189 protein-coding genes, 3 pseudogenes and 1 CRISPR repeat array (1 of these 193 cut by a window edge) are annotated in these 230,686 nt (G+C 42.4%); of the genes and pseudogenes, 98 read left to right on the top strand and 94 right to left on the bottom strand.

The features are described 5' to 3' along the window. The 3 genes from V7K27_RS04080 to V7K27_RS04070 form a co-directional block, all read left to right on the top strand. Positions 1 to 229, top strand: partial view of a ribonuclease R family protein gene (locus V7K27_RS04080; RefSeq protein ID WP_334944564.1) — the 3' portion only. It extends 2,129 nt beyond the left edge of the window; 229 of the gene's 2,358 nt are visible here — the last part of the coding sequence; its start codon lies off the left edge, out of view; its stop codon occupies positions 227 to 229. A 245-nt stretch (positions 230 to 474) separates the two neighbouring features. Next, a complete protein-coding gene (locus tag V7K27_RS04075; protein WP_334944562.1) occupies positions 475 to 1,095 on the top strand; it encodes a flavin prenyltransferase UbiX in 621 nt (206 codons plus the stop codon). Positions 1,096 to 1,366: 271 nt separating this feature from the next. Next, positions 1,367 to 2,068 (top strand): LapA family protein, encoded by a 702-nt coding sequence (locus V7K27_RS04070; RefSeq protein ID WP_334944560.1) that lies wholly within the window; start codon positions 1,367 to 1,369, stop codon positions 2,066 to 2,068. A gap of 19 nt (positions 2,069 to 2,087) precedes the next feature. Here V7K27_RS04070 and V7K27_RS04065 read toward each other — a convergent pair whose 3' ends face one another. The 3 genes from V7K27_RS04065 to V7K27_RS04055 all read right to left on the bottom strand — a co-directional run bounded on the left by V7K27_RS04065 (position 2,088) and on the right by V7K27_RS04055 (position 3,309). Next, the gene (locus tag V7K27_RS04065) at positions 2,088 to 2,282 is read right to left on the bottom strand and encodes a hypothetical protein (protein WP_334944689.1); all 195 of its coding nucleotides are present in this window, start codon (positions 2,280 to 2,282) and stop codon (positions 2,088 to 2,090) included. A gap of 528 nt (positions 2,283 to 2,810) precedes the next feature. Continuing rightward, positions 2,811 to 2,999 carry a DUF5615 family PIN-like protein gene (locus V7K27_RS04060; RefSeq protein ID WP_334944558.1) on the bottom strand — a complete coding sequence of 63 codons (189 nt, stop codon included), beginning with the start codon at positions 2,997 to 2,999 and terminating at the stop codon, positions 2,811 to 2,813. Further along, on the bottom strand, positions 2,968 to 3,309 hold the full coding sequence (locus V7K27_RS04055) for a DUF433 domain-containing protein (RefSeq protein WP_334944557.1): 342 nt from the start codon (positions 3,307 to 3,309) through the stop codon (positions 2,968 to 2,970). Before V7K27_RS04055 ends, V7K27_RS04060 begins: the two co-directional genes overlap by 32 nt. Before the next feature lie 191 nt (positions 3,310 to 3,500). On the opposite strand from V7K27_RS04055, the gene V7K27_RS04050 reads away from it, so the two are divergent. Together V7K27_RS04050 and V7K27_RS04045 are read left to right on the top strand one after the other, a co-directional pair. Then, the gene (locus V7K27_RS04050; RefSeq protein ID WP_334944554.1) at positions 3,501 to 4,046 is read left to right on the top strand and encodes a shikimate kinase; all 546 of its coding nucleotides are present in this window, start codon (positions 3,501 to 3,503) and stop codon (positions 4,044 to 4,046) included. A gap of 121 nt (positions 4,047 to 4,167) precedes the next feature. After that, positions 4,168 to 4,566, top strand: a complete 399-nt coding sequence (locus V7K27_RS04045) for a XisI protein (protein ID WP_334944552.1) — start codon at positions 4,168 to 4,170, stop codon at positions 4,564 to 4,566. A 187-nt stretch (positions 4,567 to 4,753) separates the two neighbouring features. Here V7K27_RS04045 and V7K27_RS04040 read toward each other — a convergent pair whose 3' ends face one another. Beyond that, positions 4,754 to 5,122: a pentapeptide repeat-containing protein gene (locus tag V7K27_RS04040; RefSeq protein WP_334944687.1), complete on the bottom strand. Its 369-nt coding sequence runs from the start codon at positions 5,120 to 5,122 to the stop codon at positions 4,754 to 4,756. Positions 5,123 to 5,570: 448 nt separating this feature from the next. Between V7K27_RS04040 and argB the strand changes: the two genes are divergently transcribed. The 4 genes from argB (at position 5,571) to V7K27_RS04020 (ending at position 9,661) form a co-directional block, all read left to right on the top strand. Further along, positions 5,571 to 6,467, top strand: a complete 897-nt coding sequence (argB, locus tag V7K27_RS04035; RefSeq protein WP_334944550.1) for an acetylglutamate kinase — start codon at positions 5,571 to 5,573, stop codon at positions 6,465 to 6,467. Positions 6,468 to 6,669: 202 nt separating this feature from the next. Then, entirely contained in the window at positions 6,670 to 7,212 is a 543-nt protein-coding gene (locus V7K27_RS04030) for a tetratricopeptide repeat protein (RefSeq protein ID WP_334944548.1), read from the top strand. A 233-nt stretch (positions 7,213 to 7,445) separates the two neighbouring features. After that, positions 7,446 to 8,354 carry a DUF3153 domain-containing protein gene (locus V7K27_RS04025; protein ID WP_334944546.1) on the top strand — a complete coding sequence of 303 codons (909 nt, stop codon included), beginning with the start codon at positions 7,446 to 7,448 and terminating at the stop codon, positions 8,352 to 8,354. A gap of 434 nt (positions 8,355 to 8,788) precedes the next feature. Then, entirely contained in the window at positions 8,789 to 9,661 is an 873-nt protein-coding gene (locus tag V7K27_RS04020) for an Rpn family recombination-promoting nuclease/putative transposase (RefSeq protein ID WP_334944544.1), read from the top strand. Positions 9,662 to 9,703: 42 nt separating this feature from the next. Here the strand turns inward: V7K27_RS04020 and V7K27_RS04015 are convergent, their stop codons facing one another. Both V7K27_RS04015 and V7K27_RS04010 read right to left on the bottom strand, forming a co-directional pair. Further along, on the bottom strand, positions 9,704 to 12,139 hold the full coding sequence (locus V7K27_RS04015) for a TonB-dependent siderophore receptor (protein WP_334944542.1): 2,436 nt from the start codon (positions 12,137 to 12,139) through the stop codon (positions 9,704 to 9,706). Between the two features lie 485 nt (positions 12,140 to 12,624). Further along, positions 12,625 to 13,614, bottom strand: a complete 990-nt coding sequence (locus tag V7K27_RS04010) for an AraC family transcriptional regulator (RefSeq protein ID WP_334944540.1) — start codon at positions 13,612 to 13,614, stop codon at positions 12,625 to 12,627. A gap of 524 nt (positions 13,615 to 14,138) precedes the next feature. On the opposite strand from V7K27_RS04010, the gene V7K27_RS04005 reads away from it, so the two are divergent. Further along, on the top strand, positions 14,139 to 14,762 hold the full coding sequence (locus tag V7K27_RS04005) for an FMN-dependent NADH-azoreductase (RefSeq protein WP_334944538.1): 624 nt from the start codon (positions 14,139 to 14,141) through the stop codon (positions 14,760 to 14,762). Between the two features lie 77 nt (positions 14,763 to 14,839). On the opposite strand, the gene pdxH is transcribed toward V7K27_RS04005, so the two are convergent. Continuing rightward, positions 14,840 to 15,484, bottom strand: coding sequence for a pyridoxamine 5'-phosphate oxidase (gene pdxH / locus V7K27_RS04000; protein ID WP_334944536.1), 645 nt, complete (start codon positions 15,482 to 15,484; stop codon positions 14,840 to 14,842). A gap of 306 nt (positions 15,485 to 15,790) precedes the next feature. Between pdxH and V7K27_RS03995 the strand changes: the two genes are divergently transcribed. The 4 genes from V7K27_RS03995 (at position 15,791) to V7K27_RS03980 (ending at position 19,802) form a co-directional block, all read left to right on the top strand. Continuing rightward, the gene (locus tag V7K27_RS03995) at positions 15,791 to 16,876 is read left to right on the top strand and encodes an AI-2E family transporter (RefSeq protein WP_334944534.1); all 1,086 of its coding nucleotides are present in this window, start codon (positions 15,791 to 15,793) and stop codon (positions 16,874 to 16,876) included. 382 nt (positions 16,877 to 17,258) lie between these two features. Beyond that, the gene (locus V7K27_RS03990; protein ID WP_334944532.1) at positions 17,259 to 17,438 is read left to right on the top strand and encodes a hypothetical protein; all 180 of its coding nucleotides are present in this window, start codon (positions 17,259 to 17,261) and stop codon (positions 17,436 to 17,438) included. Between the two features lie 126 nt (positions 17,439 to 17,564). Beyond that, entirely contained in the window at positions 17,565 to 18,395 is an 831-nt protein-coding gene (locus tag V7K27_RS03985) for a ScpA family protein (RefSeq protein WP_334944530.1), read from the top strand. Positions 18,396 to 18,632: 237 nt separating this feature from the next. Then, complete coding sequence (locus V7K27_RS03980; RefSeq protein ID WP_334944523.1) at positions 18,633 to 19,802, top strand: NDP-sugar synthase; 1,170 nt, start codon at positions 18,633 to 18,635, stop codon at positions 19,800 to 19,802. Between the two features lie 266 nt (positions 19,803 to 20,068). On the opposite strand, the gene speA is transcribed toward V7K27_RS03980, so the two are convergent. Continuing rightward, complete coding sequence (speA, locus tag V7K27_RS03975; protein WP_334944521.1) at positions 20,069 to 22,084, bottom strand: biosynthetic arginine decarboxylase; 2,016 nt, start codon at positions 22,082 to 22,084, stop codon at positions 20,069 to 20,071. A 288-nt stretch (positions 22,085 to 22,372) separates the two neighbouring features. On the opposite strand from speA, the gene ndk reads away from it, so the two are divergent. Next, positions 22,373 to 22,822, top strand: a complete 450-nt coding sequence (gene ndk / locus V7K27_RS03970) for a nucleoside-diphosphate kinase (protein WP_334944519.1) — start codon at positions 22,373 to 22,375, stop codon at positions 22,820 to 22,822. A gap of 107 nt (positions 22,823 to 22,929) precedes the next feature. Here ndk and V7K27_RS03965 read toward each other — a convergent pair whose 3' ends face one another. Together V7K27_RS03965 and V7K27_RS03960 are read right to left on the bottom strand one after the other, a co-directional pair. Then, positions 22,930 to 23,652, bottom strand: a complete 723-nt coding sequence (locus V7K27_RS03965; protein ID WP_334944517.1) for a TerC family protein — start codon at positions 23,650 to 23,652, stop codon at positions 22,930 to 22,932. A gap of 90 nt (positions 23,653 to 23,742) precedes the next feature. Continuing rightward, positions 23,743 to 23,883: a hypothetical protein gene (locus V7K27_RS03960; protein WP_334784991.1), complete on the bottom strand. Its 141-nt coding sequence runs from the start codon at positions 23,881 to 23,883 to the stop codon at positions 23,743 to 23,745. Positions 23,884 to 23,978: 95 nt separating this feature from the next. Between V7K27_RS03960 and V7K27_RS03955 the strand changes: the two genes are divergently transcribed. Continuing rightward, positions 23,979 to 24,188, top strand: a complete 210-nt coding sequence (locus V7K27_RS03955) for a hypothetical protein (RefSeq protein ID WP_334944515.1) — start codon at positions 23,979 to 23,981, stop codon at positions 24,186 to 24,188. A 98-nt stretch (positions 24,189 to 24,286) separates the two neighbouring features. Here V7K27_RS03955 and V7K27_RS03950 read toward each other — a convergent pair whose 3' ends face one another. Beyond that, positions 24,287 to 24,586: a hypothetical protein gene (locus V7K27_RS03950; RefSeq protein WP_229483827.1), complete on the bottom strand. Its 300-nt coding sequence runs from the start codon at positions 24,584 to 24,586 to the stop codon at positions 24,287 to 24,289. Between the two features lie 264 nt (positions 24,587 to 24,850). Between V7K27_RS03950 and V7K27_RS03945 the strand changes: the two genes are divergently transcribed. Together V7K27_RS03945 and V7K27_RS03940 are read left to right on the top strand one after the other, a co-directional pair. Then, a complete protein-coding gene (locus V7K27_RS03945; RefSeq protein WP_334944512.1) occupies positions 24,851 to 25,087 on the top strand; it encodes a DUF433 domain-containing protein in 237 nt (78 codons plus the stop codon). After that, positions 25,084 to 25,437 carry a DUF5615 family PIN-like protein gene (locus tag V7K27_RS03940; RefSeq protein WP_334944511.1) on the top strand — a complete coding sequence of 118 codons (354 nt, stop codon included), beginning with the start codon at positions 25,084 to 25,086 and terminating at the stop codon, positions 25,435 to 25,437. Before V7K27_RS03945 ends, V7K27_RS03940 begins: the two co-directional genes overlap by 4 nt. 22 nt (positions 25,438 to 25,459) lie before the next feature. Here V7K27_RS03940 and V7K27_RS03935 read toward each other — a convergent pair whose 3' ends face one another. Genes V7K27_RS03935 through V7K27_RS03920 form a run of 4 tightly spaced genes read right to left on the bottom strand, consistent with a single transcriptional unit; the run spans position 25,460 to position 27,820 of the window. Beyond that, on the bottom strand, positions 25,460 to 26,845 hold the full coding sequence (locus tag V7K27_RS03935; RefSeq protein WP_334944509.1) for an EH signature domain-containing protein: 1,386 nt from the start codon (positions 26,843 to 26,845) through the stop codon (positions 25,460 to 25,462). A gap of 12 nt (positions 26,846 to 26,857) precedes the next feature. Beyond that, entirely contained in the window at positions 26,858 to 27,187 is a 330-nt protein-coding gene (locus V7K27_RS03930) for an OmpA family protein (RefSeq protein ID WP_334944685.1), read from the bottom strand. A 31-nt stretch (positions 27,188 to 27,218) separates the two neighbouring features. After that, positions 27,219 to 27,446, bottom strand: a complete 228-nt coding sequence (locus tag V7K27_RS03925; RefSeq protein ID WP_334944507.1) for a hypothetical protein — start codon at positions 27,444 to 27,446, stop codon at positions 27,219 to 27,221. Between the two features lie 26 nt (positions 27,447 to 27,472). Next, the gene (locus V7K27_RS03920; RefSeq protein WP_334944505.1) at positions 27,473 to 27,820 is read right to left on the bottom strand and encodes a hypothetical protein; all 348 of its coding nucleotides are present in this window, start codon (positions 27,818 to 27,820) and stop codon (positions 27,473 to 27,475) included. Positions 27,821 to 28,227: 407 nt separating this feature from the next. Between V7K27_RS03920 and V7K27_RS03915 the strand changes: the two genes are divergently transcribed. Further along, the gene (locus V7K27_RS03915; RefSeq protein ID WP_334944503.1) at positions 28,228 to 28,443 is read left to right on the top strand and encodes a hypothetical protein; all 216 of its coding nucleotides are present in this window, start codon (positions 28,228 to 28,230) and stop codon (positions 28,441 to 28,443) included. Positions 28,444 to 28,851: 408 nt separating this feature from the next. On the opposite strand, the gene V7K27_RS03910 is transcribed toward V7K27_RS03915, so the two are convergent. From V7K27_RS03910 to V7K27_RS03895, 4 genes and pseudogenes are all read right to left on the bottom strand, one after another. After that, complete coding sequence (locus tag V7K27_RS03910; RefSeq protein WP_334944683.1) at positions 28,852 to 29,295, bottom strand: hypothetical protein; 444 nt, start codon at positions 29,293 to 29,295, stop codon at positions 28,852 to 28,854. Between the two features lie 68 nt (positions 29,296 to 29,363). Beyond that, on the bottom strand, positions 29,364 to 30,053 hold the full coding sequence (locus V7K27_RS03905) for a hypothetical protein (RefSeq protein ID WP_334944501.1): 690 nt from the start codon (positions 30,051 to 30,053) through the stop codon (positions 29,364 to 29,366). 306 nt (positions 30,054 to 30,359) lie between these two features. Then, positions 30,360 to 31,130 (bottom strand): annotated as a pseudogene (locus tag V7K27_RS03900) (Uma2 family endonuclease). A gap of 29 nt (positions 31,131 to 31,159) precedes the next feature. Beyond that, on the bottom strand, positions 31,160 to 31,804 hold the full coding sequence (locus V7K27_RS03895; RefSeq protein ID WP_334944499.1) for a restriction endonuclease subunit R: 645 nt from the start codon (positions 31,802 to 31,804) through the stop codon (positions 31,160 to 31,162). A 229-nt stretch (positions 31,805 to 32,033) separates the two neighbouring features. Here V7K27_RS03895 and acs point away from each other — a divergent pair, with 229 nt between their 5' ends. The 4 genes from acs (at position 32,034) to V7K27_RS03875 (ending at position 36,184) form a co-directional block, all read left to right on the top strand. After that, complete coding sequence (acs, locus tag V7K27_RS03890; protein ID WP_334944497.1) at positions 32,034 to 34,007, top strand: acetate--CoA ligase; 1,974 nt, start codon at positions 32,034 to 32,036, stop codon at positions 34,005 to 34,007. 357 nt (positions 34,008 to 34,364) lie between these two features. After that, a complete protein-coding gene (locus V7K27_RS03885; RefSeq protein ID WP_334944495.1) occupies positions 34,365 to 34,850 on the top strand; it encodes a DUF4365 domain-containing protein in 486 nt (161 codons plus the stop codon). A gap of 4 nt (positions 34,851 to 34,854) precedes the next feature. Beyond that, complete coding sequence (locus V7K27_RS03880) at positions 34,855 to 35,331, top strand: DUF4365 domain-containing protein (RefSeq protein ID WP_334944493.1); 477 nt, start codon at positions 34,855 to 34,857, stop codon at positions 35,329 to 35,331. A gap of 172 nt (positions 35,332 to 35,503) precedes the next feature. Then, positions 35,504 to 36,184 (top strand): tetratricopeptide repeat protein, encoded by a 681-nt coding sequence (locus V7K27_RS03875; protein WP_334944491.1) that lies wholly within the window; start codon positions 35,504 to 35,506, stop codon positions 36,182 to 36,184. 134 nt (positions 36,185 to 36,318) lie between these two features. Here V7K27_RS03875 and V7K27_RS03870 read toward each other — a convergent pair whose 3' ends face one another. Beyond that, entirely contained in the window at positions 36,319 to 36,963 is a 645-nt protein-coding gene (locus V7K27_RS03870) for a response regulator transcription factor (RefSeq protein ID WP_334944490.1), read from the bottom strand. A gap of 2 nt (positions 36,964 to 36,965) precedes the next feature. Further along, a complete protein-coding gene (locus V7K27_RS03865; protein WP_334944488.1) occupies positions 36,966 to 38,186 on the bottom strand; it encodes a sensor histidine kinase in 1,221 nt (406 codons plus the stop codon). A gap of 830 nt (positions 38,187 to 39,016) precedes the next feature. On the opposite strand from V7K27_RS03865, the gene V7K27_RS03860 reads away from it, so the two are divergent. The 8 genes from V7K27_RS03860 (at position 39,017) to V7K27_RS03825 (ending at position 52,276) form a co-directional block, all read left to right on the top strand. Continuing rightward, entirely contained in the window at positions 39,017 to 39,406 is a 390-nt protein-coding gene (locus V7K27_RS03860) for a hypothetical protein (protein ID WP_334944486.1), read from the top strand. 132 nt (positions 39,407 to 39,538) lie between these two features. After that, positions 39,539 to 40,819 (top strand): S41 family peptidase, encoded by a 1,281-nt coding sequence (locus V7K27_RS03855; protein WP_334944484.1) that lies wholly within the window; start codon positions 39,539 to 39,541, stop codon positions 40,817 to 40,819. A gap of 45 nt (positions 40,820 to 40,864) precedes the next feature. Further along, positions 40,865 to 41,773 carry a hypothetical protein gene (locus V7K27_RS03850; protein WP_334944483.1) on the top strand — a complete coding sequence of 303 codons (909 nt, stop codon included), beginning with the start codon at positions 40,865 to 40,867 and terminating at the stop codon, positions 41,771 to 41,773. A gap of 20 nt (positions 41,774 to 41,793) precedes the next feature. Further along, positions 41,794 to 42,774 carry an RpoD/SigA family RNA polymerase sigma factor gene (locus V7K27_RS03845; protein WP_334944482.1) on the top strand — a complete coding sequence of 327 codons (981 nt, stop codon included), beginning with the start codon at positions 41,794 to 41,796 and terminating at the stop codon, positions 42,772 to 42,774. Between the two features lie 305 nt (positions 42,775 to 43,079). After that, on the top strand, positions 43,080 to 44,603 hold the full coding sequence (locus V7K27_RS03840) for an efflux RND transporter periplasmic adaptor subunit (protein ID WP_334944480.1): 1,524 nt from the start codon (positions 43,080 to 43,082) through the stop codon (positions 44,601 to 44,603). Next, entirely contained in the window at positions 44,600 to 47,722 is a 3,123-nt protein-coding gene (locus V7K27_RS03835; protein WP_334944478.1) for an efflux RND transporter permease subunit, read from the top strand. Before V7K27_RS03840 ends, V7K27_RS03835 begins: the two co-directional genes overlap by 4 nt. A 239-nt stretch (positions 47,723 to 47,961) precedes the next feature. After that, on the top strand, positions 47,962 to 48,942 hold the full coding sequence (locus tag V7K27_RS03830; protein WP_334944476.1) for a HEAT repeat domain-containing protein: 981 nt from the start codon (positions 47,962 to 47,964) through the stop codon (positions 48,940 to 48,942). A gap of 196 nt (positions 48,943 to 49,138) precedes the next feature. After that, positions 49,139 to 52,276, top strand: coding sequence for an efflux RND transporter permease subunit (locus tag V7K27_RS03825; protein ID WP_334944474.1), 3,138 nt, complete (start codon positions 49,139 to 49,141; stop codon positions 52,274 to 52,276). A 2-nt stretch (positions 52,277 to 52,278) separates the two neighbouring features. Here V7K27_RS03825 and V7K27_RS03820 read toward each other — a convergent pair whose 3' ends face one another. From V7K27_RS03820 to ldpA, 4 genes are all read right to left on the bottom strand, one after another. Beyond that, the gene (locus tag V7K27_RS03820) at positions 52,279 to 52,566 is read right to left on the bottom strand and encodes a hypothetical protein (protein WP_334944472.1); all 288 of its coding nucleotides are present in this window, start codon (positions 52,564 to 52,566) and stop codon (positions 52,279 to 52,281) included. Between the two features lie 158 nt (positions 52,567 to 52,724). Continuing rightward, a CRISPR array of direct repeats spans positions 52,725 to 55,338; the repeat unit is 37 nt; unit sequence GTTTCAGTCCCCGTGAGGGGATTTTGTTAATGGAAAC. A gap of 652 nt (positions 55,339 to 55,990) precedes the next feature. After that, entirely contained in the window at positions 55,991 to 57,289 is a 1,299-nt protein-coding gene (locus V7K27_RS03815) for a glycerophosphodiester phosphodiesterase (RefSeq protein WP_334944471.1), read from the bottom strand. 890 nt (positions 57,290 to 58,179) lie between these two features. After that, positions 58,180 to 59,922, bottom strand: a complete 1,743-nt coding sequence (locus V7K27_RS03810; RefSeq protein ID WP_334944469.1) for a R3H domain-containing nucleic acid-binding protein — start codon at positions 59,920 to 59,922, stop codon at positions 58,180 to 58,182. 84 nt (positions 59,923 to 60,006) lie between these two features. Continuing rightward, complete coding sequence (ldpA, locus tag V7K27_RS03805) at positions 60,007 to 61,191, bottom strand: circadian clock protein LdpA (protein ID WP_334944467.1); 1,185 nt, start codon at positions 61,189 to 61,191, stop codon at positions 60,007 to 60,009. A 214-nt stretch (positions 61,192 to 61,405) separates the two neighbouring features. On the opposite strand from ldpA, the pseudogene V7K27_RS03800 reads away from it, so the two are divergent. The 3 genes and pseudogenes from V7K27_RS03800 to V7K27_RS03790 form a co-directional block, all read left to right on the top strand. After that, a pseudogene (locus V7K27_RS03800) lies at positions 61,406 to 61,573 on the top strand (element excision factor XisH family protein); the annotation flags it as partial. A 431-nt stretch (positions 61,574 to 62,004) separates the two neighbouring features. Further along, entirely contained in the window at positions 62,005 to 62,562 is a 558-nt protein-coding gene (locus tag V7K27_RS03795) for a LemA family protein (protein ID WP_334944463.1), read from the top strand. A gap of 5 nt (positions 62,563 to 62,567) precedes the next feature. After that, on the top strand, positions 62,568 to 64,598 hold the full coding sequence (locus tag V7K27_RS03790) for a DUF3137 domain-containing protein (RefSeq protein ID WP_334944461.1): 2,031 nt from the start codon (positions 62,568 to 62,570) through the stop codon (positions 64,596 to 64,598). A gap of 28 nt (positions 64,599 to 64,626) precedes the next feature. Here the strand turns inward: V7K27_RS03790 and V7K27_RS03785 are convergent, their stop codons facing one another. The 5 genes from V7K27_RS03785 to lepB form a co-directional block, all read right to left on the bottom strand. Next, on the bottom strand, positions 64,627 to 65,913 hold the full coding sequence (locus tag V7K27_RS03785; RefSeq protein ID WP_334944459.1) for a hybrid sensor histidine kinase/response regulator: 1,287 nt from the start codon (positions 65,911 to 65,913) through the stop codon (positions 64,627 to 64,629). Positions 65,914 to 66,831: 918 nt separating this feature from the next. Then, complete coding sequence (locus tag V7K27_RS03780; protein WP_334944457.1) at positions 66,832 to 68,667, bottom strand: GGDEF/EAL domain-containing response regulator; 1,836 nt, start codon at positions 68,665 to 68,667, stop codon at positions 66,832 to 66,834. Then, on the bottom strand, positions 68,664 to 72,518 hold the full coding sequence (locus V7K27_RS03775) for an ATP-binding protein (protein WP_334944455.1): 3,855 nt from the start codon (positions 72,516 to 72,518) through the stop codon (positions 68,664 to 68,666). Before V7K27_RS03775 ends, V7K27_RS03780 begins: the two co-directional genes overlap by 4 nt. A 1,043-nt stretch (positions 72,519 to 73,561) precedes the next feature. Continuing rightward, positions 73,562 to 74,353 carry an MOSC domain-containing protein gene (locus V7K27_RS03770; RefSeq protein ID WP_334944681.1) on the bottom strand — a complete coding sequence of 264 codons (792 nt, stop codon included), beginning with the start codon at positions 74,351 to 74,353 and terminating at the stop codon, positions 73,562 to 73,564. A gap of 272 nt (positions 74,354 to 74,625) precedes the next feature. Continuing rightward, positions 74,626 to 75,267 carry a signal peptidase I gene (gene lepB / locus V7K27_RS03765; RefSeq protein ID WP_334944453.1) on the bottom strand — a complete coding sequence of 214 codons (642 nt, stop codon included), beginning with the start codon at positions 75,265 to 75,267 and terminating at the stop codon, positions 74,626 to 74,628. A 308-nt stretch (positions 75,268 to 75,575) separates the two neighbouring features. On the opposite strand from lepB, the gene V7K27_RS03760 reads away from it, so the two are divergent. Beyond that, positions 75,576 to 76,895 carry a dihydroorotase gene (locus tag V7K27_RS03760; protein ID WP_334944451.1) on the top strand — a complete coding sequence of 440 codons (1,320 nt, stop codon included), beginning with the start codon at positions 75,576 to 75,578 and terminating at the stop codon, positions 76,893 to 76,895. Between the two features lie 320 nt (positions 76,896 to 77,215). Next, the gene (locus V7K27_RS03755; protein WP_334944449.1) at positions 77,216 to 78,391 is read left to right on the top strand and encodes a patatin-like phospholipase family protein; all 1,176 of its coding nucleotides are present in this window, start codon (positions 77,216 to 77,218) and stop codon (positions 78,389 to 78,391) included. A 919-nt stretch (positions 78,392 to 79,310) separates the two neighbouring features. Here V7K27_RS03755 and tsaE read toward each other — a convergent pair. Both tsaE and V7K27_RS03745 read right to left on the bottom strand, forming a co-directional pair. Next, positions 79,311 to 79,766: a tRNA (adenosine(37)-N6)-threonylcarbamoyltransferase complex ATPase subunit type 1 TsaE gene (gene tsaE, locus V7K27_RS03750; protein WP_334944447.1), complete on the bottom strand. Its 456-nt coding sequence runs from the start codon at positions 79,764 to 79,766 to the stop codon at positions 79,311 to 79,313. A 152-nt stretch (positions 79,767 to 79,918) separates the two neighbouring features. After that, entirely contained in the window at positions 79,919 to 81,289 is a 1,371-nt protein-coding gene (locus V7K27_RS03745) for a gluconeogenesis factor YvcK family protein (protein ID WP_334944445.1), read from the bottom strand. Between the two features lie 174 nt (positions 81,290 to 81,463). Here V7K27_RS03745 and ruvC point away from each other — a divergent pair, with 174 nt between their 5' ends. Continuing rightward, the gene (gene ruvC, locus V7K27_RS03740; RefSeq protein ID WP_334944443.1) at positions 81,464 to 81,955 is read left to right on the top strand and encodes a crossover junction endodeoxyribonuclease RuvC; all 492 of its coding nucleotides are present in this window, start codon (positions 81,464 to 81,466) and stop codon (positions 81,953 to 81,955) included. A 139-nt stretch (positions 81,956 to 82,094) separates the two neighbouring features. Continuing rightward, positions 82,095 to 82,514, top strand: a complete 420-nt coding sequence (locus V7K27_RS03735) for a hypothetical protein (protein ID WP_334944441.1) — start codon at positions 82,095 to 82,097, stop codon at positions 82,512 to 82,514. 264 nt (positions 82,515 to 82,778) lie between these two features. Here V7K27_RS03735 and V7K27_RS03730 read toward each other — a convergent pair whose 3' ends face one another. Continuing rightward, positions 82,779 to 83,330, bottom strand: a complete 552-nt coding sequence (locus V7K27_RS03730; protein WP_334944439.1) for an FKBP-type peptidyl-prolyl cis-trans isomerase — start codon at positions 83,328 to 83,330, stop codon at positions 82,779 to 82,781. A gap of 78 nt (positions 83,331 to 83,408) precedes the next feature. Next, positions 83,409 to 83,732: a phasin family protein gene (locus V7K27_RS03725; protein WP_334944437.1), complete on the bottom strand. Its 324-nt coding sequence runs from the start codon at positions 83,730 to 83,732 to the stop codon at positions 83,409 to 83,411. Positions 83,733 to 83,864: 132 nt separating this feature from the next. Here V7K27_RS03725 and V7K27_RS03720 point away from each other — a divergent pair, with 132 nt between their 5' ends. Further along, positions 83,865 to 84,035, top strand: coding sequence for a TIGR03792 family protein (locus tag V7K27_RS03720; protein WP_334944435.1), 171 nt, complete (start codon positions 83,865 to 83,867; stop codon positions 84,033 to 84,035). 504 nt (positions 84,036 to 84,539) lie between these two features. Here V7K27_RS03720 and V7K27_RS03715 read toward each other — a convergent pair. Then, complete coding sequence (locus V7K27_RS03715; protein WP_334944433.1) at positions 84,540 to 84,956, bottom strand: 2TM domain-containing protein; 417 nt, start codon at positions 84,954 to 84,956, stop codon at positions 84,540 to 84,542. Positions 84,957 to 85,425: 469 nt separating this feature from the next. On the opposite strand from V7K27_RS03715, the pseudogene V7K27_RS36380 reads away from it, so the two are divergent. Together V7K27_RS36380 and V7K27_RS36375 are read left to right on the top strand one after the other, a co-directional pair. Beyond that, positions 85,426 to 86,010 (top strand): annotated as a pseudogene (locus V7K27_RS36380) (FAD/NAD(P)-binding protein); the annotation flags it as partial. A gap of 723 nt (positions 86,011 to 86,733) precedes the next feature. Continuing rightward, positions 86,734 to 87,660 carry an MBL fold metallo-hydrolase gene (locus V7K27_RS36375; protein ID WP_442947588.1) on the top strand — a complete coding sequence of 309 codons (927 nt, stop codon included), beginning with the start codon at positions 86,734 to 86,736 and terminating at the stop codon, positions 87,658 to 87,660. Between the two features lie 270 nt (positions 87,661 to 87,930). Here V7K27_RS36375 and V7K27_RS03705 read toward each other — a convergent pair whose 3' ends face one another. From V7K27_RS03705 to modA, 3 genes are all read right to left on the bottom strand, one after another. Beyond that, the gene (locus V7K27_RS03705; protein WP_334944429.1) at positions 87,931 to 88,605 is read right to left on the bottom strand and encodes a hypothetical protein; all 675 of its coding nucleotides are present in this window, start codon (positions 88,603 to 88,605) and stop codon (positions 87,931 to 87,933) included. 375 nt (positions 88,606 to 88,980) lie between these two features. Continuing rightward, a complete protein-coding gene (locus V7K27_RS03700) occupies positions 88,981 to 89,562 on the bottom strand; it encodes a DUF642 domain-containing protein (protein ID WP_334944427.1) in 582 nt (193 codons plus the stop codon). 66 nt (positions 89,563 to 89,628) lie between these two features. Continuing rightward, positions 89,629 to 90,474: a molybdate ABC transporter substrate-binding protein gene (modA, locus tag V7K27_RS03695; RefSeq protein WP_334944426.1), complete on the bottom strand. Its 846-nt coding sequence runs from the start codon at positions 90,472 to 90,474 to the stop codon at positions 89,629 to 89,631. Positions 90,475 to 91,235: 761 nt separating this feature from the next. Here modA and V7K27_RS03690 point away from each other — a divergent pair. Beyond that, the gene (locus V7K27_RS03690) at positions 91,236 to 91,637 is read left to right on the top strand and encodes a fasciclin domain-containing protein (protein WP_334944424.1); all 402 of its coding nucleotides are present in this window, start codon (positions 91,236 to 91,238) and stop codon (positions 91,635 to 91,637) included. A gap of 190 nt (positions 91,638 to 91,827) precedes the next feature. On the opposite strand, the gene sfsA is transcribed toward V7K27_RS03690, so the two are convergent. Next, a complete protein-coding gene (gene sfsA, locus V7K27_RS03685) occupies positions 91,828 to 92,553 on the bottom strand; it encodes a DNA/RNA nuclease SfsA (protein WP_334944422.1) in 726 nt (241 codons plus the stop codon). Between the two features lie 263 nt (positions 92,554 to 92,816). Between sfsA and V7K27_RS03680 the strand changes: the two genes are divergently transcribed. Beyond that, positions 92,817 to 93,485, top strand: a complete 669-nt coding sequence (locus tag V7K27_RS03680; protein WP_334944420.1) for a 2OG-Fe dioxygenase family protein — start codon at positions 92,817 to 92,819, stop codon at positions 93,483 to 93,485. Positions 93,486 to 94,125: 640 nt separating this feature from the next. Beyond that, positions 94,126 to 95,394: a tetratricopeptide repeat protein gene (locus V7K27_RS03675; RefSeq protein ID WP_334944418.1), complete on the top strand. Its 1,269-nt coding sequence runs from the start codon at positions 94,126 to 94,128 to the stop codon at positions 95,392 to 95,394. Positions 95,395 to 95,513: 119 nt separating this feature from the next. Here V7K27_RS03675 and V7K27_RS03670 read toward each other — a convergent pair whose 3' ends face one another. Together V7K27_RS03670 and V7K27_RS03665 are read right to left on the bottom strand one after the other, a co-directional pair. After that, positions 95,514 to 96,311, bottom strand: coding sequence for a DUF4114 domain-containing protein (locus V7K27_RS03670; protein ID WP_334944416.1), 798 nt, complete (start codon positions 96,309 to 96,311; stop codon positions 95,514 to 95,516). Positions 96,312 to 96,951: 640 nt separating this feature from the next. Beyond that, a complete protein-coding gene (locus tag V7K27_RS03665; RefSeq protein ID WP_334944414.1) occupies positions 96,952 to 98,550 on the bottom strand; it encodes a B12-binding domain-containing radical SAM protein in 1,599 nt (532 codons plus the stop codon). A 212-nt stretch (positions 98,551 to 98,762) separates the two neighbouring features. Here V7K27_RS03665 and V7K27_RS03660 point away from each other — a divergent pair, with 212 nt between their 5' ends. Then, positions 98,763 to 99,422 carry a hypothetical protein gene (locus tag V7K27_RS03660; RefSeq protein WP_334944412.1) on the top strand — a complete coding sequence of 220 codons (660 nt, stop codon included), beginning with the start codon at positions 98,763 to 98,765 and terminating at the stop codon, positions 99,420 to 99,422. On the opposite strand, the gene V7K27_RS03655 is transcribed toward V7K27_RS03660, so the two are convergent. Beyond that, a complete protein-coding gene (locus V7K27_RS03655) occupies positions 99,406 to 100,218 on the bottom strand; it encodes a DNA methyltransferase (protein ID WP_334944410.1) in 813 nt (270 codons plus the stop codon). The two genes, V7K27_RS03660 and V7K27_RS03655, sit on opposite strands and share 17 nt — an antisense overlap. A 47-nt stretch (positions 100,219 to 100,265) precedes the next feature. Here V7K27_RS03655 and V7K27_RS03650 point away from each other — a divergent pair, with 47 nt between their 5' ends. Further along, on the top strand, positions 100,266 to 100,511 hold the full coding sequence (locus tag V7K27_RS03650) for a helix-turn-helix transcriptional regulator (RefSeq protein ID WP_334944408.1): 246 nt from the start codon (positions 100,266 to 100,268) through the stop codon (positions 100,509 to 100,511). A gap of 71 nt (positions 100,512 to 100,582) precedes the next feature. On the opposite strand, the gene V7K27_RS03645 is transcribed toward V7K27_RS03650, so the two are convergent. Continuing rightward, positions 100,583 to 101,560 carry an NAD-dependent epimerase/dehydratase family protein gene (locus V7K27_RS03645; protein WP_334944406.1) on the bottom strand — a complete coding sequence of 326 codons (978 nt, stop codon included), beginning with the start codon at positions 101,558 to 101,560 and terminating at the stop codon, positions 100,583 to 100,585. Between the two features lie 337 nt (positions 101,561 to 101,897). Beyond that, the gene (gene hemE / locus V7K27_RS03640) at positions 101,898 to 102,959 is read right to left on the bottom strand and encodes a uroporphyrinogen decarboxylase (RefSeq protein WP_334944404.1); all 1,062 of its coding nucleotides are present in this window, start codon (positions 102,957 to 102,959) and stop codon (positions 101,898 to 101,900) included. Positions 102,960 to 103,402: 443 nt separating this feature from the next. On the opposite strand from hemE, the gene V7K27_RS03635 reads away from it, so the two are divergent. Next, complete coding sequence (locus V7K27_RS03635) at positions 103,403 to 104,128, top strand: hypothetical protein (protein ID WP_334944402.1); 726 nt, start codon at positions 103,403 to 103,405, stop codon at positions 104,126 to 104,128. 15 nt (positions 104,129 to 104,143) lie between these two features. Here V7K27_RS03635 and V7K27_RS03630 read toward each other — a convergent pair whose 3' ends face one another. The 4 genes from V7K27_RS03630 to V7K27_RS03615 form a co-directional block, all read right to left on the bottom strand. Next, on the bottom strand, positions 104,144 to 105,046 hold the full coding sequence (locus V7K27_RS03630; protein WP_334944400.1) for a S66 peptidase family protein: 903 nt from the start codon (positions 105,044 to 105,046) through the stop codon (positions 104,144 to 104,146). Next, entirely contained in the window at positions 105,043 to 106,371 is a 1,329-nt protein-coding gene (locus V7K27_RS03625) for an ABC transporter substrate-binding protein (RefSeq protein WP_334944398.1), read from the bottom strand. The genes V7K27_RS03630 and V7K27_RS03625 overlap by 4 nt, the downstream gene beginning before the upstream one ends. Positions 106,372 to 106,379: 8 nt before the next feature. Beyond that, complete coding sequence (locus tag V7K27_RS03620) at positions 106,380 to 107,843, bottom strand: class I SAM-dependent methyltransferase (protein WP_334944396.1); 1,464 nt, start codon at positions 107,841 to 107,843, stop codon at positions 106,380 to 106,382. 89 nt (positions 107,844 to 107,932) lie between these two features. Continuing rightward, positions 107,933 to 108,916 carry a glycosyltransferase gene (locus V7K27_RS03615; RefSeq protein WP_334944394.1) on the bottom strand — a complete coding sequence of 328 codons (984 nt, stop codon included), beginning with the start codon at positions 108,914 to 108,916 and terminating at the stop codon, positions 107,933 to 107,935. 131 nt (positions 108,917 to 109,047) lie between these two features. Between V7K27_RS03615 and V7K27_RS03610 the strand changes: the two genes are divergently transcribed. Then, positions 109,048 to 110,115, top strand: a complete 1,068-nt coding sequence (locus V7K27_RS03610; RefSeq protein WP_334944392.1) for a glycosyltransferase family 4 protein — start codon at positions 109,048 to 109,050, stop codon at positions 110,113 to 110,115. Positions 110,116 to 110,172: 57 nt separating this feature from the next. Then, on the top strand, positions 110,173 to 110,883 hold the full coding sequence (locus V7K27_RS03605; protein WP_334944391.1) for a class I SAM-dependent methyltransferase: 711 nt from the start codon (positions 110,173 to 110,175) through the stop codon (positions 110,881 to 110,883). Between the two features lie 571 nt (positions 110,884 to 111,454). On the opposite strand, the gene V7K27_RS03600 is transcribed toward V7K27_RS03605, so the two are convergent. Continuing rightward, complete coding sequence (locus V7K27_RS03600; protein ID WP_334944389.1) at positions 111,455 to 111,679, bottom strand: type II toxin-antitoxin system HicB family antitoxin; 225 nt, start codon at positions 111,677 to 111,679, stop codon at positions 111,455 to 111,457. After that, a complete protein-coding gene (gene pgsA, locus V7K27_RS03595; protein WP_334944387.1) occupies positions 111,676 to 112,197 on the bottom strand; it encodes a CDP-diacylglycerol--glycerol-3-phosphate 3-phosphatidyltransferase in 522 nt (173 codons plus the stop codon). The genes V7K27_RS03600 and pgsA overlap by 4 nt, the downstream gene beginning before the upstream one ends. Positions 112,198 to 112,334: 137 nt before the next feature. Here pgsA and V7K27_RS03590 point away from each other — a divergent pair, with 137 nt between their 5' ends. The 9 genes from V7K27_RS03590 (at position 112,335) to V7K27_RS03550 (ending at position 119,855) form a co-directional block, all read left to right on the top strand. After that, positions 112,335 to 113,756, top strand: a complete 1,422-nt coding sequence (locus tag V7K27_RS03590; RefSeq protein ID WP_334944385.1) for an aspartate ammonia-lyase — start codon at positions 112,335 to 112,337, stop codon at positions 113,754 to 113,756. A gap of 128 nt (positions 113,757 to 113,884) precedes the next feature. Beyond that, complete coding sequence (locus V7K27_RS03585; RefSeq protein WP_334944680.1) at positions 113,885 to 114,856, top strand: DUF362 domain-containing protein; 972 nt, start codon at positions 113,885 to 113,887, stop codon at positions 114,854 to 114,856. 1,573 nt (positions 114,857 to 116,429) lie between these two features. After that, positions 116,430 to 116,618, top strand: a complete 189-nt coding sequence (locus V7K27_RS03580) for a hypothetical protein (protein WP_334944383.1) — start codon at positions 116,430 to 116,432, stop codon at positions 116,616 to 116,618. Positions 116,619 to 116,873: 255 nt separating this feature from the next. Continuing rightward, on the top strand, positions 116,874 to 117,119 hold the full coding sequence (locus V7K27_RS03575; protein ID WP_334944381.1) for a hypothetical protein: 246 nt from the start codon (positions 116,874 to 116,876) through the stop codon (positions 117,117 to 117,119). 171 nt (positions 117,120 to 117,290) lie between these two features. Continuing rightward, complete coding sequence (locus tag V7K27_RS03570; protein ID WP_334944379.1) at positions 117,291 to 117,803, top strand: inorganic diphosphatase; 513 nt, start codon at positions 117,291 to 117,293, stop codon at positions 117,801 to 117,803. A gap of 197 nt (positions 117,804 to 118,000) precedes the next feature. After that, complete coding sequence (gene panD, locus V7K27_RS03565; protein ID WP_334944377.1) at positions 118,001 to 118,384, top strand: aspartate 1-decarboxylase; 384 nt, start codon at positions 118,001 to 118,003, stop codon at positions 118,382 to 118,384. A gap of 11 nt (positions 118,385 to 118,395) precedes the next feature. Beyond that, a complete protein-coding gene (locus tag V7K27_RS03560) occupies positions 118,396 to 119,298 on the top strand; it encodes an MBL fold metallo-hydrolase (protein WP_334944375.1) in 903 nt (300 codons plus the stop codon). Between the two features lie 48 nt (positions 119,299 to 119,346). Next, the gene (locus V7K27_RS03555; protein WP_334944374.1) at positions 119,347 to 119,574 is read left to right on the top strand and encodes a hypothetical protein; all 228 of its coding nucleotides are present in this window, start codon (positions 119,347 to 119,349) and stop codon (positions 119,572 to 119,574) included. After that, positions 119,571 to 119,855 (top strand): type II toxin-antitoxin system RelE/ParE family toxin, encoded by a 285-nt coding sequence (locus tag V7K27_RS03550; RefSeq protein ID WP_334944372.1) that lies wholly within the window; start codon positions 119,571 to 119,573, stop codon positions 119,853 to 119,855. The genes V7K27_RS03555 and V7K27_RS03550 overlap by 4 nt, the downstream gene beginning before the upstream one ends. Positions 119,856 to 119,923: 68 nt before the next feature. Here V7K27_RS03550 and V7K27_RS03545 read toward each other — a convergent pair whose 3' ends face one another. From V7K27_RS03545 to lepA, 4 genes are all read right to left on the bottom strand, one after another. Continuing rightward, entirely contained in the window at positions 119,924 to 120,919 is a 996-nt protein-coding gene (locus V7K27_RS03545) for a WD40 repeat domain-containing protein (RefSeq protein ID WP_334944370.1), read from the bottom strand. A gap of 218 nt (positions 120,920 to 121,137) precedes the next feature. After that, positions 121,138 to 122,364 (bottom strand): HhoA/HhoB/HtrA family serine endopeptidase, encoded by a 1,227-nt coding sequence (locus V7K27_RS03540; RefSeq protein ID WP_334944678.1) that lies wholly within the window; start codon positions 122,362 to 122,364, stop codon positions 121,138 to 121,140. Between the two features lie 80 nt (positions 122,365 to 122,444). Continuing rightward, positions 122,445 to 123,767, bottom strand: coding sequence for a D-alanyl-D-alanine carboxypeptidase (locus V7K27_RS03535; RefSeq protein WP_334944368.1), 1,323 nt, complete (start codon positions 123,765 to 123,767; stop codon positions 122,445 to 122,447). Positions 123,768 to 124,220: 453 nt separating this feature from the next. Next, entirely contained in the window at positions 124,221 to 126,032 is a 1,812-nt protein-coding gene (gene lepA / locus V7K27_RS03530; protein ID WP_334944366.1) for a translation elongation factor 4, read from the bottom strand. Positions 126,033 to 126,651: 619 nt separating this feature from the next. On the opposite strand from lepA, the gene V7K27_RS03525 reads away from it, so the two are divergent. Together V7K27_RS03525 and V7K27_RS03520 are read left to right on the top strand one after the other, a co-directional pair. Next, a complete protein-coding gene (locus tag V7K27_RS03525; RefSeq protein ID WP_334944363.1) occupies positions 126,652 to 126,888 on the top strand; it encodes a hypothetical protein in 237 nt (78 codons plus the stop codon). 173 nt (positions 126,889 to 127,061) lie between these two features. Next, entirely contained in the window at positions 127,062 to 128,825 is a 1,764-nt protein-coding gene (locus V7K27_RS03520) for an ATP-binding protein (protein ID WP_334944361.1), read from the top strand. Between the two features lie 116 nt (positions 128,826 to 128,941). Here the strand turns inward: V7K27_RS03520 and V7K27_RS03515 are convergent, their stop codons facing one another. Both V7K27_RS03515 and V7K27_RS03510 read right to left on the bottom strand, forming a co-directional pair. After that, positions 128,942 to 129,868 carry a DUF2887 domain-containing protein gene (locus tag V7K27_RS03515; protein WP_334944359.1) on the bottom strand — a complete coding sequence of 309 codons (927 nt, stop codon included), beginning with the start codon at positions 129,866 to 129,868 and terminating at the stop codon, positions 128,942 to 128,944. Between the two features lie 34 nt (positions 129,869 to 129,902). Beyond that, positions 129,903 to 130,043 carry a hypothetical protein gene (locus V7K27_RS03510; RefSeq protein ID WP_334944357.1) on the bottom strand — a complete coding sequence of 47 codons (141 nt, stop codon included), beginning with the start codon at positions 130,041 to 130,043 and terminating at the stop codon, positions 129,903 to 129,905. 391 nt (positions 130,044 to 130,434) lie between these two features. Here V7K27_RS03510 and V7K27_RS03505 point away from each other — a divergent pair, with 391 nt between their 5' ends. The 5 genes from V7K27_RS03505 (at position 130,435) to V7K27_RS03485 (ending at position 137,712) form a co-directional block, all read left to right on the top strand. Further along, a complete protein-coding gene (locus V7K27_RS03505) occupies positions 130,435 to 130,665 on the top strand; it encodes a NifU family protein (protein WP_012408256.1) in 231 nt (76 codons plus the stop codon). Positions 130,666 to 130,743: 78 nt separating this feature from the next. Further along, complete coding sequence (locus tag V7K27_RS03500) at positions 130,744 to 132,978, top strand: glycoside hydrolase (protein ID WP_334944355.1); 2,235 nt, start codon at positions 130,744 to 130,746, stop codon at positions 132,976 to 132,978. A 351-nt stretch (positions 132,979 to 133,329) separates the two neighbouring features. Continuing rightward, positions 133,330 to 134,394: a serine/threonine-protein kinase gene (locus tag V7K27_RS03495; protein WP_334944353.1), complete on the top strand. Its 1,065-nt coding sequence runs from the start codon at positions 133,330 to 133,332 to the stop codon at positions 134,392 to 134,394. A gap of 558 nt (positions 134,395 to 134,952) precedes the next feature. Further along, positions 134,953 to 137,010 (top strand): serine/threonine-protein kinase, encoded by a 2,058-nt coding sequence (locus tag V7K27_RS03490; RefSeq protein ID WP_334944351.1) that lies wholly within the window; start codon positions 134,953 to 134,955, stop codon positions 137,008 to 137,010. A 123-nt stretch (positions 137,011 to 137,133) separates the two neighbouring features. Continuing rightward, entirely contained in the window at positions 137,134 to 137,712 is a 579-nt protein-coding gene (locus V7K27_RS03485) for a Uma2 family endonuclease (protein ID WP_334944349.1), read from the top strand. A 105-nt stretch (positions 137,713 to 137,817) separates the two neighbouring features. On the opposite strand, the gene V7K27_RS03480 is transcribed toward V7K27_RS03485, so the two are convergent. Further along, positions 137,818 to 140,442, bottom strand: coding sequence for a chloride channel protein (locus tag V7K27_RS03480; protein ID WP_334944347.1), 2,625 nt, complete (start codon positions 140,440 to 140,442; stop codon positions 137,818 to 137,820). A gap of 292 nt (positions 140,443 to 140,734) precedes the next feature. Next, on the bottom strand, positions 140,735 to 142,048 hold the full coding sequence (locus tag V7K27_RS03475) for a TldD/PmbA family protein (RefSeq protein ID WP_334944345.1): 1,314 nt from the start codon (positions 142,046 to 142,048) through the stop codon (positions 140,735 to 140,737). A gap of 226 nt (positions 142,049 to 142,274) precedes the next feature. On the opposite strand from V7K27_RS03475, the gene V7K27_RS03470 reads away from it, so the two are divergent. Continuing rightward, positions 142,275 to 142,529, top strand: a complete 255-nt coding sequence (locus tag V7K27_RS03470; RefSeq protein WP_334944343.1) for a hypothetical protein — start codon at positions 142,275 to 142,277, stop codon at positions 142,527 to 142,529. On the opposite strand, the gene V7K27_RS03465 is transcribed toward V7K27_RS03470, so the two are convergent. After that, positions 142,519 to 143,379 (bottom strand): Tab2/Atab2 family RNA-binding protein, encoded by an 861-nt coding sequence (locus V7K27_RS03465; protein WP_334944342.1) that lies wholly within the window; start codon positions 143,377 to 143,379, stop codon positions 142,519 to 142,521. The two genes, V7K27_RS03470 and V7K27_RS03465, sit on opposite strands and share 11 nt — an antisense overlap. 488 nt (positions 143,380 to 143,867) lie before the next feature. Between V7K27_RS03465 and V7K27_RS03460 the strand changes: the two genes are divergently transcribed. Next, a complete protein-coding gene (locus V7K27_RS03460; protein ID WP_334944340.1) occupies positions 143,868 to 144,200 on the top strand; it encodes a DUF433 domain-containing protein in 333 nt (110 codons plus the stop codon). Positions 144,201 to 144,519: 319 nt separating this feature from the next. On the opposite strand, the gene V7K27_RS03455 is transcribed toward V7K27_RS03460, so the two are convergent. From V7K27_RS03455 to V7K27_RS03435, 5 genes are all read right to left on the bottom strand, one after another. Continuing rightward, positions 144,520 to 145,908 (bottom strand): ABC transporter ATP-binding protein, encoded by a 1,389-nt coding sequence (locus tag V7K27_RS03455; RefSeq protein WP_334944338.1) that lies wholly within the window; start codon positions 145,906 to 145,908, stop codon positions 144,520 to 144,522. Positions 145,909 to 145,996: 88 nt separating this feature from the next. Further along, positions 145,997 to 147,730, bottom strand: a complete 1,734-nt coding sequence (locus V7K27_RS03450) for an ABC transporter permease (RefSeq protein ID WP_334944336.1) — start codon at positions 147,728 to 147,730, stop codon at positions 145,997 to 145,999. 309 nt (positions 147,731 to 148,039) lie between these two features. Further along, positions 148,040 to 148,687 carry an HAD-IA family hydrolase gene (locus V7K27_RS03445; RefSeq protein WP_334944334.1) on the bottom strand — a complete coding sequence of 216 codons (648 nt, stop codon included), beginning with the start codon at positions 148,685 to 148,687 and terminating at the stop codon, positions 148,040 to 148,042. Positions 148,688 to 148,765: 78 nt separating this feature from the next. After that, the gene (locus V7K27_RS03440) at positions 148,766 to 148,894 is read right to left on the bottom strand and encodes a hypothetical protein (RefSeq protein ID WP_334944332.1); all 129 of its coding nucleotides are present in this window, start codon (positions 148,892 to 148,894) and stop codon (positions 148,766 to 148,768) included. Between the two features lie 7 nt (positions 148,895 to 148,901). Further along, positions 148,902 to 150,095, bottom strand: a complete 1,194-nt coding sequence (locus tag V7K27_RS03435; protein WP_334944330.1) for an NAD(P)/FAD-dependent oxidoreductase — start codon at positions 150,093 to 150,095, stop codon at positions 148,902 to 148,904. A gap of 902 nt (positions 150,096 to 150,997) precedes the next feature. Between V7K27_RS03435 and V7K27_RS03430 the strand changes: the two genes are divergently transcribed. From V7K27_RS03430 to V7K27_RS03410, 5 genes are all read left to right on the top strand, one after another. Further along, the gene (locus V7K27_RS03430; protein ID WP_334944328.1) at positions 150,998 to 152,995 is read left to right on the top strand and encodes a beta strand repeat-containing protein; all 1,998 of its coding nucleotides are present in this window, start codon (positions 150,998 to 151,000) and stop codon (positions 152,993 to 152,995) included. Positions 152,996 to 153,138: 143 nt separating this feature from the next. Further along, on the top strand, positions 153,139 to 153,762 hold the full coding sequence (locus tag V7K27_RS03425; RefSeq protein ID WP_334944326.1) for a 4Fe-4S single cluster domain-containing protein: 624 nt from the start codon (positions 153,139 to 153,141) through the stop codon (positions 153,760 to 153,762). 301 nt (positions 153,763 to 154,063) lie between these two features. Further along, positions 154,064 to 154,480, top strand: a complete 417-nt coding sequence (locus V7K27_RS03420; protein ID WP_334944324.1) for a hypothetical protein — start codon at positions 154,064 to 154,066, stop codon at positions 154,478 to 154,480. Between the two features lie 228 nt (positions 154,481 to 154,708). Further along, entirely contained in the window at positions 154,709 to 154,960 is a 252-nt protein-coding gene (locus V7K27_RS03415; RefSeq protein ID WP_334944322.1) for a type II toxin-antitoxin system Phd/YefM family antitoxin, read from the top strand. Then, entirely contained in the window at positions 154,953 to 155,228 is a 276-nt protein-coding gene (locus tag V7K27_RS03410; protein WP_334944320.1) for a type II toxin-antitoxin system RelE family toxin, read from the top strand. Before V7K27_RS03415 ends, V7K27_RS03410 begins: the two co-directional genes overlap by 8 nt. Positions 155,229 to 155,334: 106 nt before the next feature. On the opposite strand, the gene V7K27_RS03405 is transcribed toward V7K27_RS03410, so the two are convergent. From V7K27_RS03405 to V7K27_RS03385, 5 genes are all read right to left on the bottom strand, one after another. Next, on the bottom strand, positions 155,335 to 156,552 hold the full coding sequence (locus V7K27_RS03405; protein WP_334944318.1) for a glycosyltransferase family 4 protein: 1,218 nt from the start codon (positions 156,550 to 156,552) through the stop codon (positions 155,335 to 155,337). 455 nt (positions 156,553 to 157,007) lie between these two features. Continuing rightward, positions 157,008 to 157,628 carry a response regulator transcription factor gene (locus V7K27_RS03400; RefSeq protein ID WP_442947586.1) on the bottom strand — a complete coding sequence of 207 codons (621 nt, stop codon included), beginning with the start codon at positions 157,626 to 157,628 and terminating at the stop codon, positions 157,008 to 157,010. Between the two features lie 8 nt (positions 157,629 to 157,636). Beyond that, positions 157,637 to 158,473, bottom strand: a complete 837-nt coding sequence (locus V7K27_RS03395) for a S1C family serine protease (protein ID WP_334944314.1) — start codon at positions 158,471 to 158,473, stop codon at positions 157,637 to 157,639. Further along, positions 158,455 to 158,688 carry a hypothetical protein gene (locus tag V7K27_RS03390; RefSeq protein WP_334944312.1) on the bottom strand — a complete coding sequence of 78 codons (234 nt, stop codon included), beginning with the start codon at positions 158,686 to 158,688 and terminating at the stop codon, positions 158,455 to 158,457. Before V7K27_RS03390 ends, V7K27_RS03395 begins: the two co-directional genes overlap by 19 nt. 99 nt (positions 158,689 to 158,787) lie before the next feature. Beyond that, on the bottom strand, positions 158,788 to 159,690 hold the full coding sequence (locus tag V7K27_RS03385; protein ID WP_334944310.1) for a S1C family serine protease: 903 nt from the start codon (positions 159,688 to 159,690) through the stop codon (positions 158,788 to 158,790). Positions 159,691 to 160,003: 313 nt separating this feature from the next. Between V7K27_RS03385 and V7K27_RS03380 the strand changes: the two genes are divergently transcribed. The 3 genes from V7K27_RS03380 to V7K27_RS03370 all read left to right on the top strand — a co-directional run bounded on the left by V7K27_RS03380 (position 160,004) and on the right by V7K27_RS03370 (position 162,267). Further along, the gene (locus V7K27_RS03380) at positions 160,004 to 160,522 is read left to right on the top strand and encodes a pentapeptide repeat-containing protein (RefSeq protein WP_334944308.1); all 519 of its coding nucleotides are present in this window, start codon (positions 160,004 to 160,006) and stop codon (positions 160,520 to 160,522) included. Between the two features lie 473 nt (positions 160,523 to 160,995). Continuing rightward, complete coding sequence (locus V7K27_RS03375) at positions 160,996 to 161,886, top strand: uroporphyrinogen-III synthase (RefSeq protein WP_334944306.1); 891 nt, start codon at positions 160,996 to 160,998, stop codon at positions 161,884 to 161,886. An 81-nt stretch (positions 161,887 to 161,967) separates the two neighbouring features. After that, positions 161,968 to 162,267, top strand: a complete 300-nt coding sequence (locus tag V7K27_RS03370) for a ferredoxin (protein ID WP_334944304.1) — start codon at positions 161,968 to 161,970, stop codon at positions 162,265 to 162,267. Between the two features lie 379 nt (positions 162,268 to 162,646). On the opposite strand, the gene V7K27_RS03365 is transcribed toward V7K27_RS03370, so the two are convergent. Next, positions 162,647 to 163,096 carry an Hsp20/alpha crystallin family protein gene (locus tag V7K27_RS03365; RefSeq protein WP_334944302.1) on the bottom strand — a complete coding sequence of 150 codons (450 nt, stop codon included), beginning with the start codon at positions 163,094 to 163,096 and terminating at the stop codon, positions 162,647 to 162,649. Between the two features lie 537 nt (positions 163,097 to 163,633). Here V7K27_RS03365 and V7K27_RS03360 point away from each other — a divergent pair. Further along, entirely contained in the window at positions 163,634 to 163,954 is a 321-nt protein-coding gene (locus V7K27_RS03360) for a DMT family transporter (protein WP_334944300.1), read from the top strand. A gap of 92 nt (positions 163,955 to 164,046) precedes the next feature. Here the strand turns inward: V7K27_RS03360 and V7K27_RS03355 are convergent, their stop codons facing one another. From V7K27_RS03355 to V7K27_RS03345, 3 genes are all read right to left on the bottom strand, one after another. Beyond that, the gene (locus V7K27_RS03355) at positions 164,047 to 165,060 is read right to left on the bottom strand and encodes a FecCD family ABC transporter permease (protein WP_334944298.1); all 1,014 of its coding nucleotides are present in this window, start codon (positions 165,058 to 165,060) and stop codon (positions 164,047 to 164,049) included. 311 nt (positions 165,061 to 165,371) lie between these two features. Continuing rightward, positions 165,372 to 165,653 carry a hypothetical protein gene (locus V7K27_RS03350; RefSeq protein WP_334944296.1) on the bottom strand — a complete coding sequence of 94 codons (282 nt, stop codon included), beginning with the start codon at positions 165,651 to 165,653 and terminating at the stop codon, positions 165,372 to 165,374. Next, complete coding sequence (locus V7K27_RS03345; RefSeq protein ID WP_334944294.1) at positions 165,646 to 165,879, bottom strand: hypothetical protein; 234 nt, start codon at positions 165,877 to 165,879, stop codon at positions 165,646 to 165,648. The genes V7K27_RS03350 and V7K27_RS03345 overlap by 8 nt, the downstream gene beginning before the upstream one ends. Positions 165,880 to 166,922: 1,043 nt before the next feature. Here V7K27_RS03345 and V7K27_RS03340 point away from each other — a divergent pair. Further along, positions 166,923 to 167,297 carry a hypothetical protein gene (locus tag V7K27_RS03340; protein WP_334944292.1) on the top strand — a complete coding sequence of 125 codons (375 nt, stop codon included), beginning with the start codon at positions 166,923 to 166,925 and terminating at the stop codon, positions 167,295 to 167,297. A gap of 669 nt (positions 167,298 to 167,966) precedes the next feature. Here V7K27_RS03340 and V7K27_RS03335 read toward each other — a convergent pair. Next, the gene (locus tag V7K27_RS03335; protein WP_334944290.1) at positions 167,967 to 168,776 is read right to left on the bottom strand and encodes a hypothetical protein; all 810 of its coding nucleotides are present in this window, start codon (positions 168,774 to 168,776) and stop codon (positions 167,967 to 167,969) included. 1,216 nt (positions 168,777 to 169,992) lie between these two features. Between V7K27_RS03335 and V7K27_RS03330 the strand changes: the two genes are divergently transcribed. The 7 genes from V7K27_RS03330 (at position 169,993) to V7K27_RS03300 (ending at position 180,444) form a co-directional block, all read left to right on the top strand. Then, entirely contained in the window at positions 169,993 to 173,064 is a 3,072-nt protein-coding gene (locus V7K27_RS03330) for a peptidase domain-containing ABC transporter (protein ID WP_334944289.1), read from the top strand. 329 nt (positions 173,065 to 173,393) lie between these two features. Next, complete coding sequence (locus V7K27_RS03325; RefSeq protein WP_334944287.1) at positions 173,394 to 174,917, top strand: HlyD family efflux transporter periplasmic adaptor subunit; 1,524 nt, start codon at positions 173,394 to 173,396, stop codon at positions 174,915 to 174,917. A 44-nt stretch (positions 174,918 to 174,961) separates the two neighbouring features. Further along, positions 174,962 to 175,747: a peptidylprolyl isomerase gene (locus tag V7K27_RS03320; protein WP_334944285.1), complete on the top strand. Its 786-nt coding sequence runs from the start codon at positions 174,962 to 174,964 to the stop codon at positions 175,745 to 175,747. A 432-nt stretch (positions 175,748 to 176,179) separates the two neighbouring features. Continuing rightward, the gene (locus tag V7K27_RS03315) at positions 176,180 to 176,527 is read left to right on the top strand and encodes a hypothetical protein (protein ID WP_334944283.1); all 348 of its coding nucleotides are present in this window, start codon (positions 176,180 to 176,182) and stop codon (positions 176,525 to 176,527) included. 457 nt (positions 176,528 to 176,984) lie between these two features. Then, on the top strand, positions 176,985 to 177,779 hold the full coding sequence (locus V7K27_RS03310) for a hypothetical protein (protein WP_334944281.1): 795 nt from the start codon (positions 176,985 to 176,987) through the stop codon (positions 177,777 to 177,779). Between the two features lie 389 nt (positions 177,780 to 178,168). Further along, on the top strand, positions 178,169 to 179,389 hold the full coding sequence (locus tag V7K27_RS03305; protein WP_334944279.1) for an MFS transporter: 1,221 nt from the start codon (positions 178,169 to 178,171) through the stop codon (positions 179,387 to 179,389). 74 nt (positions 179,390 to 179,463) lie between these two features. Further along, positions 179,464 to 180,444: a hypothetical protein gene (locus V7K27_RS03300; RefSeq protein ID WP_334944277.1), complete on the top strand. Its 981-nt coding sequence runs from the start codon at positions 179,464 to 179,466 to the stop codon at positions 180,442 to 180,444. A gap of 165 nt (positions 180,445 to 180,609) precedes the next feature. Here the strand turns inward: V7K27_RS03300 and V7K27_RS03295 are convergent, their stop codons facing one another. Further along, positions 180,610 to 182,055 carry a deoxyribodipyrimidine photo-lyase, 8-HDF type gene (locus V7K27_RS03295; RefSeq protein ID WP_334944275.1) on the bottom strand — a complete coding sequence of 482 codons (1,446 nt, stop codon included), beginning with the start codon at positions 182,053 to 182,055 and terminating at the stop codon, positions 180,610 to 180,612. Between the two features lie 349 nt (positions 182,056 to 182,404). Here V7K27_RS03295 and V7K27_RS03290 point away from each other — a divergent pair, with 349 nt between their 5' ends. After that, complete coding sequence (locus V7K27_RS03290) at positions 182,405 to 182,959, top strand: acireductone dioxygenase (RefSeq protein ID WP_334944273.1); 555 nt, start codon at positions 182,405 to 182,407, stop codon at positions 182,957 to 182,959. 172 nt (positions 182,960 to 183,131) lie between these two features. Here the strand turns inward: V7K27_RS03290 and V7K27_RS03285 are convergent, their stop codons facing one another. After that, a complete protein-coding gene (locus V7K27_RS03285) occupies positions 183,132 to 184,532 on the bottom strand; it encodes an amidohydrolase (protein WP_334944271.1) in 1,401 nt (466 codons plus the stop codon). 80 nt (positions 184,533 to 184,612) lie between these two features. Here V7K27_RS03285 and V7K27_RS03280 point away from each other — a divergent pair, with 80 nt between their 5' ends. The 3 genes from V7K27_RS03280 to V7K27_RS03270 all read left to right on the top strand — a co-directional run bounded on the left by V7K27_RS03280 (position 184,613) and on the right by V7K27_RS03270 (position 186,710). Further along, complete coding sequence (locus V7K27_RS03280) at positions 184,613 to 185,392, top strand: cysteine hydrolase family protein (RefSeq protein WP_334944269.1); 780 nt, start codon at positions 184,613 to 184,615, stop codon at positions 185,390 to 185,392. A 349-nt stretch (positions 185,393 to 185,741) separates the two neighbouring features. Further along, on the top strand, positions 185,742 to 186,197 hold the full coding sequence (locus V7K27_RS03275) for a cupin domain-containing protein (RefSeq protein WP_334944267.1): 456 nt from the start codon (positions 185,742 to 185,744) through the stop codon (positions 186,195 to 186,197). A gap of 189 nt (positions 186,198 to 186,386) precedes the next feature. Continuing rightward, on the top strand, positions 186,387 to 186,710 hold the full coding sequence (locus tag V7K27_RS03270; RefSeq protein WP_334944265.1) for a hypothetical protein: 324 nt from the start codon (positions 186,387 to 186,389) through the stop codon (positions 186,708 to 186,710). 112 nt (positions 186,711 to 186,822) lie between these two features. On the opposite strand, the gene hpnI is transcribed toward V7K27_RS03270, so the two are convergent. The 3 genes from hpnI to hpnJ form a co-directional block, all read right to left on the bottom strand. Further along, on the bottom strand, positions 186,823 to 188,040 hold the full coding sequence (gene hpnI, locus V7K27_RS03265; RefSeq protein WP_334944263.1) for a bacteriohopanetetrol glucosamine biosynthesis glycosyltransferase HpnI: 1,218 nt from the start codon (positions 188,038 to 188,040) through the stop codon (positions 186,823 to 186,825). A gap of 340 nt (positions 188,041 to 188,380) precedes the next feature. Then, positions 188,381 to 189,274 carry a hopanoid biosynthesis-associated protein HpnK gene (hpnK, locus tag V7K27_RS03260; protein ID WP_334944261.1) on the bottom strand — a complete coding sequence of 298 codons (894 nt, stop codon included), beginning with the start codon at positions 189,272 to 189,274 and terminating at the stop codon, positions 188,381 to 188,383. A gap of 166 nt (positions 189,275 to 189,440) precedes the next feature. Beyond that, positions 189,441 to 190,895, bottom strand: coding sequence for a hopanoid biosynthesis associated radical SAM protein HpnJ (gene hpnJ / locus V7K27_RS03255; protein WP_334944259.1), 1,455 nt, complete (start codon positions 190,893 to 190,895; stop codon positions 189,441 to 189,443). 446 nt (positions 190,896 to 191,341) lie between these two features. Here hpnJ and V7K27_RS03250 point away from each other — a divergent pair, with 446 nt between their 5' ends. Continuing rightward, positions 191,342 to 191,653, top strand: a complete 312-nt coding sequence (locus V7K27_RS03250; protein ID WP_334944257.1) for a hypothetical protein — start codon at positions 191,342 to 191,344, stop codon at positions 191,651 to 191,653. A gap of 617 nt (positions 191,654 to 192,270) precedes the next feature. Here the strand turns inward: V7K27_RS03250 and V7K27_RS03245 are convergent. The 4 genes from V7K27_RS03245 to V7K27_RS03230 form a co-directional block, all read right to left on the bottom strand. Beyond that, complete coding sequence (locus V7K27_RS03245) at positions 192,271 to 193,578, bottom strand: CO2 hydration protein (RefSeq protein WP_334944255.1); 1,308 nt, start codon at positions 193,576 to 193,578, stop codon at positions 192,271 to 192,273. A gap of 151 nt (positions 193,579 to 193,729) precedes the next feature. Continuing rightward, positions 193,730 to 195,226, bottom strand: a complete 1,497-nt coding sequence (locus V7K27_RS03240) for an NADH-quinone oxidoreductase subunit M (RefSeq protein WP_334944254.1) — start codon at positions 195,224 to 195,226, stop codon at positions 193,730 to 193,732. A 288-nt stretch (positions 195,227 to 195,514) separates the two neighbouring features. Continuing rightward, positions 195,515 to 196,228, bottom strand: coding sequence for a carbonic anhydrase (locus V7K27_RS03235; protein WP_334944252.1), 714 nt, complete (start codon positions 196,226 to 196,228; stop codon positions 195,515 to 195,517). Between the two features lie 51 nt (positions 196,229 to 196,279). Further along, positions 196,280 to 198,157 carry an NAD(P)H-quinone oxidoreductase subunit F gene (locus tag V7K27_RS03230; RefSeq protein WP_334944249.1) on the bottom strand — a complete coding sequence of 626 codons (1,878 nt, stop codon included), beginning with the start codon at positions 198,155 to 198,157 and terminating at the stop codon, positions 196,280 to 196,282. A 648-nt stretch (positions 198,158 to 198,805) separates the two neighbouring features. On the opposite strand from V7K27_RS03230, the gene V7K27_RS03225 reads away from it, so the two are divergent. Next, positions 198,806 to 200,425: a cyclic peptide export ABC transporter gene (locus V7K27_RS03225; protein ID WP_334944247.1), complete on the top strand. Its 1,620-nt coding sequence runs from the start codon at positions 198,806 to 198,808 to the stop codon at positions 200,423 to 200,425. Positions 200,426 to 200,440: 15 nt separating this feature from the next. On the opposite strand, the gene V7K27_RS03220 is transcribed toward V7K27_RS03225, so the two are convergent. Continuing rightward, on the bottom strand, positions 200,441 to 201,223 hold the full coding sequence (locus V7K27_RS03220) for an ABC transporter permease (RefSeq protein WP_334944245.1): 783 nt from the start codon (positions 201,221 to 201,223) through the stop codon (positions 200,441 to 200,443). Positions 201,224 to 201,476: 253 nt separating this feature from the next. Here V7K27_RS03220 and V7K27_RS03215 point away from each other — a divergent pair, with 253 nt between their 5' ends. After that, complete coding sequence (locus V7K27_RS03215; protein ID WP_334944243.1) at positions 201,477 to 202,082, top strand: DedA family protein; 606 nt, start codon at positions 201,477 to 201,479, stop codon at positions 202,080 to 202,082. 429 nt (positions 202,083 to 202,511) lie between these two features. Here V7K27_RS03215 and V7K27_RS03210 read toward each other — a convergent pair whose 3' ends face one another. After that, on the bottom strand, positions 202,512 to 203,546 hold the full coding sequence (locus V7K27_RS03210) for a pentapeptide repeat-containing protein (protein WP_334944241.1): 1,035 nt from the start codon (positions 203,544 to 203,546) through the stop codon (positions 202,512 to 202,514). 177 nt (positions 203,547 to 203,723) lie between these two features. Then, positions 203,724 to 204,605 carry a pentapeptide repeat-containing protein gene (locus tag V7K27_RS03205; RefSeq protein WP_334944239.1) on the bottom strand — a complete coding sequence of 294 codons (882 nt, stop codon included), beginning with the start codon at positions 204,603 to 204,605 and terminating at the stop codon, positions 203,724 to 203,726. Between the two features lie 1,750 nt (positions 204,606 to 206,355). Here V7K27_RS03205 and V7K27_RS03200 point away from each other — a divergent pair. Continuing rightward, positions 206,356 to 211,731 (top strand): translocation/assembly module TamB domain-containing protein, encoded by a 5,376-nt coding sequence (locus V7K27_RS03200; protein WP_334944237.1) that lies wholly within the window; start codon positions 206,356 to 206,358, stop codon positions 211,729 to 211,731. 192 nt (positions 211,732 to 211,923) lie between these two features. Here the strand turns inward: V7K27_RS03200 and V7K27_RS03195 are convergent, their stop codons facing one another. Together V7K27_RS03195 and V7K27_RS03190 are read right to left on the bottom strand one after the other, a co-directional pair. After that, positions 211,924 to 215,373 carry a beta strand repeat-containing protein gene (locus V7K27_RS03195; protein WP_334944235.1) on the bottom strand — a complete coding sequence of 1,150 codons (3,450 nt, stop codon included), beginning with the start codon at positions 215,371 to 215,373 and terminating at the stop codon, positions 211,924 to 211,926. Between the two features lie 643 nt (positions 215,374 to 216,016). Then, positions 216,017 to 218,650, bottom strand: coding sequence for a calcium-binding protein (locus tag V7K27_RS03190; protein ID WP_334944233.1), 2,634 nt, complete (start codon positions 218,648 to 218,650; stop codon positions 216,017 to 216,019). Between the two features lie 564 nt (positions 218,651 to 219,214). Between V7K27_RS03190 and V7K27_RS03185 the strand changes: the two genes are divergently transcribed. Beyond that, entirely contained in the window at positions 219,215 to 221,308 is a 2,094-nt protein-coding gene (locus V7K27_RS03185) for a TonB-dependent receptor plug domain-containing protein (RefSeq protein WP_334944231.1), read from the top strand. 236 nt (positions 221,309 to 221,544) lie between these two features. On the opposite strand, the gene V7K27_RS03180 is transcribed toward V7K27_RS03185, so the two are convergent. From V7K27_RS03180 to V7K27_RS03160, 5 genes are all read right to left on the bottom strand, one after another. Further along, positions 221,545 to 222,477: a polysaccharide deacetylase family protein gene (locus V7K27_RS03180; protein WP_334944229.1), complete on the bottom strand. Its 933-nt coding sequence runs from the start codon at positions 222,475 to 222,477 to the stop codon at positions 221,545 to 221,547. Positions 222,478 to 222,571: 94 nt separating this feature from the next. Further along, positions 222,572 to 222,892, bottom strand: a complete 321-nt coding sequence (locus tag V7K27_RS03175; protein ID WP_334944227.1) for a hypothetical protein — start codon at positions 222,890 to 222,892, stop codon at positions 222,572 to 222,574. A gap of 236 nt (positions 222,893 to 223,128) precedes the next feature. Beyond that, a complete protein-coding gene (locus V7K27_RS03170; RefSeq protein WP_334944226.1) occupies positions 223,129 to 223,422 on the bottom strand; it encodes a hypothetical protein in 294 nt (97 codons plus the stop codon). Between the two features lie 193 nt (positions 223,423 to 223,615). Then, positions 223,616 to 224,455 (bottom strand): prephenate/arogenate dehydrogenase, encoded by an 840-nt coding sequence (locus tag V7K27_RS03165; RefSeq protein WP_334944676.1) that lies wholly within the window; start codon positions 224,453 to 224,455, stop codon positions 223,616 to 223,618. A 112-nt stretch (positions 224,456 to 224,567) separates the two neighbouring features. After that, a complete protein-coding gene (locus V7K27_RS03160; protein WP_334944224.1) occupies positions 224,568 to 224,738 on the bottom strand; it encodes a hypothetical protein in 171 nt (56 codons plus the stop codon). 51 nt (positions 224,739 to 224,789) lie between these two features. On the opposite strand from V7K27_RS03160, the gene V7K27_RS03155 reads away from it, so the two are divergent. The 4 genes from V7K27_RS03155 (at position 224,790) to V7K27_RS03140 (ending at position 229,225) form a co-directional block, all read left to right on the top strand. Further along, the gene (locus V7K27_RS03155) at positions 224,790 to 225,875 is read left to right on the top strand and encodes an RNA-guided endonuclease InsQ/TnpB family protein (protein WP_334944222.1); all 1,086 of its coding nucleotides are present in this window, start codon (positions 224,790 to 224,792) and stop codon (positions 225,873 to 225,875) included. A gap of 140 nt (positions 225,876 to 226,015) precedes the next feature. Further along, positions 226,016 to 227,578: a pentapeptide repeat-containing protein gene (locus V7K27_RS03150; protein ID WP_334944220.1), complete on the top strand. Its 1,563-nt coding sequence runs from the start codon at positions 226,016 to 226,018 to the stop codon at positions 227,576 to 227,578. Positions 227,579 to 227,676: 98 nt separating this feature from the next. Next, positions 227,677 to 228,270 carry a DUF1517 domain-containing protein gene (locus V7K27_RS03145; protein ID WP_334944218.1) on the top strand — a complete coding sequence of 198 codons (594 nt, stop codon included), beginning with the start codon at positions 227,677 to 227,679 and terminating at the stop codon, positions 228,268 to 228,270. Between the two features lie 70 nt (positions 228,271 to 228,340). Continuing rightward, a complete protein-coding gene (locus V7K27_RS03140) occupies positions 228,341 to 229,225 on the top strand; it encodes a hypothetical protein (RefSeq protein WP_334944216.1) in 885 nt (294 codons plus the stop codon). A 340-nt stretch (positions 229,226 to 229,565) separates the two neighbouring features. Here the strand turns inward: V7K27_RS03140 and V7K27_RS03135 are convergent, their stop codons facing one another. Further along, complete coding sequence (locus tag V7K27_RS03135) at positions 229,566 to 229,715, bottom strand: hypothetical protein (RefSeq protein WP_334944214.1); 150 nt, start codon at positions 229,713 to 229,715, stop codon at positions 229,566 to 229,568. 363 nt (positions 229,716 to 230,078) lie between these two features. On the opposite strand from V7K27_RS03135, the gene V7K27_RS03130 reads away from it, so the two are divergent. After that, positions 230,079 to 230,471, top strand: a complete 393-nt coding sequence (locus V7K27_RS03130) for a nuclear transport factor 2 family protein (RefSeq protein ID WP_334944212.1) — start codon at positions 230,079 to 230,081, stop codon at positions 230,469 to 230,471. The last annotated feature ends 215 nt before the right edge of the window (positions 230,472 to 230,686 follow it).

Here is a 230,686-nt window from a genome sequence, read left to right as displayed (position 1 = left end):
AGCACTATTTGGTCGCAAAAATCGTGCTTCCTATAGACTAGGCGATCGCGTCGCCGTGCAAGTTAAAAGTGTCGATTACTACCGTCAGCAAATTGATTTGGTAACAGTCGGCAGCGATGGTCTAGCCAAAAATTTAACTGGCAGTGGTTCCCATGAGGAGCTTTCAGACCTCTACTTACCAAATGACATTGAGCCTGATGACCTAGACTCTTACTCTGAGGATGAATGAAAAGTCCTGCTGAAGACAGAATTCAGAATACCTCACACCTGAAGTCAGGGCGAAGAGTCACGGAAACAATTTAATATCACGCGCGATTAAAATCGCTTGTTCTAAACCCCTCTTATACATCCAGTACTTCGACAAGTGGCACAGGTCGCTCTGCCGAACTGCTCAGTAACTATCGCCCAGAATCCATTCTGGATTCTGGCTCCTGAATTCTGAATTCGTCTTCAGTAAAATCTCGTAAAATTTACGTGTCAAATAACACCAAGCCTTTAATTTTAGGCGTGTCGGGCGCATCTGGTCTGATTTACGCTGTTCGCGCGATCAAATTTTTGCTAGAAGCGGAGTATAGTATTGAATTGGTTGCCTCTAAATCAACTTACATGGTTTGGCAGTCAGAACAGGAAATTCGGATGCCATCAGAACCAACTCAACAAGAACAATTCTGGCGAGAGCAAGCTGGAGTTGGACTTGAGGGGAAACTGCGCTGCCATCCTTGGAGTGATATTGGAGCCGGGATTGCCAGTGGTTCCTTTGCCACTCTGGGAATGATGATCATTCCATGCAGCATGAGTACAGTGGCAAAGCTAGCGGTTGGCTTGAGTTCCGATTTACTAGAACGGGCGGCGGATGTCCAACTCAAAGAAGGGCGAAAGCTGGTGATTGTTCCTCGTGAAACACCTTTTAGCCTCATCCACCTGCGTAACTTAACCTCTTTAGCAGAAGTTGGAGTGAGAATTGTCCCCGCTATTCCCGCCTGGTATCACAATCCCCAAACCATCGAGGATTTAGTTGATTTTGTCGTTGCCCGCGCTTTAGATCAACTAGATATTGACTGCATCCCAATTCAGAGGTGGCAAGGTCGTCGCTAATTTTAGATTTTAAATTTTGGATTAAAGAATTGAAGATTCAAAACTGTTCAACTAAGCGCTCACGCCGTTCGCGTAGCGTTCCGCAGGAAAGCCTAAAATTAAAAAGGGTTGCAGAGCAAGGGAATTTATACTCGCTCCGCTAGAAGCAAGCTACGTGAAACAAATCTAGAATCCGTCTCAATACGGTTCACAATCTAAAATTAAATGATAGAGCTAGTAACTTTATTAATGGGGTCAATCTAAAATCTAAAATCTAAAATCTAAAATTGCTATGGCTGTAATTCGCTTAATTCTATTGGTGGCGGTACTGGGAGGACTAACGCTGTTGTTAGTCCAAAATTGGTCTCCTGCCCTATCGCTAGTCTTTTTGGGCGTGCGAACTCAACCATTACCACTAGCGATATGGATTTTGTTCAGTACTGCTACTGGTGCTTTCACATCTATATTGATTGCTACCTTGTTTAACTTATCCAATTATTTTGTGGGAGGACAACGGCGAACTCCTGACCGCTCAACTGCAACTTCGCCTCGTGCGAAGACAACCCGCAGAGAAGAACCTACATCTCGCCCTGCCAGTCCTCCACCACCAGCTAGTAAAAAAGAAGCGCCTAGTAGTGATGTATTTGATGATTGGGAGACAAATGGCAGTAAAGATGATGATTGGAACTTTGATGAAAAGTCAGAGTCAGCGCCTAACCCTAATCCTCAAGCTGAACCTGCTAGAGATTCTAAAACTTACGACCGTCAATCAGAAGCCAAAAGCAGTTCTCAATCTGGTTCAGTTTATTCCTACAGCTACCGTGAGCCAAAAAATACGGCCGCGGGAAAAACTGAATCAGTTTACGATGCTGATTATCGGGTAATCATCCCCCCTTATCAACCACCGGCTACCAATCAAGCGGATGATGATGATTGGGAATTTTTTGATGATGATGATGATTTTGATGATGATGGTAAACGCCCCCGTCGGTGAGATGTAGCAGGCTACATCTCTACTTGATGCCACACCGCTCTCTAGACTCCTGCTTGACCTTACCAGTCATGCCAGCTTCCTGCAAAGTCATGAAAGCATTAAAATCTTCCAAGTCATAGCGGGTAGTCAACAGTTGTCGTAGTTGATTTTCAGCTTCTACTGTCAAATAGCCAGTTGCTAAGGCTTTTTGTACAACGTCACGAATTCGAGTCATAGTTGACGCCTCGTTCATCCTACTATTTATTAATTCAGGCTTATTGGGGTGAAATATGCAGTAGTCTTTGTGCCAAAACTTCAAATTTGCAAGGGTTTTGTGAGCGATCGCAATAAATAAGTCATCATTTATACCTTTATCAGAAACATTTAATTGAGCAGGGCTTGTGATAACTGAACTTTTAGAATAACGGTCATGTAATGTTAGGAACACAGGATTATGTATACTTAAAATGACACACTAAAGTGAAAACCCGGATTATTTAGATAGACTGAAATTGTTTGGATAAAGTTTCAAACAAGCTATGTTAATTTTTTCGTTAAGTCTAAGGATATTCAAGCAGCAATTACCAAGTTACTACATTCCTTAGAAATTCATCGTTTATTATTTTAGGTAATTTCACAGAAGAATCGTTAATCTTTTGATTAAGTTACTTTAAATACATTAATAACAGTAATAACGACAGTTAATTCAACTCAAATAGAAGATGAATTTGTAGAAACTAAAAATAGTTGGGAGTTATAAAAGTTATAGGAAATCATCATGGGTGAAAATTACCCGACTCTCAGACATTGCAAAATAAAGCTGTTCTCCATCTGATATACCTATCAGTCGTTTTTCCGGTGTAGTCGTCACATCAATACCACGACGACGTAAGCCTTCTGCTATAGCATTACTGACATTCTCATCTAGGTGGAATCGAATTTTTTGTGTCATTTCGATTCTTTAGTTTTTCTTGCAGAATCGAAGGAGTTTCAGCCTGTACTTCTCTGATAAAGGCTTCTCCTTCTGCAATTTGAAGACTCATCTCATCTTGATGATCGTGGTAATAAGCTAGAGCAGCATAGACATCAGCTAAAGTGATACTGGGATAATGATAAATAATTTCGTCAGGGGAAAGCCCCATCCGTTCGTGCCAAATAACAATATCTTGCACTGTAATTCGGTGTCCAGCAATGCGCGGTTTACCCCCACACACACCCAGAGTAATTTCAATGTGTTCTGAGATTACTGGTATCTTAGACATTTTATCCAAGAATACTCCTATAAGAAGAAAATTATATTATAAGTTATCGGTTTATTAGCGATCGCCAATCAAATAATTTTATCTGGTTGCGCGATCGGTGCAAAACTCCGTATTTTTAAATCCTAGATTAAGTCGTTGAGTTTATAATTAGAAACTGTGACTCAGAACTCAGAATTGGAGCGAAGCAACTGGTGAGCAGTTTATTACAAGGAGTCAACCTGTACTTAATTGGCATTATGGGCGTTGGTAAGACGACAGTAGGGCGCTTACTGGCAAAGGAATTGGCTTATGGATTTGTGGATACCGATAATGTCATTGCCCAAGCAACAGGTAAATCTATCAATCAGTTATTTGCACAAGTTGGTGAAGCCGAGTTTCGTCAGTTAGAAAGCGACGTGCTTTCACAAGTTTGTGCTTTTACAAAGTTGACTATCGCAACTGGTGGGGGCATTGTAATGCGGCGAGAAAATTGGGGTTACTTGCACCACGGTTTGATAGTGTGGCTAGATGCGCCAGTGGAGATAATTTACAGCCGTTTAGCTGAGGATACCACAAGACCACTGTTGCAAGATGTTGATCCTCAAGGTAAATTGCGATCGCTCCTCGAACAACGAACACCACTTTACTCTCAAGCCGATTTGCACATCATCGAGCGAGAGGGAGATACACCTGAAGACGTTACCCAGCGAGTACTTGAGGCAATTCCTAGCGTTCTCAAAACACAAGTTTCTCATTAATCGGGAATATTGATCGCAATGTTGATCACAATCAGACGGTGGTGCAAATGGGACAAGTGTTACTCAAAAACCAAATTATCAAGCTAATTGTTTTTGATGATAAAAGTGAGGCTATCGTGCAATGGATACCCGATTAAAATACCAAGATATTATTAAGAGCGTACTCCAAAATCATGCCGATTATCGAACTGCGCTACCCGATGATTACACCTCTCACGTTTTATTTGATGATCAGCGCGGACAATACTTAGTTTTAGATATAGGTTGGAGTGGCGATAAATATCTCCATACCACACCCATTCATTTAAGTTTAATTGGTGAAAAAATTTGGATTCAATGCGATGATACTGAAGAAGGTGTAGCAACTGATTTGCTCCAAGCAGGAGTTCCTAAAGAAGATATAGTTCTTGGTTTTCGTCATCCTAAAGTACGCCAATATACAGATTTTGCTGTAATACCAGGCGATGACTTCCAGTCGGTCGCAGACCATCGCACTACTGGAAAATATGATTGCTCCTAATGATCTGCAAATATTACAGATGCGTAGACGCAAAGCGCGGAGACTCCGAAACTCCGGGCTTGTCGTCAGACATCACTGTTATATTTCATTCCCTAGCTTCAGTCGAATGATTTCAATTTTAGAGGTTTGAAGGAGCGATCGCTTGCTTGTTGTGTCGGGTAATCTGGGAATAGTGATTTATTTAGTATCAGTTATTCCGAACACTACCATTAGGCATAATAGTTGTACAGAATATTGCTCCTTCCAGATTTGCACCATCTAAAATCGCGCCTTCCAAATTGGCATTAGTTAGATTAGCATTACTGAGATTTGCATAACTTAGGTCAATATACTTTAAAATTGAATTACTTAAGTTTGTGTTAGATAAATTAACTCTACTTAAATTAATTTTTGTGAAAAAGATATTAGATAGATTTGCGCCTGAATCAAGATATATAGCTTTTGATAAATCAGTACCATTAGGAAAAATAGTTTCCGAATTATAAAATGCTCCCACCAAATTGGTATTAGTCATGATGCTATAGCTAAGATCAGCATTACTTAAATTAGCAGGTATTACACCTAGTACCGCAGTACGGTTATCAAAATTCTTTGGAAATAGCTCAGAGTTTTGGTTAAACCTCCAACAAACTTGGGAAGTTTATCACGTACTAAAGGAAGAAGAAGAGGAACTAAAAACTATATTGCAATTTAGAACTACGTGATAAATTGCATTTCCACCCACCACACAATAACTCCAAATCTCACTATTTATCAGTGATTACTAAAAGAGAGAAACCAGTTTTCTATCGGTGATATATTGAAAATAGTGGTGTAGTTTTTGAAAGAAACTGCGATATCTCTTGACTCGCCGCAGCGCGTCTGGGCATCCAAACAAAATAATTTGTGAGTGATACCTATATAAAAAGCTTATTTTTGCTCTTGGCAGCTATAAGACATTGTTGCAGGTTACAAAGTCTTCTACACTGACTTAAATAGGTTTTAACTCTTAACGGCGGCTCCTCATGACGGTCAACGATTCTGAATACATCAGGCAAGATGAAGCCACTCGTGTGCGTGTACTAAGCGAAGCACTACCTTATATTCAACAATTCGCCGGTCGCACTGTTGTTGTCAAATATGGTGGCGCAGCGATGAAAGATAGCACACTTAAAGACAAAGTTATCCGCGATATTGTATTTTTATCCTGCGTGGGCTTGCGTCCAATTGTAGTACACGGCGGTGGCCCAGAAATTAACAGTTGGTTAGATAAGCTGGGCATCGAACCACAATTTAAAAATGGTCTGCGAGTCACTGATGCCGCCACAATGGATGTGGTGGAAATGGTTTTAGTCGGTCGAGTCAATAAAGAAATTGTCTCCCTGATTAACCAAGCTGGAGGCTTGGCTGTAGGACTTTGCGGTAAAGACGGTAATCTATTTACAGCCCGTCCCCAAGGTCAAGAAGGCATCGGTTTTGTGGGGGAAGTCAGCAATGTGAATATCAAGATTTTGGACACCCTTGCTAGCAATGGCTATATTCCGGTCGTGTCCAGCGTCGCCGCAGACGAAACGGGACAAGCTTATAATATTAACGCCGATACTGTAGCTGGAGAAATCGCTGCTGCACTAGGAGCAGAAAAGTTAATTTTACTGACTGACACCAGTGGAATTTTAAGAAATTACAAAGACCAGTCTACTTTGATTCCAAAAGTAGATATCCGCGAAGCCCGCGAGTTGATTGCTGGTGGTATAGTTAGCGGTGGGATGATTCCCAAAGTAAGTTGTTGTGTGCGATCGCTTGCTCAAGGAGTCCGTGCAGCACACATCATTGATGGTCGCATTCCTCACGCCCTATTACTAGAAATCTTTACTGATGTTGGGATTGGGACAATGATTCTCGGTTCGCAGTTCACCTCATAAGAGTGCTGAGTAAAAAGTTCTCCACTTCCTTACCGGAGATAGGTAATGAAAACACGCGTAGGTGCAAAGCAGCTTGTCGTCAGACATCGCCCACCGCTAAATCGTGTATTTATCCACTTTCAGATTGCTAGTTTTTGAAAAAATTCCAAAAACATTGCTGGCATTGGCAAAATAAAAACAGTGCTGATTTTTTATATAAGACGTGAGTGCAGAAAGTTTAGAAATTGCTAAAACCCGCTACCAGACGGGGAAACTTGCCTTTGAAAATGGGCAATACCGTGAAGCCGTAGAAAATTTAGAAAAGGCCAGCGCCCTGCTAGCTCGTAATTCTCGCCTTGGAGGTGAAGTAGAAATTGATCTGGTGACAGCTTATGAAGCAGCTGGACGCACGGATGATGCGATCGCTCTTTGCGAAAGACTCAAACGCCATCCCCATTTAGAAACCAGCAAACAAGCCCGACAGATGCTTTACATCTTAAAAGCACCAAAGCTGAAAAGACCCAGCGAATGGATGACCGAAATTCCTGATTTGGGCGCACTACCCGATAATGAACTCAAAATTTCTGTAGCTGCTAAGTCTACAAAATCTTCTGTCCAGAAGAAGCCTAAACCTACCGAGCCAGAATTTGTTGACCTCAGTCAGGTCAATACCAGAGATAATCGCTTTATCTGGGTGGCGTTAATTGCCATTGGTTTAACCATCTCGTACTTGCTTTGGTTGAATTTTTCAGGAACCCCCGGCTGATATCAATTTTGGACTTCGGCTTCGCTCAGTCGAACGATTTTAGATTATAGGACTTACGCAAAATATCTCTCAAACTCTGATTTCTCTGTGCCCTCTGTGCCTCTGCGGTTCGTTATTCCGTAACTTGTGCGTAAGTCCTAGATTAAAATTCTTTACCAAAACGGTGTTCTAGGAATCTCAAACAATAGTAATAAGTCAAGATTGGTTAGAAAGTTTGACTTTTGGGGAGATTTATGGTTTCAACTTCTTCAATTTTCGGAAAGATTTTCTTGTGGTTAATCAGACCATTTAGTTTTGTGTTGGCAAAAATCAAATTTCTCTCACCACTGAATGGTCGAAATCGAATAAACCGCGTTTTTCCCATCCGAAATCCGATTTTGTGGATAGTGCTGTTAACATCCCTGCTACTGTCTGGCTGTGTGAAGTACGATGTGGGGGTTAATTTTGATAATTCAAATAGTGGTGAACTAATACAGCATATTAAGTTGGGAGAACGGCTAACCAGTTTTAGTGGTGATTCTGTGTACGAATGGTTGAATACCATAGAACGTCGTGCCCGTCAAATTGATGGTAAAACGCGACGAGTTTCCCAAGAAGAAATCATCGTCACAATTCCTTTTAGCAGTGGTAGGGAATTGCAAGAGAAGTTCAACGGATTTTTTAACTCCCGTGCGAATCAATCCTCTGAGACTGTGCAGAGCGAATCTGATTCAGAACTGCCGAAAATTGAATCAAACGTCCTTTTGGAGCAGAACAATTTTTTACTTTTAGTCCGAAATCGGTTGATTTATGATTTGGATTTGCGATCGCTATCTCTAATTGCCAGCAAAGGTAACGTTCTGGCGAATGCTGGTTCAATTCTCGACTTGGAATTTAGCTTGAAAACTCCTTGGGGAGCGAAAAACATTCAACAAACTGAAACTGCAATAGAGCCAGAAAAAAATGGCAATCAACTAGTGTGGAAACTCCAGCCTGGTGAGCTAAACCACATAGAAGCTGTTTTCTGGCTTCCTAGTCCCCTTGGTATTGGTGGGTTGTTAATTATTCTGTTTGTCTGGGGAGGATTGTACTTGAGATACAATTTCATGCCAGATCCCAGAATTCAGTTTCCTGCCAAAGCAGCAGCAATTCAGCAACAGTAGACTATTCATCTGTTGAATATTGTTAGCAAAGCCGATGTATTCTCCATCGGCTTTTTTACACTTTCCCCAGCTTTTTGTAAAAAGTACAGAAGCACTGCGGAATGCGGGAGCGATCGCGCCATACCCCAGAATACCGGGGGTTAACTGTAAATGGTGAATTAACCTTCTAGCGATCGCGAGAACGTAAAATAAAATGGCTCTCCCAGACTTGGTTTGATAAATTAATACTAAAAAACACCTAAAACACTTGATCTAACTAGATTTTGCTAAAATAGAATCATATATTTAATAAAAATATGCTTTCTGATTCTTGAATCCCCTACTATGTAAGGACTTAACCTGATATCAAGTATTAATTTTCTATAACTAGTCTAGGAGAGCCAATAAAATTTATTGCAGATTTAAGAAATAAGTTAAATACAATACAATACTTCATGCGCCGAGACTCAATCTTTTACAAACTCTTTCAACAATACCCAACTTTACTATTTGAACTATTGACAAATCCACCAGCAAATGCAGGTGAATATAGATTTGATTCGGTAGCTGTCAAGGAACCTAAGTTTGAAATCGATGGTGTATTTTTACCACCCGAAAGCGAAAATCCTGGGGTTGTATATTTCTGCGAGATCCAATTTCAGAAGGACGAAAGGCTGTATGAAAGGGTGTTTGCCGAATCTTCGTTATATTTCTACCGCAACCGTGTCAGATTTAGCGATTGGCAAGCAGTGATAATTTATCCATCCCGTAGTCTTGAACAAAGTGATATTCATCCTCATCGGGGATTGCTCAACAGTGGACAAGTGCATCGAGTTTTTCTAGATGAATTAGGGGATATTCGCTCTTTACCGATATGGGTAGCGTTGATGGTGTTGACTACGATAGATGATGAACTTGCACCACGAGAAGCCAGATATTTGCTTGAACGAAGCTCTATTGAACAGCCCGAAGTTGTAAGTCGCGCAATAATAGAGTTAGCAATCACGATAATGGTGTACAAGTTTGAACAATTCAGCCGAACAGAGGTAGAAAAGATGTTAGGTATTACACTTCAACAAACACGAGTTTACCAAGAAATTAAAGAAGAAGGACTGCAAGAGGGACTGCAACAAGGAGAACAAAGAGGACGAGAGAAAGGAGAGCGATCGCTCGTTCTGCGTCTACTACAAAGAAGGGTGGGAGAATTACCTCAAGATTTACGCGATCGCATTGAAACTCTCGGACTAGAACAATTAGAAAATCTCGGCGAAGCACTGTTAGATTTTACCAGTTTAGCTGATTTAGATACTTGGTTTAATCAACTGTGATCCAAAGTGCGATCGCCTAAATTATCTACAAAGTGAGCGAGATCACAACTCCCACGAAATCGTGCCTTGCACCGTGAACGGCTCACCAGGATAAACACGCAAAAGGCTGCTAGCAGACTCAAAATAATCCACATCAAACAGATTTCTGAAATTCACCTGTGCGCGGAGCTGTCCTTGTTTATAGAAAATGGCAGCATCAGTACGTAAATAACTCGGCAACTGAAAGTCATTCTCTAAATCTCCCTGGCGATCGCCCACATAGAATAATCCCAAACCAAAGCCGAGTCCTTTGAGACTACCAGATTGAATTTCATACTTCGTCCACAAATTGAAACTATTTTTTGGGACATTGTTGAGGAGATTACCTGGTGTGTAAGTATTGTCTTTGGTGATTGTGGCATCCGTGTAAGCATAACCTGCAATCACATTCAAACCGGGTAAGATTTCACCCCCAATGTTGAATTCGATACCACGGCTGCGCTGCTCACCTGTTTGAATCGAAAAATCTTGATTATTTGGGTCTTGAGTCAAGACATTGGAGCGAGTCAGATTATAGAAAGCAAGTGTTGTAGAAATTCTCTCATTCAAATCTGCCTTAACCCCGACTTCATACTGTGTAGCACGTTCTGGTTCAAAGGTACTGCCATCAAAGCTAGTTCCAATCGATGGGGTAAAGGAGCGACTGTAGCTGGCATAGAGTGAAATTGGCGGTAGGGGTTGGTAGACAATACCGAAACGAGGACTAAACGCATCTCCTGACTGGCTGCTTTCGGTGTTTGCTAGCAAATCTCCATCCGTCTCTTTAAAGGCATCAAACCGTACACCCAAGAGTAACTTCAGATTCTCACTCAGCGCGATCTGATCTTGGATATAAATACCCAATGCATCTGTTAGAGAGGACTGTTTTTGAGGAATGAAATTTCCATCAAGGGATTGGTCATACACCGGGTTAAACAGGTCAATGGGTGCTGCATTAAAATTAGTAAGAAATGAAGATTTATAAGAAAATCTACTCAGGTCAAATCCAAACAACAACTGATGCTTGATGGAGCCAGTTGAGAATTTGCCAATGATGTCCGTTGCCATATTGTAAGCCTGGTCATCAAACTGTCCTTCACCATATAGTCGATTTAGTGTTCGGTCATCAGGGTCGAGACTAGTACTTCTAAAAATGCTGATATCAAAATGATAAAATGTTGCCCGAAAAGCGTTTTTTAATGACCAGTTGTCACTAAATTTGTGTTCTAAGCTATATCCAATTCTACCAGTATCTTGCTGAGAAAGATTATCATTTCTGTCAGATCCACTAGTATTCAGGTTGCGTGGTATTTTCCCATTTGGGTTCGGTAGTACAGTGCCGACGGCTGGTAGGTACAATCGATTGGTATCTGCACTGATATACTCTCCTTCCAGAGTTAGCTTTGTGCGCTCACCAATTGCAAAACTCAAAACTGGCGCAATGAGTAGATTTTTATCATGAGAAAAATCGAAAAGACTGCCTGCATCTTTATAAGACAGATTCAGTCGATACAGCGCTGTTTTGTCATCGTTTAAAGGCCCTGACAGATCCACAGCACCCCGATAATAGCTGTAACTTCCAACCGTTGCTTCAACCGCATAGTAAGGAGTGGCGAGGGGCTGTTTGGTAATCACATTGATTGTGCCACCGGGACTACCATTACCAAACAGAGCTGAAGCCGGACCCTTGAGGACTTCGACTCGCTCTATATCGGAGAGTTCCAGTGAGCGATCGCCCAGAGGATCTAGCAGACCATTCCTGATCGTAGCCCCACTACTATCAAAGCCCCGAATGGTAAATGAACTTGTTTCGGTATTGCCAGGTGATCCACCTGATGAAATCACACCGGGAACATTTCTTAAAGCATCGTTCAAGCGGGTGACTTGTTGGTCGCGGATTACCTGTTGCGGTACAACTTGAATTGATTGCGGGATGTCGCGCAAGGGTGTATCGGTTTTGGTCGCAGTGGTCGCATCTGGTACACTGTATCCATCTTGTTCTCCTGTCACCACCAACTCAATTGGCTGATTATCCGGCGCTGATGGTTGCTTCGGCTGAGTTGGGTTTGTTGGCTGCTCTACTTGAGGTGTTGGTTGTGTTCTGGGTGGCTGCTGTGCAATAGATGCAGCAGTTGTCAACCCGAAAATCAAACCTTCATCACTGTCAAATAACTCGACTGTTGGTGAGCTTGCCTCACCGATCACCGTCACCCGGATCGTGTTATCATCAAAATTTGTTACTGTTATTTCAGTAACTCCCGCAAGTGGTTTTTCCGAACGGAATGTAAACCCATCACCATTGGGTAAACGCAGTTGAGCATTGGGAATATCAGCAATAAAACTATTACCAGCACTGCGATTAGTAATTTGTAATTGTTCCCCTTTGGTAGTTTGTAGAATTACCTCCACACCTTTGGCGGTAGGATTTGCCTTCACTGCCGTCACTTGCACAACACCCACCTGTTTCTCACCTTGGGCTACGGTTTTACCCCACCCTAACCCTCCCCTTGTAAAGGGGAGGGAACTGGATTTTCCGGTCTCCCCCCAATAAACGGGGGGATTAAGGGGGGTAATTCGACTTGTGACACCGTAGCTTGTAAAGAGGAGGGAACTGGATTTACCCCACCCTAACCCTCCCCTTGTAAAGAGGAGGGAACTGGATTTTCCGGCCTCCCCCCAATAAACGGGGCGATTAAGGGGAGTAATTCGACTTGTGTAAGGGGTCTCATTCTGTTTCACTTCTGCCCGTACAGATTGTGCCATCAACAATGGCAGAAAACTCATCACCAAACACAGCCAAATATTAGACGACAACTCTTGAATCCTCACAATAATTCCCCACACTCCAGTAACCAAAACCCTCTTTGTTGAGAAGATTTCTGAATAAACTCAAAATTGAGATTAGAGGAATTAGATGAGTCGCGTCTACCCCAATACAGAACTAATCATCGCCAAACAGACTTTTCTCCCAACCGACACTGACTGGGAGAGATACCAAACTTACGTTTAAAAGCAACACTAAAGTGGGTGGGATTGGAGTAACCAGTCATAATTGCCACATCTAGCACTGTGCGATTTCCTTCTCTGAGCCAGCGTTTTGCTCGCTCCATGCGTTTGTCTGTCAAGTAACCAAATACGGTAGTATCAAAGAGTCGCTGAAAACCACGTTGCAGGGTGCGATCGCTTACTCCTACCTGTTGTGCTAATTCTAATAATGTTGGTGGATTTTCTAGACGGGAGAGTAAAATTTCTCTTGCTTGATATATCCGCTCCACAGTTCCGGCTCTAAATCGCGGTTGTGGTTGCGGTTCACCTTGGTCAGCTAAGAAGGGGGCAAGTTGCAATGCCATCAACTCTAGCACCTTCGCCTGTAAATACAAACGCTTCGTCATCCCGTGGTAAGGACAGTTGACTATTTGCTGTGCGACTGTCTGTATTGCTGTTGTAGTTTTTGGGTAGAGCAACGTCTGCCACTCGTTACCCTTTGCCAAAAAACGTAGTTGCGGTGGAATTTCTCCGTCCCCTGTAGGAAAAAAGGTTGCCAACAACTCAGGAGGCATACTGAAGCCAATACCCACGTGCGCTTGAGAATCCAAAAAATTCATATTTCGTTGAATGCCGCCACCGGAAATGGCTGTGTATCCTTCTCCTATTTGCGCTCCAAATTCATCTATAATTTTTCCTGAAAGACGAACAACAAATTGCAAAGGGTGAACGCATTCACAGCCTGGTTCCAGTACATCATCGTAGTATTCGTAGTTACCAATCCCCAGCCACACTTGGGGATAGACTTCTATGCTTCGCGTATATCCTTTGCCCAGTTGCTTGGGTACTTGACAATAGGATTCAAATGGCTCTGACAAGTTTTGCTGGCTATTCTGTCTAGCTTCTGCCCAAAGCTCACTTTCCTGTTCCGGCGTTAGGGTAATTGTCATAACTGGCAATTGGTAGATGCTTATAAATTAATGATATTTATTATCAATAACTTTACCACGATTTATTCCTAACTATTGTTTGTTCGGAAGACAAAAAAAGAATATGGGACTGAGAAGATAGCAGAAGGGGTTAATATTGCAGGAAAAAAATTCTGTGTCATTGAAGACGTTATTAAGCTAATCGGCATTGAAGTTGCATAATCAGGGCGCTGATGTTGCCCACCCCACAAGATATTGAGAAAATTTTAATATGCTTTCTTAGATGTGTTTTAGCTTACAACAGGTGGTCAAGTTGTAAAAAGTACAGAAGCGCTGCGGAATGCGGGAGCGATCGCAGACTTCATAATTTGCGTCATCTGGCGCAGAAGTAAACAAGACAACAGCCTCGAAAAAGCTGGTATTCAAAAACTTCCTCTGTTTGACATGGAAGAACTTTCGGCATGGATTGAATTATCTTGAAGCCCACAGTTACAATATTTTTGAACAACGACCCTAAAAATACTTAGCTAATCAGGAGATATTTGGTGGTAAACATCCTACATATTGATTCCAGCCCCCGTGCTGATCGATCGCACTCCAGAGAACTATCTAAGGAATTCGCCAGTGGTTGGAGGGCAGCACATCCCGAAGATGCGATCGCCTATCGAGATTTAGGGCATCACCCAGTTCCTCACGTTGATGAACCTTGGATTGCGGGTGCATTTTCACCACCAGAAACCCATACCCCAGAATTAACTCAGGCACTTAGAATTTCTGACGAACTGATTGATGAGTTTTTGGCAGCCGATCGCTACGTCTTTGGAGTGCCAATGTATAACTTTAATATACCTTCCACTTTCAAGGCTTACATAGACCAAATCGTTCGCCCTAACCGGACTTTTGCTATAGATGCTCAAGGCGGTTATAGAGGTTTAGTTGAGGGTAAAAAGGCAGTTGTCATCACAGCTCGCGGCGGTGACTATAGGGCGGCATCTCCTGCTGCTGCTTATGACTTCCAAGAACCATACCTGCGGACGATTTTCGGTTTTATTGGGCTTACAGACATTCAATTTATTAACGCTAATAGTATGAATGAAGGTGATGCAGCCCGTACCCAATCTATATTAGAAGCACGGGCAGCAATTCAAGATGCGATCGCGCAGTGGTAAGGGGCAGGGGGAGATGAGGGAGCAGGGGGAGATGAGGGAGCAGGGGAAGTAAATTCTTCCTCATCCCCCTCATCCCTTCAAGGCGACAACCGCTCAATTTTCCAATTGCCATTATCTAAACGGCTATAGAGCAAGCGATCGTGCAGACGGCTAGGGCGTCCTTGCCAAAATTCAATTTTTGTGGGGATCACTCGTAAGCCTCCCCAATGAGGCGGTCGAGGAATCTCCAGATTTTCATATTTGCTGTGGAACTCCTGCAAGCGTCGTTCCAGAACTTCTCGGCTTTCTATCACCTCGCTTTGATTAGATATCCACGCACCCAGGCGACTTTTGGTAGGGCGACTTTCAAAATACTGGTCAGACTCGGTTTGGGAAACTTTCTCCACATACCCATAAATTCTGACTTGACGCTCCAGTTCTGCCCACCAGAAGACTAAAGCCGCCTGGGGATTTTCTGCCAGTTCTTGTCCTTTGTGACTGTTGTAGTTGGTGAATAAAACAAAGCCCCGTTCATTAAAATCCTTGAGTAACAACATTCTGGCTGAGGGCTTACCGTCTGGTGTGGCGGTAGCAACGGTCATGGCATTGGGTTCGGGAAGTTGCGCTGCTAGTGCTTGCTCGAACCATTTTTTAAATTGGATAAAAGGATTGAGGTCAACTTCAAGCTCGCTCAAACTTTCTAAGGTGTAGTCTTTGCGAAGGTCGGCTACGGTTTTGTCCATTGTGATTTTGTTCCTTGTTATCAGATAAGCTTATACATGTCTTTGTTAAAAATATCTATGATGATAATCAGCGCCATCAAGAATTTTACCGAAGAAGAATTCAGAATACATCCGCCTGAACACTTACGATAAAAATGACGCTGAGATACTGAAATATAACGACTCTGGAAATTTTATATCGTAACTAATTACCCGGACATGATATGACTTCAGGCATGGGGTATTCTGAATACTGAATACTGAATTCTGAATTCTGACTCCTTCTCATAAATTCTCTGAATGAATATCTAAAATAGGTTGCATAAGATGCGCCGTTCGGCCTCCCTTCAACGCCTGTTAATTTATGGTCTAAGCGGTCCAATTATCGCTCTCAATGTCTGGTTGCTGTCTGTGCTTTTTCGCTATTTCCAGCATCCCATTACCGTCTTGAGCATTGCGGCGATTCTGGCTTTTCTCCTAAATTACCCAGTTAAGTTCTTTGAACGTGCCCGGATCACCCACACTCAGGCGGTGATCATAGTTTTACTTGCAACATTAACCCTGTTTGGGATTCTGGGCGTCACCCTAGTGCCGTTGATCATTGACCAAACAATCCAATTGTTAAATAAGATCCCTGATTGGTTAACCGCCAGTCAAGCAAACCTAGAGCAGTTTGAGACGCTGGCAAAACAACGACGTTTGCCAATTGATCTGACGGTTGTGAGCAGTCAAATCAATGCCAACATTCAGAATATGGTGCAACAGCTAGCTTCTGGTGCAGTGGGATTTGCTGGAACACTACTCTCAGGATTACTTGACGTAGTGTTAGTCATCGTGCTTGCATTTTATATGCTTTTATATGGCGATCGCGTCTGGTATGGTCTAATCAATCTTTTGCCCTCTAATATTGGAGATCCTCTCGGCAGATCCTTGCGCCTAAATTTCCAAAACTTCTTCCTCAGTCAGTTGTTGCTAGGACTGTTCATGGTGCTAACCCTGACGCCAATTTTCTTAGTGATCAAGGTGCCCTTTGCCTTGTTGTTTGCCATGTTAATTGGGATTTCAGAACTCATTCCCTTTATCGGGGCGTCTCTAGGCATTGGTCTGGTGACGATTTTAGTCCTGTTGCAAAATTGGTGGTTAGCAGTTCAAGTTGCGATCGCGGCAATTCTCATGCAGCAGCTTAAAGATAACCTGTTAGCGCCCAGGTTACTCGGCAACTTTATTGGACTGAATCCCATCTGGATTTTTGTGGCTATTTTGATGGGATTTGAGATTGCTGGGTTGTTGGGAACGCTTGTTGCTGTTCCCATTGCTGGTACTATTAAAGGCACTTTCGATGCGATCAAGAGCGGCAAGCCGACTGACTTTGTATCAACTGTCACTGTTGCCCATGATCCCCCCCCCGATTAAAATAATTCGTAATTCGTAATTCGTAATTCGTAATTATGTTTTGTGACGGGGATTTAGCTTAGGCTTCAATTCGCGCTGCCTGTCAAGAGGGGGGAATTAAACAAAACACATACTTTGTTAAGGAGTGGGGGATGTGGGGGATGAGGGGGATGAGGGGGATGAGGGGGACAAGGAAGAATTATTGAACAAGTTTCTTCCTTAATGCCCAATGCCCCATGCCCAATGCCCAATGCCCTGTTTGCCCAATGCCCAAGTCAAAAGTTGCACAATCCGATCTGACAATTCACAATGGTGATTGATTACAAATTTCAGAGGATACTGCTAGTAGGCGATTCCTGATCAACTTATATCTTGCACTAGGCGACTGGAAGTCGCGCGCCAGGTGCAACAAGAGTGGCTCGCCGGACGCCAGTCGCCTCAAGTCGGGAAACCCGCCCACGGCGCTGGCTCCCCAACGCACTGGCTTGGCTACACAGGCAAAACCCACCGACCTGGGTTAAAAACCCTTGATTTCCTCTTAGTCCACGGAGGTGGACTTTGTTTGTATAGCCGCGATTTCTAATCGCTAGGGCTACGTGCAAGATGTGAGTCAAGCAAATGTATAAAGTACACGCTTTGCCAATAGTCAATGAGTTTAGTGTTGAATTTACGGTCTTTTGATTCTGATTAATTAACTTAAAACCCGTTGATGGAAGCTTCCGAGCTATTAGAAACAATCACACTCTTAATTTATCAAGCCCAGCAAGGGGAAATTGATCCTTGGGATGTCCAAGTGATTGAGGTGATTGACCGTTACTTAGAACTGATGGCACCGGAGGCAATCGGAAGAGGCTATGAAGCGGACTTGTCTCAATCTGGACAGGCATTTTTGTCAGCATCAATGCTGGTATTATTCAAGGCTAATACGTTGATGCAATTGTCAACAGTAGGAAATCTACATGATGGTGTAGTAGATGATGCTCTATTAGAAGGTGAAGACGGTGTATCACATCAGGGTCATCGTCTACCATTAGAACGGCAATTGCGTCGTCGTCCATCGGCAATGCCGCCACCAAAGCGCCGGGTGACTCTGCAAGAGTTAATCGAGCAATTGCAGATTATGGCGAACCAACTGAAACTGGTAGAAAAAGTCAGCAAACCTATCCGTCCCAGACGTCAGCCTAGCGTCCAAAGTATGCGGGAGGCGCTGGAGTTAGCTCACCAGGAAAATCTGACTGAAGTCGCCAGGGAACTAGAGCAGGTGTTGAATTTGTCAGCAACAGAGCTAAGTTTAGAACAAAATTGGCTGAATTTAGAACAACTTGTAGAATTGTGGACTCAGACAAAGCTTCCCAACCAAAATGCGTCTGGACATGAGTCTAAACACAGTAATCTAGTTAGCGTTTTCTGGGCGCTACTACTACTCTCGGCTCAATCGAAAGTAGAGCTATTTCAGGAGGAGTTTTACCATGAGATTAAAATTCGCTTACTTAGAGATTCAGCGAATACCTGTGAACCTCTTGAACACCCAATGAACTAAGGAAGCCAAAAGTAGCTAGCCCTACAGATAATTTACAGATTTTTGATTCAGCCCCAAAATCCGAGTAAATTGAAATGATAAGCGATCGCTTATCATCTAAGTATAGTTATGGTTGCAATAACCACTAAATTCCTGTTATCCCTGTTTTGAGAGATAACTTAGAGCAGAAATAAAAACTGATGATTAGCTTATCACTTGATAAAAGTAAACTGGCTTGTGGTTGAGGAATAAATTTTTATGAAAGCGATGATTCTCGCGGCTGGTAAAGGTACTCGCGTGCGCCCGATTACCTATACAATTCCCAAACCGATGATTCCCATCCTGCAAAAGCCAGTGATGGAGTTCTTGCTGGAACTGTTACGCAAACATGGATTTGACCAAATTATGGTCAACGTTAGTCATTTGGCTGAGGAAATAGAAAACTATTTTCGTGATGGTCAACGGTTTGGCGTGCAGATTGCCTATTCCTTTGAAGGGAAAATTGATGACGACGGTAAACTAGAAGGGGAAGCGATCGGTTCAGCTGGAGGAATGCGCCGCATCCAAGACTTCTCACCGTTTTTTGATGATACCTTTGTAGTTTTGTGCGGTGATGCTTTGATTGACTTGGATTTAACTGCGGCAGTTAAATGGCATAGAGCTAAAGGTGCGATCGCTACTATTATTACGAAATCTGTCCCCAAGGAAGAAGTTTCTAGCTACGGTGTAGTTGTGACTGACGAAGACGGTCGCATCAAAGCTTTTCAAGAAAAACCTTCAATTGAAGAAGCCCTCAGCACCAACATCAACACAGGTATTTACATCTTTGAGCCAGAGGTTTTTAATTATATTCCGTCTGGTATCGAATATGACATTGGTAGCCAATTATTTCCCAAATTGGTAGAAATCAAAGCTCCTTTCTACGCCATCCCTATGGACTTTGAATGGGTAGATATTGGTAAAGTCCCAGACTATTGGCGGGCGATTCGCGGTGTACTGCTGGGTGAAATCAAAAATGTGCAAATCCCCGGTCATGAAGTCGCCCCTGGCATCTACACTGGCTTAAATGTCGCTGTAAATTGGGACAAAGTGGATATTACAGGCCCAGTTTACATTGGTGGTATGACGAGAATCGAAGACGGAGCTAAAATTGTCGGTCCAGCGATGATTGGCCCCAATTGTTGGATATGTAGTGGCGCAACAGTGGAGAACAGCGTAATTTTTGAATGGTCGCGCCTGGGTCCGGGAGTCCGGTTAGTCGATAAGCTAGTATTTGGACGTTATTGCGTGGATAAAACTGGGGCTGCGATCGATGTTCAAGCTGCTGCTTTAGACTGGCTGATTACCGATGCGCGTCAGACAGTACCATCACATACCCCTGTTGAGCGACAAGCGATAGAGGAATTGTTGGGAACAAACACAATTTAAAGTTAGGAGTAGAGACGCGATTAATCGCGTCTCTACTGGAGTTAGGAGTTATTATTTTGTGTTTCACTCTTCACTTCTAACTCTTAACTTTAAGGATTTCCAACAAATAAATTATCCAATCTTGTAGGGTGGGCATCTTGCCCGCCCGTAGCCAAAAGCGGGCAAGACGCTCACCCTACAAGAAGTAGTTCAGTATTTTTTTATTTGGAAGTCACTTATTCCTAACTCTTCACTCCTAACTCCTAACTATTCTTCACTCCTAACTCCTAACTATTTAAGTAGGTATATCTTCTGAGACTCTGCTCATAGGTTTGTAACAGTCGCTGAGATTCCGCTAGGGTGATGCGCTTTTCTTCTAATGCTTTCTCGCAACGCTGGCGAATGTTTTCCACCATATCTTCGGAGTCATACTGCACGTAGCTCACCACTTCGCTCATGGTGTCACCTTTGACAACGTGTTCAATTTGGTAGCCTTTGGGTGTCAATTGGATGTGAACGGCGTTGGTGTCGCCAAATAGGTTGTGCAAATTGCCCATGATTTCTTGGTAAGCTCCATTCAAGAACATCCCCAAATAATAGGGTTCTCCAGGCTTGTAGGTGTGCAACTCTAAAACCGACTTGACATCGCGTAGGTCAATAAAGCGGTCGATTTTACCATCACTGTCGCAGGTGAGGTCTGCTAAAATTCCTCGCCGCGTTGGTTCTTCATCCAAGCGATGTATCGGCATGATCGGGAATAGCTGATCGATCGCCCAGCAATCTGGTGCTGATTGAAACACTGACATATTCACGTAGTAGATGGAAGCCATAATTTTTTCTAGGTCTTCCAGTTCATCGGGTACGTATTCTTGCTGTCTAGTGATGTTAAGAATTTTCTGACAACAAGCCCAGTAGAGACGTTCGGCCTTGGCTCGTTCTCTGAGGCGTAAAATTCCTAAGTTGAAGCGGCTGATGGCTTCTTCTTTGAATTGGGCAGCGTCGTGATACAACTCTTGGTAATTCTCTTGGTTGATAGATTGGTAGCTTTCCCAAAGATAATTAATAATTGGGGATTCTCCCTCTTGTGGAGGTTCTGGCGCGTCGAGGGGAACATCGCTAGTACTGAGAACATCAAAAATCAGTAGCGACTGATGAGAAGCGAGCGCTCGTCCACTTTCGCTAATCAGTGTTGGTACGGTAATTTGCCGTTCAGCACAGGTATCTTTTAACTCTGCCACGATGTCGTTGGCATAGTTCTGCATATTGTAATTTTTCGATGCATAGAAGTTGGTTTGGGAGCCGTCGTAATCTACGCCCAAGCCACCACCAACATCAAGGTATTTCATATCCGCCCCCAGCATCGACAATTCCACATAAATGCGGCTGGCTTCTTGGATGGCATCTTTAATTACATTAATGGCAGAGATTTGGGAGCCGATGTGGAAGTGCATCAACTGCAAAGAATCGAGCAGGTTAGCTTCGCGTAACTTGTCAACAGCCTCGATGATCTCAGGCATTGTCAAACCAAATTTAGCGCGATCGCCACTAGAGGCTCCCCAACGTCCCATGCCTTGGGTACTGAGTTTAGCGCGAACACCTAATATCGGCTTAATACCTAACTGGCGATTGGCATCAATCACCAAATCAACCTCTTCAATCTGTTCTATGACGATGATTGGTGTTTGCCCTAGTCTTTGGGCTAACATTGCCGTTTCGATATATTCTCGGTCTTTGTAGCCGTTGCAAACTAACAATGCTCCGGGTGTATCCAACACAGCCAGAGCAATCATTAATTCTGGCTTGGAACCGGCTTCTAAACCAAATTGATGGGGCTTGCCAAATTTCACTAAATCCTCAATCAAATGCCGCTCTTGGTTGCACTTGACGGGAAACACACCACGGTAGACACCAGGGTAGTTGTAGCGGGCGATCGCTTTATTAAAACAAGCATTCAACCGCTCAATCCGATCTTCCAAAATATCGGAAAAGCGAATTAACATGGGAAGTCCCAAGTTGCGATCTTTCATGGCGTTGACCAATTCAAACAAGTCAAGAGATCCCCCGCGATCGCCCTTGGGTGCAACGGTGACGTGACCAGCAGCGCTAATGGAAAAATAAGGTTGTCCCCAACCTTCAATCCGGTATAGCGCTTCGCTATCCTCAATTTTCCAGGAGCGAGGTAAATCTCCTGTGGTAGGACTAGGTGGTAACAGTTTTTTGTGCTTATGATGTTTCACTTCAGATTTCTGTCCATTGGACGGTAGTACCACCTCGTCAGATGTAGCAGTTGATTCAACACCCATTTACTTCCTAACCTCTGTTTTTCACCCACAAATTAACAATTTAGCGCATTCATCTGGGAACGTATATGCACCTAAAGATAATTTCTGAGATAAACTCTGATTGGTCATTGGTCATTGGTCATTGGTCATTAGTCATTGGTCATTAGTACAAAACCCTTGGACTCTTGACAGAGGACGAAGAACAAATGACAAATAACAAAGAGAGTAGTCTGAGATAAGACTTCCTTAGATCAGAACTTTGGGGACAATTGACTAAATAAAAAATTCATTAAGTTTTTGGAGATCGCTTTGGAACGCACATTCTTAGCAATTAAGCCTGATGGAGTACAGCGTGGATTGGTGGGGGAAATTATCCGTCGCTTTGAAACTAAAGGTTTTACCCTAGTTGGTTTAAAGTTCCTGAAAGTCAGTCGGGAATTGGCCGAACAACACTATGGTGTTCACCGAGAACGTCCCTTTTTTGGTGGTCTAGTGGAATTTATCACTTCTAGCCCAGTGGTGGCGATGGTATGGGAAGGTGATGGCGTTATTGCATCTGCCAGAAAGATTATTGGTGCGACGAACCCCTTAACAGCAGAGCCGGGAACGATTCGCGGTGATTTTGGCCTGAATATTGGTCGCAACTTGATCCACGGTTCTGATGCTCAAGAAACCGCGCAACAGGAAATAGCCCTATGGTTTAAGGATGAAGAATTGGTTAATTGGCAACCACACTTAACGCCTTGGTTGCACGAGTAAAACATTAGGGAGTTGGGAGTGGGGAGTGGGGAATGGGGGGAGTAAATAAACAATTATTATTCTCCCTCATCTCCCTCATCTCCCTTATCCCCCTCATCTCCCTTATCTCACTTCGAGACTTCGCTCTTTTCTGGTTCTACTTGGGGTAATTGGGTGCCAATACGCTTGGAAAATCCCCAGCCTAAAATTAGGAAGATGGCAGGAATCATGATCCATTCTGGTGGAACTAAATCATCGTTGACCACTTTTAACAACAAGCGCAAGCCCACCAAGGCTACAGTTACATAGCCTGCATCTTCTAGGTTTTCAAATTCGTCTAGCCAACGGATAAACAATCCCGCCATGAATCGCAGCGTAATAATACCAACTGTTGCACCCGTCAGCACCAACCATTTTTCTTGAGAAACTGCGATCGCAGTTGTCACGCTATCCAAAGAAAATGCCAAATCTGTAAATGCAATCACGGGTATCGCTTGCAACAACGAACTAAAACGCGGCTCGTGATGGCCATCGTCTTCACTTTCTTGAGAGGTAAAGTGTTGGAATACCAACCACAGCAGGTAAGCAGCGCCCAATAATTCAAATTGCCAGAATTGTTGCACCCAGGTGGCGGTAAGAATTAGGGTGATTCGCAGCACGTATGCAACGACTAAACCAAAGTTGAGGGCCTTACGCTCAAGTTCTTTGTCTTCTAGCCCTTGAGCGATCGCAGCCAGGGCGATCGCATTGTCGGCAGATAACACCGCCTCTAAAAATATCAGGATCAGCAGAACTATCGGGGCTTCAACGCTGAAATGAAAGTTGAGGTAATCAAAAATTTGGTCTAGCATTCCGGGTTTCTCAAGCAGAAAAAATTAAAATTTGACAAGAACAGAGATTTTCATGTTAAGAAGCGCAATAAATTGCTACTCTAATTCAGCTTAACGTGGTTGTGGTGCATTTTGAAGGGGGTTGAATGTGTGCGATCGCCGTACCATTGGGATATTTTTGGTACTATTCCATACACTAAAAGTATAATATTTAGCTTGATGCGATCGCAATGGACTGCTGTCAGTTCGCATCTAGAATTAGAATATAGGACTAGTATTTGATTTTTGAAATGCACGTAGTGGACCCTCTAGGCTAAGATACTGCATTAGACGTAGACGTAGGTTGGGTGGAGCGGAGCGCAACCCAACTGATTATCAGGATGTTGGGTTACGCAAAGCCTCCAACGCCACTTGCTACAACGCGGGGAACCCGCGCAACGCAGTGGCTCCCCAACAAAGCAATTTTTTTGATATTTTATCGCCCAATTGCAGAGGGGATTGAAGTTGTGCGGGTAGTGAGTGGCTACCAAGATTTAGAGGCGCTATTTTCCGATTAAAATCACTGCTTTTTGGGTTTAGCATATTGCTAAACCCCTACGATAGATGAAGTTCAAGTAGGGTGCGTTGCGCTACACGACAACGCACCATATTGATCCTATTGCATTAAAATCTGACGGATTAAAATACTCATTACCTCCCCTGGGTTGGCGGTTGGTAGTAGCGGACTCCAATCGCCGATGCTGGCGTAGCCAATCACTTGCAGATAGTGAATTGTGCTAGTAACTGCTTTTGGAGAACCTATTAATAGATGTTTTATCGGTTCTCTTTTCGGTAATTGATTTTCAGAAGATTGATTAAGGATGGGTGTATTTAAGTTTTCGCCATCTAAGTACTGTTGTAATTCTGATTGGGCGAACTTCTGATTTTTTACAAACTTTTGTACTTGTGTCATCATTGTAATTGTCTCCCAGAATGGGGGTTTAGGGAAAGGCGATGTCTACGACGGGCTACGCCTACGCAGCTTCTTGGCAGAGGGCGATCGCCTTTCTTTTTTGTATATTAAAGTATAATTTTATACTTATAAACCCCTAAATCAAAAATAAATTAAAAGTCAAAAGTATTTATTTGTAGCTACAATTATTTTTCTGCTGTCGTTATTTGGCATCTAGAATTAGAATATGAGAACAAAAATATCGTCATAATTTATGAATATTTCTTTATGAATGACACACTTCTACAACGCATTACCCATAATCCAGATATCTGCCACGGCAAACCCTGTATTCGAGGACTTCGTTATCCAGTTGAGTTTATTTTGGAACTGCTCAGTTCTGGTATGAGTAGTGAAGAAATATTGAAAGATTATGACGATTTAGAATCTGAAGATATTTTGGCTGTCTTGTTATTTGCGGCTCGACTCAGCCAAGTGAAAAGCATTCATCGAATCGCCTCATGAAATTTATTGTCGATGCTCAGTTACCAGTTCGTCTTGCCCGTTTTCTCAAAACTTTAGGTTATGACACGATCCACACCAGAGACTTACCAAGGGAAAATGCTACGCCAGATAATGAGATTAATACCGTATCAATTCAACAAAATCGAATTTTAATTACTAAAGATGTGGATTTTGTCAACTCTTTTTTAACAGTTCAGCAACCTTATAAACTCCTTTTAATCACGACAGGGAATATCAATAACTCAGAATTGGAATCCCTATTTATAGCTAACTTCCAATCTGTAGTTGAATTGTTTAAGCAGCATTCGTATATTGAAATAAATCGAGACACCATTATTGTGCATCAGTAGTCTCTATAAAAATTTCTAATATTCAGACGTAGGCTTTAGCTTCCCGTTCTAGACGTTCAATCTCTCTTTGCCACGACTCAAGGCTGTGTTCTCGCTTTCGTAATTTATCTGCTGTCGGGTTTCTGGAAGGCTGGGTATTTGGATTAGGCAGAATTCCATGATTTTTAAGCCAAGTAGGGGAAAATTCCTGCCAAAGATAAACATGATCGTGTCTATCGCCACCTAGACAGCGAATACGTTTGACTGAAAGGGTGGATTCACTAAAAAGGATTTGGTGATTTCTAGAATTTTTAGGAAACAGGCGCGTCTCACCACCTCTTCCACGAAAGAATTCGACTACAAACCACTCACCAAAATCAAATATACAGACTTCTGTCGGGTCGCTACCATCATCCTCTAGTAGATCAACATCATCTTGGATTTGATACCCTATGGCAATTTGTGATGTCTTGGGTAACAAGATGCGAAGCCGTTCAAAGCGGTTACTGTAATTAGCCCAAAAGTCCCTGCGACTACATAGCCGTTTTGACTCGAAGTCTGGTAAATCGAGCTTGTTCAATATTAGATTTACTAACTTTTGGAAATCACCATAATTGATACCTCCAATCCACTCTCGAAGTCTTTGCCTTGCTGGATCTGAAAGTTTATACCATTTTTCACCATTTCTATAGTTATGTCTCAACCAATCAACCAGTAAAGAATGATTGGTTGCTATATCATTAGAAACATTCGTTAGTAAATAATTAACAGCCTTTATTTGCTGACTTTCTGACATTTCATCAAAACAACTTAACAGCCATTTTACTTGCTGCTGATTTGGAGAAATAATTTTAGTAAAATAGGGGGTAATGTCTTCTATAAATTTGGTAAATAATGGAATCCAAACAGGTAAATCTTCTCGGATGTTGTTTAGCAATTCGGTTCGATTAATACGCTGTTCACAAACAATTTTTGCTAATTCTCTACCTGCTTGTTTACTGCAAAACGCCCGAATAATTTTAACTGGTAGCAGGTGACTAACTAAGTCAGAATTAGCAAAAACATCAAAAGATTCAGCTAAAGACTGTGCTAACACCTGTTCTTGCTGATCACCATAATAAAGAGCTAAACGCCACAATAGCTGATGTTGCAACCATAAATTAGAAATTGCTACCTTCCAAATAGCTGCTGATGTTTTTCTGCATCGGTCAAGATTTTGCTGATCCCACTGTGCTTTAGCATGGATGCAGTAAATCCAGTCCAATGGACTTACTTGATCAGCTTTACCCTGTTCAATAGCTTCCAATATTTTATCAACACTTGGTATTGATATTGTTGCATCTGGTAAGTTACTTGCAAGCTGAATAAGTTGATTAGGACTACACTGGGGAGTTTCAGGTAGGGAAGGAATGGAAAACTGAAAATTCAAGGTGTTTCTCCTTTAAAGAGAGGTTTTCAGGATATCTTTCTTTAACTCATCACTGCGAAACTGAAAGCGGAAAACTACCTTGCGATCGCCTGGATTATCACGTTTCTTGTCAGATTCAATTTCTCCACGACCAGCAGCTAATATTTTCTGACTTAAAGGTCCTTTGGTAGGGAAATTCATATCATAAAAAATATATGTGTAAACTGATGATGCTCGCAACAAGCTTAGTTGTAGATTGGTTTTGTCATCTCCTTCCGAGCTAGTATGACCTTCTATAACTACGCGGCTAATTTCCTGATCAAATTCTGGTTTGGAGAAAATAACACCACTGTAAACAGGAATAAAGCGGCGTAGAAAGGCTTTACCTTCTGGTTTAAGTTCTGTACTTCCCTTGGCAATCCTTTTCTAAAAGCTTGACATTTTTACCCTTTTTCAAATTCTTCAAAAATTTAATTCCGGCTTCAGTTGTGCCACACTCTGAGCGCCAATACTGCCATAATGTGCAAAGTTCGATAATAATTGCAATTATTAACACAAAAGCAATTGTCCAATGAAAAGGTTCGTTATGCCAAACAATGTCCCAAACTTTTGCTATTTCCATAGATTACCTTCTCTGATTTATGTTGATTAAACGTTTTTGAATTGCGCTAATTCTTTATCCGTAAGAACTTCTTTAGCTCTCCGCATTGGCAGATGTTCTGCATCCAGGCGATCTCCTATAGCTTCTCGGAGACATAAGCTGTAAACTGGTTCACCCTCTGCCTTTTTATCCTCAATTAAATAAACCTTTTCTGGTGCATAGCTTCGCAACAAACGTACTTGCAAACAGGTTTTTAAATCCCGTGAAGAAGTAGATAGGGGTGAATCTTGTCCAAATAATTCACGAGCTACTTTCCAAGCGTGATTAACCGCCACAATCTCATTAACTAATTTCTCCACAGAGGGGTACAAAAGTTCCGCAGTTTCAGGAGTCAATGCTTTTAACCTACTTACCTGAGATTCGATAGATTTATTGTTCCCAAAGATGGAAGCTTATTTAACTTTTTTGCTAAAGTTATAAAGTAATTTTTGATGTCAAACTGCTCTTTAGGCGTTAAAAATGTATATAATATATTACGATTTTCGTAACGCACCGAAAACCCAAAATAGTGCATTATACTAACGCGATAACACACCCTACAGCTATAGCGGTTTTATATTTAATATTTTCCAGGTTATGCCAGAGAAAAAGTAAACAAAGCCTACGTAAGCAAACCTTGTTTATAAACTATTGATTTTTAGTTTAGGGGAAGACCAAAAACTAAATTCTCCATTACAAGTAGGGTGTGTTAGCCCAAAAATTTTGTTAAACTACCCAAAAAGTGAGTTGAACCAGAAGCTAAATGAGTCAAGAACAGCTACAAGAACTGATGAATCAAACGAAAGACCTCTCAAATGAGGCACGGCTGAGGTTAATTAGCTACCTGCTGGCAGAAGTGAAGGGAGCAAATGAGTTAACAAGAGAAGCAGCGATCGCTCGAATCCGTAAACGTTGGGAGATATTGCCGATTCAGTCGATCAGTCAAGTGCAAGAGTGGAAGGAACAAGGACGACTTTGATGGTGGTTGATACGATGGTTTTTGTGTATGCTTTGTTACGTGTAGAATCTCAACATCAGCAAGCACTTTCTGCTTTAGAAAGAGCGGAACAAATTATTGTTATAACGTTCGTTTGGGTGAATACCGTATTATTTACCAGATTCAGGATCAACCCTTACTACTAACAGTGATCAAGATTGCACATCTAAAAGATTATTAAAGCTTATCTTGAAAAGCGATCGCCTATATCCCAATACGCTTGGGTTAAGGCTTAACTCCTTTGTCAAAGTCGATTTTTTAACGAACCGCAAAGGACGCAAAGAACGCAAAGAACGCAAAGGAAGAGAAGGAATTCAAAGTCTCTCTCCTTTTAGAACAGAGAAATAGAAGTGAGGTTTTCCAGATACCGTGAAAAATCAACTAAAAATCTCACAAAATCTCTGCCAACTTTACCAGCAGACTATTTGCTAAATCCAAGAATCTCATATCATCTGTATCAATACTATTTTCTTCACTAGCTAACAAGTTTCTCACAGCAGATAACCTGTCATTTGTTTCAGAAATTCTCCAAGATTCTTCTAAGTTTACTGCGAAATCAAACAGCGATCGCTCTCCTAAATGCTGTCTTACGTTCACAGCTACACTATCATTACTTACCAAAAATTCTTTAATAGCATCTAATCGATAATTACCTAATATTTCCTCATTTCCCCACGTTTCCAGCCAGTCTCCATCTACATCTTCAACGTAAAAATTAACGAAATCAACGCCGTAAGTTAGCCAGCTTTGCTGCATTTGTCGGGCTGTTGCTAAAGCTTCCGCAAATGTATCTACTTGATTGTTGCAGCTGTGAATTTCTCTTTGATTAACCATAAAAGCTGTAATTAGCAGGTAAGGATCTAGGCTATAATCCAAATCTGGAATATTGAATTCCAGAAAATTCACGAAAATTTTAAATATTTGCCACCAGAAAGGTAATCACTGTTATACAGTGCCACGTTGACTAACTGGTTGACAAAATTAGCGTCCTTGGGGTTGTAACTTAAGAATAGTCCTCTCTCGATTTCCCACGATCGCAGTGTATTTTGCCAAGCTTGGTACTTTTGGTAATTAAGTTCTTCAGAGACACTGGTGATTTGAATGCACAGTGGTTGATTGTTACGACTAACAATTAAATCTGTTGCCATAGAAAGGTCGGCAATATAACGCTGCCAAAAACTACCTTCTCGACTGACAATATCTTGAGCGATTAATTTAATGATATCATCATCAAGCTGATTAAATTCGCCTGCCATTAATTTTTGTTTCCAAATATAAAACTTGGAGTCACTTGCATTGAACCATCTGGGAAAGAGATAAGCATACCAATATCTCTCAATCGGCGTCATTTGCTCGAACTTTGCTTTTTGTTCTTCTTCTGAAGGTAAGGATTTGATTATCAGCCAAATTGTAGAATCCGTAATCACCTCTAGCAGAAAGGCAATGACAAAAGGTTTTGCAGTCAGCGAACCTGGCTTAATATTCTTTACCCAACGATTAATTTCATCTAATCTTCTCGCTAAATTATGATCTATCGAGGAGGCTTGCTCGATAAGGGACTTTAGCTTCTCCTTAATCTCTTTAGCTTGCAAACGATGCCCTACTTTCAGAAGATAACGCTTTTTTCACACATTTATAACTAAATTTTAACTTGAAAATGTCTTTACCGAACAGAATTCAGGAGTCAGGAGTCAGAATTCAGTTGGGTATTATGAACGAAAAAGCGGATGAATAATTGGCGTTTTTGCACCCCCACCAAAAATTCTAGTTTTGTGGTGCAACAATTCCTGCGCCGGTCCAAATCCCCGACTGATGGTTACGTAGCTCTACCGAAGTATTGATTATGACTCCTGAATTCAGAATAGCTGAATTCTTCTTTACTTAATTTCCTGATGTCATTAAATATTCTCTAGGTCGATGCCCTGTATACGTAAAACCTCCCGCAATCGAGCAATTTCTTGTTCTGCTTGTTGGGCGCGTTCTTCTGCTTGTTGAGCGCGTAAAGTTTCTTGTTGGGCTAGTTCTTCTGCTTGTTGAGCGCGTAAAGTTTCTTGTTCAACCAGTTCTTCAGATGATAGTATTAATTGATTTTCAGTAGTGAAGAATCTTAATTTACCTTCATAAACTCCCAAATAAAGTTCTAGCTGCTGACTCCACAAACGTCCATCAGTGGTGGGTTGAATTTCTTGATACTTACCATCTACTAAATGAAATCACTGAAACTCCATTGTTACAGGATGAAACCAAAAATAATCTGGTGTACGGAAGGTATCCTGGTAAACTTGTTTTTTTAAGCCTTTATCAACTACTGCCGTTGAATTCGACAATATCTCGATAATTAAATTTGGATATTTGCCGTCTTCTTGCCAAACTACCCAACTCTTACGGTCTTTTTTCTGGGTTCCCAAAACTACAAAAAAGTCTGGCCCGCGGAAATCTTCTGATTTCTTTTGGTTAGGACTGTAATAAATCGTCAAATTGCCAGAAGCATAGAAATCTTGCCTTTCTCGCCACCATAATTTGAGGATGCGAATCAGCAAATCGATTTGGTCACGATGCAGGTCACTTTCCAAGGGTGGTTCGTCACTAAATATATCGCCAGGAGGAAAAATCACTTCCTCCTCTGAAGTATCATCAGAGATAAATTCTATGGTAGCAAGTTCAGACATCAGCGATCGCTCCGCGATTTACATTCATTTTACTGAAAATTCGGTAACTTACAAATGGCTTTGAAAACTTGCAATAACTCAATTGCATCTGGAGATTGACTCAAGTTTAATAATGGCATTAACTCATAAGTTGACTGGTTGTCATGTCTTAGATAAACAAATTGATAAAGCTGTCCATTAGTTACCAAACCCCAAACCGATGGTTGTTGATCTAAACTCTTAAAAGCATAAGTGAGTAATTGAGGTAAACCCTCAATCACATTGACCGCACTGTTTTTCGTTTCAATTACTAGAACCCAAAATGGCGGTGCAATATTACTTTGAGGATTGTTGATTGCTAAAATATCCATCCGTCCGGTAATTCTTTTGTCTTCATCTTCGACTGCGATCGCAATGCTATCTTCCATTGTCAACCGAATCGGCACATCGTAAAAGCCAGCTAACCGCATTAATGGTGCGATCGTTATAAATTTAACCAACCCTTCAGAAATTTTACCTGCACTTAAATAACGATCAAAGTCGTTTATGATTCGCAATAAATCCTGCTGTTCAAACTCAGAAAGTGGTTCTAGCCTTAAGAAATCTGCAAATGAACCATTGGAAAGCTTTTCCAGTTTGAGAAAGCGATGAACATCGTTGAGAGATAGGCTGCTAGCTTCGACGGTGAGTGTCATAGTTTCAGGCTTTGTTTGTGAAGAGTACTTACATATTGCAACATTCCCGGTAGATCGGTTGCAAAACCTCTTTACATTTTTTGATCGCTTGCTTTTGGTAGATGAAAATAAATGTAAACTAAATAACTCGGCAATTTCTGCCCAGCTTAACGAAAATCTAAACACTGTATAGCATAACTGGGCTAAGAATAGTTTTTAGTAACAATAGCGATCGCACTCATAACCAACTATGTCTCAACCAACTATAGAATCAATCCTGCAAGAGAACCGCTTATTTCATCCTAGTTCGGAATTCTCACAAAAAGCCCATATCAAAAGCCTGGATGAGTATCAGCGTCTCTACGCTAAAGCCAAAGCCGATCCGCAGCAATTTTGGGCAGATTTGGCTACAACCGAATTAGAATGGTTCCAAAAATGGGATACAGTATTAGATTGGCAACCGCCTTTTGCTAAGTGGTTTGTTGGCGGTAAGATTAATATTTCTTACAACTGCCTTGACAGACATCTCACTACTTGGCGCAAAAATAAAGCAGCATTGATTTGGGAAGGAGAACCGGGTGATTCGCGTACCCTTACATACTCCCAACTGCACCGGGAAGTTTGCCAGTTCGCTAATGTATTGAAGCAACTGGGTGTACAAAAAGGCGATCGCGTCGGAATTTATCTGCCGATGATTCCCGAAGCGGCGATCGCTATGTTAGCCTGTGCCAGAATCGGCGCACCCCACACTGTAGTATTTGGTGGTTTTAGTGCCGAAGCTTTGCGCGATCGCTTAATTGATGTCACAGCTAAACTGGTAATCACGGCTGATGGTGGTTGGCGCAAAGATGCGATCGTTCCTCTCAAGGAACAGGTAGACAAAGCCTTAGCAGATGGTGCTGTTCCCAGTGTCGAAAATGTCCTAGTTGTCAAGCGCACTGGACAAGGAACTGATATGCAGTTGGGGGGACGCGATCATTGGTGGCATGACTTGCAAAAAGGTGTATCAGCCGATTGTCCCGCCGAACCGATGGACAGCGAAGATATGCTATTTGTCCTCTACACTTCTGGCAGCACGGGCAAACCGAAGGGTGTTGTACATACCACTGGTGGTTATAATTTGTATAGCCATATAACCACTAAGTGGATATTCGACCTGCAAGATACTGATGTATATTGGTGTACAGCCGATGTAGGTTGGATTACGGGACACAGCTACATTGTCTACGGTCCCCTATCCAACGGTGCAACAACCTTGATGTATGAAGGTGCGCCCCGTGCTTCTAATCCTGGTTGTACATGGGATGTAATTGAAAAACACGGCGTTAATATTTTTTATACTGCACCTACGGCAATTCGCGCATTTATAAAGATGGGTGAACAACATCCGAATGCGCGAAACCTATCTTCGTTGCGTTTGCTGGGAACCGTCGGCGAACCGATTAACCCAGAAGCTTGGATGTGGTATCAGAAAGTAATTGGTGGCGATCGCTGTCCAATTGTTGATACTTGGTGGCAAACGGAAACTGGCGGTATCATGATTACACCGCTACCAGGGGCAATTCCCACCAAACCAGGTTCCGCAACTCTTCCCTTCCCAGGAATTATCGCAGATGTGGTGGATTTAGAAGGAAACACCGTACCCAATAATGAAGGCGGTTATCTGGCGGTACGCCATCCTTGGCCAGGAATGATGCGGACAGTCTACGGCGATCCAGAACGCTTCCGCCGCACCTATTGGGAACACATTCCCCCCAAAGACGGTAACTATATTTACTTTGCTGGTGATGGCGCTAGACTTGATGAAGACGGCTACTTCTGGATAATGGGTCGTGTAGATGACGTACTAAATATATCAGGACACCGACTCGGTACAATGGAAGTAGAATCAGCCTTAGTTTCTCACCCAGCAGTTGCAGAAGCGGCGGTAGTGGGTAAACCTGATGAACTTAAGGGTGAAGAAGTAGTTGCTTTTGTGACTTTAGAAGGCACTTATCAGGGAAGTGAAGAACTGATTAAAGAACTCAAACAGCACGTTGTCAAAGAAATTGGTGCGATCGCGCGTCCGGCAGAAATTCGCTTTACAGACGCTTTGCCCAAAACGCGATCGGGTAAGATTATGCGGCGCTTGCTGCGGAATCTAGCTGCTGGAGAAGAAGTATCTGGGGATACTTCGACATTGGAAGATAGAAGCGTGTTGGATAAATTGCGCGAAGGGGCGTAAACAATTCAAAATTTCTGGGAGCATCCCAATTTTGCCAAAATAAAATTTGTAGTGGGAGCATCTTGCTCCCTAATGTCCAGGAAGCGGGCTAGAAGCCCGCACTACAAAAAAATAAATTTACACATTTGGGATGCTCCCAAATTTCTCAGATGCCGAGTATCTTAATCAGGACTTACGCAAACAATAGCCAAAACCATGATTTTCTTCTTAGGGGCAATTCATGAATTATCCCAGAGCGCGTCTAGTTTTGCGTAAATCCTATTAACAACAGAGTAACACCCAGTAATTCTTAACAATATAGGGTGGGCAAAACAGCCTACCCTTTGCTAGACAAACTGCATTAAAATAGGTATATAAATGAAGGATGCACTAGGGCAAAGAGGCGAAGCAATTTTTACAGTATTAATGACGGAATTTCACTCTAATGCCGGCCCTATTTTTAAACCACAGTTTTTAGGAGATAAATGGCAGCACGTTGATTTTATAGTGGAGTTAGTAGGGTCTGATAAATCTGTTCCTTACTTTTTTGTACAAGTCAAAACAACAAGAGAAGGTTATACTAAAAAACTCAATCGTCTGAAGGTGAAATTACGACAAGAGAGTGTAATTGGTTTAGCTTCTTATCCAGCACCAACTTATATAGTTGGTATTGATGAAATCCAAGAGACAGGTTACATAGTTTCTGCCAATGGTGAAAGCCTTAATTCTCTGTCAAGCCTCTCTACACTATTTAAAATTATTAAACAGAATCGAGAACTTCTCTGGCATGAAGTTAACGATTTCTGGAGTAGATACCACACTAGTCATTTAATTTCAAAATTTGCCGATCAAGACTGGAGATAAAACTATGGAAACCGCAGCACCTTGGTATATTGGAAAACGGGCAGAATCTCTTGCCATTGTTTACTTGACTCGTCGTGATGACTTGATTATTTCTCAGCCAACACCAGATAAAGGATTAGATTTTTTAATCACAATTACCAAAGATGGGGTTTCTAGTGGTAGACTCTTTGGTGTAGAAGTCAAAGCAACAGTTTCTACACCTGGGTTAATACAGCATCACGATATTTTTAAATTAAAAAATAATAGTAATAAAAATACAAACTTTTTCAGAGATTTACCATTTCCGGTTTGCCTATTTTTCTTTACGTTAGAGAATGATAAAGCTTATTACAAATGGATTTTAGAACCTAATATGAATGAGCAGAATAATCTGGGCTTAAACTTTAATGAAAATGATGAACTGAAACAACTCAATGACCAAGAAATAGCTAATATTATTTCAAGAGTAAATAGTTGGTATGACCAGAGAAATAATAAATGAGGATGAACATACCAATTTATTCTTATAAAATAAATAGGCGCGATCGCCCGTCCCTAAAATTTTCAGGACACCGTGCAGTCAGCATATTGACATACTTCTTAGTGAATTGGATACTTACTAATGCATCCTTACCTTATTATGAGAATAGGACATTATTGAGGCATTGAGGACGATGAAGCTGAATAGCAAACCCAAATTAGCATTTGTTCAATCTTTTAGCTGCATGACGCTGAGTATCATCACTGCAATTGGTCTATCACCATTAGTGTTAGCGGTTCCTGCAAAAGTTTCTTTGCAATCGCCTGAGGAGTCTGCACAGAAGCAACCACAAAAACTAGCACAGTTTTCAGGCGCAGATACACCAGAGCGATCGCAGCTTCTGCAAGAAGCCAATGCTTTATACAATCAGGGAGACTTGACAGGTGCAGAGGAAAATTTACGCAAATTCATTAAAAAATCCCCAGAAGATGCCTTTGCACACTTTCAACTGGGAAACGTGCTTTTTCGGCAAAAGAAACCAGAAGAAGCAATTAGCTCTTATCGAGAAGCCATTCGCCTTGAGCCAAAATACGCTCTAGCTTACAATGCGATCGGTATGGTTTGTGCTAGCCAAAGTCGCTGGGAAGAAGCTATTACTGAATATCAAAAAGCTCTCGAAATTAATCCTAATTATGGCGAGGCACTAACTAATTTTGCACTAGCATTGTGGCAAACAAATAAACGAGATGAGGCACTATCTTCTTTAGAAAAAGCTTTAAATATTTTCAAATCACAGAATAGAGGTGAAAAAGTTAAACAAGTCGAACGAATCTTGCAAGAGATCAAAACTGCTGATCGGCCTAATGTTTCATGAAAATCTTAATGAAGTCGGAAGTCGGAAGTCGGAAGTCGGAAGTACAGTTTTGTAACGGGGATTTAGATTTAGACATCAAAACTTAAAGCATTGCGTGAAGCACGGGGTTTTAAACCCAATTTTTTGATAATTATTCACAATCCACCAAACAACGAATGGGCAAACAAAGCGGCTTGGGTGCGATCGCGTAAATTCAACCGACTCAGAATATTGGTAACATAATTCTTAACAGTGTTTTCGGAAAGAAACAGTGATTCAGCAATTTCCCGGTTATTAGCTCCACAAGCAATTAACCGCAATACATCTAATTCTCTGGGTGTGAGTTGCGCCAATTCTGGACGGGGTTCTACCGACGGGACAGGTGCGGCAATCGGCATGAGTGCTTTCTCAAACAATCCCGGGCCGAGTAGGGTTTGTCCCTTGTAGACCGATAGAATTGCCAACATTAGCTCATCTGGTTCGGTATCCTTGAGCAAATAGCCCTTTGCACCCAGCCGCATCGCCTGGAAAACATACTCATCATCATCGAAGGTGGTGAGGACGAGAACCTTAATGTCAGGATATTGTTGAGCGATCGCTTTTGTTGCAGCAACGCCATCCATTACGGGCATTCGGATATCCATTAGCACAATATCGGGTTGTAGTACAGCAATCACATCGAGTGCGCGTTGCCCATTTTCCGCTTCACCGATTACCTGCATCTGGGCATTCGACTCAAGCATACTCTTAAGTCCCTGGCGAATAAGATGCTGATCGTCAACTAATAAAATCCGAATCATAGCTAAAACACCAATAGCTTTGATAGTGGCAAAGAAACAGAAATACAACAACCTGTTCCTAATTGACTGTGGAGATTCAACTGACCGCCCAGTGCAACCGCCCGTTCTCGCATTCCTTGTAGCCCAAACCCGGTTGTATTTTGAGTGGGGTTAAACCCTTTTCCATTATCTTCGATTGACAGATGAATCATTCCAGCGTGAGCCAGTAATCCAACGGTGACACTCGTCGCCTGAGCGTGTTTACAAATATTTGTCAACGATTCTTGCACAATGCGATAAAGAGCCGTGTTTACTTCTGTTGGTAAAGTGTAAGGTAGATCAATTTTACAGGACGGTTCAATCCCTGTGGTTTGCTGAAAATCTGTCAGCAGCTTTTCAATAGCTGATTTGAGAGATTGCCCTTGTAAAGGATTTGAACGCAAAACCGAAAGCGATCGCCGAATTTCTAGCAGCGCCTCAGCCCCCTGTTGCTTTGCCTGTTTCAGAAATGTCAATGCTTGATCATTATTTGATTGCCAGAATAACAAAGTGTTATTAATCTGAATGGTTTGGGCGGCGAGAGTGTGTCCCAACCCATCATGAATTTCGCGGGCAATTCGGTTGCGTTCCTGCAAAGTTGCCTGATCTTCAATCCGTAGCGCATACTGGCACAGTTGTTGATTGATGATCTCTAATTGCTGATGGGCAATTTCTAACTGCTCTCGACTTTGGCGTTCTGCAAGCAGGGCATTAATTAACAATAAAGCGAATACTAACGTTAAGCTAAACAATAAAATATTACTTAATCGCCAATCCCAGGACATAGCGATCAGCTTCTCTGGCATAAAATTCTCAGGTACAATCGGTCTTGACAACAGCACTGTTCCATAAGAGAACAGAGATAAACCCAAGACAACCAACTGTCCTGATTGCTTAAATATCAGACAACTCCGCATCACCAGTACTAGACACAGCAGGAAAACGGAGCGAGGAGATAAAATATGTTGAGTCGCTGGTAGCAAAATTAAAAGGAATTCCAGGGTTGTATAAAGTAATTTTGTTTTCAGCTTAACCATTGGTAGTCTCAAGCCCATCAAGCTGAAGATGGCGATCGCCACAACTCGTAGCAGCAACGACCAGGACAACTCAAACGGCAGCAGAACTTCCATGAATGCTGCCGTGGCTAATAACAGCCATTCTAGGTAAAGCAACAAACGAAACGATGGGTAGGTCAAGCGAACCATAGAACTGTTCCAACTCAATGGCCTTTGTAACAAAACCATAGGTATTTTCACAATTTTAGAGGGAAATAGTTGAAGAAGTCGGATATCTGGGCGCTGTGAATGATGCTGACTTTTCACGGGATCTCGAAAACCTCACTTCTATTTCTCTCTCCTAAAAGGAGAGAGACTTTGAATTTTCCCCCTTACCGATGCGGGAAGAGGGTTAGGGGGTTCCTCGTTCCCATGAAGAGCATGGGAATGCTGATTAGGGGCTGTTGCCTCCAGTTAAATATTGAGTCAGAGACTCAATGAATGCATTCCCATACGGAGTATGGGAAGGAGAAAAACCTCATCAAGCTAGGTTCTTAGGACTTGTGTGTACACCGTAGCTTCCCGCATCGGTAAGGAGAGGGTTAAGTTTTTCCATACAACGTAAAAAGTCAGGTGAATGATGAAACTCTTCTTCCTATATAACGAATCTGTCTCTAGTCTCGCTAGAGCCGTTCCGACTGATTAACTGTTTCTAAATTAGGAAAAAAGTCACAATGACTTGAGTACTTTTTTACTGCTCAGGTTAGGAATTCTAGCTCATGCACAAACCCATCGCAACTTCTAAGATTAGGTGGTATGAATAAAGCAGCAACTTTTCAAACATCTTCTAAGGGACTGACAACAAATAAATTATCCAATCTTGTGGGGTGGGCATCTTGCCCGCCCGTAGCCCAAGCTCTCGTGTCGCCCACCCCACAAGAAATTGTTGAGTATTTTTTTATTTGTCAGTCCCTAAACAGTCGTAAACCGAAATTGAGTCATAACACTCGTATTACTTACAACAAAAACAAGAGAGGTAAATGATGAAAAAACAGATAATTTTACCAACCCTTTTACTTGCAACTATCCTCATTGGAGGAATGACAGGTTGCACCAGTTCTAAGTCTCCAGATGTGTCTCAAGGAGGCGACTCTGGGACAAAGGTATCTGATACTAACGCTTCTACGACAAACTCTCCGGCATCGAATACGGGGGAACGCGCCGAGAAGCGCGATGCAGTTCGCAAGCAAGTTGAGGCAGTTCTGACCCCAGATCAGGTAAAGCAATTGTCAGCGAAATTGCAAAATGGTGAAAAAATGCGTAAAGCAGTGTTGAGTCTGAATCTCACGGCTGAACAAAAGACTAAAATCCAGGATATTTTTAAGACTGCCTATCCCCACCGTAAAGGGCAATCCCAAAATAATTCCTAGTAGTTTTATAAGAAGAATTCAGAATTCAGTCGTCAGAATTCACCATGAATTATGTACGACTGGGGGTATTCAGTCCTTCACTGATTGAATTCTGGATTCTGTATTCTGTATTATTCTTCAATAGTTAAAGTTATGTTCAAGCAAAAATTGATCGTCAAGATAGAACTCGCTGTTATAGCCGTAATCCTGACAGGAAGTAGTTTATACGCTTCCACAGCTCTAGGTAAAGCCCAACCTAGCCCCAAACAAATGGTGGATGAGGTCTGGCAAATCCTCGATAAAAATTATGTTGATGTCAGCTTTAATCATCAAGATTGGAAAGCAATTCGACAGCAGTATATTAGCCGTTCCTATACTTCCAAGAAACAGGCTTATGGGGCGATTCAAGAAATGGTGGCTAAATTAGGCGATCGCTACACGGAGTTTTTCGATCCCCAGGAATACCAAGCCCTAAATAACGACCTTTCTGGCAATCTCAGTGGTGTCGGGCTGGAACTAGCGGAAAATGAAAAAACCAAAGCCTTAACCGTTGTCGCTCCAATTGAAGGAACGCCTGCTTTTAAAGCGGGTATTTTACCCGAAGATGTAATTGTCCAAATTAACGGTCAAAGAACTCAGGGAATGAAAATTGAGGATGCCGTGAAGCGGATTATCGGCCCAGTAGGAACCAAGGTAGTACTCACGATTCAACGGGGTAGTCAATCGCAAACTTTCAAACTTACCCGCGCAAATATTCCGATCCATCCTGTAACTTACAATACGCAAACAACGGCAGTGGGTAAGATTGGTTACATTCGTTTGCCAGAGTTTACGCAAACTGCGGCAGCAGAGATGCATCGGGCAATTCAAGCATTAGAAAAACAGCAGGTGCAGGGCTACGTTTTGGATCTGCGTTCCGATCCAGGTGGATTACTGGATGCGAGTTTGCAAATTGCCAGTATGTGGTTGAAGCAAGGAGCGATCGTGTCTTTGGTAAATCGAGATCAAGTTAAAGATAGCTACAAGGCGTCGGGACATCCTCTCACCAACAAACCGTTAGTCATACTGGTCGATAAGGGATCTGCTAGCGCCAGCGAAATTCTGTCGGGAGCGTTGCAAGATGACAATCGCGCCAGGTTAGTCGGGACTCGCACCTTTGGTAAAGGTTTAGTTCAATCCGTAGAGCCACTGGAGGATGGTTCGGCACTGAAACTAACGATCGCCAAATACTACACACCGAAAGGTCGAGATATCAATCATGTCGGCATTGCCCCAGATATTACCGTCGAGTTAACCGAGGCACAACAGAAAGCATTAGTGCAAAACCGAACTGTGGGGACATTAGCTGATCCTCAGTATGCTAGCGCCGTTGCTGACCTGAGCAAATTGATTCAGTCTGAGGCTAATCATGTAAGTTTACAGGGTGGGAAATAAGTATACCGATACTTGTCAACAAGTCAGGAACAGTATATTTCAATCATGTCAACCCGCCAAGCCCAACGACTTCAAATTTGTGAACCAGTCCCAGGTCTGCAAATCCTGGTTCAACTCAGTAACACTCCCCTAGTGCGGACAGTTATATTTACTGTTACCCGCCATCAGCTAGCGATCGTCGGGGTTGTATTTGTTGCCACCTTGGTTTTTGCTATGCGGGAAAATGCCCCCTGGCTGACAGTGCCTAAACAGGTGGCAATTGAATTCTTTTCTGCTGTATCCCAATCCCTAGCGGCTTTATTGGGGGTGTTAATTGTTTTCCTCACGTTTAATAGTCAGTTGATCGCTCAAAGGCGGCATGAGGACTACTATACACTTCAGATTCAGATTGACCAACTGATTCGTCTAACTCAGTCTCTTCCCCCTGAACTCAGTAATTTTGATCAAACTCTGATCGCGCTGATTAACTATTTAGTTCCCTTGCATTTAAAGGATTTACCAATCTGGGCAACTGGTTCCCAAGTGCTACCTTTGGACAAGCTTTTAGATAATTTCAAGAATGAACATGAATGGGCGCAAGTGCAGCAACAATCCTCTTTAGCTACCCATTTGCACCGACAACAAATTTTACTTGTCATCAATAACATGGAAGAAATCCTAGAGGGATTTTCCCGGCTTTACAATCGCATCCTAGAGATGAGCCGTTTCATTCTGGCGATCGTCAAGTTGTCCTTTCTCTTGGGAGTTTCGCTGCTGTTTTTGCTGTTATTTGGGATTATCGATTTACAAAGGAAGTTTCCCGATCTCAGCCTACCTGTAACTGTTTCTCTAGCAATTTGGGTGTTGATTGCTCTTTTAGAGCTAGTGCTTGATACCTGGTTTTTATATAAAAACCTTTATGGATCGTCGAGTCACTATCTCCGGTTTTTCGCTAATACAAAATACCCTAATTAATAGGCGGAGGCTAACTTACTATGAGTAACTTAACATTCCCAGATACCAAAGCTAGTAACACAAGCAAAGCATCTCAATCTCCAACTGATGCAGTACGTACCTATCTTCAAGCAATTGGACGGATACCTCTGTTAACCCACGAGCAAGAAATTTTTTTTGCCCAACAAATTCAGCAGATGATCACAATACTTGCTGAATCAGAAAAACTGGCTGTGGAATTAAAGCGTACACCCACACTGCCAGAATGGGCTAACCAGATGCAGTTAAGTGAACAGGAACTACTTCAGCAGCTAAATCAAGGGAAAAAAGCCAAGCAGAAAATGATCGCGGCTAATCTCCGACTGGTGGTGTCAATTGCCAAGCAATATCAGAGACGTAACTTAGAACTTCTGGACTTAATTCAAGAAGGTACTTTGGGTTTGGAGAGAGGGGTTGAAAAATTCAATCCGGCTCTAGGATACAAGTTTTCAACCTACGCTTACTGGTGGATTCGTCAAGGAATTACCAGAGCGATCGCCCAGCAAGGGCGCGTGATTCGATTACCCATTCACATCAATGAAAAGTTAAACCAAATTAAGCGCGTTCAGCGAGAATTATCTCAAAAACTGGGTCGCATTCCCACCAGTACAGAAATTGCTCATGCACTTTCTTTAGAGCCTAGTCAGATTCGAGAATTTCTGCTTTTGGCTCGTCAAACTCTCTCCCTCGATATTCGAGTTGGGCCAGAAAAAGATACACAATTACAAGATTTAATCAGAGATTACAGATATTCTGATAATGGCTATACCACCGAGGAATCTCTCAATCAGGACGTTGAAAATTTATTGTCAAATCTGCCTATACAACAACAAGAAATATTAAGGTTGCATTTTGGTTTGACTGACGGTAACGAACTTTCTCTAGAACAGATTAGTCAGCGTATGGGTATTAGTCGGGAACGAGTCCGGCAGATCGAAAAACAAGCTCTCAAACTTTTACATCGGCAGTTAAGTAAGTATTGAAGAAGAATTCAGAAGTCAGAATTCAGAAGTCAGAATTCAGGAGTCAGAATCAATCAGTCGGGGATTGGGACCGGCGCAGGAATTGTTGCACCACCAAATCTATGATTTGGTGGGGATCTTAAACCCGATTATTCATCCGCTTTTTCGGACAAAATTCATTCTGAATTCTGACTGCTGACTACTGAATTCTGTTGGATAAATCAACAAAAATACAAGTCGATATTAAATGAAATTGGTAGAAGCGGGAGTTGAGGTGGTAAAGGATTTGGCTGTTTCTAATAAACTAAAATCCATTGGAGGTTCTGATGAACCATGAAATTTCTAACGATTTGACTGAGAACAATATAGAACCGGAGCTACTACGATCGCCAAAAAAGCGATCGCCAAGAAAGATTATTTTGGTAATTTTGGGCGTGATGGTGCTGGCTGGGCTGGTTATTTTGGGTATCCATGCGGGTGCAGCTAAGACAGAGAAAACGGGAAAATCTGCCCGTAATAAGCAGCAAGTGACACCTGTAACTGTGGCAATGGTGACACAAAAAACGGTTCCGATACAATTGCAGGCGATCGGCAATGTGCAATCGGGTTCTACGGTATCGATTACGCCCGAAGCCAGTGGACGGATCATTGGAGTTTATTTCAAGAAAGGTCAAGATGTGAAAAAGGGACAACTTTTGTTTACCCTGGATGACCGATCGCAAGCTGCTGCAATCCAGCAAGCTCAAGGAACTGTCGCCAAAGACCAAGCTTTGGTACAACAAGCAAGAGCTGCATTAACTAGAGACTTGGGTCAGGTAGACCAAGCTAGGGCGACTTTAATTAAAGACCTAGCCTTAGTGCGACAAGCCCAAGCGACTTTGGCCAAGGATCAAGCGCAAGCAGATTTTGCTCAGGGACAGAGCGATCGCTATGGTGCATTGTATAAGAAGGGCGCGATTAGTTTAGATCAAGCACAGCAATACGTTTCTAACAGTAAATCGGCTACAGCAACCCTGCAAGCAGATCGAGAAGCGATCGCTAATGCTCAGGCTGTTTTGAAAAGCGATCAAGTGGCGCTGACTAATGCTGGAGCAGTTGTCAAGGGCGATCAAGCTGCGATCGCTAATGCTCAAGCTGTTGTCAGTTCTGACCAAGGAGCATTAGACAATACCAAAGTGCAATTATCTTACGCCAAAATTTATGCGCCGATTGATGGTCGCGCAGGCAATATTCTAGTAACTCAGGGCAATGTGGTACAAGCTAACAGCACGACTCCACTTGTTACTCTCACTCAAATTCGCCCGATTCAAGTTGCTTTTTCCATTCCCGAAACAAATCTGCCCCAGGTACAAAAGTATATGCAGAATGGCAAGCTGAAGGTAGATGTAACGTTCCCTGATAATCAAGCTCATCCCATACCAGGTAATTTGACATTTGTCAATAATACGGTCGATAACACCACAGGGACAATTCAACTGATTGGCGACTTTGACAACACTCAGGGACATTTGTTTCCCGGTCAATTTGTGAATGCAACGCTGACGCTGACCGAAGAACCGAATGCAACAGTTGTTCCCTCCCAAGCCGTGCAGAATGGTCCCGATGGACAGTTTGTTTTTGTAGTTAAGCCCGACATGACGGTGGAAAATGTTCCAGTTACAGTTAGTAGTAGCATTGATGGGCTAGATGTGGTTCAGAAAGGACCGCAACCCGGCGATAAAATTGTCACCGATGGTCAAGCTAATCTCGTTTCGGGTAGCAAAATCCGTGTTAAAACAGCCGGGAATGACTCAAATGTAGAGAAGTCAAAAAGAAATAATTCCTCGAAGTCAGGCGGAGGTGATTCATGAACCTCTCAGAGCCATTTATCCGCCGCCCGATCATGACGACTCTGGTGATGGCGGCGATTTTGATCTTCGGTTTCATGAGTTATCGTTTGCTGCCAATCAGCGATTTACCAAGTGTGGATTATCCCACAATTCAGGTAAGTGCCGCCCGACCGGGAGCCAGCCCGGAAACGATGGCAGCATCGGTTGCCCGTCCCCTAGAGAAGCAATTTTCCAGCATTGCTGGACTCGATTCGCTCAACTCAACTAGCACCTTGGGACAGACTCAAATAACGCTGCAATTTAACCTGAGTCGGAATATTGATGACGCGGCGCAGGATGTGCAAGCAGCAATATCAGGAGCATCGGGGCAAATTGCGACGGATTTACCCAATCCTCCCACTTACAGCAAGGTTAACCCCGCCGATCAACCGATTCTCTACCTTTACTTGGATTCTCCCACTCTGCCGCTTTCTCAGGTAGACAATTATGCTGAGACTTATTTGGCGCAAAAGCTATCTACAATCAATGGAGTAGCACAAGTAGCTGTCTACGGTTCCCAAAAGTATGCGGCTCGAATTCAACTTGATCCGCAGCAATTGGCAACGCGGCAAATTGGGCTAGATCAGGTGGCGACGGCGATTCAACAGGGTAACGTCGATTTACCTACCGGCAGTCTTTCGGGAAATCACAAGAATTTTACAGTCCAAACTAACGGGCAACTCCAGGATGCGGCTGCTTATCGTCAGTTGATTGTGTCTTACAAAGATGGAATGCCCATCTATCTCAATCAACTGGGGCGGGTCATTGACAGTGTAGAAAATGACAAGCTAGCAAGCTGGTACAATAATACCCGCGCCATTATTCTCACGATTCAAAGACAGCCCGGAACCAATACGGTGCAAGTCGTAGACACGATTAAGAAATTGCTTCCGAATTTGCGATCGCAGATTCCGGCATCCGTGGAAATTGGGATTCTCTATGATGCGTCTCAGTCAATTCGAGATTCAGTAGATGATGTCAGATTTACGTTGATTCTCACCATTGCTCTAGTTATCTTAGTAATCTTCCTCTTTTTGCGGAACCTCTCGGCGACGGTGATTCCCAGTTTGGCTTTACCCGTTTCGCTGATTGGTACCTTTGCAGTGATGTATTTGCTGCAATACTCACTAGATAACCTGTCGCTGATGGCGTTGACCCTTTCCGTGGGCTTCGTCGTGGATGATGCGATCGTGATGCTGGAAAATATCGTCCGTCACATGGAAATGGGGGAACGTCCACTAGAAGCGGCGTTGAATGGGTCGAGAGAAATTGGTTTCACCATCCTATCAATGACCCTTTCCTTAGTTGCAGTCTTCATCCCGATGTTGTTCATGAGTGGAGTCCTGGGACGATTATTTCATGAATTTGCGGTGACGATCGCAGTGGCAATTCTCGTATCTGGTTTTGTGTCTTTGAGTCTGACTCCGATGTTGTGCAGTCGTTTTCTGCGTCCGGTGGATCATGCCCATCAAAGTCGGTTATATCAAGCTTCCGAATATGTCTTCGATCGCTTCCTCGGTCTGTACGATTGGAGTCTCAAAAAAGTCTTAAAATATCACCTCACCACGATGATTTTATCTGGCTTTCTATTAATAGTCACAGTTGGGCTATTGGTGGTAGTTCCCAAAGGCTTTATTCCTAGCGAAGATACCGGACAAATTACAGGCATTACCCAAGCAGCCCAGGATGCATCCTTCGATAACCTTGTCCAGCATCAGCAGACAGTTGCTAACCTGATCCGCCAAGATCCAAACGTGGATGCAGTCAACTCCAATATTGGGGCGGGAGCGAGTGGAAGTGGCGGTGGGGCAGCAGTTGCAGCCAATTCCGGCAGTTTGTTTATTCGGTTAAAACCGCGATCGCAGCGCCAACTTAGTGCCGACGAAATCGTGCAAAATTTGCGAACCAAACTCGCCACTGTTCCCGGCATCCAAGTATTCTTACAAAATCCCCCAGCGATTCCCATTGGCGCTCAACAAAGCACAGGACTTTATCAACTTGCGCTTCAGAGTTCAGATGTCAAACCCTTACAGGAGTATGTTCCCCAACTTGTTCTCAAGATGAAGACCTTGCCAGAACTCCAGGATGTGAACAGCGATTTACAGTTTGCTTCTAAGATTCAAATTGACATTGACCGCGATAAAGCCTCAACTTATGGGATTACCGCCGATCAAATCGAAAGTACCTTGAGAAGTGCCTACGGTTCCTACCAAGTGTCAACCATCTATGCAGCGACCAATGAATATCAAGTGATTCTGGAATTAGCACCCCAATATCAGGAGGATATCAATGCTTTGTTGACATTATACATTAACTCCAGTACTGGAGTAGCTGTTCCTCTGAAGACATTCGCCAAACTATCTCAGGGAGTCAGCCCGTTAATGGTCAATCATAACGGTCGGATGAACGCCGCCACAATTTCCTTTAACCTCGCCCCCGGTGTGTCCTTGGGAAATGCCAACGAAGAGATTGAAAAATTGATTAATCAGGTGATTCCTGCGAGTATTAGCACGAACTTTCAGGGCGCAAGTCAGGTATTTCAGAGTTCATTGCCGAGTTTGGGTTTATTGTTAGCGATCGCAGTCTTAGTAATTTATCTGATCCTGGGTGTTCTCTATGAGGATTTCATTCACCCGATTACAATTCTTTCTGGTTTGCCTTCAGCAGGTTTTGGCGCATTGTTAACGCTGATCATATTCCATGTCGAACTGAATGTTTACTCCTTCATTGGGATAATTCTTTTGGTAGGCATCGTCAAGAAAAACGGGATCATGATGGTGGATTTTGCCATCGAAGCCCAGCGAAATGAAGGGAAAAAGCCCTCTGAGGCGATTTATCAAGCTTGCTTGGTGCGCTTCCGTCCGATTATGATGACGACGATGGCAGCCCTAATGGGAACTTTACCGATCGCGATCGGATTTGGGGCTGGTTCGGAATCCCGCCGTCCTTTGGGTATTGCAGTTGTGGGCGGACTGGTGTTTTCTCAGATATTGACCCTGTATTTAACTCCTGTGTTCTTTATATATATGGAATCATGGCGGAAAAAGCTCAGTCAAGTTAAGTTCCGTCGGGTATTTTCATTTTCAGGCGGGCGATCGTGATGTTCAACAAGCAATAGCAGTTTACAACTGACTGAGTTAGAGAATCTATCGCAATCCTAAATGAGTTGTAAAAATTAATTATTTTTTAAACGAACCGCAGAGGCGCAGAGGACACAGAGAGTTAAGAGATTTAAATGTAGTTACGCTTTCAGTTAACGCACCGTCAATAATTCAAGGTGCGTTAGCCTACGGCATAACACACCCTAATTCTGATTTTCTCAATTACGAATTAAACACTTATGTCAGATATTAAAGATGCATTAGACCGAATTAATTACTGGTTTCAAGAAAATCATCCAGTAAAGATTGCATCATTGGCATCAGGTTTAAGTCCATTGGAAATAGATAGTGTGTTGAGTACTCTATCTTTTAAAGTATCCCAAGAAGTTCGGGAAATTTATGAATGGTCAAATGGATATCCCAAATATGATTGTGCAGATGATTGGATATTTTATTATATGTTTCTTCTAAGTTTAGAGTCAGCAGTGCAAGAGGCTCAAGCTTGGGTAGAAGAACATGAAGAAATAGCCCTGATGTATAAGTATGCAGGTAAACCTGTCTTGCCAGTCTACATGTCGGATATCGAGTTTTTAGCAGTTGTCGCAATGGATGAGGAACAAACAACTTCTCCTGTAATTCATATCTCTGAAATTGCAGAAATTTCACTGCAATATACCAATTTAACAGCGATGATGTTGACTCTAGCAGAATCTTACGAGACTGGGGGATTGTTCATCGATCGTAAAGGTTATATAGAGAAAGATGAGAAAAAGTATGCTGCTGCATATCGAAATTACAACTCAGGAATTACAGACTTAGCTCTCGAAAGATTTCTGAAAATATTTCCTGAAGATTCCTCTTGGCAACCCGTACAACTACTTCATAACGACCTATATATGAGCAATAGCTATGGAATAGAAATTCCACCAAGTAATCTGAAAACTAAAGTAGTTAATACTCTTGTTAATCTGCTGCAAGACGAAAAATATGATTCCGGCTTTTCTGTAGTACTAGTACTCGAAGAACTTCGAGCAGTAGATGCATTAATTCAAGGACTTCAACACCCTAGCAAATGGGTTCGGAGTCGGGCAGCGTTTGCTTTAGGAAAAATTAAAGCATTTGAGGCTGTGGAGTTTGTATCACAGCTTTTAGAAGATCCAGATCCAGTTGTTCAAGAAGCAGTTAAGGAGGCGTTAGAGATGTTTAAAAATCAGAGATAGAGCCGTTGTACCTTTGACGTTGACATTATATTTCAATAAAGTTCAGTTAAACACTTCTTCCTTCTCTTCCTTTGCGCCCTCTGCGCCTCTGCGGTTCGTTTAAAAAAATTGACTTTGACAAAGAGTTAAGCCTTAACCCAAACATATTACTATTTAGCGATCGCATCCCCACCACATTTCTGGGAGAACAAAACCCATGAACCTTTCAGAACTCTTCATCCGTCGTCCAGTCATGACCACCTTGGTAATGATGGGTATCCTCATCTTCGGTCTGATGAGTTATGTATTATTACCCATCAGTGCCCTACCTAACGTTGAATATCCTTTTATATCTGTCTCTGCTAGTCTCCCTGGTGCCACACCCGAAACAATGGCATCTTCGGTCGCCGCACCCCTAGAAAGACAGTTTACCGAAATTGCCGGACTCAATTCATTTAATTCCACCAGTTCAACTGGCAGCACCAATATCTCTCTACAATTTGACTTTAGCCGCAGAGTGGAAGATGCCGCCAAAGATGTACAGGGGGCTATTTCAGCCGCAGCCGGACAACTGCCCGCCGGAATGCCTCACCCGCCCACCTACCGCAAAGTTAACCCGTCTGTCTCACCAGTTCTCTACCTCTATATGTATTCTGAGACACAGCCAATCTCGACAGTAGATGAATACGCAGAGGTAACAGTTGGTCAGCCAATCTCGATGATTGATGGTGTTGCTCAAGTACAGGTCTATGGTCAACAGCAATATGCAGTCCGCGTTCAGCTTGACCCGCGAGAGTTAGCATCGCGGGGAATTGGTCTAACTCAGGTAAAAACTGCAATTCAACAGGGAAATGTTGATTTGCCAACCGGCAGTCTCTCTGACGCTTACAAAAATTATACGATTCAGGCGAACGGTCAACTCACCGATGCTGCCGGCTATCGCCAGCTAATTGTAACTTATAAAAATGGTGCGCCCGTGCGCCTTCAGGATTTGGGGCAGGTGATTGACAGTGAACAAAACGTCAAAGTCTCGAATTTGTATAGCGATCGCAAGGTAACAAACCGCCATTCTGTTGTTCTCGCCGTACAGCCGCAACCCGGTGCTAACACTGTAAATATTGTTGATTCCATCCAGAAACTTTTACCTACACTCCGCGAACAAGTTCCCAAATCCATTGAGATGGGGATTATGTACGATCGCTCCCAAACCATCCGCGCCTCTGTCAACGATGTAAAGTTTACCTTGGTTCTCTCGATTTGTCTAGTTGTCTTGGTGATTTTCTTATTCTTGCGTGATGTCACTGCGACGCTGATTCCCAGTTTGGCGCTACCTGTAGCGATCATTGGCACTTTTGCCGTGATGTATTTGTCGGGCTTCTCCCTAGACAACATCTCACTGATGGCGTTGACCCTCTCCGTGGGCTTTGTGGTGGATGATGCGATCGTGGTGTTGGAAAATGTCGTCCGTTATCGGGAAATGGGGGAATCTCCCCTAGATGCAGCATTGAAGGGATCAAAGGAAATCAGTTTCACCATTTTGTCAATGACCCTTTCCCTAGTGGCGGTGTTCATCCCGATCATGTTTATGAGTGGAATAATCGGTAAATTATTTCATGAATTTGCCGTAACGATCGCAGTCGCAATTTTGGTTTCGGGTTTTGTTTCCCTCAGTCTCACCCCCATGTTGTGCAGTCGTTTCTTAAGTTCATCCCATCAGCAAAGACCAAATCGGCTCTATCAAGTCTTAGAAGGGGGATTTGATTTCCTACTGCGGGGATATGATTGGACGCTCAAGCCTGTTTTAAAATTCCGCTTGATGACGCTGATTGGTTCTGGGATTCTGCTGCTAATGACCATCTATCTGTTCGTCATCGTTCCCAAAGGATTTATTCCTACGGAAGACACCGGACAATTAATGGCGAACACGAAAGCCGCGCAAGATATTTCTTTTGATGATATGCGGCGTCACCAGCAAACAGTTGTTGATATCATTCGTAAAGACCCCAACATTGATGCAGTTGACTCGATTGTGGGTGCAAGTGGCCCGAACGGTTCAGTCAATGGTGGGCGAATTACCATTCGGCTAAAACCACGCGATCAACGTCAACTCAGTGCTGACCAAATCATTCAAGAACTAACCCCCAAGTTGAGACGTACAACTGGGATTAAGACATTCCTCCGCTCTCCGCCAGCTATTCCCATCGGTGGTCAACAAACTAATTCTACTTATCAGTTCACCTTGCAGAGTTTGAATTTGCAAGACCTGCGCCAATACGTTCCTAAACTTGTGGATAAAGTCAAAACCCTACCAGGACTCCGGGACGTTGACAGCGATTTACAACTCAGCACTCCCCAAATCCAAGTCCAATTTGACCACAACAAAGCCGCAACTCTGGGGATTACCGCCCAACAAGTTGAACAAACCCTCAGCGCCGCTTATGGTTCTAGCCAGGTTTCTACTATATATACTCCAAATGACCAATTTTATGTAATCTTAGAAGTGAAACCGGAGTTTCAGCGAGATCCCAGCGCCCTATCGCTACTATATGTGCAATCGAGTACTGGAAAACTGGTTCCTTTGAGTGCGATCGCTAATATCACCCAGAATGTCGGACCACTTACCGTTGCTCACGTTGCTCAACTCCCCTCTTCGACTATCTCTTTTGACACCCTACCAGGAACGTCTCTAAGTCAGGCTACAGATGCCATCAAGCAAGCAGCCAGTGAGATGCTACCCTCAACAATTACCCCCAGTTTTCAGGGTTCAGCCCAAACTTTCCAACAGTCCTTCAACGATTTAGGTGCGCTGTTGTTGGTGTCTATTGTAGTAATCTATCTGATTCTCGGAATCCTCTATGAGGATTTCATTCACCCGATCACCATTCTTTCTGGTTTACCTTCGGCGGGTTTTGGCGCATTACTGACGCTGCTGATTTTCCAGGTTGATTTAAATCTTTACTCTTTTATCGGCATCATTCTGCTAGTGGGCATTGTCAAGAAAAACGGGATTATGCTGGTAGACTTTGCCATTGAAGCGCAGCGAAAGGAAGGGAAAAATTCTTTTGATGCCATCTATGCCGCTTGCTTAACTCGTTTCCGCCCGATTATGATGACAACGATGGCAGCTTTAATTGGGACATTGCCCATTGCTTTGGGGACGGGGGTAGGTTCAGAAGCGCGTCGTCCTTTGGGAATTGCGATCGTTGGTGGATTGTTGTTTTCTCAGATATTGACTCTCTATCTGACTCCAGTGTTTTACATTTACATGGAGGGATTGCGGAAAAATCTTGGCCAACCTAAGTTTAAATTTTCCCGCTTTTTCTTCAAAAAGCCCAAGGTTCGCGGAGAATACTGATATCAAACTCCACTACCCCCATTGCGATCGCGCAGGATGCGAAGAATTTCAGCGACATTGCCTTGTAGATTATCTACATTGCCTTGTAGATTATCTACATTGCCTTGTAGATTATCTAATTGATTGCTGTGTCGGGCTAGTGTGTTTTCAACTCGCTCTAGCCGATCAAGAATTTGTACCACTGCATATTGTGTCGTTCCCACAACGCCAATCTGTGCTTTGAGTGAATTTACCTCAATTGTGAGGCTGTCTAAACGAGCGTGAATATCTTCGATTTGTGCGTCTGTCATATATTTTTCTTGCCTCAACTACCAGATATTTCTGATTCTTTTGCACCTTGCTAGGAATATGTTAAACCAAATTCTGGGGCATACAGTTGGAGAGACTGGAATAGCATTGACCGAACTGCGAGATCGAAGTTTTCTATTTGATACTTTGCCATCAAAGGTTTGAGTTCCCCGTGAGGGGATTTTGTTAATGGAAACGAAGCTGATTTAATTTGGCGATCGGCCCAAAAAGATGTTTCAGTCCCCGTGAGGGGATTTTGTTAATGGAAACTCGACAGAGGCACCATTGCCTAGTAGCTGTCCTTCTGGAAGTTTCAGTCCCCGTGAGGGGATTTTGTTAATGGAAACGTCCCAGGTAGAGTAAAAGTTTCTTTTTCCGTCCAGGTTTCAGTCCCCGTGAGGGGATTTTGTTAATGGAAACAGTATTAGCAGGTCTTTCGATTGCATCAGTAGCGGTAGGCGTTTCAGTCCCCGTGAGGGGATTTTGTTAATGGAAACAGTAACCCCACGAGTAAAGACTTCGTGCAAGTCTTAGTTTCAGTCCCCGTGAGGGGATTTTGTTAATGGAAACTATTTGAAGTGGATGAAGAAAACGCCGAAAAAGTTAGGTTTCAGTCCCCGTGAGGGGATTTTGTTAATGGAAACGATAACTTCAAAGTGTTTCTCGCTCATTGTAATTTAATGTTTCAGTCCCCGTGAGGGGATTTTGTTAATGGAAACCAAGCAGTCTTGCAAATCAAGCTAAAAATGAAGCGTTTCAGTCCCCGTGAGGGGATTTTGTTAATGGAAACGTAAGACTATTCGTTGTGAAAAGTCGCCTGCCGCTGTTTCAGTCCCCGTGAGGGGATTTTGTTAATGGAAACCAGTTTGAAGACTCATACTTATTCCTTTGATTTTAGTGTTTCAGTCCCCGTGAGGGGATTTTGTTAATGGAAACTAAGCATCTTCTTAAAGAGGGTGATGACCTTAATTTGTTTCAGTCCCCGTGAGGGGATTTTGTTAATGGAAACCCCTGATATCCTACTGCCGAAAAATGGGGTATCAGTGTTTCAGTCCCCGTGAGGGGATTTTGTTAATGGAAACGTCCACAACCATTTACACTATCACAGCTAACAAGTCGTTTCAGTCCCCGTGAGGGGATTTTGTTAATGGAAACCTTTTCTTTTAGAGCGTCAGCCTGGGGGAAAAGATGGTTTCAGTCCCCGTGAGGGGATTTTGTTAATGGAAACCCGATATTGGCAGCCGCGATAACGACGATCGTAAGGGATGTTTCAGTCCCCGTGAGGGGATTTTGTTAATGGAAACTGATGCTTTTAGCAAGAATAGCTACAAGCCCGTTGATGTTTCAGTCCCCGTGAGGGGATTTTGTTAATGGAAACTTTTTAGCAGATTGGGCAACTTCGGCTACTGCCTTTTGTTTCAGTCCCCGTGAGGGGATTTTGTTAATGGAAACGCGGGTGAAAGTGTCCCCTCTGTGTGGAGTAGCGTTTCAGTCCCCGTGAGGGGATTTTGTTAATGGAAACTCCGATACTGCGTAAACATCGTATTCTACAGTTTTACGTTTCAGTCCCCGTGAGGGGATTTTGTTAATGGAAACTGCAGAGTCGCTCAATCCACCTGCCGGAATTATTGCCCGTTTCAGTCCCCGTGAGGGGATTTTGTTAATGGAAACGTCACCTGAACTGCGATCCTATTAGCAGTTGGCAGGTTTCAGTCCCCGTGAGGGGATTTTGTTAATGGAAACATAAAGACATAATTTATTAACATCTTTGTTTGGATGGTTTCAGTCCCCGTGAGGGGATTTTGTTAATGGAAACACTAAAAAACGTGGCATTGCTTTGCTGTCCTTGATTTTGGTTTCAGTCCCCGTGAGGGGATTTTGTTAATGGAAACCAAATGAAGGCATTGTTTTAAGAGGGAGGAATAAAGGTTTCAGTCCCCGTGAGGGGATTTTGTTAATGGAAACAGTCTATTATTTTCTTCTTCAGTCCAAAGATTTTCATGTTTCAGTCCCCGTGAGGGGATTTTGTTAATGGAAACCTGTTAATTCCAGGGACGCTAATTTAAGGGTGTCGGTTTCAGTCCCCGTGAGGGGATTTTGTTAATGGAAACCAGGTTTCTGTCACCGGGTCTTGAGAAATCGCTCGTTTCAGTCCCCGTGAGGGGATTTTGTTAATGGAAACTCAATAAAGATGCCTTTACCTAGATATGATCTAATTAAGGTTTCAGTCCCCGTGAGGGGATTTTGTTAATGGAAACAAAAATGTTATTGGGGCAGAAAATTACACAACAATGTTTCAGTCCCCGTGAGGGGATTTTGTTAATGGAAACCTTGGCAAAATATTAGGAGTGGCTAGCAGAGTTGCTGGTTTCAGTCCCCGTGAGGGGATTTTGTTAATGGAAACTAGGTTGTAACGATGGACTTTCATAATGCTTTCTTCCTCGTTTCAGTCCCCGTGAGGGGATTTTGTTAATGGAAACCTTAACCGGATCTTCCAATACCATCCCCATTGGTGTGTTTCAGTCCCCGTGAGGGGATTTTGTTAATGGAAACTTGCGGGTAATTCCAGGTGATTTACGACAATAATATGTTTCAGTCCCCGTGAGGGGATTTTGTTAATGGAAACTTTTGGTTGGCTAAATCCGAACATCCCCACTCCAGCAATGTTTCAGTCCCCGTGAGGGGATTTTGTTAATGGAAACTCCTTACACAAGAACTAATCACCTCTATTGGTAAAGTTTCAGTCCCCGTGAGGGGATTTTGTTAATGGAAACCGCTCGGTGCTGAAACCCTTACAGAGCAAGCTTCCTGCCAATGGTTTTGGCAGATCGAAAATTTTGGTCATTTTCAGCCTGCCTTATTGCAAGTAATTTGCAACTTACCGCATTTATGAAACGCTGTAGTTATTGATTTGTCAAGGTTCTGGCGATTTTGGCAGATCCCCCAGGGTTTTAGCCCCCGCTTCGACTTGCCAAACATCAAGCTGATACACCAATCATAAAACTATTGTTTGCTTTTGTCGAGGAATTTCCGAACTAGATGTAAATGTTCCCTTGATTGCCCCGCCATCAAGTATATATAGGAATCATATTTGATTTTTGAAATTATTTGCGTAGACAGGGAGTGGGGAGTGGGGAGTGGGGAAGAAGCCTTTTCGGGGTGTACTGATTTTTTTCAAAAATCAAATACTAGTCCTATAGATAGCGTTTCCTAATCACATAAGGTACATCATAGCCCCCTCTCGAAGAGCGGGGAGGGGGTTGGGGGTGGGGTTCAGTACCTACTCAAGCGATAACCGCTATATACAATCCTATCGAATCTTCTTCATGCTTAACCAGTGTTTCGATCTTGGTAATTATTTGAGATGCTTTTTGAGCAAGAGCGATCGCTCTTACTCAGTAATTTGCCGTAGTTGAGATGTAAACGTTACTGTGGATTAGTGGATTTTTGGAAGCTCCCATACTCTAATACTTTGAGGTTCACAGGACCATGTATCGCTTGTTGCTTGGCAACGTATCCAAAATTAGCAAAGTCAGTAAAATAGCCATCTATTCCTAACTTAATGAACTGTTCAAACTCACGAAGCGGTTGCCCGTGGTAGTCAGGGGAGAGAAAATATGAATCGCTGCGGAAGGTGTAAGGATGGAGTAGCAAGCCAGCATTATGAGCATCACTAACTAAGGAAGTTGGCTGTCCGAGGAACTTATCAGCATCGCTAATCTGCCCATCTCCATTAATATCAATCGGTTGACCTTGCTTATTCAATCGTGGAGAGGCAGGGACAATTAGCCGTTTGTCAGGGCCAATTCCAGTTGCATAAGTTTTAACTTGGGTCAATCCTTTAGGAGTGATCAGATCAGCGTAGGTTTGAGCAACCTTGTGGTAAACAAAGTCAAAAGGAGCGCCACTGCTATCAATTAACTGAATCAGAGGAATATCGACTCCAGCAGCAGGCATGATCTTATTTTTTAATTCTTTGAGATTAGAGACTTCAAAAGATTGAATAAAAATGCGATCGCGATTAGTATAGCCGTTGGCAACCAAGCGATCAATTAGAAGTTGTGAAGTATTGACATGGATAGGAGTACCATCTAAATATTTACCAGCTTCCGCAAAATATGTCGGGTGCTTGGTTTCGGGATAGATACCAATTTTTCGACCAGTTTTTGCTTCGCTGCGTTTGGCAAGGTTGATAACTTCATCAAAAGTAGGGATTTGAAACACACCATTATACTTAGTATTCTGAGGACGAATATTCGGCAGGCGCTCGATTGCCCGTAATTTCTTAATCTCAGCTAAAGTAAAGTCTTCTGCAAACCAACCTGTAACACGATTCCCGTCAAGGACTTTGGTTGTTAGACGTTTAGCAAATTCCGAAACATCGGCAACGTTTGTTGTGGCTTCTTGGATAGTAGGTTTCCCATGAGCATCGTAAACAATCTTGCCATTGTTATCTGTTTTCACTGTTGCCAATAGAGGTTCGTGGCGAACAATGAGGACTCCATCTTTAGTTACTACCAAATCAGGTTCAATGTAGTCTGCACCAAATTCAATTCCTAAGTTGTGAGAACCAATCACATCGCGTCCAAAATCTCCCACCGTATGTTCTGGACGATAACCAGTTCCACCGCCGCGATGACCGATTACTATCGGAGCTTGTCCGTATAGAGTATTTAGCTTGGGAAGCTTTGGGTTGCGGCTGTCAATAGCCTGAACAAAATTCATACTCCCTAGAATGACTGAAACAGATAATGCTAAAAAAAAGCAGAGAAATAATATATAACCTTTGAGCCGAAGCATATCTCAAACCTCGCAAATCTATGCTTTATAGTTTGAGAGTTCGAGGTTAAAACAAGGTTTACGAGAGTTTAACAAATTTTATAAGAAGAATTCAGAACTCAGGAGTCAGAATTCAGAATTGAATTGGAGTCCGACTGGGTAATGAATATTGGTTTAAAACCAAGCCGAATTATGGGCGAAAAAAATTAAAATATTCTCGCCTTAAAACTCTATTCCTTTATAGGTAGAGTATTCACCAATTCTGAATTCTGTATTCTGACTCCTGTTTTAGATTTTAAATTTTGGATAATGGAATTGAAGATTCAAAATCCAAAATCCAAAAAGGTCTGATATCATGTCCGGGCAATTAAGCATAATACCCGGAACCCCACCCCGCCAAAGCTGCGCTTTAGCTCCCCTCCCGAAGAGCGGGGAGGGGTTGGGGGTGGGGTTCTTTTATTATGGGTAATTTGGCGGACATGATATGAGAGGATGTTTGAAAAGTATTTTTCGTAACACCAAAGCCTCTCATATCATGTCCGCCTTAATACTTATGTCATTGCGAGCGGAGCGTGGCAATCCCAAACCTTTGCGATTGTTTCATTCCACTTCGTTGCATTCGCAATGACATATCGTAAGTGATTTGCCGAATTTGATATCAAACCTAACGCACTAGACCCCCCTTCCCTACGCTACGGTGTATACACAAGTCAAATTACCCCCCTTAATCCCCCCAATAAACGGGGGGAAACAGGAATCTAGTTCCCTCCCCAATCCATCGGGGAGGGTTAGGGTGGGGTAAAACCGATGCCAACGGAGAGGGTTTGGAGGTGAGGTTATGCCGGATAAATCCGCAATCTTCTATTTGGTTCTTCGCCAAAACTATGCGACTTGAGGCGATAATGTTCTACCAACTCATGTTGCATTTTGCGGACTTGGGGAGAACGCGGCAATAATTCCACTGGCTGTCCTTTCGGAATCACAATTTGCTCAACAGCAAGTCTAGCTTCTTCCAAGGCGTCCATCTCATCATCGCTACCATTGTGCAAAAACAGTTGCAGTTCTCGGTCGTCGGCCATCTCCGGGTCGTCGATGTTTAGCAACCGCCGCAAACCACGGGTAATTTGGGGAATTGTGCTGGACTTAATCATGTGAATGGGTACATGACGCGCTTTGGCCATTTGGCGTAATTTGGCGTGGTTTTTGACGTGCGATCGCAGTGCTAAAATTGCATCAGCACTATCTATGTCTTTTGTCAATACCACGGGTAAAGTTAACACACTAATTACCTGTTCCAGTTGGTGGCGGCTAACCCCATAAGGGTAAACGTGCAGTGGCAAATCTTCACCATTTGGCCCTGGCTGTCTGGTAGCAGTATCGAAATCAATGCTCTCAGAATAATTGAAGGATTCATCCAGCAAGCGATCGAACTCACTGCGTCCAGTCACCCGCTCTACTGGCAATTGCGGCAGTGCTACCATTTGTCCCGATGAACGCCAACCATTAGAGCCATTAGACTGTCGCGCCTGTGGGAAAGATTCCTCCACTGTCGCTAGCTGTCCACCGCGACCGTTGACAACAGCTAACTGCCTTGTAACAGCCACTTTGCCGTGATCATCAACGGTTCTCGTTTGTGGAGTAGCCTGACGTCCCCGCAGCAGATTATCTACTGAGTCAGCAACACTTTCGTGTACTGTCCAGCGTTGGCGTTCCAACATTTCCACCGCAATTTCAAAGGTAGGAGGGGCTTTACGCTCCAAAACTGTTTTTTGACTACCTCGCCGTCTAGCTTCATCGTCTCCCAGCGTCACAGCTTGGATACCCCCAACTAAATCAGCCAGGGTGGGGTTTTTAATCAGATTTTCGATCTGATTCCCGTGGGCAGTACCCACCAACTGTACACCCCGTTCCGCAATGGTACGAGCCGCTAAAGCTTCGAGTTCCGTGCCAATTTCATCAATGACAATGACTTCTGGCATGTGGTTTTCCACTGCCTCAATCATCACCTGATGCTGTTGATTTGGATGAGCCACTTGCATCCGCCGAGCGCGACCAATGGCGGGGTGAGCAACATCACCATCCCCAGCGATTTCGTTGGAGGTGTCAATAATCACCACTCGTTTATGCAGATCATCCGCCAAAACACGGGCAATCTCCCGTAAGGCAGTAGTTTTGCCCACGCCTGGACGCCCCAGCATGAGAATCGATTTACCAGTTTCTACCAAATCGCGGATCATGCCAATGGTTCCGAATACCGCCCGACCAACGCGACAGGTCAAGCCAATAACCTTACCCGTGCGGTTGCGAATAGCGCTGATCCGATGTAAAGTTTGCTCAATTCCTGCCCGATTATCTCCGCCAAAGATTCCGACTCGTTGAATGCAATCATCTATCTGTTCTTGAGTAACGGGTACTTCGCTCAGATACTCAGCTTGATTGGGAAAGCGAGCCTCTGGGCGACGCCCCAAATCCAAGACCACTTCTACTAAACTATCTCGTTTGGGATGACTCTCTAGTGCTTGTTGCAGGTCTTGGGGCAAAATGTCTAATAACTTTTGGAGATCGTCTGTAATCGTCATGCTTTCTATGGTGACGTTTTTAGAGATAGCGAGGACATTTACGTGCAGGAGAATCCGCCGTGGGTAATTTTCCGTAACGAGCGATTAACGCTCCTGCTGTGACTTGATCTGGGAAACGAGAGAATGGGCAAGTTCTACAGCTTGCCAAAGTAATGTATCATCTTCTTCTAGGCGAACAGTCGCCTTTACATTGGTGTTACTTACCTCCTTATTCTCTAACTGTTCAAGAATTGGTGACAGCAGTACACGGGCGTAGCTACCGTAGGCGACACCGGAAATAGATGGGGAAGATGAGGGGGATGAGGGGGATGAGGGGGATGAGGAAGATTTTGCTCCCTCATCTCCCCCTGCTCCCTCATCTCCCCCTGCTCCCCCTGCTCTCTTCAGCAGTCCCATTGCCTTTAACTTAGCAACGGTATAGCTATTTGTGCCGCCTGCTAACTGCACATATCCCGGTAACTTAGCTGCCAAAACTTTTTGCCCTAATTTCACCGCCGCTATTGTAGTGCCATCGCCAATATCACCACTCATCGGACGGCCGTCGGTTTGCCAAATTAAAGCACTGTTGAGCGGGGTAATCAGGTCATATACTGCTCTCAGGTAGTCAGTCATCCCCTCGCCATCGGGACAACTGATAGCTAATAACTTTAGTTGATCGGCCCACGGTGAAATTGCTTGCCATAATTGCTCAAATTCTGCCAACCGCCCGACTTTTGTATGGATTTCTACGGCATCTACTCCCGTTGACATTACCAATGGCGCGATCGCTCCCGGCGTTGACATATATGAACTTGTATAAATTATATCATATGGACAAGCTGGTATACAACGACCGCAGCCATAGCACTTTTGTGATAATACTCCCGAAAAGTCTTCTTTTATACTGTTAAACACGATTGCTTGTGCCGGACAAATCCGTTCACAGGGTCTTGGGCAGTCTGTAGGACACTCAGTAGGATTAAATTCTGCTTTCCGAAAATGTGGGTCTTCTCCATCGTTCAGGCTGACCATCAAAAAGGGTGAGTTGCCTTTGTAGTCAAAGCCTCGTTTTTGGGCTTCCCTAGCAAGAGTTCTGGCTACTTGTAGCGCTGCTTGCGCTGCTGCGATCACTGCTGGATCAGCTGCGACATCTATGCAGTCAGCGCCCGCCAAAGTATAGGCTAACGTTAAACTTCTGACTGCCGGCAAATGCTGGAAGCTGGCTCCGCAGATCAGCTTGAACCAGTGACCTTGTTTGAGAGATTGTAAAGGGGCGAACAAATCAGTCACTATTCTATTATGCGTTTATGCGACTAAAAATAGTAGTCTGTAATCAAGAAAAAATCCTGATTTCCTAATTAAGGGACTTCCAAGTAAAAAAATATCCAATTTTGGGATGCACATTGGTATAGAATTTTACCTTATATTCCAGAAGAATTAACACAAGCGATCGCTCCTGCTGCTCAAGGGGAGTTTGTCCGTTAGGAAAATTCAACACTAATTTATGCAGGCGTTGGACATTTTCCATGATGTAGTAAAACAGGCTTTAGAGAAAGATGGTTGGCTGATCACCAATGACCCTCTCTTGCGACGTTTTGGTGAATTGGATATGTACACAGACCTTGGTGCAGAGAAAATTCTAGCAGCCGAACGAGACGAAGAAAAAATTGCTTAGGACTTACGCATAAGAGATCCCCCAACCCCCGATAAATTGGGGGCTTTTTAGATCCCCCCAATTTATCGGGGGGTTAGGGGGGAGTGCGCTTCGCGCACGCTACGCGAACGAGGTTTCAGGTTTTGAGTGCGTAAGTCCTATTGCTGTTGAAGTCAAAAGTTTTGTTAGTTGAAGAAGATCAACCCCAGAGACTCTTATATTTAGCAGTTCATTTTGATACACATCGTTCCTTTTTCACTTTAGAACTGCCGCGCCGTTCTTTTTTTTACTAAGTGCATCCTCATGGAGAATTGATAGAAGAATAATAAATCCAATATCTGACGTTATTTATACTGAATAAATTATAGTAACTTCACATATTTTTACGAAAACAATACTCTTTAAAAAAAACTATTTAGTTAGAGTATAAATAATAATTAATTATTCTCATGAATAAAATGTTTATTTATATAACAAGCTTTATTGCTTTATTATTAATCATATTTATTATTTTATATAACAACCTAATTTACAAAAAAAATCAAGTTGATAATGCATTTTCTACTATTGATGTGGTTCTGCAAAAAAGATGTGATTTGATCCCCAGACTTGTAACATTAGCTCAAATGTATATGCAATTTGAGCAAAAAATATTGACAGAAATTAGCAGACTCAGAAGTAGAGCAACTTCAAAAAATTTAAGTGATAATAGTCGAATTGCCGTAGAAGACCAAATTTCGAGAACGTTAAACAAAATTATACTAGCAGTAGAAGCTTATCCAGAATTAAAAACAAATCAGCATTTTATCCAATTGCAATATTCATTGAATGAAGTAGAAGAACAAATTTCCGCCGCCAGGAGATTTTATAATTCTGCTGTAACTGAATATAATAATGCTGTAGAAATGTTTCCGACAAATATTATAGCTTCGGGGATGAGATATCAATTAAAATTGCAGTTTCAAGCTAATGCACAAGCAAGAAATAATGTAAATATTGAAATTTAAAAAATATGTCAGAATTGAAACTAGTAAATATTGGAGAATTCTTAAATGCAATAGTTAAACTATTAGAGCATCAAAAAAATTACAAGTTAGCACTTCATGGATTGGAAAGTTTTTTCCAAAATAATGCAGAAACAAATGCAAAAGAATATTTATATGCACGGGTATTACTTTTAGATGCATACCTCTACAATGGACGCTTTGATCAGGCAATTAACTTATGCCAAGAACTGAGCAATAGCAAACATCAAACGACTCAGATATTAGCACAGTACTATCTTGCCGAAATATTCTCAGAAGCTCAACCTATAGAACAAAAATCATCGCTAAATTCAACTAAAACTTCACTTACTACTGCACAAGCGGCTGAACTTATAAACACTGCGTATCAAGACCTTACTAAAAAACGCTATATACAAGCCATTCAAGCATTAAATATTTTTTGTCAAGGTGCTTCTCCAGCTACAAAAGAATATTTGCAAGCACAAAAATGGCTGATAAAAGCATATCAACAAAACGGGGAAATTAATCAAGCGATCGCTCTTTGTCAGCAACTTTTGATAAATGACCATGAAGCAACGAGAAAATGGGCAAGAGAACTTTTATTTACAGAGCTATTTACAAATGATATTGATGTTTCTGCGACTGTACCAAACTCCACCGAATCAACAGTTCAGCTACAACCACCAAGCCAAACTTTATTAGAAGAATGCGAACCAGCTATTGAAAAGTTTACACCAAAAACATTAAATGAATTTAAAGTCTTTTTCCAAAACAATCTCTTGGATGAATTAAAAATATTTGAAGCTCGAAGAAAACAAGTTTTATTATTTATTCTTATTGCTGATCTACTTTTTTTGTCTATTATAATAGTAATGCTCAGGGCTTTTCCAGTTATATCTTCTTTTCTCGAATTTTCTAATGAAAATACTGTATTTTTTCAACTTGGCTCTTTAACCATATTTATACCACTTACATTCATATTTTTGTTTTTCAATTTTTTATTCGTTCTATTATTAATTTTTTGGATTTGGATACTTTTTTATACTGGAGCGGTTGAAACATTTTCCGCAGGTTTTAAATACAAAGTATCTGAAAAAATATTTAATTTTATTAATCAAAATAAAAAATTAAAATATGTAATAGTTTCTTGGGAAAAAGATATTAAAAATAGTATAGATTCTTTCCAACATAGCCAACTATTTCAAGGACTTATCAAACCTAATAAAATTCTACAGGATGATTATATTCATGGCAGAGTCAATGGTGTTGATATCTGGTTCTCTAATATTCGCGCCGAAGTAGAACTAAAACATTCTTGGACTAATCCTTTAGATATTACGTATTGGTTAAAAGTAAATAATGAAACAATAATTCACGATGATTCAACCATAATATTTATATTTTCAATCTTACGCCTTTTTTACTTTCTTACTTTTTTCTTGCCGGCTACATTTTATATTGGTTTTTTAATTTTTAGATTTATTAAATTAGTACCATATATATTTAATAATATTTTACGTGGTAAAAGTATTGAATATAAAAAAATTGAATCGGAAATTATTAAAAATGAAGTGACTCGCACAAACTTAATCTTTAAAGGATTATTTTTTAAAGCTAAATTTAATAAAAATCTCCAAACGGTTACAATTGTTGAACCAAAAATTATCAAGGTCAATATTCATGCTGTTAATCATGCAAAGAAACAGATAATTAAATTAGAAGATCCAGAGTTTGCTGAACTTTTCACTGTTTATGGTGATGATCAAGTAGAAGCACGTTATGTCTTATCTACTAATTTAATGAATAAAATAGTTAACTTTCGCAAGAGAACCAATAGAAATATTTATATTTCCTTTGTTGATGATATGATATATATGGCCATTGAAGAAGCAGTAGAAAATAATATATTTGAACCTAATCTATTTAAAAGCATGTTAAAATTCGCGCCGTTAAGAGAATATTTTGAAACTCTCAACTTAATGTTGGGAATTGTTGAAGACTTTAATCTCGATAGACGCATTTGGAAACAAGACTAATAGCATTTTTTCTGAAGCTGCAATATAGTTAAGGCTCAGGTTGCTCTATGGGAATTTCGATCGCAAATTCTGCTCCTTGCCCAACAGATGAGGTACAGGTAATATTTCCTCGATGTTTTTGCACAATAATCTGATAGCTAATGGATAATCCTAGCCCACTACCTTTGCCTACAGGCTTTGTGGTAAAAAATGGGTCAAATAAACGCGATCGCAACGACTCTTTTATACCAGTGCCATTATCAGCGATCGCAATTTTGACCATATTCAAGTCTGTCACCTCTGTATGAATCCGAATTTGGGGAGTAGAAGATTGATTCCCCACTCTTTCTTCTATTGCATCAATAGCATTATTTAACAGATGCATAAATACTTGGTTTAGTTCACTTGCATAACAACTGACTAGAGGCAAATTACCATAATCTTTCACTACAACAATTGCGGGACGGTCTGCTGTTTCCCTGAGTCGATGTTGTAACATCACCAAAGTATTCTCGATGTCTTCATGGATATTTACCGGCTTCATCTCTGCTTCATCGTGCCGAGAAAAGTGTTGTAGCGCCAAGACAATTTCCCGAATGCGATCAGATCCTCTATACATTGCACCTATGAGCTTTTGCAGATCCTTAATTATAAAATTCAGGTCTATATTTTTGGCTATTTGCTGAATTTTTGGTGTGGGTTTGGGATATTCCTGTTGATAGACCTCAATCATATTTACTAGTTCTTGCACATATTCACCAGCATATTTGAGGTTCCCATAAATAAAACTGATCGGGTTATTAATCTCATGAGCCAGTCCAGCCACTAACTGCCCCAACGCCACCATCTTTTCGTTCTGAATCTGTTTAACTTGGGCGGCTTTCAAGTTGTCAAGAGCCTGTTGGAGTAAAAAGTTTTTTTCTTGCAGTTTAACTTGGAGCAAACGTAAATTAATCTGATTTTCAATTCGCAACACAACCTCTGCCCCATGAAAAGGTTTTGCAATATAGTCTACACCACCAACATCAAAGGCTTTTACCTTATCTACAACATCATCCAGGGCGCTAATAAAAATTACTGGGACTTCACAAGTTTTATCATCAGCTTTCAGTTGTTGACAAACTTGATAGCCATTCATCTCTGGCATATTGATATCCAGCAAAATCACATCTGGCAAAACCATTTGACACGCAGTCAGTGCCATTTTACCGTTTAAGGCTTTGCGAACTTCAAAACCTTGTGCAGTCAACATCGCCGATAAAAGCCGCAAATTATCTGGGGTATCATCGACTACCAAAATATTTTTTTTGTGAAGGTTAGTTTGATTAAAATGCATTATTATCAAAAGCTAGGCGGATGATGATTGAGAATAGTAAATGCTTCTTTGAATTTACCCTAAAATTTGTTGACCGATTTCACCGAAATACTTATATTGATATAGGAATCATATTTGATTTATCAAAAAATATCGGTAGTCTTGTAGTAAACCCTCTTGCCTAAAATGTTGCAAAAAAATTGTCGGTTGGGTGGAGCTTTGCGTAACCCAACATCCTGATATATGTTGGGTTACGCAAAGCTCCACCCAACCTACGTCTACGTCTAATGCACTATTTTAGCCTAGAGAGTCCACTACGTGCATTTCACTAATCTTATACCAGTCCTATAGTTTAACTCTCACGGTACTTAACACACCCTACAGCTAAAGCGATTTTATAGAAAGCGGCGGGAAACTCCATCCCCAGGTGTCTGTAGAGGGATATCCGCCCCGCCGCTTTAGTCATTAGTCATTAGTCATTGGTCATTGGTACTAATGACTAATGACTAAAAACTCCATCCCGCAAGTGGCGTGGAGTTTTTTATATTTAATTCAACCTACCTACTTAACAGCAGTATAGTAGATATACTGGTTCCTATCTGCATAAAGTACATATCAAAACCTCACCTCCAACCTCTCTCTTAACTCACACAGATGTAAGATAAAGCACAGCTTTATCGTGGTGAGGTTAAGCTGTACCTCATTCTTATTAGGAAACGCCATAAGTAAGTTGGTGCGAAAAAACCCAAGTATATTACGAAACGTAAATAGGCTTAAAGCCCTTACTAATGACCAATACTTCGACCTCGCTCAGTACAAGTGACAAAGGACAAATGACAGCCTTCACCAATTAGCTTTAATTGCGCCGACCTACTTAGCACGCGCAGATTCTCTAGGCGAGTGTCAACAATGAAATTTTTCCCAGGCGCTATTTGATAGCTACCATTGAGGTGCTGCGGCAAGCAACTTAAGAACCAATTGTTGTTCTATGGGTTTAGAAAACAGATATCCTTGAGCAAAATCACAGTTTAAACTTCTCAATTGGGCTAACTGTTCTTGAGTTTCGACACCTTCAGCGATTACACTCATCCCCATTGAGTTGGCAATGCCAATCATTGCTGGTACTAACCCCATATTCTCTTTGTTTTGCTGCATACGTTTGACGAAAGATTGATCAATTTTAAGCGCATCGAAAGGAAAGTTGTGCAAGTAACTCAAAGAGGAATATCCTGTACCAAAGTCATCCATAATCAACTTGATTTCTCGCTGCTTTAGTTGTTGAAGAATTATTTTAATCGCATTAGTATTTTCCATAATTACAGTTTCTGTAATTTCTAATTCCAAGTATACAGGATTTATTTGATTTTCATAAATTATTCGGTCAATTTGTTCTACCAAATTTGGCTGTGAAAATAACTTTGCACTCAAATTGACACTAATAGTTAGAGGTTGTGGGGTTACAGGATAATGTTGCCAAATGCTTAGTTGATGACAAGCTGACTGTAATACCCAAGTATTGATGGGATTAATCAAACCTGTTTCTTCTGCCACAGGAATAAATTCTCCGGGATAAACCAGACCGCGAATCGGATGTTGCCAGCGCACCAAGGCTTCAAATCCAGAGATTTTGCCTGTAGTCAGCGAAACAATTGCCTGATAGTAAACGAGGAATTCTTGCCTTTCAACAGCCCTTCGCAGGTCATTTTCTAACTCTAAAAGCTGAATAGCTTTTTGATGCATCCCTGGATCGAAAACGTGATATTTGCCTCTTCCTTGAGCCTTGGACTGATGCATTGCCGTATCAGCATCCCGCAGCAAATATTCTGGGCGATCATAATATTTATTGCCCCAACTAATACCAATACTGGCATTCATAAATACTTCATATCTTGACAGTTTAAAAGCAAGTGATAGCTGTTGCAGAATTCTTTCGGCAACTTGGATTGCTATATTTATATCTGTGATATTTTCTAGGATAATTCCAAATTCGTCACCGCCCAATCGTGCTAGAGTATCAATAGGTATCAGACATCCTTGCAGGCGGTGAGCGATGGCTAACAGCAATTCATCTCCCACCTGATGGCCAAGAGAATCATTGACAACTTTGAAGCGATCGCAGTCTAAAAAAAGTACCGCAAACTGATAACTAGATTCTTGTTGGGTACGATTTAGAGCATTTTCTAGCCGCCGAATAAACAAAACTCGGTTTGGTAATCCTGTCAGTGAATCATGGAGTGCTATATCTAGCAGTTTACTTTGCAATTTCTGACGGGAAGTGATTTCTTGTTGGAGTTTTTGTAGAGTTTTTTCTAGCTCGGCAGTTCGCTGTTTTACCCGATGTTCCAGTTCCATATTTAGTTTCAATATTTCTAATCGCGCTGATCTCAATGCAAGTTGATTTTGCACGCGCACTAAAACTTCTTGAAACTCAAAAGGTTTGGTGATGTAGTCTACACCACCCACCCTAAAGGCTTTAACTTTGTCAAAAACATCATCTAAAGCGCTAATAAAAATCACCGGAATATCAGCTGTTAGCTGCCAAGCTTTAAATGTCTGACAAATTTCATAGCCATCTACTTCTGGCATCATAATATCGAGTAAAATCAAATCTGGTAATAGTGCTTGAGTTGCTGTCAGTGCCATTTGCCAGTTCAAGGCTTTACGAACGTTATGCCCATCCTTTGTCAATATGGATGATAAAATTCGGAGGTTGTCCGCCATATCGTCAATGATCAAAATATCTTTTTTATCAGAGTCTAAATGGTCGTAATTCATTTTACGTTTGTTATAGTCAATTCCATGATTTTCTCAAACTGGTAGTTATTTGCTAAATCCCGGATAACTTGGAAAACTTGACGATTATCTGATGGAATTTGCTTGAGTAACTCTAAAATCAGTTCATCGCTACAGCTGGCTGCGGCATAGTGGATTTGTTGGAGCCACTCAGGTGACATTTGTGATAAACGGCTCAGAAGTTCGGCAACACTGACAAACATCTGTGTAGGTTGATCGATAACTGCACCTTTTGTGATTTCTAGTTGGTTGGTATACTTTACGCCCAGATGCTGACTCAGCTTTTCCAATAGTACTTCCTGTGTAAATGGCTTGCGAATAAAATCATCGCAGCCAATGGACAAAATTTTCTGGCGTTCTTCCTCAAAGGCGCTAGCAGTTAGGGCAATAATGATCGTCTGTGTATTGGAGTAATCCTGCGTTACCCCAGAGAAGTCGCAAGGGTGAGCCAGGGCTGTTGGCGCAGTTGCTATAACTTTCGGAACTTGGGCAACACAAAGGTGCCCCAACGCCGGGTTGGCCGTATGCTCCATACTTCGGCAATGTCTGACAGTGAGCAGTTCGACAAGCTCACTGTCAGACCTGTCGATCTGCTCAGTACAAGTGCCCCATTGCCCATCTTGGATTTCTCTAGCTTTAATAATTCTTGTAGCTTCATAACCGTCCATGACTGGCATTCGCATATCCATAAAAATCAAGTGTGGTTGCCAAGATTTCCAATTAGCGATCGCTTCACTACCATCAGTAGCTTCCCTGACTTCAAAGCCTAGAGCGGTGAGAATTTTAACTAGCAATAGACGGCTTTCTTTGGAGTCGTCAACTACTAAAATCCGGTATGCTTTTTCAGTAGGTGCTAAAGCTAGAATTTGGTATTTAGTTGGGTTCGTCGGGATTTCTCTGGGGCAACTTAGAGCAATCTGAACATCAAAGGCAAATGTACTACCGACACCAGGCATACTGCTGACACTAATATCTCCTCCCATCAGTTGCACGTATTTATGGCTAATCGCCAAACCCAGTCCCGTCCCATGTTGCGATTTTCTGCCGATTTCGGTTTGTTCAAAAGCCTCAAACAGCAAGTCAATTTCTTGTGGGGCAATACCACAGCCAGTGTCTTGTACCTCGAAGAAGAGATAAGGGGGATAAGGAAGATGAGGGGGATGAGGGGGATGAGGAAGATAAGGGGGATAAGAAAGATTTTGCTCCCTTATCTCCCCCTGCTCCCTCATCTCCCCCTGCTCCCTCATCTCCCCCTGCTCCCTTATCTCCCCCTGCTCCCTCATCTCCCCCTGCTCCCCTGCTTCCGCAGCCCCCAGTCTCACCCGTAGTGTCACTCTCCCTGTATCAGTAAATTTGATGGCATTTCCCAAAAGGTTGAGCAAGATTTGACACAGCTTTTTTTCGTCAGTTTCTATGTACTCAGGAATGTCTTGTGCATATTCAAACAGTAATTCTAAATTTTTAGATGCAGCACGCAAGTGCAACATCTTTTCTAAGTTCTTCAATAGATGAATTAAGTCAAAGCTACTGCGATTTAATCTGATTTTGCCAGCTTCGATTTTAGACATTTCGAGAATGTCGTTAATTAACTTGAGTAGATGTTCGCCAGCACGATTAATAATTGCCAAGTTTTCTTGATGTTCGCCAGATAGCGAATAATCTCGGCTCATGATTTGGGTGAAACCAAGAATGGCATTGAGTGGGGTACGCAGTTCGTGGCTCATATTAGCGAGGAATTCGCTTTTGGCGAGGTTGGCTTTGGTGCTTCGCGCTGCTTCACGAATTGCTGCTTGTTGTTCCTGTGCAGCGATTTTTTGCGATTGAATCAGTTCTTCTTGGGTATTTTGCAGTTGTTCGATAACTTGCTGGAACTCTTCAGTACGTTTTTTTACTTGAGCCTCTAAGGTGCGATTGTATTCTGCTAATAACTTTTCTGTTTGTTTGCGTTGGGTGATATCAAAAAATGTGGCGATCGCAAAAGCTAGATTTCCCGATTCATCATAGATGGGTTTTCCTAAAATTTCAATGGGAGTAATCTTGTCACAAGAGCGAATTTCCATATCATCAACCCTGGTGCTTTCCCCTTGCAATGCTCTCAAAATCGGCATGCGATCGCTGGGGTAAAATTGATCTGTCCCGGCAAGGTAAGCTTGATATACCTCTGACAATTTATCAACGCTAACTTTTGCGTAGACGCTTTGCGGTGAGGGTGTCGCAGTCTTCTCTACGAGACGCTGCGCGTTGGCAAAGCCTCTCGTAGAGAAGGCGCTTGGCGTCGATTGCGTTAGCGTAGCGTTAGCGAGTCTTGTCTGCGACACGCTACGCGAACGAGCGTCACTCCCGAACCCGGAGGGCTTGTCGTTAGACATCGCTCCTTGACCAAGAATTTGCTGCCCAATTTGATTTCTATAATAAGGTTCACCTTTAGCATCTATGATCAATACACCTACTGGTATGGCTTCTAAAAATTGAGTTAGCCGACTCTGACTATGAGATAGCGCCTCATTTAAAACTTGCATCTGGGCATTCTTTGCTGACAAAGCACTAAAGGATGCTTGGAGTTGTTTTGCCATAGTTTCAAATGACTTAGCTAGTTCCCCCAATTCATCGGAGCGCTGAATTTCTGGTGTCTGCTCCCATTCACCTTGAGCAATTTTCTTCGCTGATGTGTTTAATTGTAAAATCGGATTAATTACCCAGCGAGCAGTCAAAATCCCAATTCTTGTAGCAACTAAAAAAGCAACTATGCACACCAATATAGTAATGCGGGTGTTAGCGTTAATTTGCTCCATAAATTCGCCTTCGGGAATCACCGCCACAATTAGCCAATCTAAGCCCAGTTCGTCCCTCCAGCTTTTTACCTGCACAAAATAACGCATTCCATCGGCACTAAAACTTAGCTGTTGCTTCCCCACAACAGACTTAAGACTGCCAAAGCGTTTGATCAAAGATTGTGTTGTGAGTCTAATTAAAGAATTTTGACTATCTAATGCTGATCGACGTTTTCCTTTGCCATTAACGATGGTATATGGTGGATTGCTAATAGAAGAGGCCACTATTAACCCAGAACGCTCTAAAATAAAAGTTTTACCCGAACGCTCGACATTTAATTTAGCTAAAAAGTTGCTGATTTGTGACAATATCAAATCGATACCAATCACCCCAACAAGTTTGTGAGTTTTATCGTAAACAGGATAGCTGGAAGATATGGATAAAATTTCTGGTTTATCTTCCCATTGATAAATTTGACTCCAAACGGGTTTGCCTATCTTGACTGCATCTGCATACCACGCTTCTAGTCGAGGATCGTAATTTTTGACTTGCTGCAACTGGCGGCGATTGCCGTTCTGGTCTGAATTGTAAACATAAAGTTTTCCGATGCCGTGCTTTTCGGTAACTTCATTAATTAACAGTGTGCCATTATCTAAACGTTCAATGCCGATAAATTCACCTTTGGGGTTGGCAAAGTTGTTGTAGCCAATATCGAAAACCCGCATTTGTTTCCAAAAGTAATTTCCGGTGGTTTTAAAGTCCGAAAGGTTGAGCAAACCTAGCTCAACTGCATCTATGTTGATTTGATTGATTTGCTTCGGGTTTGTTAAATAGTCATCAAGATGCTGTTCAATGCGATCGCATATCTCACTTTCTAATTGAGTAGCAAGCTCATTTACCGCTTTTTGGCCGTTTTGATAGGAAAGATAGCCCACAAGTCCCACCGCCCCACAAATTTGCAATATAAAGGGCACAATCAGAACATATCTCACAGGCATCTTGGCATAAACTTTGCCAACTAAGCGATTAATAGATTTGACGGGCTGAATTTTGGATAACATTATTGTTTAATTCTTCCCCAGCCTATATTGGTAGTCTTTCCGCTATATACAATACGTTCACTATCAGTATAATTACGATATGCGATCGCTTTGGTCATGTTTTTGCATTATTAGGGACTGACAAATAAAAAAATACTCAACTACTTCTTGTGGGGTGGGCGACACGAGATCCCTTGTATATGGGCGCTCATGTTGCCCACCCCACAAGATTGAGTAATTTATTTGTTGGAAGTCCCTTATTTAGTATAAAAAATAAAAGTACTTTTTTATACTTTTTTTATTGACTGAGTTCCTCCAATGCCTAATTTTCAAACTTTGCGTCACCGAACAACCCGCCGTAGACATCGCGTAGGTTGGGCGGGTAGATCACCGCACCTGAATTTGCTCAGTTTGATCTGGCAATGTGTCAACAGATTTTCTCGGACTCACTGAAATTCGACCGAGAAACTACAGTATGCCATTCTAAAATTCAGGTCGCCATTAGCACCGAACCCTAAATTTAATTTTTAACAAAATTCGGTGGGTTTAAGTCCCCGGCAACTAACAAGCCGCAAGTATGTTAAGCGGGGTCTGTCTCAATACGGTTCGGATAAGAGTTGATCCCCCCAACCCCCCGATAAATTGGGGGGCTAATAATGGCTCTATTTCCCCCAATTTATCGGGGGACTAAGGGGGATCAATAAGTGCCTATGCACCTTAACCGATCCGTATTGGGGTCTGTCTTGCAAAGTTGCTCAAGAGGGGAAACGCCAAGACCGCAATGCGGCGCTAAATCCCCGTTACTAAACTGTACCCAACTCTTAGAGACGCTGCGCGAACGACAAAGCTCAGGGCATCGCTTCCGACTTCCGACTTCTTTAATTGCTGATGTCTTGATTTTCTGGTTTCAAAACCTCTGGCTTGTATCAAAACTTATATTTACAGCTATTTTCAGGTAAATAGACCACGCAGGTAGGGGCACAGCAATGCTGTGCCCCTACGACAGATGTGGTTCAAATACATGATTTCTGCTGTAACTTAGTATTTTTTATTTTAAAGAAATGTTAATTTTGTTGTGGAAGTATGTCAACCTCATCGCCAAGTTGTAAAATTTTTCCGGCTGACGATGGAGGTAATTGGGTATTGACACTCAATCTGTAAAAGTGATTAAAAGGCGATGAAGCAACCCAATTTGGCAGAGTTGCTTGTCGCTGGGTAGCAAAGATTTTTTGAAAGTTTGGGTAAGCTTCCCCTAAGTAAGAATCGCGTGTTGGGACTATACAACGCTGACATGGGTTAACCCCAAAAAAGCACACATCTCCCACTCGAAAGGAGACTAAATCACCTTGTTCACTAAATAGCTGATCTTCCCAAAATGCTGGTACACCATCAATCTCGATGTTGGCACGCATCCGACGGCGGATTTCATCTACACTTAAACCCGGAAACCAAGAAGCTACTTCTGCCAAGGTTGCCGTGCTAATTACTGTTGGGCCAGGTGAAAATGTATCGTCAGGAAAACCCATCAGAGAGTTTTGTCCGAATGTGACAGCAAACCCAAAAAAATCACTCAAAGTTGCTTCTAATGCTTGCCGTTCCTCATCCAAATGAAAAATTTGTTGGAAGTCGCAGCCTGGGATTTGCAACGAGATAGTTCTATTTAAAAGTGCAAATTGCGCCCTTAGTAAATGGATTTTCGCATGACGCTTGCCATTGACAAATTTACCCTGTTCGTCAAAAATTGCAAACTCGCGGTCATGCTGTAGTGCGCCACTGCCAAGAACTCTAGCGTTCTCAACTTCAACACCATCTAATGACTTAACGGGATACAATAAAATCTTTGCTAGGTAAGGCATCATTGCAATTTTGGATTTTAGACTTCGGATTTCGGATTAAAATCTCGTTTCCAGCAAGAAGCTGGAAATGCAGTTCCTGGTGGCTCTGCCGCGAGTTACAGAGGCGGAGCCTCAATGAGGGGCATTCCCAGTCTCCGACTGGGAACGAGACAACAGCAGAAATCATGTATTTGAACCACATCTATCGTAGGGGCACAGCAGTGCTGTGCCCCTACCGCGTGGTCTATTTACCTGAAAATAGCTGTAATTATCCACCTTATTAATATTGTTAATTATGGATATAGTGGCGATTTATCTATTCCGCCAATATGATTTAGAGGCCAGAAGCGAAGTACAGCACGTCCAATAATATTCTGGCGGGGGACAAGACCCCAGCAGCGACCATCATAACTGTTGTTACGATTGTCACCTAGTACTAAATATGAATCGGCTGGTATAGTCTGGGGTTTTGCCAAAAAAGGTGGCTGTACCCCTGATTGGCAAACATCAATCACTGTACTCTGCTCAGAACTGAGGTAATTGGATTCTGGGAGAGATTTGTTGTTGATATAAACTTTGCCATCCTTGAGTTGTACTTTTTCTCCAGGTAGGCCAATTATACGTTTAATAAAAGCATCCTGGTATTGTTCTTTTTGTAGCTCTTTTGTAGGTGAAAATACTACGATATCTCCCCGTTGCGGGTCAGCAAATTTATACTTCAACTTATCGACAATGATTTTGTCTGCCTCCCACTGGTTGGGCGTACCATGCAGAGTAGGTTCCATCGATCCAGAAGGAATCCAGCGTGCTTCAGCAACAAATGTACGAATTCCCAGAGCTAGAACAATGCTCAATACAATTGTTCTACCTAGCTCTGCGATCCAGGAATTATCGGGTTGTTGACTAGAGTTGTTATCAGACACTTGATTTTGCATGAAATTACTTAACTGAAAGAAAAATGTAGGTAATTAACTCGCCTAGTGAGACTTTATCTGTTAATCTTAACGGGAAAACTTTAATTTCCTAGTCATGTTTGCATCTTGACGGGGTTCTTCATAAATTAAAAATAAACTTTTTTTTGGCCTGGCAAAAATTGGTTACTCCGATCGCGACTCGGTTTAACCTAAAAGCATAGTTCTCCATAAAATATAAGCTACTGTGGCTTGAATTTAGATGGATTCGATAGCCAGGATGCTTGCCAAGATTGCATTTCCCCATTTTGAATTTTGAATTCCTTATGCTTATGTCATCTCCAAAAATTTTACTGATTCGCCGCGCTCGTATAATCTTACCCAATGGTGAACTGATGATTGGGGATGTGTTGACGCGCGATCGCCAAATCGTCGAAGTTGCGCCAGAAATCTCTCAAACAGCACTAGCCACTGAAATTGACGCAGAAGGGTTAACTTTGTTGCCAGGAGTTATTGATCCGCAGGTACATTTCCGCGAACCTGGACTAGAACACAAGGAAGATTTATTCACCGCCAGTTGTGCCTGTGCTAAAGGCGGAGTTACTTCCTTTTTAGAAATGCCCAATACGCGCCCCCTGACAACCACACAGCAGGCTTTAGACGATAAGCTAGAACGTGCCTCCCAGAAGTGCTTGGTTAATTATGGCTTTTTTATTGGGGCAACAGCAGAGAATCTACCAGATTTGCTTTTGGCAAAGCCAACACCAGGAATTAAGATTTTTATGGGGTCGATGCATGGTCAATTGCTGATTGATGGCGAAACAGCATTGGAGGCAATATTTGCTAAAGGGGCTCGCTTGATTGCCGTTCATGCCGAAGACCAAGCTAGAATCAACCAGCGTCGCCAAGAATTTGCCAACATTCACGATCCCGCCGTTCACTCGCAAATTCAAGATAATCAAGCGGCTTTGCTTGCAACTCAACTGGCATTAAAACTTTCTCAAAAATATCAACGTCGTCTGCATATTCTGCATCTGTCAACTGCCGAAGAAGCAGATTTGCTGCGTCAGAATAAACCTAGTTGGGTGACAGCAGAGGTGACACCACAGCATTTGTTGTTGAATACTAGCGCTTATGAAACAATTGGTACCTTAGCACAGATGAATCCACCGTTGCGATCGCCCCACGATAACGAAGTTCTCTGGCAAGCTTTGCGCGATGGCGTGATTGATTTCATCGCCACAGATCACGCGCCGCATACCTTAGAAGAAAAAGCTCAAGAATACCCCAATAGTCCTTCGGGAATGCCTGGGGTAGAAACTTCTCTAGCTTTGATGTTAACTGCGGCGATGCAAGGACAGTGTAGTGTGGCTCAAGTTGTGAACTGGATGTCTAAAGCTGTAGCTGTAGCTTATGGTATTCCGAATAAAGGAGCGATCGCGCCTGGTTACGATGCCGATTTAGTGCTTGTAGATTTAAACACATACCGTCCAGTCCGGCGCGAGGAACTTTTAACCAAATGCCATTGGAGTCCCTTTGAAGGCTGGAACCTCACCGGCTGGGCTACAACCACCATTGTCGGCGGTGAGATAGTTTATGACAAAGGCCAGGTAAATACGCAAGTGCGGGGTCAAGCTTTAACTTTCTTGTAGCAAATATCTATTTAAGCTTACGTAGTACACAAATAGTTATAGCGTTTCCTAATCATACAAGGTACATCATAGCCGCTCTCGAAGAGCCTACGGTGTATACACAAGTCTTATAAAGTTGTCCAAAAACGTTTTGATCCCCCCTAACCCCCCTTAAAAAGGGGGGAATCGAAATCAAAGTCCCCCTTTTTAAGGGGGATTTAGGGGGATCAGATCCAGCCTAGAGATGTGTGTACACGGTAGCTCGAAGAGCGGGGAGGGGGTTGGGGGTGGGGTTCTTGTACCGCTATACACATCAAAAGAAATAATCAAGGAGAATTGCTATGTCCTTCAAAATTTTGGCTTTAGACGGGGGCGGTATTCGTGGAGTCATTGCAGCCCGAATACTTCAACAAGTAGAGCAAGAAATTAGAAATCAGGGGAAAGGAAAGTTTTTACACGAATACTTTGACCTAATTGCAGGTACTTCTACTGGTTCAATATTAACAGGAGGTATTGCTCTTGGAAAGGAGAGCGATCAACTTATTAAACTGTATAGAGATCGGGGTAAAGATATATTTCCTCAGCAGAGAAAAGACCGCTACAAAAACTTCCCGCCCATCATAAAATCCATTTTGAATGTACTTTCACCACCTAAATATTCTCATGATGGAATTATTAGCGTCCTCAAAGATGCGTATAAATCCACAAGAATAAAGGATATTGAAAAACCGATTATTTTGATTCTTGCTTACGATACACTATATCGGAATACAACCTTTTTTACAAATTGTCATCCCGATCTAGGAGACAGATGGTACGATGACTGTTATTTATGGGAGATATGTACCGCTTCTGCCTCAGCTCCCACTTTTTTCCCACCATATAAATTAGAACCTGTAGATAAAGAAAAATTTGGTGATTGGGAATTCCCACATATTGATGGAGGAGTTTCTGCTAATAACCCTTCTCTCGCAGCTTTGAGTCTAGTTATGAGGATCAGTCAGTCTTCAGTCTCTCCAACAATCAAGCAAAAATATAAACTGGATAATCTGCGATTGGAAGATATTTCTATTCTTTCTATTGGCACAGGTCAAACTGGTGAACCATATCAATATAAGCAAATAAGCAAATGGAGAGGCTTCGACTGGGCAAAAAATCTTACTAATATCTTTATAGAACCTACATCTGAGATTGGTAGTACAATTTCCCGACAAATCATGGGCGGATACGATTCTAAACGTTACTTACGTCTTCAGTTTGACTTAAATGAGACATTTCAACCCAAGCCAAAAGAGACTTATAAAGATCCTCGGATTGTATTACCTCCAGAAGATCGAAAAAACCGATTTACAGGCGAAAAAGTCACTGAAGAAATAGATAACACTAATTCCGAGGTTCTTCAGCAGTTAATAGATACTACTTCTGCATTCATTGATAAAGGTCTGACGTACTATACCAGAGATGACTCCGGTTATCCGATAAAAAATGCGATCGCCTCTTTCATTAGAGATAACTAGTACTTTGTCAAGCTAGTAATGAAGCGTTTGTAGTAAGGACTTTAGTGCTTAGAAAATAAGGATTAAAGTCCTTAATTATTCGTGAACCAAGAGATCCCCGACTTCTCTAAGAAGTCTAGGCTAAAATAGTGCATTAGACGTAGACGTAGGTTGGGTGGAGCGGAGCGCAACCCAACATATATCAGGATGTTGGGTTACGCAAAGCCTCCACCCAACCTACAATTTTTTTGCTGAAAAGCTTATAAATATGTATTTTTAATCTCCGTATTTTCTCATGATTCAATTCGGATTGCTATAGTGCATATACGGAGGCATATTAATGTCAACTAATATAGGACAAAATATCTCGTAGTTTATACAGAATTATCGTATAAATACGAAATATTTTATTTAATATTTCCTTGATATCAGCGCTAATTACAGATGCGAATATAAGAATTATTTGCTAATTAAAATCATTTAAACTTATTTAAAAAAATCATCAACTAGTTTCTTCTTTTGTATAGATTGTGAACCTAATTTGGGAATACTAAGTGTAAGGAAAGTTAGACGACCGACTTCTACAGAGCTTTATTGTTCTTTAACTTTTCTCTACTAGCTTTCGCTGCTAAATAATTCCGATTGGATCTCCGAATGACAGTAGGAAACTAATCTAGTTGAACGAAGCTAACTAAGTTCTGTAAAAACTCTCATTTAATCCAACAACAGTTTATTGACATTGGCTCTGTTGCAATATATCTGCTGTTGAACAATTCTTTCGTTTATTTTTGGTTGAGATAACAATGTTAGGGACTGACAGTGGTGAGCGTGGTAGTGGCAGATAGGACGAGTGTAGAGTTCTTCCTCGACTATTTGCAGAAATTTTCTAGTGTTGTGATCAAAAAAGTGAAATCCCTCGTACTTAAGTCAGAAGATGAGCTTAAATCGCGGCAATAAGTTCGCTAATGGCACAATTGAATGCTATAAGTTCGACTTGACGAGTGCCCCCATGCCCATAAGTCAAACTCACACTTAAATAACTATCTGGCTTATAGGGCAATCGTTCCGCCCATTCAACTGCCACAATTCCTGGTATGACTTCAACACCTTCCCAGTAACTTTCTAAATTTAGGGCTGCAACTTCTTGTGGTTCTAAGCGATATAAATCCAGGTGGTAAAGGGGGAGGTGTCCTTCGGTGTACTCATTAATCAGGGTGAAAGTGGGACTGACAATGGGTTCAGCAATTCCCAGCCCCTTGCCAATACCTTGAACTAGGGTAGTTTTACCAGCACCTAAATCACCTTCTAGTAAAATTACACTACCAGGGGTCAGGGATTCACCAAGAGTAATACCTAAGCGTAGCGTCGCCTCTGTATCTGCAAGAAAAATTTTCATAATTAGTCATTGGTCATTTGTCATTTGTCATTGGTCATTTGTCATTGGTCATTTGTCATTTGTCATTTGTCATTGGTCATTGGTCATTGGTCATTGGTCATTAGTCATTGGTCATTAGTCATTAGTCTAAACAAAGGACTAATGACTAATTTTCATTTTCCGTGATGAGCTCTACCGTACCAGCGCAACAAAACTCGCGCTAGTTTCTGCGGATTGTGACGTACAAAACCCGTTTCATCTTCATACAAAACATTAGCTGGAACAATTTTTCGCCCTAGCTGAGTTACGGCTTCTCTATCCAGGAAAACGGGATGGGAGTTTTGTTGGGCGTAGCGGATGAGTGATTGCTCCGAGGGGGATTTGTTGTGTATTAGCACAGCATCAAATAGCCGTCTTTGCCCACAAGCAGCATCAATTGCTCTGATGTGATCGGCAACAGTGTAGTCTTCAGTTTCTCCTGGTTGAGTCATTATATTGCAGATATAAATCCGGGGGGCATCTGTTTGAGCGATCGCATCGGCAATTTCTGGTACTAATAAATTAGGAATCAGGCTAGTATAAAGGCTACCTGGGCCAATAATGATGTAATCAGCTTCTTTAAGTGCCTTAATCGCTGCTGGCACCGCCGGAGGATTAGCTGGAATGCAGCCAATTTTAACAATTTTACCGCCAGCTTTGGGAATACTAGACTCCCCATTAATGCGGCGACCATCGGCTAATTCTGCCCAGAGGCGAACATCACTGAGAGTTGCTGGTAGTACTTGTCCCCGTACCGCTAGCACTTTGGAACTGGCTGCAACTGCTTGTTCTAAATCTCCAGTAATATCACTCATTGCCGTTAAAAACAAATTACCAAAACTGTGACCCGTTAACCCATCTCCAGCCCGAAAACGGTATTGAAACAATTCTGTTAATAGCTTTTCTTCATCTGCTAGTGCAGCCAAACAATTGCGAATATCCCCTGGTGGTAGCACACCAAACTCTTCACGTAACCGCCCAGAAGATCCACCATCATCGGCGACAGTGACGATCGCAGTAATATTAGCACTGTAGGTTTTCAGTCCCCTCAACAACGTAGAAAGTCCCGTACCACCGCCAATTACTACTATTTTCGGGCCTCGGTACAATCGACGATGGGCCAGCAAAACATCAATGAGTTCCTCTCCGCCTTCTGCTCTTAGTACCTTAGTAATTGAGCCGACAGTCCGAGTTTGTCCCCAAAGCACCAACAGCAAGCCGCCAAGCAGCACCAAAGGTCCACTGATATAGTTGGGTAAGAGGTTGGTGATTACTCCCAGGAAACCCCTAACTAACTCGATCATCCAAAAAATTGGGGTCAGCTTAATCCAGATAGCTAATCCCAAACTCGCCAGTAGTACACCCCCAACACTGATCAACAACCAACGTTTTACCGATAGTCCAGGGGATAACCATTTGAACCACTGGTTAACCCGATAGGAAGTACGAGAACGCGACTGCTTTTGCAGGGCGTTGAGGGCTTGTCTGAGAAAACCAATTGACATACCTGATTTGGAGCAGTGCTACAAATAATAATTAACAGAAAATGTATACCACTTGGTTTAAAACACCAGGCGTGGAACTATTATATTTGTCAATCCTATTAGACTAAGAGCAAGTCGTGAAGATTGCCAATATTCCTAGTTAAACAATAGCCTGGCTTGGTAAAAGTGAATTTAATGGAAAAACGAATTTTAGGATTAGATCCAGGACTGGCAATTTTAGGATTTGGGGCAATTAACTGCACACAAGTTTCTCACAAGGTGCAAGAAACTACAGTAAATATGCTGGATTTTGGGGTAATCAGAACGTCAGCAGGTGTAGAAATGGGACAGCGCCTATGTACCTTGTTTGATGATTTACACACCCTGATGGAGGAGTTCCAACCGGATTTGGTGGCGATCGAGAAGCTATTCTTCTATCGGATGTCAAATACAATCGTGGTTGCACAGGCGCGGGGTGTACTCATTTTGGTGTTGGGTCAGCGTCGTCTTCCCTACGTAGAGTTTACTCCTGCTCAAATTAAGCAAGCTTTAACAGGCTATGGCAATGCTGATAAGTCAGAAGTGCAAGAGGCGGTGGCGCGGGAGTTAGATTTAGATGAAATTCCCAAGCCAGATGATGCTGCGGATGCTTTGGCGGTAGCATTGACTGCTTGGTTTCAAGTGTAGGTTGTTGTACTTGGCTTTCATCCACTCTCAAAAAACGCACTCCTCGCTGATGGCGATCGCATGATAATTGTTAGTTTTATGACCGCAAGCGATATCATCTGTGTGTGGTGTTATCTGCTCACTATAAACCAGGAGTGCAATGAAGCTTCAGCAACTAGTAATTGTCAGTGCAGTATTTGTTTGGGCTGCTGCGCCGAGTATTGCGATCGCAGATGAAGTGTGGAATAGTGACTACGGCAGAGTGGTCTATGAAAGCGATCGCGGCAAAACTGCGATCTGGACTTATCCATCTGGAACTATCTTCATTGAAGGGCTGGCTGGAATAACAAGCAATCGGGGAATTTATCACGGCTATTGGGTTGGTAAATCGAATGTCAAATGTGATACGTCACGAGAAGATGGTTCTGGTAAGTTGAGCAACACCTGGGGACGATTTTCGATCCGCTTTAAAGTTCCTAATTTTCCCATGCCTTGGGAGGCCAGATGGAGCTATTGCGAAAGCGAACCTACTTTCTCTTGGAACGGAACCCCGCCAAAACAAAGTTTACTTCAACGCTAAAGTTTCTCGGCTTTTGTGGCTAAAATCCCCCAAATCTGACTGCGATCGTTTGAGTTAGGAACGTGGATTAAATAAAATGCAAAACTTCATCCTGTCTCTAGCTTCCCTCTCCAATATATCGGAGAGGGATTGAGGGTGAGGTAAGCCAGGGACTGATATTCCTGATAAAGGTTAGAAAATAGGTGAGAATTCAGATTGGGAACAGAGAGAATAGAAACTTCTTTTAATAATTCTCCCTTGTCCCTTGTCCCTATGCCCCAGTCTCTATTTAACTCCCAGCAATTCCACATCAAAATGCAGAGTGGCGTTGGGCGGAATCACCCCACCAGCACCACGAGAGCCATAACCTAACTCTGGGGGGATGATTAACTGACGACGACCGCCTACTTTCATGGTGCTAAGTCCTTCGTCCCAACCTTTGATTACCTGTCCAACGCCAATTTTAAAGCTGAAGGGTTGGCCGCGATCGCGTGAACTATCAAACTTAGTTCCATCTTCGAGAGTGCCAACATAGTGAACTTCAACCGTTTGTCCAGATTTAGGAGTCGCCCCCGTCCCCTCTTTTAACTCGACATACTTTAATCCAGAGGGGGTAGTTACAACATTATCATCAGACGAGGGGGTACTTGCAACATTAGCATCAGACATAGTATTACTCGCAATTAAGATATTGTTTTCAGTTACAGTTGTGGACGCTGGCGGTGTTTCGGTTAACTGGGCAGCAATGGCAGTGTTCTGTTTACTGCCTACTTGCCCCACAACCAAAAGCACAACGCACACCAGCATGAACGCCACACTGAGAAAAATTGGTTTCAAAATCAGTTCTCCTTACTTAAGTATCCAGGCAAAAAGATTACCAACAGGACACAATTAGTTTAAATCAGAAAGGGCATTCTAACGCCAAAGCTTATTTTCTAAATCGCGCAGTTGACGCTCTAAACGGTCAATTCTGCCCCTGAGTTCGTCCACTTCCGACTGACGAGCTACTCCCAAATCTTGCATCATATTTCGCATTTGCCTTTGCATTTGGACATCGAAGTTCCCCTGTTCCGACTTTAATTGCTGGGCAATATCATCTATTACCGCCTTGGCTTGCTCAGGATTGAGCTTACCGTCTTTAACTAAATCATCGCCGACTTGCCGCAGTTTTTCTGCTACTAAAGACGTTGTGCCAAGACCCACCATCATTAGCTGTTGCAACCAGTTGTTGCTGTCCATAATCCCTTCCTCTTATTTATTAATCAGCCGACCCTTGCTCCTGAGTGTAGGAAATCCAGCTATGCTGAAAGCGTAGTTATTCTAGCCTACAGCTCTATTTTGGCAAATTAGCAAGCACAGGGTTCAAAGGGCGTGGTTATAAAATTCGTCAAGTTTAAAGTTGCCCCGAATTTACGGGAGGATTTTATCCAGAAGGATGCACAAATTTGGACAACAGTGCTGGCTGAATATCCTAGATTTCTCGGTAAAGAGGTTGGGATCAGCCCCAATGACCACAAAGAATTTATCCCGATCATTCGTTAGGCAACGCTGGAGCCGTGAAAAGCCATACCCCAAGCACATTTGCAGACTATTGAAGACAAATTCATCCCAATACTGGGAGAATCAGATCCAATAGTGGAGTCAGCAGAGTATCAAGTACGGAAATTTCCCCATTTGTAGGTGAAAGATTACTCCCAAGTCGTAGGGACGCATAGCTAAAGTCGGGAGAAGTTAAAGGGAGCATCTCAATGAGTGTAAAAAGCCTTGTAAAACCTCACCCCAACCCTCTCCTTACTAAGGAGAGGGAGCAAGAATCTTGTTTCTTATCTGGTATATTTGCTTTCACTGAAATGCTCCCGAAATTAAATTCCTGCACGCCATTTCTGAAAGGTTATCTCGTAATCTTCATGTTTTACTCTGTTGAAGAAGAATGCAGAATCCAGAATCCAGAATTCACCAATCTTTCAGTCGGGGATTGAGACCGGCGCAGGAATTGTTGCACCACCAAAAATTCTAGTTTTGTGGGGGTGCAAAAACTCCGATTATTCATCCGCTTTTTCGTTCAGAATTCATTCTGAATTCTGACTCCTGACTCCTGAATTCTGTTCGATAAACACTCCACCAATGAAAAAATAATCCTAACCCCCAGCCTAATATTGGGAAGATAGCCCAAAAATAACTAGGACTAGTAATTAAATTCAAGAGAATCAGGAATAAATTCACCGCTAGGAAGGAAACAAAGTGTGCCCAAAAAGCTCTACGTCGGAAAGTATTAAATGTGCGTTGCGAACCTTCCTCTTTTTGTTGAGCTAACCACTTTTGCTCAGTTGTTTCCAAAATATTAGAAGAAATACCTAACTCAGATGCCATTTCTACAAGCTGTTCTCGTGAAAATTCACCTTCCTGTTTACGAGTGAGTGCTATTTCAAGGATTTTTTCCACATCTTCTGAATCGTAAGTCATTTTAATTACCTTAGAAGTTTGTGTGTAAATGCGCTTTTGATTTCACGAAGTTTTGGATAGGCTTGGTTCAATTCAGTTAGCAAATGCCTCCACTTTTTGCACCCAATACTTAGTGACATTCACAACCTGATTATTTTCTCACAATCGATTTAGAGCTACTGTATTTGTCAATACCTCTATATTGCTTTTAAGACATTAAGCCAAACATGATCTGAAAGTTGAATGCTAGTAGTGTCAGAAAATGTTGACAATTGTAAAGGTAAAATTATCGCTTTTGAAGGGGTTTTTTGATATTAACTAAAAACCACGGTATTTGCATCGGATTTGGATGCAATAGACACATAAAATTTAGATAAATAGTTCCAAAACCTTGTCTCATCTAGATTTTAGTTTGTGTAATCTGACGATCGCCACTCCTCGATTTGGAGATTGGACACTCAAGGGCAATTCCCACTTATTTCATGTGCCTATGTGGTTTTTTGAGCTAATTCATCTGCCTAATAACTTCCATAAGCGTAAATTTCAGTTTGTTGGCCGTAAATTGATGAGTAGAAAGCAGCAACTCACACGTCCTATGAACAACAGCATTTTTAACCTAACCGTCTCTCCAGTTGCGATCGCCATCATTGGTGGTGGCTTTAGCGGTTCTCTGGTTGCAGCGAATCTTTTACGCAATGCAACCATGCCATTGTCCATCAAGTTGATTGAACGTAATTCGGAAGTGGGTAGAGGAGTTGCTTATGGTACACCAGTGGACTGTCACTTGCTGAATGTGCCAGCAGGTAAGATGAGCGCGTTTGCCGATCAACCAAATCACTTCCTGAACTGGCTGCATAAAAATGGGCATGAACAGGTAACTTCATCTACCTTTGTTCCGCGTCGGGTTTATGGGGACTATGTGCAGGCGACTTTAAAAGCAGCAGAGGTAAATGCACCCGCGAATGTGCAGCTAGAGAAGATTGTGGATGAAGCGATCGCCATCGAAACAAAACCCCACAACACAATAGTGTACCTGAGCAGTGGTCAATGTTTGTATGTAGAAAAGGCGGTGTTAGCGTTGGGCAATTTCCCGGCAATTCTGCCTGCACCCCTCGCCGTTTTAGATAAGCACTATGTCAAAGATGCTTGGTCTGCGGATGCGATCGCTAACCTAAATCCAGAGGATGCTATTCTGCTAGTTGGTACTGGGTTAACAATGGCAGATGCGGTTGTTGCCCTACATCAGCAAGGGTTTCAGGGACAAATCCATACCGTCTCGCGCCACGGATTAATGCCCTGTAGCCACAAATCAACGAACCCTTATCCGGCATTTATTGACGTAGAAACTGCGCCAAAAACGGCGCGAGGACTGCTGCATCTGGTACGTCAAGAACTGCGCGTGGCTCAAGATTGGCGAGCAGTAATCGATGCCATCCGCCCAATTATTCCACAACTTTGGCAAGCACTGCCATTACCCGAACAAAAGCGATTTCTCCGCCATGTCAAAGCTTACTGGGAAGTTCACCGTCATCGGATTGCTGAAGGAATTGCCGAAGTATTGGATGCTGCAATGGAATCTGGTCAACTAATCCATTACGCAGGTCGGATTCAAAGTTGTCAGGAGTTTGAGAATGGAGTGAATGTGAGCATCTGCGAACGGGGAACGCACAAAGATATCGTTTTGCAGGTCAAGCGGATTATCAACTGCACTGGCGCAAATTGTGATTACCGCAGATTGCAGCACCCATTAGTCGCTAGCCTTCAAGAACAACGGCTGATCCGTCCCAACACATTATCAATGGGAATCGACACTGCTGCAAATGGTGCGCTAATTGATGCAGATGGAAATGCATCTCAAATGCTGTACACCTTGGGGACACCGCGCAAGGGCAATCTTTGGGAAACTACTGCTGTTCCCGAAATTCGGGTTCAGGCAGGAAATTTGGCACAGGAGTTACTGAAATCTCTCAATCCAAAACCCGATGCTACTACTTTCATGTTGAGGAAACCTGCGATGTTATTTCGTCAACTATTCGATAAAGAATCTAGTACTTATACTTACCTAATTGCCGACGCAAATAGTAAAACAGCTATTCTAGTTGATCCTGTATTGGAGCAAGTCGAACGCGATCTTCAGATATTGCGACAATTGGGGCTGACCCTAAGCTACTGTGTAGAAACTCATATCCATGCTGACCATATTACTGGAACAGACAGACTGAGGACACTGACGGGTTGTTTGGGGATTTTGCCTGAGAATGCGGCGGCTAACTGTGCAGACCACTACATTGCCGATGGAAATATATTGGAATTAGGGAACGTGCAGATTCAGGCGATCGCTACCCCTGGTCACACTGACAGCCACATGGCATACTTAGTCAACGACACTCATCTATTAACTGGAGATGCCCTGTTTATCCGGGGTTGCGGTCGTACCGACTTCCAAAGTGGCGATGCTGAATCACTGTATGATGCCGTCACTCAGAAGCTATTCACATTACCAGATGACACCTTGGTATATCCCGGTCACGACTACCAAGGACAGACAGTATCCACCATTGGCGAAGAAAAGCGCTGGAATCCCCGATTTGCTGGACGCAGCCGCAACCAGTTCATCGAACTAATGAAAAACCTCAACTTACCCCAACCGAAAAAGATGTTGGAAGCTGTACCGGCAAATCAGCATTGTGGCAGAGTTTTAGTTGCATTGGATTATCAAATTTGAACAAATATACCAGATGAGAAACAAGATTCTTGCTCCCTCTCCGAACCCACGGAGAGGGTTGGGGTGAGGTTTAACAAGGCTTTTTAGGAAAGTGAGATGCTTCCCAATACTGCGTAGGTTTTGCTGCATAGTCATTTGAGATCCCCCTTAGTCCCCCTTAAAAAGGGGGAAAAATAAGGCATTTTTAGCCCCCCAATTTATCGGGGGGTTGGGGGGATCGACTCAAAACCTACGCAGTATTGAGATGCTTCCCTGTTTTTACCGAGCTTTCTAACTAATTACCTTCTTTTTCTTCAGCCATATTCCCAATAAGCCTGTAACTGCTATTCCTCCAATAGTTGATGCCTCAGGCACAGGTTTTACACTTACATTATCCAAATATAAGAATGCATATCTATCCACAGACCCAAACTTTAACTCTGTGGATGATGCATCTGCCGTGAAATTGAACTTATATGGCGTGTATGCTTGAAAAGAAATATTCTTTTGATCAAAAAGATTTTTTCCACCTATAAATGTCTGAAATTGATTATCAAGGTTAGGTGGCTCGTCTGTAGATGCTAAATAGTAACTTAGTTCGTATTTCTGACCCGGTTGTGTAGAAAGCGTCTGTGATATGTAGCTGAGGTCTATAAATCCACCAAGTGATAAGCCTTGATTACCACTTTCAGGAAAATTGCTAATTCTAGTTCCTGATCTATCCATTGGATCACCAAACTTAGTCCATCCTGTAACGTTAGGATTTGTAGTATTGGGATTATTTGGATCTATGAGAGAGTCGAGTTCAAATCCTCCATTAAAAACAAGGTTTCTAGGATCTAGAACATAGTTGGGATCATATTCTGCTTGTGCTACTGGAATATAAGTACCAGTAATCAAAGCAGTGCTAGCTAAGGTAGTAGTAAAACTAAAAAGAATAATTGAGAGTTTTTTAGTTAACTTCATCAAACTTGACTCCAAATAATTCCAAATTACGACAATTAACCAAAGAAGAATTCAGAATTCAGAATCAATGAGTGGGCGATTGACTCCTGAATTCTGTTTGTTTAAAACCTTGATTTTCTCTTAGTCCACGGAGGTGAACTTAGTTTGTGTAGTAGGAAATTCTATTCGCCCAAGACTTTTCAAACATCCTCTAAGAGAATCAGGGTTAGCTTGTCATCTGTGGTTTATTTATCCCCATATAGGACTCCTGTTTGATTTTTGAACAAATTAAGTACTAATCGAAAAGGCTTATTCCCTACTCCCCACTCCCTATTCCCTACTCCCAGCCTACGCAAGTCAGTTCAATAATCAAAGCGGATTACTATAGTTTTCTCCTTAATGTTCAGGTGTAGCTTTGACACTCACATCATCCAAATATAAAAACGCATACTTTGCGATGGAACCAAACTTGATCTCTGTGGATCTTCCTTTCGCTTTAAAATCTAATGTGTATTGTGTGTAGGGTTGAAAAGGAATATTGTTTTTAACAGAAACCGTCTTTCCACCGATAAAAACCTTAAATTCATTCTTAAGCTCAGGTGCTTCCTCTGTAGATGCTAAATAGTAAGTAAGTTGGTAGTCTTGACCAGGAACTGTATGGATAGTCTGTGATATATAGCTAATACCTGAAAATGCACCAAGCGATAAACCTTGGTTCCCAGTTTTAGGAAAGTTGCTAATTGTAATACCTGATATATCTATCGGATCACCAGATTTAACCCATCCTGTAACATGAGAATTTGCAATCTTGGGATTATTCGGATCTGCGAGAGGGTCGTTTTCAAATCCCCCGTTGAGAATCAAATTTTGTCCTTCTGCTTGTGCTGCTGACTTATAAGTATTGCTAATCACAGCAGTATGCAAGAAGGCAGTGGTCAAACTACAAACAATAATTGAAAGTTTTTTAGTGAACTTCACAAGACATTACTCCAAATAGTTCAAAATTCACAACAACGAGTACTTAGTTGATTTACTTTGCAGCGATTAAGGCAGGATAAAGCCATAATTATTTTTGAAGATATTCTTGGCAGTACTACCACTTAAGTAGTTAGAAAAACTTTGTGCCGTGGATAAAACTTTAGTTCTCGTGAGTATACCTAGTGGATAGACAATCGGATTACTCTCTGTGGTCAGGGCAGTGTCTACGACTCTTACCTTGTTAGAAATGGCAGCATCGGTTTTGTAAACCGCGCCTGCACTGATAGTTTTACTTACACCATTAACTACAAGAGTTTTATTTTCAACAGCAGTCAAAACGTTACGCACATTACTAGCAAGGTATAATTTAGGTCTGAGAGTAGTGAAAATACCTCGGCTAGTGAGAACTTGTTTGGCATAATTTCCTGCTGGCACAACTGGAGGAGTACCCGTGTAGTCACCTATAGCAATACCAGTAATATTGGCATTGGTCAAACCATTGAAGCTAGTAAGAGCAGGACTAACAGCAGGTGTCGTCGGAACAATCAAAACTAGACTGTTTTTGACAACGTTTTTACGGCTACCTGCAACCAATTTACTTGGGGTTGCATTCTGCAAAACATTTATTTGGTCGGTAGCAGCAGAAATGAAAATATCTGCTGGAGCTCCTGCTTGTATTTGGCTCAGTAAGGTACCAGAAGCACCAAACGTATAAACAACGTTGACACCTGGATTAGCATTTTGGTACTGAGTTTTAATGCTATTCAGGGCGTTTGTTAAGCTGACAGCCGCATAGACGTTAAGTGTGGTTACGGAGCTTGCTGGCGAGAAATTGACAAACTGCAAGCCTATTACTAGCATCATGCTGGTAACTGCCGTAGCAATCCAAACAATAAGTCTTCTTCTGTTCATAAAAGTTATAGTTCGAGGAAAATATTACCTAAGAGTCTCATTGTTGACATACCTAACTTACGCACAGGCAACAGAAAAACCACCACAGAGATGGCAGAGGATATGGATAAATGGGAGTTTCAGAGGGTTTTTGCGTAAGTCCTACGTATAATCAATTCTGGAAATAAACGGCCAATCACAATTGCTAAAAGCATTAGTGTGATCAGCCGTTTATTATTTCCGAGTAGGATTACACAAACAGCGAGTGAAATGTATTTAGTGATGAAATAATATCAGTTAAATACGCGCATTACCAATATTTTTGGTGATAAAATCATGACAAAAGGCTAGGGCAAAGGAATATAAACACTAAATAAACTCTGCATTGCCTGCTTAACAAGGGTCATATTAAAAATTTTCAGGTAACTCTTAAATAGCGAAAAACCTAGTTTTGTACCAACTTTGTAAAATTAAGATGCCTTTACCCATCTTTTTAACTAACTTTTTTGGTAAAAAATGCTGTGTTGATACTAGCGGACAAGCCGCCCCTACCACTTTCTAGAAAAAGTAGCGATACCTGCGGCGGTAAACTACGCATCCAGGAGCACTAATAACTCAGCCGCTCAGAGAATGTACATATAATTCTTTATTTGTATAAAAATATATATAAACTTTTATAATATCAATAAAAAATTTGATTTAACATACACCTAACGATAGATAGATTTTATTAAATAAATAGTTTAGGTTTGTAGCAGCTTACACAGAACTAGGTAAAACACATGTCCAACATAATTGACACTGCGGTTAATAATGGTTCTTTCAAGACACTAGTAGCAGCAATCGAAGCGGCTGGTCTGGTAGATACACTGAAAGGTCCTGGTCCATTCACCGTCTTCGCACCCACTGATGCAGCGTTTGAAAAGCTTCCAGCAGGTACAGTAGATGCATTACTGAAAGATATTCCCAAGCTCAAGAAAATCTTGACCTATCATGTTGTCTCAGGTAAAGTGCTGGCTGCTGATGTAGCTAAACTGAAGACAGCTAAAACAGTTGAAGGTTCAGATGTAAAAATTGATGCTTCTAATGGCGTCAAGATCAATGATGCAAAAGTTGCAACAGCAGATGTTGCTGCTGATAACGGTGTCATCCACGTAATTGACACAGTTTTGATTCCTGCATAAACAAACCTCAGAATAGCGAATGCTATTTGTGAGGCGGCGACTACCTATAGTCGTTTCTCGATTACAGTCTGGTTGAATATTTTTTAGGAAATACCAACTATCAATAAATCCATCTAGATACTGTCTAGATGGATTTATTGTTTTATCCGTGTAGAAACGTTGCAATGCACGTCTGTTTAATTAGATTTAATCAAATTTTTAGTTTTGCCAAACCCAAATAACGGATACCTTCGGGGGAAATGTCAAAACGGCAAGGTAAGACTTCTAAACCAAGAGCGATCGCATCCCGTAATAATTTACCATATATAGGATCTGTGCGATCGCCAGGCGAGAACTCAGTACAATCACTACGATTGATAAAGTAAAGCATCACTGCACGAGTTAGAGGTAACAGCGCCATTAGTTCTCGCAAGTGCTTTTGTCCTCTTGTAGTCTCCGTGTCAGGAAATAAGGCTAATCTCCCCTCAGAAAAAGTTGTATTTTTCACTTCTAAATAAATCGGGCGTTCCTCATCACTCCCCGTCAAGAAAAAATCCACTCGACTTTTTTTATCTAGCCCATAAACCACCTCGCCCTTGATTTGGCTATAGTCGCCCAATTCTGGGAAAAGATGTTTCGCCAAAGCCAGTTTTACCACCCGATTGGGCAAAAAAGTATTTATACCTACCCAAGTCGGCTGATTGTCATGTACCTGAATTAGTTCTAAAGTGTAAGCCAATTTGCGGTTCAGATTATCGCTTTTGGAAAGCTGTACAGCACTTTGGGGAGTTGATACTCCAGTCATTGGCCCTGTATTGGGACAGTGTGCTGTGACTATTTCGCCAGAAGTAAGTTGAACGTCAGCAAAAAACCGCTTGTAGCGTTTTAGCAGAATACCTGAATATAAAGGTGGGTAACGGTAAAGCCAATCAATCATTATGGAACCTTGTTGCTCTAGTAAATATACGTCGATTTCTTTCTCACCGAACCCCCATCAGCAAATCTTTTCAGCAGCTACTCATACACCCATCAGCATTACTCCGCCCTGTGACAGCATTTGAGTAACTTTATATATCATAAAGTGTCAAATTCTGTAGTTAAATTAACAACATCTTAATAAAAAGTAGCATATACTAGGTGTTATAAGCCTCCCATAAAGAAAAATCTGGGAGAATTTCAACGTGCAAGGAGGTAAATCCTATGCAAAAAGTGTGGACAGCAACGGAATTAGAATATGCTTTTCTGTTTACTCTAAGAAAGGTAAATTCGATCAATCCAGAAGGTTTTAAGGCATTTTTTAGTAATATGCCTATTGATCCTTATATCAAAGGCAACTATCGTTCGAGAAGATTGTCTCGGTTCACAGCTTCTGGAAATCAGTTAATCAAATTACCTCATGGCTACCTCTTTCAAACTAAAGAGTATAATCCATTAGTGGGTGATGTAAAAAGAGAGTTTGCAGAATTAGATGATGCACTCATAGAACTTGATATTTTTAGAAATCTTGTCTTAGCATTTAGTGATTCTTGTAAACTTCATCCTGAAGCTGAAATCGGAGTTCATCAAATTAGAACTATTTGTTCGCCAGATAATTTGGGTAATCCAGCGCCTGAAGGCATACATCAAGATGGTACTGATTTTATTGGCATATTCTCAGTAGATAGAGATAATATTGAAGGTGCAGAAACACATTTGTATACTGCCAAAAAAGAAAAGCCTGTGTTTAGCAAAATTCTAAATCCGGGAGAACTATTATTGGTTAATGACCATGATTTTTTGCACTTTACCACTCCCATAAAACCACAGACTGAGGCTCAAGGAAGTAGGGATGTTTTTGTACTAACTTCTCCTAGCTTGCTTTCAGAATAATTCTAGTTAACTGTAAATATTTTACAATCTACGAGAGATGGGGAATTGAATGTAGTCATTTCCCCAGCTTTTTTATTTGGAATTGAAAATAATCGGGCTGATAGTGGTTGTTTACTTGCGTTGGCTATAGGACTAGTATTTGATTTTTGAAATGCGCGTAGTGGACCCTCATGGCTTTAATAGTGCATTAGACGTAGAGGTAGGTTGGGTTGCGCTCCGCGCAACCCAACTGATTATCAGGATGTTGGGTTACGCTTTGCCTCCACCCAACCTACATTTTTTTTGCAACATTAAAGCCATGACAGTCCACTGCAATAAATTGCGGGCTAAGGGAACTCCAAAAAATAAATTATTCCATCTTGTGGGATGGGCCGAAAAGCCCGTCCTTGGTGATTAGCGGGCAAGATGCCCGCACCACAAGAAATTTTTAGATATTTTTTTATTTGTCAGTCCCTAATAGCTAAAGTGCGTTGAAACGCACTGAAATTCTCTTAGGGTGGTGTGTTCGTTTCAATTCACTCAAAATACGAAATCAAGCAAAGCCACGCTGAATACTTAGAATATTAAGGGTGAGTGCATAGGTTAGGCTACGAAGGAAGCCTACTGGAATTTAACTAACTGAATCAACCAAACAAATGCCATGAATGACGAATTCTACAATAAAGGATTGGAAAAGGCTAGGCGAAAAGACTACGCTGGAGCAATTGAAGAATTTAACCAGGCTTTAGAACTGACACCTTACTTTCCCGAAGCTTACTTGCAACGGGGTTTGGCATATTATGACTCAGGTGCAATCCTTAAGGCTGTTTCCGATTATACCGAAGCCCTGAAGCTTAATCCTGAGAGTGTAGAAGCATATTATTGTCGTGCATTGGCTAGGGTGGCGCTGAAAAATTTGCCGGGGGCGCTGGAGGATGTTGACCGTGCTATTCGTCTGAATCTGAATTATGCTGCTGCTTATAATCTGCGGGGGATGGTGCGGCGCAAACAGGGTTATATTCAAGATGCGATCGCTAACTTTAAAAAGGCTGCACAATTATATCTGGAACAACAGGATAAAGAGAATTGTCGTCTGTGTCTGGAACTAATTAAACAACTACAACCCAAAGAATTACCTGTTGTACAGCAATCAGGTTCTCCAAATGCGCCAATTTTATCCACAAATGAATATTTCACGCAATTATTAGAAAAAGCTGAAAAGGGAGATACCCAAGAGGCACTCGCCGATTTAAACTGGGTATTAAAAGCCGATCCGCAAGATGCCCAAGCTTACTGCTGTCGTGGGGTTGTGCGTTGTAAAATGGGGAATTATCGAGAAGCGATCGCAGATTTTAATCAAGCATTGCGACTAAATTTTCATTCTTCCATTGTCTATCGCAACCGAGGCAAAGCCCGTTCTGTATTGGGAGATCATCAAGGTGCGATCGCGGATCTTAACCAAGCACTCCAGATGCAACCCCAAGATACCTTAGTCTATATTGCCAGAGGTAATGCCTATCGGACAACGGGCAATTATCTCGGTGCAATTCAAGATTACACCCAAGCGCTGCAAATCAATCCCGATGATGCTCAAGCTTACTACAATCGCGGCATTGCCTATACTTGCTTAGAAGAAATGCAAAATGCTCTGGAAGATTATCAACGGGCGGCGAGTATCTTTTGTGAACAAGAAGACTGGGGAAATTATCAACAAGTCTTAACTAGCCTAGAAAAAATCCAGAAATTTAGTCCAGAGGCAAAAAAGCAAAAATATCACCTGCTACGTCAGCGACTTTTGCGAATGGTTGGGGGATATTGGGAAATTGCCGAACGATTGATTCAGCAGAAGCAGGATTATCATCCTGGGATGTCAGACGAGTGGTATTTGCAAAAAGTAATTGATGATTTAGAACGCGATCGCGGTAGATAAAATATAAATGCCACTATACACGAAAATTCACCCGTAGAAGTGTACGGGTGAAAATGCGATTAATCACTTACTATTTTTCAATCAAACTAAACGCATCCTATATTAAGAACGTTCAAAGTTTAGTTAGAAGTGCGAGTTTGACGACGACGCAATCCAAACATACCAACTGCTCCCAGCGCGAACATTGACAGAGTAACAGATGGCTCAGGAACGGTAGCGCCAATTAGCTCTCTAACATTTGCCTCGCCGATATCAAGAACGACGACAAGATCATTAAAGTCACGGTCAGAATTTTGGTTCAAGTTACCAGTTGCGTGTAAACCCCCATATAAATCCTCAAACCCCAGAATGATGTAGTTGTTATAAGCATAAGCAACTACGTGCTGTAGTCCGTCAGCATTAGAGGCAGTTTGAGTACCAAAAATATTGCCATTGGAATTGTTAAAACCATCAGCTTTCAAAAATAAGTCCAGTTGAGTACCTCCGGCAATAGTACCAATATTGACCCCATCACCGATTTTTAGTCCACTACTGGCCCCGCTCATTATACACTTAGATTCGTTACAAGAAGCATCCTTAAAAAGCAGTCCAGAACTGTTAGTAGTTCCTGTGGCATTGAAGGCTAACTGGTTTCTATAACTAGCGCCCTCATTGATAAAGTCAACAGATACTTTGTAGTCGTATTTTAGGTTTAATTTACTAGGGTCTAATTTAACTTGTCCGCTATTTGGGAGAGCAATACCTTCTTGTTGGACAAATTGTTGAAAAGGATCAGCGTTAAAACCACTAGATATCGCTGGTTGAGTCCAGGTATTATTCCAAGTAAAACCAGCAGCAGATGCAGTTTCTACTTTGGAAACTAATCCGGTCAAGGTAGCTGTAGCGGCAATCAAGGCAGTCAACAAAGTAGCTTTCATATCAGAATTAATTAAGTAGGTAAAACAATTTAGACAGTAATATTTTTAGCACTCCGTCCGTCTCGCTACTTAAGTTCTAACAGCTATGCTTTGGCAACGTCAATCATTATTTTGGCTTTTATTTGTATATTTAAATAGCTCTTTATTTAAAGTATTTTTACTGAAAAATGGACTGAATTAATCACCTCATGTACTATCATTATGATTCAGTATTTAAACTTAATAGATAATGAGACTTTTATCGGAAATTTATATTTTTTATTAAAATTAGATGTGTAATGTTGATAGTTCAAGTCCAAAACCTAAAAAAGTTAGGGGTACTCACTAGTATCCCTAACTTTGTAGCACTACTGCTTCCATAACTCTCAAATCATGGGCAGTAATTATACCAATTCTTCAAAAAAGAGTTACAGAAGAGAGAAAATAGAGTCTTACTATTACCTATTACCCATTACCAGCCTTAACTACAGGGCTATTTCATTCTAGACATAAACCGCCCGGAACTGAAGTTCTTTGGCTTTTAGCTAAAGTCCGTTAAAACGGACTATAACCAATTCTTAAGTCGTCTTGAGACGACTTTCGCTATTAGACTCAGAATTCATTCTGAGGCGGGCTAGATGAGAATGAAATAGCCCTGGCCTTAACTGACTACCGCTTCAGCTTTTTCTTCTGCTTTTGCCTTCAATAGCACGTATGGCTTTTCTGCACCTTGTGCTAGATATTCTGCAAGCTGACTTTCAATTTGATCGCGTACAATTTGGCGATACTCTAGAAAATGCTCGTTGTGGGCACAAGCGGCGAGGTAATGCTCAACAACTCCAGGGTTACGCTTGAGAATGCTGAACAAATGATGCCAGAACTTCCAACGGGTTTCCCGTTTGATGCCTTGTCGCCAAATTACAGTCAGCAACGCTTTCACAACTACCAACTCTGGCATTTTCGCTGGGGCTTTCCAACTCGGCAAACCCATCATTAAGAAGCAGCGGTAGGTGCGATCCAAGTACTGCACTGGGTCGTATAAAGTACAAAATGCCTCAATATATTCTCGTGCAAGTTCTTCCAGGGGACGGGTGGGGAGGAAGTTCATCAATGTTGTCTGGTTGATGTTGCCATCTTGATTTTCCCGTAGTCGTCCTTCCTTTTTCAGGCGATGCCAAAGCGCGGTATTTGGTAACGCTTGCAACATGGCAAAGGTTGTTGAGGGAATAGCTGCTTGTTCAGCAAAGCGGACAATGCGATCGCCTGCACCTGCTTTTTCGCCATCAAAGCCGATAATAAACCCAGCCATTGGGCGTAATCCCGCTTTGGTGATGGTTTGCACTGACTCAGTTAGGGAACTGCGAGTATTTTGAAACTTTTTGGTCATTTGCAAACTATCCTCATCCGGCGTTTCGATTCCCAAAAACACCGCCGCGAAACCACACTCAACCATTAACTCCAACATTTCTGAGTCTTCTGCTAAGTCAATTGAAGCTTCAGTGTCAAATCGGAAGGGATACTTGTGTTCTGCCATCCAGACTTTTAACTCTTTCAGCAACAATTTCACATTTCGCTTGTTGCCAATAAAGTTATCATCCACCATGAACACACCCCGCCGCCAACCGAGTTCATAGAGGTAATCTAACTCTGCTAACAGTTGTGCTGGGGTTTTGGTGCGCGGTTTGCGCCCGTAGAGAACAATAATGTCGCAAAATTCGCACTGGAAGGGACACCCACGCGAAAACTGCACCGACATCATATCATAGGCATTCAATTCTAATAAATCAAAGCGGGGTATTGGTGTGCTTGTGACATCAGGTTTTTCTGTGGCGCGGAAAGTGCCAGATGTGTCTCCCCTTTTTATTGCCTCAATAAACATGGGTAGCGTGATTTCCCCTTCATCCAGAATCAGAAAATCTGCGCCAACGTTTTCAACTTCGTGAGGTACAGAGGTGGGATAGGGACCGCCAACTGCGACTAACTTACCACGTTTTTTTGCTTCCTGAATTTGGTCGAGTAAATCTTGTTTCTGGACAATCATCGCGGAGAGAATTACTACATCTGCCCATGCCCATTCTGCTTCTGTTGCTGGGCGGATGTTGCGATCGACCAGCTTGAATTCCCATTCTTGGGGCAGAATCGCGGCTACTGTTACTAAACCTAGAGGCGGTAATAAAACTTTGCGATCGACTAACTCTAAGATTTTTTCATAAGACCAAAAGGTTTTGGGAAATATCGGATACACTAACAAGATTCGCATGTAGTATCAATCCTCACACTTTGATTGTTATTCCACTCTAACGAAAATAAAGAGTGATTGACTTTTTCAGGACTTACGCAAAGAATAGCCGAAACCCTTAATTCCAGGTAGGGGCAATTCATGAATTGCCCCTACAGGGTATAGTTTTGCGTAAGTCCTATTTTTATTAAAAACGTTATTTTAATACACATAAGTTTTTTTTTATCCGCTATATGTATAATATTTTAGAACGTTGGAGTATTACGGTTGACGAACTTAGTCAAGCAATTCTTGAAAATGGTAGCCTACGCGGAATGGTATTTGGCTATGTAGCTGAAATTAAGCTGCGTAATATCCTTAAAAATGCTGGGACTATAGCAAGCTTGGTTAAAGACGATGATCATGACCGAAAGAAAAAGGGCGACCTCCGTATCACATATAAAGGTCATGAATTTAAAATTGAAGCTAAATCTCTTCAAACTGCCCGTAATAAAGTTTTAAATGATGGAACTTTTGAAGGGGTATCACAAGTTGATGCTAGCGACCGAAGAACAGTAACATTGCCAGATGGATCGAAGCTTGAGACAACTAATCTTGTTGTGGGCGAGTTTGATATATTAGCAGTAAATTGCTTTACATTCGAGGATAAGTGGCATTTTGTTTTCGCTAAAAACAAAGATTTACCTCGAACTAACTTCCGAAAATACACAGAAGCACAACGGCAATATTTGTTAGCAACAACAGTTAAAGTTAGATGGCCTGCTACAGGTATATTTACAGCTAACATATTTAGTCTTCTAGACACAATAATAGAAGAGCAGAGCAAAAATGAACCTAAAGAGGTTGTTATTGTTGAAGAAAAAGGTAAGTTACCTTTTATTGCCGAAGAGTAACTACGTTAGAAATGCGAGTTTTCATCTTTTGAAATATTAAGAAGTAAGAATGATTTTTCCTCGCATGTACTTGAGTTTTTAGTCTGCTAACACCAGGTTGGTTAGCTCGCATGACTACAAACAAATCTTTTGTGTAAAAGCCTAAAGATTCATACGCTGTAATAATCTCTACATGGGTTAATCGCTGTTTGTTAGCACTTACTTCGTCCTGGCACTTAACTATAAAAATACCTTTAGGTTTTATTACTCTATATGCTTCTAGACCAGTTTTAAGGTATAAATCTACAACAGCATCATGCCACTTTGGTTGGTCATCTGCATGTTCTATGGCTTTACCATTAGAGTAATGATCTCTAAAAGCTGAGTGTGTTCCTGACCCTGCTAATTGTCCAACTGAGGAGCGAAATAGACCTTCCATATAAGGTGGATCAAATACCATACAATCAAGAGAATTATCTTGAAATGGAAGCATCCTACTGTCTATTTGTGTCTTAACTTCAACTTCATGAATGGGGTCTGTCTGCACTTTCGCATCAATATCTGAAAAAAGTATCCGATACTGATTTACTGGAATATGTTGCCAAAAAACACCTTTGCCATAGGTAACATCAGCAACGATAGAATTTTTCGGAATATGTAATTTCATTATGTTTGCAAAAACTTCCGCATTCCCAGTAATGTAAGAGGATACAATGACATCTGTCGTTGCCTCACCACCCTGGACACGGCAGGGTTTTTGTTCTGATAATGGTAACTGCTCCATTAGGGATTTCTTTAAAACACTTAGTTTATTCATATTCAATACTCTACTTGAAGTAGAGTAAAAAGTCAAGGTATCCAGCAGTGCAGGAAAAAAAAACTATAAAAATTACGATTACGTTAAAACAATATTTGGATTCTGTTGGAATTACTTCTTACGTTTTGGGTAAGTGGGTTGATGGAGTAAGCCCCCAAACGGTCTACGCCATAGCAAATGGTACGCGTCGCCCAAGCTTGGAGGTATTAGAAAAAATTCTTAGCAGTCTTCATTCTCATGGTTATCCTGCAAGCTTAGAAGACATTATTCAAATTGAAGCAAAAGAGAACTAAGCTGTAGGTTCAATACTTCCAGGTAATTATTAAGTATCTGGGAAAAGTTTTTCCAGTTATACTCGAAGGGGCTACGATAATTCTTGCAGTTTGTCAGAGCTAACCTCAACGCCACTAATTTTTAAAACATCACTCATGGTTACACAATAATTTGGCAAGCCGAAACTATCAGGATTGATGAATTTTTCATAAGTGAAATGCCGATAGTTCATACAAAACCTATCCCAAGCAGCCATCTGAATGCGGAACAGAATAATAATCAAATTAGCCAATGCTAAAGATATGGGAATGCGAAAGTAAATTTTTTTTCTCAAATAAGCGCTAACTTCTTCTATTGCTTGATTAGCTGTTAACTGTGCTTGACCTAAAACCAACCGACGTGGTTGATCATTTTCGGGAGGATGATCAATTAAATATCGCACTACAGTAGCAATGTCTCGTGCGTGGATAAAGTGAAAACTGCCGTCTACTTCCAAAAAGCGAATCAAATTAATATATTTCGTAACTTCTGGAATGCCAGATGTGAGGTGAGAATAGGGTTTATTGGCATCACCGCCCACTACTAAAGTCGGAAATAGTGTGGTAATTTTGGGTGCGATCGCTAATTTTTCTTTTTTCTGTAAGCACTCATATTTAGAACGGATGTAATCTGTACCAATTTCCCCGGCTTCTTTTAATGGTTGATTGTAACGATCCAAAACGCTAGCTGTCGAAAAATAAATCACCTGCTGGCAACGTTCTGGATCTAGCAGTTCGAGCAACTCTATAGTCTTGACGACATTAATATCAAATGTCTGATCACCACCCCAAGCTGTGGCTGTGAGTACCGCCGTATCAATTGTGGATAGCAAATCGGCAAATTGCTGAATATTTTGCATATCACCTTGCAAAACGTTGATGCCTGAACGTGCCTTGGTATCAACTTGCAGTTTACTTGGGTTCCTAACTAGTAGATACAGTTCGTGATCTGTTTCTTTAATTAAGGCTTCTGTTAAATAATGACCTATACAACCACTTGCACCAGTCACTAAAATCCGTTTCTGGCTCATAGTAAGATTTTAATAAGTTAGGAGTTAGGAGTTAGGAGTTAAGAATTAAGTTAAAAGTTCCCAATCAGGAGTTATTAATAAAGTTAGGAGTTAGGAGTTAGGAGTTAAGAATGAAAAAAAATAACTTTGCACCTCGCAACTGATAACTTTATAGTTTATATAGCCATTTTCAATCATGTGAGGTACAGGTATGCAATATAGACCTAACCCCCTAACCCCCAACTCGTCGCGGGAAGGGGGAACAATTCAAAGCCTCTCTCCTTTTTGGAGAGAGGTCAAAATTGTACCTCACGCTTGTCGAGAACCGCTATAACTCCTAACTCATAACTCCTCACTCTCAAGCCTTAACTCCTGCAAGATTAAGTTCCTTTGCGGTTTCAAAGAAGAAAGCAACATTTTCTTCGGGAGTTTCTGGGAGGACACCGTGACCGAGATTGAGAATGTGACCCCAATTGCCAGCTTTGCGAACGGTATCGAGAATGCGATCGCGGATAAACTGTTTAGAGCCGAATAGTACGCCTGGGTCAAGATTTCCCTGAACTTTTACTTGTTTACCTAATCTTGCTCGTGCGTCTGCCATATCCACTGCCCAGTCTACACTGACAATATCAGCGCCAGATTGTGCCATTCTTTCCAACACACCCGCACTACCGCTAACTAGCAAAATCAAAGGTGTATCGGGGTGGGTTTGCTTGACTTGCTGGAAAACTCTCTGCTGATAGGGGAGAGCAAAGGTGTCATAATCTTGAGGACTCAATTGACCCGCCCAAGAATCGAACATTTGCACAACTTGAGCGCCAGAGTCAATTTGATAGCGGGCATAGATAGCGATCGCATCTGCTAATTTAGCTAACAGTTGATGCAATATCGTCGGGTCGGAAAATGCCATGTTTTTGATGATGGAATAGGTTTTAGAGCCTTTTCCTTCAACTGCATAAGCTGCTAACGTCCACGGCGCACCCACAAAGCCCAACACCGTTGATTTATCGCCTACTTCCGAGCGCAGCGCTTGTAAAATGGTTTTGATAAATGGTAGGGCTGCTTCTGGTTCTAAGGGACGCAGACGATCAATTTGTTCTTGAGTGCGGAGGGGCGAGTGAATGATTGGCCCTTTACCTTCGGCGATGTCCATGTCAATGCCCAAACCAGGTAATGGGGTGACAATATCAGAAAATAAAATTACTCCATCTGGTTGGAAAGCTCTCCACGGTTGCAAGGAAACTTCAATTGCTACATCTGGAATTTCCGAGCGATCGCGAAACGAAGGATACTGATCTCTTAAGTCTCGATATGCTTTCATATATCGTCCCGCTTGTCGCATCATCCATACAGGGGGACGATCTACTACTTCACCACGAGCAGCCCGTAAGAGATGAGGAGTCGTTGAGGAAACACCCATTTATTACTTCACCCTAAGTCACAATTTTTATGCCACTGTTTAGCTTATCATTCTGGGATTACGCTTTTTCAGCAGGTTTGGAGTAAAAGGGGAGTGGGGAGTGGGGAGTAGGGAGTAGGGAGTGGGAAATAGGATAAAACAAGAATCAATATTGAACTGAGGATTGGGCAATTCAATTTTGGATTTTAGATTTTACGCGGTGTGCAACTTTCTCTCTAACCTAACCCCCAGCCCCTTCCCTACGAGGGAAGGGGAGCAAGACTTAAAGCCTCTCCCCGCTTCGGGGAGAGGAATGGAAGTGGGGTTTTAAGAATAAGTTGCACATCGCGCGATTTTGGATTTTAGATTGAAATTTAATCCAAAATCCAAAATCTAAAATCTAAAATTCTCACTCTCCCTCATCCCCCACTCCCCACTCCCCACTCCCCACTCCCCTAACTCCTATGCAAACTGACTCTAACAGTCCCGATCATGTTGCATCTGCTAATAACGAGCCTAACTCAGGAAAGTTTTTGATTCCGCGATCGCAGCGACAGAGGTTCTTTATTCAGTTTACCTTAATGACCCTGAGCGGATGGGTTGTGGGTGGCGTTGCCAGTATCGCCTTAGAGAAAATTATTCTCCAGAGTTTCTCACCTAGCGTTGCTATCCAACCACAAACATGGAGCATTTTGGTTAGAAGTCTCAGTAACGTTGTATTTGCCGTGATTTTCGCTGCCGACCAGAGCCTAATCCTTTACCGATATTTACCGGGTTGGCAGTGGATATTTGCTACTAGCGTCGGTTGGCTAATTGCCAACGGTGTTTCTACAGCCTGGATTAACTACATTTCAACCATTGCCTCATCATCTCTTGAAGATACTTTGATTTTGGGATTTCTATCTGCGATCGCATATATAATTTCTGGAATTTGGCTGGGGATTTGCCAATGGCTGGTATTGAGGCGATATACAGCAGGTATTTGGTGGTGGAATTTTTTACCCTCAATTTCTTTCTTATTAATTAGTATTTTGGTTTGGTTGCTTTTCGTTCTACAAAACTTGATTCCAGAAGCCAACCGTAATTTTATATTGTATTGGAGTGGACAATTATTTACAGCAATAATTCTAGGAATTATACCAGCAATTGGCTTATGTACTTTGAAAAAAAATTTACATCGCCCTATATAAATTACGAATTACGAATTACGAATTACGAATTATTAAGATTCCTTCGTCGGCATCTAAAGTTACTTCTACACCCACTGGTAAGGCTGCATTCGGGCTATCATGACCAAAAGGTAGATGAGAGACAACAGGAATCCCCAAATCGCCTAAGCGATCGCGCAGAACTTCTTCCACACTAAAACTAGAAACATTTGGCGGGGCTTGACACCGAGTAAAACCCCCCAAAGCAATCCCCCGAAGTTTTGATAAAGAACCACTTAAACGCCACTGTGTTAGCATTCTGTCAATGCGGTAGGGTGGTTCTGTGACATCCTCAAGTGCCAAAATCACACCATCGAAATTTGGTTGCATTGGTGTATTTAAAAGATGAGTTGCTACTGTGAGATTTCCTGGTAGCAAAATGCCAGTAGCAATCCCGCCACCCCAACCATAACCTTTGAGAGGTTCGAGAGGTCGCCCTTCTAGCCAATTGAACAATCGCTCGATTGACCAATCTGGCTCATCGGCGAGAGTTGTCATCACTGGACCATGAACGCTGGAAATCCCGACGTTATAAAGGCTCCACAAAAGGGCGGTGATGTCAGAAAAGCCAATCAACCACTTGGGAAGTTCTGAGTTTTGTTGCCAATGCCAATTTTCTAAGATGCGGGTGCTACCAAAACCACCTCTAGCGCAGAGGATACCGCGACAATCTGGATCTTGCCATGCTGCTGCTAGCTGGTTACGGCGTTCTTCATCTCTGCCGGCTAAATATCCCCATTTGTCATCTATCTTTGGGCTGATTTCTACTTGATAGCCGTGCGATCGCCAAATTTCTAAACTCCGTTCAAACGGCTCAAATTCTCGTAAAGCCCCACTGGGCGCAATAACTCGTAGCAAGTCACCAGGTTTTAGAGGTGCTGGCAGAATTTTAGATTTCATCTAGATTGCAGGGAATCCCAAATTGAATCGAGGTTTGCTTGGGCTTGTTTGAGTGCTGTTTTTGGAGACGCGCCTAACATGGTGGCTTCGATGGCTCTACCTAAACTGTCAGACAAACGACTATAGCCAGGAATGATTGGCCGAGAACCTGCTACAGGCATTTGGTCAATAAAGACTTTCAAGACAGGTTTTTGCTTGAGAAATCCTTGATAAGCCTGACTTTGGGCAGATTTGAGGTTAACTGGTAAAAAACCTGTCCCCATACTCCATTCTGTTTGGAATTTTTCACTCAAGACATACTCTAAAAATTTGAGTGCAGCTTGCTCTCTTGCTGGTGTGGTCTTCATCAAATACATATTTCCAGTGGCTGTCACCGTCGTCGGCTTAAGATTTGCAGGTATAGGGAATACGTTAAAGTCAACATTGGACTTCATTATATAAGTCCAAGGGCCTGTGATCTGCATAGCAACGCGACCTGCTATAAAAGCGTCTTCTTCATAACCTCGCTCTGGGGAAGAAAGAGTTGCTGAACCATCTTTTAATAGGTCTTGCCAAAATTGTAAGGCTGCGATCGCACCTGCATTCATCAAATTTGGACGGTTATTGGTAACAATCTCTCCGCCAGCGCTCAATAAAAAGGGGAACCAACTAAAGACAGTCCATTCTCCCTTTCCAAAAGGCAGTAACATTCCGTACTGTTCAGGTCGATTATCGCCATTCCGGTCTATGGTTAATTTTTTGGCAACTTCCCTCAACTCTTCCCAAGTCTGAGGAATTTGCGTAATTCCCGCAGCTTGGAAAAGTTTAGGTCGGTAAAAAATGCCTAGATTGGCCGTGTAAAGTGGAATTGACCAAAGATGACCGTCTAATTTTAATTCCTCCCATAAGTTGGGGCTAATTTCCGACTTCAAAGGCAATTTGTCCAGCCATTCTTCTAAAGGTCGAATTGCCCCTAATTCCATAAACTGACCGGTCAATTGAGGATCGAATGACAGAATATCTGGAGGCGCATTGCCCACAACTGCTGTTAATATTTTTGGCAATTGGGGTTGACCGATGAAGATAGATTCCACCTGAACATCAGTATGAGTCTGATTAAATTTATCTACTAGTTTGTTAAACACATCCCGATTACTAGGGGGATTGATTGATTGCCATAAACTCAGATGAATTACTCCGTCATTCTTCTGGACTGTCCCCTGACAACCATATAAGAATATAAAAAATATACTCAGAATAATTCCCATCAGCAAAAGCCGCCAAGCAGAATTGGTCAACTGGCGCGAAAAATTCGGAATTTGGGATTGGAAAAGAGTAACTTTCATACCAATTTTTAGATTTGTTGGGCATCTATCACTTCACCCTTCTTAAACCACACCGCCGTGTAGTCAATTCGATAAAGGTTAAATTGCTCCCCTCTCAAACTTTCAAAATCATGTAAAGCTTTCTTGCAACCGTCCCAATGACCGTAGTCATCTACCTGAATCAGACCATTAGGAACAACGCTGTCATAAAGGGTATTGAAAATATCCATTGTTGATTCATACCAGTCTCCATCAGCGTGTAGCAAGGCAATACTACCTATCTCTGACTTATATTGAGGCAATGTTTGAGCAAATAAACCCTTAACAGGTACAACAATATCTTTGACCTTTAACAGTTGACAAACTGACTCTATATTTTCTGTAATTGGAGCTTTTAAAGCGCCAACTCCAAACCCTGTTAGATTTGCGGGTATTCCGTTGTATATATCAACTCCAGTTGGTTCGGGCATTCCTTCAAAAGTATCACAGGCATAAAGTAGACGTGGGCGAAGGCTGTAGCGCTTGATTACGAATGCTAAAAGCGCTGCTGCCCCCCCTTTATAACTTCCACATTCAACAAAGTTTCCGGGAATATCTTCTATACAAATTTTCCTTGCTAAAGAATAGAGTGAAAATAAACGTATTTCACCCAACAAAGTGTAGTGACGAATAGTGGTAATAATTTCTATAAATTCATTGACTAAATCAGTCGATAATTCACTTACAGAATAGTTTTCTAAATGGTCTGGTAGACTCCAATTAACTTTGGGATCAGGCTGATGTAGGACTGGCTCAATATTCCCGCGCCAAGCAACCCCCATAATTTGCATGGTTTGATAAATCATTGTGTTCCACCCTTTTTGCTTTAAGTAATCCAAACCTTGGGCAACATCAGGAACATTCAAATTATGAAATAAAATTAAAGCATCTGACTCTGCAAATTGCTCGCAAATAATTGCATCATTCAGCGAACTCGGAGCTTCATGAGAGCCGTCAATGAAAATTAACGACCACTTGCGTTCCGATTTATTTGCTAATTCTTCTACTTTTTCTGGGCTATAATCGACTACTAAATTAACCAAGTCACGAACACCAGCACATTGCAGCGAATTATTTACACTTTCATAAATATCTTCTCTGCCTAATAGAGGATCAATTACATCTAATTCTACTCCTGCCAATGCGATATGACATGCAGACCAACCATACCAGCAACCAATTGCTAAAGCTTTTTTACCTCTAAACTTCAGGGCATTATTATAAAGAATATGAGCTTCATCTCGACTGAGGAAGCCAATATTTCTTTGTTTCTTATCTACATACCAGTTATGGGGAATTTCGCGCCTGAGTTCAGGCCAACTGGAAGCGCTGATATCTTCTACAATCATGTTGGGAAAACATTTGTCTGGCTTAATAATTTCAAACCCAACTGAAACATAATCTCCATCTGCTAACGATGCTCTTTCAATAAATTCTATCGTTTCTTTATTCATTATCTGCTTCCTTAAATATCCTAATGTTTGCTCTAACACCTAGCTGCTAAATCCATACCTGTTGCTGTCATCCGGTTTTAGCAAAATTATTAATTTATGACCTGCTGATAGTCAAAGTTAGTAAAATCGTCAATAATCTGAATATAGTTTTTGATGATCTGACTAAAATCAAAATTCTCACTGACATATTCTACAATTTGCCGGCGAAGAAATTTATTTTTTTCAATCAATTCAATAATTGTGTCACAAACAATTTTTTGATTCTCGGCAGTAGCATTGGTTAATATATCATCTGGCAAAACTCTAATAAAGTCTTTGGAGTGTAAGTTAGCACTAGCAGATTCCGAAACAACGATAGATAAACCTGCCGCCATCGCTTCTAGGACTACGAGCGGTGCAACTTCTCCATCACTAATTAAAACCAAACAACTATAATTTGTGATATGAGAATAAACTTGTTTTAAACTCCATACGCCTAAATATTTTGTTGTTGTTCCTTCGACAAAACCAGGATCATCTAAAGGTCCAACAAAATCTATAGCGACTTTTCCATCTATTATTTCTGCCAATAATTTCTGCTGTTTTCTTGGTTGAATCCAACCTAAACAAATAGCTTTATTATTTCCTTGGTCTTTGAAATCGAGTTTTTTAGTATCAATACCGTTAACTTGCACTGACATATATCCAGAATAGCCTGCATTCAGAAAAATATCTTTTGTTGCATGAGAAAGGGCAATTATCCCAGGTGCATTTAAGTAATCTTGAAATCCTTCTTGAAAATCTTTATCCCATTTATCTTCTTTTGATAAATAACCATAATGACAGGTAAAACAATACTTCTTTTCCAGCCTTTTATTGAATTCACTAACAAATTGACAGGTGTGCAAATGGACAAAATCATAATTTTTATGATTGATTTTATCTAGGAGTTTATTAACATCTTTATAGTTAAAAATATCTACTTCATGTCCAACTTTTTCTAAAAAGTATTTATACTCTTGCATCAGAGTTAAAATAGAATTTGATAAAGGAGCAGCAGGAATATAACCTCCAGCAACTAACGCCATTTTCATGCAAAAATCTCTCTTGATTATAAATTGTTGCTCCACTATACTACATTTAGTGTCAATGTTTACGACTTATAATAAGTGAAATAGCTAAACATTCATTTTCTAATCTTTATGAAAATAAATTACCGATGAAAATGTACCATAAATTATTATTTATGTCTACCCCAATGGGTGCGTTAGGTTCAGGATTGGGAGGCGGAGTAGAGTTAACCCTATGTAATATTGCTACAGAGATGCTGCGGCGAGGACATCAATTAGAAATTGTTGCACCGCAGGGTTCTGTCAGTAATTCATTACCTCTTACAGAAATTCCCGGAGAACTAATACAAATACCAGCGCAAAATCAGAGTCGTAGCGATCCAATTTGTCTGCATAAAAATTCTGTTTTAGCGAATATGTGGAATTATGCTCGCCAAGTGCAAGCAGATTATGATTTGATTGTTAATTTTGCTTATGATTGGTTGCCATTGTATTTAACACCATTTTTTAAATGTCCGATCGCACATCTGATCAGTATGGGTTCTTTGACAGATGCAATGGATGAAATTATTGAACAAGTAGCAATCAATTTTCCGAATACTATCGGTGTTCACAGTCAAACACAGGCAGCAACTTTCACCTTTGCAGAACGGTGTATTTGTCTGCTAAATGGTTTGGATTTATCTATTTATCAATTTTGTCCCAAACCAACTCAGAGCTTGGCGTGGGTAGGTAGGATAGCTCCTGAAAAAGGACTAGAAGACGCAGTAGCAGCAGCAGAAATAACTGGCATTACACTGAAAATATTCGGATTAAAACAGGATGTATCTTACTGGGAAAAGATTTGTCAAGAATACCCTGATGCTGCCATAGAATATGTCGGATTTTTACCAACGGTTGAGCTACAAAAAGAGTTAGGGCAATGTCGAGCAGTTTTAGTAACTCCTCGTTGGATAGAAGCATTTGGAAATGTCGCAATAGAGGCGCTTGCTTGTGGAGTGCCTTTAATTGCCTATCGTCGGGGTGGTTTAACAGAAATTGTCCAAGAAGGCAAAACTGGTTTTTTGGTGGAACCAGATAGTATCCAAGGTTTAGTAGAAGCAATTAAGCATTTGGATGAAATTGATCGCCAAGCTTGTCGCCAGCAAGCAGAAACTTTATACTCTTTAGAAGCTATGGGCGATCGCACCCAAGAGTGGTTTCAAAAAATTCTGAGAAACTGATATAGTACTAATCTCGTTTAACTTAGATATTATCGCTATAACCAATAGGAGTTACCAATGCAGCCATCAAACGTTGAAATTAATCAAGAATTCTGGAACAATTACGCCAAAAAATGGGATAAATCTCAAGTTGTTCTAGGTAATCAAGAAATTACAGATGATGAAAGAGATAATTACGTCAATTATTTAGGTGATGAATGGGCGACTGTCGAAGATGCAGTCAATATTGTGAGTGAATATATTACACCATTTATTTATCAAGATAGCACGGTGGCAGAAATAGGTGTTGGTGGTGGTAGAATTGCCGCAAAAGTAGTTGAAAAGGTAAAAAAATTATACTGTTTCGACATAGCAGAAGAGATGCTAAACAAGGCTGAAGCAGCGCTTAGGCAATATCCTCAGATAGAGTTTCATTTAATAAAGAATTGTCAATTTGAACCTGAGTTTAATGAAAAATTTGATTTTGTCTATTCCTTCGATGTATTTGTACATTTAGATTTACTAACAATTTGGAAATACTTAAACGGTATTTATAAAACTCTCAAAGAAGGTGGGAGAGCTTTTATTCATACAACTAATATAACTACACCGAATGGTTGGACAAGATTTGCTGCATACGATAATGACGAAGTATTGTATCAACCCACTTCACCAGAAGCAATTAAGTGGTTAATAGAAAAGGCGCAAATGAAAGTGATTAAAGAGTCAAGTCCGAATGGAAAAAACTTTTATTCGGATCGGGATTATTTAGTTGTAATGCAGAAGTAATTTAAATTCTGCTGTATATCTTGCGCCAGCTTTTCAGCCCGCCAAGAAATAAAACAGGAGTCAGAATTCAGAATTCAGAATTCAGAATTCAGAATTCAGAATACTCTACCCATAAAGGGATAGAGTTTTAAGGCGAGAACATTTTAATTTTTTTCGCCCACCCTTCGGCCACGCTCAGGGCATCGCCAGGGGCGAGGTTTTGACCAATATTCATCACCCACTCGTACAGAATTCATTCTGAATTCTGACTCCTGAGTTCTGAATTCTTCTTATAAATTTCTCTTTCTTATAACTCAAGTCAGATTTCTCTGACTTGAACAGTATTTGAGTCAGTTTTAACTGACTTGTGCTATTAGCTAGAGAATTAATTCTCTGGCGGTAAATGGGTTAGGTGCAAGATATCAGAAGTTAGGGATAAGAACTATAATAACTCCCATAGAATTTTGTTTAATAATTTTTCAAAGCGATCGCCACAGTGGTTTTATTTTAGGTTCACTTTGTATCTACCTGTGTATTTTCCTGAATTGGATTTTGCGGTATCAGGTAAATTGCTCCAGATATTAAGGTAGGATTACATAAACTGAAAAGAAACATTTGCAGTTAAAGGCTCTGGTAGTGGTTTTCCTTGTGCTTGGTAATCTTCAATCAAAAGTTCCAGCACTTCCTCACCATTATTGAGAGCATCCGCGTAGGTATTTCCATGAGTGTGTGCATAGGGGCCAAACTCAGGTAGGCTGACAATGTACTTTTTATCTTCCATCGACCACTGAATTACAATACTATATTCTCGTTTCATTCCTGTTCAGTGCTAGCTTTTTGCGGCAAAAGATAAATACCCCCAGAGATTAAAGTCAGGGCGACAGAAACCCAAAAGGCAATCAGAGAGGGAATTTGCCACACTTCCGGTAGAGGTGCAATCAGAAGCGCGATCGCAACTATTTGACTAACAGTTTTGAGTTTACCCCAAATATTCGCCCCGGTAATTGTCGTTTGATTTACTCGCCAACCTGCGATCGCTAATTCCCGCGCTAAAATCAAAAACACTCCCCAAGCTGGCACTTTTCCTAATTCAATAAAAACCAGCAACGGCGCAAGTACCAACAATTTATCTACTAAAGGATCAAGAAATTTACCCAAGTCAGTAATTTGGTTGAGTTTCCGCGCCAAATAGCCATCTAACCAATCAGTCAAGGCCGCAATCAGAAAAATCGTTAAACATATCCACTTAGCTTGAGGTGTGGGATTATATAAACCGTAAAGCAGAAATGGTATCCCTAATAAGCGAGAGAAAGTAATCCAGTTGGGTATGCTCATAGGGAATTCAAAAATCAAAGTTAACAAGTGTAAAGCAACAAGCAGCCAAGCAAATATGCAAAATATATGCAGATTAGTGTATTTGAGTGTGCCTGCGTGGGAAAATCTGTTTTCTGTAGCTCTCTTAAAATAATACTATGACTGAACAAACAGACTCCCAATTCCGTATCGAACGCGATTCGATGGGCGATCGCCAAATTGCTAGTAGCTTTTATTACGGCATTCAAACGCTGCGGGCAATCGAAAACTTCCCCATTAGCGGCATAAAGCCCTTAGCTACTTACGTAGATGCTTGTTTGATAATTAAAAAAGCTACAGCAATTGTGAATGGTGAACTGAATTGCATTCCCGAAGATATTAGTCAGGCGATTGTGCAAGCAACTGATGAAATCTTGGCTGGGAAGTTCCGCGATCAATTTGTCGTGGATGTTTATCAGGCGGGTGCTGGAACATCCCACCACATGAACGTCAACGAAGTTCTAGCAAATCGCGCCTTAGAAATTCTTGGTGAAGAAAAGGGGAATTACAAACGTGTTAGTCCTAACGATCACGTTAATTATGGGCAGTCTACCAATGATGTGATTCCTACGGCAATCCGCATTGGTGGATTATTGGCATTATCCAAGATATTACACCCAGCACTAGATAGTGCGATCGCATCCTTAGAAAACAAAGCTGTAGAATTTCAAGATATCGTCAAATCTGGCAGAACCCACTTACAAGACGCTGTACCAGTGCGTTTGGGTGAAAATTTTCGGGCTTGGGCGCAAATCCTTACAGAACATCAAAACCGGATTTACACCGCATCTGGAGATTTGATGGTGTTGGGCTTGGGAGGTAGTGCAGCCGGAACAGGTTTAAATACTCATCCTCTGTATCGCGCCCGTGTGGTAGAAGTTCTCTCAGAATTGATTGAAACTCCCCTAGAACCTGCGCCCCATCTCATGGCAGCCATGCAAAGTATGGCACCATTTGTAAATGTCTCCGGTGCTTTACGCAACTTAGCGCAGGATTTAGTCAAAATATCTCATGATTTGCGACTGATGGATTCGGGGCCAAAAACTGGCTTAAAAGAAATTCAACTCCCGCCAGTGCAACCCGGTTCCTCAATTATGCCAGGGAAATATAACCCAGTCATGGCAGAGATGACATCAATGGTGTGTTTTCAGGTGATGGGTTACGACAGTGCGATCGCATTAGCCGCACAAGCCGGGCAGTTAGAATTAAATGTGATGATGCCACTGATTGCCTATAACCTAATTCACAGTATCGAAATTCTCGGCAATACCATCGCCGCACTCACCGAACGCTGCATCCAGAAAATTACTGCTAACCAGGAACGTTGTTTAGCTTATGCCGAAGGCAGTTTAGCTTTAGTAACCGCACTAAATACCCACATCGGTTATTTAAATGCTGCTGCTGTCGCCAAAGAATCTTTAGAAACTGGCAAATCCTTGCGCCAAATTGTTTTAGAACGAGGATTGATGAGTGAAGCAGACTTAGCCACAGTCTTAAATCTAGAACAGATGAGTAGTATCTTACCGCTCAAGACAGAATAATAGGTTATGGGGCATTGAGAAGAATTTATTCACTATTCTTTACTCCCTCATCCCCCCATCTCCCCCATCTCCCTCATCCTCCTCATCCCCCACTCCCCACTCCCCACTCCCCACTCCCCTATCTATCCATGCAGACTCAAAAACCATCCGTCAGTTTAATTCGGGCTACATCTTACGAACGAGAAGCGTTACGAGAATCCTTAGTCATTCTCCTGGAACCTTTTGGAGGGATGGCAGCATTTGTGAAAAAAGGCGATCGCGTTTTACTCAAACCGAATCTACTTACAGGTACACGTCCTGGTAAAGAGTGTATCACCCGTGCCGAACTAGTTTACGAAGTTGCCCAAATGGTAATTGAGGTTGGCGGTAAGCCATTTTTAGGCGATAGTCCGGCTTTTGGCAGTGCCAAGGGCGTAGCAGTGGCAAATGGCTATCTGCCTATTTTAGAAGAACTCAATCTTCCCATCATCGATTTTCACGGTCAGCGTTACCAAACCGTTAGTGATAATTTTAACCATCTGCGGCTGTCTAAAGAAGCAATGGAAGCAGATGTAGTGATTAACTTACCTAAAGTGAAATCACATATGCAATTGACATTAACACTGGGCGTAAAAAACTTGTTTGGTTGCGTCCCTGGCAAAATGAAAGCTTGGTGGCACATGGAAGCCGGAAAAGACGCGAATAGATTTGGTGAAATGTTAGTAGAAACTGCCAGAGCAATTAACCCTAACTTAACCATATTAGATGGCATAATCGGTCATGAAGGTAATGGACCCAGCAACGGCGAACCTCGCCAACTTGGTATTTTAGCAGCCGCATCAGATATATTTGCTCTAGATCGGGCAATGATAGAAATCCTCAATGTTTCTCCTGAACAAGTGCCTACAGTTGCAGCTTCCCAAAGATTAGGAGTTTGTCCAGAACTTGCTGCCATAGAATTTCCGCATTTAAATCCTGACTTATTAAAAATAGAAGATTGGCGGCTACCAGACAAGTTGATGCCCATCGATTTTGGTATGCCTCGCGTAATTAAGTCTACGTTTAAGCATCTCTACACCCGATTTATTAAGGAACCAATGAGTGTTTATGGAAGGGAGTAAGAATTTTAGATTTTAGATTTTGCGTTCGCGTAGCGTGTCGGAGACATAAAGTTGCGTGCGGGGGTTCCCCCCGTTGAGCAAACTTTTCAAGACAGATTTTAGATTTTAGAATTAAAATTTAATCCAAAATCGTCAATCTAAAATCCAAAATTGAATTGCCCAATGCCGAATTTGCAAGTGCAAGCTTCGTTACAGCAATTTCATTTATTAGCAGAGTAATCTGTAATTACCCTCCGATTGCTTAACCAGACCGCCCTATTATAGTTAGTGGCGGTTTTTTTAGCCCCAACCCATCTCCTTAATAAAGCTACGGTGTACACACAAGTCGAATTACCCCCCTTAATCCCCCCTTACTAACGGGACTTAAACATTTTTTCGGGATAAACAAGCCTGAAACCCGTGCAGGGTAAGGGAAATACACCAAATGCTCAAAAACGGCTCAAACCCAGATATATCAATCAACCAAGTAAAACGATGTCAAAGTCTCTCTGTATATAGATTTGAGACTTTTTTATGGGTGTTTTTTGTCTAAGTCCCACTAAGGGGGGAAACCGGAAATCTAGTTCCCTCACGCCACATGCAACAAGAGTGGCTCGCCGCCCAACGCAGTGACTCCCCAATATATCGGGGAGGGTTAGGGTGGGGTAAAACCTTGGTTAATCAGCTATTTCAGACTTGTGTGTACACCGTAGTTAATAAGGAGAGGGGAGATAAAGCTGTGCTTTATCGGGGTAAGGTTAAGCTATACCTCATTCTTATTAGGAAACGCTATATACAATTTCTCGTATTGGATTTTTATTTATCCAAAAAGTTCTACGGATTTAGGATCTGGAAATTGGGATTGAGTCTTTTGTTCAGACACAAACGAAGTCTGGCGATAATCCGTTACTCGTCTGTACCACCTGACAAAGCATTTTTACTCTACCTATATATAGATTGACAAAATTGCTGTGATATTACATAGATTTGAAATTGAAATTCGGAAATATTTGTTTAGTGGTATCACTGAATCCATGCTGCATAACACAGTTGAGGTATCTGTATTTATTCGGTAGTTAGAGTGGTTACAAAAATCATTCCTACCAGTTTCTTCTTTGGTGTCAAATATTTTTGTGTATATCTACTATACAACAATCGAAAGCACCGATAGATATTCAGTGCTTTTGCGGTTTTGTGTTCTGTATCACAAATTAGCAATTTCAGTAAAATGACCTTATCAAAGGCGTTGCAGAATGATATAATCATAAAGTATCGGACAAATACATTTTGCTAATTAATCTTTAAGCAGCGAAAAATGTAATTTATAATGCTGTTAAAGTTGGCTTTGCGTATGCGAACCGTTACACCATACAGGGAAACATCTGAAAATATTAATCACAAAATAAAACATGATTTGTTGACTTGTAATTTGGTATTAAGAATTTCATGTATTAAAACGCTATCATGACAGTTGTAAAACTGGTTGAGCTTGTACAATGCTACACATTTTACAATTGAAAAATAGCTAAAATAGCATCAAGACTCTCACGGAGAGAGTAGACCTGCACAGTATTACGAATAACTTCAATTTTGTATGAATTCAAATAGCCAGTCTGCCAATTCTGCCGACACATATTCCCAACGTTTGGCAGACATTGTGGGAACTGCGATCGCTCTGTTAACTCTCACCCTACCCGTATTTGTCATCGCCCACTATTCTTCAACTAATGTTGAAAACAACCAGCAACCCCTGATCCAAAACCTACAAGGAAGTAAAGATTGATAAAGCTTCCCAGTAGCATTTCACCAGCAAGAGAGCTAGAAAAAAGGAGAAAACAGATTTTGAAGACAATCTCTGTAGATTTGTGTTTAGTTCTTCAGAAATAAGCTGAATCTGTATTGTGTGACTCCAGGTTTCAGTTGTATTGACAGAATAGGGGCAGAAATTCCTCCACCAGCAATCAAGGGCGGAGGATATCTCTAAATACCCTCTTGAAAAAAGCGTTGCGAAATTTCCTCGCAACGCTTTTTCCATTTTTTGGCTGATTCAAGGGAACTGGGGAGTGGTGGAGATGAGGAAGCAGGGGGAGATGAGGAAGCAGGGGGAGATGAGGGAGATGAGGGAGATGAGGAAGCAGGGGGAGATGAGGGAGATGAGGGAGATGAGGGAGATGAGGGAGATGAGGGAGATGAGGGAGATGAGGAAGCAGGGGGAGATGAGGGAGATGAGGGAGATGAGGAAGCAGGGGGAGTAAGAATTTTAGATTTTAGATTAAAGAATTGAAATTTAATCCAAAATCGTCAATCCAAAATCCAAAATTGAATTGCCCTGTTTGGCCAATGCTCCATACCGTGGAATGAATACCTTGGGAAGAGATCCATATTGCCCTAAAATTCTACACGGGGAGCGAAGTTGAGTTCCCTGATGATTCACTGTTAGCGGAGGAGTTTTTTTGTGGACTTATCTCGTATTCCTGCCCAACCGAAACCGGGTCTAATCAACGTTCTGATTGAAATTACAGGCGGAAGTAAAAATAAATACGAATACGACAAGCAACTAGAAGCTTTTGCTCTAGACCGAGTACTTTCTTCCTCGGTACAATATCCCTATGACTACGGCTTTATACCCAATACTTTGGCTGATGATGGCGATCCCCTAGATGGGATGGTGATCATTGACGAGCCGACATTTCCAGGCTGTGTGATTGCCGCACGACCAATTGGGTTTTTGGAGATGATTGACGGTGGCGATCGCGATGAGAAAATCCTTTGTGTTCCTGACAAAGATCCGCGCTACACTCAAGTAAAATCCCTGAAAGACATAGCGCCACACCGCTTAGATGAAATTGCCGAATTTTTCCGTAGTTATAAAAATTTGGAAAAAAAGGTGACTGAAATTCTCGGTTGGCAAGATGTGGACAAGGTTGCAGCTTTAGTAGAAAAATCCGTCAAAGCTTATAGAGGATAATAGAAGAGACGCGATTAATCGCGTCTGTACAGGAGTTTGGAGAGACGCGATTAATCGCGTCTGTACAGGAGTTTGGAGTTATAAGTTAAGAGTTATGAATTTTTATTCCTCACTCCTCACTTATCAATCCTCGCTCCTGACTCTAATAACTTTCGCTTGTTACGGATCGCAAAAACTGCCACTAATCCCAAACCAAAATGCAGCGTACTCTCCTTTTGGCAAAAATTCATAACTGCACCCTCACGGGGGCGAATATCAACTACGTGGGTAGTATCAGCATTGATGAAATCCTTTTGGAAAAAGCTGGTATCCTACCCTATGAGCAGGTGCAAGTAGTTAATAGTGCCAACGGTCAGCGCTTTATTACCTATGCGATCCCGGCTCCAGCCCATTCAGGAGTCATTGAATTAAATGGAGGTGCGGCACGTCTGGGCATTATTGGCGATCGCTTGATTATAATGACTTACGGGCAGTTCACTCCAGAAGAGTTAAAAAGTTACTCTCCTACGGTAGTCATTGTGGACGAAAAAAACAGCCTGTTGGAAGTGCGGCGCTACGATGACCTGCTCAGTAAGGTCTAATTTCAAGGAAAATGCCAAATTTTGAGTTGTCGGGTTCCCAAAGCTACATACCTGAAAAGTCAGCTACCATGCCAAGTAATCCAGCAAGTGAATTTCTCGTACAATTCTGGGGTGTACGGGGTTTGATTCCCACCCCAAGTAGCAACACCAATCGTTATGGTGGTAATACCGCTTGTGTAGAAATGCATGTAGCTGGAAAACGCTTGATTTTTGATGGCGGTACTGGTTTACGCATACTGGGTAAAACTTGGCAACAACTGCAACAGCCACTAGAAGCCCATTTATTTTTTACCAACTGCCAAGCAAATCGGATTCAAGGGTTTCCCTTTTTCGCTCCCGCATTTATTGGGGAAAATTGTTTTCACATTTACGGCACAGCTGCTTCAAATGGAGCCTCAATCAAACAATGTCTGTATGACCAGATGCTCCAACCACACTTTCCTTACCCTTTACAGGTAATGCAGTCGGAATTGCAGTTTTACAATTTGACTCCAGACAGTGAGGTAAAGCTAGATGATGTCACCATTACAACCGCATTAATCAATCAAACTCAGCGTTCAGTTGGCTACCGAGTTACTTGGCAAGAGTATAGTGTTGCTTATGTCACCGATTTGCACCAGAATGCAGATCAAGTGGAGCGAGAGCGGATTTTACAGTTTATTAAAGGCGTTGACTTGCTGATTGCCAATGCCACTTACACTCCCCCTACATCTCACAATCATGATTCTGCTGATTTACTCTGGCAAGCTGCGGTGAATGCAGCTCTGAATGCTGGTGTCCAACGGCTAGCCATTTCTCATCATCACCCAGATGACTATGATGATTTTCTTGACCGGGTTCAAGTCGATGTTAAATCTGCCTTTCCTCAAGCCATACTAGCCCATGAAGGTCTAGTTTTAACTGTTGGTAAGTGATTTAGACACGATCAAGTTTCTAAGAGCAGTTGATAGTCTAATTCGATCATGAGTACTCTAGAACAAGTGCTGAAAGACGCTTTGCAACTTTCCTCCGAGCAGCAACAAATGCTGATCAAGATTCTCCAAAACCGCCACCACGAAAATCGTCGTGCAGAAATAGCGGCGGATGCTCAACAAACCCTAGCTGATTTTCATACAGGTAAATTTCGGCATCAGTCAGCCCAAGATGTTATTTCAGCATTACGCCAGTCTTTAAACGAACCGGAGAAATGAGACTGCTAGTTTTGACCCCAAAATTCAAACGAGCATTCCGTAAGTTTGTGAAGCGAAATGCTGAACTCCAGCAACGCATTGAAGACACGCTTCAAGAAATGGAAGCAGACGTATTTGCCCCAGCCTTAGGCACCCACAAACTGAGTGGCAAACTCGACGGTCTTCAGTCCTGCTCTTGCGGCTATGATTGTCGTGTTGTCTTCTCCATTGAACTGGATACAGAAACGAATAGTGAAGCCATTGTTCTGCTCGACATCGGGACGCATGATGAAGTTTATTAACTGTGTCGTGATATGACTAAGCGGAACCAGCGAGCAGTATTCCTGGAGCGATCGCACCCTTTGATAACCTAACGATTACGGCAACTCTCATTACTATGCCAAACTTTGATACTGTCATTAAACGCATAGCTGACAATGGTTTTCCCATCTAGGCTAATTGTGAGATGGTCAATCCTAGACTTATGCCCATACAGTACACGAAGCTGCTGCCTATTCTCCAGATCCCAAACTTCAATTTCGTTAATATTGCCAACGGCAAGCAGTGAGCCATCAGGTGTCATAGCACTATGAGGCATACCCGAATCAGGTTCGCGCTGGCTGATGCCAAGTGTATAAAGGACTTCCGTGGTTTGTATATCCCAAATGGCAACGGTCGTTTCTTCACTAGGTTTGTCCCTTTGTGCCATACCAGCAATGATTTGACCATTTGGGCGAGTTGCAACTGCATCAAGCCAATGCCTGCAAACAGAATTGGAGGAATGGAGGGAAGAATTTGAAGGTAGGGCATTAAATGTCCTGAGAACTTGCCCATTTTGCAAATCCCAAACTTGAGTTAGGAGATCAAATGCTTGAGCTAGCAAAATACTACCATCTGGGCTGGGTAGTAAACAGCGAATTGGAAGATATGCATTTGCAAATAGCAAGGTGCGGAGTAATTGTCCCGTTGAGGATTGAATAACATTAATCTCAATCCTGGGATTCGTACCATAAGGAGCTTTGCAGGTGGCTAAAAATAATACTTTTCCATCAGGATTAAATGCTAAAGCACTGGAATCTCCTTGAAAACAGAAGAGTTCCTCTCCTGTCCAAAAATCATAGGTTCTGAGATTGCCATATCTATCATCACTGATGATGGTTTTCCAGTCTGGATTTACCAAAGTATTAAAGTGACCATACCGATCTCCTCCCAGTTCAAATGAATGGTTGCTATTCCCAGTCGTTAAATCCCAAACCTTGACAAGATTGTGAAAACAGCCTACCAGAAGAATTCCATCTGGGCTTAAGCTCAAGCTGTTTAAGTAATCTGAATGAGGTTCATCAAAGGTATGGAGACATGGAAACATAAACAGACTCTAGAAAAGAGTTCAGCGATAATAAATTTTTGAAATTACATATTTGGGTGGAAAAGAAGGTAGAATCGGGAAATCTACCTCATTGGGCTGCTGCTAGTAAACGAGGCAGCAGCCCTCACAGGGGGCATTCCCAGCCTCTGGCTGGGAACGAGAGAAAGTTTTTCTAGACTGTCTAATATGCTTGAGTTGACACCAATAACAGATGTGTGCTATGAAGCATTTTGCAACTCAGCTGTGCGTATTGAAAGCTGCTGTGTTTGATTACCCCGTTGCACTTTCACCTGTAATACTTGACCAAGACGACTGTCTTCTACAAAGTTCTGCAATTGTTCAGCAGTGGTAATAGCTTTACCATCAATTTGCAGAATTACATCCCCGCGCCGGATACCCGCAGATGCAGCTGGAGAATTGGGGACAACTCGCATGACAAAAACACCATTAATTTCTGGTATCTGAATCGGAGAGTTGGGATCGGTGTTATTTTCCTTAGCAAGATCGGGTGTCAAAGTTAGCATTTGCACTCCTAGATACGGGTGAGCAACTTTACCATCACGTTGCAGTTGCGCGGCGATCGCTTTGGCTTTATCGATGGGAATCGCAAACCCAATACCCATCGCATCAGGACGAATGGCTGTGTTAATGCCAATCACTTCACCTTGACCATTTAATAGTGGCCCGCCAGAGTTACCAGGATTAATTGCGGCGTCGGTTTGTATAAAATCCAAGCGTTTGTCACTAATGCCGACTTGGGCGCTAGAACGTTTGAGAGTACTGACAATTCCCAAGGTAACGGTGTTATCAAATCCTAAAGGATTACCAACTGCGATCGCCCAGTCTCCTACTTGGACATTACTGGAAGAACCCAAGGGCGCAACTGGCAAATCGTTACCAGCCTCAATCTTGACTACCGCCAAATCTGTGACTTCATCAATGCCTTTAACTTTTCCTTCAAAGGTGCGGCCATCTTTGAGTCGGACTGTTACTTTATCAGCCTTATCGACCACATGAGCATTAGTCAGAACTAACCCGCTCTTGTCAATAATGAAACCTGAGCCTAAACCGCGTAATTGCTGCTCAGAAGGTATCTGTTGGGAGAAACCGTCACCAAAAAACCGACGGAAAAAGGGGTCTTCCGAAAATGGATCAACGCGCCGAGTAATTGTCCGCTCAGTATCAATGCGGACAACTGCTGTGCCGACGCGATTCACTGCTGCTGTGACAAAGCTAGTGCTACCGATCGCAGCAGTGGTTGGTGATTGCCGTTGGACAGTTAGTTTGGAAGTATCAAAGGTATCAAAACCAGTTACTCCGGGTGCTGGTTCGGCTTGGGAGGGCAACACCTGCAATGTACTAACTATTAGCACAACTCCGAGCGCGATCGCTAAAACATGGGTAGTAAGTTGACGTAGAGATCGGTATATTTTGGGAAATCGCATAATCACAGCCAACATTCTTATAAGCCTAATTGTTGCTTAGTCGTGACAAATCTATATATAGTTATTTTTACCAAGATTAACTAACTTTTGAACAAGATTTCATTCCGACTGGTTGCGCCTAGCTGGGGTAAAGAGTTGATCGCTGAGTGGGGAGTGATGGCAGCAGGAACGGTTGGAGATACTTGTAATTGTTTGACAACACTTTGCAATAGTTGGTCTTGTCCAGTCCGCAAACCCCCGACATTTGTCCCCCGGTTGATAATAGCAAACCAAACCAAACCGCGATCGCGTGTGGGCATTACTCCCGCTAAAGCGCTCACATCCCGGAGGGTACCAGTTTTGATCACAGTCGCAAGGGGAATGTGTCTGGAGTGTAGTGTTCCCCGGTGATCAAATCCAGACATGAGGAACAAGTCAGCTAGATTTAGTTGATGGGTAGATGCCTCAACTTGAATAGCCATCAGCATGGCACAGATAGCCCTGGGGGAAATGCGATTTTGGGGGCCCAGTCCAGAACCATTGATTAACTGAATTTCCATTTGTGGCACCCTCGCAAGGCTGGCGGCGGTTGACTGCACCACACTTGCTCCCCCTACTGAGTCTGCCAGCATCTCTGCCATATCATTGTTACTGTAAACGTTCATTTCCTTAATTAGTTGCTTCAAGGGCAACGAACGATGACGCAGTAGCAAAGTTTCTTGAGCGTTGGGTTGCGCTTCAACTTTCACCGCACCCGCAATCACAACTTGAGGCTTGGGTGTTCCCTTGGGCATGATTGAGTAGCTGTAAATAGCGGGGCGGCCCCAAGTCGCCCGATTTAGTGTTTGCTTGAGCATTAGACCCGCTAGCATCGGCTGACGTTGGAAATTCATGGCAAAACTGCCATTAATGATCAAATTTCCCTTTACCTGCTTGATGCCCATTTTATTCAGAGTATTACCAAGAGCGATCGCTTCTTCCCAAACAAACAAAGGATCTCCACGGCCTGTAATCACCAAATCGCCCTGCACAACTCCATTTACCACTGGCCCAGTGACGCTGACCAAAGTATCAAATTGGTAATCTGGCCCCCAAGTTTTCAAAGCAACTAATGTCGTGGCAATTTTGGTTAAAGAGGCAGCAGGCAGAGGTGTTGTACCTTGGTGATTTGCCATCAGCATCGGCCCCGACTGCATCCAAATTCCCTGACTTTCAGCCAGATTTGGCGTCACCACTTTTGATGCGATCAGCTTTTTCAGATATTCCTGCACCGTAGTCGCCCCAGCTGGATTGGGATCAGGGGCAAGAACCAAACCAGGGCTACTTTGCCACGTCAAAGCATCTAAGGCATCTAGAGGCTTGATTTGTACTCCGGCCATTTCCAGCCAGAGCGACACCAAACCTGAACCCAATAATTCCAGCATATTTTATTCCTCTGTTAGGATTCTGATACGTTGTTTCCTGTGCTAATATACAAGCTTTTTTACGATAATCAGTATTGAGCCATAATAACTGCTGTTTTTCTGATCTGTAAGTAGGGTAATAAAAAACCTAACCCCCCAAACTAGGTTGGGGGGTTAGGTTTTTATAAGAAGAAGTCAGAATTCAGTATGAATTCTGTACAAGTGGCTGATAGCGCAGCATTAGCTCATCCTGGAACGTCTAAATATTGGTTAAAACCGTACTTCGTCCCGCTACGCGCTTTCCCCCCTAGTGGGCGAAACTAGAATTCAATATTCTTCCTGATTAAAACTCTATCCCTTTATAGGTAGAGTATTCACCAATTCTGAATTCTGAATTCTGAATTCTGACTCCTGATTCATGTTTTTTCAGGTTGAGATGTCGCCGCAAGCAGTCAATCGTCTCTAAGGATTAAATTAGCTTTGATCCAAGCGCAGTACTGCCATAAACGCTTCCTGGGGTACGTCCACAGTACCTACAGATTTCATCCGCTTTTTACCTTTTGCTTGCTTCTGTAATAGTTTCTTCTTCCGGCTGATGTCACCACCGTAGCACTTGGCTAGCACATCTTTCCGCAAGGCGGGAATGTGTTCACTGGCAATAACTTTACTGCCAATAGATGCTTGAATTGGCACCTTAAATTGATGGCGGGGAATTAGTTCCTTGAGTTTTTCTGCCATTGCCCGCCCGACGTTGTAAGCTTTATCTCGATGCACAATCATCGCCAAGGAATCCACAGGATCGCCGTTAATCATGATATCTAGCTTCACCAGAGGATTTTCACGGTAGCCAATGAGGTGATATTCCATGCTGGCATAACCGCGCGATCGCGACTTCATCTGATCAAAAAAGTCAGTCACAACTTCCGCCAAGGGTAACTCATAGGTAAGTGTGGTTCGTCCTTGGGCGAGATATTTCATATCCTTAAAGATGCCACGGCGATTTTGTGACAACTCCATCAAGCTACCCACATAGGTTTCCGGCGTAATCATCTCTACTTGGACGTAGGGTTCTTCAATTCTTTCGCGATCGTTGGGAGAAGGTAAACGGCTGGGATTATCAATGTACAGTTCCTCTCCTTTCAGGGTAATTACCTTATAAACCACCGAGGGGGCTGTAATGATTAAATCTAGGTTATACTCTCGCTCTAGACGTTCCTGGACAATTTCCATGTGCAGCAAACCCAAGAACCCGCAACGGAAACCAAACCCCATCGCGCTCGAAGTTTCTGGTTCGTAGTGCAGCGCTGCATCGTTGAGTTCGAGCTTTTCCAGGGCTTCCCGCAAATCTTCAAATTGGTCAGCATCAATGGGGAACATCCCACAATAAACCATTGGCTTCGCTTCTGCGTAGCCTGGTAAGGCTGACTCTGCTTTCGCCTTACTTAGGGTTATTGTATCTCCCACCCGTGCATCGGCTACAGCTCTAATTGCCGCTCCCAAATAGCCTACTTCCCCAGCGTGCAGTTCTTCAACTTGCTTTTGAGTCGGGGAAAGGACACCTAACTCATCAATTTCAAATTCTTTACCGGATGCCATTAAATGGATGCGATCGCCTTTTCTCACGGTGCCATCCATCACCCGGAAATACACAATTACTCCCCGGTAACTGTCGTAATAGCTATCAAAAATTAACGCTCGTAAGCGTTCATTTATCGTATTGGGCGGTGGCGGTATCCGCTCGACAACTGCTTCTAAAATCTCAGCAATACCAATTCCTTCTTTCGCAGAGGCCAGAATCGCCCCACTGCAATCTAGACCGATAATTTCTTCAATTTCGCCAATTACCCGTTCTGGTTCAGCCCCAGGCAAATCGATTTTATTCAAAACCGGGATAATTTCCAGATTACTCTCTAACGCTAAATATACATTTGCCAAAGTTTGCGCCTCCACACCTTGGGACGCATCCACTACCAACAATGCTCCTTCACAAGCAACAAGAGAGCGGGAGACTTCATAAGAGAAATCCACATGTCCCGGAGTATCAATTAGGTTCAGCACATACTGCTGACCATCCTTAGCCGTGTAGTTCATCCGGGCAGCTTGCAGCTTAATTGTAATGCCGCGCTCCCGTTCCAGATCCATATTGTCGAGAAACTGTTCCTTCATCTGTCGGTCTGCAACAGTGCCAGTAGCTTGCAGCAAGCGATCGGCGAGGGTTGATTTCCCGTGGTCGATGTGAGCAATAATACAAAAATTGCGAATGCGAACTGCGGGAACGTCAGTCATATACTATCTTTGCCTTAGCAGCAACCAAAGTTAAAAGAGCAATTTACTTAATGTATTTTAATGCTTTCTTAGCCAAGACGCTCCTAGCTTTTAGTGAGGAGTGGGGAGTGGGGAGTTAGGAGTTAGGAGTTAGGAGTTAGAAGTAGAGACGCGATTAATCGCGTCTGTAACAGGAGTTATTATTTCCCCACAATGCCCCATGCCCAATGCCCAATGCCCAATGCCCAATGCCCAATGCCCCTCTTCACCCCATCTTTAACTTTCGATCTAAATAGGTGGCCTTTTAAGAATATTATAAAAGTCTATTTGTCGCTGCTAGTATTCAACAGCTAGGAGCGTACAATGAATGTAAATAAGTACATGTAGGGATCATGTCGGGATCATGGGCAATTGCGACTCGTAATTACCCATAATCGCTGATTTATCGAGAAAACTTCTAGAGCCATTGTTTAGTCAGTTCTATGAAAAATGCGATTTGAAACTTAAGGCTGTTACTTTAGTGCTATTTCGGGGAACTATGTAATTGTGCCCTTGAAGGTTTTTCAGTGAATTAGCCCAAGTGATCAATATAACTACTTCACAAAGCTTTAGACAAAACCAATTCAGAGTATATAAACCTATGAATATGCAAGAGAAAACTACCGAAGCGGAAAACACACGAGCCGAAAAGGTAGAAATTGCTGTCCGCCTAGACTCCAAGTTACTAGAGCAAATTCAGCATCTCACCAATGACCCAAGTAAAGTGATTGAGGTGGCGATTCGCCAGTGGTTGCGGGGTGAAATCCTCAGAGATGATGAACTGACGCGCACCCCTGTGCGTACCCCCGTTCCTCCTCGCGGTGAATGGAACGATTAACGTCATCAGTCAACTGTCAATACAACTTAAAAAAAGTGAAGTTTGCCAATCTGGATTTCAAAATACCAAGAAATACTCAATAAAAAACGAAAAAGCTGTAAAAATTTATGCAAAAATTTGAGCAGCTTTAAGAAAATTACGGTCGGATACCTTTTGTCTATCCAACTCAATTAATGACTATTACTGCCAATTCCCAATTGCCGAATGTATTTTCCCCAAATCTGGAATCTATTACCAGTAAGACTGATGGCTCATTACCAACTCTAGGAGCCGAGTTGGTATATACGCAAGATGGGGCAGGGCGCTATCTAACTTTTTGTTGGCAGCACAGCGAACTCCTGGGGTTAAATGCCGAAAAAATAGTTGACGAACTGAACCAGACCCAAACTTTTGCCCCGGTGGATAAGGTTACTTATTTGGAACGCTTGCACCGAATTTTGATCAGTTTGGTGCCAGAAAGGTTTCAGTGTTGGTTTAGCTACCACCAGGAATTATTTGAGTTGGACTTAGTGATTAGTCCGATTATGCCGAGTTTGGGAACGGCTGCCACTACAGTTTTAGTGATGGGACGGTTAGTGCAAGCGACACTCAACAAAAAACAAGTGCGTGTGGCATCAAAAACGCCCACACAAATAGAGTTGGCAATACGTTCACAGCAACACCAAAAACTGATAAATCGGATTACCAGAAATATTCGCCGGACATTGGATTTAGATATTATTTGGCAGCAAACAGTTGACAGTTTGGGGAAAGCACTGCGCCTACAGCGCTGCATTATTTGTCCTTATCAGCCCTCTACCTCAAAAGTGGAGGTGAAGGCTGAGTATCGCCAGCCAGAACTCAAATCAATGCTTGGCTTAGAAATAGATATAGCTTCTGAGCCTGCCTTTGCTCAGGTCTTGGCAACCCTAGAACCAGTTGTGATGGAAGTGGCTGGATACACAGAGTCTGGACGGCAGAAAACTTTGGTGATTGCGACTTGCTATCAAGACCAGGCCAATGGATTGGTTGCCTTGAATTGGCAGGATGAATGCTACACATTAACAGAATCGGAATTAGAACTGGCAAAAGAAGCAGCAGATCAATTGGGAACTGCGATCGCCCATGCTACTTTATATAAAGAATTAGAAGCAGCGCGTCAAAAAGCCGAAGAAGCTTCCCGCCTCAAAAGTGAGTTTCTGGCTAATGTATCCCATGAAATTCGTACCCCCCTCAATGGCATGATTGGCTTCTTGAAGCTGATTTTAGAAGGGATGGCAGATGACCCAGAAGAACAAAACCAATTTTTGGCAGAAGCTCACAACTTATCGATACATCTGCTGAATATCATCAACGATATTTTGGACATTGCCAAAATCGAAGCTGGTAAAATGGAGCTAGTTTACGCTCCAGTCAAGCTAGATGAGCTATTCAGTGCTGTAGAAGGTTTCATGCGTCCCCTAGCAGAAATGAGAAACCTCAGCTTTCGGATGCAAATGCCTGCTATCTCCGATGAAATTATTGTCCAAAGCAACTACCAACGGTTGCTACAAGTTATGCTCAATTTGGTAGGTAATGCCATCAAATTTACCCATGAGGGCGGCATCACCGTCAGCGCCGATTTAGTAATCAAAAAAGCAAAGCCGAACTTTCAAGGTCAGGAATTTCCTGGCATGGTGAGAGTCCGGGTGGCAGACACTGGCATCGGTGTTTCCTTAGACAAACAAGATAAACTGTTTCAATTATTCTCTCAGGTGGACGGCTCCCGCACTCGCCACTACGGTGGTACAGGTTTAGGACTGGCAATATCCCAGAAGCTAGTGGAGGCAATGGGCGGCGAGGTACATTTTTATAGTCTGGGGGAAGGACTTGGCTCAACAGTCACATTCACCGTGCCACTATATCAACAACCTGTCATGGTTTCATCTAGTGATAGCGACTCAGACTGTATAGGTTAGAGGCTCTTAGATAACGAGGTTTTGTAAATCCTTTTACAGATAATGAAATCAGACAGATTAAAATAATTCGTAATTCGTAATTCGTAATTCGTAATTTGCTTGGTCTAGGGGAGTTATCATCGCACTTCTAACCAAGCCTGTAAATCAGCCACGCTGGTAAAATCTAACAGTGCTTCGCTCAAATCTTCTAGAACAGGCAAAGGTAAACTAGAAACTGAGGAGCGTATTTCCTCAGAGAATTCTTGCCGAAATCGTTTAGTCAACAGGCGAACTACAAGATTAGCTGCTTCTTCCTGTCGTCCTTCTAAGCGTCCTTCGGAGCGTCCTTCTAAGCGCCCTTCTTCCTTGATTTCTCGATAAACTCGCGTTTGTTGTAGTGTTATACCTAACATTTGTTCTACATCCCCTTGGCTTAAGTGTTCAAACTTGTACACCATTATTGTCGTGATCATCTCTATTATGACGCGACTTGCAGTTTCAGACTGTTCAACAGAAGAACGCTCAAGTAAATACCTAGCTTCTTGTGGTGCTTGTTCTTCTGTTAGAGTAGTTAGCACCATCAGCGCTACCCATAAAGGTAATTGGCGAATATCCCCTAATTCATCCAGATAAACGCAGTGTACTTGGTTTCCGTTAAGCAGGGTTCGATGAGGGTAAATATCGCTTTGTTCGATACCGCGCGACGGATAAATTATAACCGCTTGCCAATCGCTAAATCTGGCACGGTTGCGATAGAAATATAAGGAAGATTCAGCAAATACCCTTTCGTAAAGCTGTTCATCTGTCTTGGAAAGTTGCTCTACTTGGGGAGACCCCAAGACCGCACTTTCCGCTTTTTGAAACTGCACCTCACAGAAATATACAATTCCAGCACCTGCGTTTTCCGGTGGTAGAAATACTCCATCTATTTCAAATTTCGGTTCTTTAACAGCTACGGAATCAAATCGATAAGCTTGTGCATTTATTGGGGAATCTGTCAATAGTTCAAATAGCAAAGTGGGGGATTGTTGGAAAAGTTTGTAAAAAATTGAGTCTCGCCGCATGAACTTATTTCTTAAATCTGCGATACATTTTATTTTACGTTCTAGCGATCGCCCCTAAAGGTTGCGATGCGATCGCAAATAAACCAGTAATACCCAAAACATCGCTTGTTCCCAGCCAAGCTGTGAAGTCTGCCCTTGAGGAAAATTGGACTAAACTGAATATCAGTGAAGTCAAAGTGATTACGATGAGAATCACAGTACTACTGAGTTCAGCTACTCTCAGATCAAGTTAGGGAGTGGGGAGTGGGGAGTGGGGAAGAAGCCTTTTCAGGGTGTAGTGATTTTTTTCAGAAATCAAATACGAGTCCTATAGATAAGTGTGTATGTGTAGTAAAAGCGCTGCGCGTGTGAAGACAAATGGCAAATGTTAATTAAACAACTGACAAACTAGCTGCAATTGCGTCTAGGATCGATTTAACAAAGCTAGAAAATAAAATTTTGGATAATGGTTAATGAGTAACGGCGCATAGGCACTGGGATCATTATTATTCAATGCCCCATGCCCAATGCCCAATGCCCCATTCCCAATTCCCAATGCCGATCATTAACTTACCTGGTCTAAAACTATGGAACTCACAATTGACAACGTTGAAACAGTCTTAGATGAAATGCGCCCTTATCTCATGTCTGATGGCGGCAACGTGGAACTGGTAGAACTCGATGGGCCTGTTGTAAAACTACGCCTGCAAGGTGCTTGCGGTTCTTGTCCCAGTTCTGCAATGACGCTGAGAATGGGTATTGAACGCCGCCTCAAGGAAATGATTCCCGAAATTGCAGAAATTGAGCAAGTGGTGTAAAAGTGAGGAGTTAGGAGTTAGGAGTTATGAGTTTTGAATCAACTCCTAACTCCTTATTCTTAACTCCTAACTATTCCTATGTCGCATCCTCTCTACATTGCTTTTATCTGGCATCAACATCAGCCTCTGTACAAATCTCCTGGCGGCGAGGCTTCGCTATCTCCGAGTCAGCAGTACCGTCTACCTTGGGTACGTTTGCATGGGACTAAAGATTATTTGGATCTGGTATTGCTTTTAGAGCGGTATCCTAAGTTACACCAAACGGTAAATTTAGTTCCATCGCTGATATTACAACTCGAAGATTATATTGCTGGGACTGCTTTTGACCCTTATCTCACAGCCAGCTTGACACCAGATGAACAACTCACCCAGCAACAGCGCGAATTCATTATCCAACACTTTTTCGATGCCAATCACCACACCTTGATTGATCCCCATCCCCGCTATGGCGAGTTGTACCAGCAAAGGCAGGAAAAAGGGCAAGCTTGGTGTTTAGCAAATTGGGAATTGCCAGATTATGGCGATTTGCTAGCTTGGCACAATTTGGCTTGGATCGATCCGTTGTTTTGGGATGACCCGGAAATTGCTAGTTGGTTAAAACAGGGTCGGAATTTTACTTTAAGCGATCGCCAGCGCATTTATTCCAAACAGCGAGAAATTCTTAGCCGCATTATCCCCCAACATCGGAAAATGCAGGAGGCGGGGCAGCTAGAAGTTACTACTACACCCTACACTCACCCGATTTTACCGTTGCTAGCTGATACTAACTCCGGTCGGGTAGCCGTGCCAAATATGACACTACCTGAGCAGCGATTTCAGTGGGCAGAAGATATCCCCCGCCACTTGCGGAAAGCTTGGAACTTATATAAAGACCGCTTTGGACAGATACCTCGTGGGTTGTGGCCTTCGGAACAGTCAGTAAGTCCGGCGGTACTACCATATATTATTAACCAAGGGTTTAAGTGGATATGCTCAGATGAAGCCGTCTTGGGATGGACGCTGAAACACTTTTTTCATCGGGATGGGGCGGGGAATGTGGAGCAACCAGAATTGCTGTACCAACCCTATCGCCTGCAAACAGCCGAGGGTGATTTATCAATTGTGTTTCGTGACCACAGATTATCAGATTTGATTGGCTTTACCTACAGTGCGATGCCAGCAAAACAAGCCGCAGCAGATTTAGTGGGACATTTGCAAGCGATCGCTAAAATGCAAAGAGATAGTCAAAGTGAACAACCTTGGCTAGTTACCATCGCCTTGGATGGAGAGAATTGCTGGGAATTTTATCCCCAAGACGGCAAACCCTTCTTAGAAGCTTTGTATCAAAGTTTAAGTGATGAACCCCGCCTTAAACTTGTCACCGTCTCCGAATTTCTCGAAGAATTTCCCGCTACAGCCACCATTCCCGGAGAGCAACTACATAGTGGTTCTTGGGTGGATGGCAACTTCACCACTTGGATCGGCGATCGCGCCAAAAATCGGGCTTGGGATTATTTGACAGCAGCAAGGGTTATGCTCGCAAGTCATCCCGAAGCGACGGAAGAAAACAACCCAGAAGCCTGGGAAGCATTGTATGCCGCAGAGGGTTCGGACTGGTTCTGGTGGTTTGGTGCAGGACACTCCTCAAATCAAGATGCCATCTTTGATCGATTGTTTCGAGAACACTTGTTTGGCATTTACAAAGCATTAAATGAACCTGTACCGCCCTATCTCAAGCAACCAGTGGAAAACCACCAAGCACAGGCAAACCACGCCCCACAAGGGTTTATTCATCCCGTCATTGATGGTAGGGGTGATGAACAAGATTGGGACAAAGCTGGACGCATAGAAATCGGCGGGGCGCGGGGGACAATGCACAATAGCAGCGTCATCCAGCGACTTTGGTATGGGGTGGATCACCTGAATTTCTATTTGCGGCTGGACTTTAAAAGCGGCGCTGCACCAGGGCGAGATTTGCCAGCAGAGTTGAATTTGCTGTGGTTCTATCCAGAAAAAACAATGGTCAACAGTCCAGTTCCCTTGGCAGATGTACCAGATGCAGCGCCACTTAATTACCTTTTTCACCATCTTTTAGAAGTTAACTTACTGACGCAATCGATTCAGTTTCGGGAAGCTGGAGACAATCATCAATGGCAGCCCCGTTTCAGTCGCGCTCAAGTAGCTTTAAATAGTTGTTTAGAGTTGGCAGTACCGTGGGCAGACTTGCAAGTTCCGCCAGATTATTCCCTGCGCCTGATTTTGGTGCTTGCGGATGAAGGGCGTTTTTCCAACTACTTGCCAGAAAATGCCTTGATTCCGATTGAGGTGCCTTAGAACTCAATACCGTTGATGTTACGATTTCACAAAATAGCTAGTCAACTTAACGTTAAAAGGGCGGTTATCTCGTTAAGAGTCTCAGACTGGGAATGCCCGTCGTTGAGGCTCCGCCTCCCTTATTGGCGGCAGAGCCGCAATTGAAGAGCATTTCCAGCTTCTTGCTGGAAACGAGGTTTGAAGATTTTTAAATGCATATTTAATCTTTATTGTCAATGCGTAAATTCTACACAAATTTATTTTTACTTTTTGAAAGATTTTAATGATTTGGCAAAGATTCAGTAATCTTACTGTTGCCAATGAATAATTGTCGTAGAATGAGAGACAATTCCGAGTAGATATTCTATGCTAATGAATCGCTTTTCTCAGAAAATAACGAATTCTCAAGAGAGCATTTCACAGCAAACTCAACTTGGCCAGATGTGTGGTTCCAAGCAGCTATTTCACGATCGCTATGAAATATTGCAAATTTTGGGCCGAGGTGGCTTTGGGATCACGTTTTTAGCCAAAAATGCCCTATTACCGGGGAATCCCCTGTGTGTGATTAAACAGCTTTGTCCGAAAGTTACTAATCCTCAAAGTTGGCAAAGGGCATGTACGCGCTTTGAAAAAGAAGCAAGAACCTTGGGTCAACTCGGTAGTCATTCGCAAATTCCCATGTTGTTAGACTACTTTCAATCGAATGGGGAGTTTTTTTTAATTCAAGAATACGTGCCGGGTTTGACTTTGGCACGAGAAGTGAGGCAAACTGGGATCAAAAGTGAAGCCTCAGTTAAACAATTTTTACAGGAACTATTACCTGTATTACAGTATATTCATAAACATCATGTGATTCATCGGGATATTAAGCCCCAGAATTTATTACGGTGTGAGTATGACGGGCGGGTAGTGCTGATTGATTTTGGGGCGGTGAAAGAGCAACTAGTTGACGTTTGTGAAAACTCAATCAATCAAGCTGTAAACACCAATTTTATTGGAACTAGGGGATTTGCACCGCCAGAACAGTTTTCTTTACGTCCAGTTTATGCCAGTGATATTTATGCACTGGGTGTAACTTGTATTTATATGTTGACTGCGAAAAGTCCTTTAGACTTTGAGTATGACGCGAATACTGGTGAGATATGTTGGCAAAAAGAGGTAAATATTAGCTACAGTTTCGCCCAGATTTTAGGAAAAATGGTGAAAGTTGCGTTAAATGATCGGTTTAAGACTGCCGATGAAGTAATGAAAGCTTTAGGTAATCAAAGCTATGTGCCTACTTTGGCTGACTGTCTAACTACCCAAAAATCTACCCAAAAATTAAATCCTAAAAGTATTACACAATACAAAAATTCTCACGAAAATCCTGACGTATACATCTCACCTGCTGCCAGAACTGCTAGTGCTATTCGGAAATGGAAAGGAAGGGTAAAATGAACTAGGTCGCTGATTGAGCTAAAGTATCAAATTAACAATTAATGATGGGCGATTTAAAATATAAAAAGGACTTCCAAATAAAAAAATGTCCCACAACTGACGCAAAAACCCTCTCTATTTCTCCTCTCTCTGTGTTCTCTGTGTCTCTGTGGTTCGTTTATTTGGATAATTTATTTCTTGGAAGTCCCAAAAACAAATTTAGTAAGCATTTTGACTACATTTTCTAGTCAGTAATGGTTGATTTAAAAGGGTTTATCTTTAATACTTAGTCACTTGTCGCTGGCCAATATACAAGCAAAATTACTAGGGCTGGCATATCAAAAAAAATTTCTCTTCAGATTATTATATAATCGATAGAATAATTAATCTTATGGCTCTCGTAGTTTTCCACAGATGAGGAAGACTGACTACTATTTACAAACGCTAACTATATTAAGTAATTCCCCAATCCCCAGAACAGGGTTTTCTACCACAAGTAAGCGAGAGCTAATTTTTTTTTCAGGGAAAGTTCGGGGCAAACTTAGCCGAAGTTGTCATGCAGTCGCGCCTAGTCAGATCATGATCTGCTGCTTAAATCCCGATTGCTCAAATCCCCTGAATCCCAATGGAAAGAAATTTTGCCAAAGTTGTAGCACCCCATTGGTGTCACTTTTAAGAAATCGCTTCCGTGTCATCCGAGTCCTTTCAGATGAGGGGGGATTTGGCAGAACCTATCTATCAGAAGATGTAGATAAACTCAATGAACGCTGTGTTATCAAGCAATTAGCTCCAAAATTCCAAGGAACTTGGTCGCAAAAAAAGGCGATGGAGTTGTTTGCTGAAGAAGCACAGCGACTACAAGACCTTGGGGAACATCCCCAAATTCCAACTTTGATAGCTTACTTTGAGCAAGAGGGCTGCTTGTATTTGGTGCAGCAGTATATTAATGGGGAGAATTTGTTAAAGGAGTTGCAACAGCGCAAGGGGTATAACGCTAGGGAAATTCAATCTATTTTGCTAGATTTACTACCCATCCTGAAATTTATCCACGATCGCAAAGTCATTCATCGGGATATCAAGCCAGAAAATATTATCCGTCATAAAAGTGATGGGCGATTAAGCCTGATTGATTTTGGTTCCTCAAAGCAATTCACCGCCAAAGTTCAGCAGAAATCTGGCACCTCCATTGGTTCACATGGTTATTCCCCCCTGGAACAAATTAGAGATGGTAAAGCTTTTCCCGCCAGTGACTTGTTCGGTTTGGGCGCTACCTGTTTTCATCTGCTAACGGGAAATTCCCCCTTTCAGTTGTGGATGGAATGTGGGTACGCCTGGGTGAATAATTGGCGGGAATATGTGCGGAGTCCATTAACTCCTGAGTTGGATTTTGTGATCGACAAGCTTTTGAAAAAAGACATCCAAGAACGTTACCAGTCAGCCGATGAAGTTCTCAGAGACTTGACTCCAAAGCAACTCCTGGCATTGCCACCAGCTGGTAAATCCTCTGGGAAAATACCACCAACTAAAGCTCCAGATTTACCAAAAAGTTATCCTTTACTGAGAATTTTAATCTTAATAAGTGCTTTGATTCTGTTGTTCGGCTTTGGAGAATCTTGGTATAAACATTTTCGCCAGATTCAGAGGAGTTTATTCTCTAGGCTGAGTCAGCATAATAGCTTTGGCAAAGATCAGGCGCTTTTAGGTGAACCGCCAAAGATTAGTTTGGGCGACGTTTCCTTAGTTAACACCCTCCAAGGACACGAAAGCTCAGTTTTATCTGTCGCCATCAGCCCCGATGGGAAAACCATTGCCAGCAGTGGCGGTGATAGCACAATCAAACTTTGGAATCTCGCAACCGGAAAACAAATCTCTTCACTCAAGGGGCATTCTCAGCAGGTGAATGTTGTGGCGATCAGCCCAGATGGGAAAACTTTGGTTAGTGGTAGTGATGACAACACGATCAAAATCTGGAATCTGGCAACGCGAAGGCTAATTCGCACTTTGCAGGGGCATTCTGACTCAGTTCATGCCCTCGCCATCAGTGCTGATAGCGAGACTCTGGTGAGTGGTAGTGATGACAACACGATCAAAATCTGGGATTTAGCAACAGGAGAGCAAATTCGGACACTGCTAGGGCATACATTCTGGGTGCGATCGCTAGCCATCAGCCCCGATGGTTTGATTCTTGCCAGTGGCAGTTTTGACAAGACGATCAAAATCTGGAATCTGACAAAGGGATACTCAATCCGTACACTAGAGGGAAATTCTCAAACAGTAACAGCCGTAGCTATTAGTCCAGATGGTAAAACTTTAGCCAGTGCTAGCCGCGATGTCTACGACGGGCAACGCCTACGCACCATCAAACTTTGGAATCTAGTTACCGGAAAAGAAATTCGCACACTGGCGGGACATGGCAACACTATTACATCCGTAGCCTTCAGTGCCGATGGTAAAATTATTGCTAGTGGTAGCCGCGATCGCGCCATCAAACTCTGGAATCGGGCCACAGGAGAAGAAATTCTCACATTAACGGGGCACACCAACACCGTGACATCTGTAACCTTCAGTCCTGACGGCAAAACCCTTGTCAGTGGTAGTGAGGACAATACTATTAAGATTTGGCGGTTGTCTCAGTGAAGAGGCAGAGCCTCCTACAAGAGGATTACAAGGCAGAGCCTTGTAACGAGATGTGATGCATATTTGATTATGTCTGTCAATGCGTAAGTCCTAGAAGTCTAAAATCTAAAATCCAAAAATGGTATGAATGCTCTAACTTTACAGTTTCCTCCGGCGCTGAAATTGACAGACGAAGAATTTGAACAGCTGATTGCTGTTAATCAAGAGTTACGACTGGAATTAACTGCTCAAGGAGAATTAGTGATTATGTCACCCACCGGGGGAGAAACTGGAGAGCGTAACTTGGATATAGAAGGTCAATTATGGTTATGGAACCGTCAAAATAAGCTCGGAAAAGCGTTTAATTCTTCTACAGGTTTTAAATTGCCAAATGGTGCAACTCGTTCGCCTGATGCGTCTTGGGTAAAGATGGAAAGATGGGAAGCTCTCACGCCACAGCAAAGAAAGAAATTTCCACCTTTATGTCCTGATTTTGTAGTGGAATTAGTTTCTGAAACTGATGATTTAGAAGATACCCAAGCAAAAATGCGGGAATATATCAAGAACGGTTTGCGTCTAGGTTGGTTGATTAATCCTAAAAATAGGCAAGTAGAAATTTATCGCTCTAACCAACCAGTGGAAGTTTTACAATCTCCCCGAAATCTATCAGGTGAGGATGTATTACCGGGATTTTTATTAGATTTAGACCCAATTTTTGGTTGAAGAAGAGAACCCCACCCCCAACCCCTCCCCGCAGGCTCTTAGGGGAGCTAAAGCGCAGCTTTGGCTCTTTGGGGTTCCGGGTATTATGCTTAATCGTAAGTAAAATCAATATTTATTATTAATTGCACCTCTAACCAAAATCACTGTACTTTCTACCCCAGAAGCGATCGCTTCGGGAATATTACCTTGAATCGCCTGCTGCAACAATCCCTCACGCGAAGCTCCCAAAACTATAACATCGTAACCTTCGGTTTTCACTAGGTTAATTACACCTTCTGCAACTGAATTAGCTTGGACTGGGAGAGCAACTACAGTACTCGACAATTTGCGGCGACGCATCAAATGGCGGATGGCTTGTTCTGAAACTGACATATCTGGCTTGAGTTCAGATGGCTTAAACACCTGTGTCAGGCGAATTTGTGGTTCATTTCCCAATGTAATTAAAGCTGGGAGCAATTTAATCGCTAACGGGGAATTGGGGCCACCTGCCATTGGTACTAGCCAGCGATTGAAGGAGTGGGGAGTAGTGCCTAATTTTACTAACACTACTTCGCAGGTGGCTTGGCGAATTATGGTGTCTACAACGTCGCCAAAAATCCGACCAGGGGTAGATGTGCCACCTTTCCATCCCATTAAGATGAGGTCGATGTGTTCTTCGTTGATTGTCTCCAAAATTGCCTGGGCGACATCATGGGTAACTCGAATCTGCGTGTGCAGGGGAATTTGCCATTTTTTTGCTAAGACTTCCGCCTGTCGTAGCAAGCGGCGACTTTTTGCCGTTCTTACCTCTGTTTCCGATGGGGAACTGTGGCGGGGTATGAGCATCACTTGCACGCAATCTATTTCATAATGGCGATCGCGGGCAATAGCTGCGGCCATTTCTAATAAAATACCGGCTGTTTCGGGATTAGCTACTGGCACCAATAATCTACCACTACCGATGCTAGGCGATCGCGTTTGGTAAACTATGTATGAAGGATCTGGTCGTAGTCTTGGGGTGTCATTTTCACCATTGAGATGGTCTGCTTCTGCCCGAATAATATCTCCACGAGTAATAATTCCAATCAGTTTCCGTCCATTTACCACTGGTAAGCGACTGATTTGGTAGCGATCCAGCAAATACAGGACATTGCTCAGGTTGTGAATGGGTGTTACGCTCATCGGAGCGGCGGTCATAATTTCCCGTAAGGGAGTATCGTTTGGTAAGTTGCGATCGCGGATATTGAATAAATCTGATTGTGTCACAATCCCTACAAGCTTGCTATTCTCTACCACTGGAAAGCCACGATGGTGGGAACGGGCGAATGCTTGGATCACTTCATCTAAAGGCATCTCTGTATCCAGAGTTTCTACTTGTTGCTGCATGACATCTCTGGCTGTCAAATTTGTCATTATCCCCCCCGCAGGTGCTGCCTTTTCGATAGTTATGCCATTCCACGCCAAAAGTTTGTCGTATAGTGATCCTGGCTCTAACTTTTCGGCGACTAGATACGACGTTGCACAGCCAATCATTAAGGGCAGCACTAAGTTGAAATTTGTAGTCATTTCAAACACAATTATTATCCCCGTGATTGGCACTCTAGCCACCGCAGTAAAAAATGCGCCCATTCCTGCCAAAGCGTAGGTAATTGGTAATCCAGTCGCTATCCCGAAAGGAACAAGCAGACTGTGTTCTCCCATACCCACCAAGTAGCCAAGGGCAGCCCCAAGGGTCAAAGCGGGGGCAAATAATCCTCCGGGTACACCAGAGCCATAGGCTACCAAGGTGAGGATAAACTGGGATAAAAAGGCGATCGCGGCCATTGACCAGCTAGCCTCACCTGTAATTAAAATTTCCCGCAGTCCCGTGTTGTCTCGAAACGCTAGCGGTAGGAATGCCACAATCATCCCAGACACTAGCCCAGCTAGTGCCACACGAGCAGGTAATCCAAAACGCAAAGAGCGGCGGTAAACAGTTAAGCTGGCAATAATTCCGCGATTGAACAGCGCCCCCATCAACCCAGCGACAATCCCCAATACCAAATAGAAGGGAATATCTTGAACAAAAAACTCTGTTTTGGAAGCAGTTAATGCTAAATTCAGATCCAGGCTGCGACCACCCAATAAGCGCGAGACGACAGCACCGATAAAAGAAGCCAGAATTGCAGTGCCGAGAGTAAATTCCGAGAAATCCTGTAACAGTTCTTCGACGACAAACAACACACCTGCAATCGGCGTATTGAAGGCAGCCGCTAACCCTGCGCCTGCACCAGCCGCAATCAACTGGCGGCGGTGGTCTGGTGAAGTCGGAAACCACCGACTGAGTTGAGCTGCTAAAGCGGCGCTCACCTGAACTGTTGGGCCTTCCCGCCCTAAAGCTAGCCCAGAACCCAGTGCCAGAATACCACCGACTAACTTCACCAGAGCAACCCGCAAATCTAAAGCAATTGGTATGCGGGCTAGCACTGCTTTGACTTGAGGAATACCGCTCCCGGAAGTTTCTGGGGCGACGCGCTCAACCAGCCATCCGGCGAGGAATCCAAAGGCGAGTCCGATACCGGGTAGCACAAACCAAGCTGGTAGCAACACCGATGTCTGCACTCGCCAGGCACCTAGCAATCCCACCCCCGATTTAAGTAAGACTGCTGCAAGGGCTGAAACCAAACCAATCAGACAAGCTTCAAAAATTGCTAACCGACGCCGTGGTTGTAGCAGTTGCCGAAAGCGCTGGAAGATAGGTGTATACCACATGATGTCAAATCTCTTGTGTTATTCGGAGATGATTTACTAAACTTTCAACGAATCAAAGGCAATATTTGCTACTTGCAAAACCCGTTAAGTAAGTGGGCAAGGATAAATCAAACTTTGTTAGGTAATGCAAATTTAATTATTCACACCCACTTACTTACGATGAATTGATTCCATTCTGAATTCTGACTCCTGAATCCTGAATTCTGAATTCTGACTCCTGACTCCTGAATTCTGAATTCTGAATCCTGAATTCTGAATTCTGAATTCTGACTCCTGACTCCTGAATTCTTCTTCAATTGCTTCTCCCCGTGGTGCATAGCCCTTCTACGATCAGAGATGGAGTATAACAAGAACCATTCCAATCAGCATCGTTGCCCAGTGTCACCAATTGCTTCAGGGCTGTGTAGACATTACCTGCAACCATCGTATCCTTAACGCGCCCAATTACGTGACCATTTTGCACGCGGTAGCCTAAATCTACGTTGATCGAAAAATCTCCAGAAATACTGCCGCCACCACCCAACATTTGATCCACAATCAAGCCATCATCTAGTTGTTGAATCAAATCTGGTAGTGATGCCGAACCGGGCTGGATGAGAAAATTAAATAAACCAGGGGTGGGATAGCTGCCTAAACCAGGGCGAAAACCATTTCCAGTGGTGTCAGTACCGAGTTGGCGTCCGGTGATGCGATCGCCATAGAAATGCTGTAAAGTCCCGTTTTCGATAAATACTAAAGATTGAGTCGGACTGCCTTCATCATCGAAAGGACAACTGTAAGGGCCCGCTTCCGGGTCTTGGTAGAGGGTGAGGCTGGGTGCAACTACTAGGTTTCCCAAGTGTTCTGCCCAAGGGGAAGCTACTTCTAAAACTCGCTTGCCATTCAAAGCTGCTTGCACAGTGCCCCAAAGCATATCGGCGGCTTTAGAAGTGAACAAAACCGGGACGCGACCAGTGGGAGGTGAGACATTTTCTCTAGCCCAAATTAACCTCTGTAAAATTTGATTAGCTAATCTCTCCGGGTGGAGTTCACCCCGCTTAGTTTGTCCATCAGAAACATTCAAAAAATCATCGCCACGCACCCATTCTGCTGATATATAGCAACTGAGGGTAGTATCAGTATAATGACAATCTAAACCTTTAGTATTGACTAGTCTAGTGGTTTCAATATCACATTCCCAGTCACCATTGCAAATAACATCTGGATAGGCATCACGGATAAGTGCGATCGCTTCTTTGCCCCAATCTACCAAAATCTCTATTGGCACACTTTCCCCTAAATCTGGGTAGGAGGGCTGAAAGTTAGAGCCTAATTCTACTGTTTCTGGATGATTGAGTTGACTTAGTGCCAGAGCTTTTTCCACCATTACTTCAGCGAGGACAGAACCGTAAGCCACCATGAGTCCTGGTCGCCCATTTCGCCAAAGCCGTAGTGCTGTGCCTTCAGATTGGTTGGTTTCTAGCTGTTTGAGTCGGTTTGCCTCAAAAAACACTGGACGAGAAAGCGATCGCGACTGATACACCTCAGCAGCTTCTGCTCCAGATTTTATAGCTAGTTCCAGCAGTTGTTCTGCTAGTGTATCTTGTGATAAATTTTCAGAACCCATGACCCTTAGTGAATTGTGGATTTTGAACCGTATATCAACGCTGTCTCTTGAAAGTCCAATCCCTAGCGATCGGATTTTCCATTGATGGACGCAGATAACTATCCAAAAATCATCAGCGTATTTCGGCAGTTGCAATTTATAACCGCAGATCAACGCTGATGGACGCAGTTAATTATCCCAAATCATCGCCATATCTCGACGGATCTAGTCATTTGTCATTTGTCATTTGTCATTTGTCATTAGTCATTGGTCATTTGTCTGGGACTTCCAAGAAATAAATTATCCATCTTGTGGGGTAGGCAGGAAAGCCCGCCCTGAATATAGGACGGGTGAAGACACCCATCCCACAAGAAAATTTGGGATGTTTTTTTATTTGTCAGTCCCTCATTCTCCACCCATGCCCCATGCCCAATGCCCAATGCCCAATGCCCCATGCCCACTCCCCACTCCCCACTCCCCACTCCCCATTTTCAAAGATTAACCTCTTGCAACAGCCAAAAACCAGCAAAAGATTCTGCTTTGGGATCAGACTGTACACCAATAAAATGTACTCCGTTAGCTTTTTGCTTGGCTTCTTCAAAACCTTTGGCTTCTGCTAATATCTGAGGTTTTTTGATATTTGCCACAATCCAGCTTTCAGTTACACCAGTTTCTAAAAGCAATCTTGCCTCTTCGCTGGTATCAAATCTTAAGAAAGCTAACTCCAAACCAGACATCCAGCCTGCCAAAGGCAACGCTCTCGGTGAGAAAATCAAAATACCAGGAATCCGGGCTTCGGGTGAAACTTGCGCCAACTCTAGGGGGAAAGCTTCACCAAAGCCAATTTCCCACTCTGGCATTTCTGCCAAAGCCGCAGCATCTAAGGTAACAAATACCCACTGCTGTCCTTCCAAAGCATCTGGTAAACGTTGCGGCAAAGGTTTTTCCAACCGGACTGAGGGATTAGTCCCCCCTTGATACCCTGGTTCTTGAGGATACACTTCCTCCATACGCTGTTCTAACCATTGGTTAAGAACCAAAGTGCGGCGGCTAGGCTGGGCGGGAATGCCCAAGTCTTGACAAGCTTTAGTAATCATGTTGTTCATTTGGCGGCGGAAAAAGCGGATTTTAATTGGTGCTTTTCCAGCTTGGTTAATAGCCTCCTGCAATGCTGTCCGCAACCAGCCAGAATTTACCTGGGTACTGGGACAATATTGAGCATAGCGAAACAAAGAATCTGCTTTTGTGCTGATATCCAAAGGACTCTCGCAGACTAAGACTTCCCAAATTTTTTTCTGATTAGCGTCCAAAATCGGACGGGAGTAAAAATCAATTTCCCAAATACTGCCCATGTTTTGCGGTAAAAATCTGGCTGTTATGTTTTCTTGATATTTTGATCATACGGGTGTTGGGGCAGCATTTGATATTGGGCATTGGGCATTGGGGATTAATGGAGTTCTGAGGTTCATGAATGGAGTTCTGAGGTTCATGAATGGAGTTCCGAGGTTCATGAATGGAGTTCTGAGGTTCATGAATGGAGTTCTGAGGTTTATTAATGGAGTTCTGAGGTTTATTAATGGAGTTCTAACTCTTTCTTATCCCCCTTATTCCTGATCGTTTGAGCAGAACATAGGAAGTTTTTGGAGTAATTAGGTTTTGGAATGAGTCGGGAATTGATCAGGCGATCGCTCTTGAAGAGATTTACTGTCTCCATCTATTTATAGTCAGTACATGACGCTTTAAGACTTGGAAAAAATGCAAGCTACAGTATCCCAGCGATCGCATGAAACTATTCAATGGCAATTAGGATAATGCTAAAAGACCCTACAGAGCTAGATGAATGCAACTAGAAGATTATTTTGAGTTTTTAGACCCAGATGACATCCGTATCAAAGGCCATCGCATTGGTATTGATAATGTGATTCAATATTACCTGCAAGGATGTTCACCGGAGCAAATTCTAGAAGAATTACCTTCCCTGAATTTGGAGAAAATTTATGCGACGCTTACCTACTACCTGCATAATCGTGTTGAAATAGATGCTTATATGTTGCGGCTAGCAAAGTGGCGAGAACAGCGCTATCAAGAATCATCAGCTAATCCTTCACCTTTGATGCAACGTTTAAGAGCATTAAAGGCGCAACGTGAGCAGGAGTTGCTAAACTCTTGGTGAAGGTACGTTTTCTCCTTGATGAAAATTTGTCGCCTAAGTACAGAACACCACAAAAAGGGTATGGAATTTAATTATTCGTAGGTTGGGTAGAAGGAAGTGGAACCCAACATCAAGTCTCAATATTTCCGAACCCCTTTTACGGTGACGTGTACTTAGTATTTGGGCAGAAACAATTTATTTGATTTGGGAAGCGACTGAGGCAGAAGAGTGGATTAATAGATTGGATTGGATTCCACTTTAAAAATTTGGCCTTGCTGAATTGAAAGTATCCCCCTCATCCCCCTCATCCCCCTCATCTCCCTCATCTCCCTCATCCCCCTCATCCCTCAATCGATTCCGATTCAAGAGTTTGCGCTACTACTGGCTCCGGCAGATACAGTCTATCTTCACTAGCATCATACTCAAACAGTTCGGCATAACGCCCCCAATCTACGGCTGTGGCAAATTGCCGCTCGGCTTCTTCATGGGGATAGTATTCTTCAAGTAAATCGATAAAGAAATCCGCACGCATTGACCGATTCCGTTTTTCCCGCAATGTCTGCACCATGCTAACTACGACTGGTACATTTGACAACACCTGTTGCCGGAACAAGTCTTTACTGCGAAGAATGGTTGTGGTGGCAAAATCTTGCCCAATCTCGGTCAGCTTGACATCTCCTTGTGCAACTTCCGCAAACTTCAGCATTACGGTTGCATCAAGCATCGGTAGCAAATCATCCACCGATAGTTGGATTCGTTCTGCTAGGCGAGGAATATCATCCTTGCCCTCTGGTTGATCTACAATTAGCTCCAGTAGACCGCTAATACCACCGATTCTGACGTGGGGCAGGAGTTTTGCATAGGGCGATTGTTGGATTGTGCCAGGCGATCGCAATACTTCTACAGGTGATGTGGATGCTGCAACAGCCCCACTCACTTCCACTTCTGGGTTAGTCATCACCGTGTAGATATAGTCTATCAGCGATTTGAAGCGGATGCTGGTACGGTCATGAGGTCGTGGCATATCAATCACAACCTCACCGCGAATATGCCCCGGATTTGATCCCAAGATAATTACCCGATCTGCCAGAAATAGCGCTTCTTCAATGTTGTGGGTGACAATCAAAATGCTTTTAGAGGGAAAGGTGCCAGCATTCCATAAATCATCAATTTCACCCCGCAGGTTCTCAGCCGTCAACACATCTAGGGCGCTGAATGGCTCATCCATAAATAGTACTTGCGGCTCCAGCACAAATGCCCTGGCAAAACCAACTCGCTGTCTCATCCCCCCAGACAACTCTTTAGGATAGGCACTCTCAAAACCATCTAAGCCCACCAAGTCAATGGCTTTAAGCGCTCGTTGTCGTCGCTCATCCCGACCGACGCCTTGCGCGTCTAGCCCTAACTCGACGTTTTCCTGTACTGTCAGCCAGGGCAGTAGTGCAAAGCTTTGAAATACCATTGCTACACCAGGGTTAGCACCTTGCAGGTGTTTGCCATTGCTGATCACCTTTCCTTCACTTGGGGGAATCAAGCCTGCCATAATTCGCAGTAAGGTACTTTTGCCACTGCCACTGCGCCCCAGCAACGCTAGTACTTCACCCGTAGCTACTGTCAGGTTAATGTTGCGGAGAACGTTAAACTCACCTTTGCCCTCTGGCCGCGGAAAACTCTTATTGACCTGTTCGACAGCGATTAGTACGTTATTAATAACTTGCGTAGATGTCATGCTTGCTCCTCTAGTCAGACAATTTTGGATTTTAGATTTTAGATTTTAGATTCCAAAATTTAAAATCTAAAATTCGGTGAGCGATGGTTTAAAGATGGTATTTGGTTTCTGCTAGTTCATAGAGTCGTCGCCAAAACACTCTGTTCAGCCCGACAACAAATAAGCTCATCATCCCAATCCCCAGTGTAATGCGAGGCCAGTCACCTGCTGCTGTTGCTTGAGCAATATATGCTCCCAACCCATTGGCAGTCAGGGTGGTTGGTCCCCAAGCGACAATCTCTGAGACAATGCTGGCGTTCCATGCCCCACCGGTAGCAGTGACGCCACCTGTTACCCAGGCGGAGAAGATGCCGGGAATGATTAACTTACGCCACAGCCGCCAACCACGCAAACCGAGGCTGGTTGCCATCTCGCGCAGATCCGTTGGGATGCTCATCGCTCCAGCAATGGAGTTGAAGAGGATGTACCACTGAGCGCCCAGGGACATCAACAGAATACTACCCCAATCAATGCTGATATGGGAACGGATGAAGAATAATGTAGCGAAGGGAAAGATAAAGTTTGCTGGAAAGGAGGCCAGGAATTGCACCACGGGCTGCAACAAAGTTGCCAGTCGGGGATTAAACCCAATTGCCACTCCCACAGGTGTCCAAACTAGAGTTGAAAATACCAGCAATACCAGTACACGTAACAGAGTCAGTAATGCCAGTCCAAAAGTCTTGACAACTTCACCCAGTCCCACCGTTGTGACAATGAAGTGCAACCCGACAACCAACAGCCCACCAATCACGACCAGCAGTATAAAGTTGTAGAGGCGATCGCCCATTTCATGCTGATCAGTCTCCACAGCCCGGTGAGTCTGCGGTGGCGTGAGCAATGATAGAATGCGGTTGATAGCTTCACGCAAAGGATCTAGCGCCCGCCCCAGCAGACGAGGAATTCGGGCTGCTTTTAACAGATCGTAGACCCAGGATTCAGGCGCTTGGGCTGCTGCACTCTGTTCTAAGCGGAACTTATCCGCCCAGGCGATTAACGGTCGCCAGAAGAGTTGATTTACTAGCACAATTACTACCGCGATCGTCAATAGCGCCCAACCCAGAGCAGGTAAATTCTCAGCGACAACTGCGGCTGCTACGTAGGAGCCAATTCCCGGTAGTGTGTATTCTTGTTTCAGTACGCTGATCGCTTCACTGGCAGCGACAAAAAACCAGCCACCCCCAAAACTCATCATCGCATTCCAAAGCAGCCCAATCATCGCTGTAGGCAATTCCAGTTTGGTGAACCGTTGCCATCCCGATAACCGATAGAGCCTTACTGCCTCATCCAGTTCCGGTGGCAGTGTTCTGAGTGAGTGGTAGAACGAAAAGGTCATGTTCCAGACCTGACTGGTGAAAATTGCAAAAATCGATGCTGCCTCCAGTCCTAATAGGCTTCCGGGAAATAGGGCAATAAAACCTGTAACCGTGATCGACAAAAAGCCTAGTACTGGAACCGACTGCAAGATATCGAGTAGTGGGATCAGAACTCGTTCAGCGCGGCGGCTTTTGGCTGCAATGTAGCCATAAATTAAGGTGAACAGCGTTGAGTAAAACAGGGCAATAAACATTCGCAGGGTTGAGCGCCCAGCATAATACGGTAGATTACGCGGGTCGAGGCTGATACCTGGCACCACATCTGGTGGTACAAAGCTCACCAACGTTCCAGCACCGACACGCGCAATTAGCGCCAGTAATACTAATGTGCCCAGAATAAGGGCAATATCAGCTAGGCCAAAAGGGAACCGTCGCAGTGCTTCAGGGGAAGGAAAAGTTTGCTTCAGCATTTAAGGATAATTACGGGGCTGGCATACCTTTTTGAGCTAATAATCAGACATTACTACCCTCAGTGTACAAGGGTAAATAATCTAACCTATGGTCAGAATACCATCATCAAATCCTTCAAAGTGATATTCTCCCGTGTTGTTACGCATGCGAGTAACAATCAGGAGAACGAAAAGATTTCCAGAAGCCCGACCAAACTTTTCGAGTAACTCTGTGGCGATCGCGATAAAGTTGACAGGTATGCGATCGCAAATAAAATCTAAAATCTAAAATCTAAAATCTAAAATCTAAAATTGTGTTACCTATCTCCCTCATTTCCCACGATTGATCCAAACACCTCTGAGTCCAGATGCTTTCGCTCCTTGGTAATCTTCTATGATGCTATCGCCAATATGCCATGCTGCCTCTGGGGAACATTTATGTTTGTTTAAAGCAATGGCAAAAATTTGAGGATCGGGTTTAGCTGCACGTACCTGGGTAGAAATGGTGACGGAGGTAAAAAACTCTCTCAATCCCAAACTTTGCAATACTGAGTAAATCCGAGAATCGAAATTGGACAGCACCCCCAAACTAACTCCCAACCGCCGCCAGTTAATTAAAGCTGGTAAGACATCGGGATAGACAAACCACGGTTCGCCAGTGCCAAAGTGGATGTAAAGTTCGCTAAAAAAAGCCGAAAAGTCAGAAAATTCCTTGAGAACACCTGCACCTTCAAAAGTGTTCAGGGCAATTATCCGCCACCAATCAAACTCGCGCTGGGGAATATCTTGCACTTCTGCATCTGGAAATATTGGCGGCGGCGCTGCTTTAAAGCTTTGGATGAACGTTGTATTTAATGTTTCGGCTGGAACTATAACGCCAAATTCCTCAGCTATCTGACTATAAACTTCGCCGACACTACCTTTGACATCAAAGAGTGTACCCACAGCATCTAAAAAAATAACTTTTGGTTGTTCCATCAAAGTTTGAAGATTTTAAATCTTGAATTTTAGATTTTGGCTTGTTAGAAAGCTTCTGTGGGTAGAGTCTAGCATCTGCTAAGTAGGTTGGCTCAAATAAAGCAAATCATCGTAAATGTCTTGGTTCTTTACCAATGACGCCAGTTGCTTCAAGTCTGGCATTGCCGCCCAATGCCCAATGCCCAATGCCCAATGCCCAATGCCCAACCTTAAGTTACCGAGAAAGTGTTTCGATGATCGGACGGACTAGCCAATTAAAACCAACTTTAAGCTGATGGTCTAAAGTTGGCAATCTATATAAATAGGCAATACGTCGGGCGACGTATGCCAAGCGCCCATCTAGTTTAATTCCCAAACCAGTGAGAGTGGCGTTGTCTATTCCTAGTGCCATCATTTCTCCTACCTGTTGGTAGCGGAAGGGAAGCAGGGGGCGATTAGTCAGAGTTGCCCAGATATTCCAAGCAGTATAATCAGCTTGTTGAAAAGCCGCTTGTGCCGTAGCGGGGACTTGCTGCCCTTCAGCATCATGACAGTCTGCTAAATCTCCCAAGGCAAAGATTTCTGGATGATCGAGGACTTGTAAATTAGATGTCGTGCTGATTTGACCACGCTGATTTTGCTTGAGGGGAAGAGATTTCACTACGGGCGCAACCCTAGTTCCCACAGTCCAAATTACCAAATCTACCGGAATCGTATCTACTTGGTTTTTGTATTCTAGGGAGATGCTATTTTGTTCTATTAATTCTACTTTGGTTTCTAAATCAAGAAACACGCCACGGGCTTCTATTGCTTTCTTTGCTGCTTCCCGGTTAAACTCTGGGGAAGTTCGCAAAATTTGGTCAGCGATTTCAATGATCCGAAAGCGTCCTCTTTCTCCTAATCTGTCGGCTAACTTACAGGCTAACTCTACACCACTGTAGCCAGCCCCAACGATCGCCACCCGAATTTTATCAGCATCCGATTCTTCTAAAAATCGCAGGCGTTCTTCCAAACGATAAGCATCAGAGATTGTGCGGAATGTGTAGGCGTAAGATGTTGCACCAGGGACTAAATCTAGCGGTGTCTCACCTCCTAGCGCCAGCACTAAGCGATCGTAAGCGATTTCCGGTCCTGACTGTATATTTACCCGTTGCTGATCGATGTCAATTCCAGACACAACTCCTTGATAAAAACGCACTCCTGTGCCTTGTAAAATTTCTTCAAACGGTGGGGCAATTTCCCAGGTTTGCAGTTCGCCAGTGAGTAATTCGTAAAGTAAGGGAGAGAATAGGAAGCGATCGCTTTGATCTACCAGAACAATTTCGGGTTTTTGCGTAGATTCCCAAGGTAACTGGCTTAAGCGCAGGGCTGTGTAAAGACCGCCAAAGCCTCCGCCAAGGATACAAATTCTAGAAGTTTGTTGAGTCATCTATTCTATTTATGGGACAGTCAATGCTAGTTGAGCAACTAACTTCAGTCTAGTCAGTTAAAGCGAACTTTTCCAAACCCCAAAGTTTTTGAGGGATTAGTTATCAAACAGCAATATTGGCGCCAGTCGTCAGAATTCATGTTAGGTATTCTGTATGACACAACGACCGGCTCAGTGCATCGCTGGCGGATGAATAACCGGGTTTAATACCCCCACCAAATCTACGATTTGGTGGTGCAACAATTCCTGCGCGGTTCCAATCCCCGACTGAAAGATTGGGACCGGAGCTTTCGCCCTGCTCCGGCTCCGCTCCTGAATTCTGACTTCTGACTTCTGAATTCTGACTCCTGAATTCTGACTTCTGAATTCTGACTCCTGAATTCTGACTCCTGAATTCTTCTTCAATTCAATATTAGACAAAATTTATCTACCCGTATTATTACTTAGCATTTTTCCAGCTTAAATCCGATTTCGATACAAAAAAATATAAAGTAAAATAAACTCTGAAGAAATTTAAAATTATTACCTCATATCTATGTTACAAAAGTTTTGGAGTTGAAGTATATTTTCAAACGCTTTTAAAGTTTGAAAAAACAGTTCCCTAGTACACTGTGGCGGAGGTTTGCCTGCTTTTGACAAGAGTGTTAAGCCCCAAGTCTTGTTAATTGAGATGATAGCTGGATTTTCGCTGTACTGTACTAAAGATTTGGCTATAAACATCAGTAATTTTTGATACACCTCACACAGCGCTGTTTACAACAGCGTAGTAGTTGATCCTCTTTGACAGAACTCAGTTGTGAATACTCACTGAGCAGTAGAAAAAATGCTCAAGACTCGTATTAGTAAAAATACGAGCCTTGAGCGCAATATTTATACACCTGAAAAAAATCGGAGTAATCTCAATGTCTCTATTTACCGTCACTAACACCAACAATGGTGGTACAGGTTCACTGCGGCAGGCAATTCTAGATGCCAATGCTCTTACAGGAAGCGACATCATCGAATTTGGTGGACTGTTTACTGATGCGATCGCTCATACCATCAGTCTGACTGGTAGTAGTCTAAGTATCACAGATAACCTTACCATTAAAGGCACAAATTCGGGCTTACTAACTATTAGTGATGATAGTGCTTCTCGTGTTTTTGACATTGGCAGTGGTGTAACAGCTGCAATCAACGGGCTGACTATTACTAATAGCTACAAAAATGCCGGAGGAGGCGGTGCAATCTCCAATGCAGGCGTTTTTACCTTAAGCAACAGCATCATCACTGGCAACTCGGCTGTGGATGGAGGCGGCATTTACAACTCTAGCTCTGGCAGCTTCACTGTAAACAACAGCACCATCACTGGTAACTCGGCTACGGATGCAGGCGGCGGCATCTACAGCGAAGGCACTATAACCGTGAGTAATAGCGTCATCAGTGGTAACAAGGCCAGCAACGGCGGCGGTATCAACAGCTCTGGCACCCTATCGGTAAGTAAAAGCACCATCAGTGATAACTCGGCAGGCCGCGAAGGTGGCGGCATCTACAACTATGTCTTTAACGAGAACGGCAGCTCCAATATAGGCATCGTTACCGTAAGTAATAGCACCATTAGCGGCAACACTGCGTCATACGACGGCGGCGGTATCTATGGTTACGAACGTGGCACTATAACCGTGAATAACAGCCTGATCAATGGCAACAGCGTCAGCTTCAGATCGAGCTATTACGGTGGTGGCGGCATCTTTAGTTCTGGCATCCTATCAGTGAATAAGAGTACCATCAGTGGCAACACTGCCGAATATGGCGGCGGTATCTATGGTATCTATGAAGGCACTATAACCGTGAGTGATAGCGTCATCAGTGGCAACAAGGCCAGCAACGGCGCCGGCATTTACACTGGTGTCACCCTATTAGTGAGTAACAGCACCATCAGTGGCAACAATGCCTCATACGGCGGCGGTATCTATGATGGCGGTGGTATCTATGATGACGGCGGCAGTCTTAACGAGGGCGATGGCACTATAACCGTAAATGACAGCACCATCAGTGGCAACACTGCGTCATCCGGCGGCGGTATCTATAATGGCGGCCAGACAGACGGCGGACCCAATATAATTGCCGGCACTATAACCGTGAATAAAAGCACCATTAATGGCAACAGTGCGTCATACGGCGGCGGTATCGCTGGTTATGGAACTGTAATTGTGAGTAATACCACCATCAGTGACAACACGGCAATCGAAGGCGGTGGCATCTATAATCGGGGCTTTATCCTCCCCGGCTACTATGGCCCAGATATTCTCGGATATGGCACCTTTAAGGTGAACAATAGCACTCTCACTAAGAATCATGCATCCACTGGGGGCGGCATCTACAATAATGGGAACCTATCGGTGAGTAGTGACAGCCTGATCAGTGATAACTATGCCAAGGACTACGGCGGCGGCATCTACAACTCTAGCTCTAACGAATACGACGACTACAATCAATTAGGCATCGTTAACGTGATTAATAGCATCATTCGTGGCAATCAGGCAGGGAAAGCCGGCGGTGGTATTTACAATAATGGCAACGATGGCGGCGACATTTATGGATCTACTGTTAATAATGGCAACTCCAATAAATTAGGTATCGTTAATGTGAATGATACTACCATTAGTAGCAATCAGGCACCCCTTGGCAGTGACATCTACAATAATTCCTCCCTCACGGTGGGTAACAGCACTATCAAGCTCAATAACGCTTTTGGGATCGAACTCACTTCTACTTCTGATGGTTACAAGATAGATGATAGTAGGATTTACAACTCTAACTCTGGCACGATCACAGTGAACTACAACAATGCGATCGCTTATAGCTCTCCTAATAATAATGTGCTAAGTAACATTACCATCAACGCCGTTATAACCTGATTGAGCGAATTCGTTAAATTTTGGATTTTGGAAATTGCTCCTGCCTTCTGCTTCTCCAGTTATATGACCATTGTCACGGTTATATAATTGGAGATTCGCTATAGTTAAGGGTTAACAGGCAATGGCTAAAAGGAGTTAAAGAGATGGAAATTAAGCCAACTGACCCATCGCTACCACTCATAGAAATTCCCTCTGGCTATCTCAACATTATGGGTTACGTTGATCAGTCAGAAGTTAATGGCCCTGGTTGTCGCGCAGTCGTTTGGGTCCAAGGTTGTCTTCGTGAATGTCCTGGCTGCTTTAATACTAACTCTTGGTCATTTGAGGCTAACCAATTGATTGCTGTTGATACTCTTGCCGAGAATATTCTCAGCAATCCCCGCAATATGGGTGTAACGTTCTCTGGTGGAGAACCGTTTTGGCAAGCAACTGCACTGGCATCTTTAGCTAGAAAGGTAAAAGCTGCTGGGTTAAATGTAATGTCTTTTTCTGGGTTCACTCTTAAGCAGCTACAGTCTGAATCCGCGCCACCAGGTTCTCAAGCATTGTTAGAACAACTCGATATTCTGATTGACGGGCCTTTTGTACAATCTCTGGCAATTAATTCTCCCAATTCTCCAGTTTCTTCTAGCAATCAACGGGTTAGGGTGTTAAATCCAGCTTTTCAAGACCAGATTACTTGGGCTAGCGACCAGATAGAAGTCCACATCCTCAAGGATGGTGGCCGCATTGTCACTGGTTATCAAGGTGGACTGGAGTTGACTTAAAAGCAATCCCTGAGTAGAAAATGAGTAGTCTATAGAAACAACATCGTCGTCGTACAAGATGATTTCGTTATTCATTTCGGTTTTCTCTTTCAGTGAACAACACGGCGAATCAAGCGCTAACTTGATCCGCCTTCCCTAACTTTCCCGTTCATGATCGCAGCGCGACAGTCTTTAGTAAAAGTTGATACCTAAGTAATGAATATCGATGCCCAAAAACCTAAAAACAAATGCGGGGATTCTCCGATGCCTTTAGCTGGAGAATCACCGCATGGTGGATTGATACCCAACTCAATCCAACCTCATGCAAACCTTAACAGATTTAAAGAAAAAATTACTAGAAGTACGCGAGATCCAGTCCCAACTAGACAAGAAAAAAACCCTGCTACTGACGACAAAGCGCGAACTGGACAAGCAAATGCAAGAACTACTCCAGAAGCAATCAGAACTGGAGAGGCTAACGGCTCGAACACGTCAGAAAGAGTTGCAATTACAAAACCAGATAGAACTTAACAGGGTACAAGTGCAGTCACACGCACCAGAGGTAGACTATCTAGGTACTGCAAACAAATATCTACAAAACGATCTGCTTGCATTGCTTTCTGGCAATGCACAGGCTGCTACCAGATTACTCAAACACCAACAAACACTAAATCCTGGGAGACAGTTGGACTGGTATTTGGAGAAAGTAATTTACGACTTGAAACGCGATCGGCACTAGCTAGATCAGATTCAGTGAAGTTTGGCGGCGGCTGACCAATATCAAGAACAGTCCCCATTTTTGTTGAGTGCGATCGCGCTGCGGGGGAGAAATGCCATCGCCTTCACTTGAAATTGTTTTATTTGTTGTGTAATATTAGTACAGAATGTAAGTTTTGTATATTTTTAGCGATTTGTACAAAACTTACATCTTGATGATATTGCCAATTACTTAATTTTTTGAGGCACTATGACTGCTATAAGTGCAACAGAAGCTCGTGCAAATTTCCAAGAGCTGATTAATCGTGCTGAGTATAAGGGTGAGCGGATTGTAATTGAGCGTCACGGTAAAGCTGTTGTCGCAATTATCGGACTTGATGATTTGAAGTTACTTGAAGCTGTGGAAGATGCTATGGATTCAGAAGTACTGCGTCGGGCAATTGCCGAAAATGATGGGTTTACTACTTTAGACGCAATTACCGAAAAGCGCCGAAATGAGTGAACGCTACAGCTTGAGAATCGCTAAAAGTGCTGAAAAGGATTTGTTGGATTTGCAAGCGAAATTTTATAAGCAGGTTGTATCCAAAATTCTTTCGCTTCAAGGTAATTCTAAGCCTCAAGATTGCAAAGTTCTAAAAGGCTACGAAGGCGGCTATCGTGTAGATCAAGGCGAGTACAGAATTCTCTACACCATTGACGAAGAGAGCAAATTGGTTGACGTTTTTCGGGTTGGCAAGCGAAACGACGGTGAAGTATACAAAAATTTGTAATTTGAAAAGGGACTTACGCAAAACTAGACACTGTAGGGGCAATTCATGAATTGCCCCTACCTAAAAATCAGGGTTTGGGCTATTGTTTGCGTAAGTCCTGATTAAATCACTCTTTGCCAAGACAAACTTGTTCATAGCTTTTACCAGCGATATCCCAAGTGAATTCTGTTTCTACCAGTTCTCTGCCGTTGTGAGACAATTCTAAACGCAGATGTGGACGATCAAATAGTTGACTAATAGCGGTGACGTACTCTGCTGGTTTATTGGCTCGTAATGCCCGTAGTGTATGACTAGCACCATCTACGGCTAATCCTTCTAAGCCGCGATCGCTCGCTACTACAGGTACACCAGCTGCCATTGCTTCTAAAGTTTTATTTTTAATGCCAAACCCAGTCCGCATCGGTACAACGCAGATGGTGGCTTGATGTAAATATTCTACCATCGCAGGCACACGCCCAATCACATTAATTCCTGGTTTTTGATCAAGTGCTAAAACTGCTGGCACCGGATGAGAACCGACAATATCGAAAGTTGTATCAGGATACAATTTTTGGATTTCTGGCAAAACTTCATTACTGAAAAAGCAGACAGCATCAATGTTTGCTAAATTATCCATTGCCCCGATGAAAATTAAGCGATGTCCTCCTAGATCGGTGGTGCGGTTGGGGAAAGAAACTAAATCTACGCCATTAGGAATAACTGTAATTTCACTATTGGGGTTAAACTCTTGTAGTTGAATTTTATCTTCTTCTGTTGTGGCGACAATTGCCGAAAATTTAGCACAGTAGTTTTGCTCATAACGACGCAAAAGTGGCAGATTAATTTTGTCTCTGAGGGAATTTTCGGAAATGCCCGTTGCTAGTTGGTTCCGACAGGTAGCGTAAACAGAACTATGAACATTAACTATGGTTTTTAGCTGTTTGTAGAAATGCGATCGCACATAAATTTCATTGACGCTATGTTCGCAGGTAATTACATCACATTTCCCCGCTTCCACCCAGCTATCAATCCATGTTTGCATCTCAACTGAGTAGCGGTTGAGTACACTTGGCGGTATCCCCTCTTGCAAAAATCTCCCAAATCGCTGTATTTTCTGCAATATTCCGGTGGTTGCCGAATCTGGGGGGCGTTCAAAAATGGCTAGATGATTCACGCAATCGCGTAATCCTGCTACTTCTGCGTCTGTAACATCGCCCTCGCGTTGAGTTGCGAGGGTGACAGTATGGCGTTGACTCAGGTACTTAAGTAAATTAAATGTCCTCACTTGGGTTCCCCCGCGCGTTGGTGGGTAGGGAAAAGTGGAAGATAGCATTAAAATGTTCATATAAGTGATAAATCAAATGTGATATATACACCATGACCTTATTAGAGGCTGTATGTCATTAGATCTCCTGTAGCCCCCTTTAAAAAGCTATCGTGTACACACAAGTTATGGTTTATCGAATAGTCCAAAGAAACCTCACCCTGCTTTTGCTACGCAAAAGCTGTCCCTCTCCTTAGTAAGGAGAGGGATGTGCGTTAGGACTCTTTGAGGTTTTTGTTTTGGGTAATTTGATGACTTGTGTGTACACCGTAGCATAAAAAGGGGGGAATTTCTAAAGCCCTCTTTTTAACAAAGTTTGGGGGTTTAATTCCCCAGCAAGATAGGAAGCACGTTTTGATGCCTAAGCTTAAATCCCCGTCACAAAACGTAATTGCGAATTGCGAATTGCGAATTGCGAATTGGTTTAAGGGGGTTGGGGGATCTGAGTGCGTAAGTCCGATGATCATGACTGCAAATTACAGCATAATCAAACCTAGTCGCACACCTACAGCAACAGCCTCGGTACGGCTGGAGACACTGAGCTTTTGAAAAATGGATGAGAGATGAAATTTGACGGTATGCTCAGAAATATGCAAACGTTTAGCGATCGCTTTATTCCCCAACCCAGAACCAAGCATTCCTAAAACCTCTATCTCCCGTGGTGTCAAGGTTTGTACAGGATTCGTTACCACTTTTTCGCGGATAGACAGTAATTCTACAGCATCCGGGTGCAGTATAACTAAACCAAATGCGATCGCCTCCACAGCAGCGACAATTTCTGACTCTGTGCTAGTAGTGGGCAATATCCCCCGGATACCAGAACGTAATGCCGTCTCTAAGTCGATGCTGTCGAGTTCCTCAACAATGACGATCATTCCTAATGGGTATTGTTTCTCTTGAATAAGCAGCAATTTTTCCCACACGGATTGTTGAAGATTGCTGCTCAAATCTACCAGCACTACATCTGGTTGTAATTGCCCAACTTCCCTTGCCAATACATCCAAATCGGATGCACTCCCCACAACCGTCAGCCGAGGATTGGTAGTTACCACAGCTGATAACCCTGCCCGCACTACAGGGGAAGTCGCAACTACCATCACCCGGATCATCTCGCCTCCACAGCAGTTTTATCAGACTGCACGGCAACATAAATCACGAATTGCTGTCCACCGCGTAGGAGTTGTAGTGGCAGAGATCCTTTACTGTCATGGAGATTTTTAGTTAAATCATTCATGCTAGTGAATAATCGCCCCGAAACTCCAATTAAAACATCGCCGATTTGCACACCAGCAGTTTCCGCCGCACTCCCAGGTAAAATTGACAACACTAATAAACCTAAGCTACGCCTACCTAAAAGCACAGGTTGCAGTGTGACTCCCAGTTGCGGACGACTATTTACTTGTAAAAAACGCTCAACTGTGCTGCTGGGAACTGCCACAGCCAAACCATTAACAATCATGGTGTTAATTCCCACGACTCGACCGAGACAATCGGCAAGCGGTCCCCCAGAATTACCAGGATACAGCTGCAAATCGGCCATGACAGCACGCGAATTATTTGCATAGATAATTCCAGTTGTCACAGCACCACTCTCAGCAAACGGATTACCCACCGCTAAGACTAATTCACCGACTCGTAGCCCCTCAGAATTGCCAATGGTTGCAGCAGTTAAATTAGTAGCGACAATTTTTAGGGCGGCTAAATCCTGCTGGGGATCAAATTGTGTACGCACTGCATCAAATACCCTTCCGTCAGCCAATTCCACAGTTGCGCGGTTGCTGGTTGCGACATGAGCATTAGTGATAATTAGTCCGTCAGATTGCCAAATTACACCAGAACCGATTCCCAGAGAGCCGCTTTTCACTTTGACAGTGCGATCGCGTAGTTTAGCAGCTACCTCTGTCAATTCAGCAGCGATGTTAGTTAATGTTGTGTTTGCCATGTTGTATAATTTTTCTGAGGTTTCGTGTTCTGATCTCGGCGTTCCAAGTTCTGATCTCGGCGTTCCAAGTTCTGATCTCGGCGTTTCGAGTTCTGATCTCGGCGTTTCAAGTTCTGATCTCGGCGTTTCAAGTTCTGATCTCGGCGTTCCAAGTTCTGATCTCGGCGTTCCAAGTTCTGATCTCGGCGTTCCAAGTTCTGATCTCGGCGTTCCAAGTTCTGATCTCGGCCTTTCGAGTTCTGATCTCGGCCTTTCGAGTTCTGATCTCGGCCTTTCGAGTTCCAAATTACGAATTACGAATTACGAATTACGAATTACAAAGGTCTTTCGCCAAGTGCGATCGCTAACTCAACTAACACTCCACCCCGGACAACTTGCAGGTTGACAGTTTTACCAATGCGATCGCTACTATTGAGCAACGCCAACACATCACCTGTATCGCCCACAGTTACCCCATCGAACGTTACCAAAACATCGCCAAGCAGCACACCTGCATTCTCAGCAGGCCCCGAAGCCTCAACATTAACGACAATTACCCCAGTTGCAGAACTTAAATTGAGAGCAGTTTTCAGGTTCTTTGGTAAGCGTACAGGTTGCATTCCCACACCCAAGTAGCCCTTGGAAATGCGTCCTTTTGATACTAATTGGTCAACCACGCGATCGACTGTAGCAGTGGGAATAGTCAAAGCAGTACCACGCCGTCCCGATGTATTCATACCTACCACAAAACCAGCAGCATCTACGAGCGGACCACCTGCAAAGCCAGAGTAAAGGGTGAAGTCTGGGCGAATGAACTGGTCAATATTCCCGCCACTCATACTCCGCCAAGCACCGCTAACTACACTCACTGCACCCATCGCCGCCCTTAAATCACCTTCGCTACCTCTTGCCAATCCTAATACCAGATGACCAACTTTCAGGGTTTTGGCATCGCCAACTTTTGCCACAGGTATTTCTACATTTTCTAGTTTAAAAACAGCGATATCAGTGCTAGAGTCATGACCAACGAGTGTTACTGGTACAGTGCTACCATTTGAGAGAGTGATGGTGATGTCGTCATAGCGCTGGAGGGACTCATCAGAAGTAACAATGATGCCATTACGCCAGTGAATGCCAGTTGGAGAAACACGAGTACCTCCATTCACCGCAACCACAGCACTTCCAGCTTGTTCTACGGTGTCAGCTAAACTGTTGGATAAAGCCAATAATGAAGACATAAGATTTTTGTGCAAACGTTCTTAGATGTTCATATCGTGCCGTCTTCTACACACAGATGACATCGGAAAAATGGGGAGAATTCATCCTAGAAAAATGGCTAGGATTTATATCAGCTTTTTGGCGTTGCTGAATCAAGATATGAATAATTGGCTTTATCGGCTCTTTTATTGAACCTAATACTAGAAAATTGTTGCTTGATAGCTTTAGAACCTTACAGTCAAAGTCTTTCATTACACTATTTGATAATAATCTCAGTGGCTCTACCAACCATAAAATAGGCAGAATAACCCAACTCATTCCTAGAAATGAATTATGGAGATTACTACTGAACAGTTGCTCAGAAGATATGTTGCTGGAGAAAGAAACTTTGCTGGTATTGACTTGAAGCTTGCTACTGATACAGCTGGGATAGAGTTGTTTAAAGGTGCTAATTTGAGAGGAATCAACCTGAGAGGGGCTAATCTGCACTCTGCTGATCTGAAGGGGGTTGATTTGAGTAGAGCTAATCTTAGTGGCGCTAATTTCTGTAGTGCCAACTTGAGAGGTGCTAATTTGAGCGAGGCTATTCTGGTTGGTACTAACTTGAGAGGTGCTAGTCTTGGGAGTGCTAATCTTACTTGTGCTTGCTTGGAGAGCGCTAATCTCACTAGGGCAAGTTTGAGAGGTGCTAACTTGCTCAATGCGGATTTTAGTTGGGCAATTTTGATTGAGACAAACTTTGGTAGTGCCAGTAACCTAAAAATTAACTCCACTATGTTCTACGTCTTTTTCTGGAAAACCATCATGCCTGATGGAACTATAGAAGTCGGTCCCAGATACAGTGAGCATTAGAGGATGTTTTAAAAGTAGTTTGCTGTGATTTTAGGCACTTATTGATCCCCCCTAGCCCCCCTTAAAAAGGGGGGAACCGGAATTAAAGTCCCGCTTAAAAAGGGGGATTTAGGGGGATCTAAAACGTTTTGTTACCGAGAAGAGGACTTTTAAAATATCCTCTTATAAAGATTTGAAGTAATGTATATGCCTAGACTCGTGAAAAGGAAAATTTCAGTCCACTTTAGTGGACTTGAGCTATTAGCCTAGAACTTAAGTTCTGGGCGGGATATTGGTTAGCACGACACTTTGACTGTTACAAAAATGTAGATAACGGGGAGAAAATATCAAGAACACCGAGCGTATAGCAATACTAAATGAGTCGTGAAAATCTCCGATTCCTCTCTCTGCGTTCTCTGCGCCTCTGCGGTTAATTTCTTTTTACAAATGATTTAGGACTGCTATATTGCATTCTAAGCTGGAATAGCAATCAAATGGCAGATAAACAAATGCACACCCAATCTAGAGAAATCAACTTGCTCACTCCATGTAGAGAATTACCTCTATATGGCAAGAGAATTTTAGTCACAGCACCGAGAAATTATGCTTATAGATTATCTGAACAAATCATCAAACAAGGTGGTTTACCTGTTTTTATGCCTACTATCGAAACCTGCTATTTATCAAACTACACTAAGTTAGATACTGCTCTAGTCCATATAGAAGAATTTGATTGGATTATCTTCACAAGTAGAAACGGCATCACGGCATTTTTTCACCGCATGAATGATTTAGATATTCCTGTATCTGTGGTACAAAAATCTCACTTATGTGCATTGGGAAAAGATGCAGAAAGCTTATTGTCTTTTTGTGGCAAAGTGGATTTAATCCCAACAGAATCTAGCCCAGGCGGAATTGTAGCTGAATTAGCAAAACTACCGGAAATTAACCAGAAAAAAGTGCTGATACCGGCTCCAGAAGTTGTGGGTTTGCCTGAGCCTGATGTTGTACCCAATTTAATTACAGATTTGCAGCAATTGGGCATAGAAGTAACTCGCGTACCCACTTATATTACACAGGGTTTAGACACAAGTATCTACAGTATTGAATTAAACCTGATGCGTCAAGGAATGATCGATGTAATTGCCTTTAGTAGCACGGCAGAAGTAGAAAGCTTTTTGACAATGGTCAACTCGCAAAGCGATTATGAAAGCTGTATTGTTGCATGTTTTGGCCCTTATACAACTGCTAACGCCCAAAAGTTGGGTATGAATGTCTCTATCGTGTCTGCGGATTATAGTTCATTTGAGGGATTTGGTGATGCGATCGCAGAATTTTTTACTCTCAGTTCTAGTTCACACTCAGCACTTGGTGATGTAGGGTAATCAACCACATTTCACTCTAGACTAGCTGCACATAAACCCGTAGTATCGGAAATAGAGTTTATCTTAACTAGGGACTGTTACATGGCAACTTACAAGGTGACATTACGTACTCCAGATGGAGAAAAAACAATTGAAGTCCCTGATGATGAGTACATCCTAGAGATTGCTAACGAGGAAAATGGGTTGGACTTGCCCTATTCCTGTAATGCTGGTTCTTGCTCTAGCTGCACCGGGAAGCTAATTTCAGGTACAGTTAACCAAGATGATCAGAACTTCTTAGACGACGATCAAATTGACGCGGGATTTGTCCTCACCTGCGTTACCTATGCTACTTCTGACTGTGTAATCGAAACCAATCAAGAAGATGCGCTTAACGCTTAACTAAGAAATGTGGATTTAATCAAGAGCAAGTTTTCTCGGATGCGTTAGGACATTTGTCCTAGCGTACCTAAAATCTGAAATGGTGCGTTATCCTACGCAATAACATACTCTACAAGATTTAAAATTTTGCACTTTCCTAATAAATCTGTATAGGCTGAGTAATATCATGTCGGGGTAATTAAGCATAATACCCGGAACCCCAAAGAGCCAAAGCTGCGCTTTAGCTCCCCTAAGAGCCTGCGGGGAGGGGTTGGGGGGTGGGGTTCTTTTATTATGGGTAATTTGGCGGACATGATATAATTCACATTAAAAAGCGCTCCCCTTTTGGAGAGCGCTTTTTATTTAGTTTAATAGATAGCTAGCAGATATCAAGTGGAAATTAGCCAGATGATGCTAGATTAACTTTGACAACTTTATTCTTTTCTTCCTCAGCTTTGGGTAGCGTCAGATTCAAGATGCCATCTTTATAATCTGCCGTGACGTTGGTATTTTGAATTCGAGCAGGTAGAGGAATTACACGTTGGAATTTACCATAGTGGAATTCGCTTTTGATCACACCTTTATCTTCAGATTTTGCTTCAGACTTCCGCTCACCACTCAGGTATACAGCATTTTCTGTAACTTGCAAATCCACGTCTTTAGCTTCAATTCCCGGAAGTTCTAGCTTCAGGTGAATTGCATCTTCAGTTTCTTTTAACTCAGCAGAGGGAACTCTAGATAAACCTCTATCGAAAAATGCAGTTGCCAAAGTATCTTCATCAAATAAGCGATTGATTTGGCGTTGTATTGTGTTAAATTCTTGCCAGGGGTTCCAGCGTACTAATGTCATATATCTACCTCGGATAATCAGTATCTTTGCTGTCGAACTAATTGAGGATTTGATTCCTTTCTTTGTTCTCATAGTATTTAAAAATAAAAGTGGTGTAAATTCGGTTTTTATCACCTGATTTAGGAAGATTACCGAATCAAAAATCTCCTTAATAACAAGTACGGTAATTTTCAATAGGTGTGTTCGGTAAACTCTACAACAGCAGACTTGAAATATAGCAATTATATTTAAAACGTCGGTACGAGCGTCACCCGCGCCCTACTTTTAAAGCTTGCTAGAACACCAATTCAGTAAGGAAAGGAAGAACCTCTCCCCCAACCCATCTCCGTTTCGGAGATGGGAGTTTGACTCCCACTTCCCTTGTAGGGAAGGGGGCTGGGGGGTTAGGTTTTTGATTACTGAATCGATGCTCTAGGCGTAGCGTATCCTACAAATATTTAGTATATTCATGCAACTAATGATCATAATTAGACCTGTTGTATTTTTTGAATATCACAGAGATAATAAGAAATTCCTCACAAACTGCTGATAACAGATATGTCAACAAGTTGGATTTACCTTATCGCCGCAATCCTCTTTGAAGTTTCAGGCACAACTTGCATGAAGTTATCGCAAGGATTTACTAAAATAGTTCCTTCGGTATTAATATTTGTCTTCTATGGACTTTGTTTTAGTTTTTTGACCCTTGCTCTCAAGAGACTTGAAGTGAGTGTGGCTTATTCTGTCTGGGCTGGATTGGGAACTATCTTAATTGCGATCATTGGTATTATCTGGTTTCGGGAATCTGCCACATTGATAAAACTTATGTCGATCGCCTTAATAATCATGGGGGTAATTGGCATAAATGCAAGTCAATAAATGAGTCTAGGAAAGTACATTTGGATTCACTGATAAAAGTGTAGACACGCAGTGCAAAGCCGGAAAGCTTTCGTGTCTTCTCCGAGCTTGAGTTATTTATTAAACCCAGCAGAACGACGATAAAGTAACCAGATAAATAAGGGTGAACCCAGCAAGGCAGTGACCGAACCTACTGGTAGTTCTACTGCTCCTAGTCTAGAGAGTAAATCGGCAAAAGTCAGTAACCATGCACCTGCAAGGGCGGAAAGTGGTAAAACAAAGCGATGATCTGTACCAACGATCAGGCGGACACCGTGAGGAACAACAAGACCAACAAATCCAATCAAGCCACTGATGCTGACTGCACCTGCGGCTAATAGAGTGGCGACACCACCAATCAAAAGGCGCGATCGCGTCAACGAAACCCCCAAACCCACAGCCAAATCATCTCCCAAAGCCAGCACATTTACTGATCGCGCCAGCAAGCATCCCGCGATCAATGCCACGATGATATAAGGGCCAGCCGTAGCAATTTCTTGCCAACCCCGTCCATTGAGACTACCAACCAGCCAACTCAGCGCAATTTGAATTTGACCGTCTTCAGCTAAAAGCAGCAATGTACTTTGGACAGCACCAAATAAAGAACTCACCGCCACTCCGCCTAAAATCAACCGTTCAACTGAAATTCCCGATCCCGAACGACCGATCAAAATCACGATCGCTGAAGTCAAAATTGCTCCCATCCACGCTGCTAAAGGAATTGCGATCGGGAATATTTGCCACACGATCATCAGAATCACAATTAATCCTGCACCTGCTGAAATGCCCAAAATAAATGGATCGGCAAGACTATTGCGTAACATTCCTTGCAGCAGTGCCCCTGACATTCCCAAGGCTGCGCCGACAATCAGAGCAGCTGTAATGCGCGGGAGGCGCAAATCCCAGAGAATTGTCTGTTTAACCGGATCGCCTTTGCGGAGTATAGCTTGCCAAAATTCTGACATACTTAAGGGTACTGCTCCTTGAGAAAACGACAGCACTAGCGTTACCACCAGTGCTGTACCAAAGAGTAAAACAGCCCAAAATACGCGGTGTTCAGTAAAAATTGTCTGAAATGGTCTAGTCAAATTCCAGTCTAGTATTTTTATTCACTATAATTCATCCCAAACAAAGCTGCATTTAAACAGACCTCAATTAGAAAAGTTGCCGCCAGATTTGATATCAGCAAAAGTTTCGTACAAAAACTGATTGATTACAGGACTTACGCAAACAATAGCCAAAACCCTGACTTTAATTCAATTGAACATTGGTGGTAACAACTGAAAGCTGTGTGGGACAAATATCTGTAGAGACATTGCAATGCAACGTCTCTACATCGGTAGAGCAAATTATCTTATCTAAATCGTATTCGTTCAGGGTTAGCTCGTGAAAATTCACTTCAATTATTTTCAAACCTAGTCGAATACCCTAACACAAGTAATTTCTTATGCTTACGCTTATTCTTATTCTTGAGGACAATCAAATAATTCTCAACGTAGCGAAAAGCAGCTGCACAGTCGTAATCAGCAATGGCTATAGCTTGCAAAAAAACTTTTGGGGGAATTTCAAACCCTAAAAATTTTTCTATTAAAACTAACAAATTTTTATCTGTGGCAGGGAAAGTAGTTGTTTCTGCTCCTTCTGAATCATGAAATGTATCATCAATTAATGCTTTATACACTTTGTACCTCCCCAAAAGCATAAGATGCAAAGCCTGTGATAAAGTTTAGCTGCTGATCGCGAGTTTGTAAGTTAACTGGGAGTTCATTACTAGGACATCCGATCTCCCGTAAAATCTCCAAACAATAAGTACTGAATTGAGTGTATGGAGCTTGCTCCAATTCTTGAGCTACTTCTAGAGCCATCTCCAGATTGACTTGGATAACCGTCTTTACAGGGTTGGTCATAAACACGCCCTAATAAACTGGATGCTCTAAGTTTTGATCACAAGTACAAATAGCGTAACAGTGTTTTTGCGGAATTTATGAAGAAGGGAAATTAAAGTATCAGCGCATTTGCGGTAATATATCCAAAGTTACGCTCTCCTGGACCCAGAGCTAGGCAATTTCGATCTAACTGCGATCGCTCGCGTCGTACCCCTTCCCTACGGAATGCTACGCGAACGGTGAAGCAAGCTACGCCTAGCGGACGCACCAGAAGACGTTGGCGTAGTTGGCGGTTCGTTTAAAGCGAATTGGTATAAGTAGGCGTGAACAATTAACCCCCAACAAAAAACTTGCCGCTTGATAAGTAAGTGGGTCAAATTAAATATAAAACCTCACCCTGCCTCCGGCTTCCTTCTCCGTGAGTTCGGAGAGGGATTGAGGGTGAGGTTTGATCTTATGTTTAATTACACCTACCTACTGAGTTGCTCTTTACTTAAACTCACGGAATTTGTTAAATTTACATTCTGTAACATAACTTGTGTCTTGATATTAAACATAATCATGTTACCTTTTCAAAAAATATTTTATTGCTTCCCAATATTTCCGGCACAAAAGTGCCTGCGTTTTTGAGAAACCTGAATCTTTACGCATTTTTCTTTTACCAGATTAGTACCTACGTATCATACAGATATATGCACTATAGAATATCCCGGCTTTTGAGTAAAATTTAATGCCCAACACAGTCAATATGCGGAGAAGACAAGGGTTATATTCAGCGCCGGAAACGTTCATTTTCCCTAATAGATATTATGGCTAATTTGTAGACTGTGTAAGCTTTACAGCTATATTAAAGGGAATTAATATTAATTATCTTTATATATATTTAATCAGAAATTTATCGTTTGGATCGTTTATCTTTATATATGTTTCGTCAGAAATTTATCGTTTGGATCGCTCATCTTCACGATGGTTTATCAGAAGTTTATAGTTTGAATCATTACAAGATGCGAGTATTACATAGATCGAATAACTTTTGTTCTACACAATTATAAAGGTTATAAAATATGTCAATTATTGTTGGTACTCCTAACAATGACTTTTTGTTGGGTACTAATAGTGACGACCTGATTGATGGTGGTGCAGGCAATGACACCTTTAAGGGTGGTCAGGGTAACGACAGCATTAATGGCGGTGATGGCTTTGATACCGCAGACTACAGTAACTTGGGTAAAAGCATTACCCTCTCAGGCGTAGGGACAATTACTAAAGCTGGTGGTTTGGGAACAGACACAGTTTTTAAAGAAGTCGGAAGTCGGAAGTCGGAACTCGGAAGCGATGCCCTGAGCTTTGTCGTTCGCGCAGCGTCTCTAAGAGTTGGGTACAGTTTTGTAACGGGGATAAAGACTCATTGCCACAAAACTTCAAGCCGTCCTTTATGACGGGGTTTTAGACCCATCTTTTTGATAAACAGGGCATTGGAGAGCCAGTCGCGTGGGCGAGTTTCCCAACTTGAGCGAACTGGCGTCATTGGTAGCTCTTTCCCATGCCCAAAAACTCTACCCACAAGGGGAGCGAGTTTTTTATCAGCCCGCGTAGGCGGACTTGGTTTGTGTAGTAGCGAATTCTATGAGACTGTTGACCAATTGATAGGGGGTCTAACCCATCAGCCCCAATCCATCTTAATTTCTTTAATTTCAGTGCGTTTCAACGTACTTTAGCTATTAGCCCGCAATTTATTGCAGGGCCCGAAAGCAACGCTCTCAGCGAGCTTTTATGGATGGGGGGTTTAACAAGAGAGTGAATTCGCCAACAGTCTCATTCTATTCCCCCAATACTTTTCAAACATCCTCTAACGAGTAATGTCCTAAAATTTTTATCGAACAGAATTCAGGAGTCAGAATTCATTCTGAATTCTGACCGAAAAAGCGGATAAATAACTGGGTTTAAGACCCCCACCAAATCATACATTTGGTGGTCTTAAATCAGTCGCGGGTCTCTCTTACAAAGTTGCTCCTCTTGGGGAGACCCCAAGACCGCAATGCAGCGCTGAATCCCCGACTGATTGATTGGTGAATTCTGAATTCTGGATTCTGCATTCTTCTTCAATGTCAAGATAATTTAGATGCTCTCCCCCTGAATACAAAGCCAATTACACCACAAGATAAAAGTAAACCTAAGTTAGTTGAAGGTTCAGGTGCTGTGACTGTAGCTCCTGTACTCATAAGTTCTATTAAACTGACAGTTGTTGTGTTAGCAAAAGAACGTTGCAGAGAACCTTGAACATAAGCTGTAGCATATTCTTGCTGTCCTCCAAAATTATAATTGGTAACTGGATTGCTGAAAGTAAGATTTCCGCCGTATTGAATTGCAAGAAAATCGTTATTACCTGGGGTACTTAAATTTCCGATCAGGCTAAATATGTCTAAAATACTCTGACTAGCGGTATCGACTAACGCAAAAGATATAGCTCCAGTTGCTTTTGCACTTTCTGCTGGAGGGTTATCTATTGCTGTTAGCAGGTTGAGAGTAGCTGTAAAATCAAAATAGAAAGGTGTACCTGGATTTACAACAAAGCTACCAATCACTTGAGCCTGACTTTCTGCTAACCCTAAGTAATTACTACCTGCACCTAATGCTTCGCTTAAAGATGAACTGGATACTTCCGTTGGATCAACTATAAACAACCCTTCTGCGTTAGCCAGAGCTTGTAATATGCCATTTTGAGCAATGACTATGGCGGTGGTATTAACGTCAGTTGTAGTCTGGGAAGGACTTTGATTAAATCTGGTAAATGCTACTTCTGTTTGAGCCGAACTAAAAGTAGCAGCCTGACTGGGTAAGGTTGCTAACATAGAACTTGCGATCGCTGAAGTAGCCAGCAGCAAAAAGTTCTTTACCACTCCGATATATTGCTTCATAAAATTGCCTTTTTGTGCTTTTATTACAGTTGCTTTTTTGATAGGTCTATTGAGTTTGCTTAGTAGCGAATATTGACAACCAACACGATCAAGCTTGATAACTTTTCCAGATGCTTTTGCTATGTATGTAGGTAATCATTGGTTCTACTGCTCCCCTGATGCTAAAACATGAAAACTAGGATCTTATAGAGAAGTTTTAAAAGGTCAAAACTCACTCCAGGTAAGGAATACAGGCTATAAAACAGTTGTATTTGTTCGACCCCATAAAGGGAGCGATAGAGCCGTTTTTTTTGGTTTACAATTATCATAAAAACGTTTAATTGTAAACCAAACTCTATCAGTAGATGCTTGACGCATCATTGACTTGAGCTTGTCTGTAAACTCAAAGTCTTTAGCTAAAACAGCACAAAGTTAATCTGTTGGTAAGAATAACCAACATCTTTATTGTCCATCCAATGTCTTAGAGCTTTGTTGCGAATAAATAAAGCAGTTCTCAGAGCTTCATCTAATGAATTACACTGAATCTGTTTACATTCTAATTTAGCTTATGAGACTAAATATCCACCTATTAACCACAAAAATAATATAGTACAATCTAGGTTATAGTTGTAATTTTTTGAATGTAACTTTAAGTAATCTTTAAGTATAAGCAGAAAAAGATAGACAGAAAAATACATAATTAATGAAGAAATTTTAATTTTTTATGAGAAAGTAAGTATAGTTATGGAATAATTAACCTATAAGCCTTAATTTCTTTAAGGTTTATAGGTTAATTGGCCAGTGTACTTAGTCGGATCATAAGAATTACTCTCAAACCCAAATAATCCGCACTTTATTTTGCTATCTGGCAAAATAAAGAGTCAAATAAAGTCCTTTATGGTTTTTCGGCTTGTTATTTCTGGTTTAGTGGACGTTGGTTATGCATTAAGTTCTATATTATTGCCTCAAAAGAAGATTTATCGAAACAGAATTCAGGAGTCAGGAGTGAGAATTCAGTTGGGTATTATGTACGAAAAAGCGGATGATAATCGGCGTTTTTGCACCAATAAATTGAAAATTTATTGGTGCAAAAATTCAGTCGCAGGTCCCAATCCCAGACTGAAAGATTGGGACCGGAGCTTGTCGTTTGTCTCCGGCTCCGCTCCTGAATTCAGAATAGCTGAATTCTGACTCCTGTTTTATTTCAATCCAGTAGCATATTTCTAGAGGTGAATGAGTGCTTACTATATTTTCTGTGCAAGATTTGGGTAAAGAAATTACCTCTTTTTTGGGTGAACAAATACCACAAGCAGACCTAGAAAACTGCTTGGCAACATTAGAAATCGTCGAACCATCTTTAGCAAAGCAATTTTGGCGATTACAAAATGCGAGTCCAGGAGTTTATATTGTTCTGGAAGGTAAAGTTAGATTATTAGATAGTACTGATAATTTAATTACTACCCTGACCATCGGAACAACCTTTGGTGAGGGGACATTGTTTACCAAGGAAGATTGGCAAGTTTATGCAGCTAGGGCTTCTCATGGATTAAAGCTTTGCTATCTTCAAGGAGAAGTGCTGCAAGCTTTGATATATAAGTATCCTACTATTGGCGATCGCCTATTTGTTCGGGCTGAACTTTGGGATTTATTGCTGAGATATTGTGCCACTGCACCACAGCATCCAGCTACTTTGCCAGCGATATTGCAAGCATTATCTCTATTTGAGCGGCATCATCTAGAAATTGGTTCCCTACCACCAGAATTTTACCAAGATAGCCAGTTGTGGATTCTATATCGAGGAGAACTGACAAATTTTGATGGGCGTAAGCTGACGGCTACACAAATGCACGTACCAAAACAAGAGGGCTGGCAAGTTACACAAGCCTCAGTTGTATACCTGCTGAAAAAGGCTGATTATTCTTCAGCACTGCAACACTGGCCAGACTTAGTAGTATTCACCAACTCACAGGTAATTTCCGTAACAACTGGTCGAAAAATCCAGCCCAAACCCTTCCTTGCAGCACCAGTTAGCCGGGAACACAAAGTTATTCCCTTTCGCACACAGTCAGCAGGAAAACAAAAACCTCAGCCAAAAAAACAACGCCATTTGTTTCCCAGTCCCAAGGTGAAAGCTAGACATTGGTGGGGACATTTAACTAAGCAATATCCTTTTTATGCCCAACAAAGCGCCTCTGATTGTGGTGCAGCTTGTTTAGTGATGATTGGTCGCTATTGGGGGAAGAATTTTAGTCTCTCGAAGTTGCGGGAACAAGTTAACGTTAACCGTGATGGTGCATCTTTGCGTGAACTAGGAACAGTAGCCGAAACTCTCGGTTTTACTTCTCGACCAGTAAAAGCCAGTCTTGACAAATTTGCAGAACAATGTTTACCAGCGATCGCCCATTGGCAAGGTAAGCATTTTATCGTTGTTTATGAGATTAGCCCTAAAACAGTAACTATCTGTGATCCTGCCATCGGTCAACGCACTCTCAGCCACGCCCAATTCCTAGCTGGCTGGACTGGTTATACCTTATTACTGCAACCTACCGTAGACCTCAAAGACGCACAAGAAGCTAACAACACTCCCTGGCAGTTTTTTGAGTTGGTCAAACCCCACTGGAAAGTATTGTTAGAGGTATTTATAGCTTCGGTGGTGCTGCAAATCTTTGGATTAGTATCACCCATATTTACCCAAATTCTACTAGACCGGGTTCTTGTCCAAGGCAGTATTGTCACCCTCAATGCTGTCATCGTCGGGATGCTAATTTTTGGTTTATTTAGTCTTTTCATTAACGGGATACGGCAATACTTACTAGCACACACAGCCAACCGGATCTCCGTCTCTATGCTGGTTGGATTTATCAAACATACCTTCCGTTTGCCCCTATCGTACTTTGAATCCCGTTATGTCGGGGATATAGTTTCCCGTATCCAAGAAAACCATAAGATTCAAAATTTTCTCACAGGAGAGTCTCTATCAATCCTGCTGGATTTAATGACAGTTTGTGTTTATCTGGTAGTGATGTTTTGGTACAGTTGGCGCATGGCATTAATGGCGCTGCTTACCATACCACCATTTTTTATTCTGGTATTCGCTAGCACAAATATCTTGCGTCGGATGTCGAGGGAAATTTTTAGTGCTAGCGCTCAAGAGAATAGCTATCTGATTCAAGCACTGACAGGAATTCGTTCTGTGCGTTCTATGGCCATCGAACAATCAGTGCGTTGGCGTTGGGAAGAACTCTTAAATAAAGTAGTCAAAAAAAGTTTTAGAGCTCAAATCATCAATAATCGCCTGCAAATCATCAGTGGTGCCATTAATTTATTCACAAGTACAGGCTTACTCTGGTTTGGTGCATGGCAGGTAATTAATCAGGAGCTTACTATTGGACAATTAATTGCCTTCAATATGTTGTTGGGTAATGTTATTAGTCCATTCCAACGCTTGGCAGTTGTCTGGAATCAATTACAGGAAATTATGATTTCAGTAGAACGCATTAATGATGTTTTAGGTGCTGAACCAGAAGAAGATTTACAAACTCAAGAACGCCAGCCTATTAAGTATTTACGTGGTCATATTCGCTTTGAAAATGTGACTTTCCGCTATCATCCAGAAAGTGATATTAATATTTTAGAAAATATTAATTTGGAAATTCAACCAGAGCAAACTGTAGCAATTGTTGGGCGTAGTGGTTCTGGGAAAACTACCCTCACTAAACTGATTTTAGGCTTGTATCCACCAAGTGATGGCAAAATATTAATTGATGGTCAGGATATCACAACAATTGCTTTGAAAAGTTTGCGATCGCAAGTTGGTGTAGTTGACCAAGATACTTTCTTATTTGGTGGTACTATCAAGGAAAATCTGACTATCGCGCATCCCGAAGCCACTCAACAAGAAATCATCCAAGCAGGGAAATTAGCCGGAGCAGACGAATTTATTCAAAAACTACCAATGGGTTATGAAACCCAAATCGGTGAAGGCGGTGGACTACTTTCAGGGGGACAACGCCAAAGAATTGCCATCGCTAGGGCATTACTAGGAAATCCCCGCTTAATCTTATTAGATGAAGCAACTAGTCATCTGGATTCGGAATCAGAAAGAATAATTCAAAACAATTTCCGAACCATTCTCCAAGGAAGAACTAGCATTATCATTGCTCACCGTCTTTCCACAATTCGCAATGCAGACCTCATCCTCGTTTTGGATCGTGGAGTCTTGCTAGAGTCTGGCACTCATGACGAATTAATCGCCAAAAAAGGCCATTATTACTATCTCAATCAACAACAATTCAGACAAACTGGTTAAGAGGTTGTTTGAAAAGTGTTTCGCTGTGACTTTAGGCAGTTTTAGATCCCCCCTAACCCCCCTTAAAAAGGGGGGAACCAGAATCAAAGTCTCCCTTTTTAAGGGGGGAACCAGAATCAAAGTCCCCCTTTTTAAGGGGGGAACCAGAATCAAAGTCTCCCTTTTTAAGGGGGGAACCAGAATCAAAGTCCCCCTTTTTAAGGGGGATTTAGGGGGATCTAAAACTATTTGATACCGACAATAGGACTTTCAAACATCCTCTAAAGCCTCGGCTTCTCGACGCGATCGCTCGGCTTGAAATTATTTGAATTTTGAATTTTGAATTAATTATGCGTTCACCATCTTCCAATCCATTAGATGCTCGAAAAGAAATGGATGAAAATAAAAAATATGTCGCTCTAGAAACAAAAGAAGTAGAACAATCTTTAGAAATACATTCTGTTACAGAAGAATTACTCGATGCTTTACCCCGTGTATGGACGCGTTCATTACTGTACTTACTCATTGCATTTGCGGCCGCCATCATACCTTGGGCAATGATTAGTCGCATGGATGAAACGGGAACTGCTAGAGGTAGGATTGAACCCCAAGGCGCAACTCAAAGATTAGACTCTCAATCTGGCGGTAGTGTGAAAGCTGTGAAGGTCAAGGAAGGGGAGCCAGTCAAAGCTGGACAGATTTTGCTCGAACTTGAGTCTGATATTTTACGAACCGACTTACAACAAGCACAGACAAAATTAGAAGGGCTACAAAATCGGCGATCGCAACTAGACCTACTCAAAAACCAACTGATGCTGTCAATAGGGGTACAAGAGCAACAAAATAAATCCCAAGAATTAGAAAAAGTTGCTCAACTTAATCAAGTACAGCAAAACATTGATGCCAAACAGAGTACTTATAACCTACAGAAGTTAGAAAAACAAGCCTTAGTTAATCAGGCAAAACAACAAATTAGCAACGTTGAGAACGATCAGCAGTCGGCTCAAGGTCGTTTGAGTATAGATGCTAGACAAGTCAAACGGTATAGCCAACTCGTCAAAGATGGTGCGGTTTCTCAAACCCAAGTAGACCAACTCCAAAAAGAAGAACAAGAAAGCCAACGACTTTACAAAAAAGCGCAATCTGACGTCAAACAAGCAAAATTCGGCTTAACTGAAGAGCAGAATCGTTATCAGACAACCATTAATCAGTTAGAGGCTGATATTAAACAAGCAAAACTCCGATTGCAAGAAGCTCAAAGCAGCTATCAAAGCGTGGTGCAAGCAGGGAAACTGGCGGTGATGAAGAGTCAGGAACAACTCAAAGACCTGCAAACACAAGTTGCTACACTTCAATCGGAAATTGCTCAAACTGGAAGCCAAATAACCTCTATCAGAATTCAAATGCAGCAGAGAACAGTGCGATCGCCCATTGATGGAACTATATACCAATTAAGCGTTACCAAATCGGGATCTGTATTGCAACCTGGCCAAATGGTCGCTCAAATCGCCCCTAAAAATGCTCCATTCGTCCTGAAAGCACAAATACCTAGTCAAAATAGCGGCTTCTTGCAAGTGGGTATGCCAGTCAAAATCAAATTTGATGCCTATCCCTTTCAACAATATGGCATAGTCCCAGGCACAGTTAGTTGGATTTCCCCAGACTCCAAAGTGCAGCAAACAGATCAAGCCAATGTTGATACCTACCAACTGGACATCACTATACCTAAACCCTACATCCAAAATGGTGACAAGCAAATAGCCCTACGTCCTGGTCAAACAGCTAACGCCGAAGTAATTGTCCGTCAACGGCGAGTAATTGACTTGATTTTAGATCCTTTCAAAAAACTACAAAAAGATAGTTTAGAGCCTTAGTTATCTCAATAACCCATAGCCTGACTTCTAAACATGGAGAGTTTATGTCGCAAACTTTAACTGTTACTACCAACGATATCATTCAGTACATCAAATATTCTTGGCTAATCCCTGGTGTGCTAGAAGCGATCGCCACTCAAAAAATTATTGCAGACACTGCCAATCAAGCAGGGATCACAGTCACCGAACAAGAAATACAACAAGAGGGAGACAGACTACGCTTTGTGAAAAAACTAGTCCGCGCCGAAGATACTTGGGACTGGCTGAAAAAACATCATCTGTCTCTCAAGGAATTTGAAGATTTAATCACTACTACTATTCTCTCTAGCAAGTTAGCAGAACATCTTTTTAGCCATCAAGTAGAGACTATTTTTTATCAAAACCAACTCGATTATATTGCCGCAGTCACCTATGAGGTAATTTTAGAAGATAGCGACTTAGCCCTAGAACTGTTTTACGCCATTCAACAAGGAGAAATCACCTTTCCTGAAATTGCTCGTCAATATATCCTTAATCCCGAATTGCGCCGCATAGGTGGATATCAAGGAATCCGACGACGTAGAGATTTTCGAGCAGAAATTGCTCCCGTAGTATTTGCTGCGGAACCACCACAAGTCCTTAAGCCAATTAGTACTTCCAAAGGAGTGTATTTAATTTGGGTGGATGAAATTATTCAACCTAATTTAGATGAGGAATTACGTCAACAACTTATTAACAATTTATTCGCAGTTTGGTTACACCATCAAGTTGAAAAAACTGAAATTCATAACCAACTAGATATAGGGGATGTTATATCATCTGTATCTCCAGAACTGCTGAAACAGGCTTAATGGAGTTAACTCATCCCCCGGCTTCAAGCCGGGGGGAAATCGAAGTCATTAGTCATTTGTCATTAGTACCAATGACCAATGACAAATGACTAATGACTAAAGCGGCGGGGCGGCTATCCCTCTACATACACCTGGGGATGGAGTTTACCGCCGCTTTCAATGAATAGTCATTTTTTTAGCTAATCCAGGGAGGAATTAGCTATTTTCTGCTGCGTATATGAAATATTAAAAGTACTAATTTACTGAATTAATAAACTAATTAAACTTATATAAAGCTGTCATCTTTTTTTTATAAATACGTCGAAATATAGATGAAAAATATTGAAAAGTAGCTTGCATTATTATTTACTTACGCATATAGTTAATTCAGTGAGCAAAAGAATAAATTGCTTACAAAAAAAGGTCTTAATCAATAGTTATTTGGAGACAATCATGATTATTTCAAACTTGAGTATTTTGGAAGCAGTTGAAGAATCCGCTAATATCCAAGGTGGAGATTCACCCTTCCTCAGCGCGCCTTTGGCTGCTTTATTTCCGCAAGTTGCACTATTTCCAAATAATAATGCTGGTGCTTCTGCTTCTGCTAATGTTATCAATCCTTTCGCACAGGGTGGTACTTTGACTGGAGTTGCTGTAACTAATGCTCAAGCCCTAACATCGGCAACCGTAGTTTTCGGTGTTAGCAGTAATGCACAGAGCTTGTCTGTAGCTTCCTCAGCTTTTGTACCAGGTCCAGGAGGTATTCCTCTTTTAGTCCCAAATGCACTTTTTAAACCCTAATTATTCATAAATTAGGAATTCCATAAAGTTTGATTTAATAGAGACGTTGCAAGCAACGTCTCTACATATCAAAAACTCTCATGTTTAGCCCTAAGTGACATACTCCCGACGCTGTCCCATCAGGGCAGCGCAGGCTTCTCACTTCACAGCTAAGTGTGCCATCAATAACTTTGCCAATTTATATCATGTCCGGCAAATTAGTTGTAATAAGTAAGTCGGCAAGAATAAATTAAACTATGTTAAGCAATGTAAATTTAATTAAATTATTCACGTCTACTTACTTATATCATTGCGATCGCAACTCTTAGAGACGCACTCGCGTTCACTAGGCTACGGCTGAAGCCAACGCAATGACAAACATAATTCTTGCTTGCATTGGGATGCTCCCAATCTTGGGTGTTGACTTATTGCATTTTAATGATACTATTCTAAAAAATGAAATTAAGGAGTAAGCCTTGTGGCATTTACGAAAAATCAATTATTCAAGTTATTCGTAAAATATTTCCCAGCAATTACAGCTATAATAACGGTTATCCCATTACCAGTTAAAGCAGCTACATTTTTAGTCAGCGAACGCGCTATTTTAGGAGGAAATGATGAAGTCGATTGGGCAAGTTTAGGTAAAGTATTTAATCCCTCTGCTCCTAAATTTTCTGATTTTTTACCTAACTCTTTTTCAGCAACATCGCAAGGTGGCTTAGGGTTGGATATAAATATAGCTCCAACCAATAAGACTGGGATTACTCCACCGTTTGTCTTTCAAACATTACCTTCACCTGGCATTCGGAGTAACTTTGCCCAAGGAGATTTTGTTCTCTTCGGAGGTATAGACCCAACAGGTTTTATCCCTCTTCCTCCTGGGACTCCTGATCCTGGTACTAAGGGGAACGGCGGGCCTTTTACCATTAGTTTTGCCCAGCCTGTTTTTGGCGCTGGTACTCAGATAGCTGTAGACACTAGTAATGTGCCAGCTGACATTTTTATCACCGCTTTTGATAACGCCAATAACCTGTTGGGTACTTTCTCAGTTCCAAATATTTCGTCCCTAGCATTAGATAATTCGGCAGCATTCTTGGGGATTCGTAGTGACACTCCAGACATCTCGAAACTCGTTTTTAGCAGTTCTGCTCCACAATATGGCTTGGCGATTAATCAGGTAAGCATTATTGCAGTTCCCGAACCAACTTATACTTTGGCAATATTAGCTTTTGGTGTTTCGGGTGCTGTTTTGAAACTACGCCAACGCACTTAATACTCCCACGATGTCAAAATAGCTTTGATTTCATAAGTTAGAGGTTTCGGACATACTCAAACTTATGTAAGTACGTAAGTTCCACATAATTTTTGTCTTTCGCCAAATTCAATTCAATGTCATACAAAGAATTAGAAAAAATCATAGACGCTAAGATACAAAAAGCTATACGGAAGCACGAAATGATAGTTGCTTTGATTAGTAGTATTATTGGCTTGATTTTTATAGTGGGTTTGTTCCACGCTATTTTCCTCAACCACACTCAAATTCAAGCACTTTACTTGAAGTGATTACTGTTTCATTCAATGGGTCTTTATGGTCAAGCGTTCCCTGATGTCCATAAAACTAATTCAAGTTACGCATATTTGTTATAAAAGCGAATTGCACCTATGGAGAATAAAAATAATGGCAGGGCTATATTCGTCTTATTTTTGACTATATTTATAGACTTGCTCGGCTTCGGAATTATCCTGCCGATATTGCCTTTGTATGCTGAACAATTCGGCGCAAAACCTAATGAAGCGACCCTACTTGTAGCTGTTTATTCTTTAATGCAATTCTTATTTGCACCATTATGGGGCAGCTTTAGCGATCGCTACGGTCGCCGTCCGATTTTATTACTTACTTTATTAGGTTCTGTAATTGCATACATCGGGTTAGGTTTTGCCAACTCATTATGGATTTTGTTTATTGCTCGTAGTCTTGCTGGGATTATGTCAGGGAATATTGCCACTGCTCAGGCGTACATCGCAGATATTACCACGCCAGCTAATCGATCTCGTGGCATGGGGATAATCGGAGCAGCTTTTGGTCTTGGCTTCATTCTCGGTCCAGCCATTGGAGGTCTTCTGATCGGCACTGATTCGGACAACGCTAACTTTCATCTACCATCGTTGTTCGCAGCCGGATTATCTTTATTGGCATTGCTTTGTGCTTTAATATTACTTCCAGAATCTTTAAATTCTGAGACTAAAGCCAAAATCCAAGTTCATCGCTACCGTCGGCGACGGCTGAACTTGCTACAGCTGTCACAGCGTCCACAGTTTTGTGTGCTTGTTGGCATCTACTTTTTAGTTACCTTTGCGGTTGCGGCTATGGACTCGACATTGGCTTTATGGTCTAAGCAGCAATTAAACTGGGGACCTCAACAAACTAGTTATCTTTTTGCCTTCATGGGGATTGTCAGCACAATCATTCAAGGAGGACTGATCGGATTCCTCAAGAGACACTTCGGTGAAATCAAGTTACTTACCTTGGGGATATTAGGATTAGGTTTAGGATTACTGCTAATTGGATTCTCACAAAGCTTAATTTTATTGTTGGTCGCCACCGCGCTTGTGGCATGGGGAATTAGTGTCAGCCAACCAATATTAAACAGCCTAATTTCCCAGATGACAGCCCCAGAAGAACAAGGGCAAATATTAGGAATTGCTAGTTCTTGCTCTGCGTTAGCACGCATCGGTGGGCCAACATGGGCAGGGGCTAGCTTTATGAAATTTGGGAGTTCTGCTCCTTTTTTGAGTGGATTTTTAATAATGCTGGTAGCTTTGACTCTTAGTTTGCGAGTGACTAAAAGCGCATCTGAACCAAACACAGAACGTGTCGCCTGAGAATCTAGGTAAAGAAGCCTTATCTGAGACTTCTCTCAAAATCTAAAATCTAAAATCTAAAATCCAAAATTGGTATGACAGGTCGCCGAGTATTGTTTTTAGGCATCTTTGTAAGCATTCTCCTCACCTACGCAATTTGGCTAGGTGGGGGCATTCCTGCAAGCATCACCAAACTTCCTGACCAAGGATTAAACTGGTACTACTGGAAGCTTCCCAACCCGACCTTTTGGAGTCGAGCGACGGCTTGGGGGATGTATCTTGGGCATCAGTTTAGCATCTGGGCGTGTATCTTATGGGCGCAGCGATCGCAGCTGAAATACAAATCAGCGTTGCACCCGATTAATTACCTCATGCTTGCCATTAATGGTGCATTCATCGCTTTACACTTTCTCCAGACCTATATTTGGTACGATGCTCTAGCTCAAGATACTTCAATTTTCGCTTCTCAAGGTGCGGTTGTCCTCCTACTGGTCTTCGTACTGATTTTGGAAACGCCTCGACGCGGTTTGTTTTTTGGTAATTCTGTTCCATTCCATCAACAGTTTTTGCAAATTATCAAGCTGTACCACGGCTATTTTTTCTCCTTCGCCGCTATCTACACCTTCTGGTATCATCCAATGGAAGCGACTTTGGGGCACTTAATTGGCTTTCTCTATATGTTCTTGCTTTTGCTGCAATCGTCGTTGATCTTTAACCGCAGTCATGTAAACCGTTGGTGGACATTCTCTTTGGAAATTACGGTGGTTTTACATAGTGTCATTGTGTCATTGATGCTAGGACAAAGCAAGTGGCCAACATTTCTCTTTGGTTTTCTTGGCATTCTGGTGCTTACTCAGCTTCACGGTCTACCTGTGGGTATCTCAACTAAACGTACTATCTACGGAGCCTTTTTAGTGAGTGTACTGGCCGTTTATGCGCTGACTGAACGCGGCTTGGGCAGAATTTACGAAGTAACCTATATTCCTCTGATTGAGTTTGGGCTGGTTGGCGCAATTTACTTAATCTTCCTGCTCATCTTATGGACAATTTCTCGTTTACCGAAAAATTTGGTTTAAGTTTTTTAAAAAACTAATACCGTTTCTTTGTGAGGCTGCGCCAAACCCTTTTAAGTTCTTTCTTTCTTTCTTTCTTTGTGTCCTTTGCGTCCTTTGCGGTTCGTTTTTCTTTCTTGTACTTAAATATGGTTTAGCGCATCTTCATACAGAATTGGTATAACAATTTTACTCACCACTACTAATATTTTTTTGCTGTTGATAACGCTGTTTAAACTGCTGTTGTTGTATTTTATGATCCACAATTTGCTCAGGATAGCCAACAGCATGACGTTCTAAAGATGAAATTTTACCAGTAACTAAATATTCTGTATCTACAGACCGCAATTCTGATACCCATTGCCGAATATATTCCCCTTCTGGATCGAATTTTTGTGTTTGACTGGCTGGGTTGAAAATCCGCACAGGTTTGGGGTCCATACCACTAGAAGCACTCCATTGCCAACCGCCATTATTAGCAGATAAATCTCCGTCAATCAACTTCTGCATAAAGTATTTTTCTCCCAATTGGGGATTAATTAGCAAGTCTTTAGTGAGGAAACTGGCGACAATCATCCGACAGCGATTGTGCATCCAGCCACTTTCGTTTAACTGGCGCATTGCTGCATCCACAATGGGGTAGCCAGTTCTCCCCTCACACCAAGCTTGGAAATATTCTTCGTTAGTTTCCCAAGGAAAGTTCTTAAAGAGGTCGCGGAAAGCACCATCAGCTAATTCGGGGAAGTTATACATTGCGTGTTGATAAAACTCCCGCCAAGCTAATTCCTGTTGCCATGTGCGGATATTAACTGCTGTTTCCTCACTGCGGCTGTTTTCTAGTGCTTCTATGGTGGCTTGCCAAACAGTGCGAATGCCAATTACGCCAAATTTTAATGCTGCACTCAGTTGCGATGTTCCCTCCACTGCGGGAAAATTTCGCTGTTCTTGGTATTCAGTAATCGCTTTAGTAGTAAATTCCTCTAGCCGTTCTTGCGCCGCCGCCTCTCCCGGTGAAATAATCAATTGTTCATCCCAGATAAATCCTAAATCTTTGGCTGAAGGTAATGCGATCGCTCCTGCAAGTTTGGCAATTTCCTGTTCAGCTTCTGTTAACCCCTCAACATTTTGCAGTGTTTCTACTGGTTGACTTTTTGGTTTAGTAATCCAATTTCTCCAAAAGGGTGTGTAAACCGTGTAAGGACTGTTACCACCCGTGCGGATCTCATCTGGGGAGTTGAGGATCTGATCCCAGTTATGCTTAAGAAACTGAATGCCTTTTTCTTTGAGGGCATTTATAATAGTGCGATCGCGTTCTTGTGAATAAGGTTCTACATCCCAATTCCAAAAAACAGCTTTGGCATTTATTGCCTCTGCTAAAGCTGGTATCGCTTGTACAGGATTGGCGTGGAGTATTAATAACTGGCTGCCAACTTGAGCATATCGCTCTTGAAGTTTCTGCAAACAGCCAATCATATAAGTTACTCTCACCGGAGCAATATCATCCCGTTCGAGAATATACGGATCAAGGCAAAACACACCCACCACTTTCGGACTCTGCCGTTTTGCCGCAGCCAGTCCCGTATTGTCAGAAATGCGTAAATCGCGCCGATGCCAAAACAAAATTAAGTCAGACATTCCATGCTGAATATAGTTCACCCGTACTAGCTTAGATGCTAGTGGTACCAATGAGCATCATTCTGGCGATAAATTTATTCTATTCAGGACTTACGCACTAAAAACTTGAAACCTCGATCCCCCCTAACCCCCCGATAAATTGGGGGGAAACTCAAAAGCCCCCTTTTTAAGGGGGTTGGGGGATCTCTTGTGCGTAAGTCCTGCTATTAATAGGCATTGGTTATTCCCCATTCCCCATGCCCCATGCCCCATGCCCCATTCCCCATTCCCCGGTTTGTCAATCGGTAATAGTGGCTTTTTAGCTAAAAATTGAGTATACTCTTTTTAACAGTTAATTAGTCCTTTTCTGATGGCTAACCTACTACTTGACGACGGCACAATTGAGAGTGATTTAGGCGAAATAGCTCGTGAACTTGCCCATCTTGGCATTCAACTCAGACACTACGACCCAGGAACATCGCTTCTCTTCCCCAATCTGCTAGACCAACATGTTTTAACTGAGTCTGAGAAACGTTATTGTGTAGAACTGCATAACAGCGTCTTTGAATTTATTCAGCAAGAGAATGGCGCTATCTGGTGTGACTTGCTAAATGTGCATCCAGGTTCCTTCAATCTTCACCAGCTGATAGCAACCTACGGCCGTTACCATACTCATTCTGTCGCTGAACCCCTCTACGTGTTGGCAGGAGAAATGATCTATGGCTTCGTGCGACCTGATGGCAGCCAAGTACAGCTTTTAGTTCAAGCACAAGACTATCTCTACATCCCCCTTGGCGTTGAGCATTGGTGCAGCCCAAGTGCTTCGTTGAATTTCAAAGCGGTACGCTATTTTGCGATCGCTGATGGCTGGGTTCCTAATTATACAGGAACTCATGTAAGTGATTCCCTTTACAAGCCGCGTTAAATAATTCGTAATACTTCGACTGCGCTCAGTACGAGTTCGTAATTCGTAATTCGTAATTAAGTAATGGATAGAGGATTTAGATTTAGACATCAAAACTTGCTGCCTGTCAAGAGGGGGGAATTAAACCCCTAAACTTTATTAAAGCTCAAAGTTGAGCTAAATTCGCGTTTTTTTATAATCCCATAACCGTGCGATAATGTGCTTCAATTTGCGCGACGGTTTCAGACTTGCGCTTTGTTTCCCATTGACTACGGTTAAATAATTCTTGTCGCAAATCATCAACATTAATTGTTGTCACTTTACCATCGGCAATAATTTGCTTACCATTTACCCAAGCACTATTAACAACATTCGTGGGACGACCTAAGACTAATAAGCCAATAGGATCTGTACGCGGAAGTAATGATAAATTGGTGAGGTCATAAAGTACCAAATCGGCTTGTTTGCCGACGGTTAAAGAACCGAGTTTATCTGCTAAATTGAATCCTTTTGCACCTCCCAAAGATGCCATTTCTACGGCTTGTCGGGGCGTAATCCAGTGTTGATAATCTGAGTCTGTAATATTATGTAAAATAGAACCTATTTTGATGGCTTCTAGCAAATCTTGAGAGTCATTACTCGAAGCACCATCACAACCAAAAGTTACATTTATTCCAGCTTGGCGATATTTTAAAATTGGGGCGATACCACTGCCTAAACGCAGATTACTTAAGGGATTATGAACAACTGTAGATTGAGTTTCGGCGAGGATGGCGATATCAGCATCATTTAACCAGACGCAATGAGCTAGAGTTGTGCGATCGCTCAAAAACCCGATTCTTTTCAAATGTTCCACAGCAGTACAACCGTACTTTTCTTGGGCGAGTTTTTGCTGTGCCCTGGTTTCGAGTAAATGGGAGTGACGACAAAGATTATAGCGATCGCTTAACTCAGTACACCCCTCAAATAAAGCATCAGTACACAATTGAATCCCCGTTGGTGCAACTAAAATACTCACACCTTCATCCGGGCGATGAAACTGTCTTACTGCCTCTTCGATAATTTCTAATGTTGCCGCAGTTGAGCGAAAATAAGGCTGATGACTTTGGGCTGATTCCCCGGATGGCATACCTGCGGAGAGGGATTCATCTTGAATTAAGGGGGCGATAAAGGCACGAATTCCCACTTCTCTGTAAGCGCGAGTTGCAATGGCGATCGTTTCTAACTCAAGTCCGGGAATTAACACCAGATGATCTACCACACTCGTACCGCCGGAAAGTAGGGTTTCCACCGCAGTACCCAAAGCACTTAGATAAACCTGTTCGGGATCGAAGGGGGCAAAATCATACAGTTGGGCCAACCATAATTCTAAAGGGAACATTGACATGATTCCTCGCTGCCACATCTCTGATGAGTGGGTGTGGGCGTTGAAAAAGCCAGGTAGCAATAGCTTATTTTTGGCATCGATCGCAGTGCCAATTACTTGTAGATTGGGGGAAATGGCTGCGATCGCGCCATCTACAATCTGTACATCTACGGTTGTATAATCCTCACCGACGGCAATCATCACATTCTGGATGGTGAAACTTACCATATTTAACCTTGATTAAGTAATCGTATTTTCAACCGAATTTCAAGTTACAAAATAGAAAATGGTGTTGGGTATTGCAATTTATGAATTTACCATTACGGACATTGGGAGTTGCGCCAAATGCGTGGACAGTGAATGATGCGATCGCAGACATCACTCGTCTTCAAAAGACCCCACAACTCGTTATTTTATCAACAGAAACTAAAACCCTGCGCCTAGACTTAGCAAAAGCTGCGATCCTCGTCATTGATATGCAAAACGACTTCTGTCACCCTGATGGCTGGTTAGCGCATATCGGCGTAGACGTAACTCCGGCGCGTCAGCCTATTGACCCTTTAAACAACTTACTTCCAGAACTGCGTGAGGCTGGTGTTCCAGTCTTTTGGGTAAATTGGGGAAATCGTCCCGATTTGCTCAATATTAGTGCTGGTTTGCGTCATGTCTATAATCCCACAGGAGAGGGTGTGGGATTGGGCGATCCACTGCCAAGTAATGGTGCTAGAGTACTCATGGCAGGTAGTTGGGCAGCAGCAGTAGTAGACGAACTCCAACAGATTCCCGAAGATATTCGTGTGGACAAATACCGCATGAGTGGGTTTTGGGATACGCCATTAGATAGTATCTTGCAGAATCTGGGAAGGACAACATTATTTTTTGCTGGCGTTAATGCCGATCAATGTGTGCTAGCCACATTATGTGATGCCAACTTCTTAGGATATGACTGCGTGTTAGTTAAAGACTGCACCGCCACAACTTCTCCTGAATATTGTTGGCTGGCGACATTGTATAACGTTAAACAATGCTTCGGTTTTGTCACTGACTCCCAAGGGATTTTAACAGCGTTGCAAAAGAATGAGGAGTAACTCAATTTTGGATTTTGGATTTTAGATTTTAGATTGACCTGATGCTTGAATACTCTTTCTTAGCTCAAGAATTTTAGATTTCTTCTCGCGTTGAAATTTGCTTGCTCTCAGACATTTTTAAATTTTGGACTTCAGCGTGAGCGCTTAGTCGAACGGTTTTGAATTATTCAATCCCTTCTCCCAAGGGGAGACGCTGCGCGAACGGCTTGGTGCAGTCGCTCATGGGGGAAACCCCCAAGACCGCGCTGCTTCACCAAAATCCAAAATTTAAAATCTAAAATTCTGTGATTCAGGACTTGGATTTTAGGAATTTTCATATCCATCGAGAACTTCAGAAGGGATAAATTAAATGTACGCGACTCGTTGTGTAATTCCGGTTATCAAATCTCCCAAAGATTACCAAGTATATCGCATTAGTCCCAATGACTCTAATCGATTAGCAATTATCTTCGATTCGACAAATGCTAATACTTCATTGACTTGCTGCATCGAAATTTTTGATGTTGGTGGTCAAACACCGCCAAATCGCCATCAGTGGGCGGTGGAAATGTTTTTCATCCTCAAAGGGGAAGCGATCGCTATCTGTGACGGCAAGAGTGCCACGATCAAAGCTGGAGATAGTTTATTGGTGCCTGCCACTGGTACTCATTTGATTAAAAACACTGGTTCTACTCGCTTGTATACGTTGACTGTTATGGTTCCCAATGAAGACTTTTCGGAATTGATTCGCAGTGGTATTCCGGCGGAGTTAGATGCAGAAGATATGGCAGTACTGGGGAGATTAAATGCTTTGATGCCCTGTTAAAATAATTCGGAATTCGTAATTGAATTAGTATACTAGCCCTAGCGAATAAAATTCGCGGCTATACAGACAAAACCCACCTCCGTGGGTTAAAAAGTCTTGGTACAAATCCCCTAATTTTAATTATGGGGATTTCTCTGTTCACTTTTAATGTATTTTGCTCAATTCAACCTATATTAACTAATTCTTAACATGAAAGAAACAGTAACTCTGTATCGCCCCACTGGGCCAAAAGAGCTAGAACTTGTTAAACAAAACGACTACACTAAATGGCCGCCAAGACTACCTGAACAGCCAATTTTTTACCCAGTTACAAACGAAGAGTATGCTCAGGAAATTGCAACTAAATGGAATGTTATGGACAGTGGTGTGGGTTATGTTACACGGTTTTCGGTAGTAATGTTGCAAAAAAATTGCTTTGTTGGGTGGAGGCTTTGCGTAACCCAACATCCTGATATATGTTGGGTTACGCTCCGCTCCACCCAACCTACGTCTAAGTCTAATGCACTATTTTAGCCTAGACAGTCCACTACGTGCATTTCATTAATCTTATACTAGTCCTATAGACAAGTTACTCAAGCCCCTTGTTAAAATAATTCGTAATTACTTAAAGGTAGCTAAACTTCCGCTACAGTGTCCTAGTCAAAACCTTAATTGATAATTGATAATTTTTGTCTTCTTGTACTAGTAACTTTCCATCTTTAGTTAGCTTCAGTTGCTGTCCCCGCCATTCTATAGTGTTGCCTATAAAGCCAAAACACCAAATAGCAAAGCTTAACAAATCGCAGCAAGGAACGAGCCACAGAAACTTTTTGACAATTGGATCTTTCAAACTGATAGTACCAACAACCCAAGCCATCACCAATCTTGTTACCCAACAGATACATAGTCCTAGCCATCCTAATATTGAACCATCCGTGGCAATTAGCAGCAGCAAGCTGGTGACGACACCATAGGTAAAAATTAGTCCTAGATAACCCCAAGGACGAGAAACTCGTTTACCACGCGCCCAACGAATCTGGCGCTTGATGGCATCAACTAAGTTGTTGCTTATTTGTACATGTTCAACAACATAGTCGGAAAGCACAACTTTGTAACCTGCTTGGACAGGTAGATAGCCAAGTTGGAAATCATCTGCCAGATAATCAGCAATTGCTTCAAATCCACCGATGGCTTCTAGTACTTTTTTCGGGATGACAATGGTGGAGCCGAAGGCATATTTTATACCATTATCCTTGATGTTGCTGACTAAAACCCCAGCATGAAACTCAGTAGTAGTACCAGTAGCCTCTAATGTCGATATCCATCCTTGAGTTAAGGTTCGATACATACAGGTAACTACACCCACGCTTTCGTCTTGTAACGGCTGGACAACTCTTTGCAAATAATCTCTTCCAACTCGGATATCACTATCAGCAAGAAGTAAAATTTCGTATTTAGCTTTGGCTGCGGCATTGGCCAAGTTGCTAACTTTGAGGTTTGTGCCGATGATGCGATCGCTTACAATTAACAGAATATCCAAATCTGAAAAATTATGGATGATTTTCTCTACAACCTCTATGCAAGGGTCTTTAGAGTTTCGCACAGCAAAGATGATTTGATATTCTGGATAGTCCTGCTGACAAAATGAGGCGAGGTTTTCATAAGCATCGCTATCAAGCCCACAAATTGGTTTGAGGATACTAACAGGTGGATGAAACTCTAGATCAATTGGCCGGGGATCAGCAGAAAAAGTTATTGCTGCATAAATTGCATAACTATAAAACCAGACAGATAATATACACAAAATTAGGAGGAAATCAATGATAATTATGTGAAAATTTGTTAAGAGAGTAGATGCAAACATGGAATTGATTAGCAGGCAAGTAATATTAGCATTTTCTAGATTAGCTGCCGAGAGTTTAGGACTTTTTTATGTCTATTAAATGAAATTGGGATGACAAAGTTATTACAAAGAAAGGCAGAGGGCAGAGGGCAGAAGGCAGAAGGTAAGAAAGTATAATGAGAACTAAAGTTTCAGAGTTTAAAGCTCAGTAAAAATAAATAATTATACCGAGACTGCTTGCAGCGAGGTATAAAATGTCCAAGTTTTCAATCTCACCCAATTAACTTTCTTGGGTTCCTTCTGCCTTCTGCCTCCTGCCTTCTGCCTTCTGAATTTTGAATTCTGAATTCTGCCTTCTTCTTTAGGTGGTACGTTGGGATAGTAAATGGTGGTTGGTAATTTCAAAGCCGTTACTAAGGAGCGCTTCGCGTACCTGACTACTTAACAAAGCAGCAAGTTCTGCTTCACCTACCCCGATAGCTCCATTTAAAGGATCACCATGAATAGCGTTGGAGAAGCCCACCGTAGGCATCGCCGGATGAGAGTAAATCTCCACCAAGTTTGCCTGGATTTGGGGTATCAATCCAAGTAAGTATTCCTCTGTAATCCCACCAGTTTGTAATAAACCGTAAACTCTTTGGGTAAAGCTAATACCTTGGGATTTTAGCATCTTCTCACCATACTGGCGTAGTCTGCCGAATACTCCTGACCAAACTAGCTTTGTCAGCAGATGACTGCGATTAAGTCTGAGGGTAAACCCCAACTCCTCACTGGGAAGACGAATTACTTTAATATCAAATTCTGGTGCTAGGTCAACTAAAATACGCAAGACGACTGGATGAATATGCAAATGCAAATGTCCATCCACATGAGAGAGAGGTAAACCAGTTGAACGGTATTTTTCCAACTGGGCGCGAATTTCTTGCCGCAGTTCTTGACGGGTTTCTCTGACAAATTGATAGCGCAACCCGGCGCTCAATGGACTGTTGGAAAAGTTACCTTGTTTGTCAACTAAATGGGGAATTTGCTCTGGCGGTAGGACAGAGCGTCCACATATCAATACAAGATGTAGACCAACAGCTAGGGTTGGGTGGGCAGTTGCCAAGGTGACAGCCTCTTTTGCAGCATCAGCGCTCACCATCAAGCTGGTACTCGTTAGGACTCCTTGTTTGTGTGCTTTGATAATTGCTTGATTAACTCCTTGGGAGAAACCAAAGTCATCACCATTGATGATGGCGAATCGCTTTGCTTGCATAGGTTTTGTATTTTTTCTGATAATTGAGCTATTGAGTTAGGGATTTCCAGGAAATAAATTAAACGAACCACAGAGACACAGAGAACGCAGAGGAATGAGGAAGAGAGAGTTTTTTGGAAGTGCCTTAGACTTATGCCGATCCCAATCCAAAAAGAACAATCAACTACTAACCAACAACTACTGATTCGGCTTTCGCAGTTGCTTGGGTGCGACGATCTTTTAAGTAGGAGAAAAATTCCCGCCCTTCACGCAGACGGCGCACTAACATTTGGGGATCACTGAGCATTTCAGTGACAATTGGGATGATCGCTCTAGGACGAAAGTAGAACTTCCGATACATCTTCTCAACTGCATCCTCAATCTCAGCACTGGAGAGATTTGGATATTGCAATGTGGACATTTGAATTCCTGAAGTGGCAACTAAGGAACTGTTGCTAAACCAATTATTTTCTTGTGCTTGACGATAAAGTTCTGTTCCGGGATAGGGAGCTGCGATCGAAACCTGAATTGTATGAGGACTAATATCGCAAGCAAAGCGAACTGTTTCTTCAATTGTTTTTTGGGTTTCGTCGGGTAAACCAATGATAAATGTGCCGTGTACGGTAATGCCAAGTTTATGACAATTGTCCATAAACTTCCGCGCTACTTCTAGCTTGACTCCTTTCTTAATCCCATCCAAAATTTGCTGATTGCCAGATTCAAATCCTACTAATAATAGCCGTAAACCATTATCACGTAGTTGTTTGAGGGTGTCATAGTCGAGATTGGCACGGGCGTTGCAACTCCAAGTCAGTTTGAGTCGCTGCATGTGTTCGCTAATGGCGATCGCACGATGTTTGTCTATAGTAAAGGTGTCGTCATCAAACATATATTCTCGCACCTTGTCGCCGAAGATCGCTTTAGCTTCTTCCATCTCGCGCCCAACAGCTTCTGGGCTTTTAGTGCGGTATATGTGTCCTCCAATTGTTTGCGGCCAAAGGCAGAAGGTACATTTTGCCGGACAGCCCCGCCCAGTATAAAAGGAAATGTATGGATGCAACAAGTAGCCGATAAAGTATTTGGTAATATCTAAATCACGGTGATAAATCGGCAATACACTGGGCAGAGAATCCCAATCGTGAATCAAGGGGCGGTCTTCATTATGACGTATATTACCCTGGCGATCGCGGTAGCTTAGACCTGTGATTTCCTCCCAAGATTTACTTTCTGCTAATTCCTTGCAGGTATAATCAAATTCGTGGCGACACACAAAGTCAATGATTGGGTTTTCAACCAGCGTCTGTTCTGGTAATACTGCTACGTGCGCTCCAATCAAGCCAATCTGGATATCAGGGTTTTGAGCTTTGATTGTCTCGGCGCACTTCACATCATTAGGCAGCGAAGGCGTGCTGGTGTGCATGATAATTAGCTCGTAATCTTGAGCAATTTCGATCACATCTTCTACTGTTTGACCATGTGGTGGTGCATCGATCAGCTTACTACCAGGTACAAGGGCTGCGGGTTGCGCTAGCCATGTCGGATACCAGAAGGAAGTAATCTCCCGCTTGGCTTGGTATCGTGAACCTGCTCCACCATCAAACCCATCGAAGGAAGGAGGACTGAGAAACAAAGTTTTTTTCACAGGTATATTTCCTTATATATAGTTTGGACGTTTTAGCTAATACTTTTTTAGGATAAAACCCCAAAAGTAGCATAGCTGATCCCAGTCCGAAATGATTCATTCAAGAAGAATTCTGAATTCTGAATTCTGAATAAGAAAGTGGGGATTCAGTAGAAAGTCGGAGCTGCGGCTGATGCCGATGTTTAAATCCCCGTCTGAAAAGGACGCTTTAGACCTCTTGCATAAATCACCTTCCATTCCTCTCTCCTAAAAGGAGAGAGACTTTGAATCTTACTCCCCAACGCTAGTAGGGAAGGGGCTGTTCTTGTTAGGTCTGTATTGCAAACCCAGAAGCGCTATAGTAATTTGTTAGGTTTATTATGAGTCTATTTATACTGTTGTGGTAATTAAGCTGTTAAGTAAGTAATTTTACTAATGCTGCGCCTGCCACTATTCAGATAAAGTATGTGAAATCAATTCCACAAAAAAGTAATAATATGGCAAGTAAAGAATGGAAAGAATGGCATTTAACACCTAATGGATGGGTTGCAGGTACATTCCAACACGATTTTGGACGTAATCAAGTTACCCTGCCTGAAAATAGAGTACTAACTTGTGTTTATAAAGAGACTATAGGCCCTGATAATAATGCATTATCGGGCTACGGTCAACCAGGTTTTTATAAGGATACTAACGCTAGTGTTACTTGGGATTGTTCAAATACTCAGCTGATATCTGAGCTTTTAGAGAAATTCGGTTCTTGTCCAGAGCATTTGTAGGCATATATCAATCTATAGGACTCATATTTTATTTTTGAACAACTAAGTACAGAACACCACAAAAAAGGTATAGAATTTAATCATTCGTAGGTTGGGTAGAACTTTAGTGTTACCCAACATCAAGTCTCAATAGTTCCGAACCCCTTTTACAGTGACGTGTACTAAGCTGCCTAGAAGCTTGACATACATAATTTTCCTTATTAGGATACTGAGCAAGATTCAAGTAGGATTACTTTTGATATTTACTTATATATATGCTTAAAAAAATATATCTAGAGTTTTATTTATGTTTGAGATAATTTTGTTAAGTGCATTTCTTATTCCATTATCTATGGCTTTAGGACATTTTTTAGATTATGATAAAGTTCAAGATATGAGTAAAAATGAATATAAATTACATTTTAAGGTTTTAATATTTAAATGTTGGTTGGTTCTATTTTTACCTATCTGTTGTTGGATGTATTTTCAAGCAACGCATGAATGTACTAGGAAATTATTTTAAATAATTGACTAAAATCAATATTTCTTTAGCAAATAATTTATCTACTGATAAATCATAAGTATCTGAATGTTTCTCATAAAAAAGCCCCCTTCAAAATGGGGGCTGGAGGGATTTATTATCTATAATCTTGGTTTTGAATACTCCCCAAACGAGCAGCATCACGAATGTTATATTCGGGTCGAGTAAAGCGATTTAGCTGCATTTCAAAGAAATCTCGATTTGCTTGTAAATGCTGAAGATTTTGGTCATCTAATGGATATAAAAGTGCAGTTCGCAAAGCTTGAATTACCGCAGAAGTAACACAATACATTGAGCGTTGAAAACTAACTCCCAACTGAATCAACATATCTTCTTCACCCCGGCAATGTTGGCTGTAGTAATCAACAAGATATGGGGGCAAAAAATGCAGCATATCTTGCATTAATAATGTGGGAGGAATGCCAGCAGTACCCACTGGAAATACATCAGCGTAAAGAATACCATAGTGAAAATCTTTTTGGTCTTCTGGTACTTGACGCGCTTGAGCATTATAAGATTTTGTCCCTCGGAAGGGTGCAGTACGGTAGAAAACTGCTTCTACATAGGGTAAAGCGGCTTCATATAGCCACATGAAACCCTTAGATTTGGGGACAATTTCATAGCATTCGCCACGAATATAAACGTGATGGTAAATGGGACGACCTGCGATCGCAAATATACCATTAACTAAAAAGCTCATCGCCTCTGGGACGCTGCTAATTGTCCCTTCGTCATAGCGGTCGGACATTTCAAAGAATACTGGGGCCATGACTTCCCAGAATAAGCCCAGATTAGCGTAGTATGACATCTGGCGGCACTGTTCCAAAAACATATCGGGGAACAGCTTGTAAAGTCCCAGCATTACGGGATTCCCTTGGAAGTAAGCTTTAATTGCCTTGTCAGCGTTGGCTTTGTATTCTTCTGAATCTAGGTAAGGGTCAAATTGTCCACCCATCCCTCTGTGCCATAACATTGCCCGCATACAAGCTTCCGCAAATTCCATGTTAATGCGATCGTGGAACAAGTGATGCAACAACTTGGGCATTTTGAAAGTTTCACCCTTCTCAATAAATGCCAAAAGTTCTGGATGTGCAGTAGCTTCGCCGCGCCAAATTCGTAAATCGGCATCATCGCCAGCATAATGATTATGCAGTTCTAAATACTCTTTGGGTAAGAAGTATTTAAAGAAAGGCAACGGGTTTAAAAATTCGCGTTCGGCAATATAAAGCAGGTCACGCCAGTAAAAATCCATCGGCACAGCATAAGCTTTGTATAAACCGATGATTTGCATCAAATTTTCTGGGGTATCAGGTAACATTGCACCGCCTGCTTCTAGGCGATGGATTACTTCGGCAAATTCGTGCTTTGAAGGAGGTAATTTAATTGCTGTTTTAATTGCTGTCATGGTAATGAGTAAATTGGTAGAGACGCGATTTATCGCGTCTAAGATTTATCGCGTCTAATGGGATAGGTTTTGAAAGGTGATTTATCGCGTCTGGGGGATAGGTTTTGAGACGCGATTTATCGCCGTCTCTACAAGTGTTTTGATTTATTTCCTATTTCACCGCTACTTGAGAGACTACGGTTTTTTCCAAAGAGGGAATTGCAGTCACCATTGTTGTAGTTGTGGATTCACTCCAACGCACTAACCAAGTCGGTTGTACTCCCAAAAAGATGATAAAAGCTGCCAAAATTAAAGCTGGTATTTTCTCAGACCATAAAACTTTGGGATAGTAGGCTAAGTTATCGAGTCTGCCAAAACAGGTACGGTTGAGGAGAATCACAAAATAAACTGCGGTTAATCCACTAGCGACTACACACAAAATTGTCGAGATGGGAAAGACAGAGAAACTACCTTGAAAGACGATAAATTCGGCGATGAATCCTGTTAAACCGGGAATACCAGCACTAGCCATACCACTTAAAACTAGTAAGGCGCTAATTAGAGGTAAACCGCGTATGGGACTCATTAAACCATTGAGTTTATCTAACTCGCGGGTGCCAACTTTGGCTTCCACGACTCCAACCAAATGGAAAAGAATCGCCAGGATGATACCGTGGCTAAACATTTGGGCGACTGCACCCACAAGTGCTAAGGAAGTACTGGCGGCAGCAGCTAGCAATACATAGCCCATGTGACCGATGGAACTGTATGCTACCATGCGCTTGATATCTTTTTGAGCGATCGCAATTAGTGCCCCATAGATGGCGTTGACTGCTCCCCAAATTGCCAAAGTCGGTGCAATAATACTCCAAGCATGGGGAAACATACCCAACCCAAATCGCAGCAATCCATAGGTTCCCAGCTTTGCCAACACGCCACCAAGAAGAATAGCAATTGGTGCTGAAGCCTCAACATAAGCATCGGGTAGCCAAGTATGGAAGGGAACTAAGGGAATTTTAATCCCAAAACCTAATACTATTCCTACTAGTAAAAGGATTTGTTTGGCTATCGACAAGTTTTCTGTAGAGACTGCATCAAAAGCAAAATTGGTAGAACCACTCAGCCACACCATACCCAAGAATGTCGCCAGAATTAAGGCTCCTGAAACAGCAGTATAAATCAGGAATTTAATCCCAGCATAACCCCGTTTTTCTCCTCCCCAAATTGAAATCAGTAAGTAGAAGGGGATTAATTCTAGTTCGTAGAACAGGAAGAATAGCAGCAAATTTTCCGCGAGGAAAGCACCTGCGACTCCTCCACTAACTAATAAAATCATGGAGTAGAATAGCCGGGGGCGTTCAGTTTCTTTACTACTGCTGTAAATAGCAATCCAGGTGAGCAGGCTATTTAACACCAACATCAATATAGAAAGCCCATCAACACCTAATTGATAGCTCAAGCCAAGAGTTTCATTCCAGGGCAAATACTCTTGAAATTGCATTCCTGGATTGCTGATATCAAATTTCAGCAGGATAAAAATGTTCCAAAAGAGAACTATCCCAGAAAAAATTAATGCTGTTAACCGAATGCGATCTTTAGGGATATTTAGAGGTAGTACCGCGATGAAAATAGCAGCGAAAATTGGCAGCCAAATCAAGACACTTAACATGGTAATTTTGTCCTTTGTCCTTTGTCTTTTGTTATTTGTTATTTGTCCTTTGTTATTTGTCCTTCGTATTTTATGACCTACTCTTAGAGGTTGTTTGAAACGTCCTATTGTCGGGATAAAAAGTTTTAGATCCCCCTAAATCCCCCTTCAAAAGGGGGACTTTAATTCCGGTTCCCCCTTTTATAAGGGGGGTTAGGGGGGATCTAAAAGTGCCTAAAGTCACAGCAAAACACTTTTTAAATAACCTCTTAGCCAATGACCAATGACTAATGACAAAGGACAAAAAAGCTAGCCTACTATACTGATTTTGCCAGTATCTAAATCGTAATAAGCTCCGACTATTTTCAGCTTTTCTGCCTTGATTAACTCAGATAAAACTGGCGATGAATTCAATTTTTTAATTTGTGCCAAAACATTTGCTTTACAAGCGTTTTCTAACTTATCTCCTGATTTTCCTTTTGAGCTTTCTACACTCGGTTTAATCGCCTCAAGCAAACTTCCGATTTGCCCTGGTACTTCAGCACCTTTGATTGCGGCATCTACCGCACCACATCTTTCATGCCCCACTACCATAATGACTTTGGAGCCTAATACTAAACTGCCAAATTCTAGGCTACCAATTTCTTCTCGTGTGGCAATATTACCAGCTACACGGCAGACAAATAAATCTCCAAGTCCTTGGTCAAAGACAATCTCTGAAGGTACTCGTGAATCTGCACAACTGAGAATAGAAGCAAAGGGCTTTTGACCTTTGGCAACTTCGGCTAAACGTGAATATGTTTGGTGTGGATTAAGACGTTTTCTTTGGGCAAATCTTTGATTCCCATCTAATAACTCTTGCAATGCCTTATCGGGGGTAATCTCATCTTCTACTGGGGCAATTTCTGCTGCAAGTAAGTTTGAACTAAGTCCAGCTGTCAACACACTTGTACCGATCGCACCTGCACCAAACTTGAATAAACTTCTTCTGGAAAGATTTATCCGGGGATGTTGTCTGCTCATGAAATTATTCTGACAATATTAAACTGTTAACTTTTAGTAGGATACCTACTGTTATCCAACTGTCGAGATTTGAAAAATCACATTTAAAAACTGCACTCCCCAAAATGGCCAAGTTACCCACATTCCTAAAACACCTACTCCTAGAAGGACGGTGAAGGCATAAAATTGGGCTTGTCCAGAGGTGCTGTATTTGAGACTTTCGCCACCTAATAGGGAAAATAAACCAACTAAATTAACGATGCCATCGACTACAAAGCGGTCAATCATATCGGCAAGTTGGGAAATTTTGGCAACGCTGAAAATAATGGTCATTCGATAGAGTTTGGGGGTGTAAAAGTCGTATGCCAATAAGTCTTGTAAACCTTGCCAAGGCAGGCGAATCGGTTTCGGAATATTCCCTAAATAAATCACGCCAGTGATGCTGCAACCGAAAATACTCGACCAAATTAAAAGTAGTGCAACATCTTTATTTAGAGTTGCCCAATCGGGTAAAAGTGATAAGCTTTGCAACACTAAAGGAAGATGTAGACTGACACCCAGTAAAATGATCATTGGCAAAATCATCGGCCAGTGTGCTTCAGGCGATCGCTGACTCATTTGTGTAGCTTTACCACCAAAAATCAAACCGAATTCTCTGGTTAAACTCACGGCTGTTAAAGCATTTACCGCTATCACTACCCCCACTAACCAAGGGTGCGTTTCCCACAACCCATCTGCTAATTTGATCAATGCCCAAAAGCTACCCAAGGGTGGAAAACCAATTAATCCTAAAGTCCCGACGATAAAGGCTATTGCAGAAATCGGGCGACGTGTCCACAATCCGCCTAATTGGGTAACATCTTGGGTGATGCTATTCCAGATAATTCCCCCAGTACTCATCACCAACAGGGCTGCGGATATGGCATGGGTGAGTACTAACAACAGCGCCGTTTCGGATTGTTGCACTCCCACGGCGATGAATACTAAACCCATGTATGCACTGACAGAATAGGATTGGCAGCGTTTAAGATCAATTTGAGCGATCGCAATCAAAGAAGCACCCAACGCTGTCACAACCCCAATACCCACCATTGCAGAGGAAACTATGGGCGAGATGGTTAACACAGGTTGCAATTTAATCAGCACCCACGCACCACTAGCGACTACTACCGAGTTCCGCAAAATCGTGCTGGGAACAGGGCCTTCCATTGCTTCATCCAACCACAAATGCAGGGGGAACTGGGCACATTTGCCCATCGGCCCAGCAATTAAGGCTAAACCTACGAGTGCCATTGTTGTCGGATTAACATTTGCAGTAGCCGCCCACTGCGCTAGTTCTGTATAATTCCAAGTTCCGGCGAGAGGCCATAATGCCAACACGCCTATCAGCAAGAATAAGTCTCCCACCCGCTTGGTTAAGAAAGCGTCTCTCGCACCTGAAACTACCAACGGCTGGCTAAACCATAAGCCGACTAGTAGATAGGTTCCCAGCGTTAGGACTTCCAAAATTACATAGCTGAAGAACAAGTTATTACACAAAGCAAGGGCACATAATCCCGCTTCAAATAATCCTAATAACGAATAGAAGCGTCCCCAACCCCAATCCATTTCCATGTAGCCGATGGCATAAATCTGCGCTAGCAAATTCAAGCCAGTAATCACAACCAAAGCGCTGACACTCACTGAGGAAATTTCTAAAGCAATGGTGAGGTCTAAACCAGCCGTAGATAACCAAGGAATAAATACATTTTGGGCTGGCTGATTCCAAGTTGCTTGTAAAGCGATCGCACTATGTAGAAACGCCAAAAATGTCATCACCAAGTTTACATAACCCGCCGGTCTTGGCCCCGTTTTCCGAATGATCCCCGGCGACCAAGGCACGGCTAACAAGCCACCTATTAAGGCATAGCAAGGAACTAGCCAAACAGTCTCAAGTAGAAACTGAGCCATCAACTTACCTCTAAATGTTCATCAAAAGTTCAGGATTTTAAATCAACTGGCGTTGATCCCAGTTAACCCAGCGACCGCAGATAATGCAAATTTATCTTTGTTTAATTTTGTTAGAAACAGCTTACCGTTATATCTGTCAAAATGGAATTACTTTATCTAAATAAATTTGAGATAATTACTCTAATTAATTCTTATATAATCAACTATTTGATTAATGAATAATAGCTATTGTTTTTTATCTATGAATTGAGCGTGATATTAATCAATGGTAATCATTAGTTTTATCAATTGATATAGCCCTACTGAATCATTCGTGAGAAACAAGATCCCCGACTTCTTTGAGAAGTCGGGGATCTGCGGCTTGCAATTCGTACATTAGTGTTAAGTTAACGTGAAAGCTCAGTCTAAGAGCATGTTTGAAAAGTCCTCTTCTCGGTAGCAAAACGTTTTAGATCCCCCTAAATCCCCCTTAAAAAGGGGGACTTTAATTGCGGTTCCCTCCTTTTTAAGGGGGGCTAGGGGGGATCAATAAGTACCTAAAATCACAGCAACCACTTTTCAAACAACCTCTGATAGTACAATTGAGGAATTGCATAAAACTTTTTGAGCATCGGATGATGAGCATTTGAGAGAGAATAAAGGCTGAAAGTGTTGATTTTACGATGGTTAGTGCGTTCTTCGTGGGGGATGGTAGGGATCGCGATCGCGACTGGATTCTTGAGTGGCGGTAGTAGTGCTGGCTTGATTGCCTTAATTAGCCATGCTGCTAGTAATAGTGCCGCTTCCCGCCTCACATCGATAATTTGGGGTTTTGTGGGGCTAGCAATAGTTGCACTGATTACCAGTATAATTTCCCAAGTGATGCTGATTCGCCTTTCTCAGAATGCAGTTTTGAAATTACAGATGGGTTTGAGTCGCCAAATTCTCGCTTCAAAGTTGAGTCATCTGGAACGCTTAGGGAATCCTCGATTATTGGCAACTCTCACAGAGGATATTCAGGCGGTTGCTAATGCTGTTTATCAGATGCCTTTCATTTTTATTAATTTAGCGATCGTTTTGGGTTGCGTAGCGTATATAACTTGGCTCTCTTGGTTAGTATTGCTAATGGTTTGTGGTATTTCAGTAGTAGCGATCGCTAGTTGTCAGTGGCTACTCGACAGAGGAGGGAAATTGCTGGCTCTAGCTCGTGAAGATGAGGATCATCTATTTAAACATTTTCGCACGATTACCGAAGGAGTCAAGGAACTCAAACTAAACTACAGGCGGCGTGAAGACTTTTTAGAAAAAAAACTGCAATCAACTGCTACCGAATTCCGTCATCACAACGTTAACGGTCTAACCCTTTTTGCCATAACTACAAGCTGGGGTCAACTCGTATTCTTTTTTGCCCTCGGTTTTGTACTGTTTGTGCTGCCTAATCTGCTTTCCATCAATAGCGAAACTCTCTCTGGCTACATTTTGACCTTCACTTACTTGGTGTTACCAATGGATAACATCATCAGCAAACTTCCCCTATTAAGCAAAGCCACCATTGCCTTGCAAAAAATCGATTCACTGGGTTTATCTCTAGCTAGTCGAACTGAAATATCGACTGTTCCACCTGCGATTAAATCTGATTGGCACAGCTTGAAATTTCAAAGTGTTACCCACACTTACGACACAGTTAAAGAAGACAATAGCTTTATTTTTGGCCCCATCGACCTGACACTTTATCCTCAAGAATTAGTCTTCATTGTCGGCGGGAATGGTAGTGGTAAATCTACATTGGCAAAACTAATTACTGGACTTTACATTCCTGATAACGGCGAAATTTGGTTTGATGACGAGTTAATTAGCGAACAGAATCGAGAATGGTATCGCCAGCATTTTTCTGTGGTATTTTCCGATTTTTATTTATTTGAAGAACTTTTAGGATTAAAAAATTATCACTTGGATGCTCAAGCTACAAAATATTTAAAACAACTGCAACTAGACCATAAAGTGAAAGTTGAAAATGGACAACTTTCCACCACAGCACTTTCTCAAGGACAACGTAAACGGCTAGCTTTGCTCACAGCCTACTTGGAAGATCGACCAATTTATCTATTTGATGAGTGGGCAGCCGATCAAGATCCAGTATTCAAGGAAATATTCTACACTCAACTTCTACCAGAACTGCGATCGCGGGGCAAAACAGTGCTGGTGATTAGCCACGACGATCGCTATTTTCATTTAGCAGACCGAATTATCAAACTTGACTATGGACAAATAGAGTATGACAAAACTTAACCCAAGCGAATTATTTTAACTCGAAGCACTGGTATAAAACCGCAACGCAAACCGCCAAAACCAAGTAGAAGTAAAAAACAGCACTCCTGCTAATATTGCCGCACCTATTAACCAGCTTATTTCACTCCGACCCAACAGCGCTTGGGCTGGTATAGTAGTTAAAAAAGCTACTGGCATTACAAAGGTGAAGAAAAAGCGATAAGCAGTGGGATATGCGGCGATGGGATATCGTCCAGCTTCCAACAAACCACGCAACACTTCGGTAGCGTTGTATATTTTGACGAACCAAATACTCGTCGATCCCAGCATAAACCACAGGCTATACAAAATCACCAAGCTGAACAATAACGGCAGTACACCAAGTAGATAGTCGTCTATCCCGACACCAAGGCGTTTACCTGCATAGCCAATAATAATACTACCAAAAACTAGATCCGGCAGTCCCCAAGGTGAAAGGGTATGGGTGGAAAGCCAAAACTGACTACGGATAGGTTTTAATAATATAAAATCCAAAGTGCCTTCCTGTACATGACGGACAATGCGATTCAAGTTCGATGCCAGAAAAGTAGCAGAAAATCCCTGGAGTAAGGTAAAAATCCCTAGAACTACTAAAGCTGCTTCCCATGACCAGCCACTAAAAGTGTAGCCAGTCCGGTAAAACAAGAATAGGCCAAAGAGGCTACCGATAAGATTTCCTAAGCTGCTGAGGGTAGCTATGAAAAAATTAATCCGATACTCCAACTCTGCCGCGATCGCAGCACCCCAAAATAGTCTTAGTACTTTCAAATATCTTCGCATCTTACATCTTAAACCTATATAGCGTTTCCTAATCACATGAGGTACATCATAGCCCCCTCTCGAAGAGCGGGGAGGGGGTTGGGGTTCTTGTACGTCACCAAGCGAGAACCGCTATAACCCAAAATCTGCCATCTGTAATGACATTTTCCAAAATTACACAATAACTTTACGTAAATTTAATATTACTTTTTATCCAGGAAAATTGCTAAACGTTAAGATGTTGTGGATCTATTCTTGAAACGTAATAAATTCTATGCATCTGGATTTACCACAACTGATTAAATCACTCGGCTACTTTGGGGTATGGGCGATTGTCTTTGCTGAATCTGGCTTGTTAATTGGTTTTTTCCTGCCTGGAGATAGTTTATTATTCACTGCGGGATTTGTCGCATCTCAGAATTTACTGAACATTTGGGTTCTGATTTTTGGTGCTTTTATTTGTGCAGTCTTAGGTGACAATGTTGGCTATTTTACTGGACATAAATTTGGCAGAAGACTATTTCAGAAGGAAGATTCATGGTTGTTTCATAAAAAACATCTTGTGAAAACCCAAAACTTTTATCAACAGCACGGTAAAAAAACGGTTGTTTTAGCACGTTTTCTACCCATTGTACGGACTTTCGCGCCGATTGTGGCTGGGATTGGGGCGATGCATTATCGCACATTTATGTCTTACAACTTAATCGGTGGCTTTCTTTGGACATTCGGCATCACCATGTTAGGGTTTTTCTTAGGAAAATCTCTGCCACCTGAACAGGTAGATAAGTATTTGTTACCGATTATTGGATTAATTATAGTTGTTTCTTTAGTGCCATCGATTATTCATCTAATACAAGAAAATAGAGCAAAGAAAAGTTAAAATATTTTTCGGATTTTGTGTAAATATTAGGTATATTTATTTACTTAATTTTGCTAAATATTGGTGATGTATGGCTAGACTGTCTAAGAGGTTGTTTGAAAAATATTTTTCGTAACATCAAAGCCTCTCGGACTGTGGGGGAGAGGAATGGAAGCGGGGTTTCTAGTATACTTTGCGACTTTTCAAACATCCTCTCAGGAAGATCGACTGGTTACAGCAGAAATCATGTATTTGAACCACATCTGTCGTAGGGGCACAGCATTGCTGTGCCCCTACTGCGTGGTCTATTTACCTGAAAATAGCTGTAAAAAGAATTGAAGATCGCTCGTCCTCGTCTGAGCTATATGTGTACTACTTTACCAAGTAGAGTGACCATTGGTATAGCGATCGCCTGCATTAAACTCAACAACATATTGCACTCCCTGTTCTCTAGCATTGGTTTGGATTTTCTAAAGGCAAGCGCAGTTGTTCACGAAATTCTCGATTATAGCAGGCTTGATCCCAATTTTCGGCTGTTTTTAACTTTTGAGGAGTTAGGTGACGAGCGCTTTTCAGGTTGGCACTCTTGAGCTTGGCACCTTCAAAGTTAGTACCTTCAAGGTTGGCATTTTCCAGGTTGGCATTTTCCAGGTTAGTACCCTCAAGGTTGGCATTTTCCAGGTTGGCACTCTTGAGTTTGGCACCTTCAAGGTTGGCTTTTTCCAGGTTGGCATTGGAGAGCTTGGCACCTTCAAAGTTGGCGTTGGACAACTTCGCACCTTCAAAGTTGGCACTCTTGAGGTTGGCACTCTTGAGGTTGGCACTCGAGAAGTCGGCATCTTTGAGATTGGCACTAGAGAGATTGGCACCTTCAAAGTTGACATCAAATAAGTCCGCATCTTGCATTTGGGTACTTTCTTTGAGGTCAACACGTTTGAGGTTAGCACCTTCGAGGTCGGCACCTTCAAAGTTGGCGCGTTCGAGGTCAGCATCTTCAAGGTTGGCACTCTTGAGGTCGGCACTCTTGAGGTCGGCACTGCTGAGGTCGGCATCTTCAAGGTTGGCACTCTTGAGATTGGCACTTTTAAGGTCGGCACTGCTGAGGTCGGCAGTATTGAGGTTGGTACGTTTGAGGTTGGCCCGTTTGAGGTTGGCACCTTTGAGCTCGGCATCTTTGAGGTTGGCAGCGGAGAAATTAGCATCTTCAAGGTTGGCACTGGAGAAATTGGCATTTTCAAGTTTGGCACCTTCAATGTTGGCATCATTCAATGAAATATTATTCAGGGCGTTATCAGCCTTAACCAGTTTTTCCAGCGCTTCAATTCTTTCTGTGCTGTCTTTTTGTCCTTGAAGAGCTTCGACAGTATCCAAAAGTTGTTTTATTCGTATCTTTTTGTATACAACATTTCCCACAAATATTACTACAGCCACGAGGAGAATAGAAGTCAAACCAATTGACCTAGAGCGCTGATTTTTTATGTCCATAATACTTTGCTAAATAAACTCACAAACTCAACTCGATTGCACCAGGTTTGCAGCTTTTTACTGCTGAAATACTTGACTTGATTTAAGTAAGTTGGCGTGAATAATTAAAGATTTGTAGTAAGCAGCTTTAGCCCGCTTCCCTCTTCAAACACAACTTCAACTGCACAAGAAAATTGGTCAGCATTGGCTGTGATTTGCTGGTGGTAAGCCTAGTTGTTTGCGAAATTCTAGGTCGTAGCAAGCTCTCTCCCAATTTTTAGCTGCTTTGAGCTTTTGAAGAGTTAGGTTTTGGGCATCTTGAAGATTGGCACCTAGAAGATTGGCACCTAGAAGATTGGCACCTAGAAGATTTGTACTCTTGAGGTCGGCATTTTCAAGGTCGGCATTTTCAAGGTTGGCATCTTCAAGGTTGGCACTCTTGATGTTGACACCTTGAAGGTTGACGCCTTGAAGGTTGACACTGCTGAGTTTTGCACTCGTGATATTAGCACCTTGAAGGTTAGCACCTTGAAGGTTAGCACCTTGAAGGTCAGCACTACTGAAGTTGGTACTGCTAAGGTTAGCACCTTGAAGATGGGCATCTCTGAGATTGACACTAGTTAGATTGGCATTGCTGAGGTTGGCATTGGTTAGGTTGGCATTGCTGAGGTTAGCACTGGTTAGGTCGGCATTGGTTAAGTTGGCATTGGTTAGGTCGGCACTGGTTAGGTCGGCACTCTTCAGGTCGGCATCTTTAAGAATGGCACGTTCCAGCTTGGTACCTTCGAGGTCGGCACTCTTGAGGTCGGTATCTTCAAGGTCAGCATCTTCAAGGTTGACACTGGAGAAATCGACATTATTCAATGGAATCTTATGCAGGGTGTTATCAGTCTTAACCAGTTTTTCCAGCGCTTCAATTCTTGCTGTACTGTCTTTTTGTTCTTGAGCAACTTCGACACTATTCCAAAGTAGTTTTATTTGGATTTTTCTCCCTACAAAAATTGCTACAAGTATTACTAAAGCTCCGAGGGGAATAAAACCAAAACCAATCGACCTAAAGCGATTATTTTGTATGTCCATGATACTTTACTGAATAAACTCCCAAACTCAACTCGATTGTGCTAGGTTGACAATTTACTCCTGCTGAAATGCCTTGGCTTCAGGGAGCATCTTACTTTCGTAAAAAGCCTTGTAAAACCTCACCCCAACCCTCTCCGTGGGTTCGGAGAGGGAGTAATAATCTTGTTTCTCATCTGGTATATTTGCAAAACTGAGATGCTCCCTTGGCTTCATTTAGTTGTTTTTCTAGAAGCAAATAATTCGTTGATTCATTGGCTGGTATTATAGAAAACCAAAAAATCCTGAATATGACTTCCTCACTTCGGTAATTTCATTAGTATCAGTTTTGCATTATCCCACAGACTCTTAATTGAGGCAACAGTTTTGTTTTATTCGTGCTGATTTTTATAAATAAAGCTCTGAAAAACTCTCTGTCATACATGGAAGTTAGGATGCTAAAACGAGATATTCAGAAGACATTAATAAAGCCTCTGAAATACGTGGTGGAGTGATGAAAAAAAACTGAAAGATAAGTAAAAAGCAGGTAATCCCACCTGATGCAAATGAATAAATATATTCATGCTCAGATTTGCACATTTGTTTGACAAATCTATGACAAATTCATGACGCAAATGTGACGAGATTGATTATGCTGCCTTAAAAGTAACAACTTATTAACTTGATTGTATATAAAAAAAATATTGAAGAAGAATTCAGTAGTCAGAATTCAGGAGCGGAGCTTAGGATTGCTCACGGACTGGAAGAACACTAAATCTGCATATAGGAATCATATTTGATTTCTGAAAAAATCTCGGTAGTCTTGTAGTAGACCGTCATGGCTTTAATGTTCCAAAAAAATTGCTTTGTTGGGTGGAGGCAAAGCGTAACCCAACATCCTGATATATGTTGGGTTGCGCTCCGCTCCACCCAACCTACGTCTACGTCTAATGTACTATTTTAGCCTAGGGGTTCACTACGTGCATTTCACTAATCTTATACTAGTCCTATATTTAGTAGGGGTGTAAAAAGGTCGTTTATTCAGATGCCAATCGTACAGAATTCATGCTGAATTATCGAAACAGCAATATTGGCGCCAGTCGTCAGAATTCAGAATGAATTCTCTACGAAAAAGTGGATGAATAACCGGCGTTTTTGCACCCCCACCAAATTTTCTTGTTTTGTGGTCTTCAATTCATTTGGGGTCTGAATCCCCAAATGAATTGATTCTGATTCCTGAATTCTATTTTGATATAATTATTTGATAATACTGACATTCTACTCTATAGAACTCACCATTTTCAGATTATTTGGCATCGTCATCTATACTAAGTTAGATTCTACAGAGTTGGAATTTTATAACCAGGGTTGTATATACAGAAGTTATCAGAAAGTAATTTAATATCATAAATATTCCCGAAGTTCTAAAAATCATACTTAAGCACATAAAATCTATCTAAAGATACCAATTTGAATGATTATAGAATTACCTTTAAAGATAAAATAAATACCATAGACCAACAAAACTAATGTCTGGGGAAAAATTATTAGTCGAAGTATATTCAAGAATTACGCAAAATAAAGTATGAAATAACATAGACGCATTTGCCAGCGTCTCGTTGACGCAGCTTCTCCTAGAGAATAAAAGCACCTTACCGCAAAGTTCTTGCGTAAGTCCTAATATTGTGAAACCATAGCTTGTAACTTGCTGCCCCGATGCACTAGTCTGTCTCTCGCCTGACTCCAGAAAAAAGTACTGGTACTAGTAACAATCATGACGCCATCTCCAAATTCAGAAAATAATCAGAAACCATTTAATCGTCGTCTGTGGCTTCTGCTTTTAGGACGTACCAGTTTGGCTCTAGGTGGGGTTTTGCTGGTTGGAATTGCAGTTGGTGGTTGGTGGGCTAGAAACTATGTATATAATGATTTAGCACCGTTAGTCCAGCAAAATCTTCAGCAATTGCTTGGGCGTCCAGTAAAAGTTGGGAAAGTTGAACGTTTTTCGCTCTCTAGTCTAAGATTTAGCTCTCTATCGATACCAGCAACTCCCACCGATCAAGATCAGGTGGTAGCAAAAGCTTTGGAGGTGCAGTTTTCGCCCTTGGAACTCCTGTTTAACCGAAAACTAGCATTAAATGTCACGTTAGTTCAGCCCAATGTCTACATTCAAGAAGATAAAGATGGTCGTTGGGTGACAGCCCAAGTGAAGGCTGCGGAGGGACAAGGCTTTATTCAAACTGAGTTGGAGACACTTCAAATTCAAGATGGCGATGTCGAGTTGATGCCATTCGCCGCACCAACTAAACCGAAAGGCTCAGTAATATTAGATCAAGTTGGTGGTGTCGCCCGATTTTCCGATCGCAATCAAAGGATCGCTTATGACATCAATGCTCAACTCACTAGGGGAGGCGGTGTTAAAATCGTTGGCGAAACACAAGTAAAAGCTCAACAAACTAGCCTCAAACTGCAAGCACAAAATTTACAAGTATCAGAGGTCAGTCGATTAATTCAGTTACCCATCGCTTTGCAAGCAGGGTATTTAAATGCTGATTTAGGGGTTCAGATTCCACCCAAATTATCAGAAATATCAGTTACGGGAACAGCTACAGCTAATCAAATTACTGCTAAAATTAAAAATATTCCTCAGCAAGTTTCTAATTTTAATGGGAGATTTGTATTTCAAGGTCAGACAGTTGCTTTAGATAATCTGAATACGAACTTTGGTAAAATTCCCATTCTCGCAAATGGAACAATTAATACTCAAACAGGTTTTAATATCTCTGCTCAGATAAAACCTATTAGTGCGAAAAATATCTTAGACACATTGAATGTAAATTCGTCAGTCCCAGCTAGTGGCGAAATTCAAGCAAATATTCAGGTACGCGGCGCACTTGAGCAACCAGTAGTTAGCGGTACAATAAGCAACACAAAACCTATTCAAGTTGACCGCGTTCAATTTAAAACCGTCAACACTGATTTCCGCTTAAATGCATCTCAAACTGCATCTCAACTTACCGTCTCCAATCTGAAAATAGTCCCCGCAGCCGGTGGTCAAATTATCGGCGGCGGTGAAGCTAAATTGGGAGTTAAAAAAGATGTAATATTTAATGCTCAAGCTGATGGGATATCAGGGGATATACTAGCACGCAGCTATGGCGTTACTCTACCGATCGCAGTTGGAAATGTTTCCGCAAAAGCCCAAATTTCTGGCTCACTTGACAAACAGCCGTTGAAACTTGATGTTTCTAATGTTCGGGTAACGCCGCCAGGCGGAGGGCAAATCACAGCCAATGGTCAAATTCAACTGGCTCCCCAAGGTCAAGTAGGTGTAGATATTCAAGCTCAAGGTATCCCCGGAAATGCGATCGCTCAAGGTTACGGCATTTCAACTCCAATTCAGGTTGGTGGTATATCTGCGAACGCTAAAATTTCTGGTTCTCTGGGTACACCGTTAAACGTAAATGTTTCTCGCGTTCAGGTTAATCCAGAGGTGGGAGGGCAAGTTACAGCTAGTGGTCAACTTCAGCTAGCACCCCAAGGTAGGGTATCATTTAATGTGCAAGCCCAAAATTTACCAGGGGATGCGATCGCCCGAGCGTACAAATCCTCACCTTCGATCACCATTGGGAATGTGTCGGCAAATGCCAATATTTCCGGTACTCTGAACAATCTGCAAGCAGTAGCGCGGGTGCAAGCACCGAAAGCCACCTATCCCACTACCGGACGAGTTGTTGTTGCTAAACAAGGAGAGAAAATTCTCTTCCCTGATGCAGTTTTGAACGTCGCAGGGGGGACAATCACCGCTAGTGGTCAACTTGCACAACAACGCTGGCAAGGGGTTGTCAAAACTTCTGAAATTCAACTAAACCGTTTCTCACCACAACTGCGAGGACGGCTAAATAGCAATATTCAGTTAGCAGGCACAACAAAATCTTTTCAGCTTGCAGATATTCGCGCCGCCGGAGAAATCCGCCTTCCTCAAGGGATAGCACAGCTGGAAAAACCGCTCACAGCCCAATTTAAGTGGAATGGACAGCAGATTATAGTTGAAAACGCAAGTACCCCAGGATTGACTGCTAATGGTGCGATCGCTATTCAGTCTCCACCAACTGGCGCACCCAAAATCGCCGGATTTAATTTAAATGTACTGGCGCAGAATTTCAACTTAAAAAATACTGGCTTCAAAGTTCCTGGTGACGTAGCGGTAGCGGGGTTAGTTGATTTTAATGGAAAAATTACAGGTACTCTAGATGTTCCCCAAGCTAATGGTAATATCCGGCTGCGGAATTTTCAGGTGAGTGACTTAGCATTTGACCCACTTTTAACCGGAAACGTGAATTTTCAAGGCGGACAAGGGGCAAGTCTGCGATTAGCTGGGAAGCAAGATAAGATTGCGCTGAATCTGGGTGCAGATTATCGGCCAACTTCATTTTTAGTTCAACGTGATGGCGCACTCACCACGGGGAGAACTGAGGGAGAGAACTTGCTCATTAACGCCCAACAGTTTCCCATCGCTCTGATTGGCGGCTTTTTACCTAACAATCAATTGAAACCACTGGGGGGGCAACTATCGGGAAATTTAGTTGTCAATCTTAATAATTATGCGATCGCGGGGGATGTTGCGATCGCAGCGCCCCGTGTTGCTAGAGTTGCAGCAGATGAATTTCGCGGCACGATCAATTATGCTGATGGTACTGCTAGCTTGGCTAATGGTCAATTGCGGATTGCAGATAGCAACATTGCCTTGAGTGGAAATGTGAAAACAGGGAATGACCCGCAATTTCAATTCCAAGCTAATTTTGATCAAGCCAAAATCCAGAGACTTTTACAAGCGTTCAATGTCTTCGACTTTCAAGACCTTAATACCGGGTTGCAGCCTCCGAAGTTAGCTAAAGCAGAAGTACTTAACACTGAATCTATCAGTTTGCCCGATGCAGATTTGAAAACACAGTTAGCATATTTCTCAAAACTTACCGCATTGGCAGCAAAACAACAGCAAGTAGAGACAAAACAAACTCCATCTTTGCCCACCCTTGCAGAATTAACGGGTGCTTTAAGTGGAGCAATTACAGCGAATGGCTCATTAAAATCTGGGTTGAACGTCGGCTTTAATTTTCAAGGTGCTAACTGGCAATGGGGTGAGTATTCTATTAATCAAGTCATTGCTCAAGGCAGTTTTGCTGATGGTATCGTCACACTTTCGCCCTTGAGTGTTGGGATAAATCAAGGACTGGTGGCCTTTTCAGGACAGTTAGGAACTGAGCAACTATCTGGAAAGTTGAATGTAGCAAGTTTACCTTTATCACTTTTAGAGCCTTTTATCCAAAAATACCCCATAGATATTACTGGGAAAGTGAATGCTGACGCCACATTAGCAGGTAGTATAAAAGACCCTAGTGTTAAAGGGCAAGTTGCGATCGCGGATGCAACTCTCAATAAAAAACCTGTGCAAACCGGAAAGGTAAACTTTGATTACAACAAAGCTCGCTTGAATTTTGATAGCACTTTATTAGTGACAGGAACGCAGCCAGTTACTATTACAGGTAGCGTACCGGCTCCTTTGCCTTTTGCGGCAGTGCAACCAGATAGCAATCAAATCAGCATCAACGCCAATGTGCAGAATGAAGGATTGGCACTGTTAAACGTATTTACCAACAATCAAGTCGCTTGGGTAGACGGTCAAGGAAAAGTAGATTTAAACATTCAAGGCACTTTAAACGAACCAATTATTAACGGAAATGCCACACTTAATAATGCAACTTTTAGCGCTCAAGCTTTATCTGAACCCCTAACGAATGTCACAGGAACGGTGCAATTTAATGGTACAACGCTGAATGTTGAAGGTATCCAAGGTACTTACAATAAAGGGCAAGTGAGTGTATCAGGTATCCTGCCAATTTTTACTCCTGGACAAGCCGCAGCGAATCCCCTGACAGTATCAATAGCAGACAAACTCAATTTTAAGGTTGCAGGACTTTATCAAGGCGGTGTTGGCGGCGATGTCGTAATTCGGGGAACAGCGTTAAAGCCTGTAATTGGTGGAGATATTAAACTGAGTGATGGTCAGGTGATTATTGCAAACTCGACTACTGCTAATAAAAAATCAGCAGCGACAGCAGAGGCTAACGCTAATGTCATAAACAGAGAAGAAGTTAACGCTAACGTCACACCTACACCAGAGAATAGCGCTGAACCAGTAGTTACAGCAACCGGAAGTACTAGCGCAGCAACTCCACCCAATTTACCTAATTTACCTATAGAGTTTGCAGATTTAAAGTTGACTTTAGATAAAGATATTCGTGTTACCACTCAGTCTCTATTGAGCTTTGTACCAGGAGGAGCCGCATTGAGTCAGCCCCTATTGAGCTTTGATGCCAAAGGCGACTTGACCATTAATGGTACATTAGCCAAGCCGCTTCCTGAAGGAGTCATTCGTTTGACAGGAGGAAAACTGAGCTTATTTTCCACTGAGTTCACCTTGGCGCGGGGCTACGAACAAACTGCGCGGTTTACTCCAAGTCAAGGACTTGACCCGACTTTAGATGTCCGACTTACGGCAATTGTACCGGAAGCATCGGCAAGGAACACTCAAACTTTGGAATCACCATTGTCTTCAGAAGTCAGCGATGTTTCTGTAAACAACTTTGGGACTTTACGTACCGTTACCATTCAAGCCAGGGTGAACGGGCCAGCTAGTAAATTGGGTGACAGTCTAGAATTGACAAGTGAACCCAGCCGTAGTAAGGGAGAAATAGTTGCTCTACTGGGTGGCTCAATTCTGAATTCTTTCGGTCAAGCAGATGCAGGACAAGGGCTAACTAATTTCGCTAGTTCTACCATTTTAGGTGGTTTGCAAGGAACCATCACTGCGATCGGACAGTCTGTTGGTTTCAGTGAGTTTCGGATCTATCCGACACCATCTACTAATAATACTAAAACAGCGACTGCTTCAGTTCTGAATTTATCAGCAGAAGGTGTGTTTGACATCAATAGAAATTTTTCTGCCTCTTTATCACGCCCTCTTACTAGCGATGACTCTTTCCTTTACAACGTGCTATATCGAATCAATGACGAAATTCTCATGCGAGGCTCAACTAATTTAGGGGATGAAAATCAATTCCAAGTTGAGTATGAAACCCGATTTTAGATTAACACAGTTCAGTTGCAGGTTAAGAGACTATCGTAATTAACTTGAAATTTTAACTATACAGTTGATTATATCTGTGCAAGAATGGCGATCGCTGATCAAAATGACTTGCATTGAGCAATCGAATGCGAGGTGCTTAAAATAGCACCTCGCAACACATACTGCTTAGTAATGGTAAAATGCTACTGACGATTAAACAACCACAAAATTGTTTTTGGTTAGTGACAATCCGGCTGATAATTGTGCAAATTTTACCTGAGTAAAGCCATGTGCGCTACCGTCAAGGTCAAAGTACAATGCACCGGTGATGTCGTTATAGATAAATCGCTGATTGCTTGTCGTCGCAGATGTTCCGATCGTAAACTGATCCGCTTTTAGTGAATGTGTTGACAACCCGCCATCAAAACCATGAGCAGATACCTGAATCCGATCCTTAGTGGCGTGGAAATCATAAAGACTATCACTACCTTCTTTGTAAGAATCGAAAGCAAAGGTATCATTCCCTTCACCACCATAAAGGCTGTCATTGCCAGCACCACCGTTGAGAATATTATTACCTGTTGAATCGGTAGCAATCAAGACATCTTTACCTGTACCACCGTAGAGAATATTATTGCCCGAAGAACCACTAGCATCCAAGGTATCGTTACCTGCACCACCGTTGAGGGTATTATTGCGTGATGTTTGACCGTCGAAGTAGCCGTACCGATTTGCTGAACTACTACCAGAGATGTCAAGATAATCATTGCCATCGCCCCCAGAGAGTAGGTTATTGCCTGTTGAACCGCCAGCATTCAAGGTATCGTCACCTGCACCACCGTTGAGGGTGTTATTGCCTGTTGATTGACTGTTGGAGCTACCGAAGCCCTCGTCATCTCCTGAATTACTACCAGAGATATCTAGAAAATCATTGCCATCGCCCCCAGAGAGTAGGTTACTACCATATGAACCGCTAGCAGTCAAGGTATCGTCACCTGCACCACCGTTGAGGGTATTACTGCCTGTTGTACTATTGCCGGAAGAATATGTTTGAGCGCCAGAGATGTTTAGAGCATCATTGCCATCGCCCCCAGAGAGCAGGTTATCGCCATACGAACCGCTAGCAGTCAAGGTATCGTTACCTGCCCCACCGTTGAGGGTATTATTACCTGTTGAACCAGCGGCGCCGCTTGGGAAAGAAGCGATGTCTAGAGAATCATTGCCATCGTCCCCAAAGAGCAGGTTCTTACCTGTTGAACCAGTAGCAATCAAGTTATCGTCACCAACGCCACCCTTGAGGGTGTTATTGCCTGTTGAAAATTGAATATCCAAGTAATCGTTACCAGTACCACCAACGAGGGAGTCATTGCCCGCACCACCAACGAGGGAGTCATTCTGTGTGAACGATTCATTCCCTGTACCACCAAAGAGGGAGTCATCGCCCGCACCACCAACGAGGGAGTCATTGCCCAGACACCCTCTCAAAAAGTCGTTGCCACTTTTACCGTCAATGAGGTCATCACCCCCCTGACCATTGATCGTATCATCTGAGTTGTCAAAACCGTCAACATGATTGTTGAGGTCGTTAAGGAAGGTGACTGTGTTCTTGTTGAAGATAGTGCTTTGGGTGGAGTTGGCATTGAAGACATCAAAGCTGTCTGTGATGCTAGTTTGCCCATCAAACAAGATATTGCCTAAGTCTACACTGGCTCCTGTAGATTTGCTGAGGTTATCTAGGTTTTCCAAGGCAAAGTTTTGCAGGATAAGTGGGGCACCATTAACCCCTGCAAAGCTGATTTCCAGATTCTTGCCATTCTCGGTCAGCAGCAGATTTTGGGCAGTTAAGCCATCGCCCTGCAATATTAGGGTATCCACTTCGGCAATGACTGCTGCTGTGGGGTGGGTTCCTTTACCTACTCCACCGAAATCGGTGATGGTAGCACTGTTATCGTAGTTAAAGTTGTGAATAAATTTATCCTTACCACCGCCACCAGTGAGGATATCCTTACCATTACCACCAGTGAGGATATCATCGCCATTACCACCGTTGAGGGTATTATTGCCGTTATAGGCAAAGAGAGAATCATTGCCATCGCCCCCAAAAAGCAGGTTATCGCCTGATGAATTGTCAGCACTCAAGGTATCGTCACCAGCGCCACCAATGAGGGTATTATTCCCCGCACCACCTCTCAAAAAGTCGTTGCCACTTTTGCCGTTAATGAGGTCATCACCCCCCTGACCATTGATCACATCATCTGAGTTATCAAAGCCGTTAACATGATTGTTGAGGTCGTTAAGGAAGGTGACTGTGTTTTTATTGAAGATAGTGCTTTGAGTGGAGTTGGCATTGAAGACATCAAAGCTATCCGTGATGCTAGTTTGCCCATTAAACAAGATATTGCCTAAGTCTACACTGGCTCCTGTAGATAAGCTTAGGTTGTGTAGGTTTTCCAAGGCAAAGTTTTGCAGGATAAGTGGGGCACCATCTACCCCTTCAAAGCTGATTTCCAGATTGTTGTCATTCTGGGTCAGCTGTAGATTTCGGGCAGTAAAGCCATCGCCCTGGAATGTTAGGGTGTCCACTTCAGCAATGACTGCTGCTGTGGGGTTTGTTCCTTTACCTACTCCACCGAAATCGGTGATGGTAGCACCGTTGTGGTAATCTAAGGAGTTGTAAACAAATTTATCCTTGCCACCGCCACCTGTGAGGGTATCACTGCCAGGGCCACCTGTGAGGATGAAGATATCATCGCCATTACCACCGTTGAGGATATCACTGCCAGAGCCACCGTTGAGGATATCATCGCCATTACCACCTGTGAGGATATCATCGCCATTACCACCTGTGAGGGTATCATCGCCATTACCACCGTTGAGGGTATTATTACCCTGGCCATCAGAGGCAGAAAGAGAATCATTGCCATCGCCCCCAGAAAGTAAGTTATCGTCTGATGAATTGTCAGCACTCAAGGTATCGTCACCAGCGCCACCGTTGAGGGTATTATTCCCCGCACCACCACGTAGATAATCGTTGCCACTTTTGCCGTCAATGAGGTCATCACCTCCCTGACCATTGATCACATCATCTGAATTGTCAAAGCCGTTAACATTATTGTCGAGGTCGTTAAGGAAGGTGACTGTGTTTTTGTTGAAGATAGTGCTTTGGGTGGAGTTGGCATTGAAAACATCAAAGCTGTCTGTGATGCTAGTTTGCCCATCAAACTGGATATTGCCTAAGTCTACACTCGCTCCTGTAGATTTGCTGAGATTATCTAGATTTTCCAAAGCAAAGTTTTGCAGGGTAACAAAGACACCATCTACCCCTTGAAAGCTGATTTGCAGATTGTTGTCATTCTGGGTCAGCTCTAGATTTCGGGCAGTCAAGCCATCGCCCGAAAATGTTAGGGTGTCCACTTCGGCAATGACTGCTGCTGTGGGGTGTGTTCCTTTACCTACTCCACCGAAATCGGTGATAATATCACCGATGTAGCCGATGTTGCCGATGTTGCGGTAAACAAATTTATCGTTGCCGCCTCCACCAGTTAAGGTATTGTAGCCATAGGAAGATAGAATGGTATCGTTGCCTGCTTTACCGTTAATCGTGTCGTCCTCATCGCTGCCCACTAGAGTATCATTACCATTGGTTCCAATGATATCTGCCATAATTTTTACCTACCTAAATAAATCGATTTTTTCAGTAACTTCAGTTGTGAATTTGCAGTTTGTGCTATTTCAAGGCACAAATAACTTTGTTCAAAATTGATATTTTCGGCAAACTTCATCCGTTACCCTTAAGGAAGAGTAATATTTCTCGAAGATTCACCTTTGGACTGACTTGTACGTAGCACGGAATTTAACGTGTTAATATTTATGTGATTTGCTTACAAAAAGTGCTATCATAAGGTTAAGTGCTGCATATTACGGTCAGATATTACCATTTACCGTGTTCGTGCAACAACGCCTTTACAACAAATTTATATTTGCTTCATCACAATGAAATATTTTGATGCGACTCAACAGAGTTCACATTAATCTGATTAATCCCTATTTATTGAGCGGTAGGCGCGATCGCGCTGACGGCAGTATGCCCCAAATATATTTGATAAATTTTGATTTCCCTTGTACCGGGTGGGTTAGAAATTAATTAAAAATTCTCTTTCGTGTTAACAAGTATACACTTCATTATATCTGTGCAAAAATGGCGATCGCTGATCAAAATGACTTACATTGAGCAATCGAATGCAAGGTGCTATTTTAAGCACCTCACAACACATACTGCTTAGTAATGGTAAAACGCTACTGACGATTAAACAACCACAAAATTGTTTTGGGTTAGTGACAATCCTGCTGATAATTGTGCAAATTTTACCTGAGTAAAGCCATGTGCGCTACCGTCAAGGTCAAAGTACAATGCACCTGTGATGTCGTTATAGATAAATCGCTGATTGCTTGTCGTCGCAGATGTGCCGATCGTAAACTGATCCGCTTTTAGTGAATGTGTTGACAACCCGCCACCAAAACCATGAGCAGATACCTGAATCCGATCCTTAGTGGCGTGGAAATCATAAAGACTATCACTACCTTCTTTGTAAGAATCGAAAGCAAAGGTATCATTCCCTTCACCACCATAAAGGCTGTCATTGCCAGCACCACCGTTGAGAATATTATTACCTGTTGAATCGGTAGCAATCAAGACATCTTTACCTGTACCACCGTAGAGAATATTATTGCCCGAAGAACCACTAGCATCCAAGGTATCGCTACCTGCACCACCGTTAAGGGTATTATTGCCTACTGATTGACCGGCGAAGGAGCTGTACTGACCTGCTGAACTACTACCAGAGATATCTAGAAAATCATTGCCATCGCCTCCAGAGAGTAGGTTATTGCCTGTTGAACCGCCAGCAGTCAAGGTATCGTCACCTGCACCACCGTTGAGGGTATTATTGCCTACTGATTGATTGTTAGTGGAGCCCACATCAGATGATGTGGAATAGCCAGAGATATCTAGAAAATCATTGCCATCGCCCCCAGAGAGTAGGTTATGGCCGAATGAACCGCTACCATTCAAGGTATCGTCACCTGCACCACCGTTGAGGGTATTATTGCCTGTTGAAGTAGTGGCGGAAGAATATGTTTCACCGCCAGAGATGTTTAGAAAATCATTGCCATCGCCTCCAGAGAGCAGGTTATCGCCTGAAGAACCACTAGCATTCAAGATATCGTTACCTGCCCCACCGTTGAGGGTATTATTGCCTGATGATCCACCGCCACCGTTGTCTGAGATATAAGAGATGTCTAGAGAATCATTGCCATCGTCCCCAAAGAGCAGGTTCTTACCTGTTGAACCTTTAGCAATCAAGTTATCGTCACCAACGCCACCGTTGAGGGTGTTATTGCCTGTTGACAATTCAACATCCAAGTAATCGTTACCAGTACCACCAACGAGGGAGTTATTGCCCCTACCACCAACGAGGGTGTCATTCGGTGTGAAGAATTCATTCCCTCTACCACCAACGAGGGTGTCATTGCCCGCACCACCAATGAGAGTATTATTCCCTGCACCACCTCTCAAAAGGTCGTTGCCACTCTTGCCGTCAATGAGGTCATCACCCCCCTCACCATTGATCACATCATCTGAGTTGTCAAAACCGTCAACATGATTGTTGAGGTCGTTAAGGAAGGTGACTGTGTTTTTATTGAAGATAGTGCTTTGGGTGGAGTTGGCATTGAAGACATCAAAGCTGTCTGTGATGCTAGTTTGCCCATTAAACTGGATATTGCCTATATCTACACTGGCTCCTGTAGATTTGCTGAGATTATCTAGATTTTCCAAAGCAAAGTTTTGCAGGATAACTGAGGCATTATTTACCCCTGCAAACCTGATTTCCAGATTGTTGTGATTCTGGGTCAGCTCTAGATTTCGGGCAGTCAAGCCATCGCCCGAAAATATTAGGGTGTCCACTTCGGCAATGACTGCTGCTGTGGGGTGTGTTCCTTTACCTACTCCACCGAAATCGGTGATGGTCTCAGTTGCGTATGTGTTACCTGAGAAGTTGTAAATAAATTTATCCTTACCACCGCCACCTGTGAGGATATCATCGCCATCACCATAGCCACGTGTGAGGATATCATCGCCATTACCACCGTTGAGGGTATTATTGCCGTTATAGGCAAAGAGAGAATCATTGCCATCGCCGCCAAAAAGCAGGTTATCGCCTGATGAATTGTCAGCACTCAAGGTATCGTCACCAGCGCCACCAATGAGAGTATTATTCCCCGCCCCACCTCTCAAAAAGTCGTTGCCACTTTTGCCGTCAATGAGGTCATCACCCCCCTGACCATTGATCACATCATCTGAGTTGTCAAAACCGTTAACATTATTGTTGAGATCGTTAAGGAAGGTGACTGTGTTTTTATTGAAGATAGTGCTTTGGGTGGAGTTGGCATTGAAAACATCAAAGCTGTCCGTGATGCTAGTTTGCCCATTAAACTGGATATTGCCTATATCTACACTGGCTCCTGTAGATTTGCTGAGATTATCTAGATTTTCCAAAGCAAAGTTTTGCAGGGTAACTGAGGCATCATTTACCCCTTCAAAGCTGATTTCCAGATTGTTGTCATTCTGGGTCAGCTGTAGATTTCGGGCAGTAAAACTATCATTGCCCGAAAATATTAGGGTGTCTACTTCGGCAATGACTGCTGCTGTGGGGTTTGTTCCTTTACCTACTCCACCGAAATCGGTGATAGTAGCACTGTTGCCGTTGTAACTTAAGGAGTTGTAAACAAATTTAAATTTATCCTTGCCACCGTCACCAGTCAAGGTGTCGTCGCCAAAGGAATTTGTGATGGTGTCGTCGCCTGCAAAACCCTTAATAGTGTCGTTGTCGTCGCTGCCCACTAAAGTATCACTATCGTCGGTTCCAATGATATCTGCCATAATTTTTACCTACCTAAATCGATTTTTTCAGTAACTTCAGTTGTGAATTTGCAGTTTGTACTGTTTCAAGGCACAAATAACTTGGTTCAAAATTGATATTTTCGGCAAACTTCATCCATTACCCTTAAGGAAGAGTAATATTTCTCGAAGATTCACCTTTGGACTGACTAGTACGTAGCACAGAATTTAACGTGTTAATATTTATGTGATTTGGTTACAAAAAGTGCTAATACAAGGTTAAGTGCTGCATATTACAGAAATACGTTACCATTTACGGTGTTCGTGCAAGAACGCCTTTATAACAAATTTATATTTGCTTCATCGCAATGAAATATTTTGATGCGACTCAACAGAGTTCAAATTAATCTGATTAATCCCTATATATTGAGCGGTAGGCGCGATCGCGCTGACGGCAGTATGCCCCAAATATAACCAGATTCCCGATTTCTCAACCAAGTCGAAAATCTGACTCGTGGGAATATGACAGCCTGTCTTTTGACATGATTTTACTATTACAGCAACAATACTACTTGGTGACTGTTTTTACTTGGTGTGAAAGAGAACGTGAAAAAGGATTTTTCGTTGCTAACAGTAGCTTTACCGAGTTTACTGATAGCGTTTCCTAGCTTTGCTATTGAGAGTGAAATTAAGCAGAGAAATACTGATAAATCACTTCGGTTGATTTCAGATATTCCGAGTTTGAGTGAAATCGAGCTACCCGCCACTAATGCCGAATTATTAACTCAACAATCTGCACCGAATGAAGTTAATCCAGAAACTCAGCCAGAAACAGAGCAAACTCCAAGCGATGAGCCAGACATTTCTATAGAAGCGATCGCAGAACCAGATAACCTACCTCAATCTACTCCAACTTACGTAATTAATCAAGAAGAAATTAAAAAGCAGGGCGCTAAAAGTTTAGCCGATATTTTGAAAAGAATGCCTGGTTTTGCGATCAATGATGTCGGTCATGGTGCAGATATTCACACAGGCACATACTATCGGGGAGCCTCAATTAATCAATCTGTATTTTTGATTAATGGCAGACCAATTAACAATAACGTCAACATTTATCATGGTGGAACTGACTTAAATAGTATTCCGGTAGAGGCGATTGAACGAGTAGAATTATATAGCGGCACAGCCTCCGCTTTGTATGGTTCATCAGCCTTTGGGGGAGTTGTGAATATCATCACCAAGTCAGGTTATGGCAAACCTAAATTGAGTGCTAGTGCAGAATTTGGCTCATTGAGTTTAAATAATCAACAAGTAACCTATGGTGGTTCATCTGCTAATGTCAAGTACAACTTTAGCTTTGAAAGATTTTTTACAGATAATCGTTATCGCGTCCCTGTAGGTGCAGCAAATCGTGATAATCAGGGTTTTTTATCAAATGCAGACACAGCTACAAGTACCTACTTTGGTAGCATTGGACTAGATTTAGATCAGAAAAATTCATTGAATTTAGATGTTAGTCAATTCAGCAGTCGTCGCGGCTTAATTTATTTCGGTTTCCCTCTCCAAAGAGATAGATTAGACCACGATGGTTTAAACGTTGGCTTATCCTGGAAAACTCGATTAGGTAATGGGGAAAGCTCCAATATTATAACCTCAATTGGTTATAACCAAGATTATTTTAGTACCTATGGCCCTACAGGAGCATTTTACCGTACAGGAGCTTTAGATACACAACAACTCACAGCTAGGGTAGAGCATGATTGGAAAGTTACTTCCAATAATAAATTGCGCTGGGGATTAGATTTGAAAAACACCGACTTAACCGGTGATGTTTTGAGTACAGATCCTAGTAGGATTGCCAATAACGAAACTGAAGATAAGAGTTTATTCAATACAGCTTTATTTGCTGTCAATACTTGGAATATTAGCGAGGATTTTCTGATAGATTTAGGGCTAAGGCAAAGCTTTGACAGCCAGTTTGGAAATTATCTCAACCCTAGTGTTGGGTTACGTTATGCCGTCACACCAGTAGTTGCAGTGCGGGGAAGTTGGGCAGGGGGACAACGCAATCCTGGGTTAGATCAGTTGTATGTTTATGATACAGTTCATGGTTGGGAACCTAATCCTGATTTAAGACCGGAAAATGGCTCTACTTGGAGTGCGGGAGTAGATGTCAATTTTTCGGAAAATCTGATTGGACAGTTTACTTACTTTGGTAGTAGTATAGGCGATCGCTTGGGAGTCATCGCCGGAAAATGGGCAAACATTGGGCTAGTAGATACCAATGGTTTAGAGGCTGCATTGCAATTAAAAATTGCGGCTGGCTGGTCAACTTTCCTCAACTATACTTATACAGATTCCCAAATAAAAACAGGCTCAGAAAAAGGTTTACAATTAGGTTTGATTCCCTACTCTGTACTTCAAAGTGGTGTAGGTTATCAAAATGCGGGTTGGCAGGCTAACTTGTATGTTACTTACAATAGTGGCGCTCGTAGATCGATTTTCGCTAACCCTAGTGACAAGGCTACAGATTTTGCACCATCTTTTGTGAATTTAGATTTGAGCGGTCGTATACCTCTAACTAGCAATTTAGGGCTGACACTTTACTTAGAAAATCTACTCGGTGAGCAATATGAGCGAGTTAATCGCATATATAGCCCTGGATTCACTTTTCGTGTGGGTTTAAGCTCCAATTTTTAATTATCATAGGACTTACGCAAAATATCTCTCAAACTCTGATTTCTCCGTGCCGCGCCAGTTGCTACAACGGGGAGCCACTGCGGTGGACGGGTTCCCCGGTATAAAGGAGCCAGCGCGTTGGGCGGCTCTGCCGACTTGTAGCGACTGGCGTCAAGTGGCGTGGGAACCCCCGCAATGCACTGGCTTCTCTGCGCCTCTGCGGTTCGTTATTCCGTAACTCGTGCGTAAGTCCTATATCACTGATGATTAAGCTCATGGTTTGAATGTTCATCCTTTGTAACTGTAGGTGATACTGCCATTACCACACTTTGTTCTTGGGCTTGTATTTCCAGTAATTGGGGAATCGTCACAAATCGATAGCCTTGGGCTTTCAAACCTGCGATCATTTCTGGTAAAGCCTTGACAGATTTGGAACGGTTGCCGCCCCCATCGTGCAACAGTACAATTGCACCTGGTTTTGCATATTTCAGCACATTTTTGACCAGCATTGGCACTTGAGGCGAACGACGTTCAGCGTCTCCCGACTCTTCTGACCACATCATGACGGCGTACTTCTTGTTTTTGGCATATTGGGCTAATCCATTATTCAAAAAGCCACCAGGGGGACGAAACAGAGTGGTTTTCTCTCCTGTCGTCTTGTAGATGATCTCTGCTGTGCGATCAATTTCACTAGCCGCAGTTGCTCCATCCATTTGAAAATACCAATGATGCCATGTGTGATTGCCAATTACATGACCATCAGCAGCCACTTGCTTGGCAACTTTTGGAAAATATTTCACCATTTCTCCAATCATGAAGAATGTTGCCTTGATTTGATTTTTCTTCAAAATTTCTAAAATCTGTGCCGTATTTTTGGGGCCAGGTCCATCATCAAAACTCAAGGCGATGACTTTCTCATTTGCTTTTAGTTTCGCTTGATAAACGATTGTTCCCTGAAATTCCTTTGGCACTTCATTCATCTGGTTTATTGCTGGGGAAACAGCCTGTGCAGATGCACTCATCACCCTACCTAAACCCGCTCTCGTATTCTTGCCTTTTGGTGTTTGAATTCCCAACAGATGGTTAAATCTAGTTGTGCCTACAAGCAGACTGATACCCAAAGTACTAACACCAGTAAGCAATATAATGATTGCGACTTTTAAACTTACAGCTAATTTATGACTGGACACATTAAATCTCCTTAAATATTAGTCATTGGGCATTGGGCATTGGGCATGGGGCATTGGGCATTGTGTTATTTCCCCCTGCTCCCTCATCTCCCTCTTATCTAATTCGCACTCGGTTGTAAATTAATATATCTGCTGCTAAAAGAAAAAAGAATGAAATACCCCGAAACATCCCAGCTAAAGCTAAAGGAAGTCCCAATTTAATAGAGTTAGCCAAATTATGCGTAGGTATATCCCGCACTTCGGCAAAGTGACACAGTAAGCCCTTTGTCTCGTTAAGAGTCTCCGACTGGGAATGCCCCTCATTGAGGCTCCGCCTCTGTAACTCGCGGCAGAGCCACCAGTAACTGCATTTCCAGCCTCTGGCTGGAAACGAGATTTTAAAAGGGTTTTGCCTTAAGCTGACACCAATGTTCATGAATTGCCCCTACAGTGTGTGGTTTTGCGTAAGTCCTACCACCATACACCGCAAGTTTGGGACTCGCACCAACTACCCGCATGCTTAAACCAAAAAACGATAAATATTTAATATAAAAGCATTCAGCATAAAAATCACCATTAGGTGATGTGGGGCACGATCGCTGTCTTCGATGCCAGAAATCCCAGTGTTTATCCGCTTATAGCCTCCCACATCACACGCAACACTATGTAATGTTACTCTTCAGACTCCTCAGAGATAGGTTCTGATTCGGTTTCAAGTTCTTCTGTTTTGACTTTGGCTGGAGGTTTAACCGGTTTTGGACCACGCGCTAGGGCAGGATTCCCCGGTTGCCTGTTATCATCCCCATAGTTGGATGCTTTTTTCTCTGTGCCTGACGAACGATTACGGGTCGGTTTTGAGCTTTTGGGGTTGGATTCAATCGGAGATATAGAATCCGACTTGTCGGAATTGTTGTCAGTACTTCCTTGGGACTGACGTTCCGATTTCTTGATTGGGCGTTCTACCATTGTTGATTTTTGTAAATTTATCTTTTATCTTTATACTACATCGGTTTGGTGACTATCAAGCTGTTAAGTAGCATTTTTTTTTAAGATTTTATCAGAAAAGAATTCAGTAGTCAGTAGTCAGAATTCAGAATTCAGAATTCAGAATTGAAATGTGAAAATGGGTGCGTTATCCATAGCTGAACGCACCCGACGACTATTCAACAAAATCAGGTCGTGCCTGTTGGGTTGATTTTAACTTTGACTCTAAAACTGTCCAATTTTCTTGCTCAATTAAGTTAGTCAACTCATCGAGATTGTGACGATATTGTTGCAGCGATCGCAGCAATGCTTGACGATTATACCGCGCCATCATCACGCCCAACTCTGGATTCCCACCACCGACACGACTGGTATCCCGAAAACCTGAACTAGCTAACTTTTGGGCTAATTGCAAAACATCTGGGTCAGTTTCACTCAAACAAGCCGCAATTAACGAGGAACTGACCATTACAGGTAAATGGGAAATCCAACTCACAGCGCCGTCATGTTGCTCTGGTTGACAATAGTAGATATTCGCTCCCAGCGATCGCACAATTTCTTCCACAACTGTAATTGCTGTAGTTGGTGTTGTACTTGTCGGTGTTAAGACATAAGGTTTATCGACAAATAAATAGCGTTGTGCAGCTTCTATCCCACTATCTGCTGTTCCCGCCATTGGATGACCGCCGATAAAATTCTTCCAAAGGGGAGAAATCGCCTTAACTATCTGTGCTTTCGCCGAACCCACATCAGTCACAACGGTAGCGACAGACAAATGAGCGATCAACTGTTCAAATTGGGGCACAATAAGGGCTAGAGGTGTACAAATAAATACAACTTCTGCGGCTGCTAACAGGCTCAGATCAACTGATGCTCGATCAACACTGCCGAGGGCAACTGCCTTTTGACAGGTGGCTTCACGGCGACTGACTCCTAAGATATGATGTCCTTGCGATCGCAAATCAAAACCCAAAGATCCGCCGATCAGTCCCAATCCTAAAATCCCAATATTCATTTTTGATTTTGACATTCCGTTTTTTCTGACTTTACCAACTATTAAAGTTGGCATCCAAGGGTTAAACTAAATTGCAAAATACTTGGTCTTTACCTGATCAATCTTGTTTGATTTAAGTACGTTTTTCGTTTTTAGCGATCATTTCATCTAGGAAATCTCTCAATATTTCTTGCCAACCTGAAATAGCCATAACTTTTTCCCTAACACCTAGCGAAACTTTCAACTGAAGAGGTGTTTTGTCGTAGGCTAACTTCTTCTGTGGTTTGAATTTTATAGTACCCATACTTCTTTATTGTGTGGTATACTAGACAGTGTAGCACCAAAACTTAGATAGATGCTCTTAGGGTTTAAGACAGAGTTGAAACTAAATAACTCAGAACGTACCCAGTTGTTAAAGCATTGTGGTGTTTCCCGCCATGCTTGGAACTGGGGACTCGCGCTCACCAAACAAATCCTAGATCACAATCAAATTAACCCGATAGACAAAATTAAGTTTCCCAGTGCGATTGACCTCCATAAGTGGTTGGTCGCATTAGTAAAACCTGAATGCCCGTGGTATTATGAATGCTCTAAATCAGCACCACAAGAGGCGTTACGGTCGTTGAGAACTGCGTGGGATAGATGCTTTAAAAAAACTTCTTCTTTTCCAAACTTCAAGAAAAAAGGACTGCGCGATAGCTTTACTCTTGAAGGTGTGATTAAGGTCATTGGATCGAATAAAATCCAAGTACCGAAAATTGGAGTTTTGAAAACCTATGAGCGATTACCCCAACTCAATCCCAAGTCAGTATCAATATCTCGCCAAGCAAAGAAATGGTTTATCAGTTTCAGATTTGAGGTTGAACAACAGCAATCTATTAGGACAAGCATTGTAGGAGTTGACCTGGGAATAAAAACCCTAGCTACTCTTTCAAATGGTGAAGTTATTGTGGGATCTAAATCCTACCGCTTCTTTGAAGCAAAACTCTCTCGAATGCAATGGCTGAATCGTCATAAAGTTAAAGGTTCGGCCAACTTGAAAAAGGCACAGATAGAGATTGCTAGGCTGCACGCCAAAATAGCCAATATCCGCAAGGACACATTACATAAACTCACCACATTACTTGCCAAGAACCACGGCACGGTAGTAATTGAGGATCTGAATGTCAAAGGCATCATGTCTAACCACAAGCTGGCAAAGGCGATCGCTGATATGGGATTTTATGAGTTTCGTCGTCAGTTGACTTATAAATGCGAACTCTACGGATCTAAACTTGTGGTAGTTGATAGATGGTTCCCTAGCAGCAAAACTTGCTCAAATTGTGGGAGCAAGAAAGAAAGCCTTTCTTTAAGTGAGAGAGTGTTTGAGTGTGAGCATTGTCACTTTATTATTGATCGTGACTTAAATGCCGCAGTGAATTTGTCAAGAGTCGCCAGTTAGGTGATGCTAGCCTATGGACTGGTTGATGCCGACATCTCCAGAGTGAATTAGGAAGTAAACGCGCTTTGCTATCTATAATCTTTCTCACGGGAGATTGGTCTGGATAACTTTGGATAAGTTTTATATAACGGGTAGCATCAATGACTGTAGAGGAATTACTGGAACAATACGCAGCCGGAGTCTTAAACTTTAGTGGTGTTGACCTCTCGGAAGCTAACCTGAGTGGGGCTAAACTCAGTGGCATCAATCTTAGCGATGCTAATTTGAGTATAGTCAACCTGAGTGGCGCGAATCTGAGTGAAGCTAACTTGAGCAATGCCAAGCTGAATATAACCAGACTAAGTGGCGCGAATCTGTGTAGCGCCATCTTGAACAACGCCACTCTCAACGTCGCTAATTTGATTCGAGCCGATCTCAGTCGCGCTCAACTTAGAGGAGCCTCGCTGATCCGCGCCGAGTTAATTCGCGCTGACCTGAGTCGCGCCGACTTATTGGAGGCTGACCTCACCAGTGCTGATTTGCGAGAAGCGACACTCCGCCAAGCCAATCTCCGTCAGGCTAACTTGAGTGGGGCTAACTTGAGAGGCGCTTTCTTGACGGGAGCCAACTTGGAGATGGCTAACTTAAATGCCAGTGACCTCAGTCATTCTGACTTGAGCGGCGCAAATTTGCGAGATGCCGAACTCAGACAAGCCAATTTCAGCCATGCTAACCTGAGCGGGGCAGATTTGAGCGGGGCGAACCTCCGGTGGGGAGATTTGAGCGGGGCGAATCTCCGATGGGCAGATTTGAGCGGCGCAAAATTGAGCGGGGCTAATTTAATTGGCGCAGATTTAAGCAATGCCAATTTAACGAATACGAGTTTAGTACACGCCAATTTAACTCAGGCAAAATTAATGAGAGCGGAATGGATCGGTGCTGACTTAACAGGAGCAACTTTAACTGGGGCAAAACTTTATGCCACCTCCAGGTTTGGTTTAAAAACCGAAGGTATGATTTGTGAATGGGTTGATCTTAGTCCCGCAGGCGATCGCTCTATTATCCAAAAGTTCGATTCGCAAGACTCACGAGATTTTTTTAACGAAACACCGCCAACAATTCGGATTATTGTTGATTCAACCCTAGAACACGAAGCTAATTTTGCGATCGCTGGCGCTTACTATCAAATTGCTCAGGAATATCGGGGGCTGAAACAACCTCCAAGCATCGAAAGTGGGCGTCGTCGAACTGTTTTCACATTTCATGTAGATAGCGATGAAGGATTATTTCCCACTGCTTACATTGTGATCCTTCCTTTTCTAGATGCCGCATCTACCCAAAAGAATATTTCCAGTATGGTGGAAATTATTAACAGTCAAGTTGTGGCGAACCAAGATTTAAAATTGCCCGATATGGTAAAAAAATTAAATACTCTTGTAGAACAAGCCATGAGTCAGGCTACAACAATTAAACAGATGAAAAAAAATATCGAAGTAGCCGCAAAGTTAAATTTTTGCAAAGCCCCAACTCAAATAATTTTAACAAATTCCAGCGCCTACACTTTGATTGTCCATGACAATCCTCACTTTGGCAAAAGATTTATTAATCGTTCTGCCCTCAATGCTTCAGCTTATGATATATCCTATGACTCAACAAAATATATATTACCTTCGTTAAATATGGTTATGGATTTTGTCAAAGGATTTCACTATATTAGTCATTAGTCATTGGGCATGGGGCATGGGGCATGGGGCATTAATTATTGGACAAATGACAAATGACAAATGACAAATGACAAAAAGTAAATTTCTGGAGGATAAAAATGCGCGATACCTTTAATAAAATGATCGGTCGAAATCGCTATGTAGTCTTTCGCCTATTTCTGCACTTAGGAGGAGGCGAGGTAGCGCCAATTTTGGGAGTATTAAATAGTGCTGGACGGAATGCGATCGATGCCGATGGCGACTTAGAAGTTTTGGGAGAAGAATTGGTAGAAATTAGTCAAACCCTGCTGCAATACGATGAATATTGGCTTTCTGCTGCCAACGAAGGCGATGTATTTTGGGACGAAGGCGAGGCGGGAGATTACGTGAATGAATTATTTACTGACTCAGCCCAAAGATATCTCAGTGAACCAGATTATAGTTCTGACTCTGGATTGAATGAACCTTTATCGATACCTGTAACCCGCAACGTCATTGTGATTATTACGGTAGCTTACGAAGGAGAAATACCAGAGTTAGAAACTGATCTTTCTAATGTTCAGTCCTTGAAGGAAGCTTTTAAAGCCTTAATCAATTTACACTACAAACATAAACTTCAGGCAATCCAAGTGCATTTCTCCCCAGCACAGTTAGGCGATGAACTCACTAGCGATCAATTGTTGCAATATTACCCAGAATTGATTCCTTTGTAATCTGTTGGGTAGTCCGTACTTACTACTTACATCAAGAAATTGTTAAGCTCAGAGATAGGACAATAATCCAATGATCATGACCATAGTACGTAAATTTACAGCCGTTTTTTTAGCTCTGAGTTTGTGTCTGACAACTGTCGCTTGTGGAGGCGAAAACCAAACTAATTCTTCACCTAAGAACGTTAGCCAAAGCTCTAATACCACCAAGCTGAGTGACGGAGAGTATCAAATACAACAAGTTACTTATGACGATGTAGGTGGTGAGTACAACCTGTTTTTACTTAACAATCAGCCCCCAACCTTTGCAACCGAAAATTTGCAAATGGCACGGTTAACTGATGATCAAATCAAGCAGGGTAAAAAAACCTATCTAAAGGTAGAAAAAGGACAACCGATTTTATATCTGACGGAAGACTTTAAAATTGAGTACGTCCATAATGTTACCGAAAATAAAACCAATCCCCAAACAGGACAACAAGAGACGGTTGTAGTCCGTCGAGAAAACAGCTTCTGGGCACCCTTTGCGGGGTCTGTGGCTGGTGCTGTGGCAGGTCAGGCACTTGGTAGTCTGTTATTTAGACCCCAATATTATGTACCCCCTGTCTATCAATCAGGGCAAGGATTAAGTGGTTTCGGTGGATATGGCCCAAGCTATGGCCAAGCAGTTCAAAACTACCAAACTCGCTACAATGCGCCACCCGCAGCCGTGACAAATCGCACTGCGTTCCGCAATACAGGGACAATTAGAAGGTCATATCCTGGAAATTCAACTATACGCAATACACCGCGTAGCACTACAGGTAATAACCGTCCTTCTGGCTCTGGTTTTGGTGGTAGTAACTTGCGACCCTCTGGTAACTCCAGCACCACCAGACGCAATTCTGGTAGTAGTTTTGGTAGTGGGCGTAGTTCAGCGCCCCGCCGCTCAAGTGGTTTTGGCAGCAGACGTCGTTAGGAAATTCCAAAAAATAAATAGACTGCTTAAGAAGTAAAGTAGTCTTTTATGCAAAGAAGCCGGGGGGTAACAAGTCAACCCTGCGGCTTCAGGTAATCGAAAATTTACTATGAGAAATAATCACGAAAATACTCTCGATATAACCCACAGCTAACTGTTGCTTTATTGCCCTGTTAATGTATAAATCCGAAATTTTTTAATTGAAACGCAATTTCAGTATCTAATTTTAACAAGAAAGGCAGAGGGCAGGAGGCAGGAGGCAGAAGGGAATACTGGCTCCTGCCAAGAAGCCCGTGACCAAAGGGAACAAGGGTTTAAGTCCCCCACTAAAATCCTCGATTTAGTGGACTGCAATTGGTGTGGGTTGTGAGCCGCAGACCATATTGCTACCTTCTGCCCTCTGCCTTCTGCCTTCTGCCTTCTTCACCGCTGAATTTGTCTTGATCACTTGTTGAAAGACTTCAGCTAAACCAGAGTTCTGTTTCGTCACCTTGGATTCTGTAAAGTATAAAAACAGTTCATCTCGGTTTGGTAGTAGTAAAGGGTCTAATTATGTAGTAGGCGATCGCTTGGCTAGGAAGGTTATTAGAGACTGATAATGCCCTCTGGTCTGATATTGACGCTATCAGGATCTTCTAGAAACAAATATTGAATTTGATGTAGTATTAGATTTTACTAATTAATCGGTGAGATTCAAGTCAATGTAATTACTGAGAAAGCGAAAATGGAAATGTTGAAGAAGATAGGACTTACGCATAAGAGATCCCCCAACCCCCTTAAAAAGGGGGCTTTTTAGATCCCCTCTTTTTTAAGGGGGTTAGGGGGAATTGACTAGAATATGGTGTCAAAAAATATGGAGCCGAATTTAGTCACAGATCCAAAGATACTGAATGTTTTGAACGAACTCATACAACGGGAGCCGATCTTTCATCGCCCAGAATTGGGGACGACACGTTCCGACTTTGAGCGGATGACGGAAGCCACATTTTGGGAAGTAGGTGCGTCGGGTCGGCGTTACAGTCGGCAGTATGTGTTGGATGAGATGGAGAAACGTTACGCCAGCCCAGAGCAAGACACATGGCAGACTTGTGACTTTCATTGCCTTGAGATTGCCGCCGAAAACTACCTTGTAACCTATACCCTGATTCAAGGTACTCGCATTACCCGACGCTCAACCATCTGGCGACAGACACCGCAGGGTTGGAAGATTGTGTATCACCAAGGAACCGTGGTAGAAAATGCCTGAATAGAATGTTTATACTATGTACCGATACGAGTTCTCGATATACTATAGGACGTTGGTATGTGTTCGTTAAATTAAGCTTTAGTGTAATTGAAAATATTGTAGAGTACAAAATTGTCCTATGCAACTCACCCTATGACTACCGCACCCTTAAGCTGGGAAGAACTAGAAACCCTCACGGACTATCAAATAGATACCGTTAATGGTCTTACCAACGC

The organism is Nostoc sp., assembly GCF_036919575.1.
Taxonomy (GTDB): Bacteria; Cyanobacteriota; Cyanobacteriia; order Cyanobacteriales; family Nostocaceae; genus Nostoc.
Note: the sequence above shows the minus strand (reverse complement) of the source record. Positions and strands in the feature narration are given on the sequence as shown.

What these genes read in the sequence shown, in the direction of transcription:
- V7K27_RS03280 (WP_334944269.1), top strand. Translation starts at nt 184,613, where the DNA reads ATGAATTTACCATTACGGACATTGGGAGTTGCGCCAAATGCGTGGACA.
- V7K27_RS03550 (WP_334944372.1), top strand. Translation starts at nt 119,571, where the DNA reads ATGAGACTGCTAGTTTTGACCCCAAAATTCAAACGAGCATTCCGTAAG.
- V7K27_RS03580 (WP_334944383.1), top strand. Translation starts at nt 116,430, where the DNA reads ATGAATTCAAATAGCCAGTCTGCCAATTCTGCCGACACATATTCCCAA.
- hemE (WP_334944404.1), bottom strand. Translation starts at nt 102,959, where the DNA reads ATGGGTGTTTCCTCAACGACTCCTCATCTCTTACGGGCTGCTCGTGGT.
- V7K27_RS03170 (WP_334944226.1), bottom strand. Translation starts at nt 223,422, where the DNA reads ATGGTAGAACGCCCAATCAAGAAATCGGAACGTCAGTCCCAAGGAAGT.
- V7K27_RS03235 (WP_334944252.1), bottom strand. Translation starts at nt 196,228, where the DNA reads ATGAGCAGACAACATCCCCGGATAAATCTTTCCAGAAGAAGTTTATTC.
- V7K27_RS03745 (WP_334944445.1), bottom strand. Translation starts at nt 81,289, where the DNA reads ATGTCAATTGGTTTTCTCAGACAAGCCCTCAACGCCCTGCAAAAGCAG.
- V7K27_RS03600 (WP_334944389.1), bottom strand. Translation starts at nt 111,679, where the DNA reads ATGAAACGAGAATATAGTATTGTAATTCAGTGGTCGATGGAAGATAAA.
- V7K27_RS03960 (WP_334784991.1), bottom strand. Translation starts at nt 23,883, where the DNA reads ATGCGAACTGACAGCAGTCCATTGCGATCGCATCAAGCTAAATATTAT.
- V7K27_RS03860 (WP_334944486.1), top strand. Translation starts at nt 39,017, where the DNA reads ATGATGAAAAAACAGATAATTTTACCAACCCTTTTACTTGCAACTATC.
- argB (WP_334944550.1), top strand. Translation starts at nt 5,571, where the DNA reads ATGACGGTCAACGATTCTGAATACATCAGGCAAGATGAAGCCACTCGT.
- V7K27_RS03370 (WP_334944304.1), top strand. Translation starts at nt 161,968, where the DNA reads ATGGCAACTTACAAGGTGACATTACGTACTCCAGATGGAGAAAAAACA.
- V7K27_RS03325 (WP_334944287.1), top strand. Translation starts at nt 173,394, where the DNA reads ATGCGTTCACCATCTTCCAATCCATTAGATGCTCGAAAAGAAATGGAT.
- V7K27_RS03215 (WP_334944243.1), top strand. Translation starts at nt 201,477, where the DNA reads ATGCATCTGGATTTACCACAACTGATTAAATCACTCGGCTACTTTGGG.
- V7K27_RS03295 (WP_334944275.1), bottom strand. Translation starts at nt 182,055, where the DNA reads ATGTCTGACTTAATTTTGTTTTGGCATCGGCGCGATTTACGCATTTCT.
- V7K27_RS03815 (WP_334944471.1), bottom strand. Translation starts at nt 57,289, where the DNA reads ATGAATTTTGTTCAGGCTATTGACAGCCGCAACCCAAAGCTTCCCAAG.
- V7K27_RS03985 (WP_334944530.1), top strand. Translation starts at nt 17,565, where the DNA reads ATGGAAGCTTCCGAGCTATTAGAAACAATCACACTCTTAATTTATCAA.
- V7K27_RS03240 (WP_334944254.1), bottom strand. Translation starts at nt 195,226, where the DNA reads ATGTTAAGTGTCTTGATTTGGCTGCCAATTTTCGCTGCTATTTTCATC.
- V7K27_RS04020 (WP_334944544.1), top strand. Translation starts at nt 8,789, where the DNA reads ATGCGCCGAGACTCAATCTTTTACAAACTCTTTCAACAATACCCAACT.
- V7K27_RS03375 (WP_334944306.1), top strand. Translation starts at nt 160,996, where the DNA reads ATGGCAGATAAACAAATGCACACCCAATCTAGAGAAATCAACTTGCTC.
- V7K27_RS03690 (WP_334944424.1), top strand. Translation starts at nt 91,236, where the DNA reads ATGTCCAACATAATTGACACTGCGGTTAATAATGGTTCTTTCAAGACA.
- V7K27_RS03940 (WP_334944511.1), top strand. Translation starts at nt 25,084, where the DNA reads ATGAAATTTATTGTCGATGCTCAGTTACCAGTTCGTCTTGCCCGTTTT.
- V7K27_RS03810 (WP_334944469.1), bottom strand. Translation starts at nt 59,922, where the DNA reads ATGACGATTACAGACGATCTCCAAAAGTTATTAGACATTTTGCCCCAA.
- V7K27_RS03655 (WP_334944410.1), bottom strand. Translation starts at nt 100,218, where the DNA reads ATGAATAAACTAAGTGTTTTAAAGAAATCCCTAATGGAGCAGTTACCA.
- lepB (WP_334944453.1), bottom strand. Translation starts at nt 75,267, where the DNA reads ATGCAAAATCAAGTGTCTGATAACAACTCTAGTCAACAACCCGATAAT.
- V7K27_RS03305 (WP_334944279.1), top strand. Translation starts at nt 178,169, where the DNA reads ATGGAGAATAAAAATAATGGCAGGGCTATATTCGTCTTATTTTTGACT.
- hpnK (WP_334944261.1), bottom strand. Translation starts at nt 189,274, where the DNA reads ATGCAAGCAAAGCGATTCGCCATCATCAATGGTGATGACTTTGGTTTC.
- V7K27_RS03210 (WP_334944241.1), bottom strand. Translation starts at nt 203,546, where the DNA reads ATGGACATAAAAAATCAGCGCTCTAGGTCAATTGGTTTGACTTCTATT.
- V7K27_RS03285 (WP_334944271.1), bottom strand. Translation starts at nt 184,532, where the DNA reads ATGGTAAGTTTCACCATCCAGAATGTGATGATTGCCGTCGGTGAGGAT.
- V7K27_RS03460 (WP_334944340.1), top strand. Translation starts at nt 143,868, where the DNA reads ATGCAACTAGAAGATTATTTTGAGTTTTTAGACCCAGATGACATCCGT.
- V7K27_RS03155 (WP_334944222.1), top strand. Translation starts at nt 224,790, where the DNA reads ATGCTCTTAGGGTTTAAGACAGAGTTGAAACTAAATAACTCAGAACGT.
- V7K27_RS03925 (WP_334944507.1), bottom strand. Translation starts at nt 27,446, where the DNA reads ATGGAAATAGCAAAAGTTTGGGACATTGTTTGGCATAACGAACCTTTT.
- V7K27_RS03555 (WP_334944374.1), top strand. Translation starts at nt 119,347, where the DNA reads ATGAGTACTCTAGAACAAGTGCTGAAAGACGCTTTGCAACTTTCCTCC.
- V7K27_RS03360 (WP_334944300.1), top strand. Translation starts at nt 163,634, where the DNA reads ATGTCAACAAGTTGGATTTACCTTATCGCCGCAATCCTCTTTGAAGTT.
- V7K27_RS03780 (WP_334944457.1), bottom strand. Translation starts at nt 68,667, where the DNA reads ATGAATTACGACCATTTAGACTCTGATAAAAAAGATATTTTGATCATT.
- V7K27_RS03995 (WP_334944534.1), top strand. Translation starts at nt 15,791, where the DNA reads ATGCGCCGTTCGGCCTCCCTTCAACGCCTGTTAATTTATGGTCTAAGC.
- V7K27_RS03715 (WP_334944433.1), bottom strand. Translation starts at nt 84,956, where the DNA reads ATGACTTACGATTCAGAAGATGTGGAAAAAATCCTTGAAATAGCACTC.
- V7K27_RS03845 (WP_334944482.1), top strand. Translation starts at nt 41,794, where the DNA reads ATGAGTAACTTAACATTCCCAGATACCAAAGCTAGTAACACAAGCAAA.
- V7K27_RS04010 (WP_334944540.1), bottom strand. Translation starts at nt 13,614, where the DNA reads ATGACAATTACCCTAACGCCGGAACAGGAAAGTGAGCTTTGGGCAGAA.
- V7K27_RS03635 (WP_334944402.1), top strand. Translation starts at nt 103,403, where the DNA reads ATGCAAACTGACTCTAACAGTCCCGATCATGTTGCATCTGCTAATAAC.
- V7K27_RS03245 (WP_334944255.1), bottom strand. Translation starts at nt 193,578, where the DNA reads ATGACAGCAATTAAAACAGCAATTAAATTACCTCCTTCAAAGCACGAA.
- V7K27_RS03665 (WP_334944414.1), bottom strand. Translation starts at nt 98,550, where the DNA reads ATGCGAATCTTGTTAGTGTATCCGATATTTCCCAAAACCTTTTGGTCT.
- V7K27_RS03270 (WP_334944265.1), top strand. Translation starts at nt 186,387, where the DNA reads ATGAAAGAAACAGTAACTCTGTATCGCCCCACTGGGCCAAAAGAGCTA.
- V7K27_RS03825 (WP_334944474.1), top strand. Translation starts at nt 49,139, where the DNA reads ATGAACCTTTCAGAACTCTTCATCCGTCGTCCAGTCATGACCACCTTG.
- V7K27_RS03735 (WP_334944441.1), top strand. Translation starts at nt 82,095, where the DNA reads ATGAAGCTTCAGCAACTAGTAATTGTCAGTGCAGTATTTGTTTGGGCT.
- V7K27_RS03200 (WP_334944237.1), top strand. Translation starts at nt 206,356, where the DNA reads ATGACGCCATCTCCAAATTCAGAAAATAATCAGAAACCATTTAATCGT.
- V7K27_RS36375 (WP_442947588.1), top strand. Translation starts at nt 86,734, where the DNA reads ATGGGAATCGACACTGCTGCAAATGGTGCGCTAATTGATGCAGATGGA.
- V7K27_RS03160 (WP_334944224.1), bottom strand. Translation starts at nt 224,738, where the DNA reads ATGGGTACTATAAAATTCAAACCACAGAAGAAGTTAGCCTACGACAAA.
- V7K27_RS03610 (WP_334944392.1), top strand. Translation starts at nt 109,048, where the DNA reads ATGTACCATAAATTATTATTTATGTCTACCCCAATGGGTGCGTTAGGT.
- V7K27_RS03475 (WP_334944345.1), bottom strand. Translation starts at nt 142,048, where the DNA reads ATGGGTTCTGAAAATTTATCACAAGATACACTAGCAGAACAACTGCTG.
- V7K27_RS04070 (WP_334944560.1), top strand. Translation starts at nt 1,367, where the DNA reads ATGGCTGTAATTCGCTTAATTCTATTGGTGGCGGTACTGGGAGGACTA.
- acs (WP_334944497.1), top strand. Translation starts at nt 32,034, where the DNA reads ATGTCTCAACCAACTATAGAATCAATCCTGCAAGAGAACCGCTTATTT.
- V7K27_RS04060 (WP_334944558.1), bottom strand. Translation starts at nt 2,999, where the DNA reads ATGACACAAAAAATTCGATTCCACCTAGATGAGAATGTCAGTAATGCT.
- V7K27_RS03505 (WP_012408256.1), top strand. Translation starts at nt 130,435, where the DNA reads ATGGAACTCACAATTGACAACGTTGAAACAGTCTTAGATGAAATGCGC.
- V7K27_RS03755 (WP_334944449.1), top strand. Translation starts at nt 77,216, where the DNA reads ATGTCCTTCAAAATTTTGGCTTTAGACGGGGGCGGTATTCGTGGAGTC.
- V7K27_RS04065 (WP_334944689.1), bottom strand. Translation starts at nt 2,282, where the DNA reads ATGACTCGAATTCGTGACGTTGTACAAAAAGCCTTAGCAACTGGCTAT.
- V7K27_RS03535 (WP_334944368.1), bottom strand. Translation starts at nt 123,767, where the DNA reads ATGCTGGAATTATTGGGTTCAGGTTTGGTGTCGCTCTGGCTGGAAATG.
- sfsA (WP_334944422.1), bottom strand. Translation starts at nt 92,553, where the DNA reads ATGATTGATTGGCTTTACCGTTACCCACCTTTATATTCAGGTATTCTG.
- V7K27_RS03590 (WP_334944385.1), top strand. Translation starts at nt 112,335, where the DNA reads ATGACTGAACAAACAGACTCCCAATTCCGTATCGAACGCGATTCGATG.
- V7K27_RS03410 (WP_334944320.1), top strand. Translation starts at nt 154,953, where the DNA reads ATGAGTGAACGCTACAGCTTGAGAATCGCTAAAAGTGCTGAAAAGGAT.
- tsaE (WP_334944447.1), bottom strand. Translation starts at nt 79,766, where the DNA reads ATGAAAATTTTTCTTGCAGATACAGAGGCGACGCTACGCTTAGGTATT.
- V7K27_RS03435 (WP_334944330.1), bottom strand. Translation starts at nt 150,095, where the DNA reads ATGACTCAACAAACTTCTAGAATTTGTATCCTTGGCGGAGGCTTTGGC.
- V7K27_RS03835 (WP_334944478.1), top strand. Translation starts at nt 44,600, where the DNA reads ATGAACCTCTCAGAGCCATTTATCCGCCGCCCGATCATGACGACTCTG.
- V7K27_RS03775 (WP_334944455.1), bottom strand. Translation starts at nt 72,518, where the DNA reads ATGTTATCCAAAATTCAGCCCGTCAAATCTATTAATCGCTTAGTTGGC.
- V7K27_RS03625 (WP_334944398.1), bottom strand. Translation starts at nt 106,371, where the DNA reads ATGAAAGTTACTCTTTTCCAATCCCAAATTCCGAATTTTTCGCGCCAG.
- V7K27_RS03980 (WP_334944523.1), top strand. Translation starts at nt 18,633, where the DNA reads ATGAAAGCGATGATTCTCGCGGCTGGTAAAGGTACTCGCGTGCGCCCG.
- V7K27_RS03585 (WP_334944680.1), top strand. Translation starts at nt 113,885, where the DNA reads ATGCAGACTCAAAAACCATCCGTCAGTTTAATTCGGGCTACATCTTAC.
- V7K27_RS03855 (WP_334944484.1), top strand. Translation starts at nt 39,539, where the DNA reads ATGTTCAAGCAAAAATTGATCGTCAAGATAGAACTCGCTGTTATAGCC.
- V7K27_RS03870 (WP_334944490.1), bottom strand. Translation starts at nt 36,963, where the DNA reads ATGATTCGGATTTTATTAGTTGACGATCAGCATCTTATTCGCCAGGGA.
- V7K27_RS04025 (WP_334944546.1), top strand. Translation starts at nt 7,446, where the DNA reads ATGGTTTCAACTTCTTCAATTTTCGGAAAGATTTTCTTGTGGTTAATC.
- V7K27_RS03165 (WP_334944676.1), bottom strand. Translation starts at nt 224,455, where the DNA reads ATGAATATTGGGATTTTAGGATTGGGACTGATCGGCGGATCTTTGGGT.
- V7K27_RS03205 (WP_334944239.1), bottom strand. Translation starts at nt 204,605, where the DNA reads ATGGACATACAAAATAATCGCTTTAGGTCGATTGGTTTTGGTTTTATT.
- V7K27_RS03840 (WP_334944480.1), top strand. Translation starts at nt 43,080, where the DNA reads ATGAACCATGAAATTTCTAACGATTTGACTGAGAACAATATAGAACCG.
- V7K27_RS03395 (WP_334944314.1), bottom strand. Translation starts at nt 158,473, where the DNA reads ATGGCAAACACAACATTAACTAACATCGCTGCTGAATTGACAGAGGTA.
- V7K27_RS03230 (WP_334944249.1), bottom strand. Translation starts at nt 198,157, where the DNA reads ATGGCTCAGTTTCTACTTGAGACTGTTTGGCTAGTTCCTTGCTATGCC.
- V7K27_RS03195 (WP_334944235.1), bottom strand. Translation starts at nt 215,373, where the DNA reads ATGGCAGATATCATTGGAACCAATGGTAATGATACTCTAGTGGGCAGC.
- V7K27_RS03480 (WP_334944347.1), bottom strand. Translation starts at nt 140,442, where the DNA reads ATGTGGTATACACCTATCTTCCAGCGCTTTCGGCAACTGCTACAACCA.
- V7K27_RS03760 (WP_334944451.1), top strand. Translation starts at nt 75,576, where the DNA reads ATGTCATCTCCAAAAATTTTACTGATTCGCCGCGCTCGTATAATCTTA.
- V7K27_RS03485 (WP_334944349.1), top strand. Translation starts at nt 137,134, where the DNA reads ATGAATGCTCTAACTTTACAGTTTCCTCCGGCGCTGAAATTGACAGAC.
- V7K27_RS03915 (WP_334944503.1), top strand. Translation starts at nt 28,228, where the DNA reads ATGAGTCAAGAACAGCTACAAGAACTGATGAATCAAACGAAAGACCTC.
- V7K27_RS03340 (WP_334944292.1), top strand. Translation starts at nt 166,923, where the DNA reads ATGTCAATTATTGTTGGTACTCCTAACAATGACTTTTTGTTGGGTACT.
- modA (WP_334944426.1), bottom strand. Translation starts at nt 90,474, where the DNA reads ATGAACAGAAGAAGACTTATTGTTTGGATTGCTACGGCAGTTACCAGC.
- V7K27_RS03725 (WP_334944437.1), bottom strand. Translation starts at nt 83,732, where the DNA reads ATGGACAGCAACAACTGGTTGCAACAGCTAATGATGGTGGGTCTTGGC.
- V7K27_RS03620 (WP_334944396.1), bottom strand. Translation starts at nt 107,843, where the DNA reads ATGAATAAAGAAACGATAGAATTTATTGAAAGAGCATCGTTAGCAGAT.
- V7K27_RS03275 (WP_334944267.1), top strand. Translation starts at nt 185,742, where the DNA reads ATGTACGCGACTCGTTGTGTAATTCCGGTTATCAAATCTCCCAAAGAT.
- V7K27_RS03615 (WP_334944394.1), bottom strand. Translation starts at nt 108,916, where the DNA reads ATGAAAATGGCGTTAGTTGCTGGAGGTTATATTCCTGCTGCTCCTTTA.
- V7K27_RS03820 (WP_334944472.1), bottom strand. Translation starts at nt 52,566, where the DNA reads ATGACAGACGCACAAATCGAAGATATTCACGCTCGTTTAGACAGCCTC.
- hpnI (WP_334944263.1), bottom strand. Translation starts at nt 188,040, where the DNA reads ATGTTTGCATCTACTCTCTTAACAAATTTTCACATAATTATCATTGAT.
- V7K27_RS03525 (WP_334944363.1), top strand. Translation starts at nt 126,652, where the DNA reads ATGAATATGCAAGAGAAAACTACCGAAGCGGAAAACACACGAGCCGAA.
- V7K27_RS03790 (WP_334944461.1), top strand. Translation starts at nt 62,568, where the DNA reads ATGTCAGAATTGAAACTAGTAAATATTGGAGAATTCTTAAATGCAATA.
- ruvC (WP_334944443.1), top strand. Translation starts at nt 81,464, where the DNA reads ATGGAAAAACGAATTTTAGGATTAGATCCAGGACTGGCAATTTTAGGA.
- V7K27_RS03865 (WP_334944488.1), bottom strand. Translation starts at nt 38,186, where the DNA reads ATGGTTCGCTTGACCTACCCATCGTTTCGTTTGTTGCTTTACCTAGAA.
- V7K27_RS03465 (WP_334944342.1), bottom strand. Translation starts at nt 143,379, where the DNA reads ATGGGCAGTATTTGGGAAATTGATTTTTACTCCCGTCCGATTTTGGAC.
- lepA (WP_334944366.1), bottom strand. Translation starts at nt 126,032, where the DNA reads ATGACTGACGTTCCCGCAGTTCGCATTCGCAATTTTTGTATTATTGCT.
- V7K27_RS03875 (WP_334944491.1), top strand. Translation starts at nt 35,504, where the DNA reads ATGAAGCTGAATAGCAAACCCAAATTAGCATTTGTTCAATCTTTTAGC.
- V7K27_RS03545 (WP_334944370.1), bottom strand. Translation starts at nt 120,919, where the DNA reads ATGTTTCCATGTCTCCATACCTTTGATGAACCTCATTCAGATTACTTA.
- V7K27_RS03645 (WP_334944406.1), bottom strand. Translation starts at nt 101,560, where the DNA reads ATGAGCCAGAAACGGATTTTAGTGACTGGTGCAAGTGGTTGTATAGGT.
- V7K27_RS03770 (WP_334944681.1), bottom strand. Translation starts at nt 74,353, where the DNA reads ATGCCTTACCTAGCAAAGATTTTATTGTATCCCGTTAAGTCATTAGAT.
- V7K27_RS03560 (WP_334944375.1), top strand. Translation starts at nt 118,396, where the DNA reads ATGCCAAATTTTGAGTTGTCGGGTTCCCAAAGCTACATACCTGAAAAG.
- V7K27_RS03455 (WP_334944338.1), bottom strand. Translation starts at nt 145,908, where the DNA reads ATGACATCTACGCAAGTTATTAATAACGTACTAATCGCTGTCGAACAG.
- V7K27_RS03895 (WP_334944499.1), bottom strand. Translation starts at nt 31,804, where the DNA reads ATGACACTCACCGTCGAAGCTAGCAGCCTATCTCTCAACGATGTTCAT.
- V7K27_RS03670 (WP_334944416.1), bottom strand. Translation starts at nt 96,311, where the DNA reads ATGAAAGCTACTTTGTTGACTGCCTTGATTGCCGCTACAGCTACCTTG.
- V7K27_RS03830 (WP_334944476.1), top strand. Translation starts at nt 47,962, where the DNA reads ATGTCAGATATTAAAGATGCATTAGACCGAATTAATTACTGGTTTCAA.
- V7K27_RS03290 (WP_334944273.1), top strand. Translation starts at nt 182,405, where the DNA reads ATGGCTAACCTACTACTTGACGACGGCACAATTGAGAGTGATTTAGGC.
- V7K27_RS03705 (WP_334944429.1), bottom strand. Translation starts at nt 88,605, where the DNA reads ATGAAGTTAACTAAAAAACTCTCAATTATTCTTTTTAGTTTTACTACT.
- V7K27_RS04055 (WP_334944557.1), bottom strand. Translation starts at nt 3,309, where the DNA reads ATGTCTAAGATACCAGTAATCTCAGAACACATTGAAATTACTCTGGGT.
- V7K27_RS03400 (WP_442947586.1), bottom strand. Translation starts at nt 157,628, where the DNA reads ATGGTAGTTGCGACTTCCCCTGTAGTGCGGGCAGGGTTATCAGCTGTG.
- V7K27_RS03910 (WP_334944683.1), bottom strand. Translation starts at nt 29,295, where the DNA reads ATGGTTAATCAAAGAGAAATTCACAGCTGCAACAATCAAGTAGATACA.
- speA (WP_334944521.1), bottom strand. Translation starts at nt 22,084, where the DNA reads ATGGGTGTTGAATCAACTGCTACATCTGACGAGGTGGTACTACCGTCC.
- V7K27_RS03380 (WP_334944308.1), top strand. Translation starts at nt 160,004, where the DNA reads ATGGAGATTACTACTGAACAGTTGCTCAGAAGATATGTTGCTGGAGAA.
- V7K27_RS03130 (WP_334944212.1), top strand. Translation starts at nt 230,079, where the DNA reads ATGGAGCCGAATTTAGTCACAGATCCAAAGATACTGAATGTTTTGAAC.
- V7K27_RS04045 (WP_334944552.1), top strand. Translation starts at nt 4,168, where the DNA reads ATGGATACCCGATTAAAATACCAAGATATTATTAAGAGCGTACTCCAA.
- V7K27_RS03660 (WP_334944412.1), top strand. Translation starts at nt 98,763, where the DNA reads ATGTATAATATTTTAGAACGTTGGAGTATTACGGTTGACGAACTTAGT.
- V7K27_RS03495 (WP_334944353.1), top strand. Translation starts at nt 133,330, where the DNA reads ATGAATCGCTTTTCTCAGAAAATAACGAATTCTCAAGAGAGCATTTCA.
- V7K27_RS03785 (WP_334944459.1), bottom strand. Translation starts at nt 65,913, where the DNA reads ATGCATTTTAATCAAACTAACCTTCACAAAAAAAATATTTTGGTAGTC.
- V7K27_RS03880 (WP_334944493.1), top strand. Translation starts at nt 34,855, where the DNA reads ATGGAAACCGCAGCACCTTGGTATATTGGAAAACGGGCAGAATCTCTT.
- V7K27_RS03150 (WP_334944220.1), top strand. Translation starts at nt 226,016, where the DNA reads ATGACTGTAGAGGAATTACTGGAACAATACGCAGCCGGAGTCTTAAAC.
- V7K27_RS03520 (WP_334944361.1), top strand. Translation starts at nt 127,062, where the DNA reads ATGACTATTACTGCCAATTCCCAATTGCCGAATGTATTTTCCCCAAAT.
- V7K27_RS03965 (WP_334944517.1), bottom strand. Translation starts at nt 23,652, where the DNA reads ATGCTAGACCAAATTTTTGATTACCTCAACTTTCATTTCAGCGTTGAA.
- V7K27_RS03885 (WP_334944495.1), top strand. Translation starts at nt 34,365, where the DNA reads ATGAAGGATGCACTAGGGCAAAGAGGCGAAGCAATTTTTACAGTATTA.
- V7K27_RS03140 (WP_334944216.1), top strand. Translation starts at nt 228,341, where the DNA reads ATGATCATGACCATAGTACGTAAATTTACAGCCGTTTTTTTAGCTCTG.
- V7K27_RS03680 (WP_334944420.1), top strand. Translation starts at nt 92,817, where the DNA reads ATGCAAAAAGTGTGGACAGCAACGGAATTAGAATATGCTTTTCTGTTT.
- V7K27_RS03425 (WP_334944326.1), top strand. Translation starts at nt 153,139, where the DNA reads ATGGAAATTAAGCCAACTGACCCATCGCTACCACTCATAGAAATTCCC.
- V7K27_RS03430 (WP_334944328.1), top strand. Translation starts at nt 150,998, where the DNA reads ATGTCTCTATTTACCGTCACTAACACCAACAATGGTGGTACAGGTTCA.
- V7K27_RS03315 (WP_334944283.1), top strand. Translation starts at nt 176,180, where the DNA reads ATGATTATTTCAAACTTGAGTATTTTGGAAGCAGTTGAAGAATCCGCT.
- V7K27_RS03605 (WP_334944391.1), top strand. Translation starts at nt 110,173, where the DNA reads ATGCAGCCATCAAACGTTGAAATTAATCAAGAATTCTGGAACAATTAC.
- V7K27_RS03365 (WP_334944302.1), bottom strand. Translation starts at nt 163,096, where the DNA reads ATGACATTAGTACGCTGGAACCCCTGGCAAGAATTTAACACAATACAA.
- V7K27_RS03415 (WP_334944322.1), top strand. Translation starts at nt 154,709, where the DNA reads ATGACTGCTATAAGTGCAACAGAAGCTCGTGCAAATTTCCAAGAGCTG.
- V7K27_RS03950 (WP_229483827.1), bottom strand. Translation starts at nt 24,586, where the DNA reads ATGATGACACAAGTACAAAAGTTTGTAAAAAATCAGAAGTTCGCCCAA.
- V7K27_RS03630 (WP_334944400.1), bottom strand. Translation starts at nt 105,046, where the DNA reads ATGAAATCTAAAATTCTGCCAGCACCTCTAAAACCTGGTGACTTGCTA.
- V7K27_RS03490 (WP_334944351.1), top strand. Translation starts at nt 134,953, where the DNA reads ATGATCTGCTGCTTAAATCCCGATTGCTCAAATCCCCTGAATCCCAAT.
- pdxH (WP_334944536.1), bottom strand. Translation starts at nt 15,484, where the DNA reads ATGGACAAAACCGTAGCCGACCTTCGCAAAGACTACACCTTAGAAAGT.
- V7K27_RS03450 (WP_334944336.1), bottom strand. Translation starts at nt 147,730, where the DNA reads ATGCTGAAGCAAACTTTTCCTTCCCCTGAAGCACTGCGACGGTTCCCT.
- V7K27_RS03320 (WP_334944285.1), top strand. Translation starts at nt 174,962, where the DNA reads ATGTCGCAAACTTTAACTGTTACTACCAACGATATCATTCAGTACATC.
- V7K27_RS03420 (WP_334944324.1), top strand. Translation starts at nt 154,064, where the DNA reads ATGCAAACCTTAACAGATTTAAAGAAAAAATTACTAGAAGTACGCGAG.
- V7K27_RS03145 (WP_334944218.1), top strand. Translation starts at nt 227,677, where the DNA reads ATGCGCGATACCTTTAATAAAATGATCGGTCGAAATCGCTATGTAGTC.
- V7K27_RS03540 (WP_334944678.1), bottom strand. Translation starts at nt 122,364, where the DNA reads ATGCGATTTCCCAAAATATACCGATCTCTACGTCAACTTACTACCCAT.
- V7K27_RS03345 (WP_334944294.1), bottom strand. Translation starts at nt 165,879, where the DNA reads ATGACCAACCCTGTAAAGACGGTTATCCAAGTCAATCTGGAGATGGCT.
- V7K27_RS03175 (WP_334944227.1), bottom strand. Translation starts at nt 222,892, where the DNA reads ATGAACATTGGTGTCAGCTTAAGGCAAAACCCTTTTAAAATCTCGTTT.
- V7K27_RS03190 (WP_334944233.1), bottom strand. Translation starts at nt 218,650, where the DNA reads ATGGCAGATATCATTGGAACCGACGATAGTGATACTTTAGTGGGCAGC.
- V7K27_RS03675 (WP_334944418.1), top strand. Translation starts at nt 94,126, where the DNA reads ATGAATGACGAATTCTACAATAAAGGATTGGAAAAGGCTAGGCGAAAA.
- V7K27_RS03220 (WP_334944245.1), bottom strand. Translation starts at nt 201,223, where the DNA reads ATGCGAAGATATTTGAAAGTACTAAGACTATTTTGGGGTGCTGCGATC.
- panD (WP_334944377.1), top strand. Translation starts at nt 118,001, where the DNA reads ATGCAGCGTACTCTCCTTTTGGCAAAAATTCATAACTGCACCCTCACG.
- V7K27_RS03385 (WP_334944310.1), bottom strand. Translation starts at nt 159,690, where the DNA reads ATGTCTTCATTATTGGCTTTATCCAACAGTTTAGCTGACACCGTAGAA.
- V7K27_RS03500 (WP_334944355.1), top strand. Translation starts at nt 130,744, where the DNA reads ATGTCGCATCCTCTCTACATTGCTTTTATCTGGCATCAACATCAGCCT.
- V7K27_RS03300 (WP_334944277.1), top strand. Translation starts at nt 179,464, where the DNA reads ATGACAGGTCGCCGAGTATTGTTTTTAGGCATCTTTGTAAGCATTCTC.
- V7K27_RS03850 (WP_334944483.1), top strand. Translation starts at nt 40,865, where the DNA reads ATGTCAACCCGCCAAGCCCAACGACTTCAAATTTGTGAACCAGTCCCA.
- V7K27_RS03335 (WP_334944290.1), bottom strand. Translation starts at nt 168,776, where the DNA reads ATGAAGCAATATATCGGAGTGGTAAAGAACTTTTTGCTGCTGGCTACT.
- pgsA (WP_334944387.1), bottom strand. Translation starts at nt 112,197, where the DNA reads ATGAGCATACCCAACTGGATTACTTTCTCTCGCTTATTAGGGATACCA.
- V7K27_RS03445 (WP_334944334.1), bottom strand. Translation starts at nt 148,687, where the DNA reads ATGGAACAACCAAAAGTTATTTTTTTAGATGCTGTGGGTACACTCTTT.
- V7K27_RS03795 (WP_334944463.1), top strand. Translation starts at nt 62,005, where the DNA reads ATGAATAAAATGTTTATTTATATAACAAGCTTTATTGCTTTATTATTA.
- V7K27_RS03405 (WP_334944318.1), bottom strand. Translation starts at nt 156,552, where the DNA reads ATGAACATTTTAATGCTATCTTCCACTTTTCCCTACCCACCAACGCGC.
- V7K27_RS03945 (WP_334944512.1), top strand. Translation starts at nt 24,851, where the DNA reads ATGAATGACACACTTCTACAACGCATTACCCATAATCCAGATATCTGC.
- V7K27_RS03515 (WP_334944359.1), bottom strand. Translation starts at nt 129,868, where the DNA reads ATGCGGCGAGACTCAATTTTTTACAAACTTTTCCAACAATCCCCCACT.